At 57.5% G+C, this 230,686-nt stretch carries 186 protein-coding genes and 60 pseudogenes (2 of these 246 cut by a window edge); 105 read left to right on the forward strand and 141 right to left on the reverse strand.

Features of this window, described 5'->3' with window-relative positions; genetic code table 11:
- A pseudogene (locus P6U16_RS25200) lies at positions 1-243 on the forward strand (IS3 family transposase) (it extends 912 nt beyond the left edge of the window).
- Here P6U16_RS25200 and repC read toward each other — a convergent pair.
- The 15 genes and pseudogenes from repC to P6U16_RS25275 all read right to left on the reverse strand — a co-directional run bounded on the left by repC (position 204) and on the right by P6U16_RS25275 (position 11,750).
- Positions 204-1,468: pseudogene (gene repC, locus P6U16_RS25205) on the reverse strand (plasmid replication protein RepC). The pseudogenes P6U16_RS25200 and repC overlap by 40 nt on opposite strands.
- Positions 1,469-1,620: 152 nt before the next feature.
- Positions 1,621-2,585 (reverse strand): annotated as a pseudogene (gene repB / locus P6U16_RS25210) (plasmid partitioning protein RepB).
- Positions 2,582-3,791 (reverse strand): annotated as a pseudogene (repA, locus tag P6U16_RS25215) (plasmid partitioning protein RepA). Before repA ends, repB begins: the two co-directional pseudogenes overlap by 4 nt.
- A gap of 930 nt (positions 3,792-4,721) precedes the next feature.
- Complete coding sequence (locus P6U16_RS25220) at positions 4,722-4,892, reverse strand: hypothetical protein (protein WP_277704168.1); 171 nt, start codon at positions 4,890-4,892, stop codon at positions 4,722-4,724.
- A gap of 3 nt (positions 4,893-4,895) precedes the next feature.
- Positions 4,896-5,057 (reverse strand): hypothetical protein, encoded by a 162-nt coding sequence (locus P6U16_RS25225; RefSeq protein WP_277704169.1) that lies wholly within the window; start codon positions 5,055-5,057, stop codon positions 4,896-4,898.
- Positions 5,058-5,632: 575 nt separating this feature from the next.
- Positions 5,633-6,247, reverse strand: coding sequence for a hypothetical protein (locus P6U16_RS25230; RefSeq protein ID WP_277704170.1), 615 nt, complete (start codon positions 6,245-6,247; stop codon positions 5,633-5,635).
- Between the two features lie 37 nt (positions 6,248-6,284).
- A complete protein-coding gene (locus P6U16_RS25235; RefSeq protein WP_277704171.1) occupies positions 6,285-6,707 on the reverse strand; it encodes a type II toxin-antitoxin system VapC family toxin in 423 nt (140 codons plus the stop codon).
- Complete coding sequence (locus tag P6U16_RS25240; RefSeq protein WP_277704172.1) at positions 6,704-6,970, reverse strand: type II toxin-antitoxin system prevent-host-death family antitoxin; 267 nt, start codon at positions 6,968-6,970, stop codon at positions 6,704-6,706. Before P6U16_RS25240 ends, P6U16_RS25235 begins: the two co-directional genes overlap by 4 nt.
- 113 nt (positions 6,971-7,083) lie before the next feature.
- Positions 7,084-7,299, reverse strand: a pseudogene (locus tag P6U16_RS25245) (DNA polymerase III subunit epsilon); the annotation flags it as partial.
- A 98-nt stretch (positions 7,300-7,397) separates the two neighbouring features.
- Entirely contained in the window at positions 7,398-8,507 is a 1,110-nt protein-coding gene (locus P6U16_RS25250; protein WP_277704173.1) for a hypothetical protein, read from the reverse strand.
- Positions 8,450-9,028, reverse strand: coding sequence for a hypothetical protein (locus tag P6U16_RS25255; RefSeq protein WP_277704174.1), 579 nt, complete (start codon positions 9,026-9,028; stop codon positions 8,450-8,452). Before P6U16_RS25255 ends, P6U16_RS25250 begins: the two co-directional genes overlap by 58 nt.
- Before the next feature lie 657 nt (positions 9,029-9,685).
- A pseudogene (locus tag P6U16_RS25260) lies at positions 9,686-10,825 on the reverse strand (site-specific integrase).
- Positions 10,822-11,070: a prevent-host-death family protein gene (locus tag P6U16_RS25265; protein ID WP_277704175.1), complete on the reverse strand. Its 249-nt coding sequence runs from the start codon at positions 11,068-11,070 to the stop codon at positions 10,822-10,824. Before P6U16_RS25265 ends, P6U16_RS25260 begins: the two are co-directional and overlap by 4 nt.
- A 12-nt stretch (positions 11,071-11,082) precedes the next feature.
- Positions 11,083-11,460, reverse strand: a complete 378-nt coding sequence (locus P6U16_RS25270) for a type II toxin-antitoxin system VapC family toxin (protein ID WP_277704176.1) — start codon at positions 11,458-11,460, stop codon at positions 11,083-11,085.
- On the reverse strand, positions 11,457-11,750 hold the full coding sequence (locus tag P6U16_RS25275; RefSeq protein WP_277704177.1) for a type II toxin-antitoxin system prevent-host-death family antitoxin: 294 nt from the start codon (positions 11,748-11,750) through the stop codon (positions 11,457-11,459). The genes P6U16_RS25270 and P6U16_RS25275 overlap by 4 nt, the downstream gene beginning before the upstream one ends.
- 179 nt (positions 11,751-11,929) lie before the next feature.
- Between P6U16_RS25275 and P6U16_RS25280 the strand changes: the two are divergent.
- Positions 11,930-13,076: pseudogene (locus tag P6U16_RS25280) on the forward strand (RHE_PE00001 family protein).
- Between the two features lie 140 nt (positions 13,077-13,216).
- Here the strand turns inward: P6U16_RS25280 and P6U16_RS28560 are convergent.
- A complete protein-coding gene (locus P6U16_RS28560; RefSeq protein WP_349017708.1) occupies positions 13,217-14,113 on the reverse strand; it encodes an abortive infection family protein in 897 nt (298 codons plus the stop codon).
- Between the two features lie 450 nt (positions 14,114-14,563).
- On the reverse strand, positions 14,564-15,151 hold the full coding sequence (locus P6U16_RS25290; RefSeq protein ID WP_277704178.1) for a hypothetical protein: 588 nt from the start codon (positions 15,149-15,151) through the stop codon (positions 14,564-14,566).
- Between P6U16_RS25290 and P6U16_RS25295 the strand changes: the two genes are divergently transcribed.
- Entirely contained in the window at positions 15,144-15,632 is a 489-nt protein-coding gene (locus P6U16_RS25295) for a hypothetical protein (protein WP_277704179.1), read from the forward strand. The two genes, P6U16_RS25290 and P6U16_RS25295, sit on opposite strands and share 8 nt — an antisense overlap.
- Positions 15,633-16,060: 428 nt before the next feature.
- On the opposite strand, the gene P6U16_RS25300 is transcribed toward P6U16_RS25295, so the two are convergent.
- A complete protein-coding gene (locus tag P6U16_RS25300; protein ID WP_277703429.1) occupies positions 16,061-17,080 on the reverse strand; it encodes a DUF2955 domain-containing protein in 1,020 nt (339 codons plus the stop codon).
- Entirely contained in the window at positions 17,070-18,173 is a 1,104-nt protein-coding gene (locus P6U16_RS25305) for an HlyD family secretion protein (RefSeq protein ID WP_277704180.1), read from the reverse strand. Before P6U16_RS25305 ends, P6U16_RS25300 begins: the two co-directional genes overlap by 11 nt.
- A 380-nt stretch (positions 18,174-18,553) precedes the next feature.
- On the opposite strand from P6U16_RS25305, the gene P6U16_RS25310 reads away from it, so the two are divergent.
- From P6U16_RS25310 to P6U16_RS25325, 4 genes are all read left to right on the forward strand, one after another.
- Positions 18,554-19,858: an alpha/beta hydrolase gene (locus tag P6U16_RS25310; protein ID WP_277704181.1), complete on the forward strand. Its 1,305-nt coding sequence runs from the start codon at positions 18,554-18,556 to the stop codon at positions 19,856-19,858.
- A gap of 2 nt (positions 19,859-19,860) precedes the next feature.
- Complete coding sequence (locus P6U16_RS25315; RefSeq protein ID WP_277704182.1) at positions 19,861-22,182, forward strand: mechanosensitive ion channel family protein; 2,322 nt, start codon at positions 19,861-19,863, stop codon at positions 22,180-22,182.
- 324 nt (positions 22,183-22,506) lie between these two features.
- A complete protein-coding gene (locus P6U16_RS25320; protein ID WP_277704183.1) occupies positions 22,507-23,832 on the forward strand; it encodes a DUF3300 domain-containing protein in 1,326 nt (441 codons plus the stop codon).
- 23 nt (positions 23,833-23,855) lie between these two features.
- Positions 23,856-24,809 carry a DUF2950 family protein gene (locus tag P6U16_RS25325; RefSeq protein WP_277704184.1) on the forward strand — a complete coding sequence of 318 codons (954 nt, stop codon included), beginning with the start codon at positions 23,856-23,858 and terminating at the stop codon, positions 24,807-24,809.
- Between the two features lie 809 nt (positions 24,810-25,618).
- On the opposite strand, the gene P6U16_RS25330 is transcribed toward P6U16_RS25325, so the two are convergent.
- Complete coding sequence (locus P6U16_RS25330) at positions 25,619-26,638, reverse strand: adenylate/guanylate cyclase domain-containing protein (RefSeq protein WP_277704185.1); 1,020 nt, start codon at positions 26,636-26,638, stop codon at positions 25,619-25,621.
- A gap of 378 nt (positions 26,639-27,016) precedes the next feature.
- Positions 27,017-27,973: a LysR substrate-binding domain-containing protein gene (locus P6U16_RS25335; RefSeq protein ID WP_277704186.1), complete on the reverse strand. Its 957-nt coding sequence runs from the start codon at positions 27,971-27,973 to the stop codon at positions 27,017-27,019.
- Positions 27,974-28,075: 102 nt separating this feature from the next.
- Here P6U16_RS25335 and P6U16_RS25340 point away from each other — a divergent pair.
- A pseudogene (locus P6U16_RS25340) lies at positions 28,076-29,045 on the forward strand (MBL fold metallo-hydrolase).
- A 171-nt stretch (positions 29,046-29,216) separates the two neighbouring features.
- On the opposite strand, the gene P6U16_RS25345 reads toward P6U16_RS25340, so the two are convergent.
- Positions 29,217-29,504 carry an antibiotic biosynthesis monooxygenase family protein gene (locus tag P6U16_RS25345; RefSeq protein WP_277704187.1) on the reverse strand — a complete coding sequence of 96 codons (288 nt, stop codon included), beginning with the start codon at positions 29,502-29,504 and terminating at the stop codon, positions 29,217-29,219.
- Positions 29,505-29,620: 116 nt separating this feature from the next.
- A complete protein-coding gene (locus P6U16_RS25350) occupies positions 29,621-30,553 on the reverse strand; it encodes an AraC family transcriptional regulator (protein ID WP_277704188.1) in 933 nt (310 codons plus the stop codon).
- 515 nt (positions 30,554-31,068) lie between these two features.
- Between P6U16_RS25350 and P6U16_RS25355 the strand changes: the two are divergent.
- Positions 31,069-31,230, forward strand: a pseudogene (locus P6U16_RS25355) (IS6 family transposase); the annotation flags it as partial.
- Positions 31,231-31,327: 97 nt separating this feature from the next.
- On the opposite strand, the gene P6U16_RS25360 reads toward P6U16_RS25355, so the two are convergent.
- The 4 genes and pseudogenes from P6U16_RS25360 to P6U16_RS28565 all read right to left on the reverse strand — a co-directional run bounded on the left by P6U16_RS25360 (position 31,328) and on the right by P6U16_RS28565 (position 32,966).
- Complete coding sequence (locus P6U16_RS25360) at positions 31,328-31,561, reverse strand: hypothetical protein (RefSeq protein WP_277704189.1); 234 nt, start codon at positions 31,559-31,561, stop codon at positions 31,328-31,330.
- A gap of 29 nt (positions 31,562-31,590) precedes the next feature.
- The gene (locus tag P6U16_RS25365; protein ID WP_277704190.1) at positions 31,591-31,872 is read right to left on the reverse strand and encodes a hypothetical protein; all 282 of its coding nucleotides are present in this window, start codon (positions 31,870-31,872) and stop codon (positions 31,591-31,593) included.
- 45 nt (positions 31,873-31,917) lie between these two features.
- Positions 31,918-32,436: an SMI1/KNR4 family protein gene (locus P6U16_RS25370; RefSeq protein WP_277704191.1), complete on the reverse strand. Its 519-nt coding sequence runs from the start codon at positions 32,434-32,436 to the stop codon at positions 31,918-31,920.
- A 299-nt stretch (positions 32,437-32,735) separates the two neighbouring features.
- A pseudogene (locus P6U16_RS28565) lies at positions 32,736-32,966 on the reverse strand (hypothetical protein).
- An 85-nt stretch (positions 32,967-33,051) separates the two neighbouring features.
- Between P6U16_RS28565 and P6U16_RS25375 the strand changes: the two are divergent.
- Positions 33,052-33,536 (forward strand): annotated as a pseudogene (locus P6U16_RS25375) (IS6 family transposase); the annotation flags it as partial.
- A gap of 188 nt (positions 33,537-33,724) precedes the next feature.
- Here the strand turns inward: P6U16_RS25375 and P6U16_RS25380 are convergent.
- From P6U16_RS25380 to P6U16_RS25400, 6 genes and pseudogenes are all read right to left on the reverse strand, one after another.
- Positions 33,725-33,988 carry a hypothetical protein gene (locus tag P6U16_RS25380; RefSeq protein ID WP_277704192.1) on the reverse strand — a complete coding sequence of 88 codons (264 nt, stop codon included), beginning with the start codon at positions 33,986-33,988 and terminating at the stop codon, positions 33,725-33,727.
- A 665-nt stretch (positions 33,989-34,653) separates the two neighbouring features.
- Positions 34,654-35,031, reverse strand: a complete 378-nt coding sequence (locus tag P6U16_RS28570; protein ID WP_349017709.1) for a hypothetical protein — start codon at positions 35,029-35,031, stop codon at positions 34,654-34,656.
- A gap of 103 nt (positions 35,032-35,134) precedes the next feature.
- On the reverse strand, positions 35,135-35,377 hold the full coding sequence (locus P6U16_RS28575; RefSeq protein ID WP_349017710.1) for a hypothetical protein: 243 nt from the start codon (positions 35,375-35,377) through the stop codon (positions 35,135-35,137).
- Positions 35,378-35,622: 245 nt separating this feature from the next.
- Positions 35,623-35,793 carry a hypothetical protein gene (locus tag P6U16_RS25390; protein WP_277704193.1) on the reverse strand — a complete coding sequence of 57 codons (171 nt, stop codon included), beginning with the start codon at positions 35,791-35,793 and terminating at the stop codon, positions 35,623-35,625.
- A gap of 111 nt (positions 35,794-35,904) precedes the next feature.
- Complete coding sequence (locus P6U16_RS25395; protein ID WP_277704194.1) at positions 35,905-36,489, reverse strand: putative glycolipid-binding domain-containing protein; 585 nt, start codon at positions 36,487-36,489, stop codon at positions 35,905-35,907.
- Between the two features lie 3 nt (positions 36,490-36,492).
- Positions 36,493-36,744: pseudogene (locus P6U16_RS25400) on the reverse strand (recombinase family protein); the annotation flags it as partial.
- Between the two features lie 162 nt (positions 36,745-36,906).
- On the opposite strand from P6U16_RS25400, the gene P6U16_RS25405 reads away from it, so the two are divergent.
- Positions 36,907-38,444, forward strand: a protein-coding gene (locus tag P6U16_RS25405; RefSeq protein WP_277704195.1) for an IS3 family transposase whose coding sequence is annotated in 2 segments (ribosomal slippage) — positions 36,907-37,543 and positions 37,543-38,444 — 1,539 coding nt in all. Because the reading frame shifts where the segments join, the coding sequence is not laid out codon by codon here.
- Here P6U16_RS25405 and P6U16_RS25410 read toward each other — a convergent pair.
- The 5 genes from P6U16_RS25410 to P6U16_RS25430 form a co-directional block, all read right to left on the reverse strand.
- Positions 38,434-38,805, reverse strand: a complete 372-nt coding sequence (locus tag P6U16_RS25410; RefSeq protein ID WP_277704196.1) for a hypothetical protein — start codon at positions 38,803-38,805, stop codon at positions 38,434-38,436. The two genes, P6U16_RS25405 and P6U16_RS25410, sit on opposite strands and share 11 nt — an antisense overlap.
- 470 nt (positions 38,806-39,275) lie before the next feature.
- Complete coding sequence (locus P6U16_RS25415; protein WP_277704197.1) at positions 39,276-40,088, reverse strand: carbohydrate ABC transporter permease; 813 nt, start codon at positions 40,086-40,088, stop codon at positions 39,276-39,278.
- The gene (locus P6U16_RS25420) at positions 40,088-40,957 is read right to left on the reverse strand and encodes a sugar ABC transporter permease (RefSeq protein ID WP_277704198.1); all 870 of its coding nucleotides are present in this window, start codon (positions 40,955-40,957) and stop codon (positions 40,088-40,090) included. Before P6U16_RS25420 ends, P6U16_RS25415 begins: the two co-directional genes overlap by 1 nt.
- 65 nt (positions 40,958-41,022) lie before the next feature.
- Positions 41,023-42,201, reverse strand: coding sequence for a sugar ABC transporter substrate-binding protein (locus P6U16_RS25425; RefSeq protein WP_277704824.1), 1,179 nt, complete (start codon positions 42,199-42,201; stop codon positions 41,023-41,025).
- 329 nt (positions 42,202-42,530) lie between these two features.
- On the reverse strand, positions 42,531-43,616 hold the full coding sequence (locus tag P6U16_RS25430; protein ID WP_277704199.1) for a winged helix-turn-helix transcriptional regulator: 1,086 nt from the start codon (positions 43,614-43,616) through the stop codon (positions 42,531-42,533).
- A 141-nt stretch (positions 43,617-43,757) separates the two neighbouring features.
- Here P6U16_RS25430 and P6U16_RS25435 point away from each other — a divergent pair, with 141 nt between their 5' ends.
- Complete coding sequence (locus P6U16_RS25435) at positions 43,758-45,200, forward strand: GDSL-type esterase/lipase family protein (protein WP_277704200.1); 1,443 nt, start codon at positions 43,758-43,760, stop codon at positions 45,198-45,200.
- Positions 45,201-45,373: 173 nt separating this feature from the next.
- On the opposite strand, the gene P6U16_RS25440 is transcribed toward P6U16_RS25435, so the two are convergent.
- From P6U16_RS25440 to P6U16_RS25485, 11 genes and pseudogenes are all read right to left on the reverse strand, one after another.
- Positions 45,374-46,183: an ATP-binding cassette domain-containing protein gene (locus P6U16_RS25440; protein WP_277704201.1), complete on the reverse strand. Its 810-nt coding sequence runs from the start codon at positions 46,181-46,183 to the stop codon at positions 45,374-45,376.
- Between the two features lie 24 nt (positions 46,184-46,207).
- Positions 46,208-46,750 (reverse strand): ABC transporter permease subunit, encoded by a 543-nt coding sequence (locus tag P6U16_RS25445; protein WP_349017711.1) that lies wholly within the window; start codon positions 46,748-46,750, stop codon positions 46,208-46,210.
- Complete coding sequence (locus P6U16_RS28580) at positions 46,687-46,902, reverse strand: hypothetical protein (protein WP_349017712.1); 216 nt, start codon at positions 46,900-46,902, stop codon at positions 46,687-46,689. Before P6U16_RS28580 ends, P6U16_RS25445 begins: the two co-directional genes overlap by 64 nt.
- Positions 46,902-47,615, reverse strand: coding sequence for an ABC transporter permease subunit (locus tag P6U16_RS25450; RefSeq protein ID WP_277704202.1), 714 nt, complete (start codon positions 47,613-47,615; stop codon positions 46,902-46,904). The genes P6U16_RS28580 and P6U16_RS25450 overlap by 1 nt, the downstream gene beginning before the upstream one ends.
- Positions 47,612-48,775: an FAD-dependent oxidoreductase gene (locus tag P6U16_RS25455; protein WP_277704203.1), complete on the reverse strand. Its 1,164-nt coding sequence runs from the start codon at positions 48,773-48,775 to the stop codon at positions 47,612-47,614. The genes P6U16_RS25450 and P6U16_RS25455 overlap by 4 nt, the downstream gene beginning before the upstream one ends.
- Complete coding sequence (locus tag P6U16_RS25460; RefSeq protein ID WP_277704877.1) at positions 48,768-48,941, reverse strand: hypothetical protein; 174 nt, start codon at positions 48,939-48,941, stop codon at positions 48,768-48,770. Before P6U16_RS25460 ends, P6U16_RS25455 begins: the two co-directional genes overlap by 8 nt.
- Positions 48,942-48,999: 58 nt before the next feature.
- Positions 49,000-49,113, reverse strand: a pseudogene (locus tag P6U16_RS25465) ((2Fe-2S)-binding protein); the annotation flags it as partial.
- An 8-nt stretch (positions 49,114-49,121) separates the two neighbouring features.
- On the reverse strand, positions 49,122-49,520 hold the full coding sequence (locus P6U16_RS25470) for a hypothetical protein (RefSeq protein ID WP_277704204.1): 399 nt from the start codon (positions 49,518-49,520) through the stop codon (positions 49,122-49,124).
- Positions 49,517-50,260 carry an FAD/NAD(P)-binding oxidoreductase gene (locus P6U16_RS25475; RefSeq protein WP_277704205.1) on the reverse strand — a complete coding sequence of 248 codons (744 nt, stop codon included), beginning with the start codon at positions 50,258-50,260 and terminating at the stop codon, positions 49,517-49,519. The genes P6U16_RS25470 and P6U16_RS25475 overlap by 4 nt, the downstream gene beginning before the upstream one ends.
- A complete protein-coding gene (locus P6U16_RS25480) occupies positions 50,257-50,562 on the reverse strand; it encodes a (2Fe-2S)-binding protein (RefSeq protein WP_277704206.1) in 306 nt (101 codons plus the stop codon). The genes P6U16_RS25475 and P6U16_RS25480 overlap by 4 nt, the downstream gene beginning before the upstream one ends.
- A gap of 90 nt (positions 50,563-50,652) precedes the next feature.
- Positions 50,653-51,501, reverse strand: coding sequence for a transporter substrate-binding domain-containing protein (locus P6U16_RS25485; protein WP_277704207.1), 849 nt, complete (start codon positions 51,499-51,501; stop codon positions 50,653-50,655).
- A 141-nt stretch (positions 51,502-51,642) separates the two neighbouring features.
- Here P6U16_RS25485 and P6U16_RS25490 point away from each other — a divergent pair, with 141 nt between their 5' ends.
- Positions 51,643-52,524, forward strand: coding sequence for a LysR family transcriptional regulator (locus tag P6U16_RS25490; RefSeq protein ID WP_277704825.1), 882 nt, complete (start codon positions 51,643-51,645; stop codon positions 52,522-52,524).
- A gap of 105 nt (positions 52,525-52,629) precedes the next feature.
- Here P6U16_RS25490 and P6U16_RS25495 read toward each other — a convergent pair whose 3' ends face one another.
- Entirely contained in the window at positions 52,630-52,866 is a 237-nt protein-coding gene (locus P6U16_RS25495) for a hypothetical protein (protein WP_277704208.1), read from the reverse strand.
- 79 nt (positions 52,867-52,945) lie between these two features.
- The gene (locus P6U16_RS25500) at positions 52,946-53,749 is read right to left on the reverse strand and encodes a helix-turn-helix transcriptional regulator (protein ID WP_277704209.1); all 804 of its coding nucleotides are present in this window, start codon (positions 53,747-53,749) and stop codon (positions 52,946-52,948) included.
- 74 nt (positions 53,750-53,823) lie between these two features.
- Here P6U16_RS25500 and P6U16_RS25505 point away from each other — a divergent pair.
- Positions 53,824-54,764, forward strand: a pseudogene (locus P6U16_RS25505) (NmrA family NAD(P)-binding protein).
- A gap of 192 nt (positions 54,765-54,956) precedes the next feature.
- Here P6U16_RS25505 and P6U16_RS25510 read toward each other — a convergent pair.
- From P6U16_RS25510 to P6U16_RS25520, 3 genes and pseudogenes are all read right to left on the reverse strand, one after another.
- Entirely contained in the window at positions 54,957-55,988 is a 1,032-nt protein-coding gene (locus P6U16_RS25510) for an ankyrin repeat domain-containing protein (RefSeq protein WP_277704210.1), read from the reverse strand.
- Between the two features lie 21 nt (positions 55,989-56,009).
- The gene (locus tag P6U16_RS25515; RefSeq protein WP_277704211.1) at positions 56,010-57,020 is read right to left on the reverse strand and encodes an alpha/beta hydrolase; all 1,011 of its coding nucleotides are present in this window, start codon (positions 57,018-57,020) and stop codon (positions 56,010-56,012) included.
- A gap of 31 nt (positions 57,021-57,051) precedes the next feature.
- A pseudogene (locus tag P6U16_RS25520) lies at positions 57,052-58,085 on the reverse strand (NAD(P)-dependent oxidoreductase).
- 54 nt (positions 58,086-58,139) lie between these two features.
- Here P6U16_RS25520 and P6U16_RS25525 point away from each other — a divergent pair.
- From P6U16_RS25525 to P6U16_RS25545, 5 genes are all read left to right on the forward strand, one after another.
- On the forward strand, positions 58,140-58,769 hold the full coding sequence (locus P6U16_RS25525; RefSeq protein WP_277704212.1) for a TetR/AcrR family transcriptional regulator: 630 nt from the start codon (positions 58,140-58,142) through the stop codon (positions 58,767-58,769).
- A gap of 49 nt (positions 58,770-58,818) precedes the next feature.
- Positions 58,819-59,553, forward strand: coding sequence for an AraC family transcriptional regulator (locus P6U16_RS25530; protein WP_349017755.1), 735 nt, complete (start codon positions 58,819-58,821; stop codon positions 59,551-59,553).
- A gap of 420 nt (positions 59,554-59,973) precedes the next feature.
- Complete coding sequence (locus tag P6U16_RS25535) at positions 59,974-60,432, forward strand: (2Fe-2S)-binding protein (protein WP_277704827.1); 459 nt, start codon at positions 59,974-59,976, stop codon at positions 60,430-60,432.
- Positions 60,432-61,448 carry a xanthine dehydrogenase family protein subunit M gene (locus P6U16_RS25540; RefSeq protein ID WP_277704214.1) on the forward strand — a complete coding sequence of 339 codons (1,017 nt, stop codon included), beginning with the start codon at positions 60,432-60,434 and terminating at the stop codon, positions 61,446-61,448. Before P6U16_RS25535 ends, P6U16_RS25540 begins: the two co-directional genes overlap by 1 nt.
- A 35-nt stretch (positions 61,449-61,483) precedes the next feature.
- Positions 61,484-63,730 carry a xanthine dehydrogenase family protein molybdopterin-binding subunit gene (locus P6U16_RS25545; RefSeq protein ID WP_277704215.1) on the forward strand — a complete coding sequence of 749 codons (2,247 nt, stop codon included), beginning with the start codon at positions 61,484-61,486 and terminating at the stop codon, positions 63,728-63,730.
- A gap of 264 nt (positions 63,731-63,994) precedes the next feature.
- On the opposite strand, the gene P6U16_RS25550 is transcribed toward P6U16_RS25545, so the two are convergent.
- The 5 genes and pseudogenes from P6U16_RS25550 to P6U16_RS25570 form a co-directional block, all read right to left on the reverse strand.
- Positions 63,995-65,146 (reverse strand): epoxide hydrolase family protein, encoded by a 1,152-nt coding sequence (locus tag P6U16_RS25550; RefSeq protein ID WP_277704216.1) that lies wholly within the window; start codon positions 65,144-65,146, stop codon positions 63,995-63,997.
- Between the two features lie 101 nt (positions 65,147-65,247).
- On the reverse strand, positions 65,248-66,297 hold the full coding sequence (locus tag P6U16_RS25555; RefSeq protein WP_349017713.1) for a CaiB/BaiF CoA-transferase family protein: 1,050 nt from the start codon (positions 66,295-66,297) through the stop codon (positions 65,248-65,250).
- Positions 66,298-66,366: 69 nt separating this feature from the next.
- The gene (locus P6U16_RS25560) at positions 66,367-67,107 is read right to left on the reverse strand and encodes an NAD(P)H-dependent oxidoreductase (protein WP_277704217.1); all 741 of its coding nucleotides are present in this window, start codon (positions 67,105-67,107) and stop codon (positions 66,367-66,369) included.
- Between the two features lie 12 nt (positions 67,108-67,119).
- Positions 67,120-68,279 (reverse strand): annotated as a pseudogene (locus tag P6U16_RS25565) (acyl-CoA dehydrogenase family protein).
- A 90-nt stretch (positions 68,280-68,369) separates the two neighbouring features.
- The gene (locus tag P6U16_RS25570) at positions 68,370-69,326 is read right to left on the reverse strand and encodes a LysR substrate-binding domain-containing protein (protein WP_277704218.1); all 957 of its coding nucleotides are present in this window, start codon (positions 69,324-69,326) and stop codon (positions 68,370-68,372) included.
- A 213-nt stretch (positions 69,327-69,539) separates the two neighbouring features.
- Here P6U16_RS25570 and P6U16_RS25575 point away from each other — a divergent pair.
- The 14 genes and pseudogenes from P6U16_RS25575 to P6U16_RS25640 all read left to right on the forward strand — a co-directional run.
- Positions 69,540-69,979, forward strand: a pseudogene (locus P6U16_RS25575) (phosphonopyruvate decarboxylase); the annotation flags it as partial.
- A 13-nt stretch (positions 69,980-69,992) separates the two neighbouring features.
- Entirely contained in the window at positions 69,993-70,580 is a 588-nt protein-coding gene (locus P6U16_RS25580) for a thiamine pyrophosphate-dependent enzyme (RefSeq protein WP_277704219.1), read from the forward strand.
- A gap of 7 nt (positions 70,581-70,587) precedes the next feature.
- Positions 70,588-72,065: pseudogene (locus tag P6U16_RS25585) on the forward strand (aldehyde dehydrogenase).
- Positions 72,066-72,073: 8 nt separating this feature from the next.
- Positions 72,074-73,246: an FAD-binding oxidoreductase gene (locus tag P6U16_RS25590; RefSeq protein ID WP_277704220.1), complete on the forward strand. Its 1,173-nt coding sequence runs from the start codon at positions 72,074-72,076 to the stop codon at positions 73,244-73,246.
- Between the two features lie 25 nt (positions 73,247-73,271).
- Positions 73,272-74,045: an SDR family oxidoreductase gene (locus tag P6U16_RS25595; protein ID WP_277704221.1), complete on the forward strand. Its 774-nt coding sequence runs from the start codon at positions 73,272-73,274 to the stop codon at positions 74,043-74,045.
- Between the two features lie 4 nt (positions 74,046-74,049).
- Positions 74,050-74,505 (forward strand): VOC family protein, encoded by a 456-nt coding sequence (locus P6U16_RS25600; protein WP_277704222.1) that lies wholly within the window; start codon positions 74,050-74,052, stop codon positions 74,503-74,505.
- A gap of 9 nt (positions 74,506-74,514) precedes the next feature.
- Positions 74,515-74,628, forward strand: a pseudogene (locus tag P6U16_RS25605) (LamB/YcsF family protein); the annotation flags it as partial.
- Positions 74,594-74,764 (forward strand): LamB/YcsF family protein, encoded by a 171-nt coding sequence (locus P6U16_RS25610; protein ID WP_277704828.1) that lies wholly within the window; start codon positions 74,594-74,596, stop codon positions 74,762-74,764. The pseudogene P6U16_RS25605 and the gene P6U16_RS25610, both read left to right, overlap by 35 nt.
- Before the next feature lie 20 nt (positions 74,765-74,784).
- Entirely contained in the window at positions 74,785-75,075 is a 291-nt protein-coding gene (locus P6U16_RS25615) for a DUF1330 domain-containing protein (RefSeq protein ID WP_277704829.1), read from the forward strand.
- A 69-nt stretch (positions 75,076-75,144) separates the two neighbouring features.
- A complete protein-coding gene (locus P6U16_RS25620) occupies positions 75,145-75,789 on the forward strand; it encodes an allophanate hydrolase subunit 1 (protein WP_277704830.1) in 645 nt (214 codons plus the stop codon).
- Positions 75,786-76,846: pseudogene (locus tag P6U16_RS25625) on the forward strand (biotin-dependent carboxyltransferase family protein). The gene P6U16_RS25620 and the pseudogene P6U16_RS25625 overlap by 4 nt, the downstream one beginning before the upstream one ends.
- A 150-nt stretch (positions 76,847-76,996) precedes the next feature.
- Entirely contained in the window at positions 76,997-78,655 is a 1,659-nt protein-coding gene (locus P6U16_RS25630; protein ID WP_277704223.1) for an electron transfer flavoprotein-ubiquinone oxidoreductase, read from the forward strand.
- Positions 78,656-79,180: 525 nt separating this feature from the next.
- Complete coding sequence (locus P6U16_RS25635) at positions 79,181-79,633, forward strand: VOC family protein (protein WP_277704224.1); 453 nt, start codon at positions 79,181-79,183, stop codon at positions 79,631-79,633.
- Positions 79,634-79,719: 86 nt separating this feature from the next.
- Positions 79,720-81,014 (forward strand): annotated as a pseudogene (locus P6U16_RS25640) (FAD-binding oxidoreductase).
- Here P6U16_RS25640 and P6U16_RS25645 read toward each other — a convergent pair.
- Entirely contained in the window at positions 80,983-82,353 is a 1,371-nt protein-coding gene (locus P6U16_RS25645; protein ID WP_277704225.1) for an MmgE/PrpD family protein, read from the reverse strand. The pseudogene P6U16_RS25640 and the gene P6U16_RS25645 sit on opposite strands and share 32 nt — an antisense overlap.
- On the opposite strand from P6U16_RS25645, the gene P6U16_RS25650 reads away from it, so the two are divergent.
- Together P6U16_RS25650 and P6U16_RS25655 are read left to right on the forward strand one after the other, a co-directional pair.
- A complete protein-coding gene (locus tag P6U16_RS25650; RefSeq protein ID WP_277704226.1) occupies positions 82,343-82,903 on the forward strand; it encodes a hypothetical protein in 561 nt (186 codons plus the stop codon). The genes P6U16_RS25645 and P6U16_RS25650 overlap by 11 nt on opposite strands.
- Before the next feature lie 23 nt (positions 82,904-82,926).
- A complete protein-coding gene (locus P6U16_RS25655) occupies positions 82,927-83,403 on the forward strand; it encodes an alpha/beta hydrolase (protein ID WP_277704227.1) in 477 nt (158 codons plus the stop codon).
- A gap of 40 nt (positions 83,404-83,443) precedes the next feature.
- Here the strand turns inward: P6U16_RS25655 and P6U16_RS25660 are convergent, their stop codons facing one another.
- Entirely contained in the window at positions 83,444-84,379 is a 936-nt protein-coding gene (locus tag P6U16_RS25660; RefSeq protein ID WP_277704228.1) for a dehydrogenase, read from the reverse strand.
- 153 nt (positions 84,380-84,532) lie between these two features.
- Positions 84,533-84,673: a hypothetical protein gene (locus P6U16_RS25665; RefSeq protein WP_277704229.1), complete on the reverse strand. Its 141-nt coding sequence runs from the start codon at positions 84,671-84,673 to the stop codon at positions 84,533-84,535.
- Positions 84,674-84,699: 26 nt separating this feature from the next.
- On the opposite strand from P6U16_RS25665, the gene P6U16_RS25670 reads away from it, so the two are divergent.
- The 5 genes and pseudogenes from P6U16_RS25670 to P6U16_RS25690 all read left to right on the forward strand — a co-directional run bounded on the left by P6U16_RS25670 (position 84,700) and on the right by P6U16_RS25690 (position 91,917).
- Entirely contained in the window at positions 84,700-85,536 is an 837-nt protein-coding gene (locus P6U16_RS25670; protein ID WP_277704230.1) for a LysR substrate-binding domain-containing protein, read from the forward strand.
- A gap of 161 nt (positions 85,537-85,697) precedes the next feature.
- Positions 85,698-86,507: a CoA ester lyase gene (locus P6U16_RS25675; protein WP_277704231.1), complete on the forward strand. Its 810-nt coding sequence runs from the start codon at positions 85,698-85,700 to the stop codon at positions 86,505-86,507.
- Between the two features lie 70 nt (positions 86,508-86,577).
- Positions 86,578-90,032 (forward strand): annotated as a pseudogene (gene pyc, locus P6U16_RS25680) (pyruvate carboxylase).
- A gap of 191 nt (positions 90,033-90,223) precedes the next feature.
- Complete coding sequence (locus P6U16_RS25685) at positions 90,224-91,081, forward strand: MaoC family dehydratase N-terminal domain-containing protein (RefSeq protein ID WP_277704232.1); 858 nt, start codon at positions 90,224-90,226, stop codon at positions 91,079-91,081.
- Positions 91,082-91,173: 92 nt separating this feature from the next.
- Positions 91,174-91,917: a carbonic anhydrase gene (locus P6U16_RS25690; protein WP_277704233.1), complete on the forward strand. Its 744-nt coding sequence runs from the start codon at positions 91,174-91,176 to the stop codon at positions 91,915-91,917.
- A gap of 38 nt (positions 91,918-91,955) precedes the next feature.
- Here P6U16_RS25690 and P6U16_RS25695 read toward each other — a convergent pair whose 3' ends face one another.
- The 12 genes and pseudogenes from P6U16_RS25695 to P6U16_RS25750 all read right to left on the reverse strand — a co-directional run bounded on the left by P6U16_RS25695 (position 91,956) and on the right by P6U16_RS25750 (position 102,767).
- Positions 91,956-92,309, reverse strand: a complete 354-nt coding sequence (locus P6U16_RS25695) for a RidA family protein (protein ID WP_277704234.1) — start codon at positions 92,307-92,309, stop codon at positions 91,956-91,958.
- 6 nt (positions 92,310-92,315) lie between these two features.
- Complete coding sequence (locus P6U16_RS25700) at positions 92,316-92,933, reverse strand: RraA family protein (protein ID WP_277704235.1); 618 nt, start codon at positions 92,931-92,933, stop codon at positions 92,316-92,318.
- A gap of 425 nt (positions 92,934-93,358) precedes the next feature.
- On the reverse strand, positions 93,359-94,033 hold the full coding sequence (locus P6U16_RS25705; RefSeq protein ID WP_277704236.1) for a GntR family transcriptional regulator: 675 nt from the start codon (positions 94,031-94,033) through the stop codon (positions 93,359-93,361).
- Between the two features lie 227 nt (positions 94,034-94,260).
- Positions 94,261-95,438: pseudogene (locus P6U16_RS25710) on the reverse strand (FAD-binding oxidoreductase).
- Positions 95,439-95,510: 72 nt separating this feature from the next.
- Complete coding sequence (locus P6U16_RS25715; RefSeq protein WP_277704237.1) at positions 95,511-96,482, reverse strand: biotin-dependent carboxyltransferase family protein; 972 nt, start codon at positions 96,480-96,482, stop codon at positions 95,511-95,513.
- Entirely contained in the window at positions 96,479-97,168 is a 690-nt protein-coding gene (gene pxpB, locus P6U16_RS25720; protein WP_349017714.1) for a 5-oxoprolinase subunit PxpB, read from the reverse strand. The genes P6U16_RS25715 and pxpB overlap by 4 nt, the downstream gene beginning before the upstream one ends.
- The gene (locus P6U16_RS25725; RefSeq protein WP_277704238.1) at positions 97,165-97,941 is read right to left on the reverse strand and encodes a glucose 1-dehydrogenase; all 777 of its coding nucleotides are present in this window, start codon (positions 97,939-97,941) and stop codon (positions 97,165-97,167) included. Before P6U16_RS25725 ends, pxpB begins: the two co-directional genes overlap by 4 nt.
- Positions 97,942-98,155: 214 nt before the next feature.
- Positions 98,156-98,863, reverse strand: a complete 708-nt coding sequence (locus tag P6U16_RS25730) for a GntR family transcriptional regulator (RefSeq protein ID WP_277704239.1) — start codon at positions 98,861-98,863, stop codon at positions 98,156-98,158.
- A 64-nt stretch (positions 98,864-98,927) separates the two neighbouring features.
- Positions 98,928-100,194, reverse strand: a pseudogene (locus P6U16_RS25735) (Glu/Leu/Phe/Val dehydrogenase).
- Between the two features lie 63 nt (positions 100,195-100,257).
- On the reverse strand, positions 100,258-101,049 hold the full coding sequence (locus P6U16_RS25740; protein ID WP_277704240.1) for a 5-oxoprolinase subunit PxpA: 792 nt from the start codon (positions 101,047-101,049) through the stop codon (positions 100,258-100,260).
- 15 nt (positions 101,050-101,064) lie between these two features.
- The gene (locus tag P6U16_RS25745) at positions 101,065-101,994 is read right to left on the reverse strand and encodes an electron transfer flavoprotein subunit alpha/FixB family protein (RefSeq protein ID WP_277704241.1); all 930 of its coding nucleotides are present in this window, start codon (positions 101,992-101,994) and stop codon (positions 101,065-101,067) included.
- A 23-nt stretch (positions 101,995-102,017) separates the two neighbouring features.
- Entirely contained in the window at positions 102,018-102,767 is a 750-nt protein-coding gene (locus tag P6U16_RS25750; protein ID WP_277704242.1) for an electron transfer flavoprotein subunit beta/FixA family protein, read from the reverse strand.
- Between the two features lie 345 nt (positions 102,768-103,112).
- Here P6U16_RS25750 and P6U16_RS25755 point away from each other — a divergent pair.
- The 3 genes and pseudogenes from P6U16_RS25755 (at position 103,113) to accC (ending at position 106,130) form a co-directional block, all read left to right on the forward strand.
- Positions 103,113-104,314 (forward strand): annotated as a pseudogene (locus P6U16_RS25755) (pyridoxal phosphate-dependent aminotransferase).
- Between the two features lie 5 nt (positions 104,315-104,319).
- Positions 104,320-104,760: a biotin/lipoyl-containing protein gene (locus P6U16_RS25760; RefSeq protein WP_277704243.1), complete on the forward strand. Its 441-nt coding sequence runs from the start codon at positions 104,320-104,322 to the stop codon at positions 104,758-104,760.
- The gene (gene accC / locus P6U16_RS25765; RefSeq protein WP_277704244.1) at positions 104,757-106,130 is read left to right on the forward strand and encodes an acetyl-CoA carboxylase biotin carboxylase subunit; all 1,374 of its coding nucleotides are present in this window, start codon (positions 104,757-104,759) and stop codon (positions 106,128-106,130) included. Before P6U16_RS25760 ends, accC begins: the two co-directional genes overlap by 4 nt.
- A 503-nt stretch (positions 106,131-106,633) precedes the next feature.
- Here accC and P6U16_RS25770 read toward each other — a convergent pair.
- The 8 genes and pseudogenes from P6U16_RS25770 to P6U16_RS25800 form a co-directional block, all read right to left on the reverse strand.
- A pseudogene (locus P6U16_RS25770) lies at positions 106,634-107,224 on the reverse strand (DUF4147 domain-containing protein); the annotation flags it as partial.
- 50 nt (positions 107,225-107,274) lie between these two features.
- A complete protein-coding gene (locus P6U16_RS25775; protein ID WP_277704245.1) occupies positions 107,275-108,228 on the reverse strand; it encodes a D-2-hydroxyacid dehydrogenase in 954 nt (317 codons plus the stop codon).
- 63 nt (positions 108,229-108,291) lie between these two features.
- A complete protein-coding gene (locus P6U16_RS28585; RefSeq protein WP_349017715.1) occupies positions 108,292-108,822 on the reverse strand; it encodes an Ldh family oxidoreductase in 531 nt (176 codons plus the stop codon).
- Positions 108,759-109,334 (reverse strand): Ldh family oxidoreductase, encoded by a 576-nt coding sequence (locus P6U16_RS28590; RefSeq protein ID WP_349017716.1) that lies wholly within the window; start codon positions 109,332-109,334, stop codon positions 108,759-108,761. The genes P6U16_RS28585 and P6U16_RS28590 overlap by 64 nt, the downstream gene beginning before the upstream one ends.
- A gap of 30 nt (positions 109,335-109,364) precedes the next feature.
- Positions 109,365-110,086, reverse strand: a pseudogene (locus P6U16_RS25785) (amino acid ABC transporter ATP-binding protein).
- Positions 110,079-110,731 (reverse strand): annotated as a pseudogene (locus P6U16_RS25790) (amino acid ABC transporter permease). Before P6U16_RS25790 ends, P6U16_RS25785 begins: the two co-directional pseudogenes overlap by 8 nt.
- 8 nt (positions 110,732-110,739) lie before the next feature.
- Complete coding sequence (locus tag P6U16_RS25795) at positions 110,740-111,402, reverse strand: amino acid ABC transporter permease (RefSeq protein WP_277704246.1); 663 nt, start codon at positions 111,400-111,402, stop codon at positions 110,740-110,742.
- A gap of 114 nt (positions 111,403-111,516) precedes the next feature.
- Positions 111,517-112,329: a transporter substrate-binding domain-containing protein gene (locus P6U16_RS25800; protein WP_277704247.1), complete on the reverse strand. Its 813-nt coding sequence runs from the start codon at positions 112,327-112,329 to the stop codon at positions 111,517-111,519.
- Between the two features lie 1,615 nt (positions 112,330-113,944).
- On the opposite strand from P6U16_RS25800, the gene P6U16_RS25805 reads away from it, so the two are divergent.
- The 7 genes and pseudogenes from P6U16_RS25805 to P6U16_RS25835 all read left to right on the forward strand — a co-directional run bounded on the left by P6U16_RS25805 (position 113,945) and on the right by P6U16_RS25835 (position 120,170).
- On the forward strand, positions 113,945-114,481 hold the full coding sequence (locus P6U16_RS25805) for a hypothetical protein (protein ID WP_277704248.1): 537 nt from the start codon (positions 113,945-113,947) through the stop codon (positions 114,479-114,481).
- A gap of 26 nt (positions 114,482-114,507) precedes the next feature.
- Positions 114,508-115,476, forward strand: a complete 969-nt coding sequence (locus tag P6U16_RS25810) for a hypothetical protein (protein ID WP_277704249.1) — start codon at positions 114,508-114,510, stop codon at positions 115,474-115,476.
- A gap of 9 nt (positions 115,477-115,485) precedes the next feature.
- On the forward strand, positions 115,486-116,679 hold the full coding sequence (locus P6U16_RS25815) for an MBL fold metallo-hydrolase (RefSeq protein WP_277704250.1): 1,194 nt from the start codon (positions 115,486-115,488) through the stop codon (positions 116,677-116,679).
- 17 nt (positions 116,680-116,696) lie between these two features.
- On the forward strand, positions 116,697-117,143 hold the full coding sequence (locus P6U16_RS25820; protein WP_277704251.1) for a hypothetical protein: 447 nt from the start codon (positions 116,697-116,699) through the stop codon (positions 117,141-117,143).
- A 185-nt stretch (positions 117,144-117,328) separates the two neighbouring features.
- On the forward strand, positions 117,329-118,267 hold the full coding sequence (locus P6U16_RS25825; protein ID WP_277704252.1) for a patatin-like phospholipase family protein: 939 nt from the start codon (positions 117,329-117,331) through the stop codon (positions 118,265-118,267).
- Positions 118,268-118,393: 126 nt separating this feature from the next.
- On the forward strand, positions 118,394-119,200 hold the full coding sequence (locus P6U16_RS25830) for a hypothetical protein (RefSeq protein ID WP_277704253.1): 807 nt from the start codon (positions 118,394-118,396) through the stop codon (positions 119,198-119,200).
- Between the two features lie 282 nt (positions 119,201-119,482).
- Positions 119,483-120,170, forward strand: a pseudogene (locus P6U16_RS25835) (IS6 family transposase).
- Between the two features lie 230 nt (positions 120,171-120,400).
- Here P6U16_RS25835 and P6U16_RS25840 read toward each other — a convergent pair.
- The 18 genes from P6U16_RS25840 to P6U16_RS25925 form a co-directional block, all read right to left on the reverse strand.
- Positions 120,401-121,210, reverse strand: coding sequence for a hypothetical protein (locus tag P6U16_RS25840; protein WP_277704254.1), 810 nt, complete (start codon positions 121,208-121,210; stop codon positions 120,401-120,403).
- Between the two features lie 35 nt (positions 121,211-121,245).
- On the reverse strand, positions 121,246-121,500 hold the full coding sequence (locus P6U16_RS25845; protein WP_277704255.1) for an MBL fold metallo-hydrolase: 255 nt from the start codon (positions 121,498-121,500) through the stop codon (positions 121,246-121,248).
- Positions 121,497-122,057: a hypothetical protein gene (locus P6U16_RS25850; protein ID WP_277704256.1), complete on the reverse strand. Its 561-nt coding sequence runs from the start codon at positions 122,055-122,057 to the stop codon at positions 121,497-121,499. The genes P6U16_RS25845 and P6U16_RS25850 overlap by 4 nt, the downstream gene beginning before the upstream one ends.
- Positions 122,058-122,134: 77 nt before the next feature.
- Positions 122,135-122,608, reverse strand: a complete 474-nt coding sequence (locus tag P6U16_RS25855) for a hypothetical protein (protein ID WP_277704257.1) — start codon at positions 122,606-122,608, stop codon at positions 122,135-122,137.
- The gene (locus P6U16_RS25860) at positions 122,601-123,134 is read right to left on the reverse strand and encodes a hypothetical protein (protein ID WP_277704258.1); all 534 of its coding nucleotides are present in this window, start codon (positions 123,132-123,134) and stop codon (positions 122,601-122,603) included. The genes P6U16_RS25855 and P6U16_RS25860 overlap by 8 nt, the downstream gene beginning before the upstream one ends.
- A complete protein-coding gene (locus tag P6U16_RS25865) occupies positions 123,128-123,577 on the reverse strand; it encodes an AAA family ATPase (RefSeq protein ID WP_277704259.1) in 450 nt (149 codons plus the stop codon). Before P6U16_RS25865 ends, P6U16_RS25860 begins: the two co-directional genes overlap by 7 nt.
- On the reverse strand, positions 123,501-125,492 hold the full coding sequence (locus P6U16_RS25870) for a hypothetical protein (RefSeq protein ID WP_277704260.1): 1,992 nt from the start codon (positions 125,490-125,492) through the stop codon (positions 123,501-123,503). Before P6U16_RS25870 ends, P6U16_RS25865 begins: the two co-directional genes overlap by 77 nt.
- On the reverse strand, positions 125,489-128,254 hold the full coding sequence (locus tag P6U16_RS25875) for a hypothetical protein (RefSeq protein ID WP_277704261.1): 2,766 nt from the start codon (positions 128,252-128,254) through the stop codon (positions 125,489-125,491). Before P6U16_RS25875 ends, P6U16_RS25870 begins: the two co-directional genes overlap by 4 nt.
- A 343-nt stretch (positions 128,255-128,597) precedes the next feature.
- On the reverse strand, positions 128,598-129,068 hold the full coding sequence (locus tag P6U16_RS25880; protein ID WP_277704262.1) for a hypothetical protein: 471 nt from the start codon (positions 129,066-129,068) through the stop codon (positions 128,598-128,600).
- An 84-nt stretch (positions 129,069-129,152) separates the two neighbouring features.
- Positions 129,153-129,788, reverse strand: a complete 636-nt coding sequence (locus tag P6U16_RS25885; RefSeq protein ID WP_277704263.1) for a lytic transglycosylase — start codon at positions 129,786-129,788, stop codon at positions 129,153-129,155.
- Complete coding sequence (locus P6U16_RS25890; RefSeq protein ID WP_277704264.1) at positions 129,785-131,167, reverse strand: hypothetical protein; 1,383 nt, start codon at positions 131,165-131,167, stop codon at positions 129,785-129,787. The genes P6U16_RS25885 and P6U16_RS25890 overlap by 4 nt, the downstream gene beginning before the upstream one ends.
- A 41-nt stretch (positions 131,168-131,208) precedes the next feature.
- Positions 131,209-132,921 carry a hypothetical protein gene (locus P6U16_RS25895; protein ID WP_277704265.1) on the reverse strand — a complete coding sequence of 571 codons (1,713 nt, stop codon included), beginning with the start codon at positions 132,919-132,921 and terminating at the stop codon, positions 131,209-131,211.
- Positions 132,922-133,176: 255 nt separating this feature from the next.
- Positions 133,177-133,428 carry a hypothetical protein gene (locus P6U16_RS25900; protein ID WP_277704266.1) on the reverse strand — a complete coding sequence of 84 codons (252 nt, stop codon included), beginning with the start codon at positions 133,426-133,428 and terminating at the stop codon, positions 133,177-133,179.
- A gap of 127 nt (positions 133,429-133,555) precedes the next feature.
- Positions 133,556-134,260: a TfuA-like protein gene (locus P6U16_RS25905; RefSeq protein ID WP_277704267.1), complete on the reverse strand. Its 705-nt coding sequence runs from the start codon at positions 134,258-134,260 to the stop codon at positions 133,556-133,558.
- Entirely contained in the window at positions 134,257-135,471 is a 1,215-nt protein-coding gene (locus P6U16_RS25910) for a YcaO-like family protein (protein ID WP_277704268.1), read from the reverse strand. Before P6U16_RS25910 ends, P6U16_RS25905 begins: the two co-directional genes overlap by 4 nt.
- A 54-nt stretch (positions 135,472-135,525) precedes the next feature.
- Positions 135,526-135,744 (reverse strand): hypothetical protein, encoded by a 219-nt coding sequence (locus tag P6U16_RS25915; protein WP_277704269.1) that lies wholly within the window; start codon positions 135,742-135,744, stop codon positions 135,526-135,528.
- Positions 135,745-135,776: 32 nt separating this feature from the next.
- Positions 135,777-137,672 (reverse strand): hypothetical protein, encoded by a 1,896-nt coding sequence (locus P6U16_RS25920; protein ID WP_277704270.1) that lies wholly within the window; start codon positions 137,670-137,672, stop codon positions 135,777-135,779.
- Between the two features lie 111 nt (positions 137,673-137,783).
- Positions 137,784-138,245, reverse strand: a complete 462-nt coding sequence (locus P6U16_RS25925; RefSeq protein WP_277704271.1) for a helix-turn-helix transcriptional regulator — start codon at positions 138,243-138,245, stop codon at positions 137,784-137,786.
- A gap of 357 nt (positions 138,246-138,602) precedes the next feature.
- Here P6U16_RS25925 and P6U16_RS25930 point away from each other — a divergent pair, with 357 nt between their 5' ends.
- Positions 138,603-138,902: a hypothetical protein gene (locus P6U16_RS25930; RefSeq protein WP_277704272.1), complete on the forward strand. Its 300-nt coding sequence runs from the start codon at positions 138,603-138,605 to the stop codon at positions 138,900-138,902.
- Between the two features lie 224 nt (positions 138,903-139,126).
- Here the strand turns inward: P6U16_RS25930 and P6U16_RS25935 are convergent, their stop codons facing one another.
- The 3 genes from P6U16_RS25935 to P6U16_RS25945 form a co-directional block, all read right to left on the reverse strand.
- A complete protein-coding gene (locus P6U16_RS25935) occupies positions 139,127-139,663 on the reverse strand; it encodes a hypothetical protein (protein WP_277704273.1) in 537 nt (178 codons plus the stop codon).
- Entirely contained in the window at positions 139,621-141,207 is a 1,587-nt protein-coding gene (locus tag P6U16_RS25940; RefSeq protein ID WP_277704274.1) for a P-loop NTPase fold protein, read from the reverse strand. Before P6U16_RS25940 ends, P6U16_RS25935 begins: the two co-directional genes overlap by 43 nt.
- Positions 141,208-141,979: 772 nt before the next feature.
- Complete coding sequence (locus P6U16_RS25945; RefSeq protein ID WP_277704275.1) at positions 141,980-142,741, reverse strand: hypothetical protein; 762 nt, start codon at positions 142,739-142,741, stop codon at positions 141,980-141,982.
- 427 nt (positions 142,742-143,168) lie between these two features.
- On the opposite strand from P6U16_RS25945, the gene P6U16_RS25950 reads away from it, so the two are divergent.
- Both P6U16_RS25950 and P6U16_RS25955 read left to right on the forward strand, forming a co-directional pair.
- Positions 143,169-143,762 (forward strand): DUF6088 family protein, encoded by a 594-nt coding sequence (locus tag P6U16_RS25950; protein WP_277704276.1) that lies wholly within the window; start codon positions 143,169-143,171, stop codon positions 143,760-143,762.
- A pseudogene (locus P6U16_RS25955) lies at positions 143,755-144,771 on the forward strand (nucleotidyl transferase AbiEii/AbiGii toxin family protein). Before P6U16_RS25950 ends, P6U16_RS25955 begins: the two are co-directional and overlap by 8 nt.
- A 287-nt stretch (positions 144,772-145,058) precedes the next feature.
- Here P6U16_RS25955 and P6U16_RS25960 read toward each other — a convergent pair.
- The 4 genes from P6U16_RS25960 to P6U16_RS25975 all read right to left on the reverse strand — a co-directional run bounded on the left by P6U16_RS25960 (position 145,059) and on the right by P6U16_RS25975 (position 147,267).
- Positions 145,059-146,051 (reverse strand): HEPN domain-containing protein, encoded by a 993-nt coding sequence (locus tag P6U16_RS25960; protein ID WP_277704277.1) that lies wholly within the window; start codon positions 146,049-146,051, stop codon positions 145,059-145,061.
- An 80-nt stretch (positions 146,052-146,131) separates the two neighbouring features.
- Positions 146,132-146,665, reverse strand: coding sequence for a hypothetical protein (locus P6U16_RS25965; RefSeq protein WP_277704278.1), 534 nt, complete (start codon positions 146,663-146,665; stop codon positions 146,132-146,134).
- A gap of 29 nt (positions 146,666-146,694) precedes the next feature.
- Positions 146,695-146,904, reverse strand: a complete 210-nt coding sequence (locus tag P6U16_RS25970; RefSeq protein WP_277704279.1) for a hypothetical protein — start codon at positions 146,902-146,904, stop codon at positions 146,695-146,697.
- Between the two features lie 54 nt (positions 146,905-146,958).
- Positions 146,959-147,267 (reverse strand): hypothetical protein, encoded by a 309-nt coding sequence (locus tag P6U16_RS25975; protein WP_277704878.1) that lies wholly within the window; start codon positions 147,265-147,267, stop codon positions 146,959-146,961.
- 220 nt (positions 147,268-147,487) lie between these two features.
- On the opposite strand from P6U16_RS25975, the pseudogene P6U16_RS25980 reads away from it, so the two are divergent.
- Positions 147,488-147,716 (forward strand): annotated as a pseudogene (locus tag P6U16_RS25980) (EAL domain-containing protein); the annotation flags it as partial.
- Positions 147,717-147,907: 191 nt separating this feature from the next.
- Here P6U16_RS25980 and P6U16_RS25985 read toward each other — a convergent pair.
- Together P6U16_RS25985 and P6U16_RS25990 are read right to left on the reverse strand one after the other, a co-directional pair.
- A complete protein-coding gene (locus P6U16_RS25985; protein ID WP_277704832.1) occupies positions 147,908-148,441 on the reverse strand; it encodes an exopolysaccharide biosynthesis protein in 534 nt (177 codons plus the stop codon).
- Between the two features lie 363 nt (positions 148,442-148,804).
- Positions 148,805-149,973 (reverse strand): annotated as a pseudogene (locus tag P6U16_RS25990) (GGDEF domain-containing protein).
- Here P6U16_RS25990 and P6U16_RS25995 point away from each other — a divergent pair.
- Together P6U16_RS25995 and P6U16_RS26000 are read left to right on the forward strand one after the other, a co-directional pair.
- Positions 149,917-150,045, forward strand: coding sequence for a hypothetical protein (locus P6U16_RS25995; protein ID WP_277704879.1), 129 nt, complete (start codon positions 149,917-149,919; stop codon positions 150,043-150,045). The pseudogene P6U16_RS25990 and the gene P6U16_RS25995 sit on opposite strands and share 57 nt — an antisense overlap.
- A 397-nt stretch (positions 150,046-150,442) precedes the next feature.
- Positions 150,443-151,980, forward strand: a protein-coding gene (locus tag P6U16_RS26000; RefSeq protein WP_277704280.1) for an IS3 family transposase whose coding sequence is annotated in 2 segments (ribosomal slippage) — positions 150,443-151,079 and positions 151,079-151,980 — 1,539 coding nt in all. Because the reading frame shifts where the segments join, the coding sequence is not laid out codon by codon here.
- A gap of 114 nt (positions 151,981-152,094) precedes the next feature.
- On the opposite strand, the gene P6U16_RS26005 is transcribed toward P6U16_RS26000, so the two are convergent.
- The gene (locus tag P6U16_RS26005) at positions 152,095-152,691 is read right to left on the reverse strand and encodes a TetR/AcrR family transcriptional regulator (RefSeq protein WP_349017756.1); all 597 of its coding nucleotides are present in this window, start codon (positions 152,689-152,691) and stop codon (positions 152,095-152,097) included.
- Positions 152,692-152,821: 130 nt separating this feature from the next.
- Between P6U16_RS26005 and P6U16_RS26010 the strand changes: the two genes are divergently transcribed.
- The 4 genes from P6U16_RS26010 to P6U16_RS26025 all read left to right on the forward strand — a co-directional run bounded on the left by P6U16_RS26010 (position 152,822) and on the right by P6U16_RS26025 (position 156,308).
- The gene (locus tag P6U16_RS26010; RefSeq protein ID WP_277704281.1) at positions 152,822-153,541 is read left to right on the forward strand and encodes an SDR family oxidoreductase; all 720 of its coding nucleotides are present in this window, start codon (positions 152,822-152,824) and stop codon (positions 153,539-153,541) included.
- Between the two features lie 783 nt (positions 153,542-154,324).
- Complete coding sequence (locus P6U16_RS26015) at positions 154,325-155,350, forward strand: hypothetical protein (RefSeq protein ID WP_277704282.1); 1,026 nt, start codon at positions 154,325-154,327, stop codon at positions 155,348-155,350.
- A gap of 425 nt (positions 155,351-155,775) precedes the next feature.
- Positions 155,776-156,018: a type II toxin-antitoxin system ParD family antitoxin gene (locus tag P6U16_RS26020; protein WP_071835911.1), complete on the forward strand. Its 243-nt coding sequence runs from the start codon at positions 155,776-155,778 to the stop codon at positions 156,016-156,018.
- On the forward strand, positions 156,015-156,308 hold the full coding sequence (locus tag P6U16_RS26025) for a type II toxin-antitoxin system RelE/ParE family toxin (RefSeq protein ID WP_277704283.1): 294 nt from the start codon (positions 156,015-156,017) through the stop codon (positions 156,306-156,308). Before P6U16_RS26020 ends, P6U16_RS26025 begins: the two co-directional genes overlap by 4 nt.
- A gap of 99 nt (positions 156,309-156,407) precedes the next feature.
- Here the strand turns inward: P6U16_RS26025 and P6U16_RS26030 are convergent.
- A pseudogene (locus P6U16_RS26030) lies at positions 156,408-158,101 on the reverse strand (hypothetical protein); the annotation flags it as partial.
- A 205-nt stretch (positions 158,102-158,306) separates the two neighbouring features.
- Here P6U16_RS26030 and P6U16_RS26035 point away from each other — a divergent pair.
- Positions 158,307-158,615 (forward strand): type II toxin-antitoxin system RelB/DinJ family antitoxin, encoded by a 309-nt coding sequence (locus P6U16_RS26035; protein WP_131640949.1) that lies wholly within the window; start codon positions 158,307-158,309, stop codon positions 158,613-158,615.
- Positions 158,612-158,905 (forward strand): annotated as a pseudogene (locus P6U16_RS26040) (type II toxin-antitoxin system RelE/ParE family toxin). Before P6U16_RS26035 ends, P6U16_RS26040 begins: the two are co-directional and overlap by 4 nt.
- A gap of 131 nt (positions 158,906-159,036) precedes the next feature.
- Here P6U16_RS26040 and P6U16_RS26045 read toward each other — a convergent pair.
- Positions 159,037-159,444 carry a GFA family protein gene (locus P6U16_RS26045; protein WP_277704284.1) on the reverse strand — a complete coding sequence of 136 codons (408 nt, stop codon included), beginning with the start codon at positions 159,442-159,444 and terminating at the stop codon, positions 159,037-159,039.
- A 167-nt stretch (positions 159,445-159,611) separates the two neighbouring features.
- Between P6U16_RS26045 and P6U16_RS26050 the strand changes: the two are divergent.
- Positions 159,612-159,857 (forward strand): annotated as a pseudogene (locus P6U16_RS26050) (transposase); the annotation flags it as partial.
- A 229-nt stretch (positions 159,858-160,086) separates the two neighbouring features.
- Here P6U16_RS26050 and P6U16_RS26055 read toward each other — a convergent pair.
- From P6U16_RS26055 to P6U16_RS26075, 4 genes are all read right to left on the reverse strand, one after another.
- Positions 160,087-160,638, reverse strand: a complete 552-nt coding sequence (locus tag P6U16_RS26055; protein WP_277704285.1) for a YidB family protein — start codon at positions 160,636-160,638, stop codon at positions 160,087-160,089.
- 28 nt (positions 160,639-160,666) lie between these two features.
- Positions 160,667-161,161 carry a DUF892 family protein gene (locus tag P6U16_RS26060; protein ID WP_277704286.1) on the reverse strand — a complete coding sequence of 165 codons (495 nt, stop codon included), beginning with the start codon at positions 161,159-161,161 and terminating at the stop codon, positions 160,667-160,669.
- 54 nt (positions 161,162-161,215) lie between these two features.
- A complete protein-coding gene (locus P6U16_RS26065; protein ID WP_277704287.1) occupies positions 161,216-162,124 on the reverse strand; it encodes a PhnA-like protein in 909 nt (302 codons plus the stop codon).
- Between the two features lie 644 nt (positions 162,125-162,768).
- Positions 162,769-163,398, reverse strand: coding sequence for a hypothetical protein (locus P6U16_RS26075; RefSeq protein WP_277704288.1), 630 nt, complete (start codon positions 163,396-163,398; stop codon positions 162,769-162,771).
- A 535-nt stretch (positions 163,399-163,933) separates the two neighbouring features.
- Between P6U16_RS26075 and P6U16_RS26080 the strand changes: the two are divergent.
- The 5 genes and pseudogenes from P6U16_RS26080 (at position 163,934) to P6U16_RS26100 (ending at position 167,906) form a co-directional block, all read left to right on the forward strand.
- A pseudogene (locus P6U16_RS26080) lies at positions 163,934-165,102 on the forward strand (zinc-dependent alcohol dehydrogenase).
- A gap of 5 nt (positions 165,103-165,107) precedes the next feature.
- The gene (locus P6U16_RS26085) at positions 165,108-165,806 is read left to right on the forward strand and encodes a hypothetical protein (protein WP_277704289.1); all 699 of its coding nucleotides are present in this window, start codon (positions 165,108-165,110) and stop codon (positions 165,804-165,806) included.
- Between the two features lie 674 nt (positions 165,807-166,480).
- Positions 166,481-167,155, forward strand: a pseudogene (locus P6U16_RS26090) (IS6 family transposase); the annotation flags it as partial.
- A gap of 65 nt (positions 167,156-167,220) precedes the next feature.
- Positions 167,221-167,319, forward strand: a pseudogene (locus tag P6U16_RS26095) (cold-shock protein); the annotation flags it as partial.
- Between the two features lie 224 nt (positions 167,320-167,543).
- A complete protein-coding gene (locus tag P6U16_RS26100) occupies positions 167,544-167,906 on the forward strand; it encodes a response regulator (protein WP_277704290.1) in 363 nt (120 codons plus the stop codon).
- A 350-nt stretch (positions 167,907-168,256) separates the two neighbouring features.
- Here the strand turns inward: P6U16_RS26100 and P6U16_RS26105 are convergent, their stop codons facing one another.
- Positions 168,257-169,120 (reverse strand): IS3 family transposase, encoded by an 864-nt coding sequence (locus tag P6U16_RS26105; protein WP_349017717.1) that lies wholly within the window; start codon positions 169,118-169,120, stop codon positions 168,257-168,259.
- Between the two features lie 32 nt (positions 169,121-169,152).
- A complete protein-coding gene (locus P6U16_RS28595) occupies positions 169,153-169,419 on the reverse strand; it encodes a transposase (RefSeq protein WP_349017718.1) in 267 nt (88 codons plus the stop codon).
- A 96-nt stretch (positions 169,420-169,515) separates the two neighbouring features.
- Between P6U16_RS28595 and P6U16_RS26110 the strand changes: the two are divergent.
- From P6U16_RS26110 to P6U16_RS26130, 5 genes and pseudogenes are all read left to right on the forward strand, one after another.
- Positions 169,516-169,626, forward strand: a pseudogene (locus P6U16_RS26110) (transposase); the annotation flags it as partial.
- Positions 169,627-169,955: 329 nt separating this feature from the next.
- Positions 169,956-176,131 (forward strand): annotated as a pseudogene (locus P6U16_RS26115) (HAMP domain-containing protein).
- Positions 176,132-176,141: 10 nt separating this feature from the next.
- Positions 176,142-177,817 (forward strand): annotated as a pseudogene (locus P6U16_RS26120) (response regulator).
- A 427-nt stretch (positions 177,818-178,244) separates the two neighbouring features.
- A complete protein-coding gene (locus tag P6U16_RS26125; protein WP_277704291.1) occupies positions 178,245-178,472 on the forward strand; it encodes a hypothetical protein in 228 nt (75 codons plus the stop codon).
- A 503-nt stretch (positions 178,473-178,975) separates the two neighbouring features.
- Complete coding sequence (locus P6U16_RS26130) at positions 178,976-180,070, forward strand: hypothetical protein (protein ID WP_277704292.1); 1,095 nt, start codon at positions 178,976-178,978, stop codon at positions 180,068-180,070.
- Positions 180,071-180,517: 447 nt separating this feature from the next.
- Here P6U16_RS26130 and P6U16_RS26135 read toward each other — a convergent pair whose 3' ends face one another.
- Together P6U16_RS26135 and P6U16_RS26140 are read right to left on the reverse strand one after the other, a co-directional pair.
- Positions 180,518-180,790: a hypothetical protein gene (locus P6U16_RS26135; protein WP_277704293.1), complete on the reverse strand. Its 273-nt coding sequence runs from the start codon at positions 180,788-180,790 to the stop codon at positions 180,518-180,520.
- A complete protein-coding gene (locus P6U16_RS26140; RefSeq protein ID WP_277704294.1) occupies positions 180,766-181,269 on the reverse strand; it encodes a hypothetical protein in 504 nt (167 codons plus the stop codon). Before P6U16_RS26140 ends, P6U16_RS26135 begins: the two co-directional genes overlap by 25 nt.
- A gap of 319 nt (positions 181,270-181,588) precedes the next feature.
- On the opposite strand from P6U16_RS26140, the pseudogene P6U16_RS26145 reads away from it, so the two are divergent.
- The 4 genes and pseudogenes from P6U16_RS26145 (at position 181,589) to P6U16_RS26160 (ending at position 186,289) form a co-directional block, all read left to right on the forward strand.
- Positions 181,589-181,809, forward strand: a pseudogene (locus P6U16_RS26145) (hypothetical protein).
- Positions 181,810-181,938: 129 nt separating this feature from the next.
- Entirely contained in the window at positions 181,939-182,289 is a 351-nt protein-coding gene (locus tag P6U16_RS26150; RefSeq protein WP_277704295.1) for a hypothetical protein, read from the forward strand.
- Between the two features lie 105 nt (positions 182,290-182,394).
- Positions 182,395-184,329, forward strand: a complete 1,935-nt coding sequence (locus P6U16_RS26155; RefSeq protein ID WP_277704296.1) for a PAS domain-containing sensor histidine kinase — start codon at positions 182,395-182,397, stop codon at positions 184,327-184,329.
- Between the two features lie 422 nt (positions 184,330-184,751).
- A protein-coding gene (locus P6U16_RS26160) for an IS3 family transposase (RefSeq protein ID WP_277704297.1) occupies positions 184,752-186,289 on the forward strand; the annotation gives its coding sequence in 2 pieces (ribosomal slippage) (positions 184,752-185,388 and positions 185,388-186,289; 1,539 coding nt in all).
- A 224-nt stretch (positions 186,290-186,513) separates the two neighbouring features.
- Here P6U16_RS26160 and P6U16_RS26165 read toward each other — a convergent pair.
- Both P6U16_RS26165 and P6U16_RS26170 read right to left on the reverse strand, forming a co-directional pair.
- Entirely contained in the window at positions 186,514-186,642 is a 129-nt protein-coding gene (locus P6U16_RS26165; protein WP_277704298.1) for a hypothetical protein, read from the reverse strand.
- A gap of 173 nt (positions 186,643-186,815) precedes the next feature.
- Positions 186,816-187,533: pseudogene (locus tag P6U16_RS26170) on the reverse strand (YafY family protein).
- A gap of 94 nt (positions 187,534-187,627) precedes the next feature.
- Between P6U16_RS26170 and P6U16_RS26175 the strand changes: the two are divergent.
- The 3 genes and pseudogenes from P6U16_RS26175 (at position 187,628) to P6U16_RS26185 (ending at position 189,258) form a co-directional block, all read left to right on the forward strand.
- A pseudogene (locus tag P6U16_RS26175) lies at positions 187,628-188,238 on the forward strand (glutathione S-transferase family protein).
- A gap of 229 nt (positions 188,239-188,467) precedes the next feature.
- Positions 188,468-188,764 carry a DUF1778 domain-containing protein gene (locus tag P6U16_RS26180; protein ID WP_277704299.1) on the forward strand — a complete coding sequence of 99 codons (297 nt, stop codon included), beginning with the start codon at positions 188,468-188,470 and terminating at the stop codon, positions 188,762-188,764.
- Positions 188,761-189,258 carry a GNAT family N-acetyltransferase gene (locus P6U16_RS26185; protein ID WP_277704300.1) on the forward strand — a complete coding sequence of 166 codons (498 nt, stop codon included), beginning with the start codon at positions 188,761-188,763 and terminating at the stop codon, positions 189,256-189,258. Before P6U16_RS26180 ends, P6U16_RS26185 begins: the two co-directional genes overlap by 4 nt.
- Positions 189,259-190,018: 760 nt before the next feature.
- On the opposite strand, the gene P6U16_RS26190 is transcribed toward P6U16_RS26185, so the two are convergent.
- Positions 190,019-190,498: a CGNR zinc finger domain-containing protein gene (locus P6U16_RS26190; RefSeq protein ID WP_277704301.1), complete on the reverse strand. Its 480-nt coding sequence runs from the start codon at positions 190,496-190,498 to the stop codon at positions 190,019-190,021.
- A gap of 300 nt (positions 190,499-190,798) precedes the next feature.
- On the opposite strand from P6U16_RS26190, the gene P6U16_RS26195 reads away from it, so the two are divergent.
- Positions 190,799-191,731 (forward strand): EamA family transporter, encoded by a 933-nt coding sequence (locus P6U16_RS26195; RefSeq protein ID WP_277704302.1) that lies wholly within the window; start codon positions 190,799-190,801, stop codon positions 191,729-191,731.
- 22 nt (positions 191,732-191,753) lie between these two features.
- Positions 191,754-192,446, forward strand: a complete 693-nt coding sequence (locus P6U16_RS26200; RefSeq protein ID WP_277704303.1) for a DUF72 domain-containing protein — start codon at positions 191,754-191,756, stop codon at positions 192,444-192,446.
- A gap of 28 nt (positions 192,447-192,474) precedes the next feature.
- Here the strand turns inward: P6U16_RS26200 and P6U16_RS26205 are convergent.
- The 5 genes and pseudogenes from P6U16_RS26205 to P6U16_RS26225 all read right to left on the reverse strand — a co-directional run.
- A pseudogene (locus tag P6U16_RS26205) lies at positions 192,475-192,603 on the reverse strand (IS5/IS1182 family transposase); the annotation flags it as partial.
- Between the two features lie 120 nt (positions 192,604-192,723).
- A pseudogene (locus tag P6U16_RS26210) lies at positions 192,724-193,068 on the reverse strand (transposase); the annotation flags it as partial.
- Positions 193,069-193,140: 72 nt separating this feature from the next.
- Complete coding sequence (tnpB, locus tag P6U16_RS26215; protein ID WP_277704304.1) at positions 193,141-193,488, reverse strand: IS66 family insertion sequence element accessory protein TnpB; 348 nt, start codon at positions 193,486-193,488, stop codon at positions 193,141-193,143.
- A 732-nt stretch (positions 193,489-194,220) separates the two neighbouring features.
- Positions 194,221-195,243 (reverse strand): annotated as a pseudogene (locus P6U16_RS26220) (IS110 family transposase).
- Positions 195,244-195,430: 187 nt separating this feature from the next.
- A pseudogene (locus P6U16_RS26225) lies at positions 195,431-195,633 on the reverse strand (hypothetical protein); the annotation flags it as partial.
- A 251-nt stretch (positions 195,634-195,884) separates the two neighbouring features.
- Here P6U16_RS26225 and P6U16_RS26230 point away from each other — a divergent pair.
- The 3 genes from P6U16_RS26230 to P6U16_RS26240 all read left to right on the forward strand — a co-directional run bounded on the left by P6U16_RS26230 (position 195,885) and on the right by P6U16_RS26240 (position 198,264).
- Positions 195,885-196,028, forward strand: coding sequence for a hypothetical protein (locus P6U16_RS26230; RefSeq protein WP_277704305.1), 144 nt, complete (start codon positions 195,885-195,887; stop codon positions 196,026-196,028).
- Positions 195,995-197,308, forward strand: a complete 1,314-nt coding sequence (locus tag P6U16_RS26235) for a PAS domain-containing protein (protein ID WP_277704306.1) — start codon at positions 195,995-195,997, stop codon at positions 197,306-197,308. The genes P6U16_RS26230 and P6U16_RS26235 overlap by 34 nt, the downstream gene beginning before the upstream one ends.
- A 77-nt stretch (positions 197,309-197,385) precedes the next feature.
- Entirely contained in the window at positions 197,386-198,264 is an 879-nt protein-coding gene (locus P6U16_RS26240; RefSeq protein ID WP_277704307.1) for an ATP-binding protein, read from the forward strand.
- Positions 198,265-198,742: 478 nt separating this feature from the next.
- Here P6U16_RS26240 and P6U16_RS26245 read toward each other — a convergent pair whose 3' ends face one another.
- Positions 198,743-199,378 (reverse strand): substrate-binding domain-containing protein, encoded by a 636-nt coding sequence (locus P6U16_RS26245; protein ID WP_277704308.1) that lies wholly within the window; start codon positions 199,376-199,378, stop codon positions 198,743-198,745.
- A gap of 93 nt (positions 199,379-199,471) precedes the next feature.
- Positions 199,472-200,830 carry a CHASE3 domain-containing protein gene (locus P6U16_RS26250; RefSeq protein ID WP_277704309.1) on the reverse strand — a complete coding sequence of 453 codons (1,359 nt, stop codon included), beginning with the start codon at positions 200,828-200,830 and terminating at the stop codon, positions 199,472-199,474.
- Between the two features lie 346 nt (positions 200,831-201,176).
- Here P6U16_RS26250 and P6U16_RS26255 point away from each other — a divergent pair.
- From P6U16_RS26255 to P6U16_RS26270, 4 genes and pseudogenes are all read left to right on the forward strand, one after another.
- Positions 201,177-201,856, forward strand: a pseudogene (locus P6U16_RS26255) (IS6 family transposase).
- A gap of 304 nt (positions 201,857-202,160) precedes the next feature.
- Positions 202,161-202,403, forward strand: coding sequence for a hypothetical protein (locus tag P6U16_RS26260; protein ID WP_277704310.1), 243 nt, complete (start codon positions 202,161-202,163; stop codon positions 202,401-202,403).
- Positions 202,367-202,654, forward strand: coding sequence for a hypothetical protein (locus P6U16_RS26265; RefSeq protein ID WP_277704311.1), 288 nt, complete (start codon positions 202,367-202,369; stop codon positions 202,652-202,654). The genes P6U16_RS26260 and P6U16_RS26265 overlap by 37 nt, the downstream gene beginning before the upstream one ends.
- Positions 202,655-204,141: 1,487 nt before the next feature.
- Positions 204,142-206,018, forward strand: a pseudogene (locus P6U16_RS26270) (PBP1A family penicillin-binding protein).
- 38 nt (positions 206,019-206,056) lie between these two features.
- On the opposite strand, the gene P6U16_RS26275 reads toward P6U16_RS26270, so the two are convergent.
- Positions 206,057-206,755: a DUF1206 domain-containing protein gene (locus P6U16_RS26275; RefSeq protein ID WP_349017757.1), complete on the reverse strand. Its 699-nt coding sequence runs from the start codon at positions 206,753-206,755 to the stop codon at positions 206,057-206,059.
- A gap of 4 nt (positions 206,756-206,759) precedes the next feature.
- A pseudogene (locus P6U16_RS28600) lies at positions 206,760-206,908 on the reverse strand (hypothetical protein); the annotation flags it as partial.
- 492 nt (positions 206,909-207,400) lie between these two features.
- On the opposite strand from P6U16_RS28600, the gene P6U16_RS26280 reads away from it, so the two are divergent.
- Both P6U16_RS26280 and P6U16_RS26285 read left to right on the forward strand, forming a co-directional pair.
- Positions 207,401-207,721: a PepSY domain-containing protein gene (locus tag P6U16_RS26280; protein ID WP_277704312.1), complete on the forward strand. Its 321-nt coding sequence runs from the start codon at positions 207,401-207,403 to the stop codon at positions 207,719-207,721.
- Positions 207,722-207,752: 31 nt separating this feature from the next.
- Positions 207,753-208,364 carry a general stress protein gene (locus P6U16_RS26285; protein ID WP_277704313.1) on the forward strand — a complete coding sequence of 204 codons (612 nt, stop codon included), beginning with the start codon at positions 207,753-207,755 and terminating at the stop codon, positions 208,362-208,364.
- A 309-nt stretch (positions 208,365-208,673) separates the two neighbouring features.
- Here the strand turns inward: P6U16_RS26285 and P6U16_RS26290 are convergent.
- Positions 208,674-209,204, reverse strand: a pseudogene (locus P6U16_RS26290) (transposase); the annotation flags it as partial.
- 605 nt (positions 209,205-209,809) lie between these two features.
- On the opposite strand from P6U16_RS26290, the pseudogene nadE reads away from it, so the two are divergent.
- Positions 209,810-210,630, forward strand: a pseudogene (nadE, locus tag P6U16_RS26295) (ammonia-dependent NAD(+) synthetase).
- A gap of 136 nt (positions 210,631-210,766) precedes the next feature.
- Positions 210,767-211,356 (forward strand): annotated as a pseudogene (locus tag P6U16_RS26300) (cysteine hydrolase).
- A 300-nt stretch (positions 211,357-211,656) separates the two neighbouring features.
- Here the strand turns inward: P6U16_RS26300 and folD are convergent.
- The 7 genes and pseudogenes from folD to P6U16_RS26335 form a co-directional block, all read right to left on the reverse strand.
- Complete coding sequence (gene folD, locus P6U16_RS26305; protein ID WP_277704314.1) at positions 211,657-212,556, reverse strand: bifunctional methylenetetrahydrofolate dehydrogenase/methenyltetrahydrofolate cyclohydrolase FolD; 900 nt, start codon at positions 212,554-212,556, stop codon at positions 211,657-211,659.
- A gap of 4 nt (positions 212,557-212,560) precedes the next feature.
- Entirely contained in the window at positions 212,561-213,445 is an 885-nt protein-coding gene (gene purU / locus P6U16_RS26310; RefSeq protein ID WP_277704315.1) for a formyltetrahydrofolate deformylase, read from the reverse strand.
- A 100-nt stretch (positions 213,446-213,545) separates the two neighbouring features.
- On the reverse strand, positions 213,546-214,628 hold the full coding sequence (locus tag P6U16_RS26315; protein ID WP_277704316.1) for an ABC transporter permease: 1,083 nt from the start codon (positions 214,626-214,628) through the stop codon (positions 213,546-213,548).
- A gap of 21 nt (positions 214,629-214,649) precedes the next feature.
- On the reverse strand, positions 214,650-216,203 hold the full coding sequence (locus tag P6U16_RS26320; RefSeq protein WP_277704317.1) for a sugar ABC transporter ATP-binding protein: 1,554 nt from the start codon (positions 216,201-216,203) through the stop codon (positions 214,650-214,652).
- Positions 216,204-216,269: 66 nt separating this feature from the next.
- Positions 216,270-217,192 (reverse strand): annotated as a pseudogene (locus P6U16_RS26325) (sugar ABC transporter substrate-binding protein).
- 116 nt (positions 217,193-217,308) lie between these two features.
- Positions 217,309-218,121 carry a TIM barrel protein gene (locus P6U16_RS26330; RefSeq protein ID WP_277704318.1) on the reverse strand — a complete coding sequence of 271 codons (813 nt, stop codon included), beginning with the start codon at positions 218,119-218,121 and terminating at the stop codon, positions 217,309-217,311.
- 152 nt (positions 218,122-218,273) lie between these two features.
- A pseudogene (locus P6U16_RS26335) lies at positions 218,274-219,304 on the reverse strand (LacI family DNA-binding transcriptional regulator).
- A gap of 155 nt (positions 219,305-219,459) precedes the next feature.
- On the opposite strand from P6U16_RS26335, the pseudogene P6U16_RS26340 reads away from it, so the two are divergent.
- The 5 genes and pseudogenes from P6U16_RS26340 (at position 219,460) to iolG (ending at position 223,962) form a co-directional block, all read left to right on the forward strand.
- Positions 219,460-220,548 (forward strand): annotated as a pseudogene (locus P6U16_RS26340) (fatty acid desaturase family protein).
- Between the two features lie 41 nt (positions 220,549-220,589).
- The gene (locus P6U16_RS26345; protein ID WP_277704319.1) at positions 220,590-220,904 is read left to right on the forward strand and encodes a MocE family 2Fe-2S type ferredoxin; all 315 of its coding nucleotides are present in this window, start codon (positions 220,590-220,592) and stop codon (positions 220,902-220,904) included.
- Position 220,905: 1 nt separating this feature from the next.
- Positions 220,906-222,125: pseudogene (locus P6U16_RS26350) on the forward strand (FAD-dependent oxidoreductase).
- 24 nt (positions 222,126-222,149) lie between these two features.
- A complete protein-coding gene (locus P6U16_RS26355; RefSeq protein WP_277704320.1) occupies positions 222,150-222,944 on the forward strand; it encodes a 3-methyl-2-oxobutanoate hydroxymethyltransferase in 795 nt (264 codons plus the stop codon).
- Between the two features lie 22 nt (positions 222,945-222,966).
- The gene (iolG, locus tag P6U16_RS26360) at positions 222,967-223,962 is read left to right on the forward strand and encodes an inositol 2-dehydrogenase (protein WP_277704321.1); all 996 of its coding nucleotides are present in this window, start codon (positions 222,967-222,969) and stop codon (positions 223,960-223,962) included.
- Positions 223,963-224,425: 463 nt separating this feature from the next.
- Here the strand turns inward: iolG and P6U16_RS26365 are convergent, their stop codons facing one another.
- Positions 224,426-225,379 carry a LysR family transcriptional regulator gene (locus P6U16_RS26365; protein ID WP_277704322.1) on the reverse strand — a complete coding sequence of 318 codons (954 nt, stop codon included), beginning with the start codon at positions 225,377-225,379 and terminating at the stop codon, positions 224,426-224,428.
- A 103-nt stretch (positions 225,380-225,482) separates the two neighbouring features.
- Here P6U16_RS26365 and P6U16_RS26370 point away from each other — a divergent pair.
- From P6U16_RS26370 to P6U16_RS26400, 7 genes and pseudogenes are all read left to right on the forward strand, one after another.
- A pseudogene (locus P6U16_RS26370) lies at positions 225,483-226,585 on the forward strand (alkene reductase).
- Between the two features lie 71 nt (positions 226,586-226,656).
- Positions 226,657-227,154: a nuclear transport factor 2 family protein gene (locus P6U16_RS26375; RefSeq protein ID WP_277704323.1), complete on the forward strand. Its 498-nt coding sequence runs from the start codon at positions 226,657-226,659 to the stop codon at positions 227,152-227,154.
- 242 nt (positions 227,155-227,396) lie between these two features.
- Positions 227,397-227,595: pseudogene (locus P6U16_RS26380) on the forward strand (hypothetical protein); the annotation flags it as partial.
- A 9-nt stretch (positions 227,596-227,604) separates the two neighbouring features.
- Positions 227,605-228,624 carry an alpha/beta hydrolase gene (locus P6U16_RS26385; protein WP_277704834.1) on the forward strand — a complete coding sequence of 340 codons (1,020 nt, stop codon included), beginning with the start codon at positions 227,605-227,607 and terminating at the stop codon, positions 228,622-228,624.
- A 240-nt stretch (positions 228,625-228,864) separates the two neighbouring features.
- The gene (locus P6U16_RS26390) at positions 228,865-230,013 is read left to right on the forward strand and encodes an NADH:flavin oxidoreductase/NADH oxidase (RefSeq protein ID WP_277704324.1); all 1,149 of its coding nucleotides are present in this window, start codon (positions 228,865-228,867) and stop codon (positions 230,011-230,013) included.
- Positions 230,014-230,061: 48 nt separating this feature from the next.
- The gene (locus P6U16_RS26395; RefSeq protein WP_277704835.1) at positions 230,062-230,445 is read left to right on the forward strand and encodes a nuclear transport factor 2 family protein; all 384 of its coding nucleotides are present in this window, start codon (positions 230,062-230,064) and stop codon (positions 230,443-230,445) included.
- A gap of 62 nt (positions 230,446-230,507) precedes the next feature.
- On the forward strand, positions 230,508-230,686 hold the start of the coding sequence (locus tag P6U16_RS26400; RefSeq protein WP_277704325.1) for an SDR family oxidoreductase. 466 nt of this gene lie beyond the right edge of the window; the window shows 179 of its 645 coding nt (coding positions 1-179); its start codon is at positions 230,508-230,510; the stop codon falls past the right edge of the window.

Consider the following 230,686-nt stretch of genomic DNA (forward strand, 5'->3'; position numbering starts at 1 on the left):
GCTGCTGCGCAGCAAGGGCATTGTGATCTCGATGTCGGGAAAGGAAATTGCTAGGACAACGCCATGGTCGAAACGTTCTTCAAGACGTTGAAATCAGAGCTCATCTGGCGGACCATCTATCAGACGCGGAACCAGGCCGAAATCTCCATTGCCCGCTACATCGATGGACTCTACAATCCCACCCGGTGGCACTCGGCGCTTGACTACCTAAGCGCCGCACAGTTCGAAAGACTGGCAGCATGATCTGAAAATGCCACTCCACTTTTACGATGCAAGTCCAGACCGTTTGCCTTCAAAAGCGCCATAATCATCGGGCCGAGTGAGAACTCCGACCGCTCCGAGCGCCTGGTAAGGTCTCGTAAGTAACCGCCAGCGGAACTGATTAGGTTTGCCCGTTCCAGGATACATCCAATTGCCACTGCCGCGTTTACGGGCCCCATAATTTCACAGGCCTCCTGGTAAGCCGAAGGGCTGACGCCAAGCATCGAGCGAACGACCACAGCTGCTGACATGAGATCGCGCCAGTTCCCGACAGCTCCGCCGGGCCCGTAGTCAGAGATTTGTGGGCATGCCTTTAGGACAATGGAGAGGGAAACGCCTTCAACGGCTTACCCAGCTTGACAGCTCTCTTGTCTTTTTCCCCGCCTTCTTCTTCAGTTGGAGGTTCAAATACAATTTTAGAGTCTGGATCTGAATTCTGTATGTGGCGCTCATTTTGGGCATCATTGGTGTCTACATTTCTTGCATTTTCCTTTGTTTCCAGGCAATTGAGAACCTCCCGTCGCAGTGTTTCCATGTCTTGGAGCGTTTTCCTCACATCAGCTATGGTCGGCGTTCTAGGGAAAGTGTTCACCAGCTCGACGTAAACGTTCTCCATAGCTTGCCAATCTCCCTCGAGACCTTCTTCGATCGCCGCCGTTATAATCTTACGGATGTCTCTCCGGCAAATTGTGAGCTCTTCCTTCGCCTTTCTGAACTGCAACCGAACCGCGATCACCTGCTGCGCCAATAGGGCGAGTTCATCGGCACGGGCCAGAATTGGAGAAAGGTCGAAGCCAAAAGCTCTTACTACAACGCCGTTTTCACCCTTGCGTGCGAAGCGTTTGCCGTTGGCGCTGTCCTTGCGGATAATCAGGCCGGCGTCAACCAGAGCCCCCAAATGGCGGCGTAAGGTCGAGCCGGGCATGCTATGCGCTCGAAGCGACAATTGCATATTCGACGGGAAAACCACTAACTGCGCATCTCCTCGCAGTTCGTTCTCGGGGTAGAAGCTCAACAGCGCGTCTAGCACAGAAAGGCTGCTCGACTGCAGCCCTAACTGTTCCTTCGCAGTTGAAGCGTCGCGGAAGACCTTCCACTTGTTAGCTGATTTGCTTGCCGGGATTTCGCAGACCGCCAGCTGCCGTCTCACAAGGGCAAGCGTCACCGATCGCCGCCCAAAGGGCGTCGTCACATTCTCCGAATACATCATTCTTCACCTTCTAACAGGCAAAAGAAATTCGTTCGCCGAAACGGCGCCTAGACTCTTGACGATGAATCCCGGAAATGCGACTCTACTGGTGCTTAGACAGATAGGGGCTTCCGAGACGGCGACGTTTTGGGGGCTCTTTTCTTTTGCGGTTACGCTTCCTTTGTTCCAACGGACTTTGCACGGCGCTCTTCGAATAGAGCAACCGCATCATTGAGCAGGAACGATGCGAACTCCGCAGCTTCCTTCCTGTCGATCGTAATTTCGAGCTTTGACTTGCTCTGCTTGACTTGTGCTAGTCGCTGACCTGATGATGACGAAAGTACTCCAGGTAAGCCGCGAACTGCGCGGCGCGGTTTGAGGGCGTTGAGAATCGCCTTAAACCGATTTTGCGACGTCATGCTTTGGATTTCTTCTGATAGCGCCAGCTCCACAGAGTTCCGGTTTTCGTCGTTCTGGAGCAACTCCGCGAGCTCTTGCCAGCTGCGCCGCCCAATCCCATGGGCGGGTCCGATCGCGTCAATCAGGTCGGGGGGATAGCCTCAACGACGGAAAGCATCCGCGATAGCTCCGCTTTGTCGACAGACATCGCGGATGTGATCACTTCTCGGGGAAAACGCTCTTTCAGTCGTTGGGCAAACCGGGACCTCTCAATGTAGGAGAGATCCTCGCGTTCGTTATTCTCTTGCCCTTGTGCGATCACCAGCTCTTCGTCTGTCAAGGCGCGGATAATTGCCTTAACCTGCAGGCCGAGGTCCTGGATAGCCCGCAGGCGGCGATGACCGAAGGCAACCTGGTAATGTCCTGACCTCTCAGGATGGGGGCGAACAAGGATTGGTACCTGCTGCCCCTGCTCGCGGATCGACGAAACCAGACCATCGATATCGCCCGGCATGCGATCGCGAACGAAAGACGGCTCGACCAGAGTTGTCTCCAGATCGATGACGACCTGGCCCTCGGCAAGCCGGCGCTCGATATCGTCGGCCCGTGCCTGCCGGGCTTTCTCCTCGCGCATCGTATTGGCGACTTGCCCGACCAACTTGTTATCGAAGGTCGCAGCTTTCACAGTCATGTCGGCATCGACCTGGATCAGGTTTAGAAGGTTTTTTCGGCTCATGTTGCTCGTCCCCAAGCTTTCTTGATCAGGGTTTCAATCTCGTCGTTAACGCTGTTCATCGACTCAATCGCACGGTCATAGGTGCTGCGAGTGAACTGGCCGCGCTCCACTTCATAAAGCGTCTGGTTCGTGAGCCCAGCATCCGAGACGGCAGTAGACTTCAGCATCGGAAAATTGAGAACATGGGCTCCAAAAATTGACCTGAGATAGCCGACCATCTGATTTTGGGGTCCGTCTGACGGCTCGAATCGGGTGATGAGGTAGCGCAACCATGCAAAATCAACGTTGCCCCCGGCGGCAGCCACTTCCCGGAGCAAATCGGCGACCATGGCAAGGAACTGGTTCATCGACATGACGTCCAACATTTGCGGATGGACTGTCACGAGAACCGATGTCGCCGCGGTGAGGGCGGACAGCGTGAGGTAGCCCAACTGGGGAGGGCAATCGATTATAACAATATCGTAGTCATCACTCACATCATCAATGGCATCGCTGAGACGTTGAAAGAACATCACATCGCCGGGCTGCCGTGTCATGAGCGCGCGTGGGGTGTCATGTTCGAACTCCATGAGTTCGAGGTTCCCCGGAATAAGGTCAAGTCCAGGGATATAGGTCTTCCGAGCGATTTCTTTTACCGGCCGGCGGGTCTCGTCGTACCGAATTGCGCCGTACATCGTGTCGTTCGGGTGCACATCGATTTCGGGCTGATGTCCAAACAGGGCGGACATGCTTGCCTGCGGGTCAAGATCAATAGCGAGGACTCGATAACCCCTCAGTCCTAGGTATTGGGAGAGGTGAACGGAGGTCGTCGTTTTTCCCGAACCACCTTTGAAGTTCATGACGGAGATGACTTGGAGGTCTTCACCGTCGCGGCGGTGGGGCAAATATCTTCGATCTGCTCTGCCAACCTTGTCAAGGTGTCGGCGGATTTTGTCGATATCGTCGACAGAATAGGAGCGGCGCCCCCGGCGTCGTACTTACCTCTAGATTGTCAATGTCATTGGAGACCTGGCGGAGATAGACTTCCTTTACCCCCACCAACTTTGCAGCTTCTGACGGTTGAAAATGGCGTATTCCCTTTTGCGCCGTTGGCGGGAACGTGCTCATATGATGAGCTTGCAGCTGAATAGCAAGAGCCGATGAATGCCGGTCAATAAGGCTTACGAGCGTCTCTCGCGACACGGGCGCATCAGCTTTGGTTTTCATGTCTGGACCAGATCTCAGTAACAGCGGTTCAATGCGGGAAAACCATTTTTCAACCGCTGTTACAATAAGCCTCGATTCTGGCGGCTGGGCAAGCTCATTAATGCACCAGTTGCCTAACGTGGAACACCGTGCGGTCCTCCATTGTCCATAAAATCCTTTTGTAACAACATGTTAACGGCTTAACCTTTGCGATCTGTCTCGAGAGGCCAACGAAATATAGAATCCGAAACAGTGAAAGAGGGGTCAGCGATGATGGGCGACGCGCTGAATCAGGCCATCCGGAGGGACAGAATCGGAATCACCGTGTGTGAATTGTATAACCGAGACTTTTCTCCACGACGCGTCGCGGCGCCGGTCAATTGTCGACACTGAATTCGGTTTCACCCATCTTCCGCGCCCCCTGATGCACAGGCCGAGAGGTACTCCCACCCGGTGTGGAACCAGAGGCAGGGGCGATAGGTTTGGGCTCAGCATCAGGGCGACAAACTACTTCCAGTCAGGATCATGTCGCGGTGGTGTGCCCAAGTTGCGGGTAGGCAGCACTGATTACGCAGGTTTGCTGGGCAGTGGCTGGGTATGCCTTGGAGGACCGATCGTCCGCTGCTCGGCTGCAACAAATGGCGCGCGACGAATCTGAGCAGAAAGGCTTTGGGCGCCGGCAAGGGTAGGGGCACCCAGCGGCGGCCAAGCGCGCGCAGTGCGGTTTTCGCTAATGCCGCGTTGATCAGGTTGCGTAATGCCTCGACATCCTGCTTAGTGGAGCAGCTCGGCCAGTCTTAACGCCGATTATCGGTAGCACGGCGGTTATGGTGTCAATCGTCCCGGCGCTTTCTCGATCGAATGCGGCGACGCGCCGGGCTTTTTGGCACTCCCTTTATAGTCATAAGTTTATCCCAATTAGAAGTCTGGTCATTGGTCGAAGGGCTTCCCTCAGCCATCAGGGCCCAAAGGCGGTGGCTTCGATAGAAATTTCCCCGCGCGGCCATCAGCGCCGCGATAGGTAGTTTTTCGGCCGACGATCGCCTCGTCGTTGCGGCGAGCGAAAGAGATGAGTTCCTTAAGCCGTTCGACCGCCTCGGCTGGTTCCGCGAAGATGTTCATCAGTCACATCTCCCACCAAGCCTGCCCATGCCGAATTGCCTCGAACACCAGATCGGCCGAGACGAAGGTGCGATGCTCCAGCCGCGCCTGGGCGGCAAAGAAAATGCCCCTGCGAAAACTCGGAGGAGGCAGGAATATCAGCAATTTGTTGATGTCCGCGGCCATCTGAGGGTGGTTGTTCCAACGCCGGCCGGATCGTCGCAGTCTTGCCGATATTCAAGAGAGCGAACTCCACCTACGATCGGTTCGTCGCCCGTCGCAAGAAAGGGCTCGATCCCATCAATCAAAAAGTAAGAAAGTGAAATTCCTTGACCCTTACACAAGGCCGTACAGCGTCTTTCAGGAGCGAGAATGAACCTTGGGATCGAAAAACACCCAAGCGCGTCCTGACCCATCCATGGCCGAAAGAAGGTCGGTCGTATTTTCGACCGCATGGACTGGGGGAGGAGCGGCAAAAGGGAAGGGCTGCTCTTTGTAGCTGTTTTTGATCTGTGCCGCGCAGAATTGGTGTGACCGAACTTCGCTCGAGACGGAAAGCGTGACAAAGCTCTACTGAGCCCAGGCGCGTCGAAGAAGGGAACAAGATCTGCGCTTATAGCCCAGCTGGGCAATCCGCAGAATCCGGCGCCTCCGGAAGTCACTGCAGATGCAGAATCTCATCAAGTCCGGTCAACCGATACAGAACGGCGAGCGGAGGAGTGAGGACGGGAGCTGCCGGTCGGAAAACACGTGACTTCCGTTCAGCTCGGTCGTGAGGCAAGGTTTGATACCCAATGAGACGTCTGCTGGGCCGCATGGGTAGGGTAGAAGCGCTCATACATAGGATCGAAGCTCGAAAGGAGCTGCGCAAAGCCTGCCATCCTTTGCGCCTTCGTCAACGAACAAAAGATGCCTCCGCGGCTATTCATCATATCGAACACTTCAGACTGTGCCGGATCAAGGCGCTGCCAGAGATCGATAATATGCCCCGCCTGTGCGCCAAAATCCTCTCGCAATGCATCTTCGATGACGGCTTCCAAGGCATAGGTGATGGATGGGGTTTTCGCCGTATGGCTAAGGAATGCGAGGGATTGCCTTAGCAGCCTCTGCTGCAGCAGGAGAACAGGCCAGAGGATCTGAACACCGTATCGAACGCCGATTTCTTCAAACTGTTTTGGTGGCTGAATGACCTCGCGCTGCCGCTCATAAGCTTTGCGCACATCGTAGGCCAACCCAAGGAACGAGCCTTCCTTGTCTTTCACAATCGGCGAGCGCTCATTCACGTCGTGGACGACTTCATGCAGACAGGTCAGGGACGTGTAGTCCCCGATGAGAAGGATTCCGGCGTGATTTTTGAGCAAGCTGTAGGAGAGCATTCAGACCAATCCTTTCAATCGACAAGCAAGAGCCGGATCAGTCCACCCATGGGTCAATGATGTCTATTCCAAAACCTGCGAAATCCTTGGTGTTGCGCGTCGCAAGGGTCAATTGGTGAGCGACGGCGGTAGCTGCAATCAAGCCGTCCATGGAGGCGAGCCCGCGACCACTTCGCTTGGCAAGAGCCATGAGATCACCCCAAGCCAAGGCGACAGGCGCTTCCACCCGAATAATCCGGTTTTCGAAGCGTTGAGGCAGATCATACATAAGCCATTCGTCCAGGGCGTCGCGCTTTCGCCCAGCATCCATCAGCGCGACACCGCGGCGAATTTCAGCAATCGATATGATGCTGATGAATGTCCGGTCTTCGTCCAGGCAGTGGAGCCACTTCAGGACGCTTTCAACGGGGCGAGGCTTCGTAACTTCCGACAGAACGTTCGTATCGAGGAGTAGTCTCATAGTGACAAGTCGCGCGGCTCGTCGTGTTGTCGCTCAATATCCAGATCGGCGCCACGCAGCGGCGATGCCAACAAGAACTCCGCCAGCGATCCGCGGCGCGCAATCTTCTTCTGCCACTCTTCAGCAGAAACAACCACCACGCTTGGCTTTCCATTGCGAGTAATCGTCTGAGGCGACACCTGCGCTCGCTCCATGACTTCCGATAGCTTCGCCTTCGCTCCGGCGACCGTCCAGCTCATATCTTCGTGTGTTGATGCTTGCATCGTCTCACCTATAACCAGAATGACTATAGTGACTATAGTGCGCGAGACGTGTCTCTGCAAGCGCGTGGTTGGAAGATGTAAGGGAGGGAGAAGTCAAAGCCCCGTATGCGACCATCCATCACTTCGGGAAACTGTCCGGCATCCTCCACATGCTCCGGCCGGATGCCGTGAATAGCGATGGTAAAGGAGGAGAAGCGCATGTCCTTGGGACGAATGAGGCGCTCTTCAATGCGAACAACCCGATTGTCTTCAATCCATGCCAAGCCGACAGAGCAGGCACTACCTCGCTGTTCATTGGCGGTTTCAAAGTCGATCGCGATGGTTTTCAAGATGAGATCCGAGCAGCTTTTGCCCAGCTTCTACCGTCGGGCATCTGATTCTGCAAAAGTGAGAGGCGGCCATTCGAACTGGCTGCACAAGGTTTCATCTAGCCACACGGCTTGAACTCGACAGTCTGACTTGCCGCGCCGCTCACGTCTTTACTCCACTGTGACACTTTGAGACCGTTTGCCGTTCGGGTAAACATATAGTTTTCAAAGGAAAACTCGCCCACAGCATCGCAAAATGCCGACACAACCGATATATCCTCCTGTGTGACTGCAGTCTCGACATCACAGCTGATCTCGTATCCGGAGAAGGAAATCGCGCCCGTCTCTGGGACGTCGAACCGGTATGCAGCCTCCTCGCATGAAAGCTCTGCCCCTTCAGTTTTGTCGCCAAAGCTGGAACGAGACTCAAGGTCTTTAAAAAAGGCAATCGTCTCTGGGCGGAACGTGCCGCCTGTAGTGTATCCCCACCGCCCAAAGCGATCGAGAACCATTTCGGATAGCGTCTTGAACATCTTCTCCGGTGAGCACTCTGGCGAGCGGCATTTATCGTAACCGTCTGCCGGCTTGCCCGAGAGTTTCGAGGCCATGGAATTTCGAAACGCCGGGAACAGATTAAGCTGGCTTGCAGACGCCAGTATTCCGGCTATGGCCGCTTGTTGGGCGCTATCGTCAGCGACGGCCATATACTTCTTGTAATTTTCGACGAAGCGTGGTCGCAAAAACGACCGGAATTTTGGTTGAGAAGTGACGTCGTCAAATTTGTCGCCTTGATACGACAGCGTCAGGATCTGATGAGGCGGTAGCGATATTGCGTACGGGCCGAAGGCGTTGAGGTGTCGCTGATCCACAGCGTAAAGCTCGAACACACCATCCCCATCGATATCCTGAGGAGATGGACCACCGCCATCAAATGTGCCGATTTTGATTTGCTCCGAAGATCCTCCGTAACTCACAATCGCCACCGCGCTTGTGCAGCAGTGCGCTCCGCCCGAGAACGCGGAGAAATAAATGGATGGTACTTGAGCCTCTTGAAACGGAAACACACCAAGTTCACCGGACGTTCCTTCGAGTTCAACAGTGATCGAGTTCCCTTGTGGGTTCCTTGCCTCCAGAAAAGTTGTTGAAGTACCGTCCCTGTTATCCTGGCCTTTCAGAGCCGCCGTCCATCCTTGTGCAACGAAGGGCTTTCCATAATCGTCTTTTTCCACTCCAGCACATCGTTCAACGGGAGATCAACCGGTTGGGGCGGCGTGAATTTCCCGTTTTTTGCTGCCACTACGCATTCCTCGATGGTTTCAAGCGTCTTAGCCGACCCGGCAAGGGAGTAAGGACCGAGCTTTACCGTCTCAATCTCGAGACTTATTTCTGAGGCTGCCTTCAACGCAGAGAGGAATTCGCCCGCGGCGCCCGCAAGGCTCACACCGGAGTGGTCCTGGAGGCCCTGCATGGTGCCTGACCAGCTTTTACCGTCTGTGTAAATTGTAAATGGGTACGCTTTCCCTGCGCCGACCCAGGCAAGATCTGGACTTCTGAAGACTAGATCCAGCCGACCATCAAGCGAGCCCATAAAAACGAGACCGCCGTCAGTGCGCGGTGTTGCAACGCAGACTTTGTCGTCGGTATTATACCTGATCACCCATCCAGCGTTTTCCGACACGGGGATGGTCGCCATCGCCGCTGTCGGAAAAATAGTGAGCATCGAGGGGAGGAGCATCCACGAGATTTTCATTTTTTAAACTCGAAATTGAATTTTCAGCCCAATTTGGGCTCACCGCTACACTGCAGGTTCAATAAAGCGCGGGTAGGCCAGCGTTGCGGCAATTCATCCTGCTTAGCTCACCAAAACAAGGACGACCGGCGCGCTCAGGCACCCAATCAACAACATGAGACCTGTGGCAATGCGGATAGTCTTAAACAGGCGTGTCCTGTTTCCATCCCAATCGTAGCTCATAGGAATTCCTCCTACCCGATTGAAACAGGGGAGAGGGGGCGGATCAAGCCGGATTGTGATGGCGCGCGATCATCCGGTAGAGGTGTTGCGCTGGGGTCACGATGAGGGAGTGCCACTTCCGTTACGACCCTTGCCCGGTGACAGTTCTATCCGGATCAAAGGCGAGTGTGCTGACGGTTGCATCTTATCGGCAGCCACCCGACGTGGCCATGTAGGTGCTCGAGAACCCATCGATTCAGACAAGCGATAGTGCAGCAGCCTGGGCGATCGAAATGAGCCAGATGACAACAGCGGCAATCGCGATCATCCGTTCGGGGCTCTTGAGAAATGAGAGGAATTCCATGCGGCTGCTCCTTGATAACATGGAGCGTCATTAGTCGAGATTTGGATAGCGCTGCGTTCCCGCGGGAACATAAAAAGATTGGAGGGTGGCCGTTACAGGAGACGCGCTGCCTTTCCACTGCGCCTTGTCGCGCTGTTGTAATAGCTTGACGCTTGCTGCACCGATCGATGTCGCGACTGCTCCATGGCCTCAGGTAGCGGGACCCCGCGATTGGCAGCCTCGGTCAGATAGCCGGACCGCAACCCATGCGCCGAAAACTCCCCAGGCTCCAGCCCTGCCAGCGCCGCCCGCTGCTTGACGATCTGGTTGACTGCACTCGGCTCCAGTGCCCGCTTCGAAACGTTGCCCCAACGATCGATCTTCCGAAAAATGCTCCCGCTCTCAACTCTGGCAGCGGTCATCCAGGCATTCAGCGCATCCACCGGCCGGCCGCTCAGATAAACGACCTCATCGTGCTCGGTCCCTGACGTTTTGGTGCGACCCAGATGGATGGCGAGAGAGGGAGGGGAGGACCACCCTCGACGGCGATTGGCGGCTCGACCGAGAGCTGCTCCCTTCTCAAATCGGCAATCTCACTACGGCGGCGACCGCCCGAGGCAAAAGCCACCATCAGAATTGCCCGGTCACGGATATCGCGTAGGCTGTCCGTGCTGCAGGTGACAAGCATTTTGGCAAGGATGTCGCCGGTGACTGCCTTGGCGCTCTTGCGTTTTCTTGGCCGCGGCGTCGCCCGCACGGCAAGACGTATCGCGGATTTCAGGGAAAGGGAGGAGAAGACGCCCGTCAGCCCACGCCATTTCGTCAGCGTCGACCAGCTGGCAAGCCGCCGGCGCACCGTATCGGGCGCATGCGGCCCGGAGGATCGAAGGAACCGCTGCTCGCGCAGGCTCTGCTCAACCGTATCAGGCATCCCGTGGTGAGGATCGATGTCGCGTTGTTCGGGCTGCCAGAGATGGTGGGCCACGAATTTCAGAGCTAAGGCCTCGGGCGCCGGCCAGGGAGGGAGGCGCCGGTCGCCGCCAGCGACCAGGCCTGCAAATAGGCGAGGTCAGAGGTGAGCGCGCGCAGGGTGTTTTCCCCATGCCCTCGTTGACCAGATGGCGCAGTGTTTCGATGTCCTGGTCGGTCAGCAGTTCTGCCAGTTCGTCGCGGCGGTCAATCGGCAGGACGGCGGCGATCGTGTCCAACGTCTCGATGCGTTTTTCGATTGAGCGCGACGAAGAGTTGCTCATTTCGGCAGTCCGTTCTCGTTATAAAATTCATCGTGGTTGGAAGTTATTCTGTCATCGGCAGGTCTTCCCTCCGCCATCAGCGCCCAGAGCCTGTTGCTGCCCCGATCGAAATCCTCCCGCGCGGCCGTCAACACCGCAATGGGAACTCCTTCCCGGCAGATGATTACCTCATCACTGCGCTCGGCGAGAGAGATGAGTTCCTCAAGCCGTTCGGCCGCCTCGACAGATTCCGCGAAGATCTTCATCAGTCCCATCCCTTACCAGACCCGCTCATGCAAAATCGCATCGAACGCCTGATCCGCCGAAACGAAAGTGCAGTGCTCCAGCCGCGCCTGTGCGGCAAGAATCCGGTCCCATGGATCGCGATGGTCCCAGTCAAAAGACGCTGCGAGCTCGGCATGCAGATCGGTGATGGCCAGGATCTGTAGGCCGCTTTCCGTAACGGCTGCCCGTAGTTCCTGTGGCTTGAGGTCGAGCTTGTTCAATCGCATTTTGTTGTCCAGCTCATAGAACGTGACCGCACTGACGATGATGGCGTTTGCCTTGTCCTCGATGAGCGTTCGTGCCTTCGTGGACAGGCGATCGCTGCCGATGGTCCACCAGTAGACGGCGTGGCTATCGAGCAAAACTTTCATTGCGTGCTTTCCTGATCGTTGGATTTGCCTTGCCATACGCCGGTCTCGTCGTTCCAGTCGCCGGCGTCGATGGCGGCCTGCTCGGCATCGCTGGTATCAAACAGGTCGTCGGGCAGGCCACGGCGACGAAGCAGACCAAAGGGACGTTTTCCGCCGTCAGCCGCTGGACCGATGCGGGCATAAACTTCGTTACCGCGCATAATGACGATCTCTTCGCCCTGGTTGGCGCGTTCAAGGACTTCCGCAAAATTCTTGCGGGCTTCACTGATCTTATAGCTGGTCTGGGGCATCGGGATCTCCGAGATTTGCTCTGAAGACAACAATAACACCTCCCCGCCATGCGTACAAACTGTTCGTACGTGTCACCTCTGATAAGGGATACTTATCGATGGTTAGACATTGCTCCGGCAAAAGCGGCTGGTAATGAACTGTAAAAGGCATATAGCGTTCGTTTAGCAAATCATTTACCATGATTTCAATGTCTTACGATTTGTCCAAATTGCCCATCCAGAGCCTGCTGCGGCCGATTTCGGATGCAGGTTCAGCATTATCGCGTCTCGACGAGCGCATTGCGCGTTCGCCGGTCGGAAGCGGATGGATCGAACGATCCCATTTTGCCGATGCCTGCGCCTCGCTGTGGATCGACGGCGAACTCGTCCATCTCGAGGACCTGGTGCTGCACGACGCCGGCGCCGACATCCGCGCCCCGACCCACGAACTGACCATCGCCCGCGACGTGTTGCGCACGCGTCGGCGCATTGCCACACAGCCGCCCGGGTGGGCGCTAAGCCCCGACGGTCTGCGCAGCCTCCGCGGGCACGACTTTGTCGCCGGCGCGACGGCAGCATCACATGGCGCCCAAGGCATCGTTGTGGTCGACGCCGGCGAGTTGGACGGCAGCGCGAACGGAGGAGGGAGGACGGCGATGATGGCGCCGGCCCGCTCGACGCCGAGTTTGCCGCCATCGATGCGGTGCTGGCCCGATCAGAGGCCGCGATCGAAAACGCAAAGTCGCCGAACCGCGTCGGTTCCCGGGAAAAGGATCCGCTGGTCTACGATCTCGATTGGGACGAGGACGAGCGGCTCGGTGAATGGCGGGCGGTCCTGCGCGATCTTGATGGTTTACCGCCCGTCCTGCAGGCGATCCTCGCCCTCGAAGCCTGGAATTCTTTGGAGGTTCTGCAGCATGCCCCTTGGCTCGGCCGGCTGCTGGCAGCCTCATTGGTGCGTCAGGCCGGCGTGACGACCGGAGCGCATCTGGCCGCGGTCAATCTCGGCCTGAAATCCATACCGGTCGATCGCCGCCGGCATCGCGATCGCGAAACCCGGTTGCTGGCTATTGTCGCCGGCATCACCGCCGCGGCCGAGCTTGGCCTCAAGGAGCACGACCGGTTGACCCTTGCCCGGCAGTCGATGGAACGCCGGTTGATCGGCCAGCGCACATCGTCAAGACTGCCCGAGTTGATCGAGTTGGTGATGTCACGCCCGCTGGTTTCGGCCGGCATGATCGTCAAGGCGGTGGGCGTGACGCCGCAGGCGGCGGTCAGGATCGTCGGCGAACTCGGCTTGCGGGAGATGACGGGCAGGGGAGGTTTCGTGCGTGGGGGATGCTATGATGCAGCTTAGGACTAGATGAACGCGATACCGATCTCATGGCAATGATGCGATTACGTGAATTTACCTATCAATTTAAAGGCCGTCTCGGGGTTAGAACACTCGGAGACATAAGGAAGCGCCGGGAGCTAGCGCGCATTTATCAAGTTCCCGCCGGCACGTCACTCAAAGGAAGTCTTCGTCCGGGATATCGCAGCTGCCATGTCTCTATGACGAATAGTGCAATTGCGGAAGCCGAATGGATTGCGAGCTTTGCGATGCGGGGATCAATGCGACGAAACCCCTTCTCTTTGCCATGAGCACCTCCGACATGGGTGCGAAGAGAGCCTATACCTTGGACCGACGTCACCAGGCCAGAAAGCACGGCCTTAACATCATTTACTATCTCTGGGGCCACGCCTTCCTTTGTGGGGTCGAGGCCGAGCGGGTCTCGCACAGCTCGATAGAGTCCCGAGATATCCTGCTTGGTAGGAAATTCGATGTCCAGTTCGACGAGGATCGATCTACAGACGCTTTCGACCACAGCACAAGCCGCCGTCACAGCGATTTCGGGATCAGTGGAAGCCGCTCGCAAGGCGCGATCAAGATCGCGGCTTACAGTATCGAAGTCTATGCCAGCGGCCATGGCGGATAGCTCGCCTGTGACTGCAGCAGTCTCGGCTATTGCGATGAGCCGCATCGTCCTTCCCGCACGCTCAAGCTTTAGACCATCAAAGAATAGGTGTTTGTTTAGATGCTCAACGACTGCAGCGTGGCGATCAGGCTCTTTGATGAAGTCCCGAGGATCCGCGGCACCTTCGATAATCCGCCGCAGCAAATCCTCATCGTCTATAAAGTTGGCCTCGCGGATCGCTGTCTTGGTCGCGGGTAGTCGGCTTTCGCCTGCAACCCCAAACGAGATGCCATAGTTTCTGAACCAAGCTTCAAGCCGCCAGGCCTGTCGATAAATACCGATGGACGGCTCAACCCCATTCGCTGAGCCCCCAGAAATGATCTCAGCAAGGGCATCGATGGATTGGTCGGATAAATCGATTCGCATTTTCGAATGTTACCATATGATCTAGACGCCACCCTTCGCTCTGGTTTTGGGCGACTGGGAAGAGGCTCCCCCGGTTAGTGCTCCATTCGTCGCGGCTAGAGTCAACGAGGGGTAAAGTCGGCGTTCGGCTCCGGCGACACAACCTCTCTGTTTATATTTTCGACCCAGACAATTTCGCCGCTGGTGAGGTAAACGACGGCACCCCCATTGGCCTGGGTCGCCGTAATTGTTGATTGCCACTGAGAACTGACCCGGTAGCACAGGACAGAAAGATGATCACTGTTACCAAATACGCGAGCTTAACATTTCTGCGGATGCTGCAAGCGGCCTCGTAGGCCTCGGCTCAACGTTTTTTATTTCGGTATGCGGTATCAACGCCACCGGCCTTGAAGCGAAATGGCAACTCTGCGCCATTTCCGGCTTTTGCTTTTGGCTCAACCAAGGTCCGTTTCAACGGACCCATCTGACCAGTCGCACGATCACTTCTTCGGCGACGACCATAACGGTTACGACGATTATGAGTGTCACGACCCCGTGCAGCATGCCATCGAAGCGAACCCTATCCCCGAACACAAAGGTGATCGCTTCCAGGATCACGAATTTGGATAGGAACAGCACCACCCATGCGCCGAAGAACCGCATGAACTTCATGAAGGCACCTTGCCTTGCCTTGAAGAACTCGGCGACATAATGCTCGATGGCGATCGTCGCCTTCAATAGGGCCTGCAACAATACAGCAGCGAGCAACGACCAACTGAAGGAAGCGACAGTGACGCTGTCCGAAAACTCATCGAACAGGCCAAGGACCACGAGGTCGATCAGAACTCCAAAGAGATAACGGATAATCAGTCGCTGACGGTTCGTTGGCATTTCGGCCGTAGCCGGCAGAAAACCGTGGATTTTATCAGCCATATCGCCCCCTTTGAAATTCTGCTGGAACTTGCGATACCGCATGGTGGGCGTCAAGAGAACATCAGGGTTTAGTCGCTCTAAATGCAGGAATGTCCAGGGGATTCGCAAGACGTCATCTGTGTCCAATATTGAAAGCCCGCGCTGCCCGTTGCCGCCGTTCGGATCAGAGGCGGGCGAACTGCAGCAGTTAAGCCATCGGCGGTCATTGGTAGCGCTAGTTACGTACGACCGAACAATGCCACGGCAGGAGTTCGTCGATCCGGCTCTGTATGTGCTGTTGACGATAACGGCAAGCTACCCTGGCAGAAATCGATCGGGCCAAAAGGACATTTTTTCGAACGTCAGTCATAAGTTCCGCACGCGTCTCGCCTTTATACTTGGCCAATTTGACGAGGCGGTGGCGGGCCGGGACAATCCTATTCCGCGAGAGCAGCAAAGGATCAAAATCGTTTGCGGGTACAGCCTTCGTTTCTTAGATCTGGTGCGGAATTTAGAGCCTGTGACGAATGCAATTTTTATCGGGCGGCGGGGCCAGTATTGTTTTGTCGTTATTCAAGGTATCGGCTCCTCGATCGCCATCGCCAACCGATCGAGTTCACGCGAATAGCAGTAGAGACCAAACAGTACGGCGACGACCTCGACAGTCGAGAAAGCCGTCCGCGACAAGGGGGCATGACGTCCAGCGCGGGCAGGTGACGGAAAAAGAGGACCGAGAACAGCGCCCCGCCGAAGAAGAAACTGACGCGGCTCGCGAAAGCGCAAACATGTCCAAGGAACACGCTGTGGAACGGAGCGACGACAGGAACCCACGTCAACCTAGTCCAGTAGCACAGGTGCAGGAACGCTGCGCTGCCAAGTGCTGAAAGCTGTTGCGACGGCGGTAACTCCTGCCGCTCGCCCAGATTCGTGACGATCTCGTGGAAAACCGGAAACACGATCCAAAACAATGCTGACGCAGCAATCGTCTGCCCGGCAAGAAGGAGCGCGTAGACAATGCCACCTGTTCTCCAACGCATGGAAACTCCTGTCTGCCTGTTACGCCACTTCAACTTTGGCAACACGCGGCCGCCAGAGCAGTGCGGTTGCCAAAAGCGTGTAGAGGATTGCCGCACCGACATAGAGGATGCGCGTCGAAAACGATTCCGCAGCGCTCCCGGGCAAAGGCGAGACGCCGAGCCCGAACAGGATCAGGAATATCGTCAGTGCGCCCGCATACACCCGTGCGTCCGGTGACCGTGCCGCCGCCCGTCCGCCAATGAAAAGGCAGACGACAAGCGTAATGAGAAACAGGGAGAGCAGGTTGGGTCGAAGATTGAGCGCCTCATAGGCGACGGAGGCAATAATCCCGCCGAAGAGGTTCACGATGGCAAGGCCGAACGCTGCCCTTCCGGTGGCAGCAGCATCAAGCTGCGTCAGAAGTGTTATCACCGTTATCGGAATGACGGCCGCGGATGTCAGGTTATCGCTGGTCAGGCAGATCGCCATAATGGCGAGCAGGATTCCGGTATTCGCCAGCGCCCGCCCGTAATCGGGAGGACAGATAACGGCCTGCTGCTCTGGCTCATCGACGATGGCGGGTTCAGGAAAGACCGCGTGGGCAAGCCACATCAGCACCGCACCGCTGATCACGCCCAGGAGCAGGATCGACAGGATAGAGGCGGCTAGTTCCTTGTTGAGAATACCGAGCAGCGGCACGATGACGCCCACGATCAGCACAAGGGAGATAGCGGCACCGCCCTTGCCGCTCGACTGGGCGACAAAGCAGGAGAAGTAGAACAGGCCAAGCAGAAGTAGAAAGCTGGCCGGGTGTTCGCCGAACCACGATGTCAGGATAGACATGACCGTGCCGACCACGAAGATGAGGATCGCCATGCCGAGGGTTTTGGCAAAAGGCATTGGCGCGGTACTCGACAAAAGGAATTGCGCCGCAAACAGCGGTCCCAGAAACGGAACGAGCGCGCCCGATGCAACCGAGGCGGTGAAGCCGAGGGAAACCGCGAGCGCCACCCGCAGTCCCTTGCGTCGTTGCGCGGCTAGGGCGCTGTCAATTGACATAGGTCAGCACAGACATGATCCGGATCCAGAGCGATCCCCAGGCGTTGGTGACCGGGTGGTCTCCGGTGTAGATCACCACTGTCGCCTGCGAACCGTAACGGACGCCCTTTGGTCTTCCGTCATCCATGACGAGCCGGACCGGAAAGCGCTGCGCTTCCTGCACCCAGCCACTATCGTTTCGGATCGTCGGAAGGCCGGTGCTCGGATCCGTGCTTCCCTGCGATACGCCGAGGCCGACGCTTTCGACCGTCGCTCCGAAAATCTGCCCCGGAAGCGCATCGAACAGGACCTCTGCACGATTGCCGATCGCAACCCTTTCGAGACTGTTCTCCTTGAAAGCAGCCGCGATCCACACCGTTCCGACGTCAATGAAGGTCATGGCGGATTGTCCGGCACTGACCACCTTGCCGATGGAAAGTTGCAGATTGGTAACGACGCCTATCGAAGGCGCGCGCGCCGTTGTTCGCAGCAGATCGAGCTGGGCACGTTCCAGGGTAGCAAGGGCCTGCTTGAGCTCCGGATTGTCGTTCCCCGCCGGGCCAAGATCGGCCTGCGCACTGACAAGGTCGGCTTCGGCCGCGGTGACAGCCGCCTGGGCCTGATCGAATGCCAGCTGTGCTTCGTCCAGTTTTGTATTGGCGTAAACGCCGCGTTTGGTCAGCTCGGTCGCGCGGCCCAGTTGTTCGCCGGCATTGTCGCGGCTGGCTTGCGCTTGAACGAGCCTTGCCTGAACGGCATCGACCTGTGCCGTCGAAGCCCCGATCGACTGGCCGACACGAGCAAGAGCCGCTTCGGCTTCCGTAACAGCGATCTGGTAGCGGGCCGGGTCGATGCGAAAGAGAACCTGATCCGGTTCGACTGCCGCGTTGTCGGTCACGTTCACCTCAACGACCCGCCCCGTCACCTCCGGCGCGATGCCGACGACATAGGCCTGGACCTGGGCCTGCGACGACGAAGGCGTCCGTCGTTCCATGAAGACGGAAAGGACAAAGAGTATCAGCCCCAGCAGGACGACAATCAGCGCGACCTTTCGCAGCGGATTGGCTGTTTGTGCTGAGGGTGCCGGGTCGGTGAGAAGGTCGTCCGATGCCACTGTAATGTCCTTGCTCTACGTGAGACGATACGACACAGCTGTCGCGGATGAATAGCGCACGGATCATATCCAGAAGTCCCTAACCAGCGCGAAACGCTGGCTATGAATATCAGGTCGCCTAAGATCTGCAATCCAGAGATTGGGTCGCACAGCGGATGCCAGTTTTCGAATTAGCTCCAACGCATATGGGGCTTGCCACGCTTAAAGTGCCAATTCACGGTGACAGGGTCGAGGACTGTTTCAACATCTTGGGGTCGTCGCCGACGGGTGAATGATTTACCCTGCGTAAAGAACGGACTAGCACGATTGCTCATTCGGCATTAGAGCACACTGAAGCACCAGCGCGGGGCGCTGGTCGCGCACAGCTTGAGGGATTTCGGATGGAGACTAGTAAACGACGCGGCGAGCGCGTCCGGTCATCCCTTGGCATACGGTTGCTGGCATGCGCTCTGATATCGGTGCTGGCCGGGTGCGGCGGCCATCGAAAAAACGTGCTCACACCCGTTGCCGATACGGCACCGCAATCGCACAGGGTCGAGATGCTGATCGCAACGACACGCAGCCCATCGGTCAGTCGCGGCGAGATGTTTACCGGCGAGCGGGCACGGACACCTAATTTTGCGGACATCACGGTCTCTGTGCCGCCGGACGGCGCACGCAAGGTGGGCGAAGTATCCTGGCCGAAGAAGCTTCCGCCAAACCCGGCCACGGATTTTGCGACCCTCAAGGCCGACATGATCGACATAGATGCGGCCAAGGCCTGGCTTAACACGTCTGTCAGAAAGACGCCCGATGGTAGCGCGCTCGTTTTCATCCACGGGTTTAACACCAGGTTTGAGGACAGCGTCTACCGTTTTGCCCAAATCGTGCAGGACTCCGGTGTCCGCAGCGCACCGATCCTCGTGACATGGCCATCGCGCGGCAGCCTGCTTGCCTATGGTTATGACCGCGAGAGCACCAATTACACCCGCAATGCGCTGGAAAACCTGTTCCAGTACCTGGCCAAGGACGCGGAGGTGAAGGAAGTCTCGATCCTCGCTCATTCAATGGGCAACTGGCTGACGCTGGAAGCGCTGCGGCAGATGGCGATCCGCAATGGTGGGCTGCCGGCCAAATTCAAGAACGTGATGCTGGCGGCTCCCGATGTCGATGTCGACGTCTTCCGTTCGCAGATCGTTGATATGGGCACACCGCACCCGCAGTTCACGCTTTTCGTCTCGCGCGACGATCGGGCGCTGGCGGTCTCTCGCCGCGTCTGGGGCGATGTAGCCCGTCTCGGTTCCATCGACCCCGAACAGGCGCCCTACAAGCAGGAACTGGCGGATGCCGACATCAAGGTCATCGATCTGACCAAAGTGAAGGCGGGCGACAGGCTCAATCATGGAAAATTTGCCGAATCGCCGGAGATCGTTCGTCTCATTGGCGCGCGGATCTCGGACGGCCAGACCCTCACTGACAACCGTATCGGGCTTGGGGACACCATACTCGCGGCGACAACCGGCACTGCGGCGGCGGCAGGAAACGCTGCAGGGCTGTTACTCGCGGCCCCGGTCGCCATCGTCGATGCGAATACCCGTGACAATTTCTCGAGCCAGCTCGACGCGCTAGGGCCAGCCGGCATGTCCCGGTCAAAACCACTGCCAAAATGCCAGGCCGCCTCGTCTGTAAACTGCAGGAAACAATGAAGATGTCGCTTTCGATCCGGCTATCCGCCGCCATTCGTATAGTTCTTTGCGGGCTCGTTCTGGCGTTTGGACTTCATGTCTATTCATCACCGGCGTCGGCCCAGACCACGGCCACTGATCCTGCCCTGGAGGAAAAGGTACAGCGCTTCCTGGAATTGGTCGAAGACCCGCAAGTTCGTGCATGGCTGCTGAATGCGAAATCGGCCAAGGAAACGACAACACCCCCAGTCGTGGTGGACAAACCGGTCTCCTATGCGAGTTTCGCGACAACCTTTCGGGCACATGTCGCGCTCCTTGTTGAAGGCATGCAGGCATTCCCGGCAGAATTCGGCAAAGCCGCGGCGGTCCTGCAAAACGAAATCGACACCAGCATCGGGATACGCCCAGTCTACTTCGTGATCGCATTCGTCGCTGCCGGTCTGGCTGCCCAATGGTGCTTCTGGTGGTTGAGCGCGGGCTGGCGCGCCTGGATTGCCTCCCTGCGGGTATTGACCGTGCGCGAGAAGCTCATCGCGATTTCCGTCAGACTGCTTTGGGCAATCTGCTCCATATTGGCCTTCGCGCTTGGCAGTATCGGCTTTTTCCTGGCATTCGAATGGCCACCGCTGATCCGCGAGATCATCGTCGGCTACCTTTTCGCGGTGGTGATCTTCCGGCTCGCAAGGGCCTCTTTCGATTTTCTCCTTGCACCGCCCGGATCGGGTGGTTTTGCCCATGCGGAACGCTTCCGCGTTGTCCCCGTCAGCGATCAGTCGGCCGCCCATTGGACTAAACGACTTGGCTATATCGTTGGCTGGTACGCATTCGGGTCAATCACCGTTTACCTTCTCCGGGCGCTTGGCTTTGCCGAACCGTCCCTGCACGTCGCGGCCTATGCGCTTGGGATCGTTCTTCTCATTCTCGGTATCGAAGCGATCTGGAATCGGCCGGAAGCCATGCCATCCGTTGGTGAGGCGACCCGCTTTGGCCGTATCGGCATGCGTGCACGCAACTGGCTTTGGTCGGTCTACTTCGTTTCGCTCTGGCTTCTCTGGGTTGTCGGAATGATGAAGCCGTTCTGGATTGCCGTTGTCGCGGCAGCGCTCCCCGGCGCAATCGCCCTGACACGGGCTTCTGTCGACAATCTTCTCAGAAACAATATTGTCGAAACCGGTGCCGACCCAGACTCACCTTACAATGTCGGTACTCAACCCGACACCGCCCTCCCTACAGCAATTGAGGTTCAGCCCGGCTCAGATACTCTGCCGGATGGATCTGTCATCGCCAATCCCGATACTGAAGCCGTCGTCGTGGTCCAGAGCAAACCGGGCGTCATCTCGGTCATGGTCGAACGCGGCATACGCGCTGCGCTCATCGTCGGGGCAATCCTTTTCCTGGCTGACGTGCTCGAGATCAATCTGACCGGAATTACCGAGCAGGATTCGGCGGCGCGACGATTGATGCGCGGGGCCTTGAGCGCCGGCATTATTCTGCTGGTGATCGACCTTGTCTGGAATATCGTGAAAGTGCTGATCGACCGGAAGCTTGGCGAAACCGAACTCGCGCATGCGCATGGCAGCGAACGCGAACGACGGCGTGCCCGCATCCGGACGCTTCTACCCATTCTCAAGAATGTGCTGATGATTTTGTTCGTGGCAGTCGCCATCATGATGGCTTTGTCAGCGCTGGGCGTCGAGATCGCGCCTCTTATCGCAGGCGCCGGCGTGGTCGGCGTCGCCATCGGTTTTGGCGCGCAGACGGTCGTCAAGGACATCATCAGCGGCATGTTCTACCTGCTCGACGACGCCTTCCGGGTCGGCGAATATATATCGAGCGGGTCCTACAAGGGCACTGTCGAATCGTTCAGCCTGAGATCGGTGAAGCTTCGCCATCATCGCGGCGCGATCTACATCGTTCCGTTCAGCGAGCTCGGCGCCGTCCAGAATCTCAGCCGCGACTGGGTGGTCGAGAAGCTGACGGTAACGGTCGGCTACGATACCGACGTCGACAAGGCGCGCAAGATCATCAAGAAAATCGGGCAGGAACTGCTCGCCGATCCGGAGCTTGCGCCGATCACCATCGAACCGCTTAAGATGCAGGGCATCGACAGCATGGGCGATTCAGGCCTGATCCTCCGGATGAAATTCACCACGATTCCCGGTGAACAATTCACGCTCAAGCGACGCGCCCTGATGCGGATCAACCAGGCGTTTCACGACAACAACATCAAGCCTGCGTTCCCGACGGTGCAGGTCGCAGGAGGGGACAGCAGCGGCAACATCGCGGCTGCCGCCCAACAGGCACTGGCCAAACACAACGAGGCTCTAGCCGCTGCGAACCGCTGAGTTGGTCGATCTCGCCCGTCGTTTCATGGGACGAGTGGCCGGCATATCCGAACTGCGAGTGCCACTGAAGGCCTATTCTGTTGCGACGAGGTCCTGAAGTCCGATTCGATCATTGGAACACGCTTGGAATTGCAACTACTTGGTCGCAGCTTATTGGTATCGTAACATGTCGCTTGAACATTTAAGTTTCGGTAACATACATTGCATTTTCCGCTTGAAGTTCTGATGGCCAGACTTTGTGATCTCCCGGAAAACTGATCTGAACTAGCGCGCCTTCACAATATACGGATCTTAGGATCGCTCGCAGGACAAGGAGTATTTGGAATGGCCGGACGGTTTCAATTATTAGTCGTCACGGGTCTGTGCTTGTCGCTGGCCGGAATACCAACGGAGCGCTACGGCTCGCCGCCGGCCTTCGCCCAGGATACGGCCGCTGCCGCTGCGGCCGCCTCAGAAGATGAAACGCCTGCGCCGCTAACCGAGGAAGAACTCGAGATCCTTGTGGCACGCATTGCGCTCTACCCGGACGAACTCGTTGCGCTTGTCTCGTCCGCGTCACTGTACCCTTTGCAGGTCGTTGAGGCCGCCCGTTTCCAAGACCAGCTCAAGAAGAATTTAAAGCTCAAGCCGAAGTCGACGTGGGACGGTAGCATCGTCTCGCTTCTAAACTATCCGCAGATCGTCACGATGATGAGCGACGACCTCGACTGGACACAGTCGCTCGGGGCTGCGCTCACCTACCAGCAGAAGGACGTATTGATCGCGATCCAACAGTTGCGCGACAAGGCGGTCGCCGACGGCATCATCAAGACCGACGACAAGATCAAGATCAGCCAGGAAAACGACAATGTCGTCATCGTGGCTGCAAACCCGGAGAAGATCTACGTTCCGCAATATCAGCCGGAAATGCTTTACCAGCCCGGCTATGTCGCGGCGCCGATCGCCTATTATCCCGAGCCATACCCGAGCTATTATTATCCGACCGCGACTTTCTTTGCCGGTATCGTGACGGGCGCAGTCTGGGCCGCGGCAGTAGACTGGAACCGTTGGGGCGTTGCAGGCGGGCGCTGGAACGGCAATGTCGATATCGACTGCAACAAATGCTTCAACAACATCAACGGTAAGGTCAACATCAACGATCTGGACTGGAAGAACGTCGACCGCAGCAAGATCAAGTTCAACAAGAACCAGTTCAACAACATCGACCGCACGTCGTTCAGGAACAACATCCAGGCGAACGGCGACCGGAACCGGGCGAATGTCATCGGCAACGACCGTGTCACGAACATCCGCATTAAGCCGGGCAACATCAGCGTGAACGACGTCCGCAAGAGCAAGATCGATGCCGACAGGATCAACCGGAACAAGCCGGAGAGGAAGGCGGCGCAAGCGGCTCAGAACCGCAGACCGGAAGCACGGTCGACCAAGGCCGCCGGAAACATCAAACAGCGCCCGAATGCCAAACGCCCTGTGGCGAAGGCGAAGCCCGCAACTCGGATCGACAATCGTGCACGAAAACCATCGGCGCTTGGAAACGTGGATCGCGGCAGACGCACACAGATCCAGTCCAACCGGGGAAGACAGGCCATGAGCGGCGGCAACCGTGGTGGCAATCGGCAGATCCCTCGTGGCGGCGGTCGTCGTCGTTGACCCCTGAAACAAGGAGAACAGCCATGACAATGTCAGTTAGAAACATGCTCCTGGGTTCGGTGTTCGCTGCCGTGCTCTTAGGCGCCCCGACTATTGCGGGTGCTGCCGATCCATCGGACGCCAAGGTCATCTCCTCCTTTGCCGCGCCGAACGATCCGCCGGTGTTCGACACGCCGGAGCAGGCCATTGATGCCTTCAAGGCGGCGCTCGGAGCCGACGACTTCGACACGTTCGCGGCCCTGCTAGGTCTCGACGCCGCGAAAACGAAGGCGAGCGAGGGCGTGATGGATACCTATGCCGAGATACGCGACGGTGCGAAGCTCAAGGTGCTCGTGCAGGATGTCGATGGCCGCAAGATTGTCGAGATCGGTAACAAGCTGTGGCCGCTGCCTTTCCCGGTGGTGAAAGGGGATGACGGAAAATGGTCGTTCGATACCTATGCCGGGTTCGAGGAGATCATCAACCGCCGCGTCGGTGAGAACGAACTACAGACGCTCGCGACGATGCGAGCCTATGTTGACGCCCAGAAGGAATATGCCGCCGCCGACCGCGACGAGGACGGCGTGCTGGAATATGCCCGCAAGCTGATTAGCAGCGACGGAAAGACGGATGGCCTTTACTGGTCGCCGGACCTCGGCGAGGGCGAGAGCCCAGCCGGCAACGCCCTGGAGGAGAGTGCGGCGCTCGACAAGGCTAAGGCTGGGGACGGCTATTACGGCTATCGCTACCGGATCATCGAAAGCCAAGGACCCAACATCGCGGGCGGCCAGTTCGACTACGTCATCAACGACAACATGATCGCCGGATTTGCGCTGGTCGCATGGCCGATCCGTTACGGTGAGACCGGCGTGAACACGTTCACCGTGAACGCCAACGGCACGATCTACCAGGCCGATCTCGGTCAGACGACCGAAACGATGGCGGCGGGGATTAAAACTTTCAATCCGGACGATCATTGGGAGGTGACTGCGGACTGAGGGATGACCTGACGGACTATGAGCCACTATTGGATGACAGGTGCGCTCCGTGTCGTCGATATCTAAATCGCACCCGCCATTGCCATGTCGGTCATCGTGCTTGACTTGATTTTCGCTGTCATGATGATCATCATGAACTTGGTAACGGGTCGCGCCTTCTCGCGGGAGCGTTCCGGTATGGCGAGCAGGAGTAAAACGCGCCCGGCGCAATGACATTCGTATGCATGATCATCGTGCTCGTTGGAGTGGCGCTACTGCTACCAAACACCTTGTGTACGGGCAACGGCTCCTTCAATTCACCGCAGGCCACTATCATCTCGATCCTCATGTTGATCGGCTACGGCGGCTTACCGTTCTACCGGTGACGAGGCCGAAGGTACCTCGACAACTCAGGATTTGTGCAAATCCTGCTCTTCGCGGTTCTTGGACTGATGCTGTTTACAGTTTGAAATTTCAAGCGTGGTTGGAGCATGCTTCGGCGCACAGATGGCGACTAAGAAGTTGATAATCCGGTCACCAAACGCCGATCGACCGATCGGCGCCATCTCTCGGGTTGAATTCGCGCTTAGCAGGTTTGAACATGAGCGCGAAAATCATCGCAATCGGCTTGCCGATGCCAACCTTCTCGTTGAGGCGGATGCGGCATTGTTACCCGAAGAATGCTGCAACTTGCCGATATCGCCGATGCTCCGCCAGATGATCCTTAGGGGTGGAGCAAATTGGTAAACTTATATATTAATGCTCGTGCGTGGCCGATTTGATGACGTAAGCGGGATATGATGTTGATAAATATTGAATTCGGAACCGTGTCATGGCGGTGTTTGCGCAGCACTTATTGCAGTCACGGATAGAGATTGTCCCTTGCCTCTCAAAGAATAACTCCCGAGCCGCTCCGTTGTCGCGAAGGTCACTGACTTAAATTGGTTCAGCAAACTGTCCGAGATGAGAAAGTCCTTACCAAGTTCGCGGGCAAGCCCCTCGATCCTCGCTGTTGTGTTCACAGTATCGCCAAAATACGTAATTTTACGATGATCCAGGCCGATTTCTGCAACGATGACCGGACCGCCATGCAGAGCAGCCCGTAAGCGAGGCACTTCTCCGAATTCATTGATCCAGAAGCTTTGTTTTGCCTGTATCGCTTCAAGGATGTGCAGGACACATCGAATGCATGCGGAGCGGTGGATCCCCTTCTCGAAACGCCATGTGATCAAAGCCGCATCACCGATATAGTCGTCAACGGTGCCATCAAATCGACGGACCGATAACGCAACTGTTTTCAGGAATTCACCGAGGTACCGCTGGGTGCGTAAGTCGCCAAAGCGCTCTGCGTAGCTTGTCGATCCCATAAGATCAACGAGAAGAAAAACCCTGTTCTCAGGACGTGGTCGTCTGTAACGGCTCAGAAGGAGGCTGGCGAACACCTCTCGCCCGACAAGGTCCCGCATGCGTAATACGAAGACGATGAGTGCGGAAACAGACAAAGCATAAATAAGAACACCGCCATTAGGGAGCACCGCTTCGGACCACGAATCCAGAAAACCAAAAAGCCACAGTAGCGTGCCGACGACAAAGGTTCCTACTGCAATGGTCGCTACGTTGAGAATGAGCGTCATTAGGAAGTAAACGGCCGTAGGAAGCTCCATCAACCAAAGACGAAACCGAGGAAGAACCAGATCCTGCTCGAAGACCAGGAGAAGACCAATGATTACCACCGCATAAGCTGCCCCGATGGGGGCGCGACCATCGAAGACGACGACGCTGTAGACAGCACCACTCGTTGCAGCGATGACTAGAGCCCAAAGCCATCCGAAAAATGAAAATCGACTCATCGCCGCTCCCAAATTGTTCTTTTCGCAAAATCGGTTTCGCCAAGTCAACTGCTAAGTCGTTGCATCCGACATCCATTCCCGCTGTGTGCGGAGAAGCTGACGTAGACCGAACACTGTGCCTTCAGCATGCCCGGCAAGGGCCACTACCTGGTTCTTTCCGGCCAAGTTCCATAAATAGGCGTTATCCTACGAAGAAGAATGTCTTTTCAGACACTTAAGCTATCTGACCAACCTGTCGCCGGTTCGACTCCTATCAAGGCGACGCAGTTACACTGTGTAAGTTGGCGCTCCACCACCTTGTGTCTTGGCACTGGGTGTCAATGCGACGATACCCCGACAGTTTCATGAATACCGGGAAACGAGGCTGTCATCGTTGATCTACACCGAAACATCTAACTTTTGACCGCCGACCGCGGTGCACACGAGGCTGTCGCGGATTTGCTGGCGCAGCCAGCCATTCGCATGGTCGTTGTCGGCATGGTTCGCCCAGACCATTTTCACCGACGGAAAGGTAAGACTCAAGGGTAACGGGCTGACCTCGAGGCCGAGAAGTGCCGCGTAACGACCGGCGATCCGGCTCGGCACGGTGGCAATCACCGGTGCGACCTGCGCCGCCGAGAGCACCGACATATAGCCCGGTGCGGCTGTGATCACGTTCAGTTCCACGCCGGCCATTTCCAATGCATCTTTGATGCAACCCTGCAATGTCTCGTTCTGGGAGATGGTCGCATGCTCGGCGGAAAGGTAGTCCGGGAGCTCCACCGGGTTAGACAGAGGCAGCAGCGCCGGGTTGTAGCAGCATGCCATTTCCGGTTCGTACAATGTCTCGAAGGACCGGCGGCTCGTCTTTGTGTAGGTGCAGCCGACCGCGATGTCGATACCGCCATCTTCCAGAGAAGGCTCCATTGCCTCGTAAGGAAACACTCTGGCCAAAACCTTGAGCCCGGGTGCGTCGCGTCGCAAGCGCATCGTCAGCTCGGGAATTAGCAGCAGTTCGATTTCCGGCGACATGGCGATGCGGAACGTCCGTTCTTCCGTCGCAGGATCAAACGCCTGATTACCGGTCAACGCCAATTGCGCCTGGCGCAGGGCATGGCGCACCGGGATGGCCAAACTGCGGGCCCGCGCTGTCGGCTGCATCACCTGGCCTACCCGAATGAACAATTCGTCCTGCAGCAGGACCCGAAGTGTCGATAGGGAATGGCTCATCGCGGGTTGCTGGATCTTCAGCCGTCGAGCCGCCCTAGTGACATTTCCTTCCGCGATCAAAGCGTCGAAGGCAACGAGCAGGTTGAGGTCGAAAGAGCGCAGATTGAAATGATCGATAGTTGTCATGAGCCGCATCGATTTGATTGCTACTGGCGCGATACATATGTGCGTTGCAGGTCAGTTCCAAGACCCTCATCAAAGACGCCGATCAGCAAGCAGGAGTTTCCCATGCAGACCCGCCGCTCAATTCTCATCAGCACAGCCGGCGCAGCCCTCGCTGCCGGTGCCATGACCACTTTGCCTGCCGCCGCCTTCGCCAAGGCGCCAATGGTCGGCAAGCAAGCCGTTAGCTTCTACCGGCTGAAATTCGGTGATTACGAGATCACCGCTGTCTCCGACGGCACGGTGAAACTGCCAATGTCGAAAATATACAAGCACATCACCGAAAGCGATGCAGAAACATATCTCGCCGATCGTTTCCAGGCGGGTTCGGAAGTTTCGGTCAATGCTTTCCTGGTCAACACCGGCGAGAGGCTCATTCTGATCGACGCCGGGACGGGCGACCTGATGGGACCGGCGCTCGGCAAGCTCATCTCCAACATCGAGGCTGCGGGTTACAGGGCGGACCAGATCGACGACGTCATCCTCACCCACATCCATGCCGACCACTCTGGCGGACTTGTTTCCAATGGCAAGCGCGTGTTCGAAAACGCGACCCTGCACGTCAACCAGCGCGAAGCCGAATTCTGGCTGAAAGCCGATGCCAAGGCAAAGGCCGATAAGGTTTTGGGTCCGCAGATCGCCCAAGCCGAAAAATGCGTCGGCCCTTACGTCGAGGCGAAGAAGTTTGAAACCTTTGCAGACGATGCCGCCCCTCTGCCCGGTTTTGGCTCGGTGTTGCGGGCCGGCCATACCCCGGCCATAGTGGTATCCTAGTGGAGAGCCAGGAGAGAAGATCGTGTTCTGGGGTGACATCGTGCACGGCGACGTACTGCAATATGACCATCCGGAGGTCACGGTCGATTTCGACGTGGACCAGACGATGGCAGCAGCCTCACGCTCCGTTGCTTTCGCCGAGGCAGCCGATCAGAAATATTTGGTCGCAGGCGCCCATCATGCCTTTCCGGGTATCGGACATGTCAGGCGGGACGAGACCAACTACGACTGGGTGCCGCTGGTCTACAGCGCCAATTACTGAGTTCAGATCAGGCTCCGTCTCAGTGACGGGGCCTGACGTCGATACGGCGTCTACGCTCGAGTGAGCACGCGTCGTGGATAACACAGCGCGTGGTCAGGCCTCACAAGGCAGCGGGCACTGCGGGACTGGTTGAATCAAGATTCATCGCTGCAGCGCCCTGTTCGTGCCAAGCTACAATGTGCGGAAATAGCCCGAACTTGGCTGCATATCCAGATGGGCGGCAATGCTGGCCGATGTTCCGTCAGCGATCAGGCCCTCGACATGTGCGGCATGCCTTGCCTGGCTCTCCCAAACTTCTACAAGCGTGAACCGGCAGGAGTCCTCGAGGTCCTGCATAACAGAGACACCCCGGCAGCCGGGTATCGTGGGAAGGTCGATCTTGACTGTTTCCATGATGTTCTGGAAGCTGGCGAGGCTTGTGGGCAAAGCCTTGAATTGAACGACGACGCTGACTGACATTTTGCATCCCTGTTGGAATTGAACATGGCAGTTCTGGTACGACAGGGAGAAAATCCCGCACAGACCTTTTCCTGCCAAATAAGCACCTGATTCTGCGATTGCACTTTGCGCTGGCGTTAGCCGCCATGCCCGAACAGTGCCTGCATATCGCGGACATAGGCGCGGGGAGACACGCCGAACAATTCTTTGAAATCTCTTGAGAAGTGCGCGTCACTGGCATAGCCGGCCTCTTCGGCCGCCCGCGAAACCGTCGCCGCCGTATTCAACAGCAGAAGGCGCGCCCGTTCGAGACGAACCTGAGCGCGATAGCGCATCGGCGACACGCCGACGCAGGTGCGAAACCGATGGGCGAAATGCGACGGGCTCATAGCCACCTCGGCGGCGACATCCGCAACCGTCAGTCGCGAACTGGCTCCTTCTTCGATGAAGCGCATCGCTCTGACAAGTTTCACGTCGTCGCTCGTGATGGAGGCTCGAAGAACGCCAGCGGCCTCCGAGCGCAGCAGCCTGTAGCAGATTTCGCGCAGGTAGGACGGCGCTAGCATTAAACAGTCAGCCGGGTCATCGAGCGCTCGGATAAGACGCAGGAGGGAAGTGGCTAGATCCGGGGTCAGAACATCGCAAAATGCGGGAATCGTCATGTCTGCTTGCGGCTGTGAATATCCGGTTTCGGCATATTCGATCAGCGTCTTTGCCACCAGCTCCGGCGGCAATTGCAGCTTGAGTGCAATATAGGGCTCTTCCTCGGACCCCTCCACGACGGCATCATAAGGCCGCTCTCCATGCAGGACCAGAAATCGACTCGCATCGTTGACGAAACGCTCATTTTCGACGGAAACCAACTTTGTACCGGATGCGGCGATCGCCAGTGACGTGCCAGCGTTTCGTCCCCGATAATATGGAGCGGCCTGGCTGAACTTGACGATCCACACTCTGGGCAACGGTGTAAGCGTGACGCCTTCACCCTTGGCCATACGCCCCACTGCTTCCAGGCATGCGGCGACGTCAGGCACGTATGGAGAAACGAAGGCGTGAGGCGTCGATTGCATTGCGCAATTCCTGAAGGCCAAGAAAGCCGAGGCGGCGATGGCTTTGCAAGCCGGATGAAAGTCTTCTTACAACAAAAAGGTCAGCGGAGAACCCCGGCCCCTTGATGTTTTAGCAGGGCTGGAACGGCCTCGGTGAGGCGACCTGAACGAAGGAGTGACGGTCTGGCTTTCTCGCAGGGCCAAGCGTCGTTACGCGTTTCCGAATTGGTATATGAACCTCCATTTGTCGTTTGGCAGTTAACCGTGAGATTGCCGCAGTGGTTTTCCCGTTTGGCACTTAATTTGAGATTCTATCGGCCGAGAATCTCAGATTAAGTGCAACTGTGACGAACCAAGTGGAGACCGGTAATTTCCCTGGCTCGGCCCCAAACTGATTAGTCGCCTGACAGAACATCATAGTGAAAGGGTCGTCGAAAGAGTGAGGCTCACCGCCCGGCTGCTTGGGGACCTTTGACCGTGATCCAGGGGCATCGTCAACTTAACGGAATGTGGAATTCGATGTGCGATGACGGGGCATGCCACATCGTGACCCGCTCTATCGCCGCCATCGCTTTCCCGCTGAAATCATTGCTCACGCCGTGTGGCTTTATTTCCGTTTTCCTCTCAGCCTGCGGATGGTCGAGGACTTGCTGGCTGCCCGTGGGATCATTATCGCCCATCAGACAATCCGGCAGTGGTCCATCGCCTTTGTCTCCGTGCGCAAACGTCAAGGTTGCAACGCGCCGATCCACTTGACGCTCCGGTGAAATACAAGATCGCCACTATGTCTGAAAGCTAGCCTTCATAGGGAACAAGTCTGGAAATCACATCGAAAACATCTCTTCCGAGGAAACCGAGTTTATCGTTTCCATTCATGCCCCATGTCTCATCGGCCCGCTCCCAATACCAAATGGTCCCGTTGTTCTTGTCTGAGAGGTCCAGAAGCACCTGGCCCTGTGTCTTCCCCATTGCAGAACCGACCGTGAGCATTCCAGGGGGAATACGTGCACCGATGTCTGCCAGTTTCATGGAGGACGCGAAATCTTGCTGGTTGTTTCTTACTCCGTCGATTGAGTAAAAATAGGCAAATACGATATGACGCTCTCCTTCTTGAGCGCCCATGTCATATATTGCATTGATTCCAGCCTCCATTTCCCCCATTTATATTTTTCGTTTTTAAAGTATATCCGCTTGTATCCGATCTCGGATTGATATTCTTTAAAGCTGTCAGGTAATGTGGTGCCAAGGTCGGCTTCCAACTGGCGGAGCTCCTCTGGCGTTCCCAGTTTTTGTGGTTCGTCCTGCCAGAAAGCGAGAATATCGGGATGAATTTCGGCCATAGTCAAATTCTCCACTCAAACTACCCGGCACGCAAGCATCTGGCTTCAACCGCGTTCGAGGCGTGTGATGACGTCGAAAATGTCTTTGCCAAGTAAGCCAAGCAAAGTATTCTCGCCCGCTCCCCAGGTTTCGTCGACACGTTCCCAGTACCAAACAGACCCATTGTTCTTACTAGATACATTGAGAAGGATTTGCCCGGCTGTATCAGCCGCGGCCGAGCCTATGATTAACATATCAGGAGGAATACGAGAGCCTACCTCATTGTAATGAGCCATCTCTTTGCTAAATATTTCCTGATTTTCTTTCAAATAATACGTATCATAAATATATTCCACGAGAACGGTCTTCTCGACACTCTCAAGATTCACGTCATATGCGGCATGAATTGAACAACGTCCACCTATATCAAATCCGCATGGGCCGTATGTCGTCATGAACTGCTTGTAGGATTCCGGAACCTTTTTTCCTATAAAATCCTCAATCTCGGTAATCTGCGTCTCGCTCAATGGAACGAGGCCTTGTGTTTTCCAATAGGCGATTATGTCTTCAGGAATATCAGCCATATAAACCTCCCGGTCAATATATGTCGTTGTTGACAATCGAATTCCCACCTGAATGGGACAGTGTATTGTTTAAAGCAGGTGGGACGTAGCCTACCTGGCCATTCTCGAAATGATGGAGCGTCCAGCCTGGCCCAGGCTTTCTGATACCATGCTCCACGATGCTCGTCGTCTCACGACCTTAACCGAAACTATGTGCACGCCTTCTAGGTGCACTCAGATGTCTTCGCAAGTCGGGCGCAGGGACCATCGACAGCCATACACGCTCGACGCAAACGACTGGCTTCGCCATCGGCGCAGTCCTACTTCCACTGCGTCGCATCGCCGGCGGCGCAGCCGTACGGTGGCAGGGAACTGGCGAAGGTGGTTTTGAGTTTGGCGCAGCCCCAGCTGTTGATCGGACCAGGCATCGCATTGTGAGCGTGATGCCGATTTCATCTTAGGGGCTGTCGGTGTTGCTGACATAGCGATACCCCGGTCAGAACGACGACCGCAAGGACGATCGTCAGCAGCAGGCGAACCGGCATCGTCAACTTAACGGAATGTGGAATTCGATGTGCGATGACGGGGCATGCCACATCGTGACCGCTCTATCGCCGCCATCGCTTTCCCGCTGAAATCATTGCTCACGCCGTGTGGCTTTATTTCCGTTTTCCTCTCAGCCTGCGGATGGTCGAGGACTTGCTGGCTGCTCGTGGGATCATTGTCTCCCATCAGACAATCCGGCAGTGGGCGGAGAAATTCGGCCGCACCTTCGCCAACGAGATCCGCCGTCGATCATCCGGTCGGCTCGGAGATAAACGGCACCTCGATGAGGCCGCCATTTCGATTCGAGGCAAGAAGCACTGGCTGTGACGCGCCGTTGACCAGGACGGTTCGTCTTGGAGGTGCTGGTGCAAAGCCGCCGAAATGCCAAGGCGGCCAACCGCCTGATGCGCAAGCTCTTGAAGAGCCAGGGTCGAGCGCCGCGTGTAATGATAACCGACAAGCTTCGATCTTACGACGCTCCAAAGCGGGAGATCATGCCCGGTGTTGAGCATCGTTCCCACAAAGGCCTGAACAATCGGGCGGAAAATTCTCAACAACCAGTCCGGCGGCGAGAGGTCCGAATGCATTTCTTCATCTCTCGGAGGTGCACGAGTCGAAACTGTCGACGCTTGATGTGGGCTGAGGCTTCAATACGCAGCCGGCACCCAGTCAGAACAAAATAAACGTGCCTCATCGGCGTTTCCGCCAACTCTAGCGGCTGCTCAGCGGCGGAATTTTGATGACGAAACAGTGGATACGAAAGTCAATCGCTGAAGGCAGCTCGCGCGCCGAGGTACTCATGCGCCAATTGTCTGATGGCATCTTCCGCAATGCCAAATGTCCACCCGACGCTTTCTGCCCTTTGCGCAAGGGCGACAAATGCTTCTGGCATCTCCGGCCCAGCAGCAGCTTCTACGCTGACATTTGCCAGTTGAACAATATCGTCAAATGAGGGCCGAAGTGCTTCGACAGCGGTGTTTAGCGTCGCATCTCGGTCGGGTCGTTGAATGGCTTGCATCGGAGGCATGGTGGGTTCCTTCATCACGCGGCAGGCACGGGCTTTGTCATTCCTCCAAACGTGCGATACCCCAATCCGTTCCAACAAGACACAGCTATGCCGTCTGCTGCACACCCCTATCTCGATGTCGGTTTCGTCTGAGTGATTTCGGGTACGAGCAAAGATGCGGCTATATCGCTCGACATCTTCCTTTTATGGAAAGTGCCGTCCATGCCAGGGCGGCAATCAGGGCACAACATCCAGCGGGGTTGCGAGCCTCCACGGTGCCGAAGACGGTTTGGATCCGGCGTGCCGTATAGTCATTGATTGGCCGGCACTTATGGCAGTCTCATTTTTTGGGCATGACGGCATCGCCGACGCATCATCGCCTACAATGCCGGTCTTATGACGCAGGAGGCGAGGCGACTAGCAGCGACTGGGCCAGTGTCACAATCGTGGCGCAAGATCGGTCACCACTGTCCGGTCACACGCTGCTGCCATGCGCGATACCAAATCTTAGGAACGGATGTCCGCTTCCAAAGTTTAGAAGAGATCATCAAGGCCGATGAAAAAGCTCACAAGGCGCTGGCGAACTCCGGCGAATCCTACAACCCGTTGAGAAGCTTGACCTGGCGCAAGTTGGCAGCGCGACAATTGTGACGACAGCGCCGGGCAAGACCGAAATGTCAGCGATATCAGGAAAAGCGCGTCGGCCCGGCGATCCACGTTCGTTCGAACGAAAGCGTGACGCGGTTGTCTACGTCACCCCACCGCAGCAGCCTCTTCGCGACCGCGCTCAGAACCGGCCTGCAATCGAAGTCGCTCATCATGAACGCCTGTCTCGAGCGCAAACCGGTCCTGATGCTCCCTTGCGAGATGGGCGGCAGGGGAGCCTTGATCCTGACGCTGCATCGCAACACGATCAACCTCGATCTCGCTAAGGATACCAATTTTTTCTGCGATCCCCGGCGATTGGCGAAGTCTCGGATGTAGTCGAGCGTGGTTTCCTTAACGCTGGCGCGGCCCAGCCGGTCCTCCAGCGCCTTGAAGGCCAGCTCGTCGGCGCCGTGCACTTTCCAAATGTTGCGCTCGGCGGTCTTGCCGTTGGGCAGTCGCGCCGTTTCCCGCCCGCATGCTCAAGACCGATCTTCGCGCCGACCTCCGGTGCTGCGTCCTTTATCGCCCGTTCGAAATCGACGCTGCAGACCGTCTGCTGCTGCCCCTGTCGTCTTCCAACGTCACAAAATAGCTGTTGCGGTTTTTCGGGTTGTTCTCATATGGAGCTCTGCCGTGCTCGAGCAGACGTCCGGGGGCCAACCTTTGGCCAGCGTGACGACCGGAAAATTCTTCCTGGCTCGCATAAAGCTGCACGCCGTCGCGATGACGGGTCATGGCGACATAGGTCAGATGCCGGTCCATGGTCTGTGACTCCATCACATAGGCGCGATCGACCGTCGCCCCTTGGGGCTTGAGAATGGTCGTCGCATAGCCATTTCAAAGGATTGGTAACTTTGGGTCGGTATAGAAACGATGCGTTCGTTGTTGTGACCGCGGCCAGCACCACCGTCGAGCTGAACTTGTATTGCGTCCAGTTCGACGGTCTGCACTGATCGTCCTTGAGAAAGATGAATTGGGGCCAAGCCGGCAGCCTCTCCGGCCAGCGCTTAATCCAAAAACCGCATCATATAGACCGAGCTTCGCGGTTCGCCGTGCGGATCCACGAAATGACGGGGCACAATGCCGACCTCCTGCCAGCCGAGCCGGCGAGATATGCGCTCGCTGACGCTGCCCACCGTGCGCTCGTGGCGCCGGGCATGGTCCTCGGCCGCGCGCATCAGGGCCCCTGAACATTAAACGGGCACAGATATACGGTAGCGAGATCGACGTATGGTCACCGGGGCCAGAGTCGAGTGGACAGCGACTTTCCCTATTTATCGCGGCCGTAACTACGGCGTCATTTTCACTCTGCGGAATGTGTCGGGATAATCGAGCACGAGACCTGTTTCGTCGATTTCAAGTTCGGCTGTAAACGCTCGAAACAAACCTTCATAGCGATAGCGGCGTTCTGGCGTCAGGCAGGTGTAACGCTGCTCCGCCCGCTGCGGCAGAAAATCACCGTTGATCTGATCGAGAAGGGGGACATAGGCGGCCGTAATATCTTGGCTTGCCTCTGCCTGTAGCTTCAACCGCTTGATAGGCAGCGTGTTTGTAGCCGGAGTGATCCCGATATCAACATCGATGCAGCCATCCAGGTCGGGGAGCGGCCTGTCCTTGAGGGCGTCGCGCCAGTTTCCTTTGCCATCTGCCTCCACATGCAGATATGGCCCGTCGACATATCTAACGTGCACCTCGCGCGTCCTGAACGCTGAGTCGGTGCGGACGAAGTAGTATCCTCCATAGGCCCCGTGCCGGGTCCCCGCGACAACACCTTCCAGGATAAGGCCCTCGCCAGCATCGGTACAGACGCAATGCTCCAGCCCATTACCATCCCAATCCTGCCATCGGACACCAGCCATGGCGTAACCTTTCACCTTCTATGCGGATAATTGCCGCGTTTTCTTTTTCAGCATTTTTTCGCCATCGGCTCGCAGCTCGCCTTTCGGCCCCACAAACCGGTAAAGCGTTTGTCGCGTGACACCAAGCTCGACGCATAGGTCTGCCACCTTCGTTTCCGGCTTTCCCATTGCTGCCTCAGCAAGGCGCAGTTTCGCCGGCGTCATCTTGAACGGCGCTCCACCATTCCTGCCGCGAGCGCGGGCTGCCGCTAGGCCTGCTTTGGTCCGTTTGTTGAGTTTCAGCACTATTTGATCCACTTTTTCATTTCGCGTTAGCTCACCAAATCCGACGTTGTCAATTGTGTGCAAACGTCTTTATTCGCCCTGAGTGGATCACGGCGAAATAGAAAAGTGGGGGTGCGGACGAAAACTTGGACCACCAGGAGGTAGTTCATGTATTCCTACGCAGACAGACTTCGAGCCGTTGAGCTTTATATCAGGCTTGGCAAGCGACTTAACGGGACCATTCGCCAGTTGGGTTATCCCACAAAGAATGCGCTGAGGGGTTGGTACCGCGAGTACGTACAGCATCTCGACCTGCGTATTCAGCCGGTAGCTCGAGCGCCAAAGTTTTCCGAGAGTCAGAAGCAGGCGGCACTTGAGCATTACCGCACCCATGATCGTTGCATCTCTGCGACGATGAGGGCGCTCGGCTATCCTGGTCGAGGAACTCTGACCGCATGGGTACGTGAGGCCTTTCCGGAGACGCGAACATCGATGGTCGGTCGATCGTGGCGCCCTGCCTATCCCGCAGCGGTGAAGCAAGCTGGTGTCATCGGACTATGTAGTGGAGATGAAAGCGCCCAACAGGTGGCTGACCGGCTGGGCGTCTGCAGGCCGACGTTGTACAACTGGAAAGACCAGCTACTCGGTCATGAGGCTCCTTCCTCCATGAAACGCCGCAAAACCACCCCGCAGGCGCCGGAACGCGAGGAACTCGAGCGCCAGCTTGAAGCCCTCCAACGTGATGTTCGCCAGTTGCAACTCGAGCATGACCTCCTGAAGAAGGCCAATGAACTCCTAAAAAAGAACTGGGCGTCGATCTGCAGATCCTGAGTAATCGGGAAAAAACACAGCTGGTTGACGCCCTTAAAGATACCTATCGCTTGCCAGAACTGCTCGCCCAGCTGCAAATTGCGCGAAGCTCCTACTTTTATCATCGCACGCGCATGTGTCTGGCAGACAAGTATGCCGCCGTCCGGCACAGCCTTGCGGAAATCTTTGAAGCGAACCGTCGTTGTTACGGCTACCGCAGACTACAGGCGTCACTGGCCAGGAAGAGCGTGATCATCTCGGAAAAGGTTGTCCAGCGCTTGATGAAGCAGGAGCACTTGGTCGTGGCCAGACCGCGCCGACGGCGTTTCGGATCGTACTTGGGAGAAATAAGTCCGGCACCCGAGAACCTGATCAATCGCGACTTCCATGCGAAAGCGCCGAACGAGAAATGGCTGACAGACATCACCGAGTTCCAGATCCCAGCCGGGAAGGTGTATCTCTCGCCCATCATCGATTGCTTCGACGGAATGGTCATCAGTTGGTCGATTGGAACGCAACCAGACGCGCGGCTGGTCAATACTATGCTGGATGCAGCTATTGAGACCGTGACCGACGGCGAGGAACGGCCAATCGTCCATTCCGATCGCGGAGCCCATTATCGCTGGCCAGGCTGGCTAACGCGGATCAGCGAAGCGAAACTGGTTCGCTCAATGTCCCGAAAGGGCTGCTCACAAGATAACGCCGCATGCGAAGGCTTCTTCGGCCGATTGAAAACGGAACTATTTTATCCACGAGATTGGAAGGCCATCACAATCAAACAGTTCGTTGCCGAGGTAGACGCCTATATCCGCTGGTACAATGAGAAGCGGATCAAGATATCGCTGGGATCACTCAGCCCGGTCGAATATCGCAAGAGCCTCGGCCTTAACTTATAAAGCTGTCCAACTTTTTATCCGCACCCCCGTCATCGACGGGCTCGATGACCTCGAAGCCATCTAAGCGGAGCCCTGCCTTCAATTTCCGCCAGCAAAGCTTTTCCTGCACATCGGCCCAATTTGCCAGTGCCGTTTCAACGACTGTGCGCTCAAGACTGACGAGGCCTTGCTCCGTATGGACTTTGTGGCCGCCTTCTACCGCTGCTTTTGAGAGACTGACGACGCGGGCTGGTTTGCTGCCGCCCCCGCCTCTATCTTCGAGCCCCCACTGAACTTCAAGGACATCAATATCGCTATGGGAGTGGGTATCAGAAATAACCTCCGCTGCTGCAACAACTGTCATACGGTTAAATTCGCTCATCAATCCCCAACCAACCGCCGCTGAACGCAATCTTGGCGAGCGCCTTGAGCATTGTCAAACGCGTGCGCATGTATGAACGGCGTGAACTTACCCTCGACCGGGACGAAAAGTAGGCCCTATACTCGGAGAAGACCAAGGACACCTACTTCAATGCGAACGTCACTGAACTCGGCTTCCAAACGGTAAACCTGGTCGGGACCGACATCGGCGCGATGGTTGCGTAAGTGGCCTGTCAATGGACGAGTTTTCCGATGAAAACATTGTTGCGGTTATCCAAGCACGCAACGGTATCGTGTGTTTCGGCATGCAAAATCCTTCTGAAACTCAACAAATTTGAGTTCGAGCGCAGATTTTGCAGTCGTTTAGCGGTTCCACGCGTCTTCGCGTTTACAGCCTTGAAGGCACACGACACCGGGCTATGCTTCCTATCAGGTGTCCTTAATACTGTGATCGCCTTCTCAGACGGGTTTTCACCCCTTAACGCTCCCTGCTGCCATTCCTCTCACCACGGTTCCTTGGACGAGCGTTCCCAAGATCAACATCGGCAGCATGATAAGTGTTGCTGCTGCTGTAAGCGTACCCCATTCGATACCCTGGAAGGTCAAGAACGAAGTGATTGTAACCGGCAGCGTTTGCGTGTTCCGTCCGCTGAGGACCAGTGCGATGAAGAACTCGTTCCAAGTGAACAGCACACAGAGAATAAACGTAGCGACCAAACCACCCCGCACGACAGGAAGGATAAGGTGCCAGAATACACGCAATTCGCTTGCTCCGTCCATTAACCCTGCCTCGCGCATCTCCTTCGGCACTTCCTCAAAAAATGTTACGAGCAAGGAAATAGCAAAAGGAATGTTGATGAAGGCATAGATCGCGATCAACAGGCCATGGGAGTTGAGAAGCCCCAGACGCATAGATACATAGTAGGTCGGGATCACAAAGAGGATCGCTGGTGCGATGCGAAGAGACAGCACGAAACCTTCGATCGATTGGCGCCGGGCCGGGGTCTGCTGAACGATCCCGTAGGCAGCAAACGATGCGACGGCGATAGCCAGCACACTTGCGCTGATGGAGATAATCATGCTGTTGGCAAAGCCCTTCAGGAAGACTGGATTGGTCAGGACCTTGCCGTAATTTTCGAGAGTCGGTGAAAAGAGCCAAACTGGCGGCATAGCGAAGGCGTCGCGCAAGGTTTTCAGCGAGGTCGTCACCACCCAGTAAAGTGGGAACAACGTGACAAACAGGATCAGTGCGAGAACGAGAAAGAAAACGAGTTTCCTGAACATCAACGTATTCCTTTGGGCATGGCAAAGCGGGTGAGCACGAGAAGCGCTACATTCGTGACGATGGTCAGGAACAGGGCAATCGTCATGGCGTATGAAATATCAAAGTTGGTGAAAGCAACGGTGTAGCCGTAGAGATTCTGCGTTTCCGTCGAAAGCGCCGGTCCGCCCTTCGTCATAATGTAAAAGAGGTCGAAGGCTTTGACGCTGTCGATAGCGCGGATCAGCGCTGCTACCCCAAGTGTTCGGCGGAGCATCGGCAGAATGATATGCCAGATAACACGAATCTCGCTGGCGCCATCCATTCTCGCGGCCTCAACAAGATCCTTCGGAATAGTCTCAAGGGTTGCCATTGCCAGTAGAACGACAAAAGGTGTCCATTGCCAAATGTCCGCAATGAGGACGGCATAGAGCGCAACACTAGGATTGCCCAGCCAGTCAACCGGTGCAATACCGACTAGCGAAAGCCAGTAGTTGATCATCCCGGATTGTGCATTGAAAAGGAACCGCCAGGTCAGGCCGGCAATAACTGGTGTCATGATCATCGGCACTAGGATCACGGCTCGGACAATCTTCTTTCCGCGAAAATCCTGGTCGAGGAACATCGCAATCGCAATGCCGAGAACGACTTCGATAGAAGTCGCAAGCAGGACGAATAGTGCTGTCCTTCCGAGCGCTTGAACACCGCGCCAGTCTGTAGCGAGACGAACAAAATTGGAAAGACCGATGAACTGCGTCCCCTTCGTGCTCATCAGTGAAATATTGTGTAGGCAAAGCCAGATCGCATACAACAGCAGAGCAGCCGAGGTGGCGGCCAGAAAGCCGATAATAGGCCGATAGAAGTTGCGTGTGGGATTACGGGTGATATGCATGTGATGTCTCATTTCATCCGGGTACCCCGTCGCGCCTGGGAGGGTGCGCGACGGGGTGCGCAGTCCTATCTAGACAGGGCCGCGTTGTTCAGTTCGTTTGCTTCCTTCAGTGCATCGGCAGCCGTCGTCGTGCCAGCAAGCACCTTGGAGACGGCGATGCCGGCATTGTTCACAAGCTCATTGGCTTGCGGCACTGTTGGGATATACTGAGGATTGCCGTTGGCAAGCGAAGCAAGCATCGCCTCCTTGAAGGCGCCGTAGCGCTTGTTGAACGCTTCGCTATTCATTGCGGCTATCGACGTCACACCTGAATTCGGATCTGTCTCCAGGGAGTGAATCTGCTGCTGTTTAGAGGTTGCCCATGATACGAAGAGCCAGGCCGCCTCCTGCTGCTGGGAGTCCGAAGCAACATGGAGGTTGAACACAGCAAGAGAAGACGAGCCGCCCTTCGGCGTTGTTGTCTGCACCGGGACCGGCGCGTAGCCAATTTTTCCGGCAACCGTAGACACAGCGGGATCCTCGTTGAAAGCGCCGTTGACCGTAGCGTCAAGCGTCATGGCGGCTTTGCCCTGCTGGAATAGCAGTCGGTTTTCTTCCCAACCCATGTTTGCGACGCCGACAGGACCGTACTCTCGCAGCACATGCGCGAATGTCTCCAGCGCCTTTGTGGCCTCCGGCGTATCGAGTGCGGACTTGCCGTCAGCCGTCAGGAACGAGCCCCCCATACCCCAGAGGTAGGATGCCCAGATGTAGACGCCCTGGATGCCCTGCTGACCGCGCATGGTGATGCCGACGATTTCGCCGTTCGATTTTTCCTTCACAGTTTTTGCGGCCGTCTCAATCTCATCGAACGTCTTGGGCACTGCGATGCCGTACTGCTCGAACAGATCCTTGCGGTACATGAGGAACGAGCTCTCCCCGAAAAGTGGCAGCCCATAGAGCTTGCCCTCCACGACATTAGGCTTCAGGTAGGCCGGAACGAAGTCCGTCTTGTCGTAGAACTGACCGTACTTTGTAGCGATATCGTCAAGGGGAACTATGTACTTCGAGCCGACGAAGCCTTGAACATGAATCGAGCTTGCCTCAACGACGTCGTAGCGGCCGGAACCAGCCGAGAACTCCAGCATCATCTTGGGCACTGAATCGGCCTCTGGAACGACTTCGAGGTCAACATCGATACCTGTTGCTGCTGTGAAATCAGGTAGAGCCTTGCGAACGGCGTCTGTAGTGGGATGGCCGACCATCAGCACGGATAGCCGCTGGCCCGTGAATGGCTTTTCCTGGGCCACCGCAACGCCGGTTTGCGTCGTGACGGCAGCCAGGACAGCCACGCTGGTGAAAACTCTTCTTGAAATTGATCCCGCTTTGAACATGTCTTCTCCTCCATTTGATTGAGCCGCGGTCGAGCAAGCGTCGTCCTCAGACGAAATGCATTCCTCCCGACCATCCTCAAGCGCCATTTCTCCTGAACCAGTGGCGAATGTCAATAAGTAACTCACTCTGAATTAATCTATTGAGGCTAAATCTGCGCGAATGGGGAGGAATGGCGGTCGAAATCGGCGATGCGGGCCGGTTATGCCTCTGGATAATACCGGTCCAGCAACGGAAGGCAGGCGGCCCCCATCGCTATCGACTTGCGCGCCATCGATCCTTCTCGGGCCGCGATATCAGCGTTGCCGACGAAGTCTAACTGGGCAATTGCCGAGCGCAGCTTGGCCATGACCAGCCTCAGCATGTGGGCGGGCAAGGGGCCATCGACGATCACCGTCTGGCAGGGAATAAGGGCAGCGCAGTTTGCAATGGCACAGGCTATGCCTTCCGCAAGCTGGCCGATTGCATTCGCGTTGCCATTGTCGCCGATGGCAAGGTTTTTCAGTTGCACGGGCCGCGCCTTGCCGTTGGGGATAAGAAGCTTTCCGAGGTCGGGGCCCGTGTCGTCTCGAGAAAACCGGATGCGTCTGTCCTGAACCAGTCCGCCACCGACGGCACTATCCAGGAATACATAGAGGAAATCCGGAACGGTGGGCCCGATGCCGTAAATCAACTCAGCGCTGCACGCGGCCACAGCGTCGCTTGAGACGTTGATCGAAAGGTTCAAGGACCGTCCGACCTGATGGAAGGCGTTTTCGATTTCACTCCAGCGCCGCGCAGACCTGTCACCGGACAAGCCTCCACTGGCAACAGACACGCCAATTGCCTGGAACCGGCTACGATCGTCGATATCTAATTGCGCGCGGATGCGGTCCGCCTGATCGTAAACGTGCTTTACCACCTGCTCGAGGTCGTCAGTGGCAAGCTGTGCGGCGGTTTCCGAAATGACTTCACCGACGAAGTTGACATGCGCTGTGCGGACCTCATGTTTGTCCACATGCACGCCGAGGAAGGACGCGCCGGCGGGATCAAGGCTGAGCGGGACGTACGGCTGTCCTACCTTTCCCTTTACAGGCGATCCTGCGACGAGCAGGCCGGCTTCGATAAGGCTTCGGGTTATCACTGACGCGGTCTGGGCCGCGAGCCCCGAAAGTTCGGCAAGTTGCGCCTTTGATAGGGATCCATGCGCGCGAATGAGTGACAGGACGAGACGTTCGTTCACGGCGCGGAGGGCCACGTGATTGCTGCCGGGGCGAGCGATTTCGGCTGGCTTTGAGCCGCGAAGCACTGTTGTTCCTGGGATATGTCCGGTCAATGCTGACAGTTCCTCGTCGATATTCTATTTATAATTCACACTGTTTTATTTATTGACGTAGCACGACGTCAAGCTTACCCATAGGCGCATTCAAATCATTTGAGGAGAAAATTCGTGGGCAAACGCTGGATTGCATCGTGGAGTGCTGCGCCAATGAACGTGTGGGGTCCGGATGCGCCCCTGTCAGGGTTCTACGGGCAGACCGTTCGCGAAGTCGCACGCCTGAGTGTCGGTGGAACCGGTGTCGTCGTCCGCCTCACCAACGAGTATGGCAGCAATGCAATCAGTCTTGACGCAGTCAGTATCGCCTTCGCCTCCGAACATGGGGGTATCGAGCCGCTTACAAGCCGGCCGCTGACCTTCAACGGCAGCCGCGCAATGGTGATCCCACCAGGGTCCTCCGTCATCAGCGATCCACTCGACATGGAATTGCGGCCTTTCGCCCGGTTGTCCGTCAGCTATTATGGGGAGGGGTTCGTTCCGATTGAAACGCATCACTTGGAGGCGCAGCAGACTGCCTACATTTCTGTTCCCGGCGACTTTTCGTCGGCTGGGGAAATGATCATTCAACAGACGACGACGAGCCACTATCTGCTTTCCGACATTTACGTGGAGGCAGCTGCCAATACGCGCGCCGTTATTTGTTTCGGGGATTCCATCACGGATGGCTATGGCTCGACAATTGACGCAGACCGGCGTTGGCCAGATGTCTTTGCTGAACGTTTCTCAGGAGTCGATGGTTTAGGGGAGGTCGCGGTCATCAACCAAGGCATAGGCGGCAACCGTATGCTGCACAGCTGCCGCGGCAGCCGGGCGATACAGCGGTTCGACAGGGATGTCCTGCGTTATAACTGTGCCAGCCATCTTGTCATTCTGATTGGCATCAACGACATCGTCTGGCCGAACACGGTTCTCGCAGGGCCGCAAGAAGTGGTCAGCTCCGGGGAGATGATCGCTGCCTACCAGCAACTCGTCGCCCGCGCTCGGCTCTCGGGCCTGAAAACGATGCTTTGTACTCTTCTACCCTTTGAGGGTACGAACCCAGAGTTTCCTAAGGGTGGCTACTATACGACAGCGAAAGAGCGCATTCGCCAATCAGTGAATTATTATATTCGAAATGATAGCGATGCTGACACAATCATGGATTTCGATGCCTTGATGCGCGACCCTCACGTCCCACGCGGCTGCGTCCTGAATACGACAGTGGCGACCACATTCATCCGAACGATAGTGGCTACCGTGTCATGGCAGAAGCGATTGATATTTCATTTATGGATTAGGCAGGAGGCACTTTCTTGGCTGGTAGAGCTTGCTCTCCACGGAATTGTATCTGGTCCCGTGAGAGGTGGTTCGGTTCGTTTGAACAGTTTCGAGCGTTTGGCCAAGTGGATTTCTGCCTCGATTATGCTGCGACCTTCATCGGTGTCAGCGCGTCGAAGCAAGCCTACTCCGGGGCTGCCACGCTCGCGAGGCTGCTTGTATAGGGTCGCCATGGCACGGGAGCTATGGCACATTGACTGCAATAGCAATTTATGGCGACATTTCTTTTTGAACTAAATGCTTAAGTTCCATAAATAGGCGTTATCCCACGAAGTATGTCTTTTCAGACACTTAAGCTATCTGACCAACCTGTCGCCGGTTCGATTCCTATCAAGTCACTGGGTCTGGATTTGCCGCTCGCTGCGCGCGTTATCGCGGCGCCAAGTGCTCGATCCAGCCGTGTGCCTTGCTCAACCCTGGTTGAACCGCGCGATGAATTGGTCGAAGCGCTCGCTGACACCGCCTCGGAACAGCTCCTGCGGCAAGCCTTCAGCATTGATCCGGCCTTGTTCGAGAAAAACGATCCGGCTCGATACGTCTCGGGCAAAGGCCATTTCGTGGGTGACGATCAGCATCGTCCGTCCCTCAGCTGCCAGGTCGCGCATCACTTTGAGCACTTCGCCAACGAGTTCGGGATCGAGAGCGGATGTGGGCTCGTCGAAGAGAAGTACCCGCGGTTTCATGACCAAGGCGCGGGCAATGGCCGCTCTCTGCTGCTGCCCGCCGGACAGTTGGGCCGGGTATGCTTTTGCCCGGTCTATCAGGCCGACGCGCTTCAGCATCGCCTCGGCCTCGTCGCGCACCTGGCCGCGACTACGGCGTTGCACATGCACGGGCGCCTCCATCAGATTTTCGAGCACCGTCATATGGCTCCACAGGCAGAAGTTCTGAAACACCATCGCCACCTGCGTTCGCAGGCGGTCCACCTGGTTCCGGTCGCCGATACGAAGGTTGCTTCCGCTTGGTCGCAGATTGACCTTTTCGCCGAAGATTTGCAGCCTACCAGCCGAGGGAAGCTCCAGAAGGTTGAGGCAGCGCAGGAACGTCGACTTGCCTGAGCCGGATGCGCCAAGGATGGAAACGACTTCACCGTCATGGGCTCGGAAGTCGATGCCCTTCAGCACCTCGACTGTGCCGTAGCGCTTGTGGAGATCATTGACCGAAATGGCGGGAACTGCAGGGGTATTGTGGGCAACAACTGAGCGATTGACGGAAGCCATCAGGTTTCTCCGTAGGGTGCGCGGTCAGGCGCGACGATGGGCGTGGTGGGCATGCAGTTGGCGCTCGAAGAGCGCGAAGGCTGTGCTCATCAGGAAAGTCAGGGCCAGGTAGATGGCACCGGTGACGATGAAGATTTCAAACACGCGGTATGTCGAGGAAATCAGCTTGTGCGCGATACCGGTGAGCTCGGTCAGGGTGATGATGCTGGCCAGCGAGGTCGCCTTAATCATCAGGATTGCCTCGCTGCCGTAGACAGCCAGGCCCTGGCGCAGGGCGATGGGCCAGATAATGCGACGGCGCAGCAGAAAACCCGACATGCCGCAGGCACGTCCGGCTTCAATCTCGTGAGCCGGCACGGCCTGAACTGCACCGCGAATAATCTCGGCTGTATAGGCCGAGGTGTTGAGCGCCAAGGCCAGGATGGCGCACCAGTAGGGTTCGCGCAGGAAGGGCCAGAGGGCGGAATGGCGCAGCGGGGCAATCTGACCCAGGCCGTAGTAGATCAGGAAGATCTGCAGCAGGAGAGGGTGCCGCGAAACAGTTCGACGTGGGCCTTCGCGATCCACCGCAGCGGCGCGAATGCGCTGCTGGCAGCGCCGGCGACGAATACGGCGAGTACAAAGCCGATCGAGAGGGACAACGCCGCCAGTTGAAGCGTAAGCGGCAGGCCCGACAAGAGTTGATCGAGCACGTCCGTTAGAAAGGGCCAATCCAACATCAGCGTCTCCAGGGTTTGGCGAGATGGTTTTCCATCCGGCCCAGGACGGCGCCCGTCATGCGCCCGATGACCAGGAACATCGCAGCCGCAACGGCGTAGAACAGGAGGGGTTGGCGGGTTGACCCCGCAGCGGTGCCGGCCTGGCGCAACAGTTCCGTCAGCCCGATGACAGACAGGAGAGACGTTTCCTTGAGTGCCGACTGCCAGATGTTGCCCAGTGCAGGGAGCGCGAAACGCAGTGTCTGGGGGCCAATGATCCGGCGCAGTAGCAGGAATTTCGACATGCCGCAGGAGGCGCCTGCTTCGATCTGGCCGCGGTCCAGCCGAAGGTATGCGGATCGGTAGACTTCCGCCTGATAGGCGCCGGAGACGATACCAACTGCAAAGACGCCCATGACAAATGAAGGCAGAGAATAGAAACCGGGAAATCCCCCGGTGTTCAAGAGCGTCGTTAAGACGACGCTTCCCCCGAAATAGAACAAGTAGACCACCAGGATTTCCGGAACCCCGCGGAAAATGGTGGTGTAGGCCTGGCCGATCAGGCGCAGGACAGGCGAACGTGCAAGCTTGAGGGTCGCGCCGCCAATCCCGAAGACGCTTCCCAGAAGAAAGCCGCAGAGAGCGGCAGAGATCGTGATGCCTGCGGCCTGGAGCAGCGGCAGTCCCCACCCCTGTGGCCCGAATCCTAAGAGGTCGAACATACCCGGTGTCATGGGGAAACCTCATCTTTGCGCGGTGGTTGGGGCGGCAGGCGATCGACCGCGAAAGGCGCAAGCCTCGGATCTAAGTCTCCCGAGACAAGCGACTGCGCGACAGCCTCCCCCACGGCGGGTGCAAGCTGAAAACCGTGGCCGCAGAACCCGAACACATGCCAGAGACCGGCATGCCGGCGGCTTGGGCCGATGAACGGTATGCCGTCCGGGGTGGCGCCTTCGAGGCCGGTCCAGGTTCGTAGGACAGGCACGCCGGCCAGGACTGGAAAGGCTGCAACGGTAGCCGCTGCGCTCGATGCCATGCGATCCATGATGGTGAATGAGGTATCGCCGTCCAGGCAGGGCTTACCCAAGATGCCGCCGCCGATAACCAGCGAGCCGACCGCGCTCTGCTTGAACGAGAGCGGCTGGTCGATCCCGATCACAACGGGGGCGATGAACGGCTTTACACGCGCCGTCACCATCATAGAGAGCGCCGTGACCTTGATCGGGAGGGTTTCGCCCAGGCGCGCGGCGACGTCCGATCCCCAGGCGCCCGCGCAGTTGAGCGCCCAGTCCGCCTCGATCATCCCCGCATGCGTATCGGCCCGCCACCCGCCCCCAGGTTTGGGGGCGAGGTCGCGCATTGTGCATTGCTCGAGGATTCGCACACCGGCAGCCTCCGCAGCGTTGCGGAAGGCGCGAGCAGCATTGGCGGGGTTTGCATGTCCGTCACGCCGCGAAATCAGGCCTCCGAGTGCCGACCTGGCAAGACCTGGCAGGAGGCGATGGAGTTCGGCGGGCGCAATCAGCTCTTCGGAATGGACGCCCCGGCGGTGCATATCCTGAGACCGCGCTTCGCACCATTGCAGCTCGGCCGTATCCATCGCGAGCGCGATCTGTGACGTTCCGAGCCGGACCTCGCAGGCTTCGGCTGCGGCGTCTCCCACGAAGTCCGCAAGATTGGCCCACATGTCCATGGCGCGTAGTGACAGAGGATATTCGCGGACGTCGCGCATGAGGGAGCGAAGGCCGCCAGCGTTGACGCCCGAGGCATGCCGACCCGCTAGGTTCTTCTCAACGACGGTCACTTGCCAGCCGGCGCGGGCGAGGAACAGGGCGATTGAGCATCCCTGCAACCCGCCGCCAATGATGAGGACATCGTTGCCAGCCTTATGCATTGGCCTCATCTCCGACGACGGTTTGAGGTTTGTCGTCGAGCGATTCGATTTGTGCCAGATCCGGGTCCAGACCCGTCATGTTGGCCAGCGCGCCGAGGGGCAGGGGCGCACCGGAGGCCGTGCACGGAAGGGAGAGGAGGCGCCAGCTTGTCGGGATCTGCTTCAATGAGAAGCCGGGCGAGTATGGCCGCGCAGCTTCGGCCCTGACAGGCGCCCATGCCACAACGCAGGGTGCCACGGATCAGGTTCATGTCCCGGGCGCCGTCCCGGATCGTCGCGCGCAGCGCGCCTGCCGTAATCTCTTCGCAGCGACAGACGATGGTTGCGTCATCGGGCAATTGCGCGGTCAGGCCAGGCGGAAACGCAGCATCAAGGAAGGGCGCGCCGCCAGGGCGCGCTGTACGTCGATACCCGTCCGACCCGTGGCCGGCTTGCCGGCGGCTTGGCCCAGTTCGGCGAGAATGGCTCCAGCTGCATGGCGTCCGTGAGCGATCGCCGCGTCGGCGCCGCCGATCCGGCGCGCATCGCCCGTGACGCGGATCCTGCAAGGTCCCGTGGTCAGTGCAGGGCCGGGCGCCAGTTCGGCCCTGCCATCCGATGTTGTTTGGGGACGCCAACTTGCGTCGTCATGTTTCCATTCGAGGGCAAGCCCGGCGGCGTGCGCTAGATCCGTCGACGGCACGATACCGTCATGAACGACGAGGAGATCGCAGGGCAGGTCGATCGTTCTGCCAGGGAAAGTCATGCGGACCGACTCGATCCGGTTGAGACCCTTGCTTCAAGCCCGGAGATACCGGTCTGCATGGGAACACCAGCCAGGCGCAATCGGGCAAGCCAGCCCAGACCCTTGAGGAGCGCTGGAACGCCTGTCGGATGTAGCCTTTTGAGGGCGGTAAACTTGTCTTTCAGCCGATCTGTGCGTGCGATCAATGCCGGCCGCACGCCAAGGCGCCGCAGCTGATCGGCCAGCAGAAAGATCAGTGGTCCGGTTCCCGCCAAGACGATCCTGCCTTCGGGCTTGAGGCGCCCCGCCTTCAGCAATGTCTGAACCGCTCCGGCGGTCATCACGCCGGGTAGCGTCCACCCCGGAAACGGCGTCGGACGTTCCATCGCGCCGCTGGCGAGTATGACGTGCGGCGCGCGCGAATATCCGGCCGCATGGCCTTTCAGCCAGCCGACCGTACCGTCTGCACGCAAGTCCCAGACCGTGGTGTCCGGCCGAAAGTCGATACCGGGTGTGGTTCGGAACCGCTCGATCAGGGTAAGGCCGGCCTTGTAGGTCGGCCCGAGTGCGGACAGAAGGCTTTCCGTCTGAGGAATTGCCTGCATGTTGGCTTCAAGTGCGCGAAAGATCTGCCCGCCGGGCGCTGGCTGCATGTCAAGCACGATCACGCGATACCCGCCGCAGGCCAGTTCGATCGCGGAAGACATTCCGGCCGGGCCCGCTCCGATGATGATGGCGTCAGCGTCAGGCGCAAGCGTCATTGCAAATCCACTCCGGGAATGATCGCGGGTCCATTCTGGGTGCGAAGCTTCATGCCGGTTACGACCTGGCTCAGGCAGGCCTGACGGCTTCCGATGCCGTCGATCTCGATCAGACAGTCAAAGCAGTGTCCGATCATGCAATAGGGCAATCGTCTGGCACCACTGACCGGTGTCGTGCGGAAGTGGGTAACGCCAGCCCGCAACAGGCAGGCTGCGATGGTTTCACCGGCCCGCGCAGGGATGGGTCGGCCATCCAGATAAATATTGATCGTTACCTCGGCGGACCCGACGGGCTCAAACATGGCGTCACCTGTGCAATCGTTGAAGCATTTACTTCGACGCGTTTGTCGCGTGGCGGCAATCCCCTCCTGGGGAGGAGGGGATGACGTGCGCTATTCGTGGATCGAGATATCCACGCCGAACCACTTTTCAGTCAGGGCCTTGTTGGTCCCGTCCTTGTTGATGTCCGTGATGGCGGCATCGAAGGCCGCCCGTAGAGCTTCATCACCGGGTCGCAAGGCGACATTGGTTGTACCCAACCCGAGCACACCGCCAGCGAAGGTGGGGCCGGTAAAGACCAGCGTACCCGCCGGGCTGGCATCGATCACCGCTTTGAACGCCGTCACATTTGCTACAGCGAGGTCGAGGCGTCCGGCGGTCAGGTCCAGGCCGAGCTGTTCGAAAGAGGGATATTCCCGGATATCCATGCCCTTGAAATATTCGCCCACAAAGGTCGCCGCGGTGGAACCGGTCTGGACTCCGATAATCTTGCCGGAGAGTTTTTGCTTCATGGCTGCCAGAGCCGCCTCAGCCTCCTTCGGGGCTGTCGCAAGATCAAATGCCTGGCCCGGATCCGGAAGATCCTTGAGCGCATTGTCGCCGGAAGTCAGGAATCCATTGGGCGCCCGGGCGTAGGGCTTGGAGAAGCCGATGACTTTCTTGCGTTCTTCGGTGACACCCATGGATGCGATGATGGCGTCGTATTTGCCGACCGTCAGGCCCGGGATGATGCCGTTCCATTCCTGGGCGATGAGATCGCATTTGATCTTCATGCGCTCACAAAGGGCTTTCGTCAGTTCGATTTCATAGCCACCGAGGGACCCATCGGCATTGCTGAAATTCCATGGAGGATAGGCGCCCTCAGTCGCGACGGTGATGTGATCCGGCAGGTCCTGAGCGTTTGCCGCGCCCACAAGAAGGGGTGTCAGGGCAAGGGTAAGCAGTATACGGCGTCTGAGCATATCTTTGTTCCCTTTGTATCATTGGCTCGGGCTTTGCATAACCCGTGAGGCTAATATGACACTGCGTGGAGCATCTTGGGATACGGTATGTGATTGACCTCAGACTAAGTTGAACTTATGCATACGCGCATGCGTACAACGATGATCCCCTCGCTGAACTGGCTCCGCGTGTTCGAGGCGGCTGCGCGGCATCAGAGCTTTGCCCGCGCCGGAAAAGAGCTCCACATGTCCGCGGCTGCGGTCAGCCAGCAGGTTCTGGCGCTAGAGACGCATCTCGGACGCCCGTTGTTCGAACGCGCTGCGAACCGCATCAACCTGACTGCGGAAGGGAGCGACTTCCTCCCGACGGTTCAAGTGTCGCTGGGAGCGATCGAAAGCAAGGCGGAGTCGCTCTTCGCGCGGCAACGGATCGAACGGGTCACCCTGCTTGCAAGCCAGCTGATGGCGATGAGCTGGCTACCGCGCGTGCTCGCGGACTTCGAAGCAGCGAACCCTACGATCCGCATCGACCTGCTCGTGGAGGGCACGCAGCGCAAGGCCGATCCGGACCTGATGATCCGGTTCGGAGAGGAGCCACATCTCGTGCGACATCCGGCCTGGTTGATGGGCATGTCCCATGTCGTCATGTGCCGGAATGAGGATATAGCCCGCATCGGAAGTCTGAAGGATCTGCTATCATTTCGCCTCTATGACGTGGCATCTCATGCAATCGGCTGGGCAGCGCTTCTCAATCAAAATTTCGGACCGCAGCCAGGGCGACACCTCAAAATCGAAACCGTTGACACCACCCCATTGTCTTTAATGATGGTCAGTCAGGGCCTTGGTCTGGCGATCGGTCACCTTCCGGTATGCGGTCCGATTGCCGCTGCCCTCGGCCTCGTTGTTTGCCCGCTCATTCCGAAAACGCCTGGTCCTGGAAACTACTATCTTGAACAGCCCCGAGACCGGCCGCAGCGTGTTTCTGTTGGTCGTTTGGTACAAGCCCTTCAGGAGGCAGCACATTCATCGATGCGGATGACTTAAGTATGGAAAGCTCTGGTCGACGGATCGTATCCGTTCAAGAGCATACGGCTGACCTGGTCAACAGTGCCGAATATTTTCTTAATCGGCCGGGGAGGTTCAAAGCGATCATAAGGGCTGCAACTGCGCTTTCCAAAAACTAATCGCTTCGGGACCAAGGGCTTCATATTGACCAAAGAGTTGAATATCGCGGCGCGGAGTCTGAGCTCGCGTCGATTTGCCTGCTACCGTCACGGTGAAGCTTTTCGGTCCTACGCTTGCGAAGAACTCATGAGCTTCTCTGATCGGCGGGGTGAGGTCGAGCTCTTTTCGAGCTTTTACCTGAGCGGGACGACGCAAGTTCATCGTCCGTAGTCGGCCAGTTGTAGTCACGGCACGTGCCGCAAAGGCCGACCAGTGTTGCTAAATTTCGACCACTCGGAAATCATCTCGAAAAGTAGCGCGTCGGTGTCGTGCCTAAGGCCTTCTTGAACATGACGATAAAGGCGGTAACGGATTCATATCCCAAGTCACTCGAAACTCTCTGGACTGTCGCCCCGCTGGCTAGTTCGCGTAGCGCGATGACCAGATGCATTTGCCGCCGCCATCGGCCGAAGGTCAGTCCCGTTTCCTGGACCATCAGCCGCTTTAGGGAGCGCTCACTCATGGCAACGTGTGCTGCCCAATCGACCAGGGTGCGACGGTCTCCCGGCTCAGCCATCAGGGCAGCAGTGATCGCTGCGATTTTGGGATGGCTGGACGAAGGTAAGTCCAGGCCTTGTATCGGCATTTGCGCGAGTTCATCCAGCAAGACCCGCACCATACGGTTGATATGATCGTCCAAAGCAGAATTGACAGGTACATCGGCCAGTCGGAGAATCATCTGGCGGAGCATTGGCGACACAGCCAGAGTGCAGCACTTCTGTGGCAGCCTGGCCGCTTCGGGTTGAACGAACAGATAGGACAGGCGTGCGTTGGACGTGACCTGGTTGCTGTGGGGCACGCCGCCGGGTATCCAGACTCCGCAGTCTGGTGGGACAATCCAGATGCCATTTTCCGTCCTGCAGGTGACGGCGCCGTGCAGGGCCAAGATGAGCTGCCCTTCCTTGTGCTGGTGCTGGGGCACTTCAGCCTCATAGTCACTGAAGTCGAGGCGAACAGCGAAGGCCGGACGATCCGACTGGTCGAGATCGACGTCGTCGTAGCAGGAACGCAGCAGTTTTGCGGATAGGCCGGATTTAGAGATCATTTGGCATTATCTGCAAATTCGTGCGGACCGCAATAGTCTACCATCGGGCGATCAACAATCGAATGGAGACTGTCATGCGAATTTCCGTCGTCGGCGCAACGGGACGAATTGGCGCCAAGCTGACCCGGACCCTGCTGAGGGCCGGGCATCAGGTCAGAGCGTTGTCGAGAGGTGGCCCAGCGTTGGACGCACTGGTCGCGCTCGGAGCAGAGCCATTTCTGGGAAGCTTTGACACAGGAGCGGGAGACCTTGACCAATTTTTCCAGGGTGCAGATGCCGCTTTCCTGATGGTGAAGACCGATTGGAACAACATCGAGGGACACTACCCTGCTGTTGCCCAGCGCTTCGTCGATGCGCTCGAAAAATCCCCGTGAAACTGGCCGTAAGCCTGACGGCCATGGGTTCGGGCGTGAAGGGGACAACCGGTCATTTCGAGTCCTTCCACCGTCTGGACGAAAAGCTCAACGAACTCGGCCGTATCGATCTGGTCCACCTACGCGCCGCGTGGTTCATGGAAAACGTGGCGGCGTGGACGGGGCCGGTTGCCAAATACGGTCGAATTGCCTGGTTCTGCAAACCTGATTTGAAGATGCCCTGGGTGGCGACCGATGACATCGCATGGCTGGCAGCGAAGGAACTGATCAATCCGACGGGCAGACACCGCGTCTATCGCGAAGTAGGCTCTGAAGATGTCTCGATGAACGAACTGGCCGCGATCATTGGCAAGGAGATCGGCAGGCCGGTGGAGTACCGATATATCGAGACGACCCGCAAAGACGTGGAAGCTGAATTTCTGGCGCGGTTCGGGACGCTGGCGAAATGGCAGGACGACACCCAGAGTGCCGACGCTTTGAACAATGGCGTCGTAAGGTTCGATGGGGAGCACGAGGATCGTCCGAAATTGCCCACGACGATGGAGGCGTTCATTAGTGACGTTTGGAAGCCGCGTTACCTGGAGGCGGTCAGAGCGGGAGACGAACGCGAGACGTTTTCCATGTGGACCGCCAGGGACTAGCTGGATGTCAGGCTGGTTTTTTGAATCCCCCAGCAATCTCGAAACCTTACTGGATGCTACCGCAAATTGTTAGTTTGCGGTAGCTATATGACCGCGATGCGCAGCATGGCCATCAAACCGAGATCGCACCACGGCGCTACGGATCAGTCTTCATCTTCGATAGCAGCGCCCGTATAAGCTCAACGAGTTAAGTCAGAGGACTTCTGGTTGGGATCCAGCCTGCTGACTGTCGCTGCTCAGGATTTTAACGATCCGGTCATAGCCGTAGAGAGTAGCGAGGCTTAACGGTGTCAGGCCCGAATGAGTTTTCAAATCACGGCGAGCACCGGCGCGTACCAGGGACGCTACGGCATCCACGTATCCATGCCACACAGCATCGTGCAAAGCCGTCAGACCATTATAAGGACCCTGCGCATCAAGCTCAACCTGTGTGTCCCCCTGCTTTGTTGATGAGGTCAGAATATCGATGTGATCCGCCTTTCCGAAATAGGCAGCATCGTGAAGTGGTGAACCGCGCATGAGGCCGATCGTACGGCGAGGATCTGCTCCAGCATCCAGCAATACACGCACGATTTCGGCATGACCTTCGCGAACTGCGAGACCGAGAGGCGTGTAGTCGTCATCGAATGTTCCGGTTATCGGCACCCGAACCTCAAAATCAGCGCCATCTGCGATCAGCCGTTTCACCTCCTCAATATTTCCGGCCTTGACGGATGAGACGATCGACAAGCTGGCAATGTGCTTTGCATCTGCCTCATCTCGTTCCTCAATCAGCGCTGCGATTGCTTTCAGGTCGTCATACTTGGCAATTTCGAGCGCGGTCTGTTGCCAGTAATTCCGTATGGTGGTCCGAGCGCGCCGCGACAGCAAAACCCGCACAACAGCTTCGTGCTTGTGAAGCACGGCATCCATCAATGCGGTATTGCCAAGAACTGGCGATTGCTGATCGATGAAGGCTCCGTGGTCGAGCAGAATCCCGATCACGTCGGCGCTGCCGGACTGTGCCGCCTTGTGGATTGCCGTTGCTCCCATTCGAGGTTCCACCGCCAACACGTCCGCCCCGGCAGTAAGCAGCAAAGCAACAGCTTGTGCCTGCCCAAGCGCAGACGCGATCATCAACGGCGTGAGACCATCGGGGCCTCTGGCATTAACATCTGCCCCGGCGTCGATAGCTTCTTTGACCGAAGCAAGATCGCCTGTACGAAGTGCGTGAGAAAGTATCATGGTCTTATGGTCCTTGATTGGTCAGACAGTTGCTGAAACGGTGGCATTCAGGCCGTTCAGGAATTTGATGATTTCGAAATTCACGCGTTCGCGGGCCTCATGATGCGGCCAGTGGCCTACACCTTCCAGGCGCACGACATCGACGAGCCCGGGCGCTGTCTCGCGCATCTCTTCCACGGTCGGTGGGACCGGGTGGAACAGTCGGCACAACCCGTCTGCATCGCCCCAAATATAAAGCGATGGCTGCTTGATAAGCACATTTTTGTAGGCAGCGAGATGCTCAAACGTCGCCTGCACGCCACGGTACTGGTTCAACCCTCCTCGGAATCCCGTTCGCTGGAACGTTTCGATGTTGTGCTTCACATAGGCTGGGTCGGCCCAGCTCGGCAGCACCTCAGGGGCAGGTCGAAACATATTCCGTTTTGCGTCGATGGGATCCCACCCGGTTCCTTCGGCGGGCTCGCCCGAGAGCCAATAAAGTGCACTGGGAATTGTCTTGCTCGCATCACGGATCCGGTCATCCGTCTCCGGCTTCATCATGTCGAAAGCATAATAGAGATCGCCGAGACCGCGACTGCGTAGCAAGTCCCATGTACTCAACTCACCACGCGGCAGGAACGGAATACTGAGCGTTATGATCCCGTTGAAGCGATCTGGTCGCATGACCATTGCCCGTTGTCCGTGGTCCGCACCCCAATCATGCGATACAATCGTTGCGGTGGACACCTGCAATGCATCAAGGATGCCAATCAGATCGCCAACAATTAAGGCTCCGCTGTAAAGTGCTGGATCGTCCGGGGAATAGCTGTCGCCAAAACCCCGCATGTCGAGCGCGATCGCGCGGTACCCGTTTTCCGCGACAACTTGCATCTGGCGACGCCACGTTTCCACAGTGTCTGGAAAACCGTGCAAGAAAAGCACGACTGGACCACGGCCTTGTTCAACGACATGGAAAGAGGCACCGTTGGCCTCAATTTGCGAATGGTATACGGGATGATCCGCGGCAGCTGATACTTCATGAGGGTGACTCATTTTCTGCTCCAGGTTATGCTTGATCCGAGCCTTACGGCGCGTGTTGGATCGGCTCCAATTCAATGACTTCACCACCTGAGGCGCGAAGCCGCTCAAAGTATGTGGAGTGGTCGATGAGCTGGGCTGGGAAGTAGAGACCCGGTCGAGGCTTATCGCCTGCGAGACCAGCCAGGCGTTCAAGAACGAGCGCGACACCCAAACCCGTTAGGGGCATCTGCCCACCGGGGTGAACGATCGCGTGACGTTTCCGAAGCGGCTGCCCGGCCTGATCCAGGCCCGAAAGGTTGATACTGATTTCAGTCGATACCGGTCCGCCATTCCGGCGGGTGGAGCTCATTCCAATGGCCAAGTCGAACCGAATATCAGGAGCGCCGGTTGCGTTTGCCAGCAACAAGACGTCGTTTGGCGAAAACACGTTCGCGTCCAACTCGGTGCCGTCGATTGCACGAACCCTGGACTTGGTTTCGTCGTCACGGCACCACCGCCATGCGCCAGCCCTTCTCATAAGAGCGGCAGCACCCGCATACATCTGGCGCTCAAGGTCCGCATTGGCGGCAGGTCCGAACGCATCCTGTTCGTCGAGCACTGCCTCGATGTGAATTTTTCCAGACGACCAAATTCTTGGGCGAACAAGAGTGACGGTACGCTTGTCGCACCAACGAGCCACTCAGTACCTAGGACGACGGGCGCGGCGGCAGGTTTTTGCATGAATGTCGCAGTTTCCAGGCCCAGCTCGCTGATGCTTGGTGAGATGTTGATGTGCCCGGCGCCCTTTTCCTGGGCCCAGCGGAGAGCTGCCCCCGTTTCATCGGAAAAGAGCGTTGCGACCGCCGAGACACGTTGCTCGCCTAGCCCCAGGTCAGGAGCAGCGAGATCTACCGCCACCGCAGACGCGCCGTCGACAGCTGCCGCTGCTCGTATCGCGCGTTGTTCGTCCCGACCGCCAATGAGGATGGGTACATCACGATGTTGGTCACGCAAGAACCGTGTAGCCCAGCGCCCGACCTCACCGGCCCCACCGATAATCAGTATTGGGTCTTGCAGACTTCCAGAAGCTTGTAACATTGCGATACCCATGCTTTACTAATTCCTACACATAGTAGGTTACTAAAAGTAGGTATGCAAGTGGAAAATCCAAAAGCCGCCGTCGGTAACAGGACTACAGGCCGACTTTCGAAGCCCGAGCGGCGTCAGCAGCTCCTCGAGACGGCGCGCCTGATCGTGCGGGAGGACGGTGCTGATCGGCTGACACTAGGTCACCTGGCAGTGCGTGCGGGCGTTTCCAAACCTGTGACCTACGAGCATTTCGAGACTAGAACGGGTCTGTTAATTGAACTCTATCGTTGGATCGACACCGAACGCATTACCGCGTTCCGCACACTTATGGCTCAAGAAAATCGTCCGGCGAAAGAGACTATTTCGGCTTTGGCTAAAACCTATCTGGCCTGCGGAACCGACCAAGGTGACGAATTTCATGCTGTCGGCGCGGCGCTTGCTGGAAGCGAGGAAAAAGCTGCCGTGTACAAAGAGTTAGTCGAGGCGGTGATCGAGATGTTCGTGGCAGTTCTACGGCCTCACTCAAACTTTCGGCTAGAAAGGCTGGCATTGACCTGCGCGGCATTGGTTGCGGCAGGAGACGCGTTGACAAGCGCTGTTACACGGAGGAGCTGCTCCGCTTCTGAGGCAGAGGAAGTGTTTTCGAATCTCATTGGAGCTGTGGCGCAGGGTAACCCTCAAACTAGGCTTTGATAGCGCGCCCGACGCATTCGTCCTTTACCTGCCGTCCCCCAACGCGTCGGTGGTAGATGCCGGGAAACTACGCCTCCCGACTACGGGAGCAACAGGTTTTGTGGAGGATCTCGCGCGCTTCGACGAGCTAACTCCTGATGAACATTCCAGCTATATCGGCCTGTCCTTCGAAAGGGCGGCGATGGTGCAGCAAGTGAGTGAACTGCTGGAGTGGCCTGTCACAACGGATCTCGAATTCGATCGTATTGTCGATCTGACTTCCGAGAAAGGGTTGCGGTTGGCGGCGCTCGGCCATCTTGTTTGGAGTTGCCTCAATCTTTCTGAAGCAGATCGACTGCCACCGGCCGCTATCGACCGGCTGTTTCAGGCGACGATGATCGCACTTCTGGAGGTTGCTCCTAACAGCTACATGCGGCGGCTCGAACGGTCGCTCTCGCCGGCTGTCCCGTGGCAGGTGAAAAGAGCGATCGAGTACATGCACTCTAACCTGGCGCAATCCATGACAGTTGGTCTGATCGCAGCCGAGACGGGTACAAACGTCAGAGCATTGCAGGCGGCCTTCCAGCGCTTCAAAGGCATTACGCCTTTGGGCTATCTCAGAACGATCCGCCTTGAAGCTGCCCGCAGAACTCTCGTAGGTGATGGCGGCTCACGATCAATTTCCGATGCGGCGCGCAATGTAGGTTCACCCATATGGGGCGGTTCGCCACCGTCTATTTTCAAGCCTTCGGCGAAACGCCCTCGGAAACGCTCCAGATGCGCCGAGTGTCCAATCGGTGGGTAGGTGAAGGTGGCCAAGATTGTTGCTCGTGAAATCCACGATGCGCTCGATTGTTAAAATCCGCTGAGGACGGTCCTCGATCGGAAAGTCCGAAGGGCAGCCGAGATGCGCACCGACCCGTCCTGTATGGCGCCTCGCAAGTTAGAGCAGTTCCTCAGTCAAAGGTTGGAACTTAAGGGGCCGCCGCCGGTTAACTTGCGGCAAAGAAATATCAGGTCGTCAAACAGGCGCTGCTCTCATCGCGTGGTTTTTAAGAGGGCACCGCATGTCTCCATCTCCGCACTCCGGACTTGCCGACCTCACGAGGGATCTCTCATGACTGGCACCGCTTCCCCCGCAATTCATATCTCAGGAGCCGCTGCACTGCAGGACGAGACACGATCGCCTGTGCCAAGTACCCAACGCGAAGGCCTGACGGTGTCGATGCTTATCAACGGGCAGCCCTATCAGTTCAATATCGATAGCCGGACCTCCCTTCTTGACCTGCTCCGCGACCATGCTGGCCTTACGGGCACGAAGAAGGGCTGTGATCATGGTCAATGTGGCGCGTGCACGGTTCTGACGGATGGTCGGCGGACCCTGTCATGCATGAGTTTTGCAGCGATGAACGACGGCTGGGAAATTACCACCATTGAAGGTCTCTCTTCAGCCGACGGAGACCTCCATCCAATGCAACAGGCCTTCATCGATCACGATGCTTTTCAGTGCGGCTATTGCACGCCCGGACAGATCTTGTCCGCTGTCGCCTGCGTCGAGGAGGGGCATGCTGAAAGCGATGCGGACATCCGCGAATATATGAGCGGCAATCTGTGTCGATGCGCCGCCTATCCGAACATCGTGGCCGCAGTGAAGCAAGCCCGCAATGAGATGGAGAAGGCCTGATGCTTCCGTTCGACTATGAGAGAGCGAGCACCGTAAGAGAGGCGCTTGCCGCCTGCGCAGGTTCCTCTGAGATGCCGCCGACCGGCGCGCCGTCCCAGTTCATAGCTGGCGGCACGAATATGTCCGACTATATGCGGCTCGGCGTGACCCGTCCGTCGCATCTCATGGATATCAATCTAATCCAGGACGCCTCTCTCCGCACGATCGAGATTGGTAGCCTGGAGATTCGGCTTGGTGCGCTGGTGCGTATGAGCGAGGTGGAGGATCATCAGGAGATCAGCCGGCGATGTCCGATGCTGCCCGAAAGCTTGAAGGTTGCGGCCAGCCGCCAGATTCGCAATATGGCGACACTCGCTGGCAATGTCCTGCAGCGGACCCGTTGCGAATATTTCCGCGAGATCTCGTGGCCCTGCAACAAGCGCAACCCCGGCTCTGGCTGCTCAGCGATGGACGGGTTCAATCGCCAACATGCGGTGCTTGGCGTCAGTGATGCCTGTATCGCCACGTATCACGGCGATTTCGCACAGGCGCTTATCGCGTTGGACGCAACGGTCGAAATCGCGGGGCAGGGTGCGAACCGCCGCATAAGATTTGCCGAACTGCATCTTCAGCCGGGTGACAATCCGGAGGTGGAAACGGTGCTGCGTCCCGACGAGATGATCACCGCCATCGTGATCAGTGTTCCAGGTTGGGCCGCGAGATCGAAATACCTAAAGATCCGCGATCGGGAGTCCTACGCTTTTGCCTTGGCTTCCACGGCGGTCGCTCTCGATCTGGACGGAGACATAGTGCGTGATGTCCGTATCGGCCTTGGCGGGGTAGCGTCCGTGCCGTGGCGGGCGGTACCGGCCGAAGACGTGCTGCGCGGTAAGATTTTCTCTGAGGATCTGGCAAGCAAAGCGGCTGATGCTGCGTTTGCCAATGCGAAACCGCGTGAGCACAATGCATTCAAGGTGGCTCTCGGCAAACAGACACTTGTGCGTGCCTTGATGGAAGTCCGGGAGATGAAGCTATGACGACAAGTGAAGCCGCGCCTCTTCCGAGAGAAAATATGGGTCAGCCCCTAGCACGGGTCGATGGCCGGCTGAAGGTCATGGGCAGGGCCAACTATCCAGCCGATATCCCGGTAAATAATCTGGCGCATGGGTTGCTGGTGGCGAGCGGAATTGCCCGCGGCCGGGTCCAGGAGCTGCATCTTGACGAGGCTCACGCCGTGAAGGGCGTACTCGACATCCTGACCCATGACCATATCCGCGGCGAACTAGAGCCACCGGAATTCGGCACCTCCGGATCGAGCTCCATCGGCCCACTGCACGACGACAAGATCTGGCATGATGGTCAGATTATTGCGCTGGTGATCGCTGAAACCATAGAAGCGGCGCGCGAGGCGGCGATGCGCATCACCGTAGACTATAAGGAAGAACAGCCAAGCACGAGTTTTGGCTCCGAAGGAACTGAAACAGTCGCGGCAAGCGAGGTCAGCCAGCAGTTCAAGGAAGATGTCAAAGCTGGCGATTTCGAAACGGCCTTCGACGCTGCCGAGGTGAAGATCGATGTCGAATACGGCATGCCGACGCACCATCACAATCCGATCGAAATGTTTTCGACAACGGCATATTGGCAGGGTGAAGAACTGACTGTCCACGAGCCGACGCAGAACGTGTATGGCTGGAAGGTCGAAATCGCTCGGCAATTGAAGATTGAGCCCGACCGGGTGCGGGTCATCAGCCCTTATATCGGTGGCGCGTTTGGATCGAAGGGTCCGATTACGCCTCGAACGGCTATCGTGGCACTGGCCGCGCGTAGGCTTGGTCGACCAGTGCGCTGCGTCGTAACCCGTTCACAATCGTTCACAACCCAGACCTATCGCGCCGAAACCCGCCACCACATTCAGATGGCTGCCGCGCGCGATGGCCGAATCACAGCGTTCAAGCATGAGGGTTGGGAGGTTACATCGCGTCCCGACCCTTACGTCGTCGGCGGAACGAAAACGACTGGGCGCCTCTACAATTACGGCTCAGTGCTGACCAAGGTCTTTCTGGTCAAGACGGATCGGCCGACACCAAGCTACATGCGCGCGCCAGCGGAAACGCCTTACATTTATGCGTTGGAAAACGCCATGGACGAAATGGCAGTCGCGCTGAATATGGATCCTGTCGAGTTCCGTCGCGTCAACGACGCGAGCCAAGACGCGATCGAGGGGAAGCCGTTCTCCAGTCGCTCGCTGATGCAATGTTACGACGAGGCAGCGAGCGAATTTGGCTGGTCAAAGCGCAATCCGCAGGTCGGCAGCATGCGCGATGGCGACTGGCTGATAGGCATGGGCTGCGCAACTGCTGTCCACCCGGCGAACGTCGCTCCCTGCGCAGTGCGGATCACGTTAAGAGATGACGGGCACGCACGTGTGCAGACAGCGTCACATGAGATTGGCACGGGAGTACAAACCGTGGCTGCGCAACTCGCCGCCGAGCACCTTGGACTTCACCCGAGCATGGTCCAAGTGGAAATGGGCGATACCCGCCTTCCGCCCGCTCCCGTTACGGGCGGCTCGAGTACAACGGCAAGTGTGTGCTCAGCCATCATCAAAGCATGCGAGGAGATCCGCGAGAAATTGGCACGAGCGGCCGTGACCGCAAATGACGGGCCGCTTGCAGGGCGTGACCCGGCCTCTGTCCTTCTTAAGAATGGTAGACTGGTCGCCGCCGATGCCTCACAGGCGCTGAAGGATGTTTTCAAACATGTCGGGAGCGGCGTCATCGAGCAGTACACCGAATTCCGTCCGGATGGGGCTTCGCCGGATGCCGTTTCGAACCTCTATCAAGGCAAAATGGAAATGGTGAGCGGCGAGAAGGGTGATATGATAAAATACGCCTTCGGGGCTGAATTCGTCGAGGTCCGCATCCATCGCCGAACCCGAGAAATCCGCGTTCCGCGCGTTGTAGGCGCCTTTTCCGGAGGCCGGATCATGAACACGAGGACTGCCCGCAGCCAGTTGATGGGCGGGATGATCTGGGGTATCTCGTCGGCGCTACACGAGGCGACCGAGTTTGACTGGCGTAGCGCCCGCGTGGTCAACCGCGACCTGCAGGATTACCTTGTGCCGGTCAACGCGGATATACAGGACGTTAAGGTCATTCTCGTTCCGGAAACCGACACGCACGTCAATCTCGCAGGTGTGAAAGGTCTCGGCGAACTCGGCAATGTTGGCACAGCGGCGGCCATCGCCAGCGCTGTTCACCATGCCACCGGCAAGCGTATCCGTGAGCTTCCAATCCGGATCGACAACCTTCTCGGCTGAGAGCGGTTTTTGAGGTGGGATTAAGCCTAGCATCGAAAAAGTATCGAAAGCCCCGAGGGGTTGTCATGAACAGAGCTGCATTTGTGATTGTGGGGGCTATGGTTTGTCCTGATGGCGGTTGTCGCTAGCCCGCGTCCCTTCATGGCTTTGACGTAGACCACCCAGGAGCGTCCTCGTTGCATGCGGTCGATCAGTCAAAGCCAGAGCCTCTCGGAAGGGCAACTACCCGTCGCCTACTGCTCACGTTAGTCAATCAGCCGCCAATTACGGGCGAAGCGGCCGGAAAAACTCCCTGATCTCCTTTGACAACAAATCTGGCTGCTCAAGTGCTGCGAAATGCCCGCCGGCCGGCATTTCTGACCATCGTGTGACATTTGCGACCCGTTCGACCCACGACCGCGGCGGGATCGGCAGTTCTTTGGGAAAATGCGCGATCCCTAAAGGCGGCGTCAGTCGTTCGCTCGCGGCAAAGATGAGAGGGTCGAGGCGGTTCTCTTTATAAAGCCGGAGCGAGGCATTGAGGTTGCCGGTGAACCAGTAGATCGAGATATCAGTCAAAATCGTATCCAGCGAGAGCAAGCCTTCGAGATCACCGTCGCAGTCCGTCCATGCCCGAAACTTTTCTGAAATCCATGCCGCCAGTCCCACGGGTGAGTCCGAAAGCGCGAAGGCCAAAGTCTGCGGCTTGGTAGAATGCAGTGCCGCGTATGCACCCTCGGTCGCCGCCCATGATGCAGCTCTCATCTGGTAGGCCCGCTCTTCTTTCGTCGGCTCTTCGCCCAGCGCCAGAGTCGGACGGAACCCTGCCGACACATAATTCAGATGAGCGCCGAGGACCGTGTCCGGATACAACCGCGCTAACCACGTGGACACGCCTGAGCCGATGTCGCCGCCTTGCGCACCAAACCGCTCGTATCCGAGCGATACCATCAGTTCATGCCAAAGGTCGGCGATGACGCGTGATCCGACGCCCGGCTCTGTCGGCGCCGACGAGAACCCATAGCCGGGAAGCGAGGGAACCACCACATCGAAGGCGTCCGCTGGATCGCCACCATGCGCTCCGGGATTGGTCAGGAGCGGCAGGATGCGTTCGAACTCGGTGAAGGAACCAGGCCAGCCATGGGTGAGGATCAGCGGCAAAGGTGCCGGCCCAACGCCCTTCTGGTGGATAAAATGGATATCAGTGCCATCGACCGATCCGACAAATTGCGGCAGTTGGTTAAGTCGCGCTTCTTCTGAACGCCAGTTGAAGCGGTTCTGCCAGTGATCGACCAGCTTGCGGAGAAAGCCAAGACTTGCGCCGTCCTCCCAGGAAGCGTCGTCAAGTGCGTTAGGCCAGCGGGCCGTGGACAGACGATGCTTCAAATCCACAAGGTCTTCGTCGGCGATCGCGATCGTGAATGGACGAATGATCATGTCTTATTCCTCGAGTGGTCCGCGAACGCTTAAAACCCTAACTCAGGTGGCGCGTGAGTTGGCCGACCGCCTTTCGTGAGGCCCTACCGGTACACGTTGAATCAAACGAACTCGCTACGGACACGATCAGTATCGGCGCCAAGCCCCGGAATGCGAGGTGGGGTGGTGAATGGCTCAGATCGAATGGCAGACTTGGGGACACTGACTCTCTTACCGTTGGGAAGTTCAACCTGGATCCGCCGCAAGGCTTTGTGCTTGGGCAAATCTCGCACCTCGGTCACTCTTCCCCAAGCATTTTGAGCCTGGTCCAGTCGCCGGATTGCTTCATCGCGGTCAATTGCCGCGAAAATCGGTTCGATCTCTTCGTCAAGCGCCTGACGATTGGCAACGCGCTTTGAGTTGGTCGCAAATCGTTCATCTTCGACCAGATCCGGGCGGCGAAGGACCGTCTCACAAAACCGCTTCCACTCGCTGTTTTGCTGAATGGAAACGACGAGCGCACCGTCGCGGCAGGAATAGGGACGATAGGGATATATGGAAGCGTGTGCGAGACCATAACGCTGTGTCTCGCGTCCTGCATGCTCGAAGTGAAGGAGGGGAACAGCCATCCAATCGGCCATGCCATCGAACATGGTGATGTCGATTACACGACCCCGCCCTGTCTTCGCTCGTGTAAGTAGCGCCTCTAAAATTGCTGCGTGGGCGTTCATACCCGTTGCAATGTCGGCGGCGGAAACGCCGATTTTGCTCGGAGTGTCCTGAGTTCCCGTAACAGAACAGATTCCGCTTTCTGCTTGCACCAACATATCGTAGGCACGCATTGCCGCATAATCCGTATCCTGCCCATAGCCAGCGATGTTCACAGCGATCAGATGCGGAAAATTGTCGGTTATCGCCGCTGCAGACAACCCGAGGCGGTTAACCGCCCCAGGAGCAAGGTTCTGCACGAAGATGTCGGCTTTGGCCAACATGCGATGGAGCAGCACTAGTTCGGCCTCGGACTTCAGATCCAGCGCTGCGCTTTCCTTACCGCGGTTGAGCCAAACGAAATAGGCAGACATCCCCTCGACGGTCGCATCGTAGTGCCGTGCCGTCTCACCCTCAGGGCGCTCAATCTTGATGACCCTAGCCCCTGCGTCGGCAAGGCGCACCGTACAAAGGGGGCGGCCACGGCCTGTTCGATCGAGACCACCAACAGCCCGGACAAAGGGAGAGTGCCGTCAGACATTCCTCTGCACTCCCGAGCGGGCGAGAACACCTGGCTTCAGACGCTCGTTCGCGCCATAGTCCTCCTTCGGATGGAAGAACAGGCGCGGGGTCGTTTCGAACTCGACAAGCCGCTTCTTGTAAGCCTCGAGGTACGCCTGGCGACCATCCTCACCGACGCGGCCAGGCATGTACGCGACGAATGGCGGCAGAACATCGAAGCCACTGTACCGCAAAAGTCCGTTGTGAATCGGCCACAGGACCGTCAGGATATCGCCGTCGATTCCGTCCGGAGCATAAGTGTCAGCCGATGTCCCGGTCGTCGTTGCGACCATGGCCGTCTTACCCTTGAACATGCCAGTGTCGTACTTTCGGCCCGGCAAATATGCGAAGCCACGGGCAAAGACGCGGTCCGCCCAGCCCTTAAGGACTGCCGGCATACCGAACCACCAGACCGGAAACTGAAAGATCACTAAGTCTGCGCGCTTCAGTTTTTCCATTTCCGCCGCGATGTCCGGCGACGTGGTTCCCTTCTCACACGCTTTGGTCTGCTCAATCGGAAGGCTAAAGAAGTCCGGATTGCTCGGTTCCCCTTCGAAGTCGTCATGGCCGGCCACGGGATTGAACCCCATCGAGTAGAGATCGCTCACGACGACATCGTGACCGGCAGCAGTTAGCGCTTCGACGGCGACGTCCTTCATGGCGCCATTGAACGATTTGGGTTCTGGATGAGCGTAGACAATGAGGACGTTCACGGTAAAATTCTCCTAATACGAGCGAGGCAGGCCGAGCACGTGCTCGGACAGGAAAGAGAGGATGAGATTGGTTGAAATCGGCGCGACCTGATAAAGGCGCGTTTCCCGGAATTTGCGCTCAACATCGTATTCCTCCGCGAAGCCAAAGCCGCCATGGGTTTGAATGCAGACATTCGCAGCCTCGTTTGAAGCGTCCGCGGCCAGCATCTTAGCCATGTTTGCTTCTGCCCCTGGATTCTTGCCTGACTCGTAAAGGCTCAACGCTTCCCGCACCATCAGTTCAGCGGCCCGCATGTTTGCGTAGGCTCTGGCGATTGGAAACTGGATACCCTGGTTTTGGCCAATCGGCCGGCCGAACACTTGGCGCTCCTTGGCGTAATTGCTCGCCTTCTCGATGAACCACTTGGCGTCCCCAACACATTCGGAAGCTATCAGAATTCGCTCGGCGTTCATGCCGGATAGGATGTAGCGAAAACCCTTGCCTTCCTCGCCGATCAGATTTTCCGCGGGAACTCTCAGGTCGTCGAAGAAAACTTCCGTTGTTGCATGGTTCATCATCGTACGAATTGGGCGAATTGTGAGACCGTTGCCGATCGCTTCGCGCATGTCGACAAGCAGGACAGACAGACCGTCAGTCTTCTTCATGCCCTCCTTGAGGGGAGTGGTTCGGGCGAGGAGCAGCATCAGGTCAGAATACTCCGCCCGGCTTGTCCAGATTTTCTGTCCCTTTACAATGAAGTGGTCGCCATCAAGGCGTGCCGTCGTCTTGAGCGCACCCGTATCTGTGCCACTAGTTGGCTCGGTCACGCCGAACGCCTGCAGACGCAATTCGCCGGAGGCAATGGCCGGCAGATATTTTTGCTTTTGCTCCGCCGAGCCGTGACGCAAGAGCGTGCCCATCGTGTACATCTGTGCGTGGCAGGCCCCGCCATTGCAGCCGGCTCGCTGGATTTCTTCCAGCACAGCCGCTGCCGCTGAAAGAGGAGGCCCGCGCCGCCATATTCCTCGGGGATGAGGATGGATAGCCAACCTGCCTCCGTAAGCGCGTTGACGAACTCTTTAGGATAGGACATGTCGCGGTCCTGGGCCCGCCAGTATTCGCCCGGAAAGCGCCGGCACAGCTTGTCAACCGCCTCGCGTATATCCGAATAGTCGTGGACGGTTTCCGTCATCCGCTTGCTCCTCAAAACTGGTCGCACAAGCTAACGCGTAAGCGCCGATAACGACAAGGATAGACTGGCGAGATCAGCTATGCCGAAATTTTATAACCGTTTGGGGATTGGCGCTGACTCCGGTATGAGGATTCGGCCGGACCAGATGCCGCGTTCAACCAGGGTTTCGATGGTCGTCGCGATGATTTGGCCGGCAAATCGAGCAAGCCGTGGGACCGGCCTGTCCGTGGGATATGACATGATGAGCCTCCGCATTGGGACAGGATCAACCAGAGGCGCTGCGCAAAGCGATCCTTTCCTCAACTCCTCATGAATGGGGGCCAGCGGAAGCACAGTGACGCCATGGCCACTGCGCACGAGAGATTTGAGCGTCGAATAGCTATCAGCTTCCACCTTGACGTTTAGAGTAATGCTCGCTTCCTGGGCGAGGCGATCGAGGATTATGCGCAGCCCATGGCCGACACTCGGTAACAGCAGGCGATACCCTTCTAACAGGGAAAAGGAGACCGGAGTGTCCTGCGAAAGTCCCGAGTCGGCCGGACCGATGAGAAAGAGCGTTTCCTCAAGCAGAGGGTGAATGCGCAGGGTCCGGGCGCTCTTGGGGTCGTAGAGGATAGCGGCGTCGATTTCGCCTCTATGCAGCCAGTCGAGCAGGTAGCCAGAGTAGGCGCTAACGATTCTGAGTGTTGCCTCCGGATGCCGGGCTTTGAAGGCTGAGACCAGAGGCTCGGAGAGAATGTCCGAGGCAGTCGGTGGCATGCCAATAGACACATGACCGCGCAACGGCGCGTCCACGTCGGACACGACCGCGCGGATTTCCTCCAGCTCGGCCATGATCCGCAGTGCATGACGCAGAACGTCCTGCCCCTGCTCGGTGACAATCATGCCGCGACCGTGCCGATCAAAGAGGCGAACGCTGAGTTCTTCCTCCAACAACCGTATTTGCCGGCTGAGCGCGGGTTGTGCGATGTGCATTCGGTCCGAAGCCTTCGAAAGGCTCCCGAGCTCAGCCACATGAATCAGGGTGCGTAATTGAGAAATGTCCATGCTATACAATATCGCTATATCTGATCGTTAAAAAGGGTCGATGTCGAAACATTTCCGTTAAGGCATACAAGGTCTATCAATAATCCTACAGGGAGGCGAACCTTGGCTGCCGCTGAAATTTTATCCGCTCAAAAAGGGCCGACGGCTCGGGACCTCGAAACCGATTGGCCTATCGAGCTCTATGAAACGCTCAGGGCTGCAGATGTCAGCCACATGTCCTACGTCCCCGACGCAGGTCATTCGACCCTGATCAGGCTTTTCAACGAAGATCCGAAGGTCGTCAGCAATGTCCTGACAACGGAAGAAGAAGGTATTGCCGTTGCTGCTGGAGCCTGGCTCGGCGGCAAGCGCAGCGTTGTTTTGATGCAGTCTTCCGGTGTGGGCAATTGCATCAACATGCTGTCTCTTCCGGTGCAAGCGCGCTTTCCCTGCTCCTCCTCGTAACGATGCGCGGCGAGTGGGACGAGTTCAATCCATGGCAGGTTCCAATGGGGCAGGCGACGCAAGCCTCACTCGAGGCGATTGGCGTCAGAGTTCTGCGTGCAGAGACTGGTGCCGACCTTATTGAGACCGTGGAGCAGGCCGCGACGATGGCATACCAGGCTGACCAGCAGATCGCCGTTCTGATCGGCCAGCGCCTGCTCGGCAAAAGAAGTGGTAATCGATATGACTCTTTCGACGATGGACCGCCGCGCGGCGGCAAACAAGCTACTCGATGCACGGGACGGTGCGCTGGTGGTCACGGGACTTGGCTCCCCAAGCTATGATGTGCATATCGCCGGGGATCGGGACGACAATTACTATTTGTGGGGCGCCATGGGCGGGGCCGCATTGGTAGGCCTTGGACTGGCGCAGGCGCAGCCTGACAAGCGCGTAATGGTTATAACGGGTGACGGCGAGCAGTTGATGGCCTTTGGCGCGCTGGCGACCATCTCGGTCGCAAAACCGAAGAACTTCGACCTAATTGTGCTCGACAACCAGCATTTCGGGGAGACCGGCATGCAGTCGAGCCACACAGGTAGAGGCATTTCCTTCGACAAGGTGGCTGCCGCGGTTGGTTTTGCTCAAACCGCCGAACTCAGAACCCTTGAAGAGGTCGACAATCTGGCTCTCCAGCTGGCCAAGCCGGCGACAGGCCCACGTCTCTTCGTGCTCAAGATCGCGGCCGAGAACTTGCCGCGTTCGCTTCCGCCGCGTGACGCCGTTCACGTCAAGAACCGCTTCCGGGCTCACCTGGGGCTTGCAACCTGCTGAGGTTTGAATGACGCTGCTCGGTTTTCAAAACACGGTCGCCGGGCAGCTCCAGCCTGCCCGAGCTACCTTTGAATCCTTCGATCCCTATACCGGCAAGGCATGGGCACTGATCCCGCGCGAGGGCGCATCGGAGGTTGATGCCGCCGTCGCTGCCGCGAAGGCGGCTTTCCGATCGCAGGCATGGGCTGGGCTTACGGCGAGCGGGCGAGGAAAGCTCCTCGTCCGTCTCGCCGATCTCATCGCGGCCAACGCTGAGCGCCTCGCGGCGATTGAGACGCGCGACAACGGCAAGCTGATTTCCGAGACAACGGCTCAGTTACGCTACATTCCGGAGTGGTTTCGATATTTCGGGGGCTCGCGGACAAGGTTGAAGGTTCCGTCCTTCCGATCGACAAGCCAGGGATGTTTGCCTTTACCCGGCATGAACCTCTGGGCGTCGTTGCGGCTATCGCACCGTGGAATTCTCCATTGATGCTGCTTACCTGGAAGCTCGCGCCGCTGCTAGCCGCGGGCAACACAGTCGTCGTCAAGCCGTCCGAACATACCTCTGCCTCTACCCTGGAATTCGTGAAGCTCTTTGCAGAAGCAGGTTTTCCGGCTGGTGTGGTGAATACAGTGACGGGTATGCCGCTCGATGTCGGCGTGCCGCTGGTCTCGCATCCCGACGTCGCCAAGATTGCCTTTACCGGTGGCGAACCCGGTGGGTTGGCGGTATATCGCGCCGCGGCGGAAGGGTTGAAGACCGTCACCCTGGAACTGGGCGGCAAATCGGCCAATATCATTTTCGAAGACGCCAAAATCGAAAGCGCGGTCAACGGAGCGATCTCAGGCATCTTCGCTGCAAGCGGTCAGACATGCATCGCCGGCTCCCGACTCCTCGTACATCGCCGCATCCACGATCAGGTCGTCGACGGCGTGGTGAAGCTTGCGGCAAGCGCTCGCATTGGAAATCCCGCGCTTGCGGAAACGCAAGTGGGTCCGATAACGACGGAGGCTCAGCGCGAGAAAGTCCTTTCCTACCTGGATGTAGCCCGGGCCGAAGGCGCGCAATGTGTGCTTGGCGGTGGAAAGCCACAGGAGGGCGGGCTGCGTGATGGCTGGTTTGTGCAACCTAGCATTTTTACCGGTGTCAACAACGGCATGCGCATCGCCCGGGAAGAGGTCTTCGGTCCGATCCTCTCGGTGATCCCCTTCGATGATGATGAGGAAGCTTTCGCCATCGCTAATGACAGTCCTTATGGACTGGCGGCAGGGTTGTGGACCGCTGATATGGGGCGGGCACTGCGCGGCGCCGCCGCAATGGAAGCCGGCACGGTCTGGATTAATACCTATCGCGCCGTCAGCTACATGGCGCCTTTCGGTGGCTACAAGCGAAGCGGAGTCGGACGCGAAAGTGGTCAGGACGCCATCTACGCCTATCTGCAGACCAAGACAGTCTGGGTTGACACAGTTGGCAGTACCGCCAATCCCTTCGTGATACGATAGGAGAGGGCGTGGCAAAATCATCCGAATCCGTCGTCGTAATCGGGGGAGCGATCGTCGGCAGTTCGATCGCCTATTTCCTGCGCGAGGTAGGCTTTTCGGGCGCAATCACCGTCGTTGAGCGTGATCCCACCTACCAGCAATCTTCAACCGCGCTTTCGGCTGCTTCAATCCGCACGCAGTTCGGCACGCCGGTTAATATCCATATGAGCCGGTTCGGGGCAGACTTCTTCCGCACGGTCAAGGATCGTTTCGGCAGTGCCGCCGATATCGGCTTTGTCGAGCGAGGATATCTTATTCTTGGAGGACCGGAGACGGTTGAGGTCCGACGGGCCGGTGTTGAGATGCAGCGCAGGGAGGGTGCTGACATCGCAGCTCTTTCTCCGGAGGAGGCAAAACGGCATTTTCCATGGCTCAATGTTGATGACCTTGGGGTTGCGACAACTGCCTGGCGCGACGAGGGTTGGTTTGATGCCTGGTCTCTCCTAACGCTCGTGCGCACATCAGCGCGCGATCGCGGCGTGACCTTCGTGAAAGGCCACGCTGAACATGTCGAGGTATCGGGAGAACGTGTTGTCAGTGTCAAGCTTTCTGATGGGACCCAGCTTCCGGCCGATTGGTGTGTGAACGCCGCAGGTGCCGCGTCGGCATCCGTTGTGCGCGGACTTGGGATTGAACTGCCCGTTTCTGCGCGAAAGCGCACGGTGTTCAGCATCAAGGCACCTTTGTCGAGGGATGGCTTTCCCATGCTGTTTGACACCTCCGGGGCGTGGATCCGCCCGGAAGGAGACGGGTTCATTTGTGGGATTGCGCCCAATGTCGAAAACGACCTCGATGCGACGGGCGATTTCGAGCCGGCCCATGACCTTCTGGAAGACGTGTTGTGGCCCGCACTTGCGCACCGCGTTCCGGCTCTGGAGCAGTTGCGCGTCGAACGTGCCTGGGCCGGCCACTACGAGGTCAATACGCTTGATCACAACGGAATTATCGGTCCGCATGACGAAATTCCGAATCTTATATTTGCCACCGGCTTTTCCGGGCACGGCGTAATGCACGCGCCGGCGACGGGACGTGGCGTTGCCGAACTGGTCGCGCACGGTGAGTACACGTCGATCGATCTGTCGCCTCTTGGGTTCGGGCGTATCCGCTCTGGCACGCCGCTCCACGAGAGCGTGGTCTACTAACTGAACGCAGAAAAGGAGTGAAACAATGAAACTGGCGGGCAAGATTGCTGTGATAACGGGCGGTTCAAGAGGGATCGGCCGTGCGACTGCCGAGCGTTTTCTGGCAGAAGGTGCAAAGGTCGTCATAGCATCCGTGGATGAAGCACGACTAAACGAAACCGCTAGAGAAATTGGCACGCCCGACGCGGTTCTGGTTGTCGCCACCGACGTCGGCAAGAAAGATCAAGTCGAAGCTCTGATCAGCAAGGCGGTCGAGAGGTTTGGCCGCCTTGACATTATGGTCAACAATGCTGGCATTGCCATGGTGCAGGATTTTCTGTCGGTGACAAAGGAAGACTACGATAAGGTTCTCGGCATCAACCTTGAAGGCGCTTTCTGGGGCACGCAGGCTGCCGCGCGACAGATGATCTCCCAGGGTGGCGGCGGCGTGATTATCAACATGTCTTCAATCAATTCGGGTCTCGCCAATCCGAACGTTGCGACCTATGCCATTTCCAAGGGCGGCATGAACCAGATTACGGGCACAGCTGCGGTTGCATTTGCACCGCATGGCATTCGGGTCGTTGGCGTTGGTCCAGGTACGATCGATACCGAGATGGTCCGCGGTGATTTCGTATCGAACGCTGGCGACAAAGTGATACTATCGCGTACGCCACTCGGCCGGTATGGAAGGGCAGACGAGGTCGCTTCAGTCGTGGCGTTCTTAGCAAGCGACGATGCATCCTACATTACCGGTGAGACGATCTATCCGGATGGCGGCCGTCGCGTGCTGAACTACGTAATGCCTGAGAAGAACTAAGCAAATGGCGGTTTTTGAGAAACTCCACCACATTTGTATCGTTGTTCATGACGTCGAAAAGACCGGTGCCTACTTCGCCAGTCTCGGTGTGGGTCCCTGGCAAGACTATCCGCCATTGGCAGCGTACAAGGAACTGGAGGTACCCAGCGAAGAGTCGTTCAAGGGACTGAAGTTCAAATTCATCAATCTCGCAAACTTCCAGCTCCAGCTTTGCCAGCCGGGTCCGGAGGACGGTCCCCAGCGGCGCTTTCTCGATTCTCATGGGGAAGGTGTGTTCCATCTTGGCTTCGACGTTCCCGATTGCGACGAGGCGGAGGAAACCGGGCTGGCGCTCGGTCTTGCTTCACTGATGCGAGGCCGGCGCGACGATCGCAGCGGATTTACCTTTTTCGATACGGCCCAGAAGGCCGGCGTCGTGCTGGAGGTACGCTCAAGTCCGGTACCTGCTGGAAAGCGATGAGCAAGAAAGATGCGGTCAATCGATCTCAATTCTGACTTAGGTGAGGGCTTTCGGCCCTTGGCTTATGAGCGACGACGAGCGATTCTCGGTGTTGTCACTAGCGCGAATATCGCGTGCGGCGGCTTTCGGGCGTCGCCTCATTCCGCTGAAAGCTTATTCGATATGTGTACATAGCGACAATAGCGGTGCTTTCGCGATGGCCCGTCACATCCGGCAAGAGTTGGAGGCGGCTGGCATAGGAGTTCGTGCATTTTTGTAATCGCTTAAGGAGCAGACGTGATGACCAAGGGATATCTTATCGCGCAAGTTACCGTCACCAATTCGGAGGCGTACTTCAGGTATGCGAAAGCGGCGGGCGACCTTCTCAAAAACTATGGTGCTCGCCTCATCGTTGCGCCCGAGTCAGCCCTGATCAAGGAAGGAAGCCCCAAAGCCCGGACGGCAATTTTCGAGTTCGAGAGCTTCGACAAAGCAAAGGAATTCTGGGACAGCCCGGAATATGCTGAAGCCAAGGTTTTGCGCTCTGGTGCCGCCGAGGCAGACTTCATCCTCATCGAAGGTGCCGACTGATTTGACTGCCGACGCCGCTTCCTCTGTGTCCGAAATCCCCCTCGATACCGACCGGTCGCAGGGCACGCCCTGCTCGTCGAATTCGGTGAGATAATAGATGAGCGGATTCATAGGCAGGTCCTCAGGTTGGACGCTGCTTTGAAGGTCACTCAATTCGACGGATTTGTCGAGGCGGTGCCAGCGTATGCGAGTGTACTAGTCTGTTTCGACCCTCTCGTGACGGACCACCAGAGGGTTGAAACGGCCCTATCGAATCTCATTGCTAATAACGTACCAAATGTTGGCTCGGTCTCGCTACGTGAAGTTGAAGTCTGCTACGATGCCGACCTCGGGAGCGACCTCGCTTCCGTCGCAGAGGCAACCGGGATTTCAGCCGAGGAGGTCGTCAACGCCCATCTTGCTGGGGACTACAGCGTCTTTATGTATGGCTTTGCGCCGGGCTATGCCTACCTCGCTGGCGTTCCTCAACCAATCCAGCTTCCTCGTAAACAAGCCGCAGTTCGAGGCGTTGCCGCTGGCAGCGTCCTCATCGCCGGTCCGCAATGCCTTGTCTCTACTTTGAACATGCCAACGGGTTGGTGGATTATCGGCCGCTCCCCGACGAAAATCCTCGATCCTTCATCAGAAAATCATCCGTTCCTTTTCGACGTCGGTGACCGCGTGCGATTTCGCCGCATCTCGCGCGCTGAGTTCGAAGCGAGTAGTCGCTCATGACCGAAGCTGTTTTATCCGTCAACTTCGCAGGCCCTCATGTTGCTGTCCAGGACGCTGGGCCCCGTGGCTACATGCGTTTTGGCGTACCCGCGTCCGGACCAATGGACCGCGCCTCTTTCGCTGCGGCAAACCTCTCCCTCGGTAATCCCCAAACCCACCCCGCCGTTGAAATCTCGATGGGGGGCTCGTATTGGATTGTGTTTCCGGAGTTGTGACCTTTGCCGTTGCAGGCGGAGGGTTCATCATAGACCACGCCGACAGGAAAGTTGGATCGTGGACGGTTGCCACCCTAAGTGCCGGAGAGAGGCTGGCGATACGGCCCGGGCACTGGGGCAGCTGGACCTACCTCGCCTTTGCCGGCAATCTCGCAACAAAGACTTGGCTGGGAAGTTCGTCCACGCATGCGCTATCCGGATTCGGCGGCGGTCGCCTCACAACGGGGCAGACGGTCACCGTGAGCGATGCCAAGGTGCGAGATGATCGGCTCGGCGCAATTCCGTGCCCAGTCACAGCACGCCCCCGTTCAGAATTACACGTAGTCCTTGGGCCGCAGGATCGGTTCTTTTCAGAAGAAATGATCTCGAAGTTTCTGTCCACCCCGTTTCGTCTAACCGATGCTTACGACCGTATGGGGGTTCGCTTGCAAGGACCACCGTTGACGCCGAACGCTCCGCTTGACATGCCATCCGAGGCGATTGTACGGGGTTCCATCCAGGTGGCTGGCGACGGGGTCGCCACTATTCTTCTGGCTGATCATCAGACGACCGGTGGCTACCCAAAAATCGCCACTGTCCTCGACACGGATCTCGACGCCTTCGTGCAACTCAGGCCGCGCGACATGGTGGCGTTCAAAGCAGTTACACCACAGCTGGCAAATGAGCACAGCCGGATGCGAGCAGCCACCGCCGCTCGTTACTTCGCAGCGATCGCAACCGCCCGCGGCACACTGGAACAACGTTTGATGAGCGACAATCTCATTGACGGGGTAGTTGATCCGACCCCCGATGGGGACGCTGACATTAACGACGTAGGCAAGTCAGCCAATCGTGTCGCCTAAGCGCTTGTCGGCAACGATTAGTTTTGGTTGACGTCGCCCGCGACCTGAGGGGCGATGGAATGGCTGTTGAGATGCTGCGCACGTCAATGGTGTTACTGTCTGTGCCGCCAGTGGGGCGCGCCAGGCAGTCTAACGAAGGAACGATTCAAAATGGCTATGGAACTGCCCGAGCGCGAAAGCATGGAATTCGACGTGGTGATCGTCGGCGCAGGTCCGGCTGGTCTGTCGGCGGCGATCCGGCTGAAACAGGTCAATCCGGAGCTTTTGGTCGTCGTTCTGGAAAAGGGTGCCGAGGTCGGCGCGCATATCCTGTCCGGCGCGGTGGTCGATCCGATCGGCATCGACCGGCTGCTGCCGGGCTGGCGCGAAGAGGAGGGGCATCCCTTCAAGACCGCGGTGACGGACGACCAGTTCCTGCTGCTCGGCCCCGCCGGTTCGATCCGCTTGCCGAACTTGTTAATGCCGCCGCTGATGAACAATCACGGCAATTATATCGTCTCGCTCGGTCTGGTCTGTCGGTGGCTGGCCGAAAAAGCCGAAGCGCTCGGTGTCGAGATCTATCCGGGTTTTGCCGCGACCGAAGTGCTCTACAATGATCAGGGCGCCGTCATCGGTGTCGCCACCGGCGACATGGGCGTCGAGAAGAACGGCGAGCCAGGCCCGAACTTTGCCCGCGGCATGGAACTGCTCGGCAAGTACACGCTGATCGGCGAGGGTGTGCGCGGCTCGCTCGCCAAGCAGCTAATTGCGAAATTCGATCTCTCGAAGGACCGCGAACCCCAAAAGTTTGGCATCGGCATCAAGGAACTCTGGCAGGTGAAGCCGGAGAACCACAAACAGGGTCTGGTGCAGCACTCGTTCGGCTGGCCGCTCGGCATGAAGACCGGGGGCGGTTCGTTCCTCTATCATCTCGAAGACAATCTGGTCGCCGTCGGCTTTGTCGTGCACCTGAACTACAAGAACCCCTATCTCTATCCGTTCGAGGAATTCCAGCGCTTCAAGACGCATCCGGCCATCCGCGGCACCTTCGAAGCCGGCAAGCGGCTGACCTATGGTGCCCGCGCCATCACGGAGGGCGGCTACCAGTCGGTACCGAAGCTGACTTTCCCCGGCGGCGCGCTGATCGGCTGTTCGGCCGGCTTCGTCAACGTACCGCGCATCAAGGGCAGCCATAATGCGGTCCTCTCGGGCATTCTCGCGGCCGAAAAACTGTCTGACGCGATCGCCGCCGGTCGCGCCAATGACGAGGTCATAGAGATCGAAAACGGCTGGCGCGACAGCGCCATAGGCCAGGACCTGAAGCGGGTGCGCAACGTCAAGCCGCTCTGGTCGAAGCTCGGCACAGTCGCCGGCGTCGCGCTCGGCGGTCTCGACATGTGGACCAACCAGCTGTTCGGCTTCTCCTTCTTCGGCACGCTGAAACACGGCAAGACCGATGCGCAGTCGCTGGAGCCGGCGGCCAAACACAAGCCGATCGCCTATCCGAAGCCGGATGGCATGCTGACCTTTGACCGGCTCTCCTCGGTGTTCCTGTCCAACACCAATCACGAGGAAGACCAGCCGGTACACCTCAAGGTCAGGGATATGGAATTGCAGAAGCGCTCGGAGCTTGACGTCTATGCCGGCCCATCGACCCGCTACTGTCCGGCGGGTGTCTACGAATGGGTGGAAAAGGACGGCGAAGACGTTTTCGTCATCAACGCCCAGAACTGCGTCCACTGCAAGACCTGCGACATCAAGGACCCCAACCAGAACATCAACTGGGTCCCGCCGCAGGGTGGCGAGGGGCCGGTCTATCCGAATATGTAACCCACAACGGGGGCACTATGTCATCCCGCCCCGACCGTCGCCTTCATTCCACGCTTGCTTTTGGAGGTGGGGCTTTCGGTGCGCGAAATGCAGGGCTGAACGACATGGTCACGCCTGTAATGCCGATCTCACTAAAGATGGCAGCATTTCCGAACTGTATTGAACCGTCTGTTCCCTCTGAGGCCTTTAGCCACTGCTTCCGCAGCCGCAATAACGAGCAACGCTGTAGACGTGCGCGGCGTATATTTTGGCTCGAAATCTCCATTTCTCGAAGAGTCGTAACCTATAGCCGTTTTCGATACCTGCTTTCGAAAGCCGTTCTTTGTGTATTGCGCCAATTTGGCGATACTTCGTTTCCAGTGCCAAGGCTCGAATGCCGCTCGGACAATTCGGAATGGCGGAGAGATCGCTTCGGACGTCGTATTCCTCGCCACCGATGACGCCTCATGAATTACCGGCGAGACGATCATCGGGACGGTGGGCGGCGTGTTCAAAATTATGTCATGCCGGATAAGGGGTAATTAAATGACGGACATCACGAAGAAACTGCACCACATTTGCATTGTCGTACACGATATCGACAAGACGCAGGCATACTACGAATCTGTCGGAATTGGCCCTTGGGAAACGTATCCGCCGCTCGCTGAGTACGAAGAGTTGAAAGTTCCCAACAGCAAAGGCTTCCTGGCCATGCAGTATCGGATCTGCAATCTCCCGAACATTCAGCTCCAGCTGTGCCAGCCCAACATGGATCCAACGCCACAGCGCATCCACCTGGACACCAAGGGTGAGGGTGTCTTCCATCTCGGCTTCGAGGTCCCGGATGCCGACGCGGCTGAAGCTGAGGCCAACAGCAGAGGGTTGACCACGTTGATGAAGGGCCGTCGAGCCAATCGCACCGGCTTTACCTATTACGATACCGCCGCCGAGGCCGGAGTGATCCTTCTCACGCGGGCGACGGGCCATCCGGGCAAATAGCATCTTAAGAGAGATGCGGCCGGCGGGCGTCGGTCGCATGTCGATTCAGCAACTTGGGTGCCACGCGAGGCATGACAGGCGGTATCATGGCAGTTGATGTGATAGTCGTAGGAGCCGGGATCGTTGGGATTTCCTGCGCCCTTCAATTGATACGGCAAGGTAAGTCAGTCGTCCTTGTGGACAGAGGACAGCCGGGTCACGCTACGTCATTCGGCAATGCAGGTGTCATCCAGCGCGACGGTGTTGTTCCTCATGGATTTCCACAGCAGCCGGGTGTGATCCTGCGCTACGCATTAAACCGCCAAATTGACGTCCGCTTTCATTGGCGCGCGCTGCCGCGATTGTCACCCTTCTTGGCAAGATACTGGTGGAATTCTCACCCGCATCGCCATCAGTCGATTGCGGAGCGTTATCGGCCCCTCATCGAACGCTCGATCACTACTCATGCGGAGCTCGCAGAGGCCGCGGGCGCCACGGGCCTCTTTGTCGAAGGGGTGGACCGAGCTTTATCGCCAAGGCAGGGAACTGGAAGCCCGGCTAGAGGAGGCATGCCGTCTTAAAGACTCCTACGGAGTCGAACAGACCGAACTATCCAGCGTTGACGTGGCGAAGCGCGAACCCCATCTCTCGACAAAGTTTGCCGGCGGAGTCCACTGGACTCAAGCGTGGACCGTGAAGGACCCCTGGCGCTAAGCCAAGCCTATCTAAACCTGTTTAAACGACTGGGCGGCTGCTTTATAAGGGGGATGCGTACACTCTCTCACGAACACAGGCGGGATGGTGTCTGCGAACGAGCCAAGGCGTACAGGATTGTGAGCACGTCGTCATCGCTCTTGGGCCGTGGTCCAATGAGTTTGTCGGGACGTTGGGATACAAATTCCCCTTCGTGGGGAAGCGGGGATATCACGTCCATTTTAGAAGCCGGCCGGGAACGCATTTGAACGGCTGGCTCATGGATGGAGACAAAGGTTATTTCCTTGCCCCCATGGCACATGGCATTCGCTTAACGACGGGTGTTGAATTTGCTTCCCGTGGAGCTCCATCGACTCCGACCCAAATCGATCGGGCAGAAGCTGAAGCTCACAATATTTTCCCGCTCGCCGAGCGCATTGCGCCTGAACCCTGGATGGGCGAGCGCCCATTCATGGCTGATATGCTCCCGGTCATTGGTGCGGCCCCAGGGCATGGTGGCCTCTGGTTTGCATTTGGCCATGGCCACCATGGGCTGACGCTCGGACCAGTAACGGGGGAAATCATCGCAAGCCAGATAACGGGCCAATCCACGCCCTACGACACTTCGCCCTTCAGCCCAGCCCGCTTCAAGCATTGCTATTTTAGCGAGGAGAGGCTCAGGGCAGCATACTTAGGGATCCACTGGTAGTCTCCAACGCCTCGATGCGAGCGATGAGGCTGCGTGTCTCTTGTTCGGTAGCAGCGTGACCGAAAGCGGCCAAGCGGATCGCCTTTTCTATGAGTTCCTGCCTGGTGAGCGTGTTGCCGGGATCGCCCTTCGGTTCATCAACTCTGGCATCACGCCGGACTCCGCGAGTCGTCACGACGCTCACCTTGCCCACCCAGCGCTTCGGATAGAGCCCGTCCACTTCCGGGTCGAATTCCATCCGAACCTTGGATCGAAGACCTGCGACGCGAGGGTCGTGAAGAGCAAACCTCTCGAACGCATCGAGATCCGCGACGCCGTGCACAGCGATCAGGGCGAGCACGGTGCCCATTGAGAATTTTGATTGGTGGACGGTTTGCGGAACGTCCACGGCACCCAACACGTCGATTGCTCCCTGGTGAACATGGGCGACGACTTCATGCAGGTCCTCCGCCTCTAATTTTTCCCGCGCCATCAGCACTTGGAGGGCATCTGCGGCTGGGTGTGTGTGTCGACACGATGCGTGCCATTTATAGGAGGTCTCTTCAGTCGCCCACCTGCTCCCAAGCCGATCGATGAGTCGCGAGGGATCGGAATCGCTGGACATGCCGGCCGCCATGCCTTGCTTGCCTTCTAGAATTCGTGTTGCGCCCTTGAAGCCATCCCGCGCCAGGAAGGCAGCGGTCAAACCACTCGCGGCGGCTTTGGCTGTATGTAATTGTTTGGAATCGGCCGCATCCCGGAGAAACTCCCATAGCCCCGCCGCCTGGGTACCTGCCGTGCCGAGCGCATGATTTAGGTCGACAGCATCCAGGCCAATGAGCTTGCCGACCGCGGCGGCAGCGGCAATCGTCCCCGCAGTGCCTGTCGTGTGAAAGGTTTGATAATGGGAGCGGCCCAGGAATTCACCGACGCGGATTCCGACTTCGTACCCTGCAATGCATGCGGTGAGTACCTCTTTTCCGTTCTTCCTCTCAGCTTCGGCGACGGCAAGCACCGCTGGGAAAATCACCGTTGCCGGATGGAACACCGAGCCGTTGTGCACGTCGTCCTGTTCTACGACGTGGGAGGCCGCGGCGTTCACCATTGCAGCGAAGTAAGGGCTTGTTTTCCGTCGGGTTGGTATAACGGTGCTCAGTCCGGTCACCGGCCCCATTGCCCGGCTGAACGCGTCGATGATCTCAACTTGGCGAGTTCCCCGACCGGCCAAAGTCGAGCCGAGCCAATCGATCATCAAGCCCTTCGAGAACTCCACGACCCGCGGTGGTATGTCATCAAAGCTGAGGCGATGAACGAATTCGCAAAGGGCGGAGGTGGTCCCCGCCGCCTGAGTGTCTTCCACTAATCCACTCCAGGGTACGCTGTTCATTCTCCGCCTCCATGGTAAATCCAAAACTTCTCACTTCCGTGGCCGCAGAAATGCGAGCTTCCTCGCAGTATTCCGGCCGCGCCTGGCCGCTGCTGTTGGAGAATCTCCCTGCCAGGCTGCGGTACGCAAGTCCCGCAGCCCCTCAAAGCTGTCGACCACGGTCGAGAAATATCTTTCGGGATCGGTTCGGGAAAACTGCCGCGCAATTGCACATTACGTAGCGATTGAATATAGTATCCAATCATTGGGTCGACCTGTCAACTCGCTTGGGAAGGGAACGGCTTCACCGTTTCAGAAGGATTTGAATGTGATTCATGCGCGGAAGCCCAACCTGGTGCTCATTCCGGGATTCATGTGTGATGAGGACCTTTGGCGCGAGCAAATCGGTGCGCTTAGTCCCTTTGCGCATTGCTTTGTTCCCAACCTCAAAGGCGCAGAGAATCTGGAGGATATCGCGCAGCGCGTTTTGCGTTCGGTTGACGGGAATTTTGCCTCGCCGGCTTTTCTCTCGGCGGCTTCGTAGCTCAGGAGGTGTTGCGACGAGATATGCGAAGGGTCGATCGCCTCGCACTGCTGGACACGTCGATGTACGCGGACACTGCCGCGCGCACGCAGCAGCGGCAGGCCCTGTCCCGCGCCGCGAGCATTTCGGGATCTTTTTCAGGGATATCCCAGAACCTTCTCGCATCTTATGTTCATCCTGACCGTTTAGGAGATATCGCCCTAACGGAACGGATTCGAGAGATGACGCAACGTGTGGGAAGAGACGAATTCCTGCGTCAGAACGCGATGGAGCGGCCGGATGGAAGGGAAATTCTGAGTAAAGTTCTTTGTCCCTCGCTCGTGCTCTGCGGACACGATGATCAGATCACCCCGCGAGCAATCCACGAGGAAATGGCCGCGTTGATGCCTCGTGCGAGGTTGAGGACGGTTGAAGCCTGTGGCCATATGGCACCGATGGAGCGCCCCGACCAAGTTTCTGTGGCGCTGCGGGATTGGTTGCAGATCGATCCCGCAGCATAGTGTTCATCGAGTCAGGCGGAATTGGAGCGTCTTCTGTCTTTTAGAGCCGTTGCCGATGCAGATCATGGATCAATTCCGCAAGCATCAAGTCCAGGTGCCCTCCTCCAGCGTTCTTATAGAGGGTGACTTCGGCGTCGGAGGTACGCCCCTTTACCGAACCGGTGACAAGCTCTGACAACTCACCGAGTATGTCCACTTCCCGAATAGCCCCGCTCTCTAGTGGGCCAACAATGTCACCGACGTGCATTGCAGAGCGCCTAAGATCCACGAAAATGCGCGAACGGCGTGCAGTTTCATCGTCAGCCTCACGAGTGCTGAGGCTGTAGCTTCCCACAAGGTCGAGATGTGCGCCCGGCTTCAAGAGTGATCCCTTGATAATCGGCTCGGAACTGCGAGTGCATGCAGAGATCACGTCAGCCGTGGTCAACGCTGCATCGAGGTCGGTGACGGCTGTCGCAGGAAGTCCTGTGGAATGGAGACGCTCCGCCACCTCTTCAGCTCGTCCGACGCTTCGGTTCCAGATGTGGATGCGTTTAAGATTGGGCAGCACTGAGGCGTGGGCGCCTGCGAGCCATGCTGACATCTCGCCCGCGCCAACAATTAGCAGCTCTTCGGACTGGGGGCGAGCCAGGATCTTGGCACCGAGTGCTGAATCACAAGACGTGCGCCAATGTGTAATGGATGTGCCGTCGATGAGCTCGAGGGGGCGACCGTCCTTTCCATCAAAAAGCACGACGACTGCCTGAACCGCGGGAAGGCTCCCCTTGTTGGGATTAGCTGGGAAGCTGGTGATAAGCTTACTAGCCATGTAGCGCCCATTATCCACCGCGTTTCGAATGAAATAGAGTGCTTCCGGCGATCCGAGAAAGCTCTCCGAAACTTCCATGGGTGGGCGCCGATGTGCTCGCTCAAGGGCCTCGACAACGACTTGGAAGTTGAGCATCGCGTTAACTTCGTCGCGCTCGATTAATTTCATGGAGGGCTCCAATTTTGATTCCGGGAAATGACTGTACGGAAGTACGTTCGGTATCCGTTGCTTTCTGAAAAAGGATATTGTATCCATAGTCGATTGTTGTCAATTCTCGAACGACTGTCTCGGGCGCTCAATTTATCGTCGGCAGGGACTACCTCAAGCATGGATCTTAAACAGCTCAGGACGTTCATTCTTGTCGCCGAAACAGGCTCCCTGAGCAAAGCATCTGATCGACTGCGACTGGCCCAGCCCGCGCTTTCGCGACAGGTCAAGCTCCTGGAAGCTGAAATCGGCCATGAGCTTTTGCAAGATCTGGACGGGGCATGCATCTCACTCAAGAAGGCGAGGAGCTTCTGTCGCGTGTGTCGGGATTGGTTGCGCAGCTCGAAAAGTCCATTGAGGATGTACGCTCTTTGTCCTCAAAGCCCGCTGGCCAGGTTGCTTTAGGGTTGATCCCGTCGGTTAGCGATGTCGTTGCGGGCCGGGTGGCGATGAGAGTGGCTCGCGATTACCCAGATATATCTTTGCGCATTGTCGAGGCGTATGCGGGCCACCTTATCGATTGGCTCCATCGCGGAGATATCGACGCAGCTTTGATCTATGGGCCGTCTACCGACCTGCACTTGCGCATGAGAGAATTGTTTTTCGAAGAGCTTGTGCTCGTGTCACCAGCATCAATCTGCCTTCCCGGAGACAAGCTGCGGGTCGAGACACTTGGGGAAATGAAGCTTGTCTTACCAAGCCGCCCCCACGGTTTACGCCTGGTCGTAGAAGCGGCCGCCGAAAAAGCCCGTGTGCATCTAAATGTTCGCTACGAGGCGGATCTCGTTCCGAGTCCTGAAAGAACTCGTGGAAGCTGGCCTGGGAAGTACGGTGCTGCCGTTGTCGGCGTTTTTCCGCGAAAAGCCGGAAGGTCGGTTCAGGCTTACCACACTCACAAACCCAAAAATTACCCGGCAGATTGTCATGGCTCTGCCTTCAAGCCGCAACGATACTCGAGCAACATCCGTGGTTTGCGAGATTGTGCGCAGCGAAATCGCGACATTGGTCGCGAGCGGGGCTTGGCAAGCCTATCCTGGTGTGGACCTGCAGTCCTTCTGACACGTTCCGCAACGCTCCAGACTTCGATAAAGCTGATAGCGCCTATCAAAGATTTGTAATTTCCAATCATAGAGCAGTGGGTAAGAATGCCAGCAACAGCCCGAAGGGATTTGACCATAGCTTCGCGAACATATGAAAACCGGCCAGATATCGCCCATATCCCGAGCCCGTGTGAGCATTCGCCACGCCCAGGCATTTGTAGGTCAGGGGAGAAGTGACTATGCAGTCGTTTATTTGTGCGAGAGCGCCACTCTTTGTTCCGGCGGACCAGCCCGCGCGATTTGCGAAAGCAGCCGAGAGCGGAACGGACGCCGTAATAATTGACCTTGAAGACGCCGTTGCAGCTGAATCTAAGGGTGCGCGGGCGAACCTTCGTACAGCGCAAATTGACCATCTGCCTCTGTATGTCCGCATAAACGGTGTGCATTCCGAGTGGTTTGACGACGACGTCGCCTGCGTGGCGACGATAGACGTGGCGGCGATTGTCCTTCCGAAAGCTGAACAACGCGCAGACGTGGATCTTCTGCTATCGAGAATGAACCGTGACATTCCGGTCATTGCACTTATCGAAACAGCCACCGGCCTATCGCAAATTTCGGAGATACTGTCACACCACGCCGTCCCCGCAGTAGCTTTTGGATCACTCGACTTTTGCTTGGATCTGGGATGCGCCCATACCCGGGCGGCCTTGGCCGGCGCACGCAACGAATTGGTCTTGAAGTCACGATTGGCCGGCAAGGCGCAGCCGATTGACGGTGTAACGACAAATTTCCAGGATCTGGCCGTTGTCGCGGATGATGCGAACTTTGCCGCCGAGCTAGGTTTCGGTGGAAAAATGCTCATCCATCCCAAGCAAATTGAACCTACGCTGGCGGCCTTCTTGCCGGATCAAAAGCAGATCGACTGGGCCAAGCGGGTTTTGGGTGCAATCAAGGACAAAGGCGCGGCGAGCCTGGACGGCACAATGATCGATCGCCCCGTTATCGTGCGTGCAGAACGTATACTGAGTCTCGCCTCCACGCGCGCGTGAAGTTTCCAAAATTTCTGCACCAAAAGATTCGTATCGATTGGACCGATGTGGTTCCGACGAAGGAGAGTTCATGCCTGTTTCCAAGATCCTTGTTGCAAACCGGTCCGAAATAGCGATCCGAATTTTTCGAGCTGCAAACGAGATGGGCATCAAGACGGTTGCCCTATGGGCCGAAGAGGATAAGCTGTCGCTTCATCGGTTCAAAGCTGACGAAAGTTATCGGATCGGGCGGGGGTCGCACCTTGCCCGCGATCTCGGAGCAATCGAAAGCTATCTGTCGATCGACGAAGTCATCCGTGTCGCCAAGCTTTCTGGCGCGGATGCTATCCATCCCGGTTACGGCCTCCTGTCGGAAAGCCCGGAATTTGTCGACGCTTGCAACGAGGCCGGCATCACGTTCATCGGCCCGACAGCGGACACAATGCGCCAACTCGGCAATAAGGTTGCCGCGCGGAATCTGGCAATCTCAGTCGGTGTACCGGTTGTCCCGGCCACAGGGCCGCTGCCGGACGACATGAATGCAGTCTCACGCATGGCTGCTGAGGTCGGATATCCATTGATGCTTAAGGCCTCCTGGGGCGGCGGGGGCCGCGGCATGCGCGTAATACGATCGGAGGCTGACCTCCCCGAGAAGTAAATGAGGCCAGGCGGGAGGCGAAGGCAGCCTTTGGCAAGGATGAGGTCTATCTGGAGAAGCTCGTAGAGAGGGCTCGCCATGTCGAAAGCCAGATACTCGGCGACAAGCACGGGAACGTCGTCCATCTTTTTGAACGCGATTGCTCGATCCAGAGACGCAATCAGAAGGTCGTCGAGCGCGCGCCGGCGCCTTACCTGAGCGATGAGCAGCGCGACCAACTTGCCGCCTATTCGCTGGATATCGCGCAAGCGACCGACTACGTGGGAGCGGGCACAGTCGAATATTTGATGGACGCTGAGACTGGTCTTTTCTACTTCATCGAGGTTAATCCACGCATCCAGGTCGAACATACCGTGACAGAGCTGGTGACGGGTATCGACATCGTCAAAGCACAGATTCGGATCATAGAAAACCACGCAATCGGAACACCGTCTTCGGGGGTCCCAGAGCAGAATTCGATCAAACTGAATGGGCACGCGCTACAATGTCGAATCACAACTGAGGATCCGGAAAACAATTTTATCCCGGATTACGGCCGCATCACAGCGTATCGCCAGGCGTCGGGATTTGGCATCCGTCTGGACGGCGGAACAGCTTATTCCGGAGGCATCGTCACGCGATACTACGATCCGCTTCTCGAAAAGGTCACCGCCTGGGCGCCGACACCGCAGGAAGCAATCCACCGCATGGATCGCGCGCTGCGAGAATTTCGTATTCGCGGGGTCGCGACGAACCTTACATTCCTCGAGGCGATCATCTCACATCCGAAATTTAGGACTAACAATTACACCACGCGCTTCATCGACACGACGCCCGAGTTGTTCCGGCAGGTAAAACGCCAGGATCGAGCGACGAAGCTGCTGACTTACCTTGCTGATGTCACGGTCAATGGACACCCGGAAACCCGCGGTCGACAGCGGCCGCCCGGCGATACAGCGCGACCGACGGTGCCCTACGCCGACGCCGATATTAAGCCCGGCACGAAGCAAATGCTCGACGAGCTCGGACCAAAAGGATTCGCTCACTGGGTGCGGGGCCAGGAGCAAGTGCTGCTGACCGATACTACGATGCGCGACGGTCACCAGTCGTTACTTGCGACGAGGGTCCGCACCTACGATATCGCGCGAATCGCCGGAACCTATGCACGCACGCTTCCGAACCTCTTCTCGCTCGAATGCTGGGGCGGCGCAACCTTTGATGTGTCAATGCGCTTTCTGACCGAGGACCCGTGGGAACGCCTGGCGCTGATCCGAGAGGGCGCGCCTAACCTGTTGCTGCAAATGCTGCTGCGTGGCGCCAATGGCGTTGGCTACAAGAACTATGCGGACAATGTTGTCAAATATTTCGTCCGACAGGCGGCCAAGGGCGGCATCGACGTTTTTCGCGTGTTCGACTGCCTGAATTGGGTCGACAACATGCGTGTCTCGATGGATGCGGTGGCTGAAGAGAACAAGATCTGCGAGGCGGCAATCTGCTACACCGGCGATATCCTTAATTCGGCGCGCCCGAAGTACGATCTGAAATACTACACGTCCTTGGCTGCAGAGCTTGAAAAGGCCGGCGCCCACATGATCGCGCTGAAAGACATGGCCGGTCTTTTGAAACCGGCAGCGGCTTCGGTGCTGTTCAAGGCGCTGCGCGAGGCAACCGACCTGCCGATTCATTTCCACACGCATGATACGTCGGGCATTTCCGCAGCGACGGTTCTGGCCGCTGTCGATGCCGGCGTCGATGTCATCGATGCGGCGATGGATGCCTTTTCCGGCAATACCTCGCAGCCCTGCCTCGGCTCGATCGTGGAGGCGCTGCGCGGCTCCGAGCGCGATCCCGGCCTCGATGCGGAGTGGATTCGGCGAATTTCTCTCTATTGGGAAGCGGTGCGCAGGCAGTATGTCGCGTTCGAAAGCGACCTCAAGGGACCGGCCTCGGAAGTCTATCTCCACGAAATGCCGGGCGGCCAGTTCACCAATTTAAAGGAGCAAGCCCGTTCGCTCGGCCTCGAAACCAAGTGGCACAAAGTGGCGCAGGCTTATGCCGACGCCAACCAGATGTTTGGTGACATCGTCAAGGTAACGCCGTCCTCCAAGGTGGTCGGCGACATGGCGCTGACGATGATTTCTCAGGACCTGACGGTCGCCGATGTCGAAGATCCAATCAAGGATATAGCATTCCCGGACTCGGTCGTGTCGATGCTCAAGGGAGATCTGGGGCAGCCTCCGGGCGGCTGGCCCCCAGCGTTGCAGAGGAAAGCGCTCAAGGGCGACATACCCTACACCGAGCGTCCCGGCTCACTGCTTGATCCGGCCGATCTGGAAGCCGAATACAAGGCACTTGAAGCAAAGCTTGATCGAATGATCTCGGAGACGGAGTTTACGTCATATTTGATGTATCCGAAGGTCTTCTGCGACTTCGCAGAGGCTTACGAGACATATGGGCCTGTTTCTGTGCTCCCGTCCGATGCGTACTTCTACGGGTTGGCGCCTGGCGAGGAGATTTTGCCGGAAATCGAGAAGGGAAAAACGCTCGTCGTTCAGTTGCTCGCAACGAGCGACATCGATGAACAGGGCATGGTAAAGGTCTTTTTCGAACTCAATGGTCAACCTCGTTTGATCAAGGTTCCAGACCGTTCTTCTAATGCCTCAAGCGCCAATCACCGAAAAGCCGAAACCGGAAATCCCAACCAGATTGGCGCTCCAATGCCTGGTGTTGTTTCGACCGTCGCGGTTTCTGTGGGTCAGAACCTGAAGGCCGGAGATGTGCTGCTTTCGATCGAGGCGATGAAGATGGAAACTGCAATGCACGCAGACAAGGACGCAGTGGTTGTCGAGGTCCTCGTGAAGCCAGGACAACAGATAGATGCAAAGGACCTGCTCATAGTCCTTCAATAGCAGGCCCGGGCGATCGAGCTTGTTACGTTGCGAGAGCTCTCAGGAGCATCGAGCCAACAAACTGGAAATACCGTCCATAGCGAGATTGAAGGGCAACATCTCGCGAACTTGTGCGAGAGTTGTCGTTGCGCTCGCCGATAGAAGACACGAGCGGTCGGAACACAAAAGTTGCACGAGTGATTGGAGAAATTATGTCGATTGACGTAGGCCAGACCGAACATCTGAAGTCGTGGATCGGCCGTGAAAAGACCGACACCGATACATTGACGCCGCGGCTGATCACTGAATTCAATGCGACGCTCCATGGGCTCGTACCCGAACCGTCAGCCGGCGCTACCCATCTCGGAATCCACTGGGTTCTTGGCCCACAGATTGCCGACACACCCGATCTCGGTTCAGACGGGCATCCGAGGACAGGTGACTTTCTCCCACCTGTGCCCCTTCCGCGCAGGATGTGGGCAGGAGGTGAGGTGAGGTTCTTATCGGAACTTCGTGAAGGCGATAGGGTTGAGCGCAGATCGCGGGTATCGAGCGTTGATCAAAAGAATGGAAAGTCGGGTTCTCTCTGGTTCGTGGCCGTCGACCACGAAACCTGGACCGGGAGGGGTCTTGCAGCAACTGAGCGCCAGGACATTGTCTATCGGGAAATGGCTGCTGGTCCCACTCCGTCTCCCACTGCCCGCGAGCAAAAGGAGTACACGACGAGACGGACGATATCACTGTCGGAAGTTCTTCTTTTCCGCTATTCGGCTATGACATTCAACGGACACCGCATCCACTACGACATCAAGTATGCAAGAGACCGGGAGCATTACCCTGGCCTCGTCGTTCACGGGCCACTTCAAGCCACGATCTTGATGAATGAAGCAAGAAGGCTTCTGGGTCGCTCGCCATCGGTATTTTCATACCGGAGCGTGTCGCCACTCATCCTTGAGAGCTCAGCGGAGATCGTCTCCGAGGCAATGGCAGACAAGGGCCTTTCACTATCGGTTCTCAACGCAAGTGGGGTCGTGACCATGGCTGCGATCGCTCAGGCGTTTAGCGGGTAACCGGAATTTGTGTGGCAACACCCGCCGCCGCTATCAGACCAATCCAGCAGTCGCAGGGCACATGACGACCTCGCCCGACAAGGAGCGTAAACATGACGGATTTTCCAAATAAGCTGCTTAACGGCTATGAAAACTTCATGCTCGGGCGATACAGGGATGAACGTGATCGCTATCGGCAGCTTGCAGAGGCCGGCCAACGCCCCCACGCTCTGGTCGTAGCGTGTTGCGACTCAAGGGCTGCACCAGAGACTATATTCGATTGTGGGCCGGGCGAATTATTCGTCGTGCGCAACATCGCAAACGTTATACCACCCTACGAGCCGGACGATCACTACCATGCCACGTCCGCGGCACTGGAATACGCGATCCGGGTGCTCCAGATCAGCAACATCGTCGTCATGGGCCATGGTCGATGTGGAGGGATCCAAGCTGCGCTGTGTAGGGACAGAGAACCGATCGGTCCGGGAGATTTTGTCGGTAAATGGATAAGCTTGCTCGACGCGGGTGCCGAACAGATGAGGGGGAATCTATTAATGACGGAGGTCGAGCGGCAGACGGCCTTGGAGCGCGTTTCAATTCGAAATTCCATTTCAAATTTGCGCACGTTCCCGTACGTGAACGAGCTTGAACGAAACGCAAAACTCTGCATTTACGGTGCCTGGTTCGACATCTCGACCGGCGAACTCTGGGTCATGAATGACAAGGGTGATTTTCAACGGCCTGACGGCACATTCTCCCTCACTTTGAGCGACACGCAATCAGTTGGAGTCGTACACGAAGGAAATATCGACGATGGCGCTGAACTCTCAAGCGGGGAAAGACGCCGGGCCAGCTAGGCTCGGCGGCAATGGTAAAGATGCTGAGGTGATATGAGCTATTGAGCTTTCATCGCTGCCACGATGATGATCTCAACCTTGTGGTCGCGAGTGATGAGCGGGGCCTGATAGGTCGCTCGCGACGGCGGATTGATTCTATCGACCCAATTGTCCCACACCTGGTTCATTGCGCTGAAATCGTCGATATCCGAGAGCAACACGGTCGCATTAAGGATGCTGCTCTTGTCTGATCCGGCCTGACGGAGCAAATCATCAACGGCAGCGAGCGCGGTCGCGGTTTGCTCGCCCACAAGTTCGTTCGGGTTTCCGACCTGTCCCGTGAGGAATACAAGGTCGCCCATGACCACGGCCTGGCTCAGTCGACCATTCGGTTGGATACGGGTGATGCTCATCGTCTTTTACTTTGCGTATGCGCCCACATATGTGCCTTCGCGGATGCTCTTTAGCATGTCCTCTTCCCGCTTTTCTTGCGCCTTGGCTGCAGACAGCAGCTCGGTGGCAACGCTCTCGGGAAACGCAACAATACCGTCCTGGTCGCCAACTACGATGTCGCCCGGGTTGATCACCAATCCCCCGATCGAGACTGCAACGTTGAGTTCGCCGGGTCCATTCTTGTAGGGACCGCGGTGGATTGCGCTTCTGGCAAAGCATGGAAATGTGGACCGCCCAATGGTGCCGGTGTCCCTGATTGCGCCGTCGAGTACCATTCCGGCAGCGCCGCGCGACGCGGCTATCGTGGTCATGATGTCTCCAACGAGCGCACGGCTGGTATCGCCGCCGCCAGCGACGACAACAACATCGCCTGGCTTGATCAACTCGAGCGCTTTGTGGATGGCCAGATTGTCACCTGAGCGGGTTCGCACCGTCAGCGCCCGCCCGACCATTACGCCCTCAATCTTATGGAAGGGGCGAAGTCCAACCGCCCCCGGCTCACGGTTCAAATTGTCACTCAGGAGTGGGGTGGAAAGCGCACGAAACGCTTCTAGCAGTTCGTCGTTGTCTTGGCTGGGCTGCACTGGAGGTTCTCCTTGGGGGTTCCTGTTTTGCAGAGTCCGCCTGGCCAGATGAGGACCCGTCTGCAGGCGGCCGTTTGCGTTGGGGCAGGCCGTTGTGCGACAACGACGAGATCAACGTAAATATTGGATAACATATCCATATGATAGGCGTCTACCTACAGGAAGCCGTATTTCGGCAAAATTAAACACTAATAGAATAAAGTATCCAAAAATAGAGATTGCAAAAGTCAGTCTTACGGGGAGAATAAGAAAGGACGGAAGACCCATTCGACTGTGCGATCAAGCGCGCCCTTGAGAGCACCGAACGCATCCGGCTAAATGCGTCTGCTCCGCGCTCATCAGGGTCGTCAGGAAGTGGAGCTCAAACGATCAAACAGCTCGCTACGCTTCGCGGTTCGACGAAGATCGGCACCAAATTGCACAAACTACCCGAGCGCTTGGGCTCGCTTCATTTCCTCAAGCTTCAGTGCGAGCTGCTTGCCACCCTCGGAAATATGCATGTCCAGGAGGTTCACGGCCCGCAATGTGTCCTTGGCTCTGCAAAGCTCGATGAGCTTAAGGTGATCGGCGTGCGATTCCTTCTGCCTGACGGAATCGATCGCCATCATCAGCTTTGTGTAACGTTCAATCTTCTCATGCAGACCGAAAATGATCTCAATCGTCACCTTGCGGCCCGACGGCGCATACAGGGCCTCGTGGAACTCCCAGTTTAATTGGTGCGAGTAAATTCCCGCTTCAGTATTACCGAACTTTTCGGCCGCGATTTGCGCGCGCTCAAGATCTTTCTCGGTCATGTGTGGAATCGCAAGGGACAGCAGCCACGTCTCGACCCGAGCGCGGAGTTCATAGAGCTCCACTATTTGATCGAGCGACAATTCCGAGACCACCGCGCCCTTATGGGAGACCAGCGTAACAAACCCTTCAGAATGGAGCTGGTGCAATGCCTCACGAACCGGTATCCGGCTGACACCTAGCTCTCCCGCAATATGCTCCTGGCGAAGCTGAGTACCGCCGGCATAGTCTCCCGAGAGAATGCGGGACCTGACCATGTCGGCAACCTGCTGCGAAAGGGTTTGCTTGTTCAGAGTAGGACCTACCATTAATTCACTCACCTATCCGAAAAGCCGGTATGCAGCCGACATGAAATTCCGATCTGCGGCAGTGTTGTAGCGCTGCCAAGAGATATTCTCTCAGTTCAATTCCCTATCATGTCAATCGTCGAATGCCTCCCCGGCACTTCAATACCGTTTTTCGACGGGATAGTTCGTTCTGGGGGACTTTACTTCCGTTTCTGAAGTTGGACGCCGGCCGGACCAACGCCGAGATCCTAATAGACGTGTTCTTCAATAGGTTGATTTTCGGCGATTCGTTCAAATCGAAATGGTGAGAGGTCGATGGAGCGAAATTCGCCATAGGCAATGAGGTCGCTTACGCCAGCACCAGCAGCAGGTGAGTGCATCATACCGTGGCCACTGAATCCCGTCGCGAAGATCAGGTTGGAGATTTCGGGGTGGCGGCCGATAATTCCGCTGTGATCGAACGTATTGTACTCGTAAAGACCCGCCCAGGCGCGCAGCATCCTCAATCGCTCGAACCCCGGGATTCTGTGAGCAAGGGCCGGCCACAGCACATCATCAAACATATCGTAGTCGACATCGAGTGCAAAATCATCCGCTTCGTTTTCTGCCAGCGGGGGATTCCGCAGAGGAACAGATGCCCTTCAGGGCGAAGCCAGACACCGCTGGTGTCAAAAATGAAAGGGCAGTTCTCAATCAGTTGCGGGGTCTCGAAAACGAAAACGCACCGTTTCGCTGGCACCACGGGCAGTTCGACGCCAACCATTTTGGCGATGCCAGCACTCCAGGGTCCCGCAGCATTGACAACAGTCCCTGCGGTAAGCCGATCGCCATTGTCAAGTACGACCGCACCGATAGCATTGGCGGAAGAGAGTGTAAGATCGACTACTGATGCCGCAATATATTCGACACCCCTCGACCGCGCACGCCGCCGGAAGGCCTGCAAAAGGCCAGGTCCGTCGAACCAGCCCTCTCCGCTACGCCCGAAGGAGCCGAGAGCTAGGTCCTCGCTATTCATCCAGGGGAAGCGACTAGCCAAATTTTCTCGGTCGATGAGTTCAATGTCGACCTCCATTTCTTGCTGAACGCGGTATTTCGCGCGCTGAGCCTCTTCGCGCTCCGGAGTCGCCAGAACCAAGTAGCCGGGTTCGCGAAGACCGATATCAGCCGCTTCTCCCTCGACACTCAGCCGTGTGCCAACCTCTCGCAAAAAATCGATGCTGTACTTCGACATGGCAATGTTCGGCGCGGTGCCGAATTGCTGCCTTATTGCGCTCGTAGAGAGCGATGAAGATGATGCGGTATAGTATGGATCTCGTTCGATTACTGCAATTCGACCAGAGAAACCCGGATTTTCGTTCAGGAAGTATGCAACAGAACTGCCGATGACGCCGCCGCCGACGATAATTACATCATAGTGTTTACCCATGCTTCTCTGTTCCCATTCCTATTCTCGCTAGATATTAGAGACCTGGCGGCTAAATCACTTGCTTGGAAGCGATCAGCCTGCCAGGTATGAAAGTGCAGAAGCCAACCTGTTCGGAAATTCTTTGGCGATACGCAACGCATCGATGGCGCTGACGACATCACATTCTTGAAAACGCAGCTTGCCGCCGACCGGCATCTGCGCCAGCTTCCAAAGGTCTGCTTGAATCACCGTCGCCATTTTCGGGTAACCGCCGCAGGTATTTGCGTCGGCGAGCTGGATGATAGGCTGTCCAGACGGCGGTATCTGAATCGTGCCTGGCACAATTCCATGCGAAAGAAGCTCGAGGGTCGATTTCGGCCTGAGGGTCGCTCCCGAGAGACGATAGCCCATGCGATTGGCATCCTTCGTTACAGTCCATACTTCTTGCCAAAACGCCTCACGTGTGCCGAGGGAGAACGAGTCGTATTCTGCTGCGGGGATGGCGCGAACTTCTGCCACGCTGTCGGGGTGGACCAACGGCAGCTTTTCCTCGCCGTAAGGAAGGCCGCCATAGCCGAGCCCCCGAATTCGTTTGACGTCGACCGGGACTAAGGACAGTTTGTCCCCGCGCATTAGACCGCGACCTTCCCATCCCCCGAAACCTGCTTTGAGGTCGGTCGATCGAGATCCGAGTACCTTTGGGACGTCAATGCCGCCGCCAAACGCAACATATGCGCGTGCGCCTGAGGTAGGTGGAGAAAGGACCAATATCTCACCCTGTTTTGCCTCCCATGCCCAACATGGCGGCATAATCCGGCCCTCGACCGCTGGCATACAATCCGCACCCGTCACCGCGACATTTGTGTCGCGATGAAATCGAAGGCGGAACGGAAACATTGATACCTCTATCACCGCAGCGTCTGCTGGGTTGCCCAGCAACGCATTGGCTGCTCCGAAGGCGGATATGTCCATCGCCCCGCCCATGCTAACCCCGATATCCAGGTGTCCGCGCCGACCTCCGTCTTGTATGGTGTTGGTCGCTCCAGAGGAGAGAATTTCGATCATTCCTCGATCCCCGCGACCGTGAACTGGATGATGTCGCCGGGAGCGAGCAACGCCGGCTCCACCCTGTCCGGATCGAACAGTTTTATCTCTGTCTGACCGATGATGTGCCAACCCGAGGGCGCGGTAGTCGGCATGACGCCAGTCTGAGAACCGCCAATTATGACAGCGCCCGCGCTGACACGAGCTCTCGGGGAATCGCGTCGCGGCATTGCGATCGCAGGATCAAGCCCGGAGAGGTATGGGAAGCCCGGCATCGCCCCAATCGCCGCAACCCGATAAGTGGCTTGGGTGTGGCGGCGAACAACCTCTTCTGAGGATAAACCGCAGAAGGCGGCGATCGCGGCCAGATCTTCGCCGCTCTCTCCTCCATAATGGACCGGGATTTCGAATGCGCGCCCGCTCACAGAGCCGGGTGTGGCGTTCGCCCAATTGTGAAGGAGTATATCGCGGACCGTTCCTGCCGTTGGATGAAGAGGATCGTAGATGACAAGAACATTGTTCATGCCAGGGACCACCTCGGTCACGCAGGCTTCCTTAGAAATCTCACGCGAGAAGGCCCATATGTGTTCTTGTATCTGGTCGGAGAAAGAAGAACCGGCGGCGTCGAGCAAGAGCGCGCCTGAACCAGCGTGTGCTATTCTGATAGGTGGAGCGCTTTCCACCGTCTTATCTCGGGCGCTCATCATTCGTTGACGGGCACAGTATAGTTTAGGATCAACCGTCCGCCGTCGGGATAGATAGTCTGGCCGACAATATAGGAAGCGTCGTCACTTGCGAGGAACGACGCCACGCTTGCTACCTCGGAAGGATCTCCGAGGCGGCGTGCGGGGGTTCGCGACAGGATCATACGACGCTGTTCCTCAGTTGCCATGACGGAACGCAGATTGAGTTCGGTTAGAATTGTACCAGGGCCGATCGCATTTACGCGGATCCCGTGCTCAATGAGTCCGACGGCCATTACCGCGGTGAGCTGCTTCATTCCGCCCTTCGAAACCGCATAGCCAACAGATCGCGGGTTGGCCAAGATCGCATTGATCGACGACATGTTGATGATCGATCCGCCATGCCCTTGCGAAATCATTTGCCGCGCGGCGGACTGGCCGAGCAGGAAAGCGGATTTCAGATTTACCGTGAGGATTTCGTCAAAGGCAGCTTCTGGAAAATCGACGAAATCATCAAGATGAATGATGCCCGCGTTGGCAATGAGTATGTCGAGCTTCCCGAACGCATCGACTGCGGCGGCGACAATTTCGTCTGCCATTGAAGTGTCGATCTGGCGAAGGTCACATATCCATCCCGCGGCACGGTCGCCGAACTTCGCCGTGGCCTCCTTGACCTTGTCCTCTTGAATGTCGACGAATAGAACCTTTGCGCCGTCCGCGATCAGTCGCTCGGCGCACGCGAATCCCAGACCTTGCGCGGCGCCGGTAATGAGGGCGACTTTATCTTTATGCTTCACAGCAATCTCCATCTGCTCACGTCTTTAACTTTGGATACTATATCCGAAGTGACCGCGCAAGCCGCTTGATTGGTGGCATGCGCAAGCACGTGGACTTCGCGGTCCCGTGAGATCGGTGTTGATTTGTCGGGGTGACGGCCGGAAAACGGCGTCCGGCTCGCGCCCGACCCAGGGCCGGTGCAGTTTCCAATGTGGCGCGTGCAAATGAACGACGTCAGCCCCCAGCCGGCCGTTTCTCGTTATCAGCCCGTCCGACGCCTATTGTCTGGCTCAGATCCTCGAGTTGTTGGGCGAGCTGTTTGCCGCCCTCTGATATGTGCATTTCCAGAAGCGCAACCGCACGTAAAGTGTCCTTCTTCCTGCACATTTCAATCAAATTAAGATGCTCGACATGCGATGTTGGTTGTCGTTCAGCGTCCATCGTAAGCATCATCTTAGTGTATCGTTCGATCTTTTCGTGTATGCTGAAAAGGAGTTCTATAGTAGCCAAACGATGGGAAGCAGAGTATATTATCGAGTGGAACTCCCAGTTGAGTTCGTGTGAGTATACTCTCCCCTTTGTACTGCCGAAGCGTTCCGCAGCAACTAGCGCGCGGTCGAGATCTTCTTGTGTAAGGTTTGGAATGGCGAGGGAGAGAAGCCAAGTCTCGATCCTCACCCGCAGGTCAATAAGCTCTAGAATCTCGCCCAGCGAGACTTCAGAAACAATGGCGCCCTTGTGGGAAACGAGCGTAACGAAGCCTTCTGAATGTAATTGATGAAGCGCCTCGCGAACAGGAATCCGGCTGACGCCCTGCTCAGCCGCGATATGCTCCTGGCGCAACTGGGCGCCGCTGGGATATTGGCCGCTTAAAATGCGCGAACGAATAAGATCAGCGACCTGGTGAGACAGAGTCTGTTTTTGCAGTGCGGCCGGAGCCATGTCGATTAGCCTTTCGAATATTGTATCCGAATTATACTCGACAATCTGTAAACGTGAAACGCGCTTATGGGAATAGCCCGCGCACCTGCTTCGCCTGCATAACTCTCTCAACCCCAATCGCTAGTGCTGCATTTCGATGGGAACTGCCGTCCTTTTTAGCCCGTGCCATGACTTGGGCATAAGACCGATCGAGAGCCTGGTTCAGGCGATCCATAACTTCCGTCTCTGTCCAAAAAACTGCTGAAGACCTTGGACCCACTCGAAATATGAAACGATGACCCCGCCCGCATTGCACAGGATGTCGGGGATAACGAAAATCTCATCCTTTCGACGGTCAAGGACAGCGTCCGCCTCCGGTGTTGTCGGGCCGTTGGCGCCTTCCGCAAGAATGCGGCAGTCGACGCGCTCGACATTTTCCTCGGTGATAGCGCGTTCCATGGCCGCCGGAACCAGCACATCGCATCGTTGGGTGAGCAGTTCGTCGGGACTGATGGTGAGCTGCTCCGAAAAACCTTTCAACGCGCGATTCTCGCGTACATATCGATCCAGAGCTGCAACGTCGAGGCCCTTAGGATCAAAGTAAGCGGCAGTGTGATCGCTCACTCCAATGATCTTTACGCCTCGAAGGGCTAGATCGATTGCGGCGACCGAGCCGACGTTGCCAAAACCCTGAACAATCGCAGTAGAGTCTGTCGGCTTGAGACCAATATCTTCCTAGCCCGTGACACCAGGTGTGACACGCCCCGGCCGGTGGCCTCACGCCTCCCCAATGTTCCACCTGTCACAACTGGCTTGCCGGTTACGATCTCGGTGACCGTCTTGCCTTGGTACATGGAGTAGGTGTCCATGAACCATGCCATCACCTGCTCATTGGTCCCCATGTCAGGCGCCATCACATCCGTATGTGGGCCTACGAACGGAATCATTTCCTGCATGTAGCGGCGAGAGAGGGCCTCGAGTTCGCGCGGTGAGAGCGAGGCGGGATCAACGGTTACGCCGCCTTTTGCACCACCATAAGGCAGGCCCGCCAGCGCGCACTTCCAACTCATCCACACGGCAAGAGCCGCAACCTCGCCGAGGTCCACGCTGGGGGCGAAACGCGTGCCGCCTTTGGTTGGACCAAGCGTCAGGTGATGCTGAACACGATAGCCTTGAAATACAGCAGTGGATCCGTCATCCCGATGGATCGGACACGAAACGATCAGGGCCCGTTTGGGCATAAAGATGCGCTCGCGTTCGTCATAGGGAATATCTAGCTGATCTGCGACGATCTGAAACTGCTTAAACGCCATTTCGAAGACGTCACCGCCGAAAGCGGAGTTCCTATACATGTTTCCATCCTGGAATGTTTGGAGCTGGGAATAGGGCGGCGCCGGAGAGCGCCATGCAACGGGTCAGATTTGAGCGGATTTGATGAAAGGCTTCACTTTGATGCCTTCCTGGCTCAACCGCTCACGTATCGTTCTTGCGATAGCGACAGCACTTGCCGTGTCACTGTGGACGCAGATCGAGTCTACAGACGTGCGCAATACCTTACCGCCGACCGTTTCTATGCCTCGCGCCCTGACCATCCGGACGACGCGAGCCGCGGCTTCTTCAGCATCATGGATGACCGCACCCGGTAGCTTCCGGTTAACGAGATGTCCTTCGTCAGTGTATGCCCGATCAGCGAATATTTCAGAAAACACCGGGAGACCCGCTTCGCGAGCAAGCCGCTCCTGAAACCCCAGCGCAATAGTCAGGTGCGCAAGGCTCGGATCAACCGCACGAATTGCGTTCATTACCGCTCGGGCCACGCCCTCATCGGTTTGAGTGAGGTTTCCGAGGGCACCGTGGGCCTTCACGTAGGTGATGGGATGTGCGGCATAGGCGGAGAGCGCCTGTGCGGCTCCAACTTGGTAGGCGACCAGCCGCTCGATTTCACCCAGGCTGAAGGGGATGTTTCGGCGACCAAAACCCCACAAATCCGGGAAGCCCGGATGGGCGCCAACCGCAACACCTTTCGCCTTTGCTAGCTGATACGTAGATGCCATTATTTCTGGATCGCCCGCATGGAAGCCGCAGGCGACGTTGGCCGACGTTACGATCTCCAGAATAGCCGCGTCATCCCCAAGCCTATAGGCACCAAAGCCTTCTCCCATGTCGGAGTTCAAATCGACAGAGGACGGAATATTTTCGTGTGACATGTCTACACCTGTTCCTTAAAGTGCCTTTTCAAGCTCTGGCAATATCTCGAAGAGATCGGCGACGAGGCCGTAGTCGGCAACCTGGAAGATCGGGGCTTCCTCGTCCTTGTTGATGGCGACGATGACCTTCGAGTCCTTCATGCCGGCGAGATGCTGAATGGCTCCGGAAATGCCGCAGGCGATGTAGAGTTGCGGCGCGACGACCTTGCCGGTCTGGCCGACCTGCCAGTCGTTCGGGGCATAGCCGGCGTCGACTGCAGCGCGCGAGGCGCCGACGGCGGCACCGAGCTTGTCGGCAACCGGCAGGATGACTTCTTTGAACTTCTCCGCCGAACCGAGTGCGCGGCCGCCCGAGATGATGATCTTGGCCGAGGTCAGTTCCGGACGATCCGATGTCGCGAGCTCGTCCTTGACGAAGGACGATAAAGAAGAGCCGGCTGCCGTCTGGACTTGTTCGACGGCAGCCGAGTTGCCTTGGGAGGCAGGGTTGAAAGATGCTGAGCGAACTGTGATGACCTTTCTGGCATCGGTTGCGCGCACCGTCTGGATGGCGTTGCCAGCATAGATCGGACGTTTAAAAGTATCTGCCGCGACGACTTCAATGATCTCGGAGATCTGCGCCACGTCGAGAAGGGCGGCCACGCGCGGCATGATGTTTTTGCCGGTCGAGGTGGCGGCTGTGATGATCGTGTCGTAGCTCGCCGCAAGCAAAACGATGAGATCGGCAACGGGCTCGGCAAGGCTGTTAGTCAGGCCTGTATCGTCAGCGAGCAGCACCTTCGAAACGCCAGAGAGCTTTGCCGCCTCTTCGGCTACGGGCCTGACGCCGGAGCCGGCGACGAGCACATGAACGTCGTCGCCAATCTTTGAAGCGGCCGTTAGTGCCTTGGCGGTCTGGTCGGAAAGGTGATTGCCATCATGGTCGGCTAAAAGAAGAATGGTCATGATCTTGTTCCTATTCCTGTCGCTTACAGCACGCCGGCTTCGTTCTTCAGCTTGTCGATGAGCTCGGCGACAGATTTGACCTTGACGCCGGCCTTGCGGCCGGACGGCTCCTCGGTCTTCAGCACATTCAGCCGCGGCGCCGTGTCGACGCCGAAATCGGCCGGGCTCTTCTTGTCGAGCGGCTTCTTCTTCGCCTTCATAATATTCGGCAGCGACGCATAACGCGGTTCGTTGAGACGCAGATCCGTTGTAACCACGGCAGGAAGCTTGACTTCGATCGTCTGAAGGCCGCCATCGACTTCGCGAGTCACGGTCGCCTTGCCGTCCCCAATTTCAATCCTGGAGGCAAAAGTCGCCTGGGCGGAGCCCAGCAGCGCCGCCAGCATCTGACCGGTCTGGTTTGAATCGTCGTCGATCGCCTGCTTACCAGTGATGATCAAGCCCGGTTGTTCGGCATCGGCGACACCTTTGAGGATCTTTGCGACTGTGAGTGGCTCGACTTGATCGTCGGTCTCGACCAGGATCGCCCGGTCGGCGCCCATGGCGAGTGCCGTCCTCAGCGTCTCCTCGGCCCTGGCAGGACCGATCGACACCACCACCACCGCGTCCGCCTTGCCAGCCTCCTTCAATCTCAGCGCCTCTTCGACCGAGATCTCGTCGAACGGGTTCATCGACATCTTCACATTGGAAAGATCGACGCCCGAACCGTCAGGCTTCACGCGGATTTTCACGTTGTAGTCGACAACCCGCTTGACGGGCACGAGAATTTTCATGTCAATATCAACCCTTTTTTGGATAACATATCCAAAATTGTAATTTCTAGCGAGCGCGGCGTCAAGCAAGTTCGGGGCTGACTCATGCGCCCCACGTTTGGAGATTTCATCTTTTCTCAGTGCCCAAGAGAACTTAGGCAGAGTGATCATGATGGTTTACCTACAGATATCGGCATATAAATGCGGCATACCCTATATCACAGGATTGTTATTCCGGCGCCGGCGCTGACGTGAAATATGGGAGAGTGGCTCTATGACCGAGTGCGACTCAAGTCGATTTAGCATTTGCGCTTTCCCAAGAAACACGCAATATAGTATAAAGTATCCAAAATTATGAGGTGTTTTATGAGACTTTTGGCACCCCGACTCGATCAGATCAAGCCAAGCCCAAGCATCGCGGTAACCGCTCGTGCAGCTGAATTGAGGGCGTCCGGTATTGATGTCATCAGCCTCAGTGTCGGCGAACCTGATTTCGAGACGCCAGACCACATAGTCGAGGCGGCGGTGGCTGCAATGAAACGCGGGGAGACCCGCTACACTGCGGTGGACGGGACGGCTGCGTTGAAGAAGGCGGTCGCAGGCAAATTCAGCCGTGAGAATGGTCTTGACTACGCGATCTCCGAAATTACGATTTCGGCCGGCGCCAAGCAAATCATCTACAATGCGCTAATTGCTACTTTGGCGCCGGGTGACGAGGTTATCGTTCCCGCGCCCTATTGGGTCTCCTACACAGATATTGTTCTGCTGGGGGAGGGAAGCCCGTCGTGGTTCCATGCTCCCAGGACGTCGGATTTAAGTTGCAGCCTGAAGCGCTTGAGAAGGCAATCACCGACAAGACGAAATGGCTCATTCTCAACTCTCCGTCGAATCCCACCGGGGCGGTCTACTCACGCGACGAACTCGCTGCCCTAGGCGAAGTTTTGCTGAAGCACCCTAACGTGCTGATCATGACCGACGATATCTATGAGCACATTATTTTTGACGGGCTCGGCTTCCATACAATTGCTCAGGTCGTGCCGGGATTGAAGTCGAGGACTTTGACCATCAACGGCGTGTCCAAGGCCTATGCCATGACCGGCTGGCGCATCGGTTATGCTGGCGGACCGCGACAACTGATCGAAGGCATGGCTATGCTTCAGAGCCAAAGCACGTCAAATCCCTGCTCAATCTCTCAAGCGGCAACGGTCGCTGCATTGGAAGGCCCCCAAGAATTCCTGGCTGAGCGATCGGCAGAGTTTCAGCGTCGCCGTGATTTTGCACTGCAGGCAGTGAGAAAAATTGATGGGCTGACGTGCGAGTCCCCGGAGGGAGCATTTTATCTCTATCCAAACTGTGAAGCGTTGATCGGCAAATCGACTCACGAGGGCCGGGTAATTGCGACGGACCACGACCTCACGCTCTATCTGCTCGATGAAGCGAAAGTAGCTGCCGTTCAAGGCGAAGCGTATGGTCTATCGCCGCATCTGCGCATCTCCATTGCCACATCCATGGCCAAGCTTTCCGAAGCGCTCAGTCGCATCGAGAACGCAATCGGGAAGCTCAGGTAGTCGGAATGGACAAGGAATTCATCACCTGGCTGATGGGCGTAGCGCCAAAGTCCGGGGTATCCGAGCTGGAATACTCCGATGGTGACGCCCGCATTAGAATCGTCTGCAGTTCCGAGGTTGTCCGCGAAGAAAGGCGCCCAGTGGAAATACCGTCCATCGCCAAGGCGTCCGTGACGGAAGAGCCCGTCGCGGTTGCAAGCGTCCGGCATGAGATCAAAGCAGGCGTGAGCGGGCTCTTCTATCGCTCGTCGTCTCCCGGCGCCGAGCCCTTCGTGAAGGTGGGCGACACAGTAGAGGAGGGCACGACTGTTGGCCTTCTCGAAGCAATGAAAATGCTCACCCCGCTCGAGTCCGACAAAGGCGGGAAAATAATCGAGATCGTGGTCGATGACGGCGCAACGATCGACGCGGGAACTGTGATTTTTGTGTTGGAACCGAATGCATGAGCAGTTTTGACACCATATTGATAGCCAATCGGGGCGAGATCGCGCTGAGAATCCTCCGCGCGTGCAGAGAGCTCGGCTTGAAGAGCGTCGCAGCACATTCTGATGCAGATCGAAGCTTGCGCCATGTCGCGCTCGCGGACAAACGTATTTGCATCGGGCCGGCTCCATCATCAAAAAGCTACATCGACGCCGCCGCAATTCTGCTTGCGGCAGAGCTTACCGGCGCTGGAGCCATCCATCCTGGCTACGGATTCCTTTCTGAGAGTCCTGATTTTGCAGCGCGTGTTGAGGACGCGGGTTTGACCTTCATCGGCCCTGCGTCATATGCCATTCGCCTCATGGGTGATAAGGTGTCAGCCAAGAAGGCGATGCGGGATGCTGGCGTACCCTGCGTCCCAGGATCTGAGGGCAGCCTTCCCGAAAACGCAGAGACCGTGCAAAAGATCGCGCAGGACACCGGCTTTCCAATCATTGTAAAAGCAGCCGGCGGTGGTGGTGGGCGGGGGATGCGGATCGTTCGTTCTCTTGACGAGCTTGATCAGGCAGTGGCTCTGACACGCGAAGAGGCTGGTCGCTTCTTCGGGAACTCGAACGTTTACATCGAAAAGTTCCTCGAACACCCACGCCACGTGGAGATCCAGATTCTCGCCGATAAGCACGGAAACGCGGTTTGGCTTGGCGAGCGCGACTGTTCTATGCAGCGCCGGCATCAAAAGATCATAGAGGAATCACCGGCAGTCGGCATTAGTAGAGAGGCGATCGCAGAGATCGGCGAGCGTTGCGCTAAAGCCTGCGAAACGATTGGCTACAGCGGTGCCGGTACCTTCGAGTTCCTCTACGAAAATGGTGAATTCTACTTCATCGAGATGAATACCCGCATACAGGTTGAACATCCAGTTACGGAACTCGTGACCGGGATCGATTTGGTTCGCGAGCAAATCAGCGTTGCGCTCGGTAATCCGTTGTCCTTTAAACAATCTGATATCTTGTTGAAGGGGCATGCCATCGAGTGCCGGCTTAACGCCGAGGATCCGACGACTTTTCAGCCGTCGCCTGGCGTTGTTAAGCAATGGATTCCGCCAGGCGGTCCTGGGATACGTGTCGATTCGCACCTCTATTCGGGCTACGTGGTGCCGCCACACTATGACTCCCTCGTCGCGAAAATTCTCGCCTATGGAACCTCCCGCCAGGAGGCTATCGACAGGATGGTTGGGGCTCTTTCGGAGCTGAAAGCCGATGGTCTGACCACGAATGCATCTCTGCATTCCCGCCTGATGGGAGAGCAAGGATTTCTCCAGGGCGGGTTCGATATACATCATCTCGAGAGGCTAATTTCTGGCGGCTGGCTGAAACAGGGGGCTGTAGAATGACCCGGGCGGAAATCGAGTTTCTACTAGAGTCCGCCAGGACCGCCCAATTGCCTATGGTCGAATTCCAGAGGGGCAGAGCAATGCTCCGCGTCTGCTTCGACGCTGTTGCTGCAGATGAAAAGACCGTTCCCCAGAACTTTGAAAAGGTTGTTGCCCCGGCGCCAATGCAAACGATTAAGTCCCCGCAAATGGGCATATTCAGCATGGGCCACCCCATGGCGACTGATTTGGTAAACAAGGACAATAGGCAAGTTGTGGAGAACGAGATCGTCGGCTTCGTGCAGGTGAGAGACGTGTTGGTTCCAGTCAGCGCGCCCAGCGCAGGGACCATTCGCCTGGTTTATCAAAGTGGTTCCGTCGTGGGCTTTGGGGACATTGTCTACGAATACCTCTAGACAGCGCACGAGCGCCATTCGCTGATCAAACCGCCATCTCGCCGGCTCAGCTTTTGGGACGGTGAACAGACCGGCGTAAATGGCCAGATCGAAAACGCCGAAAGATACCGAAGCAACATACGCTGGGTTGTCGCCGGGCACGTCGGAAACGACGAGGCTCACCACAGGCGCCGGCGCAGAAGCTTTTGCCAGCCGCCTGCCCTTGATGCGCGAGACATGCTTGCGCACCGTGTTCATGGCAGAAATCGGGGCGCCGGAGGCGAGAAGCGCCTAGTTGACTGCGATCTCGTCCGCCAACGTCAGACCGTTGGGCGGTGCCGGCAGCAGCGCCGAGCCACCGCCGGACATGAGAGCAATCACGAGATCGTTCTCGGTCAATCCTTTGACCATATCGAGCAGCATTTGCGCGCCGAAGAGACCGGCTTCGTCCGGAACTGGATGGGCAGATTGTAGCACTGGGATATGGTTGGTCTTCTCGATGGGGCCATGGCGGGCGACGACTGCGCCCTCATAGGGGCCGTCCCACAGCCTCTCGAATGCCGCAGCCATTTGACTCGCCAGCTTACCGGCGCCGATCCCCACCGTGCGGCCTTTAGGCCGCGCCGGAAGGTGGGCTCTGATCGCCGCCAGGGGATCGGCCGCGCGCACGGCGGATTCAAAGAGAGACACGAGGAATAGGCGCGGATCGATTGAAGTCATCGTCGGGTAGCACTTTCGCCCATCGGTTTGCTGAAAGTTGAGCACGTCTGTCAGAGCACATTTGTTGGTGCGCCTTTCTCGAAATTCTCAACATGAGTGATAAGTTGCGCCCAGAGCGACTTCATCGCTTCATCGCTTGCCCATGCAACGTGCGGTGTGACGACGACGTTCGGCCGGTCCAGCACGGTGAGAAGGGGATTGTCTGGAGAAGGTGGTTCCCTGGTCAACACGTCAAAACCGGCGCCCGCGATTAGGCCCTCGTCGAGCGCTGCTACAAGATCCGCTTCATTGACCAGGCCGCCGCGAGCCGTGTTGATGATAATCGGCCGCTTCTTCATCTTGCGGAACTCGTTCATACCAACCAAATCGCGCGTCGTTGGTGTCAAAGGCATGTGAAAACTTATGATATCGGAGGTCTGGAGCACTTCGTCGAAAGCCGTATAACGGCGATCAAGCTTTTCCGCATCCTTCCGGGCCGCGACGACAACTTTCATGCCAAAGGCCTCGGCGATGTTCTCCACCGATTTTCCGAGACTGCCGTACCCGAAGATGCCAAGGGTTGAACCCGCCAAGTCTCGAATTGGATGGTTGAAGAAGCAGAATTGGTTGGCGCGCTGCCATTCTCCAGCGATGACGTCCTGACGGAAGCCGATGATTGAACGACGCAGAGCGAATATCAGCGCGAAAGTGTGTTCGGCTACGGTGTTAACGGCGTAGTCCCGCACGTTACACACGATAACGCCACGCTGCTTTGCGAAGGAAAGATCGATCACGTCATAACCGGTGGCTGCGATAGCAATCATCTTGAGCTTCGATGAGCCGGCAATGTCGCGTTCGCGGATCGGCGCTTTATTGGTGATCACGATATCCGCATCCGCTATGCGTGCAGCGACGTCTTCCGGTGCTGTCTTTCCGTATTCGGTCCACTGATGTGGGAAACTCGGGCGAGACATCATGACCATCGGGCCAATTGTGTCGCGATCCAGGAATACGAGTCTCAGCATGTCCAAATCTCACATGGTTCAAATTTCGACGTACTGCAGACATGAAGTCGGATTTCCGCTCGTTCAGCCTTGGCCAAAAGTCTCAATGGTCGACCAATCCTCTGCGGAAAGCGGGATTTGGTCATTATCTGAACTGCGGGCGAGAAGGCGACGATCGCCGGGCATCCGTCCTTGGCCGGCATCAGCTAACGCCCGAACAAGGACGTCTGTTCGGGCTGCGAACGAGGGCAGGCCGTCGGCACCTGCAGCTGGATCAATGACGATGATGGTCTCACCAGTTCGAGCCGTACGTGCGCCCGGGTTTTTCGACCAATCGACCTCAAATGAGAAGTCCGCGCCCACAAGTGCGGCGCAAAGGAGTTCAACCATGAGTGCGATTGATGCTCCCTTGTGCCCGCCGAACGTATTGATCGCGCCACCATTGAGGATGGCGTGAGGACTGCTCGTAGGACGCCCGAGGCGATCTATTCCTGCTCCTTCGGGAAGAAGGTGCCCACGGCGGGCAGCCACTTGAACATCGCCGTGAGCCATCAGGGAGGAAGCCTGATCGAATACGATAGGTTCACCGCTAGCCCGCGGCGCCGCGAATGCCATGGGATTGGTTCCGTACACGGCCCGCTTGCCATCCGGGGGGCGACGACGCCGATAGAGTTCACAACCGCGAGCGCTATGAGGCCCTTCCGAGCAAAGTCCTCGATATCCAGATAGAGGGCACCAAGATGGTGGGAATTGCGAACGGCAAGAATAGCAATTCCGTTCTTACGAGCTTTATCGATCAACGCATCCGTGGCGGCGGATATTGCAATCTGAGCGAATCCATTATCCGCATCCACCCGCAGGAAACCGGGAGCAACATCCTCGATGGACGGCTCCGGGTTCCCATTCGCATAGCCACTCTTGATCGTCGATGCGTAGTCCTTCAAACGGAACACTCCGTGGCTCATGCTACCGTCACGCTGTGCCGCGGCACAGTTCTTGGCAAGAATGGTTGCCGATCGTTCAGAATAACCGTTGGCGAGCAATGCCCGCCTGATCAACTCGATAAGCTGTTTATAAGTGACCGGCTTGGACGCTTGACTATTTTGCACGCGATGATCGCTGATCAACGTTTCTACCCCTGCGATGCTCGTCCTCTGTTAGAGAACCGATTTTAGAAAAGCTTCCGTCTCCGGTTTGGTCGGCGCCCCGATCACCTGTTCGGGAGGGCCGATCTCATGGATCTTTCCGTCCTTAAAAAAGGCGACGCGATCCGAGACCTCCCTTGCAAATCGGATCTCATGTGTCACGACGATCATTGTCATGCCTTCCTGTGAAAGCATCCGCATGGTGTCGAGGACTTCGCCTACAAGCTGCGGGTCAAGAGCAGAGGTCACTTCATCGAACAACATGTACTGAGGAGACATGGCGAGCGCTCTAGCAATGGCCATGCGCTGCTGTTGACCGCCGGATAGTCTGCTGGGATAGACTTTGAGTTTTTCTGACAGACCGACATGCTTGAGCTGCTGCACTGCAATCTCTTCGGCCTCTGCGCGGGGCTTCTTCAGAACCTTGCGAAGTGCCAGGGTCACGTTTTCCAACACCGTCAAATGGGGGAACGCGTTCCATTGCTGGAATACGATGCCGATCTTTTGACGCAGCTTGTTCAGGTCGGTGGAGGGGAGTGAACTTCGACACCATCCACTTTAATGCTTCCCGCTTGGATTGGCTCCAAGCCATTGATGCACATCAACATGGTTGACTTTCCTGAACCGGACCCGCCAATAACGGAAACAACTTCGCCGTTATTGACGGTCATCGTAACGCCATCGATTACTTTCAGCGTTCCGAAGGATTTTTCAATCGCGTTGATCTCAATCATTGGGTGTCCATTTCTTTTCGAGCATCGTACCGAGACGGGCGACCGGAAAGCTCATGAGGAAGTAGATGAGACCCGCAATCGCAAGAACGAGCAAAGGCTCCTGTGTGCGGGTGACGATGGATTGCGAGGATCTCAGGAGCTCGGTGATTCCGATCCAGAGAACGAGTGAGGTGTCTTTCATGACGCCAAGCGTAAGTCCGATCCAATTAGGAAGTACGACCTTCACTGCGATTGGAAATACAATCTCTCGAAGGTCCTGGAGGTAAGTCAGTCCAAGAGAACGACCCGCACGCCGCGTAATCGAGGGCACGGACAATATCCCGGCGCGAACCAGCTCGGTGCAGTAAGCCGCTGTGTAGATTGCCAAGACGAGACAGGCGACTTTGAACGTGGAAAGACCGAGCCGCAGGAGCGAGTTCACGCTGTTGATAAGCACGAACTGAATGAGGAGCGGTATTGAGCGAAAGACATCCAAAAGACTCCCAGCGGCGCGCTGAAGTACCATCTCGCCTCCGAGCGGATGACACCGAAAGCAATACCAAGAATGGTGCCGATCAACATTGCCCAGAAGGTGATCGCGAGCGTCACTCCGGCGCCTTGAAGCATGAAGATGAGGTCATTGATTCCAATTGAAACTTGAAACATCGCTCACCTCAATACTGGAAGAGCCGGCGGGCGAGCACGCCAGCGCCGAGCGTTACAAACTTCGCGAGCGCGTAGTAAAGTATCGCCGCGAGCGCGAAGTATTCGAAAGTGCGGAAGGTGACGACGCTCATCTGCTGAGTGACCCCCATCAGGTCGTTGGTCAGGCCTACGACCACCCCTAAAGATGTCATCAGGATTGCCCATACCATCTGATTGGTGATCGGATAAAAGACGATGCGGAAAAGCTGCGGCAGAACGATGAAAATAAATACTTTCGGTGCGGACATGCCAAGTGATCGCGCCGCTCGCACCTGTGTTTCAGGAATCGCGCGGAGACCGCCACGAAACGCTTCCGCCAGGTAGCCGGCACAGTTGAATGTGATACCGACGACGAGTGACGGGTAGGAATCCAACCGCAGTCCTAGGGAGCCGAGGCCGAAATAGACCATGTAGACCTGGAAAAGCGCCGGGGTGTTGCGGGCGAGTTCGACCCAGACGGAATTAATTCCGCGAAGAAGCTTGCTATTGGATTTGCTGAAGAGGGCGAGCGCGATTGCTATCATCACTCCTAAGATCATCGACAGGACGGCTATTTCCAGCGTGACTACAGCTCCCCAGAGCAGTTGTGGCCAGGCTTTAAGAGCCGGCGCCCAATGAAACGTGTAATTCATTTAAAGAACCCTTTTCCAAGGCCATGCGGCTGTCGGATTGGAGCGACGCAGGTGGACGCTGTGCGTCGGCCGCGTCGCTCCCGCGACTACATTGGTTTCAGCGGTTCCAGGGCGTCAGCGGTAAACGCCCTTGATGGTCAGGTCCACGGGGTCGCCGCTACCGATCCACTTCTTGTAGAGTTCCGCGTACCGGCCGGTACGGACTTGCTGGTTGATAAACAGGTTCAGGTAGTTGATCAGACCGTATTCCTGGCGGAGCGTGGCCAGGGTGACGTAGTCAGGGACATAGGGCGTATCTCCCGCAATCACGAGATTGGGGTATTTGCCCGATTTGATCATTTCCTCTGCCATCGTGTTGATCAGAGGGGTCGCGTCGATCTGACCTTGGCTTACGGCGAGGACTGCATCTGCCTGTCCTTGAAAAGCACGGTAGGTCGAGCTCGAGTCGTTGAGCTTCTTGACATCGTTTTCCCATTGAATGCCTTCAAAGGTGCCCGCGACACCACCGGTCGCGTGGCCCTTAATGCCGGCGTAGTCGGTGATACCGGAATCTTTGCGGGTCAAGACGACCTGCTTGTAGACAAAGTAAGGGATCGAGAGGCCAACAGTCTTCGCCCTCTCCAGGGTGTCGGATGTCGATGCCACTGCCACGTCGGCACGGTCGGACATCAGGGCTGGAATGCGGTCAGGCAGCTGCGTCTCAACAATTTCAGCTTCTACGCCGAGGGCCTTGGCGAGGTCCTTGCAATAGTCGACATCGAAGCCGGCCGGTTCGTTCTTGTCGTCACGAAAACCATTCGGCGGAATATCAAGGGTGACAGCGCAGCGGATCTTGCCCGCCGAAATGATGTCATCGAGTTTGTCGGCGTGCGCGGGAAGCGCCACAGATGCCGCCAAAATTGCTGCAAGACCCACTACACTCTTCATGTTCATTCCCCTTGTTCAGCGACCATTTTTGGCCGCGTGTTGTTGCGATAGTAACCAAATTGGATAACATATCCAATTAAGAAGTTCCACAGTTGGTCATTTATGTCAAGTAGACGAAATATTTTGTCGAAAATGCTCTCTTCGTCGGTGGCTAGGCGTAGCTATCGCGTTTCGCGCATGAATATTGTATCCACCCGAGACTAGTCGGCAATCGGAAGAAGATTAAGGTCAACGTCCCATTTGATATGGTTATCGGCTTCGCGGAAGCACGAACCACAACAATTTCCTGATAAGCGCTATAACGAAATTGGAGGGCACATATCCCCTAGTGTGTGGCAAGTTCTGCCCACTGTAGCTTTGCCTTTGGGGCCGTCCTTGGGGAGCGCGCTGCCTTCCTGGAATTGTACAGCTGTTCCGATGGTGAGGACCATTGAGCCGCCTCGACCGCCGCGTAGTTCGGGCCCTAGAGCGAGCACTTGATTCCTGACGGTGGTCTAGCTTTGAGTTCCATAAATATGCTTACGCCTCAAAAGCTAACTTTCACAGCAGCTTAGGACGCCAGTAGGGTCGCCGGTTCGATTCGGTTCAAGGCGAATGAAAAAGCGCGCAGTTGCGGCAGCTTCGGGCCTTCAACTCACCGCTTCGCATCAGTTCCCCATGTCGTAAATCCGTTGGAACAAATGGGCGATGATTTGTTAATCGCCGTTGTGGTGGCGGACTCATTCTCCAGCTATTGGCCGCATGAATGTCGTGGGCCTTTGAGTAGGTGGCAATGCGGGACAGAGGCTTCTCGCGTCGTATCATCGAGAAGCACGGCGTTGATCAGGGTTTGTATAACAATCGACTGCAGACACTTCACAGATCGAAAGGCTCGCTTGCGTTAAGTGTCTACGTCAACTTTGCTGATTGAAAAGATGTAATAGTCTTTGACTCTACCTATGCGTTATATATTCTAAAATGCAATGCGGGCGCGGCGGAGGCAAGTTCGTCGGCCTCCACGGTCTGCTGGGGGGAGAATGCCGGATTACTCGACAATGCCGCCACGCAAGCTCCGGATTTTCGCGTTCGACCCAAACCTCAGTCGGCGGCATGAGATGCTCGCCATCAACGAAGCTATCGTGTCCATACCGTGGGAAATGGACAAGATCCCTCCACGCGACCAGTTCCTCGGACCCATCGGTGAATACTTGGAGGTCGTGGATTTCGACCCCACTCTTGAGCTTTTCTACGCTCCGATCGACCTCCATGACCCCAAGTTGCTCGCTGACAACGGACTTCGGCCCGCGGAATGGAACCCTCAGTTCCATCAGCAAATGGTCTACGCCGTCGCGATGAACACGATCGCGAATTTCGAGAGCGCTCTTGGCCGCGTGGCGCTCTGGGCGTCCCGTACGCACGACGAGAGCGGCAAGCGTCTCGAAGAAGATCAATACGTGCGTCGCCTGAGGATATATCCACATGCGCTTCGGGCGGCCAATGCCTACTATAGCCCTACGAAAAAAGCCCTGTTGTTCGGCTATTTCGAAGCGGACGAAGGTCAGGCGGGCGCCCCCCGGGGACGACGGTGTTCACATGCCTTTCGCACGACATCATCGCGCATGAGACTACGCACGCGTTGCTCGACAGCATCCATCCGCGGTTCAACGAGTCCACGAACCCGGACGTGCTGGCGTTTCATGAAGCGTTCGCCGACATCGTCGCGATCTTCCAACATTTCTCGTTCCCCGAGGTACTGTCCGACCAAATCGCCCGTACGCGAGGGGATCTTGAAAGCCAGAGCCTGCTCGGCCAGCTCGCCCAGGAACTCGGCCAGGCGCTGGGGCGTGGCGCGGCGTTGCGCGACGCGCTCGGTGGCATGAAGGACGGCAAATGGCAGGCCCATCAGCCAAACCCGAAGCTTCTTGAGGGTGCGAAGGGTCCTCATGCGCGAGGAGCGATCCTGGTGGCCGCCGTCTTCAGGGCCTTCCTGTCGATGTACAGGTCGCGCATAGTCGACTTGCTGCGCATAGCGTCGAACGGTTCCGGCATCCTGCCCGCGGGAGCGCTGCATCCCGATCTCGTGAATCGGCTCGCCGCAGAAGCTTCGAAGTCGGCAAAGCACATTCTCCAGATGTGCATTCGCGCGCTCGATTATTGCCCCCGGTCGATGTGACGTTCGGAGACTACCTTCGAGCGATCGTGACCGCCGATCACGATCTCTACCCCGAAGACGAGCACAATTACCGGGTCGCCGTCCTGGAGGCGTTCCTCGCCTGGGGTATCTATCCCAAGGACATGCCGATCGTGTCGGTCAAAACGCTGCTTTGGCCCACGATGCGGGAGGCTGCCGCGGATTTCGACCAACCAGGCGAACAGAGCAGTGCCTTCAGCGACGACTTCGGCTTCATGCTTTCGCGCCCGGCGGAAATGCTGGACGAGATCAACCAACGCGAGGACCTGCGTAGCGCGGGACGATATCTCTCCCGGCTGAAGGAAATCGGGGAACGCATAGCGGCCGAACGCCGGGGAGCGATGGACGGGAAGATCGCCAGGAAGAGCAAGAGGCAGGGGTTGGACGACGTCCTCGGTCGAAACCTCCTTGACCTTGGCTTGGAGGCGGACCGGAAGGTGGAATGGCTTGCCCGCAAGCTTTACAGCCAGCTCTTCTGGGGACTGCTCACTTCACCGAAGAGCGACATGTGGCGCAGAATAATCGGACTCAACACTGAGCCGAACGCGCCCAAGAGTGTCAATCGCTCCTACACCACCAGCGCTCCGGCAATCGAGGTCCACAGCGTGCGGATGGCGGCACGCAGGGGCGCGCGAGACCAGATCGAGCGCGAATATGTGGTGGAACTGACCCAGACCCGGCAAGGCTTTCTGGACCCCGCGGTTCAGAAGGCCGTCGACAGCGGCGAAAAGTCCGCCGAAACCGCTTCGGATTTCAAGTTCCGGCGTGGATGCACGCTCCTGATTGACGCAGAGACGTTCGAGATCCGCCGGGTGATCCGTACGAGAGGGGATGTTTGCGACGAGGTCGAACTCGAGCGCAAAAGGCGGTTTTTCACAAAACGGACAGGCGAACCTAGGAATGCGTTCGCCGGAAGCGGGGATTCCGCTTTCGCGTCGAACGAGACCTTTGCCCATCTTCACAGCCACGTCCATTAGGAAACTCCGATGTCGCCCACTGAAGACAACGCGAATTTAGCCGAAGGCCGGATGAAGGCGCCCAAATCCGGGGTGACGATCCGGATGTACCGTCAGGGGCACGGCGACTGTTTTCTCCTGTGCCTACCCAAAGCTGGCACGAGGAATCAGCCTTTCTACATGCTTATTGACTGCGGTCTCTGGTCGAAGTCGGAGATCAACAAGCCGATTCATGAGGTGATCGCCGACATCGAGAAAGCCACTGGAGGCTTCATCGACGTCGTCCTCGTCACGCATGAGCACATGGATCACGTGAATGGCTTCGCGAAGAAGGATCCAGTCACGGGCGTCCCTTGCTTCGCGAACATCAAAATCGGCCAGCTTTGGCTTGCATGGACCGAGGACCCGACCGACAAAATGGCCAACGAGCTTCGCGAGCGGTTCAATGACTCCGTGCTCGCCTTGGCCGGAACCGACGCGCGTCTCGGTCGCGGAGCCCATGCGATCGATTCTCCCAAGCGCCATCTCCTGCGCAACCTGCTTTCTTTCGAGGTCGGAGACGAGGACGCCGCGGGCGCCGCCGCGGCAAGTGATGAGCTCATCCGTAATCTCGCTCAAATCCGATGCGACAACCCAACACTCTCTTTTCGCGACCAGGCCGACCTCGCCGTCGCGGGAATCACGAACAAGAGGGCGATCAAGTCGCTCCGAGACAAGCTTAATGGCAGGGAGCCCACCTACCTGAACCCCGAAAAAGGACCATACAAATTCCAGGACGTTGCGGGCGTTCGAGTGTACGCACTCGGGCCTCCGCGCAATGCGGAACTACTGCTGTCCCTCAATCCAAAAGGTGAAGAGGAGTTTCATCTCAGACTCGACGGATCGACCAGGAGTTTCGCTGCCGCGTTGAGTTCCGACTCCGACCCCGCAGAGGCGAGATGTTTCCCAGCCCGCTTCGGCATCACCCGGGATCATCTCAACCCGGCGAATGACGGTCTTCTCAAGCAACGGCTCGTCCACGCTTACGGTCGGGACAATGACGACCACTACAAGACAGATCGCGTGCGGGAATTTTTTCGAGCACGTATGGTTCGGGAGACGCGGCAGGCGCGCCGGAATCCTGGCGACGCATCGACGAGGAATGGCTTCAGGGATCGGACGCGCTCGCGCTCAGACTTAACAACGAGGTCAACAACACGAGCGCCGTCGTCGCGATCGAACTGACAGGGACAGGAAAGGTCTTGCTGTTCTCGGGTGATGCTCAAAGAGGAAGCTGGATCTCTTGGTCCGATCTGAGTTGGGATGTGGATGGCAAGAAAATGACCTCACGCGATCTCCTTGGGCGGACGGTGTTCTATAAAGTTGGACACCATGGAAGTCATAATGCCACGCTCAACGGAGTCGCGGATGGTGATACCGCCAATCTCTCCTGGCTGGGCTTAGGCTCCTATGCGGAAGAATTCGTCGCGGTCATTCCAGCGCATGAAAATTGGGCCTTGGCCAAGCAGGGCTGGCATCATCCTCTGAAATCCATAGAGGAGGAATTGGTAAAGAAGGCGCGCGGGCGGGTCTTCCGTAGCGACACCGACAAAGTGAAGCGACCCCCTGACATAGGGCAAGCTGAGTGGGCAAAGTTCAAGCGTGTCGAAAGCCACCTCTATTTTGAATACACCGTCTCGGACGCATGAAACCTGGAGATAACAATGGCTGAACGGATGACAGCTGATAGAACGAAGCCGGCGTTGGCCCTCTCGGGGGGCGGGTTTCGGGCAACCTTGTATCATCTGGGTGCGATCACCCGGCTTAACCAGATGGGAATGCTCGCGGGGTTTGAGCGGATTTCGTCCGTGTCAGGGGGGCGATAACGGCGGGGATGCTTGCGGCGCGTTGGAGCAGGCTTAATTTCTCCGGTGGCGTCGCGCGGAACCTGGAAGAGGAAGTCGGTGAACCTCTCAGGCGGTTTTGTCGGAAGTCGGTGGACGTAGCGGCTACGGGCTGGGGCAGCATCCTGCCCGGGAAGTCCATCGGAGACGTGCTCGCCAACATATATGACGACGATCTATACGACGGCGTCACGCTCCAGGACCTGCCCGAAAAGCCGCAGTTCGTCTTCAATGCCACCAACCTGCAGACTGGGAGACTTGTCCGACTGCAAAAGGTGCGGCTTGCGGACTATTCGATCGGTGAGATACTGAATCCGCGGATAAAGCTGGCAGTGGCCGTCGCGGCATCGAGCGCTTTTCCGCCGGTGCTTTCTCCCGTCCAAGTCGACGTGGATTTCAACGCCTGGCAAGACCGCGAAGGAACCAGCCACTTCGGCAATCCGGATTACGGTCGTTCCTTGTCCCTCACCGACGGAGGGGCGTACGACAATCTCGGTCTGGAAACGGTCGATGACTTTGCGAACGTTGTCGTCTGCGACGCCGGGGCGCCGTTCTCTATGGAACCGGAGGCCGCGAGCCTATGGCCCAAGCAGGCCATGAGGGCGCTCGACATAGCAACCGACCAATCACGCGGGTTGAGGAAGCGGCTTCTCCATACGGAAATGAAGGTGTCGGGTCGAAAGTACGCCTATGCCGCTATCGATGGGAACCCCGCTGAGTTCGATGCGCCGAGAACTCTCCAAACCGAATCAGCCAAGACCCGCCCGCTCGCATCGATACGCACGCGGCTGAACCCGTTCAGCGACGAGGAGCAGGGCAAGTTGATCAATTGGGGTTGGTATATGACCGACATCGCGGTCAGAAGCCATCTGGCAAAGACCGCATCCGCGCCAACCGATTGGCCGGAACCCCGCTTCGCTCTCGACTAGCCAGTGCGCGTAGAGTCGTGTTCGAAACGAACCTGGTTCAGTTTCAATTGCTGGAATGAATTTTGACTTTCAGGGGGTAATCAATTTGGCCGGCATCGACCGACTGGAGAAGGGGAAAACATGATAATGCGTGCTTTGACGCTTGTCGCGGTCGCGTCGATCGCCAAGACCTCGCCGGTCCAGGCGGCTCCTGCTGAGAACGCTCAACTCGCGGACTTCAGCGGGACGTCGCAGCTTCTGGCCTTGCTGCTGGGCTTGTTTATTGTCGCCGTCATCCTCGAGCAGGCATTGACGGCCTTGTTCCAGTGGCGGGTGTTCCGTCGCTACTTCGACGGGAAGGCTCTCAAGTTCCCGGTGATGTTTCTAGTCGCGCTCGCAGTCGTGAATATATTCGGTTACGACGTATTCGAGTCCACGATGAAGCTGGCGACCGGCGCAACGACACCGATACCAACAGACCACAAATGGACATCTTACACGCTGTCAGCTCTGGTGCTCGCGGGAGGCAGCGCCGGAGTCTACAATCTTCTAGTGACACTCGGATTCCGACAAAAGCCTGCTGCCCTAAATGCCGTGCCGAGCATAGATATTACCGAAGCTTGGGTTTCAGTGAAAGTGAGTGGGCTGCCAGGCGTGGCGAAGATCTGGATCGAGGATGCAACCGCGGCGCAGCCAAAGGCCCTGCTCGACGTTATTTTCCTCAAAGGCCAAGTAAGCAAGGATAACCTTCGAACTTTCTGGGGTTCATTTACCGCCCAGGGCAGGCGGTTTCCGCGCTACGGCGGTTACCGGCTGAAGGCCAACAACGCTTACCGCTTATACTTGGAGACCGAAAACGTGGCGGACCCGAAACCTTTTTCGAAGGCGCCTTTGCGAACCGTTCTTGTATCGACCTTTACGTCGATACCGCGAACATACAACCTAAGTGAATGATCGAACGCCGCGGCAGATATCGGTCGCGGCCAATCCTATTTGAAGACTTCGACGATGGTTGCCCCGGTTGTAGCGACGAAAGGTGCCGTCAAATCTATTCTGAACTCGCCCAACAAGCCGTCTAAGAGGTTTGCATTACGTGTCTTCGGCATGCGGTACTTGAGCGAATTGTAAAGCATTGATCGTCGGCGCTTTCTTCGTAAGGTGAACTGGATGCGGTGGTGTTGTCACGTTAACCTGCATGCGATTGCCTACGTCTCGGGTTGGACTTAGGTTTCGGCGTTGCAGACACCAGATACCAGTTTCAAGCGTCACCGTTTTCCACCGCAGATTGTTGCTCACTCGCTCTGGCTTTATCTGCGGTTCAAATTGAGCCTGCGCGAAGTCTAAGAATTGCTGCTCGAGCGCGGTATCGACGTGTCATATGAGACGGTCCGCCGCTTGATCGCCAAGTTCGGACCCCAGATCGCACGCAACCTCAGGCGGCGGCAGACGCGCCTCGGCGTTATTTGGTATCTGGACGAAGTCGTCTTGAAATGCGCTGGAGAGAAATTTTGGCTCTGGCGCGCAGTCGATCAGTACAGCACAGTTCTCGAAGATATCTTGCAGAAGCGACGTGATAGAAGGGCGGCAAGGCGCGTGTTGTTGGCGCTGATGAAGCGCTATGGATAAGGGGATCATAACCGATAAACTCCGCTCCTACAGTGCGGCAAAGGCGGACGCGGCACCGAGCCTCGACCATTGGTCGCACAAGAGTCTCAATAACCGGGCGAACAGCCATCTGTGGTTCCGAAAACAGGACGAACCATGCAAGGCCACCGATCGCCGAGAGCGCTCCAACGGTTCGTCTCCATGCACTCAGCGGTCCGCAATTGTTTTCAGCTCCATCCCGCCGACGCGGCGCACAAACAATCGCTACCATCGGCTCGAAGCTTTCGATGCCTGGAATAATGCGGCCCGTATTGCCTGAAATCGCGACCAGCTAGTCTTTCTCAGCATGAGCAACTTAAAGTGACAACACCGATTATCCATCCCGCTACGTTCAGGCAGGCCGTCACGACCGGGAAGATGATCAGCGATCCGCTCCGGTTGCTCGTGTGTATGTGTGCGTCAGCTCAAGCATGTCTCCTTTTTGACAGCTTTGATTCAGAACTCTCGACAAAATAAAACCCCTGAATGCAGACAAGACTAAAACGCCGCTCAGATCTCGACGGTGGTGGCGGTCACGCCGTCGCCGTAGCAGGTCCGGTAGCCGAATACCCGTTTCAGGTCTTCGCCGTCCCATGGCGCGTTGGCGGCCGAGTGGTAATTAAAGACCAAGGTCTTGGCCTTTTCCGACGCGAGCACGATGCGCGCCATCGCTTCCGGATCCGGATGGCCGTGGCGAGAGCCGTCGGTTGATATCAGCCAGTAGGGTGATTGCAGCCTGTCGATCAACGGCGAAGTGTTGTTTCTCGCGCTGCCATGATGCGACACCTTGATTGCGTCGAAGCACACCCTCCCGTCACCAGCATAAAGGGCGATACCGGCGGCGAGGTCGTCCGGATGGGCATCGGCGGCAAACAGCATGCGCTTTGCACCCGCCTCCAGCACGAAGGCGATGCTAGCTCCGTTCGGCTTCGTCCGGTCAGCGATATCCTGTTCGAGGGCGAGCCGGCGGAGGTTTTCGAGGGTCGGGACCGGCTTTTCCCGCGCGGCAAGCACCGGCTCTCCGTAGAGATGGCGGACCTGATCGTCCCATTCCCGATAGAATGCTGCGAGTTTCGCCTTAGGCGGGCCGATTAGAACAAGCGCCAAGTCATCGGCGAGCGCGAAGCGCGGTAGGGGCTTTCCCGGCACCGTCATGACCGGGCCGTTTTCCAACCGCCTATTCCAGGCCGTCCCGCTCCGCGCGATCAACGCGCTGAACCGCAGCGCTTGGCCGACGCCGAGCGTACCGGCCCGGGTGAGGCCGTCATTGTTGGCGGCATCCTCGGGCGAGGCCTGCCTGACGAACAGGCCGGCGGCCATCTTGTGGTGGTCGAGCCCGTTAAACCAGATTTCGCCTATTGTCGCCTCCCTGGATCGGCCAGGAAGGCGAGCAGGCCCTCGATGTGATCGGCATCGACATGGGTGAGGATCATGAGATCGATCGTCGGCCTGCCAGCCCTCGGCGGCAGAGACGCCAGGAAGGCCGGCAGCGCGCCGGTGCCGGCGCGTGCGCGGCCGCCGTCAACGAGCAGGCGGAAGCCCGCGGCCTCGACGAACAGGCAATCACCGTCGTCGGCGCAGAGCATGGAAATTGACACCCTGTCGCTCATTGGGCCGATGCCCGAGGGCTGCCGATCACGCCGATAAGATCGATTTGCGGCATGACGAAGGGCATGGCGAACAGGGCGGCGTTGACGAACAGGATGACGAAAAGCAGCCTTGCGTCGAGCCAGGGGCTGTGGATGCGCTGGTCCTTCAGGCCGGCGATGAAAAGCTCCAGTTCCGCAATCCGATCGCGCTGTTGCCGCGACGGCTTCGGCGCCGCGTCACGCCATTGCCTGAGATCGTCACACGCCTCCTGGAGTTGCCGCTCCCGCGCCGCCCGGCCGCTGGCGCCGCCTTCGAGATCGCGTACGCGCTTTTTGAAATTGCGGGCGGGAATGAAACCTGCGACGACGAACAGCGTCATCGACACGAGCCAGAAGATCAGGAATTGCCGGCTCCACAATTCATAATAGCCGGCGGCGAAACCGAACTGCCAGACGAGCGACCAAGCGGCAAACCAGAAGCACAGCACGAACAGCGCCACGACCGCGAGCACGTGAATGCTTTCGAGATTGCGTAGCGCCAGGCGGGCTTGCGGCGAGGCTAGGCTCGAAAACGCCATGCAATGCCGGTCCATGATCCGGGTGAACTGGGCATAGCCGACCAGCTGTCCGAGGAGTGCGGCGATCGGCAGCGAAATCAGCGGTACGCCGATGACGACAAGCGGCGCGAGCAGGGCTCGACCGCAGCGGAGCCGATCAGCGATCCAACAACGGCGATGACGAATATCCCGGCCGCGGTCAACCGTGACCAGCGGGTGACGGTCTTGCTCAGGTCATCGAGAAAGGCGCCGAGTGTACCGGACTGGCCCGCCGGAAAAACGAAGGCCGCCGCGTCGTTGAATCTGCGGATCGCCTTCTGCAGCTCCTGGCCGAGCGAGGCTGCCCTCCAGCCAACGACGATGATCGGAATGCCGGCGACGATCGGCATCACGTCGAACGGAAAGGAGGGATTGCTGTTCAAGAGCGTCAGCACGTCCATCATCCCATACCAGACCAGCGCCCAGATCAAGGCGGCGAAGACATAGATCCAGATTTGGCGCGAGACATGGCGGGTGGCCTCGGTCAGGGCGCCCGCCACTTGGCCGGTCCACAGTTTCAGCCGCTCAGCCATGGGAGATCACCGTAAGATCGGCCGGCAGGAACAGGGCGCCGATACGCGGCAGCCGGGCGATCTCCGGTCCCCGCTTCTTCTTCAGGATGCCGACGAGGTCGATCTTTTCCTCCGGATCGGGATATTCGCTGGCGAGCACGAGCCATTGCCAGAACTCCGCGATGGTCGGCTTCCGGGCGAACTGGCCCTCCATTTCGGCGAGGCTGCTCCAGAAGGCCGCGCCGGCTTCGACGAGCGAGCCATCGGTTTCGGCGACGGTCGCCGCGCCGCGATAGCCCTTCAGCCGCGTGCGCAGGATTTCCAGCACCGTTTCAGGCCCGATCTCGATATGGTGGGTGACGCAACGCCTGAGGAACGGATCGGGCAGGCGCCGTTCGGCATTCGACGTAATCACCAGGATCGGTCGCTGTTTCGGCGGGCCGATCGTCTGTCCCGTTTCCAGGATGGTGAACTTCATCTCGTCGAGTTCCTGCAGCAGGTCATTTGGAAAGTCGCGCGGCGCCTTATCGATCTCGTCGATCAGCACGAGATGGGGGTGGCGTCCTCGCCGCCAAGCCAGCCGAAGGCCTTGCCGAGGGCTTCGGGCGTGACGAAGTCGGATTTCTCGACCGCCTTGCCGGGGATCTGGCTATCGCGAAACCAGGAAACGGCGTCGAACTGGTAGCAGGCGTCGCGCGCGCGGGAATCCGAGCGCACCTGGAACCGGTGGACATGGGAGACCGGCAGGCCCAACTGGGCGGCGAGCCAATAGGCGGCAAGCGTCTTGCCCGAGCCCGGCTCGCCGGTGAGAAGCAGCGGCCGGCCGAGCGTCAGGGCGACGTCGACGGCCGCGCGCAAGGGCGGCGAGGAGACATAGCCGACGGCGCGCGTCGCATTGCTTTCGACAAAGCGATCAACGCGCTTTTGCCGCTCCAGTAGCGTTGCGTCCCTGTCTTTCGGATCGCGGCCGATCAGTGCGAACGTCTGCATCAGTCTCTCCTTTGCGCCTCTCTTGCACCGCTTTGCTCGGCCATCTCGTCGAGCCGTGCGAGCAGATCCCTGAAAATCCCGTGCGTGGCCTCCGAAAGCTCCCGGCTCGTGTCCTCGATCGCCATCGGGCTGACATTGTAGAGCCGGCGATAGCGGGCGAGATGAGCCTTGATCTCGGCGGGCGGCACAGCGCCGAGCTGGATGATCCGGCTTCCTCCGGCAGGTCGGGCGATCCGCCCCGTTCTGCGACGAAACCGAAGGCGAGCACGATACGCGGCGCCGTCGGGACATCGGCGAGGTCGCTGCAGATCGCCGTCCAGATCGCGATATAGGAGACGATCAGCGCCGCGTCGCTGAAGCGGAGCGGACCGTGCAGCATGGTGAAAACGCCGCGCCGGCCGGGCGACGTGTTGAGAATGATGCCGCGTATCTCGTCGAAACTCACCCTCTGCCTGTCCCGGCCGCCAAGGCCTATGAAGATCGCCGCGAGCATCTGGGCGTCGCGATCGGCGCTCCCGCCGGGAAAGACCGACGGCTGCAACTCGACAGTGAGGAAGACCGGCTTCAAGCCGGGAAAGCGTTCGAGCATCACGTCGCGGGCGCGGTCGGCGAACAGGACCGGGCCCTGTTCCAGCGCACCGCTCCAGAACAGCAGGGTCGGTGCCTGCGAAGAGGTGGAGTCGGCTAGCGCCCGGTTGAGAGTCGCCTCGATATCGGCGAGCGCGTCGGTGCGGTCGACGCGCATCGGAAAATCGCCGACGGCGTTGTTGACCTCGGCCACCCGCTGCTCTGCCCCGAGTGCAGTCCAGTCGGAAAATTGGGCGGCCACCACGGTCGAGGCCCAATGGCCGCTACGCATCCAATCGGCCGGGCAGTTCCGCAGCACTTCGCGAATGGCGACTGGCGGCGAGAACCTGTCGACGATCACCGATTTCAGGCCGGCTTCGGCAAGCTTGCGGCTGGCATCCATGCGCACCACCGTGCGCATCGCCACCACGCAGGAGGCGGTTTCGGCAAAGACGCTGAGCGCGCTGTCCTGGATCGCCGCGGCGCCGAGGCAGGCGTTGAACCAGACGAAGGGCGGGCGCCGCGTCGCCCGGACCACGGCGCCGATATCCGACTGGATCTCGTCGACCAGCATCCACTCTTCTCCGCCGTCGAGGCCTTTGGCCTCGAACTGGAATTTCGCCCCGAACCCCGTGGTGGTGCCGTGGCCGTAGAAATAGATGATGTCCGGATCAAACCGGTCCGTACAGAGCGTGGAGCGGAACTCGTGGTAGCTGCGCACTGTCCTGATATTGTCCGGTGCCCGGCACACCTCGTAGTGCGGCTGCAGCAGCGCAAGCAGCGCCTGCCGATGGGCGGCGGCGCCGGTATTCTTCTCCGCCTCCGGGTGAACCACTTCGGGCATGACGAGCAGCAGCCGCGGCGCAGGCGGTTGCAGGATCTTGTAGCCCCTGTGGCGATCCGCCGCCTGACCGGGACCGGCATCGACGGTGATAGCGACGGGATCGGCGAGGTCGCGCGCGAGGAAACTGCGCTCGCCCTTTCCGCTGTCGGTCAGCATGGCCCATGGCAGCTTGCAGACGAAATCGGCGAAGCCGGCGCTGGTGGAGGCGTCGACGACCGGAACGATATGAAGCCAGGGGCCGATCTCGAACGCCATAGTGCCGAACGTGCTTTGCCACAGCGCCTCGCCGATCTTCTTCTGCGCGGCGATCCGCATGTCCCAGACGCCGTTTTTCAGGTAGTCCTCGTCGAGATAGCTATCGAGCAGCGACTTGACGTCCGGGACGGAGAGATCGTCGAGGCGCATTGAGGGCGACAGCGTGCTGTCGTGCCAGCTACGGTCGATCGGATGCCTGACCTGGATCCGGCCGCCCAACTCCCTGATCTCAATGACGGTGCGCTTCATGTCGCCACCTCCGTCGTGGCGGTTTCGAGCGTGCCCAGTGGCGTCGGCGACTGATCGTCCGCGCGGCTTTCGGGCTCCGTCGCATCCGCCAGTTCGTAGAGAAGCGAGCGGATCTCCAGGTAGAGCCCGCTGCGGACGACCAGGCGGCGCCGCTCGGCATTGATGGCGACGACGGCGAGGCCGTCGCGCACCGGGTCGATCGAGGAGAGCGTCAGTAGGGACTGCTCGAATTGCAGGCCGCCTTTCGGCGGCATCAGGCCGACGACGTCGAATTCACCGTTCGGGCTGGTGGCCGCGACGCTGAACCCGGCGGGACTGCCGCCATCCAGCCCGGCTTTCAGGTCGGGAAAGACCGTGATCCATTTCGGCCGCCATGGCAGCGCGCCGTCGAAGTCGGAAGGCGCGGATCCGGCGGGCACGATCCGGCCATCGGCGAGCGCGGCAATGACGGCCGCGGCACGGCTGTCCGGGCCGGCGGAATCGGCCAGCACGGCAATCGCCGCGCCGAACTCGGCGATCCGCCGCGGCCTGGCGGAACCCTCCAGTACGCTGCACTCGAACACGTCGCCATTCTCCAGGCCGCAAAGCACGGATCCGCCGCGGGAAAAGACGAGCGCCGTGACGGCCTGTGGCAATTCGAACGTCTGAGAGCGACCTTCGCCCACGGCCGGCGTCACGGTCACCCGCGACGCGCCGCGGGTAGCGCAGGCGACGAAATCGGCGACGGGGCTGAGCGCCAGCAGCGGATCGGCCCCAAGCTCGATCTCGAGCGCGATCTCGTTGAGGCGCAGTTCCTGGGCCTGTTCCGGTGCGAATGGGAGCGGCAGCGCAAAACCAACGAGGCGCCCCGACCGCGCCGCCAGGACGCCGCCCGACATAGTCTGGCCAAGGACGCTGCTCTCGATCGGCGTGGTTTGAAACGTGTGGATTGCGGTAAAATCGCGGCCGGCGAGCCCTAGCCGTTCGAGGTCATCGGTCACCCGCAGCGCAAAGCGGCCGCCGCTGACGGCATCGATCAGGGCGAACGGTTCGCGCCCCGGCGTCACCATCAGGAACGAGGCGCCACCCGGCAGGAAGGCGGCGAGCGCACCTGCGTCCGATCCTATCCGCACACGGATTTCCGCCGGCCCGACCGACCAGCGGGCTCTGACGGCGTCTTCGGCTTCCTCTGCCGCATCCTGGCGCAACAGGTCCTTGAGGGCGAAGGGCTTGCTCATGCGGCCGGTAAGATGGACCGTACCGGGCTGCCTCGACCCGCCCGACGGGCGCAGGCTTCCGGTGAAATCGTTGATCGCGTCCCGGTCGACGATCCCGCTCTGGCGGATATGGCCGATATCCTGCAGCGCCCGGTCCTGGCGCGGGGTGAAGAGTTCCGCCTGGGCGCGGGTATAACGCCACAGCTCGCCGGCGGTGATGTCGTCAGGCTCGGTGCCGAACGCCTTGTCCATGACGGCGAGGAAGGCGAAATGCTGCTCCCGCGAGATCGCCGTCGCCCGCGACAACAAGGCGCGGCGGATATCCGGCGCAAAGCGTAGGCCCTCGCGCCCGGTCCAGCTTTCCGGCAGACGGGCGAGCAGCGAGAAGGCCAGGGCCTCCCCAGCATGGGCGAGCTTCGGATGCGCCTTCCTGAGCTTCTCGGCGAGCGCGAAGGAAATCGGCTCGACCATTGCGCAGGCGCTCGCCCATTGCGCATGTGCCTCGCTGAGGTGATGGAAGACGGCCGCGCCGGCAGGCGGTTGGGCGATGTTGCGGATCGCCGCCCGGTCTGGCGCGAAGGCAACCGCCAGTGCCTGGCGAAGTGCCGGCCCCGTGGCCGGATGAACCGGAATGCCTTTGTTCTCGATCAGGCCGTGCCGGGAATCCCACAGACCGCTTTCGTGATAGTCGAAGGCGATGACCGGGCCATGCTCACGCCATTCCGCCAGCGCCGCGAGATCGCCGCGCGACAGGCGCCTCAGATCGCCGAACACAGTCGTCACTATCCACGCGCTACGCTGGGCGATGGACTCGACCGTGGCGAGGACGGCGCCTGCGACCCCCGTGCCGCGATCGGACCTGGAGAATGAACCCGAATAAGCGACCCATTCGACCGAGAGACCGCGCTCTTCGAGCGCGGTGCGGAATTCCACCGCGAGCGTGTTCCAGCTGCGGGCCTCCGCGAAATCGTCGGCGAGAACGACGATGGTCGGCAATTCCTTGCGCTGGCCGAACACCAGGGCATCCCTGTCGCCCCGCGCGCGCCGTTCGATGGTGGCACTGAGATCGATATCCTGGCTGCGGCCGGTCGGCCGGTAAGAGATAAGCTCAACGATCTCGGCAGCGAGATGCGGCTCGAGGAAGCGCGGCGGCAGGCCGCCGAGCGATCCGGTGCGAAACACGGAGCCGTCGCCGATCACCGTCGGGGGCAGTGGCAGTGGCACGCCGTCAAACGCATCCTCGTTGCAGCCCCGCCGCAGCTGCAGGTAGAGGGTTAGGAAGGTTGCGACGGCGGCGGTCGCAACCAGCGCCGATGCCGTTCCGTGGCGTACCAGGAGCGCGAGTTCCCGGCCTTCCCGATCAGGGCCGACCACGGTCAGGTCGTTGCCCACCGGATCGCACAACACGCCGCCGATCGCATCGAGGATCAGCTTCAGCCGCGGCCTGGCATCGAGAGATGCGAGTATATCGGGAAAGGCGATGGCGAAGGCGGAGAAAAGCAGTATCGGCAACAGGGCCCATGAAAGCCACTTGGCATACCGCCGCTCGAACAGGCGGGACAGCAAGGCGCCGAGCCGTTTCGTCCATGACTCGGGGGCGGCTTGACGAAGGGCGGTTTCAAGAAGGGCGGCTTGAATAAGGGCCGCTCGAGGAGCCCCTTGGACAGGCTCTCTTGCCGGGCGGTCGGCGCAGACAGGATTTCGCCGACGAGCGCGGCGATTAGCGCGCGGTGTTCGGCCCGCTTGGCCAGAATCGGCGTGAGGACGGCGACAAGCTCATCCTTCGACCATTCCTCCTCGAGGGTGAGAATGGCCGCCGCTTGCTCGAACTCGAAAATGCCCACGCGGATGCGCATTTCGCGCAGGCGCCAGATTAAGGCCTGGACGAGGCTGTGAGCGACCGCCGTCTTCACTTCGGCGATCCCCCGCAATCCCTGGCGATCCCGTGCCAGCGCAGCAGCAAAGATGCGCCCGCAAAATCATTGGTCATCGGCCGGCGATCTGTTCCCTTTTCAAAAAATGGTAGTGCGGCCATCAAACCGTATAATAGCAAAGTCGCCACAAGCAGTGCTTTATCAGCGCCTGGAAGACCAAATACGGTTCCCTCATTAAGACGGAGCCCCGATGCTCTCACAGTTAACAAGATTGCGGCGGCCCCTAGTAGAGAAGGGATATTCTGAGAATTATTGACCCAGCTAAAATTCTCTCGCCGGCGATCGTCGAAGTATCTTTTACAAATTTCGCGCAGGGATTCTATATAATTCAGTAGATGACGCACGAATGAATTAAAATATTCAATTTTAGTAAAATTCGGTTTACAGCCTGGCCGATTGAAGCTTTTTATATTGTTGAATTTATTCAATTCCAGGTGTTCCTTCATTTCCGGCGCCTTGTCGTACCATGCTTGCTCGCTGGCGAAATCGATCCCATCCTTGCGGGCTTATGCAATAAGGCCCCGACTTCCCTAGCCTCGGTGCTCCGGCCTCAACCCTTCATGTAGATGAACCAATACCTTCGCAGTCGCCTCGCCGACAGTGATCTTGCCGTCCCTGTTGGCATCGAGGCCGTCATTTGCCTTGTAATTCTTGCTTGGACTCTCGTAGATCGAGGTGCCGTCTGAACTGCCGAAGAAGGCGGGCGCTAAAATTGCCATGTATACGTCCGACAGCTTCTTGAAGGGCCGCCCCTTGGCCCATCGCTTCATATACTCCTCGACGAAATCGAGTTGGCGCAGTTCGGTCATGGTCGCGAGTTCGGCGACCGTGGTGCCGAGATCGGCCGCGGCGATCGGCGTGAACTGGATCAGCCCCGTCGCGGAGCCTCCGGCAAGGTTCTTCTGCTTCGCCGAGAAACTGCGCGCCGTCTCGAAGGACATCGCCGCCATCAGGTAATTCGCGTCGCAGTCCATGCCTTCACAAATGGCGATCACCTTTTTCTTGAACTTGTCATCGCCAAATTTCTTATCGACATAGTGTCCCCACGCGATGCCCTCGCCAGTCGGGACCACATCCGACCCCGGAACATCCGCGTCGCCGCCGAGCGGCGGCCCGAACCAGCGGATCGCCGCGACTTCAGCGCGGTCGAAATCTGATTCTTTCACCGAGTTGCTCTGGTTGCCGCCAAGCAGTGTAATCTTGCCCGCAACGCCGCTCTGCTTCGGGGAATAGAAGCTGACATGACCGGAGCGCGACCCATCCGGTGGTGGCGACATGACGACGACCGCGCCGGGGGAATTTCGGCGCTGCCGAGCGGGATCGCCAGATTGCCCCATTTTTTCCAGTTGGCTGCCCAGGCGGGGTCGTGGACAATTGTATTAGCGACTTGATGGCCAACTTCCTTCATGCAGAAAGCTGCAAACGCGCCGCACCAGGCCAGCACCTTGCTCGTTGAAAGATTGGTCGCGCCGAAATACTCGAGCACCTTTTTGGTGCCGGCTGTGCTGCTCTCTGTCAAGACACCGTTCTGCCATGGGTCGCCCTGTTCGCGCAGCGCGATCTCGAGCCAGGGAGCATCGCCGGCAGTTATTGGCAGCAGCTCGGGAACATGTACCTGCATCAGCTTGACGGCGTCGGCGAGCAGCTGATCGAGTTTAGCGTTTACCGCGGCGTAGAAATCGGCGACCGTGCGCGGTCCCGCGGCGACGCCCTTGGCCTCGGCTTCCGCCTTATCGACTTTGAACACATGATGGTTGTGGCGAAAGATCCGCTTCATTTCTGCTTCGCGAAGATCGTCGAGGTTCTCGACGATCTCGTCTATCCGGGCATCGACCTTGCCTGCGATCTGCAACTTGCGCAGTTCGATGGCGGCGAGCGGTGTGACGACAGCGGCAATGAACACATCGGAATAGGTCGGGATGTAGGGACCGGTCTTTTCCGGCTCCGCATTGGTGCCGGCGCCGTGGTCATGATTGGTGATCGCCTCGCTGATAATACGCGTATCTTCCCGCGTCAGGAAGGCAGCGCCGCGGATCTGGTCCGAAACGTTGTCGCGATCCTCGGCAGTGAGCTCGGGATCCCTCGCATTGTCGAGATATTCGCTCCAGCGTGCCGAAGTGATCTGGAACGGGCCGACCGAATCGGTGCCCGGAGTAATGTTGCCGACATTGGCGAGGCCGGATTCATAAAGCGCCAGCGCGATCAGGTAGTCGGCGTTGACATAGTTTGCGCCCGTATCCGGCAGCGCGTTGACCCACTCTTCCGCCCGCACGCAGCTAGTCAGGAACGCCCAGGGGATGATCGGCGGCCGTTCGGCCGCTTCCGCCAGCTCGAGAAACTCCACCGGCAGCCAGCAGCGTCGGACATCGCTCACCATCCGAAACTTAACTCGTCGAAGGGTTCCGTCCACCGTAAGCGTTTCGGCGATAGCGCCGCGCGGATCGTCTTCCACGATGCTGCCCACGGGGATGCGTGGCGGCACCTTGGTTAGCGCTGGTGGCTCCCCTTCGAACGGGAACTGCGCCTTTGTCAGTCTGTGGAACATGGTCGCCTCCTCCACCGCTTTTGCCACCCGCCCCCGTTCGGCTAGTTAAGCATCCGTTCGAGATCAGGTGTGAACTCCGTATTCAGGAACGCCTTATCGCCCGACCGGAATGCATCACCTCCGATCTTCCGTTTGATCTCTGCGATCTTCGGGCGAAGCATAGTCAATGTGTCAGCGTCCGAAATCTCGACGGTTACGCCATGTTTCTTAGCTAACGCACTCAGGTCGTCGCGCAATTGCGCTAGAGCCTCCGCGTTCGCGGGATCGTTCTGGAAGATGCTCCGCTCCAGGAAGTTGGAAAATTGCGGATCGCACTCTGCGAACGGTTTCGGCTGGCTCGCACCAAATGTGTTCATGATCGCGCTCTCGACATTCGCCGATAATTCGCCAGTCTCAGCCTGTTTTTGAGTATACTGGTAGGCACGGATCCCCTCGACGGTGCGTGGCCCGACCTTGCCGTCGGCCGGCACACAAAGGGCTTTCTGGATCGCTTCAGCGATCCTTATTGAGGTTGTCGGATTCCCTCTGCCTTGACCGCGATCCGGCTTGAACACTGTCGTGTTGGACGTGATCGTCCCCACTACCGGCAGGTCGCCGAACGAGCCACCTGCTCTTGGCATCTCACCCTGTGCGCCCATGGTGGAGAAGTCGTTGACCTTCGCTTCGATCGCGAATGGCAGGCAAAGGCGTGTGTAGGACCTTAGCGCGTGCTCGGCGTCGGGTTTGCTGGCAAATTTGAGGCGCTGCTCTTGGATGTAGCTGCGGAAATCGTAGCGGCCCCTGAGCACGATCGAGTTGATGGTTGAGGATTCTATCTCGAGCAGCAGTCTGCTATGATAGTTCTCCACGCTCTTGGTTAGAAGCTGGAAGGCTTGGCCGACGATGGTGATCGCCTTGGTCCCTGCATTGACCTGGCCTAGTATCGCCGAGGTCGCCGCTGCGGTATCGCCAATCTGGCTGATCCAGGGCCCTTTTGATCGCTTGCGATTGTCGAGCCATTGCAGATAGGCGTCGCATCGCCGGTCGATGTCGTTCATGCCCTGCTGGACAATCAGGTTCCAGCTATCGACTTGGCAGCTAGCGTTTGGCGCGTAACTCTGGCTGGTTGCCTGCCGGCAGAGATAGCTGAAATACTGGTTCTGTAATGATTCCGTCCGCACTAGGCCCGGCGCTGTCAGCTCCGATCCGATGCCGTTGGTGAGGTAGTTCTGCTCGCCGTCCTGGCATCCGGCAAGCGCCGTCGCGGCCACGACCAGAAAACCACCGCGGATCGCTAATCGTGGCAAGTGCAGACGACGAAATACTCGTCGTCTTTTGTCGATGGCGGAAGGTTGGCGCGGATATTGCGTTTCTTGTTCGACAAATCGGTTGGGGTGCTTCGGTAGACAGCACGTGACTTGCCCGTGACGAGCAGTCCCGAGCCAACTCATCGGGCTCCAAAATGCCTGTCTTCGCTGGGGACAAGTAAAGAAAATCTTGATTTGAACTTTGAGGCAGGCCGGAACCCAATATGCAGCCATAAGTAGAATTAGCGCAGTCGCAAGTCTCATGTCCAGCGGCGACACCGCGGTCACCACGATCAACAATGCAAGTCCTAAAGTAGACAGAAGAGTAGCGGAAGCACTTGATAGAACTGCTACAGCGTTGAGTATGCCGATGAAAGTCGGCTCAACATTTTCTTTTGTCTCTACACCAGCGCGCGATCCAACAACTTGACCAGTCCCATCAGAGAAAATCAGTATTGATTTTGGCATGATTGCCCCCGGCACCTTGCTATTCGGTCTGCTTCAACGCGGTCTGATGTTTGGTCGAATAAAAATTCCAATGTCCGATGGCCGCCACTGCGTCATCTCGATCGCCAAAAGACCCAAGCTGCAGATCTTTGGCCCTTGGCCGAAACCTCGACGCAACTCGCGCTGCAAGCAGTACGCCTTTATTATGTGGTTCCCGAAGCAAATATCCGCCGGTCCCGGCTTGGGAGACGCAGAACCGGCTCGCCAACGGCGATGTTAGTGGGACGCTCCCGAGATGAAGCTCGGCGCGTGATCCTCATGATCGGCGCCTTCTATATCGCCGACCCCGCATTTACTGATCTCCTCGACCAGCGAGCCCAAAGCCAGATCGAGGCAGTAGGTCGAGAACTCAAGCTTGAGATCCTTGGCGCTGTTACGCGCATAGGTGACGAGACGTGCGAGCGAGACCAGCTCTCGCGTGCGATCGTCGATTTCGTCAGCGGTTTGTTCAAGAGTATCGAATACCATGATCAGTCCTTCATTCCTTGGCAAAGTGCCTGTAGTGAAGGATAATTTAGAAGTTCGGGAATTGCGCGTGACACAGGCGTGACACAGCCTCTAGTGCGGTACTGGAACTGTTCACAACCACGAACCGCTAGAGAATGTTTCGCCATTGCGCGGTCGAGGCAAACTCCCAATCCAGCGGCGCCGGATGCCGTGCGTTTTCAACGGCTGCGATCGTGTCGAGCAGCTGCAGTGCGTCAAGCCGCTTCTGGTTGACAGCATTGACCCGCAACAGTTTCTCCAGGCGTGTTCGCGACGCGTGTTCCGGCAGGTTGGCATTGGTGACGATGGTCCGGTAGGTCCGGTCCTTGAAGAACAGTCTTTCGGCACTCGCCCTCAGGCTCGCATACTCGGTGTCTTCAAGTTCACACCGCGGTAACAAGTGATCAAGGGTAGCAAGGACGTTGACCAGGGGTTCCGACAGCGACAGGTAGCTCATTTCCGGCGGCCCGTGGATCTGGGCGACATCGGCATCGTCGATCAGATGGCCGCTGGCATATTGCTCATAGATTTTGCCGACGCCGATCATTCCAAAGGCAGCACATTCCGCAGCCCTCAGAGCTCCCATACTGCTGGCGCCATAGACGCGAACGCCGTTCGAGAGGGCAAAGAGGATTTCCTTGTGCCAGACCGGAGCGACATCCTCAAAACAACCATCGATCAAGCCAATGACTGTTGCACCGTCATTGACCGCAACGAGGATATCCCGGTGCTTGGCCGGACCGCGGATTTCGATGCCATCAGGAACCAGGCTTGTTGCATCGGGAAGTGTCGGTCCGACAAAGACAATCTTCATAGCGAGAACAGTGCCTTCGAAATGGCCCTTGGCCCAAACCGTCGCTTTCGTGCCCCTGGCGGGTTTTCAAGGTCCGGAACCAGGACTTTGGCGACCGAGAACGGGAAGTCCGGCGGTGTCAATGGCACCATGACCACCGAGCCAATAGATCTGCTTCGAAGATGCCTGAGGATACTGTCGAACATTACGTCCAACTGGACAGAGCCGGTTGTCTTCTGGAGAGGCATTGCCTTTGGGTGCGCAGCGAAATAGCTCAAAATCTCCAAGGGTAGGGGCCGTTTGAATATCTCCGGATAGATGTCGTCCCGCGCGCCGCTGATATAGGTCAGCCGTGACTGGATCGCCTCCGTGATCGCCCGGATAGCGGCCCGCACAGGATCGGGATGTGCCCCGCTTCCCTTGGTCACGTCGATAAAGCGAGGATGGCTTTTTGTCGCGATCGCGGTCGGCGCCAAAAACGCGGCGAAACACGCGATGCCGATATCGCTGGTAATGTCGAACAGTCGAAGCACCAGAGCCGCGCCATCGATCCTGCCGACAAGGCCATCAATAACAGGATCCTGAAAGCCGAAGGGGTCACAGCAGGTCTTAAGACGATGTTCTGCGTCCGCAATGTTCCACAGGGTTTCCGCATCCCGTTCGATGCGTTCCAGCACCCCATGGAAGCTTGCCTCCTGGAGCGTATTCCCGGATGCCAGGCCATCGGACGACTGCCAGAACCGAACGACCTCCGGGGTGCGGTCGAGAACAATAGCCTCACGGGGAACCCAGGTGTTGGATTTGGACAGAACGTCTGTCCCTCGAACCCACTCGATTGTCTCTTCGTCTGTTATGTCCATCTGCCCCTGGGCGATCAGGCCATCGAGACTGTTGACCGCTTGCCGCTCTGCCCGGAGGCTTGCCCGTGTTGCAGCGATGGTGTCGATCGATGGATTGCCGGCGATGGCGCGCTCAAGCGCCTCCATCGTTGCAGAAACCCTGGCATCAGCATCGGTGATGCCCTTCCCATGATGGATGACGATGGAGCGAGCATTCGGAGAGACCGCGCTCCAGACCGGAACCCCGATCGTGTCGAGATCCGTCAGCCGGGAGACACGCGTGATCCCATAACTTGGCAGGAAAGGTGTGATGCGACTGAGGGTCTCGTCCGCCGAACAGATGCGGTCCGAGTAAATGGGGGAGGGGGCGGTGGCCTCAGGAGGTTCCGGCATAGGTATTTGATCGTTCAGCAATACCATCGTCCCAAGGCCACGCCGTTCGCTGGACTATCCGTCGAGATGACCGGAGAAGGCGTCATCTGCTGATTTCACGGCGACAGAAAAATTCACGCCTTTGATGATCGCGGCTCCGCCGGCGCGCAATTTGCTTGCCGCTTCCAACGGGCTTCCCGCCGGCGGCTGAAACGGGGTGACCGTGCCCGCATCAAGATCTGCAACCCATAGACCGGCTTCTCCGGGTAGTCCGAGAACGACGACTTTTGCCATGTTTTAAATCCTTCTCTGTTGGAAAGCGTGTTTTAGAAACCTGCTTTTCGCAGGCCATCACGGTAGTGATCTCTCTGCCATTGCTCCTTCAGGGGAACGACAGCCAGCCAGGTATCAACATCGAAGTCGGGATTGGTCTCGCGGGCCTTGCGCACGAAGCTCTTTGCCCGCTTCTGATTGCCAAGCATGGCCCAGCTTGCGGCCGAAAGGCGATTTGCAAGCCCGCTATCGGCCATGCCCTCAATGTAGGACAAGGCTTGCTCGTATTCTCCCAGGCAGTAACTCGCTCCGGCTGCCGTCCAGAGGTAGACATCGGGGCTGAGCGGGTTGAGGTCGATGGCCTTTTCGATTTTCTCAAGCGCTCGGCCGGGCTTGGACGCATGAACGAGGGTATCGGCATAATCTGCGGCAACGTCGGCGTAATGCGGGCTTAGCGTCTCGGCCAGTTCCAATGCCTCGACGCTTTCATCGATGCCACCGAGAAGTAGTTTTGCAACACCGAGTTCTCTGTAGCCGCCGACCATGTCCTGGCCGGCCGCTATCGCCTGGTTGGCATGCTTTTCAGCTTCTTTCAGAAGCTGGGTGTCGCCCCGCGCTGTAATCAGCCATTCGCGGGAAAAGGTTCGCGCAATGCCACTTAACGCCGGTGAGAAATAGGGACTGTCGTGTAGCGCTGCCCGGAATTCCTTGCGGGCACGGCGGATGTCGGGAAGACCGAGGTTCTTCAGGTGCCGCTGTCCCAGCAGATAGTGGTGGTAGGCCGTCGGGCTGCGCTCGAAATACTCCCGCGCCAGCTCGTTGCGCTCGACCTGGCCCGTGATCGCCATGGAAATCCGGCGAGCAATCTGCCGGCGCTGGGCAGCCAGATTGTCTTTCTCCATGTCATAACGGTCGGCCCAGATGACCTCGTCGTTTGCAAAATAGATCAATTGCACGAACAGGCTGCGTTGGGCGCCGTGGCCGGACAGTTTCGTGTCCAACACGTAGGAAATGCAATGTTGTGCGATCGTGTCGGCTTTGTCGGAATGCCGGCCGATTTGAGCTGCCGTATAGGGGGCGACCACGGAAACGGATGTCAGGGAACAGAGCGCAATGGTGACGTCTTCTATGAGTGCATCGGCGAAAGGCAAAAAGGGTTGACTGCCGGGAACACTCTCCACAGGCGGCAGCAGCACCAGCCTCGGGATGGGGCGCTTGAGACCACTGTCCGCCTTGGCGACAGATCGGTCTCCGCTGTCCTGCTGTGAAGCGGACACGCTACCGCGCTGCTTCTCGAAGACCTTTCTGACAACGTTCAACGCATGAATGTCGGGGCCAAGTGTCAAGTCGCCCCATAACTTCTGTTTCTGGCCATCGAAAATGTTGCGGGCGGCCTGCACTTTTCCCTCTGTGGAATAGGTCTCCGCAAGCACAGAGACGATCACCTCGTCATCCGGGTCGTGCTGGAAGATCCGCAGGGCCGCATCCTTGACGAGCGCGATGTCTGAGGCGGATTTCGCGACCGGAATCGCCGTCATCAAAGTTTCGCGCAGTCGGGTCAGGTGCTGCTGCTGCTGCTGCTTGACCCATGATGAGAGGCCATCCCCTGTGCTCTCGATGCTTTCGAGGAACAGACGGCCGAACAACCCGACCAGCGCGCGCAGATCGCTGAGTGCATCCGAAGAAGGGGGCGTCTGCAGGCCAGCGGCGTCACATTCTAACGTCCTGTCATCGAGCTTGATATCGGACGCCGCGATCTTGATGAAACAATGACCCAGCTCCCGTTGTCGGGCCTCTATTCGGGACAGTGTCTTGCGCAGATTGGTATAGGCCTGCGCAGGTTCGACCTTGTCCCACAACAGCCTCGACACAGCCGACCGCGATTGCGCACGCTTTGGATGAGAAAACAGGTAGGCAAGGATGAGCAAGCCCTTTTCGGGAAAGGACACAGCGTTCCCCGACGGATCCAAAAGCCGCACGTCCCCCAATGTCAGCAGCCTGAACGCCATTGCTCCCCGCGATGGTTCCGTGATCGTTGCTCTGAAAACCAGGTGTGGGACCTAGCTGTTCAATGTGGCTTCCGTGGCTGAGCGACCTTCATTGGCCATCAATACAGGCTCATCCCTCTGCGCCATCGCCTTCACCAGCGCCACAATCTTTTGGCGGATCTTGGGATCGGCAATGTTCAAGAAGGCCTGGTTAAGGGCCATGCCCTCGCGCGACTGCAGGAATTGAGAGACGTCATTCAATCCCTGGAAGTTTGCAAGGCCGCTGGTGTTGATCGGTTCGTCGCTTTCCTGGTGAAAGAAGAAGCTAGGCGTTACGCCCATGACTGTGGCAATCTTCTGCAGGCGGCTGGCACCGACGCGGTTCGTGCCTTTCTCGTATTTCTGCACCTGCTGGAACGTGATGCCAAGCTCGTCACCCAACCTCGTCTGGCTCATCTTCAACATCATGCGGCGCATTCGGATACGCCCGCCGACATAGACATCGATCGCATCAGGGATTTTCTTCGGGAACATGGATGGACTCCTAACTAGGCCGGGTTTCATGCCCCCTGGAATGGCGCTGCGGTAGCAGGTCGGGTGACACGCATTCAATTTTCGCAGCTTGTATTGAAATTAACAAAAATTCAACCTTTAGTATGGGCAGGTTTCGGAATTCAACATATCTCTTCTGTAGGCCACGCAGAGCCTCGGGCGCTCTTGTGCCGCCTTTCGACGAGTATGAATTGTAAGAGGCTCTCGAGTTGCATGATCGCATATGCGCAAAAGCAACCTCGAATGGTTGGGTGACGTGTGCGGACCCTGTACAAGTGGCTGCATCAGCCAAATGAAGCCCGTTTATGGAAGCGATGATGCTTTTGGAGGTGCCAATCGATGACGTCTTCCATCCCCCATTTTGTCAGTGAGCTATACCGGTCGGCTAACGAGGTCGCAAAGCTGTCAACGTTCGAACGCCGGCGCCTGGTCGAGCGCGCCGCAAGCGTGATTACCGAGCAGAGGATACAGCTAGCGGCAACTGGCAACGTCGTATCCATCTCCTCAGGCGTAGTCGCAGGCATCGAGGCTATTCTTCCGCAAATCGACGACATGCCAGATCCGCTCGCCAGCCACATCCTTCTGGAATGCGCGGATGAAATCCGAAAACTGCATATCCTGAGTGCGAAGACCGGGTGATGGGGGCCATGGCAAGAAACAGATGCTGACAGCAGTGTAGATAGAGACAATCTTTTCGGTTGCAACTTTCTCCGGAGCTCGAAACTATCGCGAGAACTGAAATTCACATAACTCGGAATTATCTGTCTTGAATGGGAAACCGAGCCAACGGTAGCATCTATCAAAGCCTTCGGCCCCGGCTATCCAGATCAACCTCCGACTGATACTGGACGTCCGTGTGTCTCTTAGAGATGAGCAGGTCGGTCGACACCTTCGAAACTGTACCGACGCGCGAGCTCGGCATAGTATTTCAGATCGGACCCGACGGTATCTGGAGACTTATCCTGTTCGAGAACTGCAATGACCGCCCTCACCGCCGAAGGTACGACCTTGCCGGTTTCCTCGATTTCGCGATACGCTTGGTCGAGGGGTTCGCCGTTATCGAATGCCGAAACGAGGCGATCCCAGACATCGCCATGGCCAGGTGAACCCGTCGTGATGGCGAGTTGCGCCATGAGCCCGCGATAGCCACCTTCTTCGAGGCGCCTTGCCTCGTCGCTCCGGAAACTGGCTTTCACAACTCGATAAACATTGACGAAGCGGAGGGCGCGGCGTGGGGTATGCCCGGCCCAAGGCGCGATCTTGCGTGCGAACGCTATCTCTTCATCGGAGAGTGTCAGCGCTTCCACGTCCGGCTGAACGACTTCCAATGTCCCACTAACTTCGAAACTCGGCGCAGTTAATGTACCGTTGAGACTGATGGTCGAGCCGGTGGTGGGCAATCGATCCCCGTTGACCACCGAGGAGCCTCCTCCATGATTGGCGCGTTTCGCGTTTCACCGAGATCAATGGCCGCAGTGGGGGCGGGGGTTTTCCTCACCGATTTGCTAATAAGTGACGCCGCCAGTTCACTGCTTGCCTCCGGTGTCATCGGACGGACCCAGTATGGAACCTGAAATAGCTTCTCAAGATAATCAGATGGCGTGGCACTTCCAGTGCCTGCGCCTGCGGTGATGAGCTCCTTATACTGGTCTTCGAGCGACCTGCTTACCCAGCGCGTATCGACAGCGACCACGACCACGAACAATGGAAATGAAAGCAGCAAGTGAACGGCCTGCAGCACCTGGACCACTTTGTCGGGAGGGCAGCGATCCAGATCATCCACGTAGAGCACGATGCGATTGAAGGTCTCGCTGTTTTTGACAACGGGTCGCTCTGTGGTGCGCACAAGCTCGGCCTTTTCCTCCGCATGCAGCAGCTCATTTGTAGAGGATATCTCGATGAGCCGTTTAACACGATCTGTGTAGTCCTGGTCGTTCTTCGAAAGATCACTCTGCGGACTATCACCTGCCTCGGCCATCATCGCGGAAAGCTGAGTGAAGTCTTTGCGAATGCTTGCGATCAGACCGAGATGCTTTGAATAGTGATCGTTGGTCGCACGCTCCCGCACAAACCTCAGAAGCCTATCTCTGCCCGTCTCTTGCTGGTATTCTTTAGTTGTCTGCGCCAATTTTTCGCTGCTGGCCTGGAACGCGGATCGTGCCTCGGATGCTTCCGACGTCGATTTCGCGAGTTTTTCTTGCGCCTTTTTCAATCCATTCTCGGGTTTCTGCAACTCGGCGCTGATTGCCGTTTCAAGCGTTACGTCGAACTCGTCAAGTTTGGCCACACCAGAGCGAACCTCTTTGAGAAGCCATTTCGCCTTTGCCGCCAACAAAGTAGCAACGCCGCCTGCTCCGGAGATAAGATTGAGAAACGAGCCTCCAGAGGCACCCAACTGAGCGCTTATCCATGTGACACCAAGGGGCACAAGCAAGACGATGGCCAGGATCATGATAAGGCTCGGCCATCGCAACAACCGACCAAGGAAGCCAGCCAGAATGACCGTGCCGCGTTTTGTCTCGCTATGAACGTCCCGCAGAGTTTCGCTCAACAATCTAGAATCGTTAACGAGATCGTCCAGCCCGGCCTTTTCTGCCGCGTCTTTGAAATCCCTATTGTCTATCTCTTTCTTGAAAGTTTCCTCCACCGCCTTCCAGAAAATCCTTGGGGTCGGCTTGAAGTTCTGCTTGATAACAGCAAGCTCGCTCTCCGCGGCTGATAGGCGAGCAGCGGCCTCCTTCTGATGTTGACGCTGCGTAACAAGACGCTCCGCTGCTTCAAGGGTCAACTCGCGCGCCGTTGTTAATTTGTCGAGGATCGTGTTGTCGGGCGCGCCCTCATTTCTTTGCCGCGACCATCGATCGAGCTCCGTGAAAATATTGTCGACCAGGCTCGCCCAGAGATTCATCTCCACGTAGTGCCAAGCATTGAAGCGGATCTGCACGATTCCGGGTAAAAAGTGTCGGAAGCCTTTGAGTGCGGGTCTTCCGCCAGCTTAGAAAGATAGGCGACGTGCTCATTTATCAGTCGCATGAAATATGATTTGCCCGAGCCCCATTCACCGAAAATGCCGAACGCTAGGGGAGTTGTAACGTTTCGGGCTGCGGCAACGCGCGCAAAAGCGTGAGCCTCGTCGGAGACGCCGAGTTTATCGATGAGATCGGCTCTATCAGGAGAATCGCTACCGAGATCCGCATATGCCTGGGTTCTTCGCCGTAGGTCCGGACTACTATTCGGACCAGAGCCGACAGAAGTATCAGTGTCCCCTGATCCTAGGACGGGATTGTCCTCGACAGAAACGTTGAGTGCGTTCGCCCAGGACTGCCATTCGCCTCCGCCTTCCTTGATCGTCAACACGACTTGCCGCGGTATTTCTGCAGCTGGAAGCTCGGAGATCTGCAGATGATCAGCTGAGCCGACCTCGCGGAGAAGCGCCACGACAAGCGCATCGGCTCCGAGAACGTGCCCTCGGGCAAACCATCCATCACCGTTCGCGACAGCTTTCGTCAACAAACCTAAGGCTTGCGGTGTTGCCGTGGGCACTAACCTAGATTGTAACCTCCCGTCCGCGGTCAATCTGTTCGATGGCTCAATGGCTTGAAAACGAGACTCGCTAACGAGCTGCGCAATGCTCACTAAGCCCGCTTCCTCACCTTTCAGCGTGGCCCCAACCGAGCGCCCCACGATAGCGGCCGACATGACGAGCCGCTCGACATTTATTTCCCCTGATCGCCAGAAAGATGATTGAGTTGCGACGCAGTCCGAAGCATTCGGGCGGCAAGTGTTGTCACGTCTTGAGCACCCACTGACGAGAGGATTGCGTCCATGTCGGCGGTCTCGGCTTCCTGATCCGACGCCGGACGGGACTGTGAAGCATGAAGCACACGTTCCCAAAGCGACGCAGTCTCACCTAGCCGGGGTGTGACAATGTGTTTGATGAACTGGTTTTTGATATCCTGAAGAACTCCGGTGTCGAGCGTCAAGCCAAACAGCGCCATAACCTGGCCGGCGAGAAAGCCGGTTTGGAGCATTGCGCCGACGAGATGCCGGGCTTCGAACTCCGGTCGGCCGGTCGTCTCAACGGCCATAGCTTGAGCCACCGGAATTAACATCCGAACGTTGTCTGTGAGATCCACAGAATAACCGTCAGCCAATCGGGCAAATACGTTCTGCGGCCCCAACTGAAGATGAGACATTACCCTTTGAATGTGATCTGGGCCGACCCTAACCTTCAACCACTCAGCCAACCACGCAGCACTTCTTTCTTCAGGCGCACCGTTATTGTCAGACAGCCCTGAGGCAACGATACCTAGAGTCAAAGATCGTCCTCGCAAGAGAAGGGTCCGATTTTCGGCATCGACGTCAAGGAAGTGTACTGCCTGATCTAAGACTGGCATTAGCGGTGACAAGCTGCCAGGTGACGTCGAAAACAGCTCGGCGACTCTTTTCGTTAAGCTGTCCCAATCCGGCACCTGCATGATTTCCTCGTTCGCTCCCTCACCCGTTAAAATCGTTATCACAAATCAGGTCGAGTTGTAGAGCGAGGCACGTGACTAACCTGGCCGAAGCCAAGCAGACCGTGGGGGAAGCGAAAGGCTCCAGGGGGCGCATACGGTTTAATAACCATCTCAATTATTTGGCGCATGATGGGGGGTACGGTAGTTAAGCTAGACGCAGCGCAGCTTAGCTATCTCGATTATTATTGCGGAGCGTTTGACAAAAATCAGCGAAAACAACGCTTAATCGCGATGATCGTAGGTGGCAGCGGTTCAAACCCTTTCAAGGCGAGTGGACTGAATATGATGGTTTGCTCGATACGGGGGCTCCGCTGATCTAGCCAGACAACAGCAAGCCACCGATTGCAAACTGTCAGAAAACTGTGTATATTTCTGACAGGAGATCAACATGCAACCATTGAGCGAACAGATTTTGGAGCATGCGGGCGGTTTGCCCGAGGGTATGCCCGTGTCCGCGAAGAGCTTGCTTCACCTCGGCAATCGGGCTGCGGTGGACCAGGCGTTGTCGCGCCTCGCGGAGCGCCGCCAGCTTATCCGCGCTGGTCGTGGTGTCTATCTGCGTCCCGTCACGAGCCGGTTTGGCACGCGGTCGCCTTCGGTGGAGCAGGCGGTCGAGGCGCTCGCCAATCAGCGCGGCGAAGTCATCGTGTCCAGCGGTGCGGCGGCCGCCAACTCCCTTGGCCTCACGACACAGGTTCCGGTCCGCTCGGTCTATTTGACCTCCGGCCGCACGCGGAAAATGCATCTCGGCAAGCAGGTGGTCGAATTGCGACACGCACCGCGCTGGCAGCTCGTCCTGGCCAATCGGCCGGCCGGTGAGGCAGTTAGGGCGCTGGCTTGGCTTGGTCCCGAAAAGGCCGAGGCGGCGCTGTTGGCTTTGAAGCGCAAACTTCCGCAGACCATCTTCAACGAGCTGGTGGCGGCGGCACCGCAGCTTCCGACCTGGCTCGCGCGCAACGTGGGAAAGGCGGCGCATGGTTGATGCATTCCTCACCCTTTCGGCCGCGGATCGCCGCGAAGTCTTGGGCGTCGCGGCGGACCGGTCCGGTCGCCCGGCGCATCTGCTTGAAAAAGATGCCTGGTTGGTTTGGGCGCTTGCCGTCCTTTATGGCTCGCCGCTGGGTGAGTACCTGGTCTTCAAGGGCGGCACGTCTCTATCGAAGGCCTATGGCGTTATCCAACGATTTTCCGAAGATGTTGACCTCACCTATGACATCCGCGCGCTTGCCCCTGACCTGGTGGGCGACCACGGTGAGGCCTTGCCGCAGACCCGGAGTGAGGAAAACGCTGGTCCAGCGAAGTGCGCAAGCGACTGCCGGAATGGGTAGCGGGCACGGTGCAGTCGGTCGTCGCCGAAGCTATTGCCAGAGGATCGCTCGCCGCCGCGATCCGCGTCGAAGACGACAAGCTGTTCATTGACTATGAGGCGACGACGGCTGGCTCGGGCTATGTCGCGCCCATTGTAATGCTCGAATTCGGCGCGCGATCGACGGGCGAGCCAGCCAGCTTTCGCGACGTTGTTCTGCGATGCTGCCGGCATAGTCGACGGGGTGGACTTCCCCTATGCTCGGCCGAAGGTGATGCATGCAGAGCGGACATTCTGGGAGAAGGCGACAGCGATCCACGTCTTTTGTCTCCAAGAAAGGCTGCGCGGCGATCGCTTCGCGCGGCATTGGCATGATGTTGCGCGCCTCGACGAAGCCGGCTTCGCGGGCTCGGCCATTGCGGATCGCGAATTGGCGAACGCCGTCGCTCGACACAAGACGATGTTCTTCTCGGAAAAGGCGGCCGACCGCACGCCGATCCATTACGCAACCGCGGTCAACGGTGGTCTGCAGCTGGTCCCGGCCGGCGATGGTGCAAAGGCACTAGAGGAAGATTATGCCCGAATGGTCGAGGACGGGCTTTTTCAGGAGGACGCCGAGCCTTTCGCGGCGCTGATGGAGCACTGCGCTGACATCTCGGCGAGAGCGAACGATAAGGCCGAATAAAAAAGCCTGGGAGAGGATGTTGTATACAGGGGCACAGACATGAACGGACGAGTCGCACCACCTGCGGCGATAATCCGACGTCGTTCGATCAACCGTTTCCGGGGCATTGGCAATTTGGTCTGGCGTCCCGGTCCTGGGGGTCAATTTGGTACTGGGCGGTGGCGATGTCGGGAAGACCACCGTTCTTGACGCCATTACCCTCGTCGTCAGTCCCGTGAATCCTTCAACGTTGTCCGACACCGACTATTTCGGTCGTGATATCGAAAGTGGATTTGAGATCGAGGCCGTCATCGCGTTGCTTGTTGATGGTGCGATCTCCGCTCAAACACGCCCGGCTTGGCCCCGGGCTTGGGATGGTAAGGATCCTGTGGTGCCGGTAGATTAGGGGCGATCCGCTCGGCACAGATCGCTGCGACGGCTTCCTGCAGCGCCTTTATGCGTTCTACCAGCCAGGCGAGTTCCTCTGCTGAGATTTCGAATGCAGGCGAATAGCGAGCATCGACATAGGCGCGATCGAGGCGAGCAAATGCGCGCTTTGCAAACTTGGTATCATTCGGCCATATGCTGATCAACTGCGGCGCTATGCGCTCGGCTTGCGAGCGCAGGAACCGCAGTTTATGGGATTTGGGGCTGTAAAGGGCTGTGACCAGCAAAACACAATGGTAAAGTCGTTCTGTGGCTTGATGCAGTTGGAAAGCAGCAAGATTGAAATTTCCGCGCTCCTGATAGAATGTACTGCCTTCAATGAGCTCTGTTGAATCGGGAAACCAGTGCTCGAAATGCCGTTTTGCCTCCGCGCGTGCCTCGTCCGGTTCAAGTGATTTCGGCGATGTGAGGGGGAACCCCTGCTGTTCATACAGAACGATTCCGTCGCGGGCGATGTCGACAAAGAAGGGTCGTCCCCGTGCGAGCTGCGAGTTCACTTCTTCATAGGTGTGAACGATGAAATTCACGGGTGCTGTCAGGTGATGGGTAATGGCCAGTTCCTGCGTGAAGCGTTCACCTGCCGTTTCCCAGGCCGCATACTGATCGGCAAAATGGCCGTAGTTCACAATTACCAGGAGATCGTAATCCGACAAATAGCCACTTTTGCGATCCTCAACCCAGTCTCCGCGAGCGTAGGAGCCGAACAGGATGAGCTTCAGAATCCGTCCGCGCTTGTTTTTGTCGGACAGCTTGGTTTTCAGGACTTCTTCGAATTCATCGAACAAAATTGCAGCGACGCGCTGCAGTTCGCGCTGCTTGCGCTCTGGCAGGTGTGCCAACTTGTCGGTGTTCATCGAAAATCCTTCCAATTCAAATCATCATAGAATCGCAACCTTCGGGCGAATGCCGCTGGCTGTCGAGTCTTAGCAGGATCCTACGGTCGTGCGAAAGGCACATGATATCGGTGGAGTATGAGACGGGTCTTCGCCGCCGTGTCAGCTTTACCATTGTAATAACGCCGGAATCCGAAGTCTTTTCCTGTGCCCTCCACAATGTATCCGGGCACCAGAAACTGACCATTCGACGCCGTCCACATGCGTGAAGCTAAGCGGCCGGTGCAAGACGTCAAGTCGATCCACCCGGCGTCGACACAGGCATTGACGATGCAGCTGGCGAGTTGGTCAGCGCTGGGAAACAGCAGATAGGCCGTTGTGGTTACGTGATTCTTTGGGAATTGCGTGTCGGTGTAGGTACAGGCTTGGACGGGCAGGCCTTGCCACTCCGGAAACTGCTTGAGATCTGCCTCATTTGCTGGCCATCGTGCTGCTTGTCGCTGACGTGCGGGTCCAGCCAGGCAGCGATCCATTTCTGCAAAATCGCAGGCAACTCTTGAGGGGCCTTTGCCGAAGCCGTCGAGCCGATGGTGATAAAACAGATCGCCGCAAGTCTCGCCAATGTTGCCCTTCAATCAGATTTCCTGCTACAATCCATCGCCTCTCAACCACGCCACGCCATAAGCGTCACCAATTCAGGGCCAAACTGAGTTGAGCAATTGCGCCAGGCGAACCCCGCCTTGATTAACTGGCCGCGTTTTATCTGGTTTTCATTTTGAACGTGGAGGGCGGGATCGTCGAAGCTGATCGGCCGTTTACCAGTGGCCAGCTTGGCACCATATTTTGCGTCAGCAAATACCACGCGCGAATTCATGATCCCTTCAGGTGCCTAGGCCTCTACCCGCCGCCGCCAGCAAGGCGGCATCCCTCATGAGTTCGCTTTCCGGGATTTGCCCAACCAGCCAAGCACCAGCGAGAGATTGCCTTTGGCGACCTCCTCGATCGCGCAGCGCCTTGCCCATTCCAGGGCCTGAAGAGTTTCACCAGCCGGGAATGCGCGCTGCACGGCCAGTTGCCAGTCTCCATTGCGTGCGAACCACGCACTGGCGTAGGTATGCCGCAGTTTCCCGTCTTCGTTCAGCCTGTGGTCCAGATAGGCACGCAGGTGTTGGCGGAACTGCGGATGAAGCTGGAAACATGTGCCTCCCTCATCCAATCGATGCGCAAAAATACACACCGGAGATCGCGAACCAGCGAAATGCGGAATTCGTACAGTCTTACAAGACGGCACATGGCGAGGGGCCAATCCCGTCCGTTGCCGCCGCCGCTTTCGACGGCTTGAAAGCCTCTTCGATTTTCGCAGAAGACCCGCTAACGGTCGCCGCGGCATCGCGGGCCGTCGACTATCCGATGTATGTCTGCAAGGTTGGGCACGTGAAGAGGGCCAAGGTGAGGGCATACTCCATGCCACGATCGCGCTCGCTGCTGCGCTCGGGATCCCGGTAACCGCGGAGGGTTGAAAACCTTCACCAGTCCGGAGTCCTTAGAAGTGCTGGCTGTGACCTGCTGCAGGGTTACCTGGTCGGGAAGCCGGTCTCCGCTGATGAGATAACCAGAGTTCTAGTGGAAAAACCGCCGCTATCTCCTGAGGCGCTCGCAAAGCAGTCACAATCTCGGATCTCTTAAGTTTCGGGCCGCTCGTGCAGAGTGAACACCTGTTCGACGCGGATAGTTGCCGTAATTTGGCGGCGTTGTGAGCCGTCGGCTGCCGCCGTGGAAAAATTGCTGTACAGCGAACTGATGGTCCGAGAGCGGCCTGTATATTAAGATATTAAGCGTGGACACGAAGGATGCAGCGCCTTGAAGAAGTGCGGCCGTTACCAATAGGGCAACAGGGACAGCAATATTCCGAGCAGCACCAGCATGCCATCCCGTTCGATCAGACCTATGGCGATGACGCAGACCGCGATGACCGGAGCGATGTTGTTGAACGGAATGGGAAGGGCTATCGCGATCGCAGGCGCAAAGACAGGAAGCGCCAGGACACAGGACAGCGCAGGGCCCGTGAGCACCTTCAAGCGCCCTGGTCGAACAATGCGCTCGATCCTTCTCACCATCGGATTGGTATGTCGCTGAAGAGCTGCGAATGCCGATGCGGAGGCTTTGCGGTTCTGCAGGGCGACGATCGCCAGAGCTGATCCGAACACCATGTCGGACGGCCCGGGGACAGGGATCAGCGCGGGAAGGGCCAGCATCAGCATTACGAAACCAAAGCTTGCCTCGTCCGCCAAGGCAAGTGCATCGCCGATCGGTAGGCCACCGCGGTTGCGTGCCGTCTCGGCCTGTCTTGCAAGCGCAGCGGAGGCGATGCCATGTGGCTCATCTACTGTGTCAACCTTCGGACCCGACACCGCACTATCATGGCAGTTGCCGCGTCGGCTCATCCAGTGAACCAGATTGTGGTTCTTCAGGAACGAGGCAGTTCCATGCTGGTGAACTGCGAGCCTCATCCGGGAGATAAACCCCCAATCGTATATATCCGAGAGGGCCTATCCGAACATGTGGCGACAGTTCCATAAATAGGCGCTATCCCACGAAGTATGTCTTTTCAGACACTTAAGTCCTATGACCAACCTGTCGCTGGTTCGATTCCTATCAAGGCGAAACATTGTTAAACTCTCCCGCTCTGGGCGGCATGCCGTTCAGAACAAGCAGCCCGATTTGGAGTTCTCCGGGACCATGTGGCCCCTTCACGCAGCATTGACTCTTCTCTCCTAGTCCGGCTCCGGAGCACCAACCATTACGCAGTTCCGGCCGTTTGTCTTCGCAAGATAGAGCGCGGCGTCCGCTTGACGCAGAAGTTCCTCCGCCGGCACGAGCCCACTGCTGGACTTCAATGTTGCTGCTCCAATGCTGAGAGTGCCATAAGGAATAACGCGAGAGGTAGGGTTCGGAAGCGATGCAGCCTGCACCCTTCCGCGGATGCGCTCAGCGATTTCTCCAGCTTCTTGTTCACCAGAACCCGGGAGGAAAACGAGGAATTCTTCGCCTCCAAAACGGGCGACCTGGTCCAGATCATTCCTCATACAGCTCTGGATAATCCCTGCGATCTTTACCAAACACCGGTCGCCCTCGGCATGTCCCTGGCTATCGTTGAGGTGCTTGAAGTCATCGACATCGCACATCAGCATCGCGGCGCCGGTTTTCGGTGTGTGATCATCTTGCCAGAAACAGTGAAGTGTTTCCATCATTGATCGCCGGTTTGCTACCCCAGTGAGAGGATCAGTTCGTGCGAGCGTTTTAAGCCGCGCGTTTGCATCAGTTAGATCTGCAAGCCGAATTCGATCACGAATTTCAAGCAAGAAAGTCTTTTGAGCGAGGATCGTCGCGGTGCGTCGCGCAACAAGGGTTGCTGCCATTCCGCTTGCAAAAAACAGTGTTGCCGCCAAAGCGTTTCCTGCTTCGATGTTTGGATTTCGCAGTTGAACACAAGATAGAGGCCAAGCGCAAACGCAGCGACCGTGCTCGCCCACGGCAGTGGAATAGGAAAAATAACGATGGCAGTCACAGCCACGAAAAGCATGATTGTCAAATGCCGCTCATAAAATTCGCCGCCCGTGTTAACGCCTACAAGAACGATCGACAGCAGGATCAGAAGCATACTCGGCAGGAGAACCCATCCCTGCAGTCGAAAGCTTTGCCGCTTGCGAAATGCTATCGCGACGAAAAGAGCAGCCGGCGGAAGGATCGCAGCTGGAAAAAGCATCGAAGCAACCGTCTGGATCGGAAGCAAGATCGCGTTAAGGCCCAGCGTCAGGACGTCAAGCACGATAACCCAGACCATCCTGGCGCGAATAATCTTCGCAGTCTGCCGCCAGGAGCGCTCGTGGAAGAGACGACCAAGTTCTCCGTGGAGCCGAATATCACGCGTGCGGCCACGCAGCTGGCGCTCGACTTCTTCGACGATAGCGGGGCTCAGCCTCTGGAAAACGTCCGACGATGCTGCTCCGACTGATATGAACGGTCCTGTGGTTTGTTCTGCCTCCATATGCAGAACCTAGGGGACAAAGGTTCACAAACAAGACGAACTGACGGAGCCGGCGGAATGACGGGGTACGTGATTTCGCAATTGTCAATTTGAAGGCGACGCCATAGCGCTTATTGCGTCAAAACGGGTCATTTGAACTACTGCCGGTATCTGTCGTCCCGGCGATCGTTGATCGCCTCGCCAAAACCATTTGTCGTTTGGCTGTTAGTTGTCGGATCAATATGAGCCAGTTTTCCATTCGCCTTGATCCACCCAGACCGGAAAAAATTGTTTGCGGACAATCTACTATATTCTATTTCGTGAGCCCACCCCAAATGGAAAACCGGGGGTGCGGACGAAAACTTGGACCACCAGGAGGTAGTTCATGTATTCCTACGCAGACAGACTTCGAGCCGTTGAGCTTTATATCAGGCTTGGCAAGCGACTTAACGGGACCATTCGCCAGTTGGGTTATCCCACAAAGAATGCGCTGAGGGGTTGGTACCGCGAGTACGTACAGCATCTCGACCTGCGTATTCAGCCGGTAGCTCGAGCGCCAAAGTTTTCCGAGAGTCAGAAGCAGGCGGCACTTGAGCATTACCGCACCCATGATCGTTGCATCTCTGCGACGATGAGGGCGCTCGGCTATCCTGGTCGAGGAACTCTGACCGCATGGGTACGGGAGGCCTTTCCGGAGACGCGAACATCGATGGTGGGTCGATCGTGGCGCCCTGCCTATCCCGCAGCGGTGAAGCAAGCTGGTGTCATCGGACTATGTAGGGGAGATGAAAGCGCCCAACAGGTGGCTGACCGGCTGGGCGTCTGCAGGCCGACGTTGTACAACTGGAAAGACCAACTACTCGGTCATGAGGCTCCTTCCTCCATGAAACGCCGCAAAACCACCCCGCAGGCGCCGGAACGCGAGGAACTCGAGCGCCAGCTTGAAGCCCTCCAACGTGATGTTCGCCAGTTGCAACTCGAGCATGACCTCCTGAAGAAGGCCAATGAACTCCTAAAAAAGAACTGGGCGTCGATCTGCAGATCCTGAGTAATCGGGAAAAGACACAGCTGGTTGACGCCCTTAAAGATACCTATCGCTTGCCAGAACTGCTCGCCCAGCTGCAAATTGCGCGAAGCTCCTACTTTTATCATCGCACGCGCATGTGTCTGGCAGACAAGTATGCCGCCGTCCGGCACAGCCTTGCGGAAATCTTTGAAGCGAACCGTCGTTGTTACGGCTACCGCAGACTACAGGCGTCACTGGCCAGGAAGAGCGTGATCATCTCGGAAAAGGTTGTCCAGCGCTTGATGAAGCAGGAGCACTTGGTCGTGGCCAGACCGCGCCGACGGCGTTTCGGATCGTACTTGGGAGAAATAAGTCCGGCACCCGAGAACCTGATCAATCGCGACTTCCATGCGAAAGCGCCGAACGAGAAATGGCTGACAGACATCACCGAGTTCCAGATCCCAGCCGGGAAGGTGTATCTCTCGCCCATCATCGATTGCTTCGACGGAATGGTCATCAGTTGGTCGATTGGAACGCAACCAGACGCGCGGCTGGTCAATACTATGCTGGATGCAGCTATTGAGACCGTGACCGACGGCGAGGAACGGCCAATCGTCCATTCCGATCGCGGAGCCCATTATCGCTGGCCAGGCTGGCTAACGCGGATCAGCGAAGCGAAACTGGTTCGCTCAATGTCCCGAAAGGGCTGCTCACAAGATAACGCCGCATGCGAAGGCTTCTTCGGCCGATTGAAAACGGAACTATTTTATCCACGAGATTGGAAGGCCATCACAATCAAACAGTTCGTTGCCGAGGTAGACGCCTATATCCGCTGGTACAATGAGAAGCGTATCAAGATATCGCTGGGATCACTCAGCCCGGTCGAATATCGCAAGAGCCTCGGCCTTAACTTATAAAGCTGTCCAACTTTTTATCCGCACCCCCACCGGCTCAAATCCTGCTGAAACTCAACATTCTACAGCTTTCGATCTTGCTCCGCCCAGGTACCACGAGTTCGGTCTTAGTAGGCTTTACTTAGTGCTGCTCAAACTGGTTCTGGCGGGCGGCCTGGAGAGGCTGGCTTCGAGGTATGCACGACACATGACCACGAGCTGAGCTCGCACATCCTCAGCCACTGGCCCGGCAAGGTTTCGCTCGAATGCGTTGCGCACCGCGCCGAATATCACTGTCACAAGAGTCCGATTAATCGAATTCACGTCGGCAAAGCTTGCGTCAGTCGCGCTTGAAAGCATGGCGGTTGTTGCGAAGTCGGTGCGTGTCGCGAACGCCTCGATAAGCGCCCGATTGTCCATGTCGGCAACGGAGCGATAGAGCGCGCGGGTGAGGTCGGGTCGTTCGGTCTTTGCCTGCCAATATACATCGATAAGCGCCTCGACGCCTTTAGCCACAGGCGCGCCGTGGTGGGCGGCGCAAGTGGCTTCGATTCTTCCAGCCAGCGCATCCAGATACCGCTCGTTCAGAGCGTAGATCAGTGCCTGCTTATGCGGAAAATACTGGTACATCGTCCCGACGGACACGCCCGCTCGCTCGGCGACGCGGGTTGTCGTCAGCTTGTGCGGTCCGTCGGTCAATAAAAGCTGAATGGTTGCCTCGAAAATCGCATCCAGGGTTACCGTCGCGCGTGCCTGACGCGGCTTTTTCCGGGGTTTAAAGAGAGAGGCGCAGGTGAGGGCAAAAGCGAATCCTCAAACTGAATGATCCTTCATATAATGGGTGAAACAGTTGAAAGGAATAGTCATGCAGAAAGAACGTATTGCGCTCGTCACCGGCGCCAACAAGGGGATTGGACTGGAGATCGCGCGCCAACTCGCCGAAGCGGGTATCCATGTCATTATCGGGGCTCGGGAAAACCAGCGCGGACGCGCGGCTGTTGAAGACCTGGCATCGCAGAAGCTGATTGCACAATCCATTCGGCTCGACCTCGACGACCTTGCAAGCGTCGAAGCTGCCGCTGCGACGATCCGGTCCGAACACGGGAAACTTGATATCCTCGTCAACAACGCCGGGATCTTTGATTTTGCAGATGCCCCTCCCAGCAGCGCCTCGATTCAGGCGGTGCGCCGGGTGATGGATATCAACTTCATCGGCGCGTTGGCCGTTACCCAGGCGATGCTGCCCTTGCTGAGAGAGGCTCCCGCTGGCCGGATCGTGAATCTTGCCAGTTCGCTCGGCTCGCTGACGCTGAATGCCGATCCCAGCTCCACCTACTATTCGCAGCGGTTCATTGGCTACAACGCATCGAAAGCGGCGTTGAATATGCTGACGATACAGCTCAGCGAGGAGTTGCGCGGCACAGGCATTGTTGTCAATTCGGTGAGCCCCGGCTTCGTCAAGACAGACCTAACCGGTTACGGCAACATGACGCCGGAAGAAGGAGCAAGGCTTCCCGTCCATTACGCCCTGGCGGGAGAGCAGACCGGCAGCTTCGTTGAGCCCAACGGACCGACGCCGTGGTAGGGTCTCGGCCTCACTCCGTCGAAACGGGACTTGGTCCCCTTTTGAGGTACGTCGACAAGGCGATGTCGCTGCGGGTCCCTTTAAATCCTTCGATAGAGTGGATCCTGTCGTTTGGCATTTAATTGTAAGAATGCGCCCGTTCCGGCTGGAGATGGCACCTAATTTGAGATTATTCGGTGTGATTTTCCGCGCCTGACGCCTTCCGGTTCGGCGATAACCATCTGTAATATAGGAAATTTTCTGATGGAAGCTTGGCCGTAGGCCACCGTCTTTTCCCGGCGGCGAATCTCACAATAACTGCCAAAAACGAAGCTAGAATCTCAAATTAAATGCCAAGTCTCAAATTAAGTGCCGGGTTATCTTGTTGAAACTGTTCGTACCGGAATCTTACGATTAAATGCAAAACGACAATAGGCTTGATTTTACGCTTGGACGACGCATTAGAAGGCCTCAAAAGAATCCGACCCAGCGGGCGGACTAACATTGAGGATGTTTGCAAAGAATATTTAACAGATCGCTCATGACAACATGTCATTTACCAAACTTGATAGCCGGATAATCCCAGAGGCGGCTCTGCTTGTGGCCGATGACAATGGCCGTGAGTCAGATTGGCTTGGGGGGATCGACGTTGAGTTTGCGGGTTGCGCCGACTGGTGAGGCGCCTCGCTTCATGATGCTGCTTTTAATTCAGTGATCGGCAATGCGCCAATGTTCGCGAAAGCCAGAGACGGTAGGGAGCGTAATAGATTCGATTCCCGAAGGTGCCGATCGATGCTATCCGATTTGACAATCTACATGCCGAGCAACCGGACGCTGGAGGGATCGAAAGATGCCATCGAGAGCCTTCTGGCTTTTTCGCAGGCGACCGGTTGCCGGATGGTCATCTCTGACAATTCCCAAGATCCGCGCAAATATGCAGCCTTTAGCGGTCGTAGCGACAATCTTGCCTACCTCACGCGCGACGATACCAATGCTCAGGAAAATGCCATCTCGGCCCTGTCCAAAGTAGAGACTTCGTTTGTGATGCCGATGGGCGACGACGATACCATCCGTCTCGTCGACAAACTCTCTCCGATCGATCTGTCTCGTTTGGCGCCGGACGTCGTCATGGTGCGGCCACAAACAGAAATTTGGGTCGAGAAGAGCGGCGTTCTCAGAACGGAAAATTTCTCGATCGAGTTGGATGATCCGGCGGAACGGATCGCGCAATATGGCCGTACTAGCCTAGGGAACAACAGCATCTTCTACAGCATCTGTCGGTCGGAATATTACCTTGGACTGCATCGTCATTTTTCTGCCTGGCACCCGACAAAGGGTGGATATTGCGACTGGTCGATGACCACCGCGTTGATCGCGTCCGGCAAGGTTGTGCACGATCCCGCCATTGTCTATCGATATGATCTCGGACGCTGGTCGAGTAACGACACACTGGAAATCGCAAAAGCATCACTTTTCGTGCAGGCTGGTTTGCCACCGGAAGCTCATGATTTTTATCCGCTTTTGCGGTTCATCGACACCTATGTCATGCTGATGTCCCGGCATTTGCCTTTGGACCAGACACAGCGGGACAAGACCCTGGCAATCAACAGCACCATGGGCCTAGCCGCGTTTGTCAATGCGGTAAAAGGCAAGCCGGAGCGCTACAATGACACGGTTCACCATCTGGTCGATCTCATATTGGAAGAAGCCGAGCTGAATACCGTGTTCATCATCGCGTTGATGCTGGCTGAGTGCCTTCAACTCGGGTTGAAGGATCGCTACCTCGCCTATTATCAAGCGGTCACCAGCGAGCAAACCCGCGCCGTCTGAAAGGCTCGAACAACGCCGATCCGTCAGCAACGTGAGCACTGGCTTTTGGGATTGGCCCATCACAGGGAGTGCTAAGTCCTTTGCCGGAGCGGACTAGCGCAGGCCAGACTCTAACAGGTGCCCAAAACGCGCAGTTCTGTGGGCAGCCTGAGATAAGTGTTGTGGAGTTTCAGCAGGATTTGCACCGCTTTTTCCCTTCGCGTTAGCCCACCAAATGCGATGTAGCTAATTGTCCGCAAAAACTTATGCGGCATGGGTGGATCACGGCGAAATGACCCAATGGGTCAAACTGACACGAAAATTAACATGTTGAGAAAGTTCCATAAATAGGCGTTATGCCGCCGGGGCCGTGAGAATGGGGGACGTGGGAGCATTTGACAAACTTTGCCAAAATCGAATATGATTCCTTCAAGTGGAGGTTTCCGATGGCGACAATGAACGTATCTCTTCCAGACCCTATGAAGGATTGGGTGGAGGCGCAGGCTAGGACTGGGCGATATTCGAACGCTAGCGACTACGTGCGCGACCTGATCAGACGCGATCAGACACGAAACGACAAGATTGCCGCCATGCAAAGTTTCGTAGAGGCCGGGCTCCAAAGTGGCGTTGGCATTCGATCAAAGGATGAACTCTTTGCTGAGGCGATGGCTCGTGCCAGCAAGTCATGAGTTTTAAGCTTTCTGTCGAGGCGGAAGAAGACATCATTGCGATCGCCGAGCAGGGTGCCCGTATGTTCGGAGTAAACCAGGCAAAACGCTACCACGATGAACTTTTCGCACTACTTGATCTGATAGCTGCTAACCCACGCATCGCACGCGAACGGAATGAGATCGAACCGCCCGTCAGAATTCATCCCTTCAAAGCACATCTCATCGTCTATCGGGTTGAAGACGATGAGAGAATTTTCGTAGTGCGAATTCGCCACGGGCATGAAGACTGGGCAAGTATTTCAATGTAGCGCCACGGATGGAGCTTTGGGGTTTGATGTGCCTTAGGTTCGTATCTCATCAAGACCAGCATAGGATCAGCCGCCTAATTCGGAGATTCTGGGCCAAGGCAGCAGCAAGAAGGATCGAACGGCCTCCGCTGCCGGCCGGGGATAACGGTTTTCGTCCGGCATGCGCTTCAGGATCTCGTCTGTAATCTTGCGATATTCCGCGAGAGGGCTGTCGGCTCGAGGATCACCATGATCGGCTCGAACGGGTCGCGATGCACACGCATGACCCGCTGGATTTCCTTCGAGCGATTGGCGGCATGCCGGTGGAACGCATCGCATGCGCTGTGCCAGTCGCGCGCCGCAAACTCGATCTCCTCCGGCGCGATCAGCCCTTCGATGGGCTGAACCTTCTTCAACAATTCCGGATGCTGGCGTATCCAGCCGACTTCGGCACGGGTCAGCGCCATTGCCACCATCAGCATGTCTTCTTCCCACGTGGTATAGAAGCCACGCCGCTGCTCGCGCCATTGCAGGTACCAATCCCAGACACCTGGGAAGATCAGCAGGCCAAAAGTCAGTTGGCTGAGCGGCACGCCGCGCCCTTTGACAATGCCGGCGGGCGAGGCGGCGAGCGCCCCGAACATCAGCTCGAGATGCTCGACCTTCTGCGATGCCGTTTCCTCGCCCCATACCCCGTTGCGTTGGAAGCTAATCGCCGTCAGCGTCGATGTCTTGAAGCGGATCATATCGGCCATCTCCATGGCCAGCCGCGGGGGCGCCTCGACGACGCCCTGACAGGAGATCAGGATCTTCGATGGTTTCCGTATTGTGGCTCGTGCTGTCTGCAACGGCTTGCGCGCGAGGTGACAGAGCTCCTCCGCCATAAGTGACGCCTGGAAACCGAATTGCATAGCGCTGTTTGATTGCCGCCGCCTGGTAGCGGCGATAGTCGGTCGAGCCCGAGATGATGACCCTGCGCACCCATTCGATGATTTCCTCCCGCTTGGAGAATGACAGGCTGCTGAAATTGTCCGGAAGATGCCATGCCAGCCGGCGACGTTCCGCAGCACTGACGTCTCCCATATCATGGCCGTAAGGGGAGCGAGATTGGTGCGGCAATTTCGCCCTGAAATAGCCTTGCACCAGTCGATAACGCCGCTCGATGCGTGACAGGATCTCGAAACTCGCCACAGATCGCGGCACGCGCTCGCCCTGTATCCAGGACAGTAGCGTCTTACTGTCGAAAGGCTCGTGCAACCGGACCACGGCGCGATACAGTTGCCAGTAGCTGTCGCCGAATCGGCGCATTTGATAAACCAGCGCATCGTGAAAACTTGGCGGGTCGTCGGTCGCGTCAAACAGGGGCTCGGGAAACGCACTGATCGGTTTCGGTGTGGGTCCGCGTTGCGTGGACGTGTTCCGGGTAAAAACGCCGTCAGCCGCTGCGCGTTGCGGTTTCCTGGTGGAAGGAGCGGCTACTTCTGATTTTCCTGACCGAGCGGCCTGCCTCGTTGTCCGTACGTCTTCGGCAATTGGCGGTGCTCCAAGCCATCTGATGGTTGCATCCAGTCCCAAGCGGAGTTGTTTTTTCAACTCGGGCGTCAATTCGTCTTCGATCCCGCAAGCCTGCCCGAGCGTTGCCCAGTCGATGCGGCCATTCAGGCGAGGTGGCGACTTTTGATAGATGACCAGGCTGATCAAATATGGGCGGACGTTTTTGAGAACTTTTTTGATGTGATCGGGGCAATGCGTACCTCGCACAATTGGGATATTTGGCGTTGAAAATTGCTGGATGAAAGATCGTGTTTTGGCATGCTCATTCCATTTCTCTCGGCGCCAGTGCCGAGGGCGGGCGGGAATAGGAGCGGACGTTTAACAAATGGTTTTGCGGCAGCTGCGAGCATTGGCCCCAAGTGTTCAAGAGCAATTCATGGGGACGAGAACTGGCGAAGGCAGCCCTCCAGGCTATGGCGTCTGTCATTCATTTGCATTATAGTCGCAGCCAAAGTGGAGATCGATATGGCTGCAAATGCACTGGTACAAACTCGTATTGATGCCGAGGTTCGGGATCGCGCATCCGTAGTGCTTGGAAATATGGGACTGACCGTATCGGACGCGGTCCGTATCTTACTCACCCGGACGGCCAACGAGGGTGCGCTCCCGCTGGAGCTACTTTCAGGCAGCGAGGCCCATGACGCTTGGTTTCGCACCAAGGTACTTGAAGCGCTGAACGATGCTCGACCGGACGTGTCGGATGAGGAAGTCGAGGTGCATTTCGCTGAACGCCGAGCCGCAGCCCGTCTCAACGCGGGTGAGCGCAAATCGTGAAGCTTACCTGGTCTGCGTTCGCGTTATCGGATCGCGATGCCATCTTTACGTACATAGAATCCGAAAATCCGTAAGCGGCCATTCTGGTCGACGAGCGCATCGTTGCTGCCGTCCGCCGGTTGATAGATTTCCCCGCAAGCGGTCGTGTTGGCAGAATTGCAGGCACCCGCGAACTGGTTATTAACGGCACGCCGTACGTCGCGGCGTATGCAATTACCGAAACTACGGTCCGTATTCTTCGCGTCCTCCATGGTGCGCAGGAATGGCCAGACACTTTGCCCGCGAGCTAGACTTTGTTCTCGGTGCTGAGAAACACCGGGTCGGTGGTTCGAACTTGCATCATGGCGGAGGTTTGCAGCCCGACCCTGGCCTTGGGCATGGCTGTCCCGAAGATGTGGCGCGGGCAAATACGCGGCGGCTCTTACAGGTGACTTGTTCGAGTTGGCTCAGAGCTCCAGTCATCATTTCGGCCGTCCTGATAGTGAACAGGCGCGTCAACCAGTTCATCAATGTCAAGACCGTGCAAGCACCCTACGTTGACGTTGTAGTACGGTACGCCGCTCATGTTAGGCATATCGACCCGAGCAAAAGGGTGCACTCCGCAGTGCTTGCAGAAAAAATGGTGGGCGACCGGATTGTGCCCTCGGTAATCGGTTAAATCTGCTTGTGCGGCCAAAAGCAGAAAAGCTTCGAACGGGACTTGTACGACCCACATCCGCAGTTTGGAGCAAATCGAACAGTTGCATTTAGTGGTTCCCGCCGACACGTCAACAGCAACTTCAAACCGAACCATACCACAATGGCAGCTACCTGAGTAAGCCCTCCGCATTGTCCCCCTTCTCCCGCGCCGCTTTGATTCCTGAACGCGTCGCAACTTCTTGCGCTGGTAAGGCTACTGGGTACGGATTGCCGCAGCAAGGTGTAGGATGTGACCCGAAGCCGAGCTCACAGTACCAGCAAACAATGCGTCAAGCCAAGGTTTGAACAACGTCTGAAGACACTCACCTGAAGACCTTTACCGGCATTCTGCAGGCGGATGCCTATGGCGGATACAACCCGCTGTTCAACTTTGATCGTGATAGCCCGCCTTTGACACAGGCACCCTGCTGGTCGCACGGGAGGCGCAAGTTCTTTGTGCTGGCAGACATCGCCACGAACGCCAAACGTGGCAGCAAAGAAGTACTGATCTCACCGATGGCGGGGGCCGTCAAACGGATCGACGCCCTGTTCGACATCGAACGGGCATCAACATACTTGCTAACAGTAGGCTGTTCCTTTTTATTCCCGCAATTTTGGAGCGGAACAGGAATGAAATTCGTTTCAGTTGTAGTTTTAACGGCGAACCAGTGTTAAAGGCTGACATGGTTCCATGTGAGTTTGATGACGCGGGCGCACGATGACATCAAAGGACCACTGGACATCATGGGAAATTAAAGGGCCGCCCATAGGCGACCTTTACGATCGATGTGGCCTAGACGATCAGTGGTTTCACAGAAGGCACGGACTGCATGCCACCATTATCGGGTCCATGATCGTGGGCCGAAGGGATCGTCCCGTCCGGTGTTAGCTCGTCAACCGCCTTCGGCAGATCGCGACTGAGCCGACTGAGTATTTCATCGGGGGACAACCCGGTCCTCGCGGACAAATCATCGAGGACTTCAGGTCCGAGCGCTTCTGAAAGCTGGCGGTCGTTGATTTGGGCATTCGGCCCGGTTTCGACCCAGGACTTGGCGGTTTCCCCGTGGCCGTTTTGTTGAAACTGCTTCAGGAGATCGCCGAGACCACCCCCAAGAACACCCCCGGCAGACGCTCCGCCCAGAAGTCCCCCAAGACCTCCCAGGCCGCCCGCGCCGCCGCCTGTCAGGCCACCGAGCAAGCCGCCCAGACCTCCCTGTTGTTGTCCCGGTACTCCGTTACCCTGCGGATTTTGAAGACCCCGCAGGAGTTCTCCAATCTTGTCTCGGTTCTGGAACCCGGCCACTGCCAGAACTCCGAGTAAAGCTTTTAATGCGCTGCTTGCCATTTCGACGTCCTCCTATTGCGGAAAGGGATCAACTTTCTGCCTTCTGGTTCACGACCGACGTCGCGATGGCCGTCAGAGCCAGGTCAGTCGCCTGCTCTTCGTCCAGCGTTGTCTGAAGAAGACCGGCTGCATCGTTCAGGCCGAGTTCGAGCGCCCATGTCCGTAGGGTACCGTAGCGCGACATCTCGTAATGCTCCACGGCCTGTGCCGCTGCGAGCAGTCCGGCATCGAGCGCAGGCGAGCCCTCATAATCGTCCATGATCTCGGCTCCCTCATCGGTGATGCCGAGGATGGCGTCACAGGTTTTCTGCTCCGGCTCTTTTCCGATGATGTCGAAGACCTGTTCGAGGCGCTCGATGTGCACTTTGGTTTCGGCAAGATGCTTCATGAAAGCATCCTTGAGCTGAATGCTCTTGGCGGCTTCGTGCATTTTCGGGAGTGTTTCGACGATCTTGTTTTCGGCGAAATAGACATCCTTGAGGGTGTCGTGGAACAGTTCGTTGAGGGTTTTGACTTCGGCCATGCGAGTTTCCAATCTGTGAAAAGGCCACCGGTTTATTCCGATGGCGTGAGGGGTTTAGTGTGTGCGACGGGTAGCGGTTTCCGTGAGGACCATGCCGCTATGCTTGGTGCCCGTTACGCCGCCAAGCCATGAGGCGATCGCGCCAAGGACGAGTGCGATGAAGCCGAGGATGGCACCGGCCGAGACAGCAGCAGTCGCGGCCTGGGCAGCATCTACGGCCTGTTGCTTGGCCGCGGCCATATTCTCGCGGTAGGTCTTTTCGTACCCTTCGACCTGGGCACGCGCCTGATCGACTGGGATGTTCTGTGCCTTAGCGACTGCGTCTGCGGCACGCGCGCGAGCATCCTCGGCTTTAGCTTCGTCGCCAGTTACCACAGCTTGCACCGCTGCAACGGCGGCGTTCTGAAGTGCCTGAGGGTCACTGCCTGTGGTGCTGCGGATTTGCTGTTCGATGCCCGCCATCGGGTTTGTCGTGTTGGCCACTGCCGGGACCGCAGCCGAAACGGCAGTCGCCGTCTGGCTCACGCCGCCGATGACGCTCGTCAGCCCACTGAAAGCTCCCCCGATAGGAGCACCGACCGAAGTGGTAAGCAGGTAAAGTACGACGAGGGTTGTTACGGCCCACGAGGTCAGACCATGAAAGCCACCAGTGGAGTTGCTCGGACGGCCGGAAACACGACTGGCAATATAACCGCCAACGAACGCTGAGATTACGCCAGCGATAGCGAACCAGATACCGCTTGCAATGGAGAATGTGCTTGCATCGGGATTGTCGGAAGTCGCGGGATCAAGAACAGCAGCGCCAATTCCCACGCCGAGCAGGTTCAGTAGGAACTGAACCGCCAGCGCCACGGCTACCCCTGCAAAGATTGCTCCCCAGGCAACCTTGTTGAACGCCGCAGTGGCGGCTGGGTCGCCATAGGCGGTATTGTAATTGAGATTGGTGGAAATCGGTACGGTCATCGTGTGGTCCCTGCGTTGTATTCACGGCTTTGTGAGTGGTGATGAAACGCAACTGGACCGCACAAGTTCCTCCGTCGACACGAAGGTCATATGACGCGGCAAGGGCGGTGAGGCCGCCCTTGCCGTAGAGGGTTCAGTCTCTACGGGTTGGTCTGCCACTATCACCGCCTCCAGGTCGGGAGCAGAAGCACGGGTTCGCGTACCATCATGTGCGCGGCTTGGATTAGATGGGTCGGATTCCAGGGCCGCAGCGACGACAGTGTTCCTGTTGATCCCGAAATAATAGACATCGCGGTCTGACCGAGTTCTTCACGGGTCTCCCCGTGAAACCGCTACAGAAGCCGAAGGCGAAAAAGGTAGGATGACTAGGACCTGGTTTTCACACAGAGACGACGCCGTTTTTACCTGGGCAGGACGGTGGCGTGTCAGCGACGAGTGGGGACCTGTCTACAGCGGCATGGTGGATCAATGGCGTCACGGCAGCTCGACGCCGCGCTTGCTTTTCAAAAACGGACTTTTCCCGCTGAGCTGATCGTCATGGACCGCACGGACGAACTATGGGCAAGGAAGAAGACGGCTACCGAGACACCGACGCTTTTGTAAGTCCTGCGACCAATTTGGCTGACGGCTTCCTCCTACGCAGGTCAGCGCAGGAAGCCGTCGCGTCCAAATTCCTCCCAGCCAGCGAGCTTCCCGCTCGCCTCGTCTGGCCCCGTTTCCGACGGAGGCCCCGAGCTCGAACCCTTGCGCAACGACCGTGCCAGCTTCGCCTTGTATGCGGCCCGTCGACGGTTCTCGGCTGCGGCCGCAACGTCTTCCTCCCGCCATTGATCCACCATGCCCCTGTCGAGAAGGTCTTCCACAACTTTGGGATCGAAGACGTGGAACGTGATCTGCTTGGTGCGTCCCGCCAGTCGCACTGTCCGCGTTCCCGCACTAGGAAGTCGTCCGTCGGCAAGCCAGCGGTGCCTTTCGCCGGGCTTGATCGTCAATATGTCCTGTATTTCGCGAGGGATTACCGGAAGGCTTTCGATGTCCTTCATGCCTGCGGAGACAATGCCGACTGCGGCGGTGAATTCGGTCTTCGCAATGGCGGGCATTGCCAAGACCAGTTCCACACCTTCGAGAACAAGCAACTTCCTCGATGACAGCGGGAGCCGCGCCCGCATCTCAAGGAGTATTCCCTTGGCACGCACGTCCGACCCAAGGGTTGCGGCTGGCGATAAGGTCCACGTTTTAAGAAATTCAACGTCGGCTGGTTCGCTTTTCGGCATAACGAGTAAATGGGTTTCACACGCAGCCAAGTCAACGCGGTCGGACCGAGGCTTCTCATCGGCAAGAGTGGTTCATGGCCTTAACCAGATGGCTATCTACAGGTCCGTGAACCACTCTGCGTGTGGCGTGTTCTTCGCCAAGTGTCTGTGGTAGTCCGGCTTGCAGTCACTCCATCAGACTGGACCTCGTTCGCCAAGGGCGATCTTTGCTTGATCGACCCGCTCCCTCGCGACGGCCGTTGCGACGCTTTCGCCTTTTGCATCGCGGACGGCCCGTCGAGCGGACATCAGTTTACTGATCAGCCTTGCGCGCTCGTTGGCGAGCATTCGAGATTCATGTGCCCTCTCCCCAATTTTTAACGGCAGGGCTTCTTTCCGAACTCCGTTTCGAGGCAGCTATCCTAGATAGAACGCGATGCAGCGACATTTTAACGTTCGAGGGAACCCCGATCTCGAACAGACATCAATCGGCATCCGAACGGGGAACATCTGCTGGCTCATTCAGTTATGCGACATCACCAACGGAGGTTTCGATATGCGCGCACTTTGCTGGCACGGAAAAGGTGACGTTCGCGTCGATACTGTTCCCGATCCCAAAATCCAACATCCCCGAGATGCCATCATCAAGATAACTTGTTGCGCTATCTGCGGTTCTGACCTGCATCTTCTGGACGGCTATCAGCCAACGATGGAAAGTGGCGACATCCTTGGCCATGAAAACATGGGCGAAGTCATCGAGCTGGGTTCGGACGTCACCAACCTGAAAATCGGCGACCGCGTTGTTGTGCCGTTTACAATAAGCTGCGGCGATTGCTGGTTTTGCAAACAGGGAATGTATTCCTGCTGTGATACGACGAACCCCAATGCCGAGATCGCACGAAAGGCTATGGGCCACTCCCCAGCCGGGCTGTTCGGTTTCAGCCATATGCTCGGTGGATACAGTGGCGGTCAGGCAGAATACCTCCGCGTCCCTATGGCCGATATCGGGCCGATCAAAGTGCCTGACAGTGTCTCTGATGAGCAGGCGCTTTTCCTATCCGATATTTTTCCGACAGGTTACATGGCGGCTGAAAATGCGCAGATTCAACCCGGAGACACGGTGGCCATCTGGGGATGTGGCCCGGTCGGTCAATTCGCAATTCGCTCCGCGCTCATGATGGGCGCAGGGCGCGTGATCGCAATAGATGAGGTGGCTGAACGTCTCGCGATGGCGGAAGCGGGGGAGCCGAAACGATTAACTTCTCCGAGACCGACGTCTATGACGAACTCATGTCACGCACCGCCAACCGAGGCCCTGATAGTTGCATCGACGCCGTCGGATGCGAGGCTTCGGGCCACGGCTCCGCTGACGCTTTACTCGATAAGGCCAAGGCAGCGCTGTATCTCGCCACCGATCGAGTCCATGTGCTGCGGGAAGCGATTATGAGCTGCCGTAAAGGCGGCACGATATCTATTCCGGGCGTTTATGTCGGAATGGGCGATAAAATTCCGATCGGAGCTGCAATGAACAAGGGGCTGACCCTGAAAATGGGACAAACCCATGTGCAGAAATATACAAAGCCTCTCCTCGAGAAAATCGAGGCGGGAGAGATTGATCCCAGCTTTGTGGTAACGCATCCCGCTTCGCTTGAGGAAGCACCTGAAATGTACAAGAAATTCCGGGATAAGGAGGATGGGGTGATCAAGGTCGTGCTCAGGCCATAGCCGCCATGCTGAACACGCTGGCAAGTGAGAACGCACGTGGAGTTGACATGCAAGATATCAGAGATTGGTTGAAATCCAGAATCCCAGAACTGGTAAGCTTTCAAAAGGACGCGTCGGAAAAATCCGACTTCCAACTGGAAGCGAAGGCGCTGTGGTTGAAAGCCGAGGCCGCCGGCTATTCCGTAGCTGAGTTAAAACAAGCTTGCGAGGGCGATATTGAGAAGTATCTGCTCGACCTCCAGAAGGGCTATAGAGGACGCTCCGCGGCTGACCGAGCAGGCGATCAATCTGGGATGGGCGGTTCATTCTCCAGCCGCCCGAGCATCTCGTCGAGAAGGGAACACATCCCACAAGAGGAAGTTTTCTTTCTGGATCGAGAAGGCAGAGGACCAGTTTCGCCGACACCTACATCTCCCGAAGAGAAGGCGCGGCTTCAGCGCGAAGTTCTTCAAAAGGAACTCGATCTGTTGCGTGCACGGCTGGCTATCATCCGTTCGCAAGTGGGGGTCGTCACAAAATCTGGCACCGTCTGGGTTCACGCAAGCGCACGGTCGCAGTTGGGCGCATACCCCTGGGCGAAATTCGGAGCGCTGGTCGCGGGTTCGTATTTTTTAACGAGAGGGCTTCGAAACCTGCCTTTTAGTTCGATCACCGCGGCTGCCATTCCATTGGCCACAATGCTGGTAAAGCGGACAGTTCGCTGACGGAAGCTGCGATGTAAATCATGTCTGGTCACGTTAAGCCACTCGCTCTAGCGTCTGTAAAGACTGTCAATCACCGCCCTGCGCGTTCCGACTTTGGCCTCGCCTTGTGCGCGACCGAGCTTCCAGGCCATCCTGGCTAACTTGCTCGGCGGCGGCGTCGGTAGGCAATTGACTGGAGACAAGATTGTTGATGATAAGGCTGAGAGGCGAGAGAATCGATTCGAGTATGCCTTGAAGAGTGCACCTTGTGCGCATAAAAACACCGTTTCACTTGGCCCGCCGGGATAGCGCGGCTTCTGTGAGACGGGGTACGGCGCGACGTATCGCGGCATTCCGGGAGGTCTTCGCCCCCTTGTTTCGCTCAACTAACTATCCGTAAATAGTTTCAGCTTGTTTTGGTTCCGGAACAAATGAATAAAAATCCTGAACTTCTGACCAAAAAGCTAGCACCAGCCCGGCCACGCCTAGAACACGTCTTTCAAGGCACATTGGATGCTGGCTCGTCGAAATGGGCTGCGGACGCTTCGCTGGCAAAAGGGCAGGGACGGTTTCGCAATCGAGCCAATCGTAAGGGTTCTGTCGCAAACTTTTTGGGTCGTTTGCAACCCGGTTGATCATGCCATAGATCAGTGTTGAAGATGTGCAGGTAGCTTCAGTTTCCCGATCATGGTCGATTTCAAAGCAGTCACCATCCGAAAGACGTGATTTTATACGCGGTGTTTTTCTACGTCAGATATGCGGTCTCCTATCGCGATCTGGAAGAGATCATGGCCGAGCGTGGTGTTGCCGTTGACCACGCGACGCTGAACAGATGGGTGGTAAAATATTCGCCGCTGATTGCCTGTGAAGCTCATCGTCGGAAATCCGCAACCAGCAGTTCCTGGCGTACGGACGAGACTTATATTCAGGTCAAAGGCAAGTGGTGCTATTTCTACCGTGCCGTCGATAAATTCGGCAAAACCCTTGATTTCATGCTGTCTGAACACCGAGATGAAGCCGCCGCCAGTAATTTCTTCGCCCACGCGATCAAGAACAGTGGTTGGCCCGAAAAGGTTGTCATCGACAAGAGTGGCGCCAATCTTGCAGGATTGCAAAACATGAACTGGCTGCTGCTACGGCAGGGGTGGTTCTGGCTGATCGAAATCCTGCAGGTCAAATACCTCAACAACATAATTGAGCAAGATCATCGTTTCATCAAGAAGCTGACCCGGCCCATGAAAGGCTTCAAATCTTTCAAGTGTGCGTCGGCAACATTGGATGGCATCGAAGTAGCGCATATGATCCGCAAGCGGCAATTTCCAAGCAATGGCCAATCCGCATTTCAGCAATTCGCAGCGCTCGCAGCCTGACTGCGTCCAGCGATAGCTGTTTCTGCAACCCTCCAAAAGTTTGCGACAGAACCGACGTGGATCGCTCGGGTGTCGAATACGCCGGAATGCGCGAAATTGTTAAGGGGCAGAAGAGCGGCTACGAACTCGAGCGCGACAACAACTCGAACAAGATGTCGGTCTGATCTCCAAGCAGCTTAAATCGGTCTATGCTTTAGTAGTTGAAACTACTGGAACCGACGGTTCGATTCCGTTCAAGGCGAGGCAACACGCACTACATCAATGACTGCTTCTGAGCTCCGGACTGGCGCGCAAACTGTTGTTGAACTATGGTCCCCCGCGTGCGAAAAAGTCCAGACGGAAACCTTGGCCGAGACGCAAAATCCAGCGGCAAAGGAGGAGGCGGTCAATGCACGTCCTTGTTGTAGATGACGACGATCTTGTCCTTAGAAATACAGCACTGATGCTAGAGGATCTGGGACATTTCGTCGTTAAAGCCACGGCTGGAGAAGAGGCGTTGGATCTTTTAAGCAGCCATCCAGAGATCGATCTTGTACTGACGGATTATGCAATGCCGCTGATGACGGGATCAGAGCTTGCTGACATCGCATGGGAACGATATCCAGCGCTGCCGATAATTTTGGCGACAGGATATGCAAAACTTCCATTTGGAGCCAATCCTGCACTTCCGGTACTCTCGAAGCCGTTCTCGCAGACGCAACTTATGGAAATGATCGACAGCAGATTAGCACTTCCAGGGCCTGACAAATAGAAAAATTCAGGTGACAATATCTGTCGTTATGTCATCGATAATTTATCATCGACAGGGATCTCATTGACCGGGGATGTTGGAAGCGGCCACCAGATGGCATCCACGTGGCACGGTCACGGTGGCCTGCCGTGTGACAGCGGGAGCCGCCTTTGCCCCGGTCTCATCGCGCGGCACATATCTCGAACTCTGGTTCTCGACGATCAGCATCTCCTTCGGTCGTGGTTTCAAAAAGACGAAGCAAGTGAAATACGTCAAGAGCGTGAAGGACCATTTGAATCGGCTTCATCCTGACCGCCAATAGGGCTGTGTGACCTGAGCCCTGAACTTCCTCCAGAATTTGGTAGAGTCCGTCACAACGTTGCTCTGGGACCAAACTTTGGACCGCCGGAAGCTGGAGTTTTCCAGCTCTGATCACGATGGCTGGCTGGTTGGGCCACCGGGATTATGCAGGGCGATCGGGACGTTATATCCGATCGCCGAGTGAGGACGTTCCTCATTGTAGTATCGACGCCAAGTCTCCAACTTTTCGCGGAATCCGCAAGGGTCAGGAACCAATTGGCGTTCAGGCATTCCGACCTGAGCTTGCTGTTGAAGGCCTCGATGAAGCCGTTGTCAGTCGGTTTGCCAGGTCGTGAGAAGTCCAGGGTGACATTGTTGGCATAGGCCCAGAGGTCGAGATCACGGGAGATGAACTCGCTGCCATTGTCCACCCTGATCGTCCTGGGATAGCCAGTCGTCCGGCAGATGCCTTCCAGTGTCTGGACGACATCCTCGCCTCTGTAGGTGAAGCGTGCGTCGGCTGCAGGGCAGTAGCGCGAGTGCGTGTCGACCACGGTCAGGATGCACAGTTTCTTGCCGGTTGCGAGCTGGTCGTGAACGAAGTCCATCGCCCAGACGTCGTTCGGCCCGACGGCCTCCTGGCGATCGTCTCTAAGCTTTGCCTTTACCCGACGCTTGGGATGCTTGTTGCGCAGTTGAAGCCCTAACTCGCTGTAAATCCTACGTGTCTTCTTCATGTTGATCTTCCATCCATCGCGACACAGGTGGACATGGACGCGCCGGTAGCCATACCGCACGCGTGTCTCGCAAATCTCCCTGATGCGCCTTTCGAGTGGGGCCTGTTCGGTGCGCCGGGACTTGTAGTGGTAGGTCGACGTGTCGAACCTCAGGACCCTGCAGGCCCGTCGGATCGATATGCCCCAATCCACCAGCATCCCGTCGATCAGCTTGCGCTTCCGGACAGGCCTCAGAGCTTTCGGCGGATGACGTCCTGCAGCATTTCCCGGTCCAGTGTCAGATCGGCGACGATCTTCTTCAGTCTGGAATTCTCATCCTCCAAAGCGTTCAAGCGGCGCATCTCGTCAGGCAACAAACCCGCATACTTCTTGCGCCAATTGAAACGAGTCGCCTGGCTGATCCCTGCCTTCCGACATATCTCAGCCACCGGCACGCCGTCGTCGCCCTGCTTCAAAATGAACGCCTTCTGGGCGTCCGAGAACTTCGATGCCTTCATGCTTCCGCTCCTTTTCCCAGCCGGGAAAATACCGCGGAAAACTCCAGTTATGAACGGTCTAGTTTTTGGGGATCAGAGCAACGAGGAGACGGACGAATGAAGCGTTCACGGTTCACGGAAGAACAGATCATCGGGATATTGAAGGAGCAGGAGGCGGGCGCGAAGACAGTCGATGTCTGCCGCAAGCACGGCACCTCCTTTGCAAGCGAAATTTCAATCCGCTGGGTTTGTTCCTGTTTGCACATGTAATAGGGGAAAGCCAATTTTGGAAGTCGCGTAGTGATCGAACCAGCCTCGTAGCAGGCCGCCAAAAAAGCGTCTTTTGACACGGCGACAAGGATCATCAGCGCTTGTATTTCAGTAGAATTTTTCTGATCTGGTATTACATTCATGGCACTTGGTTGGAGGAGATGTGTATGGGCAAACAGGGCGGCAGCGTGCAGCAAGATAAGGAAACCTCGGGCGGGCCTCGGGAGCCTGATGTTTCCGCAGTGGCAACTGATGATTCTAGCGCATTGCTGGAAGCGCTTCTCGCCATGCGGCGCGGCGACTTTTCGGTAAGAATGAGATCAGATCTGACCGGCGTCACTGGCAAGATAGCCGATTGTTTGAATGACATCATTTCTGCCAACCAAAAAATGGCCATGCAACTTGAGCATGTTGGCCAAGTGGTTGGCCGCGACGGCCGGACAAGCACACGCGTAAGATTCGGGCTCTCGGATGGATCCTGGTCCGATATGGAAGGCTCCATCAATACACTCATTGATGACCTTGTTTGGCCGACAGCAGCCGTCACGCGCACCATCACGGCGGTAGCAAAAGGCGACCTTTTGCAGACCGTACCGCTGGACGTTGATGGGCGTCCACTGAAAGGTGAATTCCTGCGTTCGGCCGAGATCGTTAACACCATGATTAAGCAGTTGAGTGTCTTCACCTCTGAGGTCACGCGCGTCGCTCGCGAAGTCGGCACTGATGGAAAGCTTGGCGGTCAGGCACAGGTACCCGAGGTCACGGGCGTCTGGAAAGATCTGACCGAGAGTGTCAACTCAATGGCATCAAACCTGACCGCCCAGGTTCGTAACATCGCAGATGTGACGATTGCGGTCGCCAATGGAGACCTTTCGAAGAAGATCACAGTCGATGTGCGCGGCGAGATCCTGCAGCTGAAGGAAGCCATCAACACGATGGTGGACCAGCTCCGCTCCTTCGCATCGGAAGTGACGCGCGTCGCCCGCGAGGTCGGTACGGAAGGAAAACTTGGCGGCCAGGCGCTGGTGCCGGGCGTCGCCGGCACCTGGAAGGATTTGACCGACTCCGTCAACGCAATGTGCGGCAACCTGACGGCGCAGGTGCGCAACATTGCACAGGTGACCACGGCGGTGGCCCGCGGCGACCTTTCGCGTAAGATCACCGTAGATGTTTCGGGCGAAATCCTGGAGTTGAAGGAAACCATCAACACGATGGTTGATCAGTTGAACGGCTTTGCCGGGGAGGTGACGCGTGTCGCCCGTGAAGTCGGAACCGAGGGCCGATTGGGAGGCCAAGCGCAGGTACCCGGTGTGGCCGGCACTTGGAAGGACCTGACCGACAACGTCAATTCGATGGCATCGAATCTGACTGCGCAGGTCCGTAACATCGCTGAAGTCTCGACTGCGATCGCTAATGGTGACTTGTCGAAGAAGATCACCGTAACCGTTTCGGGCGAAATTTTGGAGTTGAAGGAAACCATCAACACGATGGTGGACCAGCTCAATGCTTTTGCATCGGAGGTAACGCGCGTTGCCCGTGAGGTCGGAACCGAAGGGCGCCTGGGGGGCAAGCCAATGTGCGCGGCGTGGCCGGCACGTGGAAGGATCTGACCGAGAACGTCAACTCGATGGCCGGCAACTTGACGGCCCAAGTTCGCAATATCGCAGAAGTGTCGACTGCGATCGCCAATGGTGATCTATCGAAGAAGATCACCGTTGACGTGAAGGGCGAAATCCTGGAGCTGAAGGAGACAATCAATACGACAGTTGATCAGTTGAACGCTTTTGCATCGGAAGTGACGCGTGTGGCGCGCGAGGTCGGCACCGAAGGCAAGCTCGGCGGCCAGGCGCAGCTCAAGGGCGTCGCTGGAACGTGGAAGGATCTGACGGATTCGGTGAACTCTATGGCGTCGAACCTGACGGGCCAGGTTCGCAACATCGCGGAGGTGGCGACCGCGGTTGCACAGGGCGATCTGTCGAAAAAGATTACGGTGACGGTCTCCGGCGAAATTCTGGAGCTGAAGGAAACCATCAACACGATGGTTGACCAGCTGAACGGCTTTGCAGGAGAAGTCACGCGCGTCGCCCGTGAAGTTGGCACCGAAGGCCGCCTTGGTGGCCAGGCCAACGTCCTGGGCGTCGCTGGCACCTGGAAGGACCTAACCGACTCGGTGAACTCGATGGCCGGCAACCTGACGGCCCAGGTTCGCAACATCGCGGAAGTTTCGACCGCGATCGCTAATGGTGACCTCAGCCGCAAGATCACCGTGGATGTGAAAGGCGAAATTCTTCAATTGAAAGAAACGCTGAACACGATGGTCGATCAGCTTAACCGCTTTGCGTCCGAAGTGACGCGCGTGGCGCGCGAGGTTGGGACAGAAGGCAAGCTGGGTGGGCAGGCGCAGGTGCCGGGCGTGGCAGGAACATGGAAGGACCTGACCGAAAACGTCAACTCCATGGCCTCCAACCTGACGGGGCAGGTGCGCAATATCGCCGAGGTGACCACGGCGGTGGCGCGGGGTGACCTCAGCCGCAAGATCACCGTCGACGTGAAGGGTGAGATTCTCGAACTGAAAAACACCATCAACACCATGGTGGACCAGCTCAACGCCTTTGCCGGCGAGGTCACGCGTGTTGCGCGTGAAGTCGGCACCGAGGGCAAGCTCGGCGGCCAGGCGCAGGTGCCGGGCGTGGCAGGAACATGGAAAGACCTGACGGACTCCGTCAATTCGATGGCCGGCAACCTGACGGCCCAGGTCCGCAACATCGCCGAGGTGGCGACTGCCATCGCCAATGGTGATTTGAGCCGCAAGATCACCGTCGACGTGCGCGGCGAAATCCTGCTTCTCAAGGACACCCTCAACACCATGGTCGATCAGTTGCGCTCCTTCGCGGGTGAAGTAACGCGCGTAGCGCGCGAGGTCGGCACCGACGGACGACTTGGCGGGCAGGCGGTCGTGCCGGGCGTCGCCGGAACGTGGAAGGACCTGACCGACAACGTCAATCTGCTCGCCGCCAACCTGACCACGCAGGTCCGCAACATCGCTGAAGTGACGACAGCTGTGGCGCGGGGCGACCTCAGCCGCAAGATTACCGTCGACGTGAAGGGCGAAATTCTTGAGCTCAAGAACACCATCAACACCATGGTCGACCAGCTGAACGCCTTTGCCGGCGAGGTGACGCGTGTCGCCCGTGAAGTTGGCACCGAAGGCAAGCTTGGCGGCCAGGCGCAAGTGCCGGGCGTCGCCGGCACGTGGAAGGACCTGACGGACACGGTCAACGTCATGGCTGCCAACCTGACGGAGCAGGTGCGCGGCATCGTCAAGGTGGTGACCGCCGTTGCCAATGGCGACCTCGAACAGAACCTCACGGTTGCCTCGAAGGGCGAGGTCGCAGCACTCGCCGAAACCATCAACAACATGACCAATACGCTTGCCACATTCGCCGACCAGGTGACGACGGTGGCCCGCGAGGTCGGCGTCGAAGGGCGCCTGGGCGGACAGGCGAACGTGCCGGGCACGGCGGGAACATGGAAGGACCTGACCGGCAACGTCAATCTGCTGGCCGCTAACCTCACCACACAGGTCCGCGCAATCGCCGAGGTGGCCACCGCCGTCACCAAGGGGGACTTGACGCGGTCGATTCAGGTCGAGGCCCGCGGCGAAGTCGCGGAACTGAAAGACAATATCAACACGATGATCGGCAATCTGCGCCTGACGACGGACCAGAATACCGAGCAGGACTGGCTGAAGACCAACCTAGCGCGCTTTACCAACATGCTCCAGGGCCAGCGCGACCTGACCGTCGTCGGGCGAATGTTGCTGTCGGAACTGGCACCACTGGTCGGTGCGCATCAGGGTGTAATTTATCAGGTCGAGGCCGAGGAGCGTCAGCCGGCGCTGACACTGCTGTCGGCCTATGCCCGCGGGATGGACGCGTCGCATCCATCCCGGTTGGAATTCGGCCAAGGACTTGTCGGACAGTGCGCCATCGATGCCCGCCGTATTCTAATTACCAACCTTCCCGACAACGTCGTGCCGATCAACTCCGCCGTATTCTCCGCCCAGCCGAAGAGTGCCATCGTCCTGCCCGTCCACTTCGAGGGGCAGGTGAAGGCGGTGATCGAGCTTTCGTCGGCGGGACAGTTCACCGAGCTTCAGCTATCTTTCCTGGACCAGCTGACAACGTCCATCGGCATTGTGCTCAACTCGATCGAGGCGACGATGCAAACTGAAGGCCTGCTGAAACAATCGCAGCAACTGGCGACCGAACTGCAGATGCAGCAGAAGGAATTGCAGCAGACCAACGAGCAGCTTGAACAAAAAGCGCAGCAGCTCGAGGAACGCAACGTCGAGGTAGAGGCCAAGAACCAAGAAATCGAGCAGGCTCGCCATGCGCTCGAAGAGAAGGCAACGGAGCTGGCGCTGACGTCGAAATACAAATCTGAATTCCTCGCCAACATGTCACACGAGCTGCGCACGCCACTCAACTCGATACTGATCCTTGGCCAGCAGCTGGGCGAAAATCCCGACGGCAATCTTTCCGGCAAGCAGGTGGAATTCGCAAAGACGATCCACGGCGCCGGCACCGATCTCCTCAACCTCATCAGCGATATTCTAGACCTGTCGAAAATCGAGTCCGGAACTGTCTCCGTCGATGCGGAAGAAATCTTCATCAACAACCTGCTTGAGGTAATGTCGCGACCGTTCCGCCACGAGGCCGAAAACCGCAACCTGTCCTTCTCGGTAGAGGTCGGCCCTGACGTCACGCGCAGCATCATCACCGATTCCAAACGGTTGCAGCAAATCCTCAAGAACCTGTTGTCCAACGCCTTCAAGTTTACGGCGCAGGGTGGTGTCACACTGAAGGTCGATACGGTCGCGCAAGGCTGGTCCTCAGACCATCCGCTTCTCAAACATGCCCCGTCGGTTATTGCCTTTGAGGTTACCGACTCGGGTATTGGCATACCCCGGAAAAACAGCGTCTCATATTTGAGGCCTTTCAGCAGGCCGATGCGTCGACCAGCCGGCAGTATGGAGGGACTGGGCTTGGCCTGGCGATCAGTAGAGAGCTTGCCAACCTTCTTGGGGCGAAATTCAGCTCCGCAGCACCCCGGGTGTCGGCAGCACCTTCGTTCTCTATCTGCCATTGACCTACGTTGGCGTTGCGTCCGGGCTTCCCAAATCCCTCGGCCCGAGCAACGTGGTGCAACTCGCAGAGGCGGCGGCAGCACGCCGCGCAGACAAACCGCCGGAGCTGGTGGACGATGACCGTCACAGCATCACTGAATCGGACACGGTCCTGCTGATCGTCGAAGACGACGCCCATTATGCCCGTGTACTTGTCGATCTGGCCCATGACAGCGGCTTTAAGGTACTGGTCGCTATGCGTGGTAGCGAAGCGCTAAACCTTGCCCGCGAGTACAAGCCTGCTGCCATCTCTCTCGACATTTTCCTGCCCGATATGCTGGGCTGGACCGTTCTAAGCCAACTGAAGCAGAGCGCGGAAACGCGCCATATACCGGTTCAGATCATCAGCCTCGACGAAGACCGGCAGCATGGTCTGACGCGTGGGGCTTTCGCCTTTATGAGCAAGCCGACAACGACCGAAAGCCTCGGCAGGGCGTTTTCGCGGCTAAAGACGTATACCGAACCGCGTCGCAAACGCCTCCTTCTGGTCGAGGACAGCGAGGCGGAAAGGCTGAGTGTCGCAGCGCTACTCGGCCATGACGATATAGATATCACAAGTGTTGGCTCCGGGGCTGCGGCACTAGAGGCCCTAAAGCAAGATCCGGCCGACTGCGTCGTTCTTGATCTTTCTTTGCCGGATATGTCCGGCTTTGAGGTGCTGAAAAAATGCACGATGACGACGAAATCTCCGAAGTGCCGGTGGTGGTATTTACGGGCCGCGAGCTGTCGCCGGAGGAGGACGCGCAACTGCATACAATGGCGCGCAGCGTTGTCGTTAAGGGTGTGGAATCGCCGGAGCGGCTGTTGGACGAAACTGCACTGTTCCTCCATCGGGTTGTAACAGACATGCCGGCGGCCAAGCAGGCAATGCTTGAAGATTTACACAGTTCGGATGAGGATCTGGTCGGGGAGACCGTGCTACTGGTCGACGATGACGCTCGCAACATCTTTGCGCTCAGTAGCGTGCTCGAACGGCGCGGAATGAGGGTGCTGACGGCGACAACGGGAAGCGAAGCCATCGAATTGATCGAGAGAGAACCGGCCCTCGCCATCGTGCTGATGGACATCATGATGCCCGGAATGGACGGATATGAGACAATGCAGGTGGTCCGTTCCAATCCAAAATTTCGACGCCTGCCAATTCTGGCCTTGACGGCAAAAGCGATGAAGGGGGACCGTGAGAAGTGTCTAGAAGCTGGAGCGTCGGACTATTTGGCCAAACCGGTCAACACGGAACAGCTGCTGTCCGCGTTACGCATGTGGCTGCACCGCTGAGGACACGGCCATGATCCCCGTCAACATTCTTCTGGTCGATGACCAGCCTGCAAAACTGCTCAGTTACGAGGTGGTCCTTCAAGACCTGGGGAAACCCTCATTAAGGCTCAGTCCGGCAGAGAGGCGCTGGAGCAATTGTTGCGCAACGAGATCGCCGTGATTCTCGTAGATGTCTGCATGCCAGAGCAGGACGGGTTTGAACTCGTCAGCATGATCCGTGAACATCCAAGATATCAGAATACCGCGATCATCTTCGTCTCGGCCGTAATGATGGCGGAGCCGGACCGGCTGCGGGGCTACGCCGCGGGCGCCGTAGATTACGTGTCAGTGCCGATCGTGCCGGACGTGCTTCGTGCTAAAGTCCGTGTTTTCATCGATCTGTATCGCAAAACCCGGGAACTTGAACTCCTCAATGCGGAGCTAGAGAACCGCGTCCGCCAGCGCACGTCGGAACTGGAGATATCGGCTGGCCAGTTACGCCAGCTCAATGAGGACCTCGAACAGCGAATTGAACAGCGCACCCGCGAGCGCGAAGAAGCGCTTGCGCAATTGTTCGAGGCGCAGAAACTGGACACGATCGGCCACCTGACCGGAGGCGTAGCGCACGACTTCAATAACCTGCTAATGGCCGTTCTTGGTAGCTTGAACCTTTTGAAGAAGCGTCTTCCGGCCGACGACAAGAGCGAGCGGCTCGTCTCCAACGCCATACAGGCGGCCGAGCGTGGAGCCGCCCTAACTCAACGGCTGCTGTCGTTTGCACGCCGACAAGAGCTCAAGCCACAGGCGGTCAAGTTCCCTGACCTTTTTGACAACATTCAGGACCTTCTCAGCAAGGCTCTGGGGCCAGGTATCGACATAAGAAAAGACATTTCGCCAAGTCTTCCACCATTGTTGATCGACAGCAATCAGCTTGAACTGGCTTTGCTTAATCTATTCGTGAATGCTCGTGATGCCATGGGCGACGGCGGAACGATTTCGGTCGCAGCGGAGGAAACCGAACTGGCGCGACCTGGCAACCTTCCAATCGGCCGATATGTGCGTATCTCAGTTTCGGATACTGGCGAAGGTATGGATGAAGCCACGGCATCCCGCGCCGCCGAGCCCTTCTTTACCACCAAGGGGATAGGGAAGGGCACCGGCTTGGGCCTTTCCATGGTTCACGGTCTGGCGGCGCAATCGGGAGGTATTCTTGATTTGGCAAGTACCAAGGGAAAGGGGACCACTGTTTCTCTTTGGCTGCCGATAGCTAAAAATACCCCTCTGACGGTCCCGTCATACGAAAGCACGGAACCCACCGGTACTGCAATGTCTTCCGATGGTCTGCGCGTACTTGTAGTCGACGACGATTTGCTTGTCAGTATGGGAACTTCCGCAATGCTCGAAGACCTCGGACATACGGCTATCGAAGCGACCTCGGCGGCCGTTGCACTTGAAATTCTTAGTTCATCAGAAGAATTTGACCTCGTCATAACCGACCATGCCATGCCAGGGATGACAGGTGCTGAATTGGCTCGACTGATCTTCTCGACGTATCCATCCTTACCGGTGATCCTCGCATCTGGGTATGCTGAGCTCCCTGACGACCATGGCCTTGCGAAGCTGTTGCGGATGACGAAACCGTTCACCCAGGAACAACTTCAAACGACTCTGGTTCGCGCGTTAGCTGAACGCGCAACCGCAACATGAGGTAAGCCCGCATGGCCGGCCGTCAACACGAATATAGGCAACTGTGGCTCAACAGCCAAATGGCGAAGCGTTGGTGCACCTGTCGATGAAAGAATGGACACTATTCCAGCCGTTCGTCCGTGGTGCGGAGAGTTGGGGCGCGGAGAGCCGCGCCCCAAGGAACTACTTGATCGGCGGGGAAGCCTTGCCAAGCTTCACCGACGGCTCGCGGCCCCAGACGCGCAGCTTGCCGAGTTCTGAAACGGAGGCTGACAAGCCTTTTCTCCCGGCAAGGCTAGAACACCTTCGTCGAGATCATTGACAGAATATGGACCGACCGGGCCAAAAATAGCGCTTGAGATCGAGGAATCGGATTGATCTGTTCCATGGGTGACACCGTAAATGTGCCGTTAAGTCGAGTATGGCACTTTTAGCATTGGGGCATTCCATGCGTTACGAACCGGAAATGACTATTATTTTCGATGTCCTGTCCAAAATCGTCTTTGTGTCGTTCAGAGGCCGCGATACCATGCTTGGACCGTTCCAGTCTCAACAAGAGGGAATAAAGGCTGGAGAAAGCCACTGCCGAAGCCTAGGCTGGATCGATTCCGACTTGCGGACTCCGGCGGATGAGGAAACCGCTGGTGCCTTGCTGACCGAAATCCGAAAGCGGTGAAGCTACGAATACACGGTGCACAATGGCCGCAAGTTCCGTAAATAGACGTTATCCCACGAAGTATGTCTTTTCAGACACTTAAGCTATCTGACTAACCTGTCGCCGGTTCGGCTCCTTTCAAGGCGCCCACTATAAGCGCTCAATCCACTACCGCCTTCAGGCGGCGGTGGCTGTCAGCTACTTAAATCACCGCCTGACCCAACGTCGCGGGATCGATCTAAAAACATCAATCCGGCTCTCGGAGAGCCAAGCGCAGTTTGTCGAGTACGTCAAGACAGCGACTCTGGTGCCGCCATCGATGCGAGATGGATGGATGATGCCATGGTATTCCAGGACGGTCATAAAACGCCACCGATCCAAGCGAGCAAGCAACGGGGCGTAAAGAACAACGGTAGTGACATTCGGCGGGCGAGCGATGTAAAACGACCCCGTGTTCGCGAAGCCGTCCTTAATACCATGTCCGATGTATTTCCAGGTCAAATATTCAAAAAAGGCTCATATTTATGCCCGCGCTCGTTCTTCCCAATCGCCCTCTATCGCTTGCACCCGATGTGATTTCCACACCACGGGCCTATTTCTGGGCAACCCCCATCATTCTCGCACTGGCTATATTTCTGCTCGCCTGGGCAGCGCCCGGCGTCTTGCGCGACTTTAAGATCAGCCAAAATCCTCTGGTGCTTGAAAACGGCGAAGTCCAAAATGGACAGTGCACGACACGCAAGGCCATCCTTACCGACTGCGAGGCGCGCCTCGTGTACAGCTATAACGGACAGAATTACGACACCGAAGTCAAAATCATGTTCGTTGATTTTCATACGGGGGATTATGAAACCGGCTTGGTAATCTCGGCCGACCATCCGGAATTGGCGACGATGAGCCTTGGTCTGGACAAGCTCTGGAACCGGATCATCACGCTCAGCCTGTTTGTTATACTGTTGGGCGGCATGAGCCTTGGGATGCTGTTCCAGGCCTTGCGGATTTGGCGTGTCAGTGGACAGCTGCGACAGCCAGCCTTGCTGAACGCTATACCGGTCGAGATTACCGCCTTCGACCGCAGGCGCAACATTCTTTCCATCACCTACAACGACAAGATTGCCAACGACAAGACTGATCGATCAGCTTACACGCGCATGATGCAAGGCGAGGAGCCGTTGATCGTGGGTGAAGCAAACGGCAAAGCCGTTGGGCTGGCCGTCAGGCATGGCAATACGGCCCTGCCGGTGCTTCTGGATGATCGCCTGCAACGCATCGGGATGACGGAAGATGAACGTATTGCTGCTCTTGCGCCGCTCGCTCGTCAATACGGCGGTGATCAAAATAAGCCAGTGTTAGTCGAAAAACCCAAAACGACGGTATCGATCTGGAGGCGGCTCCAAATATTTTTCGGGGTGCTGCTTCTAATTGTAGTCGGTGTGTTCGGCTTCTGGCTTTGGTATGTGACAAGTTCCAGCACGCAGTTCCAGTCTCCCGGAATGGACATCAATAATCTGATGCCGGCGCCGTTGAACGAATGGGGATGCAGCCAATTGAAGAAACGGTTCGGTCAGGATCGAGCTCCGTTTGGATGTGTTGCAGACGATTACACCAGCTGGAAATAGCAGCTACGGCATCCTAAAAGGCCCTTGCCATGGTTTAACGGCTTGGCTGCGTCCGCCATAGCGAGTTCCAGAAGGCGTCGCGGCATTGGAGCATCGTTCCCTTAATACGACCCGAAGGGCCGGATGAATTTCGACCATTACTGTCGACCGCCGTCTCGACCGCAGCCTTTGCCGCGCTCTTCGACAGCCGCCTTGGTCCTGACGGAACTTCCTTCCAGCACAATGGGTCGTATTAAGGGAACGATTTTTCTGTACGCGCCGAGCGTCCGGCAACTCGACCTAGCGGACGACTAACAGTCCTCTCCTCTTGAGAGTCAAATCCGCCGCCTTGCAGGGATGTAAGCCTGCGACCATTTTGTCGCCAACTATCTGAAGTCCCCGTCTCCACCTGGATCGCGTCGAGATGCGGATAAGGATCCAGGGCGGAAGCCGAGAAGGTAGCCCTCCTCAATCCCTCGCCATCATCCGCTTCAACTGTACCGCAACCGTCGCAATTTCCGCCGGCGAGGCATCGAGCCGTTTGAGCTCCGCGTCGAGCAGTACGGGCACGCTCGCCCCTTCCGGCAGCGCCGCCAGCGCCATCCCGCGCTGTCCATCGAGCCAATAGGGCTCTTCCTTCCGACCAAAGTGCGACAACGTCAGGAGCGGCTTGCCCTTGCGGTCGGCGCCGTATTGGAACTGCACATACTTGCCGGTCAAGACCGGGTTGATTTGGGCCACTTTGACTTCCCGAAGATCCAGCGTGGTTTCCCGCAGCGCCAACCGGCGGCTGTGATCGCTCCTGACACCCCCGCGAAGAGGGCAATCCCTCCGGCCGCGATCGCCAACACGAGGGCACTGTCCACGAGCGTGCGGTTCCACAGCATGTCCAGCCCCAGTGACAGCGCCGCTCGGTTGGGTTGGGATGCCGAACGCACCACGTCGACCACATAATCGCCCGTGTGGAAATTCACGAACATCAATTCGATATCGTGCTCCACGCTCTTGCCTTCGATTTCATAGGCGACATGCGCCGAGCAATCGACGAACACCACCCTCCGGGCATGGCATTCCCCATCGGTAATCGTCGCGTCGGGCACCGCCACTGGATCGCTCGCCACCAGCCAGTCATTGGCGACGCCCGGCGCCTGCCACGCCCCGATGAACACGGCCACCGCCAGCAACATCAGCCCCCGAGATAGGAAAATACTCCCGGCCATACCCCCGTCTTCCGAATCCGTATTTTCCGGTTAGGCAAGGCTTGGTTCAGGTCTGTCATGGTCTTTTCTTTCGGCTCACAAGGTTCCTACGTTCGCCATACTCCAGCTTTCCTGCCCTGTCCACGGCAGTCGGCGGCTCCTAACCCACCGCATAACAATTGCGCAATCGCGCCGCTTCTGCTCTTCTTCCGTCAAATTTCGTCATGTCGGCATTACGACACGAAAGTGGTAAATCCGTCCGACTTTTGAAAACGCATCCGGAACTCAGGTGGCTCTGGTCTCGGGCTTTCGATTGCCCGGACCGTGATCGAATCGCACGGTGCTGCTGACGATCGTTCTTGCGGTCGTCGTTCTTACCGGTTTCCGCTGGTATCGCTATGTCAGCAACACCGACAGCCCTTACGATGAAATCGGCATTACGCTCAACAATGCGATGCCCGGTCCGATCAACAACTGGGCTGTGCCAAACTCAAAACCACCTTTTCCAGTTCCCTGCCACCGTACGGCTGCGCCGCCGGTGACGCGACGCAGTGGAAGTAAACACGACTGGCTCCGCCGATGGCGCGGCCAGTCGCGTGCGTCGAGGTGTATGGCTGTCGATGGTCCCTGACCGGAACAAAATTGCTCTGCCCCAGTTGATCGTGACGTCCGATACCTTGAGAGAGAACTATGCCCTTTACAGCCAGCGCGAAATCAGACGCACATGCCCTCTTCGACGACACGCGACCATCGTCGGCAGGGCTGACAGAGGAAGGCGTTGTTGGCTTTGTCAGCGCGATGTGTTTTCGTCCAATGGATGATGGCGAAATGGTCATGCGGCTGACTGGAGAAGACGGCAAACTCATCGACCTCCGTACGAACCCGGTATGCGCCGGGAGGCTTGCGATCGCGCTTCTTGATCTCATCAACCGGAATGGCTGGTTCGACGTCGATCTTCGCGTGACCGATAGTGGATCGGAAATCGCACGGATCAAACCCGTGACAATCAACACCTTTGTCTGCGATCCCGCCAATGACTGATCCTTGGAGGGCGCGATATTTGCTCTCTAAGGAACCAAATTCCGTCGCTGCTTTTGGTTTCGGGGCCGATGAAGAGAGACCTCAATGTCCGGGAAAGAAAAGCGAATGACCACAGATGAGACGAGTCTTCAAGGGGCCTCGATGGAAGGCCGCTACCGCCTGTTGGTAGATGCCATAACCGACTATGCCATCTACATGCTCGACACCGAAGGCCGCATATCGAGCTGGAATGCTGGCGCCCAGCGCTTGAAAGGCTATGCAGAGTCGGAGATCCTCGACAAACACTTTTCCCAATTTTATACCCCGGAAGATCTCGCGGCTGGTCTTCCGGCCAAGGCTCTTTCGACGGCCGAAGCGGAAGGTCGCTTTGAAGCTGAGGGTTGGCGTGTCCGAAAGGATGGTGAACGGTTTTGGGCCCATGTTGTCATTGACGCGATCAGTGACCAGCATGGCCGACTGCTGGGCTTTGCCAAGATCACCCGCGACCTTTCGGAGAGGAAGGCAGCCCGGGAGGTATTGAAACGAAGCGAGGAGCAGTTCCGCATGTTGATACAGGGGGTCACGGACTACGCGATCTATATGCTGGACCCGGAAGGCAACGTTTCAAGCTGGAACGCGGGCGCACAGCGTATCAAGGGCTATGAGCCCGGCGAAATCATCGGCCACCACTTCTCCCGTTTCTACACTGACGATGACAGGGCCGACGACCTGCCGCGGAAGGCCTTGGAGGTCGCCGCGCGGGACGGGCGCTTTGAGAAGGAGGGATGGAGGCTCCGAAAGGACGGCACGCGCTTCTGGGCGAACGTCATCATCGACGCCATTCACCTTGAGGACGGTACGCATATCGGCTTTGCAAAAGTGACGCGCGATATCACTGAGAAACGGCTGGCCCAGCAGGCATTGGAACAAGCCCAGCAGGAGCTCTTCCAGGCGCAGAAGATGGAAGCTGTCGGGCAGTTGACAGGCGGTGTCGCGCACGACTTTAACAATCTCCTGATGGCGATCTTGGGCAGCCTCGAAATCGCGCGGAAGCGGGCGCTCGAAGGGCAGAATGTCATCGAGCTCATCGACAACGCGATTAGCGGCGCAAAGCGGGGTGCTTCGCTGACCCAGCGGCTGCTCGCCTTCTCCCGCAAGCAGGACCTCAAGCTCGAGGTGGTGGACGCGCCCTCTCTCGTTAGAGAGATGGCTGAGTTGCTCCAGCGGTCGATCGGTCCGTCCATCGAAATCAGCACGACGTTTCCGCTTTCCTTGCCGCCGGTCTGGTCCGATCCGAACCAACTGGAGAGTGCCCTGCTCAATCTGGTGGTCAACGCCCGCGATGCCATGCCGGACGGCGGAATAATCGCAATCTCTGCCCACAAGCATGTGTTGAAGGAAAAGCAGCTCCCGGAGCTTCGCGCCGGCCAGTATGTCTGTCTTTCCGTCACGGACGAGGGTGAAGGGATGAACACCGAAACCCTCGAAAAGGCAGCGACGCCGTTCTTCACGACGAAAGGCATTGGCAAGGGAACCGGCCTTGGTCTGTCCATGGTGCAAGGGCTCATGGCTCAGTCGGGCGGGCGGTTGGTTATGAAGTCGACACTAGGTCGGGGCACCACTGCGGAGCTATGGCTTCCTGTTGCGGAAATCACGGGTAAGTCCGACGCTGCCGTTGAAACGTCAGCGTCCGCCGCCGTACCTCCACTAACCGTATTGGCGGTGGACGACGATAGCCTTGTGCTTATGAACACTGTGTTGATGCTGGAGGATCTCGGGCACAGGGTGATAGAGGCCAATTCAGGGCAAGAAGCCCTCCGGCTTCTCGAACACGGACCGCTGCCCGACATTTTGATTACCGATCACGCTATGCCCCAGATGACAGGTGCGCAATTAGCCGGGGAGGTGATCGAACGCTACCCTGGGCTCCACGTCGTGCTTGCCACCGGATATGCTGAACTGCCGGGCGGCGAGGCGGCGGCGTTGCCACGGTTGTCTAAGCCATTCAGTCAGGAGCAATTGAGTGATGCTCTGGCTGCGGCAATAAGGCCAGATCAATAGTACCGAACGCGAGCTTTATCTAGAACGGCTTCGAGGCCGCACTTTACCGGCTCATCCGCGCGCTGTAAACATGGGGCTAGACGACGCAACGCCTTCGCAGCGTCAAGCTCGAATAGCTTTGCAGATCGACTATAGGGTAGGCCCAGCCTTTAACCGCTGGGGCGGCCCAGATCGTTCCTTTAAGAGGCGCGCGAGATGGTGTTTGGACGGACGTCGATTATTTTGAATCCGGAGACGTCTGTCTCAAGCGCCTGAACCTGTTTGTTGAGTTTCAGCACTATCTGATCCACTTTTTCATTTCGCGTTAGCTCACCAAATCCGACCTAATTGTGTGCAAACGTCTTTATTCGCCCTGAGTGGATCACGGCGAAATGGAAAAAGTGGGGGTGCGGACGAAAACTTGGACCACCAGGAGGTAGTTCATGTATTCCTACGCAGACAGACTTCGAGCCGTTGAGCTTTATATCAGGCTTGGCAAGCGACTTAACGGGACCATTCGCCAGTTGGGTTATCCCACAAAGAATGCGCTGAGGGGTTGGTACCGCGAGTACGTACAGCATCTCGACCTGCGTATTCAGCCGGTAGCTCGAGCGCCAAAGTATTCCGAGAGTCAGAAGCAGGCGGCACTTGAGCATTACCGCACCCATGATCGTTGCATCTCTGCGACGATGAGGGCGCTCGGCTATCCTGGTCGAGGAACTCTGACCGCATGGGTACGGGAGGCCTTTCCGGAGACGCGAACATCGATGGTGGGTCGATCGTGGCGCCCTGCCTATCCCGCAGCGGTGAAGCAAGCTGGTGTCATCGGACTATGTAGGGGAGATGAAAGCGCCCAACAGGTGGCTGACCGGCTGGGCGTCTGCAGGCCGACGTTGTACAACTGGAAAGACCAACTACTCGGTCATGAGGCTCCTTCCTCCATGAAACGCCGCAAAACCACCCCGCAGGCGCCGGAACGCGAGGAACTCGAGCGCCAGCTTGAAGCCCTCCAACGTGATGTTCGCCAGTTGCAACTCGAGCATGACCTCCTGAAGAAGGCCAATGAACTCCTAAAAAAGAACTGGGCGTCGATCTGCAGATCCTGAGTAATCGGGAAAAGACACAGCTGGTTGACGCCCTTAAAGATACCTATCGCTTGCCAGAACTGCTCGCCCAGCTGCAAATTGCGCGAAGCTCCTACTTTTATCATCGCACGCGCATGTGTCTGGCAGACAAGTATGCCGCCGTCCGGCACAGCCTTGCGGAAATCTTTGAAGCGAACCGTCGTTGTTACGGCTACCGCAGACTACAGGCGTCACTGGCCAGGAAGAGCGTGATCATCTCGGAAAAGGTTGTCCAGCGCTTGATGAAGCAGGAGCACTTGGTCGTGGCCAGACCGCGCCGACGGCGTTTCGGATCGTACTTGGGAGAAATAAGTCCGGCACCCGAGAACCTGATCAATCGCGACTTCCATGCGAAAGCGCCGAACGAGAAATGGCTGACAGACATCACCGAGTTCCAGATCCCAGCCGGGAAGGTGTATCTCTCGCCCATCATCGATTGCTTCGACGGAATGGTCATCAGTTGGTCGATTGGAACGCAACCAGACGCGCGGCTGGTCAATACTATGCTGGATGCAGCTATTGAGACCGTGACCGACGGCGAGGAACGGCCAATCGTCCATTCCGATCGCGGAGCCCATTATCGCTGGCCAGGCTGGCTAACGCGGATCAGCGAAGCGAAACTGGTTCGCTCAATGTCCCGAAAGGGCTGCTCACAAGATAACGCCGCATGCGAAGGCTTCTTCGGCCGATTGAAAACGGAACTATTTTATCCACGAGATTGGAAGGCCATCACAATCAAACAGTTCGTTGCCGAGGTAGACGCCTATATCCGCTGGTACAATGAGAAGCGTATCAAGATATCGCTGGGATCACTCAGCCCGGTCGAATATCGCAAGAGCCTCGGCCTTAACTTATAAAGCTGTCCAACTTTTTATCCGCACCCCCAGTGGATCAAATAGTGCTGAAAATGAACAATCTACCAGATGTCGGGCCTTTGCCATCGCATCGGGGTCGCCCTTCGCGTCTCGAACAGCCCTTCTTGCGGACATCAATTCCTTGACCAGTCTATTCCGTGTGGCTTCTTCTGCGGACAACGAAATATCGCCCATCAGACGTATCAAGATATCGGTCCGACATTCTCCTAGCGCCCGCCTTTGATCGCCTGGTCTAATATTCGCTCTGTTTCCAGATTGGATGCCAGCGACAGCATGTGGCAGTCGGCAATATCCACCAGTGCGCCGGCGACTTCGGTCTCTGCCCAACCGGCCATCACCGCTTGCTCGGCCAACTGTCTGAATGCGTCGGCAATTGCTTCCTGACAGTTCAGAAAGTGATCGGGATGCTCGGAAAGGCGCCTCAGCGCGTCCGTTCAGACATCTGCTGCATCTGCGAAAAGCAGTCCGAACGCGGTACGTGGCCACAGCGGCCGCATCGTTGTATTGGTTACTGGCTGCTCAAGATCATCTTTGATGTTTGGGGCGCACCGGCGTTCAGAATGGCAACGAAGTCCCTGAGCATCTGAACCCGGCGCGGACGGAAACTCTCCTCCGTCATCTGGATGTCGGCGATCCGGTCGACACGGAACTTGCGGAAATCCTGGCGCAGGCAACACCAGGCAAGCAACACCAGCGTCCTCTCCAGATAGACGATCGCCAGCGGCAGGACTTGCCGGTCGGTCCGTTGCTGCTCCGCGTCCACATAGCTTATCACCACGGCGCTTTCCTGCCAGCAAGCCTCGCGCAGAAGGCCGACATCGACGACCGGAGGATCGCGGCGCTCGAACCGATAGACCTGGGAGGCGGCATGCAGTGCCTGGCGTTGTAGTCGGTCGGACAGCGTTGCTGTGACCTTCGAAAGCACGGCACCTGCGGCCGCCGCGAGAGCCGGTTCACCCATGTGCCGCACCTCGGCAAGGCCGAGCACCAAGGCTTCGATTTCAAGCCGTGTGAACGTCTGCGGCGGCAAGGCGATGTCTTCCGTCAGTCTGTAGCCGAAGCCGCGCTCGCCATCGATGATGGCGCCCGCAGCGCGCAGGCTCTCGATGTCCCTATAGAGCGAACGCAACGACACGCCGGTCTCCTCGGCAAGGCGCGCGGCCGTGACCGGGGAGGAGAGTGCGAAGTGCCTGGAGCAGGCGGAAAAGACGATCACTACGAGCCATGACTTTGGAGGATAGAGCAAGCCTACTGACGGAAACTGGCAGTTGGCGGACTGTACAAGATCCGCATTGCCAAACGCAACCGAGGATCCAGACTATGCTGACGCTCTTTCACGCCCCCGCTCGCGCTCGACGCGTATCGTCACCTTGCTTCGCGAATTAGACGCCATCGACAAGGTGGCGATCGAGATCGTCGACATCACCCGCGGCGATGGCAGCGGTCGCGAAGATCCGAAGAACCCGCATCCGGAAGGCAAGGTGCCGCTGCTCGACCATGATGGCGTCGTCATCTGGGAGAGCATCGCGATCATTCAGTACCTGACGGATCTCTTCCCGGAAAAGAAGATGGCGCCTGTTGCCGGCGATCCGCAGCGCGGTCGGTATCTCAGCTGGCTCGCCTGGTATGCCGGCGTGGTCGAACCTGTACTGATCATGCAGGCAGCCGGGATCTCCCATCCATTTGTGGATTTTACCTTCCGCAGCCCGGCGGAACTTGCCGCACGCCTTGAAACTGCGCTCAAGGATAGGCCCTATCTGATGGGAGAGCGATACACAGCTGTCGATCTGCTGCTGCATTCGCCCTTTGCTTGGTACCCTGCAGCGACGCCGGATAGCGATGTGGTCAAGGCCTGGATTGAGCGTTGCGGCGAGCGGCCATCGCTGCAATGGACCGCCGACTATGACGCTCGCACCTTGGTTGCGGCTTGATCGCTGGCACTGGCCGCTCCGACCGGGCGGCCACTTTCGCGTGAGATAGATCGCGCTTTTCACCCCTTATGGCAAGCGGCTACGGAAGCATCGCGAGCACCATGATTCTGGCCGAAATATCAAGCGCCTAGTCTATCTGGACAAGGCGTCGTTCGTTCAGCTCCTTTCAAGAGCTTAACGATCAGCGGAAAGCCGTTACGTTATATGAAGAGCGCACATTGGAGTTCTCATGTCGACGTCACACACGAGTAAGAGCGTGGACGCAAGCGTTCCACTAAATATGCGTATTAAGCCGGCGACGCGCAATTTGATTGACCGTGCGGCTGAGTTGCTTGGCAAGACTCGCACAGATTTCATGTTGGAGGCGTCTGAACGTCGAGCTGAGGAAGTGCTGCTCGATCGTACGATTTTCACCGTGAGTCCCGTAGTCTATGCCGAGTACCTTGCTCGCCTTGATGCGCCCGCGCAGAGCAATGAGCGTTTGAAACGCACGATGTCCACCAAAGCGCCGTGGGACAAGGCGTGAGCATAACTGCGCCTCCTCCTTTGGCTGATCATCATGAGTTGGCCGAGTTCGATTCTGGCGTTTCTGAGCTGGACGATTGGCTTTGTCGACGAGCCCGTACCAACCAGGTAAGTGGCGCGTCACGTACCTTTGTTGTTTGCGAAGGAAGTCGTGTCATTGCCTACTACGCGCTTGCCTCAGGCGCGGTGAAGCCGCCAGAAGCACCCGGTCGTCTTAGGCGCAACATGCCGGATCCGATCCGAGTCGCCGTGCTAGGCCGGCTAGCTATTGACCGGTCATATCAAGGCCGAGGTATCGGTCGCGCGCTGGTCCGCGATGTGGGACTGCGCTTGCTCAATGCCGCTGAAATACTTGGCATCCGTGGCGTGCTCGTGCATGCAATTTCAGATGAAGCACGAGCCTTCTATGAGGCTGTCGGCTTCCTTCCTTCTCCGTCAGACCCAATGATGCTGATGATAGGACTAGGAGACCTCAATAGTGCGCTTGCCGACTAGTATGCAACTAATCACTCCGCTTAGGGTAGTCTTCACCTTTCGCTAAGATGCCGAGATTGCTCTAGAATGTGTGACACGGACTGAGGTGGCTTGCGTTCGAATCCGCTCAAGGCGAAGTATGCCGCATCAACGCGTTACCGGGAGAGGGTCGTAGCGTTGAATCGGGCGGCCAATGTGCTGGCGATCTTAAATCCAGCCTAACGCGCGCTCGTGGCCAATTCTCAGCGACGTCGGCCACGCTTCTCTGCCTCATCATCGAAGCCAGGTGGTTTTGTTTTTACCCAATTGACGAACTTCTGAATCGCGGGTCCTCGAGAATAGCTGAGTCCGTGGAACTTCTTTGCCAACGGGGCGTCCGTGAAGGCTGCATGTATGTGACTATGGCATATCCGGTGCAATGGCACCTTGATCTTGCCACCCTTACTCCTGGGAACAAGACGGTGGTCCTCGATCTGGTCGTCAGGTATTACCCGCTCGCAGAGCGGGCAGATGACGGGCTCCGACTCGACATCTTGCGAAGCGAAATCGTCTCTGTTCTTGCGTGCCATCGATTTGGTGTCTCTCTACAGGCTGTCAGACTGCGTCCGCGCCGCTTCGATAGACTATCCCGACATGCCGAAAACACCAAGCCGGTTTCAACAAGGCACCTGCGTTTGCGTCGGAGGAACAGATGGGAGTAAAGACGAGCAACTCGATTAGTCGATCCTAGAGACAAGCGATAGAGAATTATACAATATTGTCCATGAGTTGCGGCCTCGGTTTAGCAGGTCGTCGGTTCACAACTGTTCAAAGCTCCACGGATGCATTTCTCTAGTTGGGCTGCATTATGCTCTACAGTAAGGCCAGCCAAACGCTTACTTTCGCTTTTTCGGAACCTTTTCACTCGTTCGTGGGTGCCGCACGTAGCCTCGGAACACCAAATGCGCCGTCCGCTTTTGGAAGTATCGAGAAACAACCAGCCACAATTGTCGCCCTTACATTCCCGGATTAGGCGGCGATCATAGCGCCTCATGATCAACTCGGCCGCTGCTTCAGCAAAGAGGCCCGCCAGATCCGCCGGTTCTGTCAGCAGCGGCAACCACCGGTAGCCGGCATCTGTTTCGGATAAGACCTGTCGAGCGCGAGCCTGCTTAGCCACCTTGTGCACGCATTGAAACGCATCATGAGGATATAGCCGCTCTGTGTCTTCTGACAAGAAGACCGCGTAGACAGCCTCCCGAAGTTGCAGGGCGTCCTTCACTGCCGTAGCGGCTTTTCGAGGATGCGCTTTCTCTACCGCAAACAGCTCCCCTTTTGTGTCTCGTCAATGAGGCCAGTCCGTTGTGCCAGTATGATCATGTCACCGTACGATTGCAGGAGATCGGGTCCCCATTGCCCACGCCGGCTGTCGACCGTGTTAGTGAAATCCAATGCGGGGTGCCCGCCGCTCAGCGGCATATCGATCGTTGACGCTGCCATATCACCTTCGGAACAAGTTGGATGTCGCTTCGTTTGTAACGGTAATAATGCCATTATACCGTTACAGAATAGGATAGTCTTGATGTCTGCCTCGCGCAACCTGGCGAAATTTCTCGTCCTTTGTCTTGTCTGGGGGCTGACATGGATCGCCGTCAAAGTCGGAGTAAATGCCGTGCCGCCCATCCTATTTGCGGCGACGCGTTTCATGGCCGCCGGTGTGGTGCTCGTTGGATACAGCGTCCTCAGAGGGGGCCTCGTAGTTCCGCAAGGTGGAAATATGGTGCGGCTGCTGGTCGTAAGCTTGTTGATGATCACCCTTTGTTACGGCCCGCTGTTCTGGGGAATGAAATTTGTCCCTTCCGGGACGGCCGCCGTTCTGGAGATGTCCCTAACGCCGCTGGCCTTGCTGGCCTTCGGAATTGCGCTGGGCGAGGAGAGGTGGAGCTTGGTTCGCTTCTGCGCCATGGCGATTGGCGTCGTGGGGCTAACAGTTCTCTTCGCGCCAGAGATCATCGGCTCGGAGATCGGTTCTACGACAGTGTTCGGCCTGATTGCTGTGGCCTGGGCAGCGATCTCGTCAGCGTGGGGATCGGTTCTCGCGCGTCCCCTGATCGCGGACTACGGCAGCAAGTTCCTGTCCGGTTCGACGACGCTGATAGGCGGCAGCGGTCTTTTTGTGCTCTCGCTGATGATGGAGCCTGATACATTCGGGCCTATGGCGTCGCTGTGGAGTTGGCATGCCATTGCTGGGTGGCTGTTTCTTGTCATCTTCGGCTCGTTGATCGGATATAGCATCTACATGCAGCTATTACGCGACATCGGCCCTGCAAAAGCAGGCAGTTTCGCGTTTGTCTCGCCAGCAATAGCCGTTGCGGTCGGGGCTTTGCTGGCGGGGGAGGCCGTAACTCCCCTTGGTATCACGGGAATGATTTTGATGTTTCTCGCGGCGGGCGGCTGCTTGTTTGCCGACAAGCTCACCGTCCTTCTTTTGCCACCTGTGAAAGCAAAGGTGTAATTACAAACAGAGGAGAAGACGATTGCCGATTATTGCCACAGCTGGCTGGTCTATCCCGAAGAAGGAAGCGAACCGGTTTGCGCCTGACGGAAGCGGCCTGACCCGATATGCATCTGTATTCGACGGGGTCGAGGTCAACTCAACCTTCTACCGCCGACACAAGATGTCGACATTCGCGCGGTGGGCTGATTCCGTCCCGGACAGCTTCCGGTTTGCGGTCAAAATTCCCAAGGAGATTACCCACTCCCGCGAGATGAAGGACATCATTGAACCATTTAACACCTTTCTTGAAGATATTGCGCCCCTAGGAGCAAAGCGCGGTCCGCTTCTTTGCCAGCTACCCCCGTCACTGGCATTCAATGCCGACCAATTCGGCGGTGCATTTAAGGCAATGCGGCATGCCGATGACGGGCCTATCGTCATCGAAGTTCGCCATAAAAGCTGGGCATCGAAGGCGGCACTGGATCTGCTCAAGGATTACGCGATCGAACGGGTGCTTGCCGATCCTGCACCGGTATGGCCGGCGGAGGATTTCGACACACTGCCGAAATACGTCCGTCTGCACGGTAAGCCCAAGATCTACTACTCGAACTACACCGACGACGAGATCAGGTCGTTCTTAGACATTTCGGCGAGGGATGGCTGGTGTGTATTTGACAATACCGCCTCGGGCGCCGCCATCGAAAACGCTCTGACCATGCTCGAAAAATGCTGAGCGTCTTAGAGTCGGAGTCGAAAAGCCTTCAACGATATCGATACCTTGCGAGCCGTCTGGCTATCAGGCGAGTGGGGGCGATCATGATACATGCCTCGGCTGATGCGATGGAGCGCTCGACGTCCTTGGCCAATCTTCGGCATCTACCGAGCCACGCTGTGGCGCGGCGATCAGGATGAGACGCGAGCGACAATCTAGATGAGATTCTTATGTCGCGGTCTGGATGAAGGTATCATGTTGATTGTCGCTGGCAAGAGCTTCGTCGTGGTCTGATCCGTTCTTCGGTTGGAAGACCATCGGGCAAAGGCTTGCGCTTCGGCTTCTCGGACGCGTCGTCCAATTCCGGCAGAGGCGCTTTTCCGGAGCGCAGTTCAGCCTCGGCACGGGAGGCCTCAATCTCCTCCAGAATCAGCTCAAATTGTTCGATCTTCCGGTCGACCTTTTCCGAAGAGGCGCCATGTTGCCGATGTCGGAGCAGCTCCAGTTGCGCCCACAGAAGCCCGATAATGGAGTCGCGCTTGATGACTTCGGCTTCCTGGCTCTCAAGTTTCGCCGCCTGTTCCGCGACGAGTGCGCGCAAAGCAGATGGCTCGTCCTGACTGTGCAGCGGCGTTGTTTCCATACCCGCAAAGGTAGCCGATTTGCCCCTGGAGCGCCAGAATTTTACCCCGGATACCCCTGCAAAATATAGCTTTTATCCCGTTCGACCGGGAGCGGAAGTCCACGCCGGGCGTCGCCAATCGATCCCCTCAACGAGCATCGAAAGCTGCGTCTGCGTCAGGTGCGCCACGCCCTCTTTCGCCGTCGGCCAGGGAAAGTATCCGCGCTCCAAAATCTTGTAGAACAGGCAGAACCCTTGACCGTCCCACCAAAGAAGCCTGATCCGATCGGCGCGTTTTCCGCGGAAACCGAAGTTAGCACCGGAACCCGGTGCCTCCTTCACGACCGTCTCTTCCGGCGCCGATAGACCATCAATCCCCTGCCGCATATCGGTCACCCCGCAGGCCAGATAGACCCGTACATTCCCGGAAGGCCCGATCATGCCGCCTCCACGCAAGGACCAGTGAGGACAGCACCTCAAGATCCATGTCAGCCGGAACCCTCAAGCACCGACCGTTTCGTAGCGAGATCTCAATGACCGCCGGCGTCGGTGGCGTGTCAAGTACCGGTGTAGCGCTCACCTCCTCGGTGATTTCCACCGGAAGGAACATCGCCGGTCGCTCGACATAGCTGAATGACTGCCGCCACAAACGGATCTGGGATGGGTAGATATCATGCCGGCGAGCCACATCACCAATGCGAACACCAGGTTGATCCGCTTCTGCCAATATCCTCAGTTTCGCCTCGTCCGACCACCGACCTCTACGTTCACTGCCGGACATGATCTCCATGCGAGCCATGCAATCTCTTCGATCTGGTATTAATGTCAGCGCTAATGCTGGTTCCAATGCCAGAACATCGCCCGATTTGCCCGATCAGCAAAATCCGCTCACCGGACGTGTGTGGACGCTCCCTCGAATGCAAGCAAAATCTTCACTCAGTCTTGAACATTGGTCGGGTGCTGACGTGTGTCCGGCCTCTCGTTGCGACCTCAATAAGTCGCGGGCCCATATGGGAGTTCGCGGATCAGGTCCAACACGCTCACGCGCACTCAAGGTGCCGTCCGGCAGAACTGGTTTTCCTAATCCCGTCTCTTGACCGTTTGTCCATATCCTTCGTTCGACCTGCCTACACTCGCAATGGCGGTGAGAAGTCCTCTCCGCCAGAGCTGATCTTATGCTGCTAGCCTTTTCTCCTCGTAGCGACCTCCGTTTGTCATAAGCGCCCAAGCAATCCGCCCCATCCGATTGGCGAGTGCAACGGTGATCAGCATCGGCGGCTTTTTGCCAATCATGCGCGACAACCAAGAGCCTTCGACCGCTCCGCGCCTTGATGCCCAGCGAACGACCGCAGCTGCCCCAATTAGCAACAGTCGTCGAAGGTCACGCTGCCCCATCTTGGAGGTTTTGCCGAGCCGGGCTTTTCCACCAGATCAGTGCTGGCGCGGTGTCAAACCCATCCACTCAGAGAAATCTCGACCTCGCGTGAAAGTCTCTGCAGGCGGAGCTAAAGCTTCGAGCGCTGTTGCAATGACAGGTCCAATTCCCGGAATGCTCATGAGCCGCTTGGCAACATCATCCTGCCGTGCCCTTCGGCCAATCTCCTGATCGAGTTCCCGGACTTTATCAATGAGTGCCCGCAATGTTGCAACCAATGCTAAGCAGGGCGCGCGGCCTCCGTCAAGCTTGAGCCATCGTCTTCAACTTGACTGATAAGAGTACCGACATGCGCGGGGCCTTGTGGAGCGGTAATTCCGAACTCTGCCATCAGACCACGCAAAGCATTGATAATTTGTGTCTTTTGCCTCACGAGAAGGTCTCGTACCTTAAATACCGTCGCTGAAGCCTGCTTCTCCTGACTTTTGACTGCCACAAAACGCATCGTTTGGCCGCATCGCCGCCTCACAGATGGCTTTTGCATCGGCCGCATCATTCTTCTGACGCTTCACAAAGGGCTTCACGTAAATCGGCGCGATCAGCTTCACCTGGTGCCCGAGCTTGGCAATCTCGCGCCCCCAATGGTGGCTTCCGGCACATGCTTCCATCGCAACGATGCAGGGATCGATCTCCGATAGGAAGTCGAGCAATTTCTTACTCGGAATCTTTCGCCGGAAAAGCACCGAGCCATCAACGCTTGCGGCGTGAACTTGAATTATGCTCTTGGCCAAATCCAGGCCGATTATGCTAACCTTTTCCATGGGCGCTCTCCCTTCTAATGGTTCCAACACAACCATTCTGGCACAAAGATGCCGTTGAGTGGGAGCGTCCACCCCATGGCTCACCGTGAAGGCGGGCGCGTTGGAAAAGCAAACGTGTGAGGTCTGCGGCATGGAAGCAGTCGATGCCCATCACGACCAATACGACGAGCCTTTAAGGGTACGGTGGTTATGCCGCCAGCACCACACCAGGCTTCAGTTTCGTCAGCAGCGAGACCCCGTGGTCAAGCACGCCGTTGTGCACTATGGCGTTTCGGTTGTGTAGCCCGTCGTATAGAGCACGCGCAGGCCCCGCCGCGTTTCCACGGCTAGCTCTGCGAGCTGTCTGTCCTTCATCTCAGGCATGACGATGTCGGTGAACAGAGGTTCGACGTGGGGCTGCAGCTCGGGCTTGAGGGATGCCAGATAAGCGATGACGAGCGCAGTATCCATTTTCGGTCCTTGGGTCCATGGCCAGGGTTGCGGCCTATTAACTGACCGGCGGGCGTTCGTTCCGATCATCGCTTGTACCAGTGCCGAGAAATAAGGGCGGTCTGTGATGTTGGTCGGCTTGAAGTCGCTTGAAGTGACATTTGACTATGTCGATGCTAGATCAATTCGAATGACATGCCGGAGCAATCTCCTTGACTGACGACGACGCAAAGGCGGGCGAACTGCAATGGGAAAACGCACGGCTGAAAGCGGCGCTCGCTGCGGTCGGGGAGTTCTCTGGACGAATGACGGCAGCGGCCGCATGGTCGAGTCACAGCCAGGCTGGGAAAAGCTGACCGGGCAGAAACCGGAAGAATTGGAAGGCTTTGGCTGGACAGCCGCCATCCATCCCGATGACGTCCAACCGACAATCGCCGCTTGGAACGATGCGGTGACAAGCTCGACGCCTTTCGTGTTCGAACATCGCGTTCGACGCGCCGACGGAGAATGGCGTCGCTTTTCCGTTCGCGCGCTGCCAACGATCGACGAGGATCGTAGCGTGGTCGAATGGGTGGGCGTCCATACCGACGTGACCGAACAACGTGACGTCGCCAAAGCCTTGGCTGAAAGCGAGGACAATTACCGCAACGCTGTCGAACTCAACCCGCAGACAACATGGACCGCGCGGCCGGACGGTCAGCTTGACCGCGTAGCTGAACGCTGGCGGGAATGGACTGGCGGCAGCGGCCTCGGCTCGTCATGGGGAGAAGCGATGCACCCGGATGACCTGGAGCGTTCGGTCGAAGTCTGGACGCGTTCGGTGACCACGGGTGAGCCATATGACATTGAGCACCGTGCCCGAATGGTGTGCGGCGAATATCACTGGATGCATTCGCGCGCCTATCCCCGACGCGACGAGCAGGGCCGCATTGTCAAATGGTATGGCTCGACCGAGGACATCGAAGAACGCAAGCGCGCTGAAGAAAAGCTGCGCGCCAGCGAGGAACAGTTCCGTGGGTTTGCGCAGGCCGTTCCGAACCAGATTTGGACGGCAACACCGGACGGATATCTCGACTGGTTCAACGACCGCGTCTACGACTACATGGGCGTCGACCCAGGATCGCTCGATGGTACGGAAGCATGGGCGGTGAATGTTCATCCGGACGATCAGACAACAGCCGCCAACGCTTGGCTGCGTTCGCTTCAGACGGGCGAGGTCTACGAAACCGAATTTCGAATCCGTAGCGCAGCCGGCGCGTACCGATGGTTCCTCGTACGCGCCGTTGCTGTGAAATCGGGCGACGGCAGGATAGCCCGATGGATCGGCACGAATACCGACATCGAAGACAGCAAACGCCAGACGGAAGAACTTGCGCGCTTCGCCGCCACGCTTGAAGAGCAGGTGCTGATGCGCACCGGAGAGCTGATGGCTGCGGAGGAGGCTCTGCGTCAGTCACAGAAAATGGAGGCGGTCGGTCAACTCACTGGCGGACTGGCGCATGATTTCAACAATCTGCTGGCGGGTATTTCGGGTAGTCTTGAACTTATCCAGCGTCGCACGGCAAAAGGGCAGTTCGACGGTCTTGAGCGGTATGTCGCCGCAGGTCAGGAAGCGGCTGCTGCGCCGCAGCGCTGACACATAGACTTTTGGCGTTCTCCCGTCGTCAGACGCTCGATCCAAGGCCGACAGACATCGATCGTCTGATCGAGGGCATGGCGGAGATCGTCAAGAACACCATTGGTCCGTCAATTGCTCTGGAGATCGATGCGGTCGATACCCCTTGGCCGGTCCTCGTCGATCCTAACCAGCTCGAAAACGCGCTCCTCAATCTCTGCATCAATGCACGGGATGCACTCCCGGATGGTGGTTCGATATTCGTGCGGACCCGCAACTTGGCTCTCAGTCGACGCGACGTCTCCGGCCTCGACATCGCGCCGGGAGATTACCTTGCTGTCTCGATCGAGGACGATGGGGTCGGGATGTCGCCCGAGACGGTCGCAAGGGCCTTCGAACCATTCTTCACGACGAAGCCGACCGGGCTCGGAACCGGGCTCGGTTTGTCCATGATCTACGGGTTCGCCCGTCAGTCTGGTGGGGGTGTAAGAATTTCATCGAAAGACGGCGAGGGCACGAATGTGACACTCTACCTTCCACGTCACGAGGTCGCCGAAGCGCCCGAAGTGGTCGAGGAACAGACGATGGAAGGGATGTTTCCGCCGAGCGGCCACACGATCCTCGTGATTGATGATGAAGCTTTGATAAGAATGCTTGTCGTCGACACCCTCCAGGAGCTTGGGTACGAAACACTTGAAGCCGGGGATGGCCCCCAGGGGATGAGACTGCTGCGCTCACATGCACGCATCGATCTGTTGGTAACGGACGTCGGCTTGCCGAACGGCATGAATGGTCGGCAAGTCGCCGATGCGGCTAGAGAACTGCGTCCGGGCTTGAAGGTTATGTTCATGACGGGCTATGCCGAGAACGCCGTTCTCGATCGTGGCCATTTGGACGCCGACATGCAAATCATGACGAAGCCGTTCCAGATGGACGATTTCATCCAACGTATCCGGGACATGGTAGGGCAGGTCTGAGCATAGCAAATCCTGAATTCCCGATCATTGATGCGACGACCAGGGAAATTCAAAAACTGGTCGCGTGTTTCAAAACAGATATTCCCGTACATGCGCAAGTACTCGTCCCTCCTGGACGCTTCAAGAAAGATGGCTTCTGGGTTCTTAAGGTCGCGTTCATACGCCGCGATATTATCCGCATCCAGAAGTTTGGGCAAAATGTCCATGGCTTGGGGAACGCTTCTGCCTTCAAGCCAATCAGCTGCGAACGACCCAAGCGCGTAGCCAAAGATCGGTGAAGCCAAGCTCACACTCGCCTTGTAAGGGCTTTGCGCATCCTTTAATTCTTCAACCGCATCAGGCTCCCCGTCGATGCCTCCGAGGAATTGTGCGGGAGAGGCCTTCCCTGCCTCCCTCAGTGCCTTCAACGCTCCAATCACCACTGTATCAGCTCCCAACACGACATCGACCTTGGGGTGGGCCAGCAGGATGAGCTTCATCATCTCGTACCCTCCCTCGACGTTGACAGGGCTGGGGAAATATCCGCGACGATGCGCACATCGGGTAATCTCCCTAAAACGTCGCGCATGGCCTTGAACCGGGGTGCGAGAAACTGAAGGCTGTCGTGGGTCAGAAGAACGACGTTGGCCCGGCCATCCAGCTTCTCAATGATGAATTCGGATGCAGCCTGAGCGAGGCGCTCTCCGGTCAGATACTGCGGAGCGTTGAGGATGGTTACGGCCGGAGGTGGAACCACCGTTCCGACATAGGTGCCTTTTGCGATCGCAGCCAGAAGGGACGGTGCGAGGGCGAGCGCATCGATGGGGGCTGCAACGAGAGCGCCCGCGTTGTTCGCCACCGCGGCATCGGCTGCCGCCACCATTTTCGAAGAAGCGTCCTCAGCGAGCTCATCGGTGAATTTCAGGCCCCGGCGTTCAGCCGCCTGCGCCAAACCGAATTTGACCCCTTCCATGAACTGGCGGTCATTGTCCTGCAGAAACACGAGGCTTCGATCTAAGCCAACGGGAGGCTTGCAGGTGGCAGCCTTGCTGTCGAAGGCAGGCAGCTTGAGCGGCGTAGTGATGCCTTCCGCCTTAACCGGGTAACTGCCAAAAACCGCGTAGAAACTCGCCATAATGAATGCAGAGGTGATAGGTCGTGAAATCATGGCGGCGGCAATCTTTTCAAGAAGAGAATGATGCGTGTCAGGGACGATAGCGGTCTCGCCTCATGAGGGCGCCGTCGGAAAAGAGAGGCTCGCGCTGGTTCCGGGAGAACGCGTCAGATATACGATCGTCGCCCCCATGCTCGAAGCCATGGCGTTCACGATGCGCGTTCCAAGCCCGGTCCCCTGCGCGGGGCTGCCTTCGCGCCGACCGATACCATCGTCTTCAACAGTCAATATTCCGAAACCATTTCCCTGTCGGGCCAATACGACCCTGATCTCCCCGGCTTGATCGGGATAGGCGTACTTCACCGCGTTCATCACCCATTCGGAAACGATGACCCCAAGATTGACGCTCGCATCGGTTCTTAGCTTCATCGGTTCGAACTCGTACTTAAAAGAGATCGCGTTGGAAGACGCAGCTGTCATTTTGAACTGATCGAGTAGTCCTATAAGGTATTCGTCAAGCGCGACTTCCTGCCCGTCCCCGGCCTCATAAAGACGCCTGTGCACCATCGCGATGGCCTGAACGCGGGCTTTCGTTTCTTCCAAGGCGCTCTTTGCGTGATCGTCGGTCAGCGTGCGGGCTTGCAGCGTTATCAGTGAACTCACCAAGGTAAGGCTATTGGCTACGCGATGGTTGACTTCGGCGAGCAACACCTCGGCGCGGTCTTTGGCAGCGCGCATCTGATCGGTCGCGACGGCCAGCTCGGCGGTTCGCTCGGTGACCCTCTGCTCCAGTTTGTCGTTCGATCGAGACAGTTCGCGTTGGGTGTTTTTCAGTTCTCGGGTGTATCTGATGACGATGTAGATCGCTCCACCCGCAAGCGCGAGCATGATAGCGCCGTTGACGGCCGACACCAGCTGGAGCCATACCGCGTTCCCGGTCTGCTCGTTCACGAGCTCGGCCAGCCGATCATCAGCTGCCAATGTGATTCCCGTCACGAAGACGTTGATCTCATCCATCTGGAGTTTGCCGCGGTTCGTGCGGATCAGCGAAAGCGCTTTGTCTCCCTCGCGCGCTTTCTTTAGCGCGATGCTTTCATCCATCTCCGACACCTTGGCTCGGGCGACATCACTTAGCCGCTCTACCGCTGCCGACAGGTCCGAATAGTCGCTCAATGCATCCGGCAGTAACGCCACGGCAGCTTTGGCCTTTTGCTTCGCCTGGTCGTACGGCGACAGATAGACCTCATTGTCGGTATAAAGAAAACCGCGCTGGCTGGACTCCGCCGCCTGCAGGGCCGATCGCAGGTCTACGGCAATCGATTTCGCGTCCCTGGCCTCCAAGACGGCGTCCGACAGGTCTTGGGCGCGGGACGACAGCCACACGGAAGATCCGATGATGGCAAACAGGGCGGCGATGCCCAGGATGACGAGGGCGAACGTGGAACTGACAAACTGACGCGTGCTAATGGGCATTATGAACCAATGACAGAAGACCAAGACTAATGCGAGTCGTGTGCCTGTATTCCGTCAGCCACCGGCAAACGCGTTACATCACGGCCATTCTGACCGCTTGAACGCGTATACAAGACGACACATAGTCGCCATACCCGTTGAGCGCGACAGGGGTGACCCCAAAACCAAGTGAAAATTGCCACATACAATGTCAACGGCGTCGACGGGCGCCTGATGTGTTCATCCGATGGCTGGATGAGGCGAAGGCGGACGTCGTCGTTCTCCAAGAGCTGAAGGCGCTGAATGCCAAGCTTCCCGGGCATCGTCAACTTAACGGAATGTGGAATTCGATGTGCGATGACGGGGCATGCCACATCGTGACCCGCTCTATCGCCGCCATCGCTTTCCCGCTGAAATCATTGCTCACGCCGTGTGGCTTTATTTCCGTTTTCCTCTCAGCCTGCGGATGGTCGAGGACTTGCTGGCTGCTCGTGGGATCATTGTCTCCCATCAGACAATCCGGCAGTGGGCGGAGAAATTCGGCCGCACCTTCGCCAACGAGATCCGCCGTCGATCATCCGGTCGGCTCGGAGATAAATGGCACCTCGATGAGGCCGCCATTTCGATTCGAGGCAAGAAGCACTGGCTGTGACGCGCCGTTGACCAGGACGGTTCGTCTTGGAGGTGCTGGTGCAAAGCCGCCGAAATGCCAAGGCGGCCAACCGCCTGATGCGCAAGCTCTTGAAGAGCCAGGGTCGAGCGCCGCGTGTAATGATAACCGACAAGCTTCGATCTTACGACGCTCCAAAGCGGGAGATCATGCCCGGTGTTGAGCATCGTTCCCACAAAGGCCTGAACAATCGGGCGGAAAATTCTCACCAACCAGTCCGGCGGCGAGAGCGGATCATGAAGCGCTTCAAGTCACCGCGACATCTACAACGCTTCGTCTCCATTCATGACCCGATTGCCAACCTGTTCACCTCCAGCCATCATCGCGAATTGCGTTCAGCGGCGATGAACCTGTGGGTGAAAATCGCCCGATCATGACCGACGAAATCGGCCAGCGCCGTGGTTTGCCCTCATTGTAGTTAAGTTTACGATGTCCTCTGTTGCCAGGTCTGTGGCATCGTCCAGCGCGTTGGGCCGGGCCGGAGGTGCTTCACATGACAAGTCCCCATACAAAAGGATTTTTGGTTGAGAATGGGTTGTGGGGAATTGCGGGCAGGGCAAGGCCCCGCCGACAATCAACCCGTTTCGTTCGCGCTATGTCTCACCAAATCTTAAATCGTCTGTGCAATTGTTCTGTACCGCCGCTAAACGTAGCGACGACCTAACGCAATAAGGTCTTCCCATGAAAAAATTCGCTTTGGTTTGCATCCTCACTTTTGCTGGCCCGATTTTTGCCAACGCCGCGACGCTTGATTTCCCGTCAGACGCCCCTGTGGCCAGCATTACCATTCCGGATAGCTGGCAGCCGGAGGGAACCGCAACGGGCGTTGTTGCAACGTCGGACGACGGTGCGGTATTTTTTCGACTGATGTTGCGACCGAGGAATCGATGGACCAAGTGGTTTCCGATGCTGTCGATTTCCTGACGGAAAATGGCGTCAAAATCGACACCAGCACACAGAAGCAGACGCCGGCTACAATATACGACGGCCTTAGCATCTCAATGGTCGAATGGGAAGGTACAGATAAGGACGGCCCGGTGAGCGTTAGTTTAGCTTTTGTCGTGCCGAAGGAAGACACGGCTGTGGTGGTCACCTATTGGGGCAGCAAAGGAGCCGAGGACAAGCACCAGGACGCCATTGTCCAGATGCTCCTTTCGATCCGAGCGACAAACTAGTTCATTTCCGTAGCGAGGCTGGTTGCGCCATCGGAGGTTCCCGTGTTCCGAAATGTGCTTGTGCTTTTGCTGCTAAATGTTTGTATTTGCGTCGCTTCCACGGCAGAAGCTTCCGATGCGATTGCCTCTGACCTGTGCCTGTTGCCCGTAAAAATGGTGAGCCCATAGGGGAGGATATGACCGCGACGTGGCGCATGGTCACGAAAGTCGTTGTGATTGAGGGTATTGAGAGGCCGATCATCTATCCGTTGAACCGTGGCGGCGTTTGGACCATCAGCCACAACTACTCGTTCTCACAATTTAGAGGCGAGTTTCCCGACAATGCATTCCATGACCATTTTGCGAGAGACCCGGTTACCGGATCAACCGTGGAAACAAGCCCTTTCAAGGGCGTTTTCGTGATCCAACCCGGCGCAGCTGCATTCACTCCTTTGTACAAACCCGATCGCGCTCCGCTTCGTAGTCCTGGGCAAGCGACATATGTGGGCCGCTTCAAAGGAACCGTAATTTATGATCCTCCTGGCCTGTACCTCCTGGATCGTCAGTTTCGGTTGCAGAAACTCCCCTCCACAAACACATTACGGAGGGCGTCCAATTGCTTATCGATCTGCCGGTCATCAAGGCACTGCTGATTTCTTCTGGTAACAGCGTTTTTCTAAGTGACGATAGTGGGCATACCGTTCTTCTGGCCACTCTGCAGAAGTGGGATACGGTCAAGCACGCGGTTGTGGCGTCTTCTAGAAGGATAAAGATCAGGGCAAATTGGAGCGAATTCGAGATAGCTTCTCCCGCCCGCGACGCCTCAGGTCATTGGGCTCTTGCCGTTCTTAAAGCGTCAAATTCTAACAGCCTAAGTTCACCTCTTCGACGTTGTCCTTATAGTCGACCTTGGGATCAACTATAGGGACAACGTCGACAGATCCACACATCGGGTCCAGTTCGACCTTGAATCTGCCCATATGAGCGCTTTTGGATGGGCACGTCGCGACGCCTCCCTTCACTACCACTCATCCAGCACTAGGTGTTGGAACACCGACGGTGGACACGGATGTCCCGGATTAAGAAGCAAAGGCAGTCGCCGAGTGCCTGGATCAATAAAGACGGACAACACGCAAGCCGATGCCGGAAAAGAAGAGGTTTCGCCGCGCGATGACACCGCTGAACATTCCACCGGAATCGAGAGCGATGGTCCCAACTTTCAACGAAGCGGGCGTGCCGTTCGAGAACTCGTGTCAGCGATGCGCGACGATCTCGGCACGATCTGGGTGCGCAGCAAAGCCAGGCTTCTGCAGGCAACTGCCCATCTGAACGAACGATCAAGGACCTTCGAGACCGCGCCGCTGCGGTCGAAACTTGGCAGGTCGATGGCGCACCTGGCTGCGCTTTCGAGCAGCGCGTGGACAAGGCTATCTGGACTTCGCAACAAAACGCTCTCCTGGCGATCGTTGAAATGGGAGGGGTGGCGATCCTGGCGCGGTGTTTTCGCTCTGGCTTCACTGAGCTGTCTCGTCGTTCTGGCCAGCCTTTTTTCTGGGCTCTGAAGGACGTCCCTTGGGCGGAAATCGCTGACGGATCCCTGAAGCCGACCATTGTGCTCGAAACAGCAGATGGTCAGCCCTTGGTCCGGCAGGGACCGTTCCAGGGTCCCCATGCAAACTATGAAGAATTTCCTCCGCATCTGCTGGACGCGGTCCTCTCGATCGAGGATCGGCGCTTCCTCGATCATTATGGTATCGACCTGAAGGGGATATCCCGCGCACTCGTCCGAAATTTCCAGGCCGGCGAAGTTGTGCAGGGCGGCAGCACGATCACCCAGCAACTGATCAAAGTCCTGTATCTGGAAAGCGATCGGACCGTGAAGCGCAAGCTCCAGGAAGTGGTCATCGCATTCTGGCTGGAATGGAAGCTCGGCAAGCAGGAGATTCTGGCACGCTACCTGAACGCGGTCTATCTCGGCGCCGGCGCCACGGGAATGCCGGCGGCGGCACGCATCTATTTCAATAAGGACGTTGGCGCACTCGACATCAGGGAATCGGCGATGTTGGCAGGTCTCCTCAAGGCGCCGAGCCAGCTCAATCCGATCGACAATTTCGAGGGCGCGAGACAGCGCACGGTGACCGTCCTCGACGCCATGGTTGAAAATGGCAAGCTGAACGTTGCAGAAGCAACGGCCGCAAAAGCCGAATTCGCTGCATTGGACGTGACAACGCCGACGCCGCGTTCCGGCAGCTGGTTTGCCGACTGGGTTTCCGGGCAAGCCCGCGAAATTGCAGGCGCCTCGACCGGTTCGATCACGGTGCGCACGACCCTCATCCCGCGCCTCCAGCAAGCCGCGGAAACGATAATCAGCCGTGCGCTGGACAAGGAAGGAAAAGCTCTCGGCGTATCGCAGGCCGCTTTGGTGGCGATGACACCGGACGGCGCCGTCGTCGCAATGGTCGGAGGACGCGACTACAAGGCCAGCCAATTCAACCGGGCTGCCACGGCCATGCGTCAGCCCGGATCCACGTTCAAGCTCTTCGTCTATTATGCTGCCTTGAAGAAGGGTTATGGCCTGCGTGATCAGATCATCGACGAGCCCATAACAATCGACGGCTGGTCGCCCGAGAATTCCGGCGGTGGCTTTCGAGGCCGTGTTACACTCGCGGAGGCCTTCGCCCGCTCTCTCAACGCCGCGACCGTTGCCCTCGCCCAAGAGGTCGGAATAGAGAACGTCGCTGCGGCGGCCAAAGAGCTTGGCATAGACGCGACCCTGACCAATGGGCCAGCGCTGTCGCTTGGAGCGTCGGAGGTGAGCCTGCTGGATCTAACGGGCGCCTATGCATCTGTACGCGCCGGGCTATCCCCCGTTCAGCCGTGGGGCGTGATCGATTTTCAGGCGCAGGCGCAACCGCGTGCCTTTCGCATCGGGCCGCAAGTCAAACTTTCGGTGGATATTTCAGAGTACCAGCAAGATCTCGTTCAGCTTCTTCAACTGGTCGTCGAGCGTGGGACCGGACGCGAAGCCTCTCCGGGGGTATTTGCGGCGGGCAAGACAGGCACAAGCCAGAACAACCGGGATGCTTGGTTTGTGGGCTTCACCGAACCACTGGTCGCCGGTGTCTGGGTCGGTAACGACGACGGAACTCCAATGAAGGGCGTAACCGGCGGCGATTTACCTGCCGGAATTTGGCGCGAATTCATGCAGGCCGCTATGGCCGAACCCGCGCCCTCTGCCGATCTCGAAGATCAGACGTTAACGGGAGAACAGGAGCCCTCGGCGGCCTGCAATATTCGGGCCTGCGCGCAAACCTATCGCTCTTTCCGTGTTTCGGATTGCACTTACCAACCCTACCGCGGCGAACGACGGCTTTGCGAAAAATAGCGTGGCAATGCTGGCGCGATGAAGGTTGACCGTGGCTTCTAACCCGGACGCCGGAATGAGCGGAAGCGCTGATGTCGAGCGGCCGTCGTTAGGAAGCTTTCAAAGTGACAGAGCATCTCTGTATTGCGCCAGGGCCGGCATCCGTATCCTTCGGTATGCAGCCTCAGCAAATCCGTAAAGACCAAATGCAAGCAGGCCGAGCGCAACGAAAGCATAAAGCAGCGCTCCAAAGGGAGTTGGCGTACCCATGCCAGGGCGTCGGACATCCCGCCCGCCTGTTCGGGATCCACTGCAAAAGCGGCATAGCAGAAAAAGGTACCAGTGATGACGAAGATAACGCCACGGGCGACCAAACCGTAAAGGCAAATCCAGTCTATGACGGTCCCGGCAGTAGCTGGAATGTCCATGTATTTGCGATAACCGTGTCGATAGCCTTTCATGATCTGGGCCACGCCGGCGCCAATGACAGCGAGCCCAACTCCGGCAAGGAGATAGCGTCCGAACGGTTGAGCAATGACCCACGCACTGATAGCCTCCTCTCCGCCGGACTGAGTGCCACTACCCGAGCTCAGCGCTTGGCTGGCTGCAAAGGTTGCCAAACCCAAATGGGTTATCCCGCTAATCAGCATTCCAGTCCTGATGGTGTAGCCCTTCACGGTGTTTGGATGCCCATCTGCGTTGGCGAACGCCTGAACCAGGCGCCACGCAATAAACCCTCCAAGGCCTACAGCGATCAAACCAAGCCATATCCTGCCCAGCGGCTGTTCCAGAACAAGTTGCAACGCAGATTTGGAGCTTGGGTCGCCCCGCCCAATGACGCGAAAAGCGCAAGTCCTGCGACCAGGACATAAACAAGTCCGCGTGCCGCATAGCCGGAGCGCGCCAGCCAATGAAAAGAGAATCGTTCGGTCATGACGCCTCGACAGGGGCTAAATTTGAACTTGGCTCTATTTGTCCCTTCGGCGAATGGCAACAGGACCGGCGCAACTCGATATTTCCAGGCGGTCACAATTTCGGTCTGTGTCGGCCCAGATTGTAAGCGAGTGAGGTTTTATGCTGCTATCGCTTCGTGGAGAGCAGATAACTCGGCAAGCACCCTTCGGTTCCCCCTAGGGAATCTTGACGCTTTAAAATCATCAGTTGACCCTGTTCCCAGCGATGGAAATAGCACCGTTCGGCGCCGGAGAACCGCACCGTTTCCAACTTAAGTTTCAGAACATCACCCGCTTGCGGCTGCCAACTCCGCTGAAGTAGGACTTTGGTCTGCCACAGATCGGGCATAGGTCTAATAGGTTGCCGGTGCGTGCAGCCTGCTGGAACCATTTAATTGCGTGGGTATTCCTTTGCCGAGGATCATTAAGCGATCCCGCAAGGAGAACACCATGAAGAAACTTATTATCGCAACAGCGGCTATCGCCTTTTCTGCAACGTCGGTATTCGCCCAGGAAACGAAGCCTGCCAGCAGCCCTGACGGCGACACTCCGGTCGTCGCTACACCCACTGATCAGAATGCGACCGCACCCGTCGAGGGCGCTAATAGCTTCACTGAAGAACAAGCTAAGGAGCGCATCGTTGAAACAGGGTATGGAGATGTCACCGAGCTGAAGCTTGACGACCAGGGTGTCTGGCAGGGCAAGGCGACCAAAGACGGAAAATCCGTAATGGTGTCGATGGACTACCAGGGCAACATCGTCGCCAGGTAAGCGCGATTGAACAGTATCGAGGAGAAATTCTATGACAAAAACAGTTACCGGTCTTTTTGACACCTATTCTGATGCAAGCTCGGCAGTGGGCCAGCTCAAAGTGGCAGGGATTCCCGACAGCGACATCAGCATCGTCTCCAACAACTCGGACGGACGCTACACGGACAACGAAAGTGACGCCGCCGAAGATGCGGGCACTGGCGCTGGCATTGGAGCAGCAGTTGGTGGCGTCGGCGGTCTGTTAACCGGTCTCGGCATCATGGCGATCCCAGGCGTCGGCCCGGTTGTTGCGGCCGGCTGGCTTGCAGCTACAGCTGCTGGCGCTGTGACCGGTGCAGTGGTTGGTGGTGCCGCAGGTGGGATTGTCGGAGCACTTACGGATTCAGGCGTCGATGAACGCGACGCCCATGTATACGCAGAAGGCGTTCGCCGTGGCGGTACCTTGGTCACGGCCAAAGTCGATGACGCCCGCTCGTTGGAGGCCGAAGCCATTCTCCAGCGCTCGAATTGGGTTGATCTGCCCACGCGCCGCACCGCCTATTCAGGTGAGGGCTGGACCTCGTTCGATGATAAGGCCGATCCATACTCGCAGGCGGAAATTGCTGCTGAGCGTGCGCGCTATCCGGGCCGGGCGTCAATGTAGCATCTCCATGTTTTCGATATGAGTGACGGGCCCCCATCTGGGTCCCGTCTTCAAACCCAGAAGGCTAGTTCGTTTGCAGACTAACACCCTCGCGCCGGACCGGGGAAACGCTTCAGACCAAACTGCCTTTGGGCAAGTTTGGGGTGAGATTCTGCCGACGCTCAGCAGCTAAGAACCGCGTGCCTGCATGCTCAAGCTAGTATAGCCGTAAATCCCCAGAGCTGATCCAAAGCCATCTACGTAAACGCAAGAAGCCTGCTGGTCGCGGCCCATCGCCTATGCGATGCACAACTCAATCGGCGATAACTGGCATGTCAGCCATCGGGCATGGGCACGTGTCCATGGCGTGCGGCCGGTATAGATCCGGCCCTGACGCAGGAGAAAAGACTGAAGTTGCTGACGCGCTTGCTTCAGCGCGTCGTTGGCAGCCTCGCGGGCCCGCCCCAGGTCGCGGGTCGCCTCATGGCTTTCATCTGGAACCCAGAGAGCGGTCAGCTCGCCCGCTCGGTGCAGTCGTGCTAGGCTTACGGCATCGCGGCGGTTGGTCTTCACCCGGTCGCCCGGTCGCTTGGGCACCAGCGACGGCCCCACCATCACGCAGTCATGCCCCAATTCAATAATCTGGAAAAGACTGTAACCCGTCGGACCCGCTTCGTAGCAAAAGTGAAGCTTCGGTCCTCGCTTGGAAAGCTTGGCGACCATCGACGCCACCGACGCCGGCTCCGACGAAATGTCGCCGAAAAACCGCACCTCGCCGTTGCGACCGCCATCGGCAACCGCTACTGAAATCTTCAGCTTCGACGTATCCACGCCAATGAAAATTACGCTATCTTCTTTCATGGTTCGCCCTCGCTAAGCATGGGGCTCGGCTCCGGCCCAATCCAGAGCAACCGCCGAATTTAGCTTACCGCGGGGGCGCGCCACGCTCATCCTGCGAACATACGGTCTAATCGCAGCTGGCTGAAAGGTTAGTGGAAGGTCAGATTGGCCATTGGCATGGGCCCGCAGTAGGTCCGCCATCCTGCAGCGCTGTTATGGGAGCATCCTATTGTCTGTCGAAGCCGCTAAAACTATTGCCGCGCGATGAGGTTCCGACGCAGATGGAACAATCACAAGCTCTTACGGTTTCACACGACAACCGGGAGGCTTACATGGCAGGTCGTGACATTTTGAAGGAAGACGTCGCGGATTTCGCGCGGCAACTTGAGGCGATGACAAACGATGAAAGTTTGCTGCAATGAACTCATTGGAAGAGCATGGAGAGGACGCCGCCGGTGACCTTGATTGAAACCCTCTCACGAATTGCTCTCGTTGAAGAAGAAATTGAACAACGGTTTTTGGGACAAATGCAGACTCCTATTGCGATTGGAAGAAAGAGCAGCCCTTGCTGTCTTGAACTACCGGCCGATTGGAGGCTGACAAATGCCGCAGCGAATGGGTTTCAAATGAATGAAGAACAGCGTTCAATCTCAGCAGCTCTTGGCGTCACCGCCGACTTCGATGTGGCCCAAGAGGTGCGAAAACGCATTCAGTTCCTGGGCGAGTATTTGCGTCAGTCATCAGGTCGAACCTTGGTTTTGGGAATAAGCGGTGGCGTTGACTCCTTGCTGCTGGCTTGCTTGCGCAAGCGGCGGTCGCAGAACTCCGTGCCGATGGATACGAAGCCAGGTTCATCGCGGTGCGATTGCCGTATGGGATTCAGGCTGACGAGTCCGACGCGCAAAAGGCCCTTGCTGTAATCCAGCCGGATCGTGTGGTTGCGATCGATATCAAGCCTGCCGCTGACGCTATGCTTGAGTCCGTGATGGCTGATGGAGCGGATCTGGTGGAACCGGCTCGAAAAGATTTTCATCTCGGCAACATCAAGGCCCGTCAGCGGATGATCGCACAGTATGCTTTGGCTGGCGCAACCGGCGGATTGGTAATCGGGACAGACCAGGCCGCAGAAGCTCTTATGGGTTTCTTCACCAAATTCGGTGATGGGGCAGCTGACATCTTGCCGCTTGCGGGCCTGACGAAGCGACGGGTAAGGACCATAGCCGATTACATGGGCGCACCAAGGGAACTGGTATTCAAGGTGCCGACCGCAGATCTCGAATCTAACGCGCCTCAGCGTCCCGATGAAGATGTTTATGGTGTCACCTACGAGCAAATAGATGACTTTCTGGAAGGACAGCCGGTCGCGGAGCACGCGCGACTGCACATTCTGAGGACATATCGGGCGAGTGGGCACAAACGCAGTCTTCCAGTTGCACCGATCGGGTAAAATCGGGTGCTGAGCGCTGATCCGCTATCAACGCTCCGACTGCAGGCGGACGCCCCGATGCCCGTGACCGCATCGAACCGAGCTCATCCCAACGGCCCCGCGCCCGTGATGAGGGTTCGTGTTGGACGGAGAGACAATGAACGACAGTAACTGGATACACCTCTGCATCGATATGCAGCGAATGTTTGCAGAAGACACGCCCTGGCATGTGCCGTGGATGCGCGAGGTCTCGCCTCAAATCCAAGAAATCGCAAAACGCCATCCACAGCGGACGATTTTTACGCGCTTCGTACCGCCTAGGCGTGCAGAGGACATGCCCGGCATGTGGCGCTCCTACTATGAAAAGTGGGACATGATGACCCTCGCGCGGCTCGGACCGAAGATGGTCGATCTCGTTCCCTCGTTAAAGGCCCTGGTCCCGCCGGCGCGGATCTTCGACAAGATGACCTATTCGCCATGGACCACCGGCGAGCTTCATCGTGTGCTGGCGGGGGAGGGGTGGAGACCCTCGCGATCTCGGGCGGCGAGACGGACGTGTGCGTTCTGGCTGCAGCCATCGGAGCCATAGACCTCGGCTATCGTGTCATTCTCCTCAAGGATGCGGTTTGTAGCGGCACTGACGATACCCACGACGCTTCGCTGGAATTGTTGAGTGGTCGGTTCTCCGTGCAATTGGAAATCTCGTCGGTGGAGGACTTTCTCAGCGGTGCGGGACCAACTGCATGACCCCAGGGATGCAACTGCGTTCTAGAGGGATACGATCAGTAGATAAGGTCCCTAAATTACCTTTAGGCCGCACCAACGATTTTCTGAATGAAATGGCTTAATTTCAAATGCTTAGCGAAAACCCATGCACGGGTTTGCGGTTCCAATCCTTTCAAGGCGGAAGGTCCTGTTCGCTGTGTAGAGCGGTTTGCCAGCTCTCTGACTTCAGCGGAATTTGCGGGTTCAAAGCTCAACCCGGGTGGGAGCACCAGCTATGACCTTCAGCTCCCCTCAGTCGAGAACACCTGATCAATATGGGCGTCAGTAACTCGGCGCCGGCAGACCGGCACGGCGATGCGCAGCAATTAATGTATTGGCCATCAGCATGGCGATGGTCATCGGACCAACACCGCCCGGAACCGGCGATATTGCCTTGGCGACCGGCTTGCATTCGGCAAAGGCTACGTCTCCCACCAGCTTGAATTTGCCTTCGCCCTTTTCTGGTGCAGCCACCCGGTTGATGCCGACGTCGATCACGGTGGCACCCGGCTTCAGCCAGTCGGCCTTGACCATTTCGGCATGACCGACGGCTGCGACCAGGATGTCGGCTTGACGGGCGAGTTCCGGCAGATCGCGGCTTCTGGAATGACCTATGGTGACGGTTGCGTTGGCGGCGAGCAGGAGCTGTGCCATGGGCTTGCCGAAGAGGTTCGAGCGGCCGATGACAAGCGCATTCAGACCGGACAAATCCGTGCCGTGGATCTGCCGGACCAGGATCATGGCACCGGCCGGCGTGCAGGAGACGAGACCAGGGTCCAGATCACCGGTCGCGAGCTTACCAGCATTGACGACATGCAGGCCATCGACATCCTTCTCCGGTAGGATCGACTGGATCACCGTGTTGCTGTCGAGATGCTTCGGAAGCGGTAGCTGGACCAAGATTCCGTCGATCTCCGGATCGGCATTCAGGGAGGCGACCAGCGCCATCAGTGTGTCCTGGGCGGTGTCCTCGGACAGCGTGTGCTGGATCGAGTTGAAACCGCACTGCTTGGCCATGCGGCTCTTGGCGCCGACATAGGCATGGCTTGCCGGATCACTGCCGACAATGACGACCGCCAGGCCCGGTTTGCGGTGGCCTAAGGCCTCAAGCTCTGTTGCCGCTGAGGTTACCGCTTCGACCACAGATGCGGCCGCTGCCTTTCCATCGATGACCGTCGTCACTGGATCAACCCATGCGCTCGGATGCGTAGGAACCGGGGCTCGCCGGGAAGACGACGGTGCGGTTGCCGTTAATGAAGGTGCGGTGGTGAATATGCGCGTGGATAGCACGTGCCAGCACCTGGCTTTCGACATCGCGGCCGATCGAGATGTAATCTTCCGAAGACTGGGCATGGGTGATGCGGGCGACGTCCTGCTCAAGGATCGGGCCTTCGTCGAGATCGGCGGTGACGTAATGCGCCGTTGCGCCGATCAGCTTCACGCCGCGCTCGAAGGCTTGCTTATAAGGGTTGGCGCCCTTGAACGACGGCAGGAAGGAATGATGAATATTGATGATCTTCCCCGACATCTTCTGACACATGGAATCCGACAGGATTTGCATGTAGCGAGCGAGCACGATCAGTTCCGTACCGGTCTGCTCGACGAGGTCCATGATGCGGGCTTCGGCTTGCGCTTTGTTGGCTTTGGTCACCGGAATATGGTGGAACGGAATGTCATGATTGACGACAACCTTCTGGTAGTCGAAGTGGTTGGAGACGACACCGACGATCTCGATCGGCAGGGCGCCGATCTTCCAGCGATAGAGCAGGTCATTGAGGCAGTGGCCGAAGCGAGACACCATCAGCGTCACTTTCATCCGGTGGGCGCTGTCATGGATCTTGGCGGCCATTCCGAACTTTTCGGCAATGGGCGCAAAGCCCTGTTCGAGCTCGGCGCGGCTGGTGCCTTCTTCCGAAATGAACGAAATGCGCATGAAGAACATGCCGGTTTCAAGATCGTCAAACTGCGAAGAGTCGACAATGTTGCAGCCTTTGCCGGCAAGGTAACCAGAGATCGCAGCAACGATGCCGCGGGTAGAAATACAGGATACGGTCAATACGAAAGGCTTCATGATCTTCTCACGATAGGGCATTGGCTGGGGGCGATAGGAAGAGGTGAGGCGGTGTGGGTTCCTGCGAACCACACACCGCCTCCGCGCCTGGGAGGAGATTTCAGGCGCGGGATTTCTTGCGCTGGCGGTGCATGTCGATAACGACTGCGGCAACGATGATCGCACCCTTGACGATCTCCTGGTAGTAGGCGCCTACCTTGAGAAAGGTGAAGCCGGAGGTTACGACCCCAAGGATGATCGTGCCAATTACGGTTCCAGTGATCCGGCCAATGCCACCGGAAAGCGACGCCCCGCCGATAACTGCAGCAGCGATCGCGTCGAGTTCAAAGGAGATGCCCATGTTGGGCTGTCCAGACTGGGCGCGTGCGGCGAGCATGACGCCGGCGAGCCCGGATAGTAGGCCCGCGACCGCATAGACCTTGATCAAGTGCTTGCCAATATCGATGCCCGAGACACGTGCGGCCTGACTGTTTGCGCCGATCGCATAGGTGAACTTGCCATAGCGGGTATAGGACAAGGCGATGTGGAAGATGATGGCAACTATGAAGAAGACGATGACGGTCCGCGGAACCGGAAAGCCCCATAGGTCAAAGCTCTGGCCGAGCCAGGCGAAGTCCTGGTTGAGCAGCGCGACCGGCTGACCCTCAGTATACCATTTGGCCAGGCCGCGGACCGAAACCATCATGCCGAGCGTGGCGATAAAGGGTGGAATGCCTGTTTTGGCGATCAGCAGACCGTTCAGATAGCCAAGCAATGCACCGAGCAAAAGACCAACCAATATAGGCCATAGCGGGCTTGAATCGATGAACCAGTCAAGGCCGAAGGCGGCATATTCCGGTTGCAGAAAAACAGCGCGGGCATTCATCGACGTTTGGGCGAAGCTCGCAGCCACCATGGCGATCAAGCCGACCATGGAGCCGGACGAAAGATCGACGCCACCGGTGATGATGACCTGGGTTACCCCAACCGCAATGATGCCCGTAACGGCGACCTGCAGGACGATGATCGACAGGCGTTGCTTGTTGGCGAGAAAGCTTTCGCCCACAACGTACCAGCCGAGCACCTCGAAGATGATGGCAATCCCGATCAGAACGGCGAGGATCGAGAATTCCGGCGGCAGGCGTCGGACCTTTTTCAGGCCTGTCTTGGACGTCTCGCCGAGTTCATTGGTAGCATCTGACATAATTTCCTCCCGGCTGTGTCGTCAGCGCGACGCCAGCTCCATGATTTTCACTTGGTCGGCCTCGGCCCGATCAAGGATGCCGGTGACCCGTCCTTCATGCAGCACGACAATACGGTCGCTCATGCCTAGCACTTCCGGCATCTCCGAAGAGATCATGATGATTGCTACACCTTGGCCGGCGAGCTGCGAGATCAGGCGGTGAATTTCGGCCTTCGCGCCGACATCGATGCCGCGCGTTGGCTCGTCGAGTATCAGAACCTTCGGATTGGTCATCAACCAGCGACAGATCAGCACCTTCTGCTGGTTGCCGCCTGACAAGTTGATGATCGGCTCGGCCATATCAGGCGTGCGCACGCGCAAGCGATTAGCCATGTCGGTCGCCTCTTTTCGAAGCCTGTCCTGTTGCACGAAGCCAAGCCTTGAATAGCCCTGCTGGAGCACTGCCATCTGGGCGTTTTCCTGAATGTCGAGCAGTAGGAAACAACCTGTCTCCTTGCGGTCCTCCGTTAGGAAGGCCATGCCGTGGCTCATGGCAATGGACGGCGACGAGACGGAGACCACTTCGCCGAACAGCTCGATCGTGCCGGCATCGGCAGGCGTCACGCCGAAGATTGTCTCAGCGACATTCGAGCGGCCCGAGCCGACAAGCCCTGCAAAGCCGAGGATTTCACCCGCACGAACATCGAAGGACACATCGCGGAAAACGCCGTTCAGCGTCAAGTTTTTTGCCGATAACACGACCTCGCCGATCGGCGCGGTTTCCTTCGGAAACATCTGGGTGATTTCGCGGCCAACCATCATGCGGATGATGTCGTCGCGGGTCACTTCGGTCGAATTGCAGGTGGCGATATACTTGCCGTCGCGGAAGACGGAGACCTCGTCGGCAATCTCGAAAAGTTCGTTCATCTTGTGGGTGATGTAAATGATGCCCTTACCCTCTTCGCGCAGAGAGCGGATGATCCTAAAGAGGTGGTTCACTTCCCTGTCAGTGAGGGCGGATGTCGGTTCGTCCATGATCAAGACGTCGGAATTGAAGGAAACGGCCTTGGCGATCTCGACCATCTGGCGGGTCGCAACGCTGAGCTTTCCGACCTTGACCTCCGGATCGATCGTGATGTCCAGGCGTTGAAACAGCGCTTTGGTGCGGCGATTCATCTCCTTGTGGTCGACGAGGCCGAAGCGGCCGATCGGCTCGCGCCCGATCCAGATGTTCTCCGACACAGTCATTGGCGCCATCAGGTTTAACTCCTGATGGATCATGGCGATGCCGTTCTGTAGAGCATCAAGCGGGTTCTTTAGGCGGATCTCCGTGCCACGCAGGCGAAAGCTGCCGCTGTCGGGCGTATAGATTCCGGCCAGGATCTTCATAAGCGTGGATTTGCCGGCGCCATTCTCCCCCATCAGGGCATGCACAGTTCCGCGGCGAAGCTTCAACTGGACATTGTCGAGCGCGACGACGCCAGGAAATTCCTTGCGGACATCCGTGACCTCGAAAAGGTATTCACTCTGTGGAACGGCTCCACTCTGTCTGACTGCCAGCATTGTCTGCGGGCTGATCGCCTGTGATCGCGCCATGTCTGCTCCTCCCCGAATGACTGATCCGCCACCACCTCGATGGTGGCGGATCCTTTGGGCGCCTGATCAGTTCTTGGTCACGAACTGGTCCATATTGGCCGGTGTCACCAGCTGAAAGGAATCCAGACCTTGGCATCAACCTTCTCGCCCTTGGCGAGCTTGATTGCCGCATCGACAGCGCCGGCACCCTGCCCGAAGGCATCCTGAAATACGGTGACGTCGAGGTCACCGGCCTTCATATAGGCAAGCGCTTCCTGGGTGGCGTCGATACCAGCCACGACCACATCATCCATGCTCCAGCCAGCGGACTTCATCGCATTGATCGCGCCGATTGCCATGTTGTCATTGTTGGCGATGACGGCAGCTGGCTTGTGGCCGGCAGCGATCCAGTTGGTCATCAGGTCCTGTGCCTTGACCGGGTCCCATACGGCTGTCTGTTCATCGAGAATTTTCATGCCCGCGCATTCCGGCGTGGCGATGACGTCATGGATGTCCTTGGTGCGCTGAACGGCGGCCTGGTTGGCGAGGTCGCCGACCATGACGAGGATGTCGCCCTTGCCGCCGAGGATGCGGCAGACTTCCTTGGTTTCCAGCGTGCCGGATTCTACTTCATCCGATGCGACGAAGGCGCCCTTTGGGCCGAGTGCATCGACGTCAGCCGGCTGACGGTTAACGTAGACGATCGGAATGCCGGCGTCGTTGGCAAGCTTGGTCATCGTCGCGGTTGCCGATGTGTCAACGGCGTTGACGATGATCGCGTCGACTTTCGAGGCGATGAAGTTCTGGATCTGCGACAGCTGCTTCTGCACGTCGTCATCGGCAATTTCGATCTGGACGGGCTGGCTCGCGTCACCAGCAGACTTTTCAATGCCCTTGCGCAGCACTGTAAGGAAGGTGTCCGAGTTAGCCATGGACACGCCGATATTGCCGGCCATAGCGCTCGACGCCATTAGGACGCCCAAGAGGGCACCTGCTACGAGTTTCTTCATCTTTCGTCCTCCACTTCTGTTGTTCGGTGCCCGGCAACACCCCAAAAAGGCCGGTCCGCCTCCTCCCCGGAGGCAATTCGCCGCGCAGCAACGACTTTTGGCCGCGCGGGATCAGGTCAAAGCTTGTCCCGCACGAAGTTCATGCTGTCGCGGATCATGCCTGCGACATCTGACGTTGCGTGAACCGAGGGCGAGAAAGGCTCGAAAGAAAATGGGCCGGCGTAACCCTTCGCGATCAAGGCTTGGATCTGTGTGACATTGGAAAGGCGATCATGCTGCGTCACCATCACCCGGTGCCCGTCGCGCATGTCGGCAATGCTAACAGCCTGGTCATCGACGCCGGAAATATGGACCAGCCCGGTCATGGCGGGGAACATGTCCGGCTCGCCCGCAAGCACGTGGTGAAATGTGTCGTGTACAAGCCGAAACTGATCAATGCCGTCTATCGCGGCAATCGCATCGGCGGCTTCTTTCTTGGAGCGCAGCGAGCAGATCTGGAAGCCCAGTGGTTCCACCAAGCCAATGATGCCGGCCGCCTGAAGGATCGGCTTCAGGCCCTTTAGCGCAAGGCGTAGATTGCCCTGCCGTTCGCCTTCGAGTTTGCCAGAACCATCGTTGACGGGAACCAGCACCAAGGCCTTGGCGCCGCAGGCGGCGGCATAGGCGACAAGGCTCTTCGCCTCCTCTTCCCTGGTGGGCGTCCATTCATTGAATCGCTGCAGGGCGTTGATCGAAATGATTTCGATACCCTGGTCAACTGCCAGTTCGCCAACGGCCTCCGGTGGCGTGCCGTCGAGGATTGCGTTACCGGAAAGATCGTTACGGATCTCGAACTGCTGTATGCCCAAAGCTTTGCCGAGCTCGAAAAACGCGCCAAGCAGCATCTGTGGCGCAACCATGTGGTTGAGCGCGAAAGTGGGCGCAGCCATGAAATTCTCCCCAATGATGCGGGACGCTGTTCCTCCAGTCCCGTGCACCGAAATCATCAGGTTTCATGACATTCGTCAAAGAGGAAATGAGTGATTCAATCTCATTTGTGATAGAATTTGCGAAATGACATGATTGAATTCCATCTTTCCGCTCAGATATTCTCAGGGACATACAGCTCGAGCGGCAAGAATGTCTGCCCAGGTGCGGTCGCTGGACCATCATCGACGGCGGTTACCATCAGTTGCACGAGTTCGCGGCAAAGGTTCTGCAGCGGGGTCGCAATGACGAGCGTGACGATCTCGTCAGCCAGCGCCGCGCGTGACACCGGCGTGAGCTCGTTTACCACAATGACGTGTTTACCGCCGAGATTTTCTTCTCGAATGGCCGAGATCGCACCTTCCATGCCGCCACCTGCAACATAAAACCCGATAAGATCCGGATGGCGATGCAAGAGGTTGAGGGTCGCTTCGTGCGTAATCTGTACAGTCTCCAGGTTGACCAAGGTGTCGAGAACCTCAAAATCCGGCGCATGCTCGCGGAAATAGGAGCGAAAGCCGATTTCGCGCAGTTCGTGACCATGGAACCGGTGACTGCCGACGAAGACGGCAACCTTGCCCGGTCTTCTTGCCGCTTTTGCGATCATCCAAGCCGCGGTACGACCGGCCTTTCTGTTATTAAGTCCGACATAGCCTTCCCGTATTCCAGAGGCAAAATCGGACAGAAGAGAAAAGACCGGAACCCCTTCGTCTTCAATTCCTCCACCACAACTGACATTGCCGGATAGTCCGGTCCGGTCATCGCAATGGCCTGGTTCTTGCCGCCCATTTGGCGGAGTTTGTCGGCGAGTTCCGCCGGGGTCTGGTTAGTGCAGAAATCAATCTGCGCCGTCCCCCTGATGCCGGGATGGTTCTGCACAGCGTGCTCCAATTCGCGCGCAACGGCCTGATAGAAATGATGGTTTGGCTTTTGAAGTACAAACCCAAGCCGGTAGTGAGGTAATCCCTCGAATACCCGCTGTCGCAGCAGGCCCACTGCGTGAAAGCCAATTTCGTTGGCCGCATCATAAACGCGCCGAGCAGTGTCTTCACGCACCTTGTGGCGGCCGTTTAAGACCCGGTCAACGGTAGCAACGCTGACTTTCGCAGCCTTTGCGAGGTCGGAGATTGTGGGACGGGAAGCCATGGTATCTCTCTTGTGATGTAAAGCTTGCAATTTGTAGAGACACTATGATGGTAAATGATAGAATATATCAAGTGCCCATTGAGCTCTGCGAAATCCGAGGTATTCCTTCGTCCAGAAGATTGGCCCGGTCATGCCGGGACAGGTAGGAGGAAGTCATGGCAATGGCCGCTGGCAAAAGAGACTACAGCCTTGTCGGACGGGATGCACAGGCGGCGATTGCCAACGGCTTGTCCGCTGCGGAATGGTATCACACCGACATCCCGCGCAAGCAGATGAAGGAATTGATGAAGCGGGAGGACGGCCCGGCTATTCGCGATACAGCGATCTGGCTCGGCTCAATGCTCGTGTTCGCAGGGCTCGGCATCTATTTCTGGGGCAGCCTCTGGGCAATTCCTTTTTCCTCGCCTACGGCGTGCTCTACGGCTCGGCCTCTGACAGTCGCTGGCACGAGTGCAGCCACGGGACGGCCTTCAAGACGATGTGGATGAACACTACCGTCTATCAAATTGCCTGCTTCATGATCATGCGCAACCCGGTAACCTGGCGCTGGAGCCATACCCGCCATCATACCGATACCGTGATCGTCGGGCGTGATCCGGAAATTGCCGTGATGCGGCCGCCGGATCTCGTTCGGCTGATCCTCAATTTTTTGGTTTGCTCGATGCCTGGCATGCCATGATTGACATGGTTCGCAACGCTTCCGGCGTCATGAGTGCGGAAGAGAAGACGTTTGTTCCCGCAACGGAGCAGCCGAAGGCAATCCGCGTCGCGCGCATCTGGCTTGCCATCTACGTGGCAACGATTGCGCTGGCCGTTGCCATGGGGTCGATCCTGCCGCTGATGCTGATCGGCCTGCCTCGTCTTTATGGGGCTTGGCACCATGTCATGACCGGCCTGTTGCAGCATGGCGGTCTTGCCGACAACGTCATCGATCATCGGCTGAACAGCCGGACCGTCTACATGAACCCTATCAGCCGTTTCATCTACTGGAACATGAACTACCATATAGAGCACCATATGTTCCCGATGGTGCCCTATCATACGCTGCCGAAGCTGCATGCGATGATCAAGGACGACTTGCCAGAGCCGAACCCGTCGATCCTTCACGGCTATCGCGAGATGTTGCCCGCCTTCCTGCGCCAGTTGCGCAACGAGGATTATTTCCTCAAGCGCGAGCTTCCCCGACGGCCAAGCCCTATCGCGAAGACTTCCACAACGATGCGATGGCACGGGCCGCCGAATAGACGACGGACCAACAACAAGACTAAATGGGGAAGAGAAACCGATGAGCATCTGGATCGACGTGTGCGACAAGGACGAGATCGACGAAGAGGATGTCATCCGCTTCGATCATGATGGCAAGAGTTATGCCATTTACCGGAGCCCGCAAGATAGCTTTCACGCAACGGATGGCCACTGCACCCATGAACAGGTGCACTTGGCTGACGGTCTGGTGATGGAGGACATTATCGAGTGTCCGAAACACAATGGTCGCTTCAACTACAAGACAGGCGAAGCCAAGGGTGCCCCCGTTTGCATCAACCTCAAGACCTATCCGGTCAAAGTGGACGGCGAGCGTGTCCTGATCCAGGTAGGCTGAGATGGTCGATCGGGGTTTGGTGATCGTGGGCGCCGGTGAGGCCGGGGTCCGGGCGGCATTCGCGTTGCGAGAGCAAGGCTATCAGGGGTCAGTCACGCTGATCGGCGAAGAACCGCATCTTCCCTATGAGCGCCCGCCCTTGTCCAAGGTCGGTTCACACAGTGACACCGGGCGGGCCATTGTGGCCGAGGAACGTTTCGCCGGAGCCGGGATCACCTTCCGCCGCGGGTTGCGCGCGCTCCAGTTGAAGCCCTCTGAGCACCGGCTGGAACTGGAGGGCGGAGAAAATCTCCTTTACGACCGGCTCCTTCTCGCGACCGGCGCCACGCCGCGCCAATTGCCGGGGCTGCCACCCAACGAACGCATCCATGTCCTGCGCACGGTCGAACACGCGGGCTCCATCCGTCGGTGCATGGGGCCGGGACGACACGTCGCCATCCTCGGCGGTGGCTTTATCGGCCTCGAGCTCGCAGCTATGGGCCGGTCGCTCGGGGTGGAAGTGACTTTGGTCGAGGTTCAACCACGCGTCTTGATGCGTGGCGTACCGGAAAAGTTAGCGCTGGCGCTTCAAGCCCGTCATGCCGCCGAAGGTGTGACGTTAATCTGTGGCGTACCGATCAATGCGATCGAAGCCGGTGAACGCGCCGTAAGCCTGGCATTTGCAGATGGCAAGTCTATCGAGGCCGATGCTCTCGTCGTCGGCATCGGCTCACAGCCGAATACCGCATTGGCGGATGCGGCAGGGCTCTTTCTGGAGAACGGCATCTCCGTGGATGCGTATCTGCGCACCAGTGATCCGGACATATTCGCTGCCGGTGACTGCTGCTCGTTTCCGCTCAGTGTTTACGGAGGCAGGCGGGTGCGGCTCGAATCCTGGCGTAATGCGCAAGACCAGGAGCCGCGGCCGCCGCCAATATGCTCGGTCGTGAAGAGGCGTTTGTCGCCATCCCCTGGTTTTGGTCAGATCAGTATGACCTGACACTACAGGTCGCCGGTCTCGCCGACGGCGCTGTGCGGGAGATCACTCGAACGCTCTCCCCGGATGCAGCAATCCTCTTCCATCTTAATTCCGAGGGCCAGTTGCTTGCCGCCAGCGGCCTTGGGCCAGGCGGTGCGGTCGCCCGCGACATCCGCGTCGCCGAAATGCTGATCGCCAAAGCTGCGCGCCCCGATCCGGCGGCGCTTGCTGATCCTGCCGTAAAACTGAAATCCCTGTTGTGAGCGCTTGGCGCTAAAGGATGACCGATGAAATCTAACCGTCCCACCGTCGCCGACATTCTGGCACTCAAAGGCAAGCGCCAACTCAGCATGCTCCGGGTCGTGACGCTCCAAGAGGCTGAAGCCGCGGAGAAGGCCGGCATTGAGATGGTTTCCGTTCCGCCGGCCCTGCTCGGGCCCGCGTTCCGTGAAGCGGCGCCGAGCGTTTTTGCCTTGCCTGGCCTCGAATATGGCGACTACGTCACTGCCGAGGAATATCTTCGGGCAGCTTTTCAGGCGATGCGCGCTGGCGGCGACGCCGTCTATTGTGCTGCGAGCCTCGCGATCATCCGCAGGCTGCGGGACGAGGGCATCCCGGTCTGCAGCCATGTCGGTCTCATTCCCTCCAAGGCGACTTGGACCGGCGGCTTCAAGGCCGTCGGCAAGACTGCTGACAGCGCGATGATGATCTGGAACGCTGTGCAGGCGCTGGAGGAGGCGGGTGCGTTCGCCGCCGAGATTGAGGTGGTCCCGGCCGATGTCGCGGCGTTGATCAGCGCAAACACCTCTATGTTCATGATCTCGATGGGAGCGGGGCCTGGTTGCGACGCGCAGTATCTCTTTGCCGATGACGTGCTCGGCCAAACCCGCGGGCATACGCCCCGCCACGCCAAGACCTATCGCAATTTGGCAGCGGAGTTCGACCGGCTGCAGCAGGAGCGCATTGCCGCCTTCGGGGAGTTTCGCCAGGACGTCGAGAGCGGAGCGTATCCGGCGGAACGGCACAATGTCGGCATGGCGGCGGACGAACTCGTCCGCTTTCGCACCATGATCAACGTCTAACAGAGACACAGGGGACAATAGAATGACAGTCAATTTCGCCCTTCTGGGCGCGGGCCGCATCGGCCGAGTCCATGCCAAGGCCGTCACCGCCAACCCCGACGCGCGGCTCGTCGCAGTGGCCGACGCATTCCCGGCTGCCGCCCAGTCGATTGCGGCTCAGTATGGTGTCGAGATCCGCTCGATCGAGGAGATCGAAATCGCCAAGGATATCCATGCTGTGATCATCTGCACGCCGACGGATACCCATGCTGACCTTATCGAACGGTTTGCCAGAGCCGGCAAGGCGATCTTCTGCGAAAAGCCGATCGATCTCGATGTCGAACGGGTAAAAGCCTGCATAGCCGTCGTCAAGCAGACCGGTGCCAAGCTTATGGTCGGCTTCAACCGACGCTTCGATCCTCATTTCATGGCTGTGAAAAATGCGATCGACGACGGTCGGATCGGAAAGGTCGAGATGATCACGATTACGTCACGTGACCCCGGTCCGCCTTCCATGGACTATATCGGCCGTTCTGGGGGCATCTTCCGCGACATGACGATCCACGATTTCGACATGGCCCGCTTCCTGCTCGATGGCGAAGCAATCAGCTCTGTCTCGGCTCATGCCGCAGTTCTCGTCGATCCTGCGATTGGCGCCGCGGGCGACTATGACAGCGCGACCGTTATCCTAGAGACCGCAATCGGTCGCCAGGCAGTCATCTCGAACTCCCGCCGCGCCACCTACGGCTACGATCAACGCATCGAGGTGCATGGCTCCAAGGGCTCGGCGTCCGCCGAGAACCAGCGGCCGATCTCGATCGAGGTCGCGACGTCTGAGGGCTACACCCGACCCCCTCTGCATGACTTTTTCATGACTCGATACACAGACGCCTATGCCAACGAGATTGCAGGCTTCATCGCGGCCATTGAAAGCGGAGCCGCCATTTCCCCGAGCGGGGAGGACGGTTTGCACGCTTTGCAGCTCGCGGACGCAGCTCTGGATAGCGTTCGGTTGGGAAAGCGCGTCAGCCTGGGGTGAGAGACTTTGTCTGTAGCTGCCGGTCGTATCATCGATGCGGGGCTTGCAATTTCCGTTCCGATCGTGATGCGAAAATGATTTCCTTCGACAATGAGTCGATGCGAACATAACTTTCGTGGAACCGCTTTGCGGCTCCAAAGCGGTAATCCCATGCCGACCTTATTTGTCGGCTTCGGAACTGGCTGCACAAAAGAGCAGCCAGTCTACCTTCGGCACCGGTTCAGTCGCTCGCGCCAGGTTAAGGCGCCAACCTTGCCTAGAAAATCTGTGACAGAGCAAAAAGTGTCCGGTCGTCAGTCCGAACCCGTGTCAAGGCGCGCAAGTCCCATCATTAGCTGCAAAGCGGTACTGCGCAACTCGCTCATCACTTGACTAGCGCTGCCAACCCGTCATGGCGTTCGCGGAACCCACCAGCTGGATCTATGCTCCGCACGCGGTTCGATTGAAAGATCATGCCCTCGCCTTACGCTGCATTCGCATTCAGCATGAAATCAACGAACGCGCGAAGCTTTCCCGGCATATGTTTGCGATGTGGATAATACAGATGAAACGCATCGTCCATCCCGCTGTGCTGCTTCAGAATCCGCCGCAATTGGCCGCCGGTTAGCTCCTGTTTCGCAAACTGCTCGAATACGAAACCGATGCCTTGCCCCTGAACGGCCGCGTCCACGACAGACCTCATTTCGTCGAGTAAAAGACGCCCCTGCACGTCGATTTGAGTTATTTGACCTTCTGAATCGAACTTCCATTCAAACCACCGGCCTCCCACGGAATAGCGTTGCCGAATGCAGTTGTGGTTCAGCAGATCATCAATGGTCTTGGGCTCCTTTCGATTTTGAAAATAGTCTGGGGCGGCTACCACGATTCTTTTCTGTACCGATCCCAGCTGCCTGGCCACCATATCGTTCTGCACTCTCTTGCCCATCCGTATGCCGATGTCGAAGCCGGCATTGACGATGTCGCCGAGCACGTTATCCAACGAGATCTCGACATTGATCAGAGGAAAAGTCGCCAGAAAGGCATCTATGTGGGGTTCGATCAACATACGGTATGCGACATATGAAGAATTGACGCGCACGGTGCCAGACGGCTGATCAGTTGCCAGCAAAGCTTCTGACAAGGAGTCTCGGATCAGTGCAAGCGCGGGTGCCATTTTTGAATTCAGTGACGAGCCCGCCTCGGTCAGGCTGACGCTGCGCGTGGTGCGGTTGAATAACCGAACATTCAATTGTGCTTCCATGGCTTTGATGGTGCGTGATACTGCAGTGGGCGTGACGTCCAATTCTGCTGCCGCTCGGGCAAAGTTCAAATGCCGGGCCGCCGCTTCGAACGTCAAAAGCCCCGGAAGGTGTACCGGTAGCGAGGAGGGCACCACTGCCGCACGGCCGGAATCCTGGATTATGATCTTTTTGTTCATACTGTATGGCCGCTTCTGATTATTTACGTCATTATCGCGGATCTCTATACTGCAGCCCTGACACAAATTCATCATGAAACTTGGTTGTCGCAGGGAATAAGAAATGACGCTCAGCAGTTCTTTCAGCGATCTTTTTTCGCCAATGGAGATGGGTGCGTTGAGGCTCGCAAACCGCATCGTCATGGCGCCGCTCACACGCAGTCGCATGGGCAACGATGGCGTGCCGAATGAAATGCACGCCCGCTACTACGCACAGCGGGCCAGCGCGGGCTTGATCATCAGCGAGGCGGCCAACATCTCCGCGCAGGGACGTGGCTATGCGTTGACACCGGGCATCTGGACGGAAGAACAGGTAGCAGGCTGGAAAAAGTGACCGATGCTGTGCACGCAGCCGGCGGCCTGATCGTATGCCAGCTGTGGCATGTGGGCCGTTTCTCGCATGTGGACCTGCAGCCGGACGGCGGCGCCCCGGTGGCACCCTCTGCGATCCGGGCAGAAGGGCAGACTTATACCGAAAACGGGATGTTGGATGTCTCGATGCCGCGGGCACTGGAAACGTCCGAGATTTCCGGCATCATCCAGCAATATCGGCACGCTGCGGAATGCGCACACCGCGCCGGTTTCGATGGCGTCGAAGTGCATTCCGCCAACAGCTATTTGCTGGACCAGTTCCTGCGCGATTCGACCAACCAGCGTGACGACGAATACGGCGGCAATATCGAAAATCGCAGCCGGCTCACGTTGGAAGTTACTGCGGCGGTCGTGGAGGTCTGGGGTCACAACCGCGTTGGTATTCGACTTTCTCCGGTGACGCCGGACGCTGGTAACACGCCGCTCGACAGCCAGGTCATGCAGACATATGGCCATTTGATCAAGCAGCTGAACCGCTTCTATTTGGCGTATATGCACTTTGTCGAGGGCGCCACGGCCACCTCGCGGTCCGTGCCCGACGGCGTGGACCTCGACGCTTTGCGCGCACTGTTTAAAGGCGCTTACATCGGCAACAACAACTACGACCTCAACCTCGCGGTGAACCGCCGCGCGGAAGGTAAGGTCGATGCCGTCGCCTTTGGTCGTCCATTCATAGCCAATCCCGATCTGGTCCGTCGCTTGAAAGAGGGCGCTGACTTGGCTGTAGCCCCGCGTGAAACCTATTACGGCAACGGTGCCAACGGTTACACCGACTGGCCTGTGCTGGCGGGCTGAGCAGGTTTGTTGCCGACACAGTATCAACGTGGAATCGAAGAGTCGTGGCGACTCTTACCAGGAGTAATCGAGTGAAGACGACTTTCATCAAGACTTTGATTTTCGCAGCAATCGCTGTCGGAATGTTCACAACCGCCCAGGCCGCAGACTCGCCAACCCGGCCAATAGCCAACCAAGGAAAAACCATGAGCAACCCGACCTACGTGCACGATTACCAAGCCATCTCTGAAGTGCTGAACAAGTACATCGAAGGCTGCAAGCAAGCCAAGAGCAGCATCATGAAATCCGCTTTCCACCCCCAGGCAACGATGTACAGCGTGGGCCCGGATGGCAAGCTCACCGGCGGTGCAATTCCGATCCTGTTCGAGGGGATCGACAAGGGTTTCCGCCCGTCTCCCGACGCGACGGCCGCGATAACCCGCATCGAGATCGTCGGTACGGCGGCTAGCGCCCGCATCGACGCCAACGACATGTCAGGCATCTCGTTCACCGACTTCTTCCATCTGCTGAAGGTCGACGGCCAGTGGACGGTGGTCAACAAGATTTTCCAGACGCACGTGGCGCCTTAACCAACCATATGCGCAACTCCATCCAAGACCCGCGACTGAGCCAGCCTGCCGGTTGACCCAGTCCAGTGGGAAGGGCGCCCTGGATCGCCGATGGTAGTGCGCGCCTACCAACAAATGTAGCGGCGGATATGACGGTAGCTTCTGGAATCGCATACATCTGCCGCTAGAGATCTCTCACGATCTGCGCGGAATCTGGCCGAAGGATGAGCCGCATGGAGCCGCTTTCAGTAGGAAGGTGCTTCTTGTTCAGCGTTGATGCCGACTGAAAGCTTTTGGGCCAAGCCATTCACAATCTGTTCGACGGTACAGGCACTGATCTTCGTCCGTCGCCTGAAGCTCAAGGCGTCATTGTCCGCATCGAGATCGTTGGCACCGCTGCAAGCCCGCATCGATACCGACGACGTCTCTGGCTCCTGCTTCACATTCACTCACTCGCTAAAAGGAAATATCATGAAACCTCTCACCTCCGCGGTCGCCCTGTCCGCCTTGGCCCTGGCGGTTGGTAACGCTTCTGCGGCCGACCGGCCGGGCGTCGAACGCAATGTTGCAGAATTCCTGCAATCCCTTGAAGGTGGCAAGACGCTCGACACCATGACGCCTGTCGAGGCCCGCGCGGCGCTGGCGGGTGCCCAGGCTGCGCCCGAAGTTGCCTTGCCGGCGGCTGACGTCAGCGAGAAGACGATCCACGTCAATGGCAGCGACCTGAAGCTGACGATCGTTCGTCCAGCCGGCAGCAGACAGGAGACCTTGCCTGCGTTCATGTACTTCCACGGCGGTGGCTGGGTGCTGGGCGACTTCCCGACCCACGAACGGCTGGTGCGTGACCTGGTGGCGGGCTCGGGTGCGGTGGCGGTCTTCGTCAATTACACCCTGTCGCCTGAGGCAGGATACGGCGTTGCGGTCGAACAAGGCTATGCTGCGACGAAATGGGTGGCAGAGCATGGCAAGGAGCTAAACGTCGATGGCAAGCGCCTCGCCGTAGCTGGGAACAGCGCAGGCGGCAACCTGGCCGCCGTGGTTGCCTTGATGGCGAGTGAAAAGGGCGCACCTGCACTACGTTCGCAAGTGTTGCTGTGTCCCGTCACGGATGCAAACTTCGACACGCCGTCGTACAAGGAGTTCGCCAACGGCTACTTCCTGACCAAGGACTTGATGGTGTGGTTCTGGGATCATTACACGACCGATGTCGATGCACGCAAGATGATCTACGCTTCGCCGCTGCAGGCGACGACCAAGCAGCTTCAGGGCCTGCCGCCGACACTGATCCAAACCGCCGAATTCGACGTCCTGCGCGATGAAGCCGAGGCTTATGCCCGCAAGCTCGACGCTGCGGGTGTGCATGTGAAGTCGGTCCGCTACAACGGCATGATTCACGATTTTGGGCTGTCGAATGCGTTCAGCCATCTGCCGGCGCCCCGCGGCGCGATCGCGCAGGCATCGCAAGAACTCAAGATTAACCTGAGCGAATAATTTCAAAGGCATGTAATCCGCAGCTTTTGGCAAAGGTGCGGGACTTCATGATTAAAACACCGATGCGCTGGAGAACGCGCATCGGCTAGAGATGTGAGGGCATAAACTCCTCGCTGAAATTCGATTTGTTCATGATGATCTTCTTGCCTCAAATTTAGGAAAGAAGGTGTCTACAAATCACGGGGCTATTCACTCGGTCAGCGACCTTAGCACTTAAAATCAGAAACAGTCTGGAATCGAATGTCTAAGTTATTTGAAAAATTGAGCCTGCGTGGCGTCACTTTGCGCAACCGTCTGGTCGTCTCCCCGATGTGCCAGTACCAGGCGATTGATGGGTATGTGAATGACTACCACCTCATCCACTATGGCAAATTTGCCCTGGGCGGCTTTGGCATGGTGATGGTCGAAGCAACAGGCGTTTCGCCCGAAGGACGGATCACCCATGGCGACCTTGGTCTCTGGGACGATGCGCATATCGAAGGCATGTCGCGCGTCGGTGCTGCCATCAAGAAATTCGGTGCAATTGCCGGTATCCAGATCGGTCATGCTGGGCCCAAAGCATCGCTCTTGCGTCCATGGGATGGCAATTCTCCTATTCTGGAAGCGCCCATGCATGCGGGCGAAGAGCGGTGGCCCACTGTTTCTCCAAGTGGCGAGCCAATGGAAGAGGGCTGGCCGGATACGACAGCCCTTGACGACGATGGCATGGCCAAGGTGCGCGCGGATTTCGCCAATGCTGCACGCCGGGCTCTGACTGCCGGGTTTGATGTTCTGGAGCTCCATTGTGCCCATGGCTTCCTCCTGAGTTCGTTTCTCTCGCCTCTCACCAACAGGCGCGCCGACGAGTACGGTGGGAGCCTTGCCAATCGCATGCGTCTTCCTCTGGAAATCGCGCGCGAACTGCGTGAAATCTGGCCCGAGGACAAGCCGCTTTTCGTGCGCATCTCTGCGGTCGACGGTAGCCGCGAAGGCTGGACCATTGACGATTCCGTCGCATTTGCGCGCGAACTCAAAAGCATTGGCGTCGATGTGATCGACAACTCGTCGGGCGGGTTTGACGTCTTCGACTATCCCATGGGTTACGGCTTCCAGGTGCCATTCGCCGCGAAAGTGCGCGACGGGGCCGAAATCAAGACTATGGCCGTCGGGCTTATTCTCGATCCGCACCAAGCCGAGGCCATCGTCGCCAATGGCGAGGCAGATCTGGTCGCCGTGGGCCATGCGGCGCTAAACAATCCCAACTTCGCTTTCCATGCCCAACAGGCTCTGGACGCGGCGGCCCCCGATGCTCCGTTCTCCAATTGGCCACCCCAACTTGGCTGGTGGCTCGATAACCGGGCGAAGCGTCTGGCAAAGCTCGGCCCGCTGGCGCCTAGCAAGGCTGCATAAACCGTCGAATATCCAATTCGACGCCACTTAATCACACTGAAGGAGATTATCTTGAAACCCACATTTGTTGACGACTACGCCGCGATCACCGAGACCCTGAACAAATACAATCAGGGTGTTGCCAAGGCCGACAGCTCCATCATGAAGCCCGCCTTTGCCGCAGAAGCCACCATTTTCAGTTCCAAGGATGGTGCGCTGAACGGCGGCGCGATCTCTGGCCTGTTCGAAGGCATTGATACCGCGTTCAAGGCAACCCCGGAAAGCCGTTATGCGATCGCTTACATCGACATTACCGGGACGGCGGCCAGCGCGCGCGTCGATACTAACGATTCCTCGGACGGCCAGTGCTTTACGGACTACTTCCACCTTCTCAAAATCAAGGGAATATGGACCATTCTGAGCAAGGTTTTTCACTCCCACCCATCCGCCTGACCTCACCAATTGACCGGATGCGGGCAATCGCTGTCCGCATCCCATTTTTCAAGGAAAGAGACATGGCTAAAGTTTTCATCGTCGGCGGCGCCGGCAAAATCGCAATCCGGCTTTCTAAAATCCTCGCTGAGCGGGGCCACGCGCCATCTGCTTTGCACCGCAAACCCGAACAGGCGGCAACCATCACAGCCCAAGGCGCCGCGCCGGTGCTGGGCGACCTGACCAAACTTACCGTCGATGA

This window comes from Rhizobium sp. 32-5/1 (assembly GCF_029537235.1).
Classification (GTDB): domain Bacteria; phylum Pseudomonadota; class Alphaproteobacteria; order Rhizobiales; family Rhizobiaceae; genus Pararhizobium.

Bases quoted from the DNA above. Each gene is read 5' to 3' on its own strand.
- P6U16_RS25220 (WP_277704168.1), bottom strand. From the start codon at position 4,892: ATGAACATCTTCGCGGAACCAGCCGAGGCGGTCGAACGGCTTAAGGAA.
- P6U16_RS25225 (WP_277704169.1), bottom strand. From the start codon at position 5,057: ATGGCCGCGGACATCAACAAATTGCTGATATTCCTGCCTCCTCCGAGT.
- P6U16_RS25230 (WP_277704170.1), bottom strand. From the start codon at position 6,247: ATGCTCTCCTACAGCTTGCTCAAAAATCACGCCGGAATCCTTCTCATC.
- P6U16_RS25235 (WP_277704171.1), bottom strand. From the start codon at position 6,707: ATGAGACTACTCCTCGATACGAACGTTCTGTCGGAAGTTACGAAGCCT.
- P6U16_RS25240 (WP_277704172.1), bottom strand. From the start codon at position 6,970: ATGCAAGCATCAACACACGAAGATATGAGCTGGACGGTCGCCGGAGCG.
- P6U16_RS25255 (WP_277704174.1), bottom strand. From the start codon at position 9,028: ATGAAAATCTCGTGGATGCTCCTCCCCTCGATGCTCACTATTTTTCCG.
- P6U16_RS25265 (WP_277704175.1), bottom strand. From the start codon at position 11,070: ATGAAGATCTTCGCGGAATCTGTCGAGGCGGCCGAACGGCTTGAGGAA.
- P6U16_RS25270 (WP_277704176.1), bottom strand. From the start codon at position 11,460: ATGAAAGTTTTGCTCGATAGCCACGCCGTCTACTGGTGGACCATCGGC.
- P6U16_RS25275 (WP_277704177.1), bottom strand. From the start codon at position 11,750: ATGCCCCAGACCAGCTATAAGATCAGTGAAGCCCGCAAGAATTTTGCG.
- P6U16_RS28560 (WP_349017708.1), bottom strand. From the start codon at position 14,113: ATGCGAATCGATTTATCCGACCAATCCATCGATGCCCTTGCTGAGATC.
- P6U16_RS25300 (WP_277703429.1), bottom strand. From the start codon at position 17,080: ATGTCAATTGACAGCGCCCTAGCCGCGCAACGACGCAAGGGACTGCGG.
- P6U16_RS25310 (WP_277704181.1), top strand. From the start codon at position 18,554: ATGGAGACTAGTAAACGACGCGGCGAGCGCGTCCGGTCATCCCTTGGC.
- P6U16_RS25315 (WP_277704182.1), top strand. From the start codon at position 19,861: ATGTCGCTTTCGATCCGGCTATCCGCCGCCATTCGTATAGTTCTTTGC.
- P6U16_RS25320 (WP_277704183.1), top strand. From the start codon at position 22,507: ATGGCCGGACGGTTTCAATTATTAGTCGTCACGGGTCTGTGCTTGTCG.
- P6U16_RS25325 (WP_277704184.1), top strand. From the start codon at position 23,856: ATGACAATGTCAGTTAGAAACATGCTCCTGGGTTCGGTGTTCGCTGCC.
- P6U16_RS25330 (WP_277704185.1), bottom strand. From the start codon at position 26,638: ATGAGTCGATTTTCATTTTTCGGATGGCTTTGGGCTCTAGTCATCGCT.
- P6U16_RS25335 (WP_277704186.1), bottom strand. From the start codon at position 27,973: ATGACAACTATCGATCATTTCAATCTGCGCTCTTTCGACCTCAACCTG.
- P6U16_RS25345 (WP_277704187.1), bottom strand. From the start codon at position 29,504: ATGTCAGTCAGCGTCGTCGTTCAATTCAAGGCTTTGCCCACAAGCCTC.
- P6U16_RS25350 (WP_277704188.1), bottom strand. From the start codon at position 30,553: ATGCAATCGACGCCTCACGCCTTCGTTTCTCCATACGTGCCTGACGTC.
- P6U16_RS25360 (WP_277704189.1), bottom strand. From the start codon at position 31,561: ATGAAACTGGCAGACATCGGTGCACGTATTCCCCCTGGAATGCTCACG.
- P6U16_RS25365 (WP_277704190.1), bottom strand. From the start codon at position 31,872: ATGGCCGAAATTCATCCCGATATTCTCGCTTTCTGGCAGGACGAACCA.
- P6U16_RS25370 (WP_277704191.1), bottom strand. From the start codon at position 32,436: ATGGCTGATATTCCTGAAGACATAATCGCCTATTGGAAAACACAAGGC.
- P6U16_RS25380 (WP_277704192.1), bottom strand. From the start codon at position 33,988: ATGCCTCCGATGCAAGCCATTCAACGACCCGACCGAGATGCGACGCTA.
- P6U16_RS28575 (WP_349017710.1), bottom strand. From the start codon at position 35,377: ATGGACCGGCATCTGACCTATGTCGCCATGACCCGTCATCGCGACGGC.
- P6U16_RS25390 (WP_277704193.1), bottom strand. From the start codon at position 35,793: ATGCGCGCGGCCGAGGACCATGCCCGGCGCCACGAGCGCACGGTGGGC.
- P6U16_RS25410 (WP_277704196.1), bottom strand. From the start codon at position 38,805: ATGAGCGAATTTAACCGTATGACAGTTGTTGCAGCAGCGGAGGTTATT.
- P6U16_RS25415 (WP_277704197.1), bottom strand. From the start codon at position 40,088: ATGTTCAGGAAACTCGTTTTCTTTCTCGTTCTCGCACTGATCCTGTTT.
- P6U16_RS25420 (WP_277704198.1), bottom strand. From the start codon at position 40,957: ATGCATATCACCCGTAATCCCACACGCAACTTCTATCGGCCTATTATC.
- P6U16_RS25425 (WP_277704824.1), bottom strand. From the start codon at position 42,201: ATGGTCGGCCATCCCACTACAGACGCCGTTCGCAAGGCTCTACCTGAT.
- P6U16_RS25440 (WP_277704201.1), bottom strand. From the start codon at position 46,183: ATGGCTTCCGTCAATCGCTCAGTTGTTGCCCACAATACCCCTGCAGTT.
- P6U16_RS28580 (WP_349017712.1), bottom strand. From the start codon at position 46,902: ATGTTGGATTGGCCCTTTCTAACGGACGTGCTCGATCAACTCTTGTCG.
- P6U16_RS25450 (WP_277704202.1), bottom strand. From the start codon at position 47,615: ATGACACCGGGTATGTTCGACCTCTTAGGATTCGGGCCACAGGGGTGG.
- P6U16_RS25455 (WP_277704203.1), bottom strand. From the start codon at position 48,775: ATGCATAAGGCTGGCAACGATGTCCTCATCATTGGCGGCGGGTTGCAG.
- P6U16_RS25470 (WP_277704204.1), bottom strand. From the start codon at position 49,520: ATGACTTTCCCTGGCAGAACGATCGACCTGCCCTGCGATCTCCTCGTC.
- P6U16_RS25475 (WP_277704205.1), bottom strand. From the start codon at position 50,260: ATGACGCTTGCGCCTGACGCTGACGCCATCATCATCGGAGCGGGCCCG.
- P6U16_RS25480 (WP_277704206.1), bottom strand. From the start codon at position 50,562: ATGTTTGAGCCCGTCGGGTCCGCCGAGGTAACGATCAATATTTATCTG.
- P6U16_RS25485 (WP_277704207.1), bottom strand. From the start codon at position 51,501: ATGCTCAGACGCCGTATACTGCTTACCCTTGCCCTGACACCCCTTCTT.
- P6U16_RS25490 (WP_277704825.1), top strand. From the start codon at position 51,643: ATGATCCCCTCGCTGAACTGGCTCCGCGTGTTCGAGGCGGCTGCGCGG.
- P6U16_RS25495 (WP_277704208.1), bottom strand. From the start codon at position 52,866: ATGAACTTGCGTCGTCCCGCTCAGGTAAAAGCTCGAAAAGAGCTCGAC.
- P6U16_RS25500 (WP_277704209.1), bottom strand. From the start codon at position 53,749: ATGATCTCTAAATCCGGCCTATCCGCAAAACTGCTGCGTTCCTGCTAC.
- P6U16_RS25510 (WP_277704210.1), bottom strand. From the start codon at position 55,988: ATGATACTTTCTCACGCACTTCGTACAGGCGATCTTGCTTCGGTCAAA.
- P6U16_RS25515 (WP_277704211.1), bottom strand. From the start codon at position 57,020: ATGAGTCACCCTCATGAAGTATCAGCTGCCGCGGATCATCCCGTATAC.
- P6U16_RS25525 (WP_277704212.1), top strand. From the start codon at position 58,140: ATGCAAGTGGAAAATCCAAAAGCCGCCGTCGGTAACAGGACTACAGGC.
- P6U16_RS25535 (WP_277704827.1), top strand. From the start codon at position 59,974: ATGCTTATCAACGGGCAGCCCTATCAGTTCAATATCGATAGCCGGACC.
- P6U16_RS25540 (WP_277704214.1), top strand. From the start codon at position 60,432: ATGCTTCCGTTCGACTATGAGAGAGCGAGCACCGTAAGAGAGGCGCTT.
- P6U16_RS25545 (WP_277704215.1), top strand. From the start codon at position 61,484: ATGGGTCAGCCCCTAGCACGGGTCGATGGCCGGCTGAAGGTCATGGGC.
- P6U16_RS25550 (WP_277704216.1), bottom strand. From the start codon at position 65,146: ATGATCATTCGTCCATTCACGATCGCGATCGCCGACGAAGACCTTGTG.
- P6U16_RS25570 (WP_277704218.1), bottom strand. From the start codon at position 69,326: ATGGACATTTCTCAATTACGCACCCTGATTCATGTGGCTGAGCTCGGG.
- P6U16_RS25580 (WP_277704219.1), top strand. From the start codon at position 69,993: ATGACTCTTTCGACGATGGACCGCCGCGCGGCGGCAAACAAGCTACTC.
- P6U16_RS25595 (WP_277704221.1), top strand. From the start codon at position 73,272: ATGAAACTGGCGGGCAAGATTGCTGTGATAACGGGCGGTTCAAGAGGG.
- P6U16_RS25600 (WP_277704222.1), top strand. From the start codon at position 74,050: ATGGCGGTTTTTGAGAAACTCCACCACATTTGTATCGTTGTTCATGAC.
- P6U16_RS25615 (WP_277704829.1), top strand. From the start codon at position 74,785: ATGACCAAGGGATATCTTATCGCGCAAGTTACCGTCACCAATTCGGAG.
- P6U16_RS25630 (WP_277704223.1), top strand. From the start codon at position 76,997: ATGGCTATGGAACTGCCCGAGCGCGAAAGCATGGAATTCGACGTGGTG.
- P6U16_RS25635 (WP_277704224.1), top strand. From the start codon at position 79,181: ATGACGGACATCACGAAGAAACTGCACCACATTTGCATTGTCGTACAC.
- P6U16_RS25655 (WP_277704227.1), top strand. From the start codon at position 82,927: ATGCGAAGGGTCGATCGCCTCGCACTGCTGGACACGTCGATGTACGCG.
- P6U16_RS25660 (WP_277704228.1), bottom strand. From the start codon at position 84,379: ATGAAATTAATCGAGCGCGACGAAGTTAACGCGATGCTCAACTTCCAA.
- P6U16_RS25665 (WP_277704229.1), bottom strand. From the start codon at position 84,673: ATGGCCGATTTCAGCTTCCAGGAGCTTGACCTGTCGCGAAAGCGCGGG.
- P6U16_RS25670 (WP_277704230.1), top strand. From the start codon at position 84,700: ATGCATCTCACTCAAGAAGGCGAGGAGCTTCTGTCGCGTGTGTCGGGA.
- P6U16_RS25675 (WP_277704231.1), top strand. From the start codon at position 85,698: ATGCAGTCGTTTATTTGTGCGAGAGCGCCACTCTTTGTTCCGGCGGAC.
- P6U16_RS25685 (WP_277704232.1), top strand. From the start codon at position 90,224: ATGTCGATTGACGTAGGCCAGACCGAACATCTGAAGTCGTGGATCGGC.
- P6U16_RS25690 (WP_277704233.1), top strand. From the start codon at position 91,174: ATGACGGATTTTCCAAATAAGCTGCTTAACGGCTATGAAAACTTCATG.
- P6U16_RS25695 (WP_277704234.1), bottom strand. From the start codon at position 92,309: ATGAGCATCACCCGTATCCAACCGAATGGTCGACTGAGCCAGGCCGTG.
- P6U16_RS25705 (WP_277704236.1), bottom strand. From the start codon at position 94,033: ATGGTAGGTCCTACTCTGAACAAGCAAACCCTTTCGCAGCAGGTTGCC.
- P6U16_RS25715 (WP_277704237.1), bottom strand. From the start codon at position 96,482: ATGATCGAAATTCTCTCCTCTGGAGCGACCAACACCATACAAGACGGA.
- pxpB (WP_349017714.1), bottom strand. From the start codon at position 97,168: ATGATGAGCGCCCGAGATAAGACGGTGGAAAGCGCTCCACCTATCAGA.
- P6U16_RS25730 (WP_277704239.1), bottom strand. From the start codon at position 98,863: ATGGCTCCGGCCGCACTGCAAAAACAGACTCTGTCTCACCAGGTCGCT.
- P6U16_RS25740 (WP_277704240.1), bottom strand. From the start codon at position 101,049: ATGTCACACGAAAATATTCCGTCCTCTGTCGATTTGAACTCCGACATG.
- P6U16_RS25745 (WP_277704241.1), bottom strand. From the start codon at position 101,994: ATGACCATTCTTCTTTTAGCCGACCATGATGGCAATCACCTTTCCGAC.
- P6U16_RS25750 (WP_277704242.1), bottom strand. From the start codon at position 102,767: ATGAAAATTCTCGTGCCCGTCAAGCGGGTTGTCGACTACAACGTGAAA.
- P6U16_RS25760 (WP_277704243.1), top strand. From the start codon at position 104,320: ATGGACAAGGAATTCATCACCTGGCTGATGGGCGTAGCGCCAAAGTCC.
- accC (WP_277704244.1), top strand. From the start codon at position 104,757: ATGAGCAGTTTTGACACCATATTGATAGCCAATCGGGGCGAGATCGCG.
- P6U16_RS25775 (WP_277704245.1), bottom strand. From the start codon at position 108,228: ATGCTGAGACTCGTATTCCTGGATCGCGACACAATTGGCCCGATGGTC.
- P6U16_RS28585 (WP_349017715.1), bottom strand. From the start codon at position 108,822: ATGGCATTCGCGGCGCCGCGGGCTAGCGGTGAACCTATCGTATTCGAT.
- P6U16_RS25795 (WP_277704246.1), bottom strand. From the start codon at position 111,402: ATGAATTACACGTTTCATTGGGCGCCGGCTCTTAAAGCCTGGCCACAA.
- P6U16_RS25800 (WP_277704247.1), bottom strand. From the start codon at position 112,329: ATGAAGAGTGTAGTGGGTCTTGCAGCAATTTTGGCGGCATCTGTGGCG.
- P6U16_RS25815 (WP_277704250.1), top strand. From the start codon at position 115,486: ATGTCGCCCACTGAAGACAACGCGAATTTAGCCGAAGGCCGGATGAAG.
- P6U16_RS25825 (WP_277704252.1), top strand. From the start codon at position 117,329: ATGCTTGCGGCGCGTTGGAGCAGGCTTAATTTCTCCGGTGGCGTCGCG.
- P6U16_RS25830 (WP_277704253.1), top strand. From the start codon at position 118,394: ATGCGTGCTTTGACGCTTGTCGCGGTCGCGTCGATCGCCAAGACCTCG.
- P6U16_RS25840 (WP_277704254.1), bottom strand. From the start codon at position 121,210: ATGGCCGCCGGCCTGTTCGTCAGGCAGGCCTCGCCCGAGGATGCCGCC.
- P6U16_RS25845 (WP_277704255.1), bottom strand. From the start codon at position 121,500: ATGAGCGACAGGGTGTCAATTTCCATGCTCTGCGCCGACGACGGTGAT.
- P6U16_RS25850 (WP_277704256.1), bottom strand. From the start codon at position 122,057: ATGGCGTTTTCGAGCCTAGCCTCGCCGCAAGCCCGCCTGGCGCTACGC.
- P6U16_RS25855 (WP_277704257.1), bottom strand. From the start codon at position 122,608: ATGGCTGAGCGGCTGAAACTGTGGACCGGCCAAGTGGCGGGCGCCCTG.
- P6U16_RS25865 (WP_277704259.1), bottom strand. From the start codon at position 123,577: ATGCAGACGTTCGCACTGATCGGCCGCGATCCGAAAGACAGGGACGCA.
- P6U16_RS25870 (WP_277704260.1), bottom strand. From the start codon at position 125,492: ATGAAGCGCACCGTCATTGAGATCAGGGAGTTGGGCGGCCGGATCCAG.
- P6U16_RS25880 (WP_277704262.1), bottom strand. From the start codon at position 129,068: ATGAAGGAACACCTGGAATTGAATAAATTCAACAATATAAAAAGCTTC.
- P6U16_RS25890 (WP_277704264.1), bottom strand. From the start codon at position 131,167: ATGTTCCACAGACTGACAAAGGCGCAGTTCCCGTTCGAAGGGGAGCCA.
- P6U16_RS25895 (WP_277704265.1), bottom strand. From the start codon at position 132,921: ATGCCAAAATCAATACTGATTTTCTCTGATGGGACTGGTCAAGTTGTT.
- P6U16_RS25900 (WP_277704266.1), bottom strand. From the start codon at position 133,428: ATGGTATTCGATACTCTTGAACAAACCGCTGACGAAATCGACGATCGC.
- P6U16_RS25905 (WP_277704267.1), bottom strand. From the start codon at position 134,260: ATGAAGATTGTCTTTGTCGGACCGACACTTCCCGATGCAACAAGCCTG.
- P6U16_RS25910 (WP_277704268.1), bottom strand. From the start codon at position 135,471: ATGCCGGAACCTCCTGAGGCCACCGCCCCCTCCCCCATTTACTCGGAC.
- P6U16_RS25915 (WP_277704269.1), bottom strand. From the start codon at position 135,744: ATGGCAAAAGTCGTCGTTCTCGGACTACCCGGAGAAGCCGGTCTATGG.
- P6U16_RS25925 (WP_277704271.1), bottom strand. From the start codon at position 138,245: ATGTTCCCGAAGAAAATCCCTGATGCGATCGATGTCTATGTCGGCGGG.
- P6U16_RS25930 (WP_277704272.1), top strand. From the start codon at position 138,603: ATGACGTCTTCCATCCCCCATTTTGTCAGTGAGCTATACCGGTCGGCT.
- P6U16_RS25945 (WP_277704275.1), bottom strand. From the start codon at position 142,741: ATGCAGGTGCCGGATTGGGACAGCTTAACGAAAAGAGTCGCCGAGCTG.
- P6U16_RS25950 (WP_277704276.1), top strand. From the start codon at position 143,169: ATGCAACCATTGAGCGAACAGATTTTGGAGCATGCGGGCGGTTTGCCC.
- P6U16_RS25960 (WP_277704277.1), bottom strand. From the start codon at position 146,051: ATGAACACCGACAAGTTGGCACACCTGCCAGAGCGCAAGCAGCGCGAA.
- P6U16_RS25970 (WP_277704279.1), bottom strand. From the start codon at position 146,904: ATGAATTCGCGCGTGGTATTTGCTGACGCAAAATATGGTGCCAAGCTG.
- P6U16_RS26010 (WP_277704281.1), top strand. From the start codon at position 152,822: ATGCAGAAAGAACGTATTGCGCTCGTCACCGGCGCCAACAAGGGGATT.
- P6U16_RS26020 (WP_071835911.1), top strand. From the start codon at position 155,776: ATGGCGACAATGAACGTATCTCTTCCAGACCCTATGAAGGATTGGGTG.
- P6U16_RS26025 (WP_277704283.1), top strand. From the start codon at position 156,015: ATGAGTTTTAAGCTTTCTGTCGAGGCGGAAGAAGACATCATTGCGATC.
- P6U16_RS26035 (WP_131640949.1), top strand. From the start codon at position 158,307: ATGGCTGCAAATGCACTGGTACAAACTCGTATTGATGCCGAGGTTCGG.
- P6U16_RS26045 (WP_277704284.1), bottom strand. From the start codon at position 159,444: ATGCGGAGGGCTTACTCAGGTAGCTGCCATTGTGGTATGGTTCGGTTT.
- P6U16_RS26055 (WP_277704285.1), bottom strand. From the start codon at position 160,638: ATGGCAAGCAGCGCATTAAAAGCTTTACTCGGAGTTCTGGCAGTGGCC.
- P6U16_RS26060 (WP_277704286.1), bottom strand. From the start codon at position 161,161: ATGGCCGAAGTCAAAACCCTCAACGAACTGTTCCACGACACCCTCAAG.
- P6U16_RS26065 (WP_277704287.1), bottom strand. From the start codon at position 162,124: ATGACCGTACCGATTTCCACCAATCTCAATTACAATACCGCCTATGGC.
- P6U16_RS26075 (WP_277704288.1), bottom strand. From the start codon at position 163,398: ATGCCGAAAAGCGAACCAGCCGACGTTGAATTTCTTAAAACGTGGACC.
- P6U16_RS26085 (WP_277704289.1), top strand. From the start codon at position 165,108: ATGCTGAACACGCTGGCAAGTGAGAACGCACGTGGAGTTGACATGCAA.
- P6U16_RS26100 (WP_277704290.1), top strand. From the start codon at position 167,544: ATGCACGTCCTTGTTGTAGATGACGACGATCTTGTCCTTAGAAATACA.
- P6U16_RS26105 (WP_349017717.1), bottom strand. From the start codon at position 169,120: ATGCTGGTGGATTGGGGCATATCGATCCGACGGGCCTGCAGGGTCCTG.
- P6U16_RS28595 (WP_349017718.1), bottom strand. From the start codon at position 169,419: ATGAAGGCATCGAAGTTCTCGGACGCCCAGAAGGCGTTCATTTTGAAG.
- P6U16_RS26125 (WP_277704291.1), top strand. From the start codon at position 178,245: ATGCGTTACGAACCGGAAATGACTATTATTTTCGATGTCCTGTCCAAA.
- P6U16_RS26130 (WP_277704292.1), top strand. From the start codon at position 178,976: ATGCCCGCGCTCGTTCTTCCCAATCGCCCTCTATCGCTTGCACCCGAT.
- P6U16_RS26140 (WP_277704294.1), bottom strand. From the start codon at position 181,269: ATGGCCGGGAGTATTTTCCTATCTCGGGGGCTGATGTTGCTGGCGGTG.
- P6U16_RS26150 (WP_277704295.1), top strand. From the start codon at position 181,939: ATGCCCTTTACAGCCAGCGCGAAATCAGACGCACATGCCCTCTTCGAC.
- P6U16_RS26155 (WP_277704296.1), top strand. From the start codon at position 182,395: ATGACCACAGATGAGACGAGTCTTCAAGGGGCCTCGATGGAAGGCCGC.
- P6U16_RS26165 (WP_277704298.1), bottom strand. From the start codon at position 186,642: ATGGCCGGTTGGGCAGAGACCGAAGTCGCCGGCGCACTGGTGGATATT.
- P6U16_RS26180 (WP_277704299.1), top strand. From the start codon at position 188,468: ATGTCGACGTCACACACGAGTAAGAGCGTGGACGCAAGCGTTCCACTA.
- P6U16_RS26195 (WP_277704302.1), top strand. From the start codon at position 190,799: ATGTCTGCCTCGCGCAACCTGGCGAAATTTCTCGTCCTTTGTCTTGTC.
- tnpB (WP_277704304.1), bottom strand. From the start codon at position 193,488: ATGATCGGGCCTTCCGGGAATGTACGGGTCTATCTGGCCTGCGGGGTG.
- P6U16_RS26235 (WP_277704306.1), top strand. From the start codon at position 195,995: ATGGTCGAGTCACAGCCAGGCTGGGAAAAGCTGACCGGGCAGAAACCG.
- P6U16_RS26240 (WP_277704307.1), top strand. From the start codon at position 197,386: ATGGCGGAGATCGTCAAGAACACCATTGGTCCGTCAATTGCTCTGGAG.
- P6U16_RS26245 (WP_277704308.1), bottom strand. From the start codon at position 199,378: ATGGCGAGTTTCTACGCGGTTTTTGGCAGTTACCCGGTTAAGGCGGAA.
- P6U16_RS26250 (WP_277704309.1), bottom strand. From the start codon at position 200,830: ATGCCCATTAGCACGCGTCAGTTTGTCAGTTCCACGTTCGCCCTCGTC.
- P6U16_RS26260 (WP_277704310.1), top strand. From the start codon at position 202,161: ATGAAAAAATTCGCTTTGGTTTGCATCCTCACTTTTGCTGGCCCGATT.
- P6U16_RS26265 (WP_277704311.1), top strand. From the start codon at position 202,367: ATGGACCAAGTGGTTTCCGATGCTGTCGATTTCCTGACGGAAAATGGC.
- P6U16_RS26280 (WP_277704312.1), top strand. From the start codon at position 207,401: ATGAAGAAACTTATTATCGCAACAGCGGCTATCGCCTTTTCTGCAACG.
- P6U16_RS26285 (WP_277704313.1), top strand. From the start codon at position 207,753: ATGACAAAAACAGTTACCGGTCTTTTTGACACCTATTCTGATGCAAGC.
- purU (WP_277704315.1), bottom strand. From the start codon at position 213,445: ATGAAGCCTTTCGTATTGACCGTATCCTGTATTTCTACCCGCGGCATC.
- P6U16_RS26315 (WP_277704316.1), bottom strand. From the start codon at position 214,628: ATGTCAGATGCTACCAATGAACTCGGCGAGACGTCCAAGACAGGCCTG.
- P6U16_RS26320 (WP_277704317.1), bottom strand. From the start codon at position 216,203: ATGGCGCGATCACAGGCGATCAGCCCGCAGACAATGCTGGCAGTCAGA.
- P6U16_RS26330 (WP_277704318.1), bottom strand. From the start codon at position 218,121: ATGGCTGCGCCCACTTTCGCGCTCAACCACATGGTTGCGCCACAGATG.
- P6U16_RS26345 (WP_277704319.1), top strand. From the start codon at position 220,590: ATGAGCATCTGGATCGACGTGTGCGACAAGGACGAGATCGACGAAGAG.
- P6U16_RS26355 (WP_277704320.1), top strand. From the start codon at position 222,150: ATGAAATCTAACCGTCCCACCGTCGCCGACATTCTGGCACTCAAAGGC.
- iolG (WP_277704321.1), top strand. From the start codon at position 222,967: ATGACAGTCAATTTCGCCCTTCTGGGCGCGGGCCGCATCGGCCGAGTC.
- P6U16_RS26365 (WP_277704322.1), bottom strand. From the start codon at position 225,379: ATGAACAAAAAGATCATAATCCAGGATTCCGGCCGTGCGGCAGTGGTG.
- P6U16_RS26385 (WP_277704834.1), top strand. From the start codon at position 227,605: ATGAAACCTCTCACCTCCGCGGTCGCCCTGTCCGCCTTGGCCCTGGCG.
- P6U16_RS26390 (WP_277704324.1), top strand. From the start codon at position 228,865: ATGTCTAAGTTATTTGAAAAATTGAGCCTGCGTGGCGTCACTTTGCGC.